Here is a 225,754-nt window from a genome sequence, read left to right as displayed (position 1 = left end):
GCGTTCCGGCGCGGTCAGGGCGAGCTTTTCCGCCAGCTGTTCGGCCTCCATCGGGCCATCGGCGGCGGACAGCAGCTGCAGGATCATTTCGCGGCTGGCGATCGGCTGCTCGTAGCGGGCGGCCTCGCGCTCGGCGTAGGGGTCCTGGAAACCGCCCTTGCCACGTACCGGCTCGCCGTGCAGCGGCGCCAGCGGCGGCTTGCGGGTGCCGCGCGGCGGCGGGGTCGGCAGCCAGCCGGGCTGCTTGCCGGACGGTTTGCCCTTGCCGGGTCCTTTGCCGGTCCCCTTGCCTGACCCACTGCCGCGCGCGGCGGCCGACTTGGCGCCGGCCTTGCCCGACTTGCTGGAGGAGCCGGCCTTGCCGGACGACTTGCGGGCGCTGCCGCGCTTGCTGGGGGGCTTGTTCATCGCGGCGATGGTACACCCGCGCCGTCAACGACCCGTGGCGGGAGAGCCGGTCCGGCCATGCGTCGCGGCCAACAAAAAACCCCGCCGAAGCGGGGTTTCCTGTGTGTCCGACCTGGTAGTTGTCGGACGATATTTGGTGCCCAGGAGAGGACTCGAACCTCCACGGAGTTGCCCCCGCTAGCACCTGAAGCTAGTGCGTCTACCAATTCCGCCACCTGGGCAAACCGCGCAGCGAGCTGTGCGGGCCGCGTATGTTGCGATGCGGCGTGGTGGTTGTCAACACGTCGATGCGGATTTTTCACCGCCTTGCCGCGGGACCGCTGCGACACTACCGTCTGGAGTAGACTTGCCGTATCCCGCGGGCGGCGCATCGATGCGTCGCCCGTCTCGCTTTGGAGCCAACCGCATGACCGCTTCGACCACGCCCACCCTGCTCCTGTCCCGCCTGGATTGCGACCGCATCGAGGCCTTGCTGGAGGACCCGCGCAACGCCGATATCGACACTTCCGCCCTGGAAGCGGAGCTGGCGCGGGCGCAGGTCGTCGAGCCGGGCAAGATGCCGGCCGACGTGATCACGATGAATTCGACCGCGCGTTTCCTTGACGAGGCCAGCGGCGGCGAGCGCGAGATGACCCTGGTCTACCCGTCCGGCGCCGACGGCAGCAACGACAAGGTCTCGATCCTCGCCCCGGTCGGCAGCGCCCTGCTCGGCCTGCGCGTCGGCGACACCATCGAATGGCCGGTGCCCAGCGGCCGTACGATCCGGCTGCGGGTGCTGTCGATCCGCTACCAGCCCGAGTCGGCCGGCGACCTGCATCGCTGAGCCGCGATGGCGGCACCGCCGCACCCTATCTGGTTACATCGCTCCCACTGGTGACCGCTGATCGATGACTGACAACGTACGTCCGGCCTTCCACGGCTTCGAACAGATCCCGCTGCGCGAATACGCCGAGCGCGCCTACCTCGACTACTCGATGTACGTGGTGCTCGACCGCGCCCTGCCGTTCCTCGGCGACGGCCTCAAGCCGGTGCAGCGCCGGATCATCTACGCGATGAGCGAGCTCGGCCTCAACGCCGCGTCGAAGCCGAAGAAGTCCGCGCGCACCATCGGCGACGTCATCGGCAAGTTCCACCCGCACGGCGACAGCGCCTGCTACGAGGCGATGGTGCTGATGGCGCAGCCGTTCTCGTACCGCTACCCGCTGGTCGAGGGCCAGGGCAACTTCGGCTCCAGCGACGACCCCAAGTCGTTCGCGGCGATGCGCTACACCGAGTCCAAGCTGACCCCGATCGCCGAGGTGCTGCTGGGCGAGCTCGCCCACGGCACGGTCGACTGGGACCCGAATTTCGACGGCACCCTCGAGGAGCCCTCGTGGATGCCGGCGCGGCTGCCGCACCTGCTGCTCAACGGCACCACCGGCATCGCGGTCGGCATGGCCACCGACGTGCCGCCGCACAACCTCAACGAGGTCGTCAGCGCCTGCCTGCGCCTGCTCGACGACCCCGACGCGACCACCCGCGACCTGTGCGAGCACGTGCTCGGCCCGGACTACCCGACCACCGCCGAGATCATCACCCCGCGCGCCGACCTGCTGGCGATGTACGAAACCGGCCACGGCAGCGTTCGTGCGCGCGCCACCTGGGAAAAGGACGGTGCCAACATCGTCGTCACCGCGCTGCCGCACCAGGCCTCGCCGGGCAAGGTCATCGAGCAGATCGCGACCCAGATGCGGGCCAAGAAGCTGCCGTGGCTGGAGGACATCCGCGACGAGTCCGACCACAGCAATCCCACCCGCATCGTGCTGATTCCGCGCAGCAACCGGGTCGACACCGAGCAGTTGATGGGCCACCTGTTCGCGACCACCGACCTTGAGAAGAGCTTCCGGGTCAACTTCAACGTGATCGGGCTGGACGGGCGCCCGCAGGTCAAGAACCTCAAGGCGTTCCTGACCGAGTGGCTGGCGTTCCGCACCACCACCGTGACCCGCCGCCTGACCCACCGGCTGGAGAAGGTCGAGCGCCGCCTGCACCTGTTGGAAGGCCTGCTGGTCGCCTTCCTCAACCTCGACGAGGTGATCCGCATCATCCGCAGCGAGGACGAGCCCAAGCCCGTCCTGATGAAGCGCTTCAAGCTCAGCGAGGAGCAGACCGACTACATCCTCGAGACCAAGCTGCGGCAACTCGCGCGGCTCGAGGAAATGAAGATCCGCGGCGAGCAGGCCGAACTGGCCGCCGAGCGCGACAAGCTGATCGCCACCCTCGGCAGCAAGGCCAAGCTCAAGAAGCTGATCAAGGACGAGTTGCAGGCCGACGCCAAGAAGTTCGGCGACGCCCGCCGCTCGCCGCTGGTCGCCCGTGGCGCCGCGCAGGCGCTGTCGGAAACCGACCTGGCCCCGAGCGAGCCGATGACCGTGGTGGTCAGCGCCAAGGGCTGGGTGCGCGCGGCCAAGGGCCATGACATCGACGCCGCCGCGCTGAACTATCGCGAGGGCGACGAGTTGCTGGCGTCGGCGAAGGCGCGCAGCAACCAGCAGGTCGCGTTCCTCGATTCGACCGGGCGCAGCTACTCGACGATCGTCCACAGCCTGCCGTCGGCGCGCGGCAACGGCGAGCCGCTGACCGGACGGTTCTCGCCGGCTCCGGGCGCGTCGTTCCAGGCGGTCGCCAGCGGCGATAACGACAGCCGCTTCGTGCTGGCGTCGAGCCACGGCTACGGCTACGTCACCCGCTTCGAGAACCTCACCAGCCGCAACAAGGCCGGCAAGGCGATGCTGTCGCTGACCCCGAACGCCACGGTGGTGCAACCGGCGCCGGTGGCCGACGTCGACACCGACCGCGTGGTGGTGGCCACCACCGCCGGCCACCTGCTGGCGTTCCCGGTTTCCGAATTGCCGGAGCTCGACAAGGGCAAGGGCAACAAGCTGATCGACATCCCCAAGGCCAAGCTCGGCACCGAGCGCGTGGTCGCGGTCGCCGTGGTGCCGCCGGGCGGCACGCTGTCGGTGAAGTCCGGCGCCCGCACGATGACGCTGTCGTGGAAGGACCTGGACGGTTACATCGGCGCGCGGGCGACGCGGGGTGGGTTGCTGCCGCGGGGCTGGCAGAAGGTCGAAGGGCTGTATGTCGAATAACAAGCACGTTGCGTCGCGCGCGGCGGCGCGTTGGACCCTTTCGCAAGCCGGTTGCGTCCCGGCGCGGCAGAAGGTCGAAGGACTTTCAGTCGAGCAATGACAGCGATGATCCGCTCCCTTCTCCCGCTGGCGGGAGAAGGTGCCCGAAGGGCGGATGAGGGCACGCCCTGATGGACCCCGACTACTGGCACGCACGCTGGCGTGACGGCCGCACCGGCTTCAACCAGCCCGACGGCAATCCGCTGCTGCAACGCCACTGGGCGACGCTCGACCTGCCCGCCGGCAGCCAGGTGTTCGTGCCACTGGCCGGCAAGTCACCCGACCTGCTCTGGCTGGCCGCGCGCGGCCACCGTGTGCTGGCGGTGGAACTGTCGCCGCTGGCGATCGAGCAGTTCTTCGCCGAGGCCGGCATCGAGCCGACCGTGACCCGCTCGCGCTACGGCACCCACCATCGCGCCGGCGCGATCGAACTGATCTGCGGCGACGTCTTCGATCTCGACCACGAAGCCCTGTCCGGTTGCACCGCGTTCTACGACCGCGCCGCGTTGATTGCACTGCCGGCCTCGCTGCGGCAGCGCTACGCCGACGAGGTCTACGCCGCCCTGCCCCCGCGCTGCCGCGGCCTGCTGGTGTCGCTGGAATACCCGCCGGCCGAACTCGACGGCCCACCGTTCGCGATCGATGAAGCGCAGGTGCGAGCGCTCTACCAGCGCGACTGGTCGATCGAGGTACTCGAGCGGCAGAACATCCTTGCAAACCAGCCTGCGTTCCAGGCGCAGGGCCTTACCTCGATGCACAACATCGCCTACGTCCTGCAGCGGCACGAGGCGAAATCACCCCAGTGACGCCTGGTGCACCCCCGCCACCGCCCTGCCCGACGGATCGGCGGCGTCGGCGAACGCGGCATCCCAGGCGATCGCCGCGGGCGACGAGCAGGCGATCGACTTGCCACCCGGCACGGTCTGCGCGCAGGCCTCGCCGGGAAACTGCCGTTCGAAGATGGTGCGGTAGAAATACGCTTCCCGGCTCTGCGGCGGGTTGACCGGGAAGCGGCTAGCCGCGGCGGCGAATTCGCGGTCGCTGACATGGGCTTCGGCGTGCGCCTTGAGTCCATCGATCCAGCCATAGCCGACGCCATCGCTGAACTGCTCCTTCTGCCGCCAGAGGATCCCTTCGGGCAAGTAGCCGTCGAATGCTTCGCGCAGCACCGCCTTCTCGATGCGCAGGCTGCCGTCGGCCCGTTGCCCGACCATCTTGGCGCTGGCATCCATGCGCATCGCCACGTCCAGGAACTCGACGTCGAGGAACGGCACCCGCGGCTCCACGCCCCAGGCCATCATCGACTTGTTGGCGCGCAGGCAGTCGTAGTTGTGCAGGGCGTCGAGCTTGCGCACCAGCTCGTCGTGGAACTCGCGAGCATTCGGCGCCTTGTGGAAGTACAGGTAGCCGCCGAAGATCTCGTCGCTGCCCTCGCCCGACAGCACCATCTTGACGCCCATCGCCTTGATCCGCCGCGCCAGCAGGTACATCGGGGTGGAGGCGCGGATGGTGGTGACGTCATAGGTCTCGATATGGCGGATGACCTCCGGAAGCGCGTCCAGTCCTTCCTCGATGGTGTAGGTGAAACCATGGTGGACGGTGCCGAGTGCCTCGGCGGCGATTTCGGCCGCGGCCAGGTCCGGCGAGCCTTCCAGCCCGATCGCAAACGAATGCAGGCGAGGCCACCACGCTTCGGCCTGGTCGTCCTCCTCGATGCGGCGCCGGGCGAACCGCGCCGCACATGCAGCCACCAGCGAGGAATCCAGTCCGCCCGACAGCAGCACGCCATAGGGGACGTCGCTCATCATCTGGCGGTGCACGGCACGCTCGAACGCCTCGCGCAGCTCGTTCGGCGCGACCCGCACGCCGACGGTGGCATCGTGATCGCGCCACGCACGCTCGTAATAGCGATGCAGCCGGCCGGTGGCGCTGTCATACCAGTAGCCGGGCGGGAACTGGGCGACATCGCTGCAGGTGCCGACCAGCGCCTTCATCTCCGATGCGACCCACAGCCGGCCGCTGCCGTCATGGCCCCAGTACAGCGGACAGACGCCGATCGGATCGCGGGCGATCAGGTACCGGCCGCGGGCGCGATCCCACAGGGCGAACGCGAAGATGCCGTTGAGCCGGTCGAGCCAGTCGCCGATGTCCTCGTCCTGCGCGTACAGGGCGTTGATCACCTCGCAGTCGGAACCGGTCTGGAAAGCGTACGGCTGCGCCAGCGCGTCCTGCAGTTCGCGATGGTTGTAGATCTCGCCGTTGACGGCGAGCACGAGCTGCCCGTCGGCCGAGCGGATCGGCTGTGCGCCGCCGGCCGGGTCGACGATTGCCAGCCGCTCGTGGACGAGGATCGCGCCATCGTCGGCATGCACGCCGCTCCAGTCCGGACCGCGATGACGCTGCCGTTGCGAGAGCTCCAGTGCCTGCCGCCGCAACTGGACAAGGTCATCGCCCGGGGCGAGGCCGAAGATTCCGAGGATCGAGCACATGGTCGGGTTTCCTGGTGGATGAAGGGAACGTCGGAAAACAAAAAGGCCCGCACTTCGCAGTGCAGGCCCTGGTGGACGATGAGCGTTGTCGCGCGCGCTAATCGCCGGCCTGCGGGAGGCTGGCGTTGTTATTGCTGCGGTTGTTGGCGACGAGACGCATGGCGATTCCGGTTCTGGGAGGTACCCGCCGTATGATCCCGGCTGGGCTGGAGGGACCCCCGATGTCGACACTTTCCACCGATGACCGCCGGGGCGCAAGCCTCCGGACAACAATGGCCGCGGTTTTGCTGTTGGCGACCTGCCTGGCGGCCTGGCTCGGGATCCACGGCAGTCGCGCGCCGCCCGCTGCTGGCCCCGACGCCCCGGCCGAGGCGTTCTCCGCCTCCCGGGCGATGGGCGTGCTGGAGCGGATCCTTGGCGACCAGCGCCCACACCCTACCGGCAGCGCCACCAACGCCGCGGTGCGCGACGCGATCGTCACCGAACTGCAGGCGCTCGATCTGGACCCGCAGGTGCAGCGGCGCTTCGCCTGCGGCGGCTTCACCTGCGCGACGGTCGACAACATCGTCGCCCGGGTGCCCGGTACCTCGCCCGACGACGCGGTACTGCTGTCGGCCCACTACGACTCGGTCACCGCCGGGCCGGGCGCATCGGACGACGGCGCCGGCGTGGCGGCAATCATCGAAGTGGCGCGGGCGCTACGGGCGGGTCCACCGCCCGCGCGCGACGTGTGGCTGTTGCTCAACGACGGCGAGGAACTGGGCCTCATCGGCGCGGAAGCATTCGCGCGCGAGCCGGAGTTCAAGCGCATCGCGCGGGTGGTCAACCTGGAGGCTCGCGGCACCACCGGCGCCAGCCTGCTGATCGAGACCCAGGCCGGCAACGCCGCGTTGTCCCGGTTGCTGCGCCGGTCGCTGGTAGCGCCGGCCGGCTCTTCACTGGAATACGAGATCTACCGCACGCTGCCCAACGACACCGACTTCACCGTTTACCGGCGCGAAGGCCTGGCCGGTGCCAACTTCGCCTGGGCGCGGGCGCCGGCGCGGTACCACACGCCGCTCGACGACATCGCCCACCTCGATCCCGGCTCGCTGCAGCACCACGGCGACCATGCACTCTCGCTGGCACGCGCGTTCGCCGCCGCCGAACCGCCGGTGGCGAGTGACGAGGACGCGGTGTTCTTCAGCCTGCCCGGCGGCGTGATGGCCGGCTGGCCGGTGGCGTGGAACCCGGCGCTGCTGTTGATCGCGCTGGCGGCTTGGCTGGCCCTGGGATGGCGGCTGGTGCGCAACCAGTCCACGCGGGCGATCGCGTTGCCCGCAGCGGGTGCGATGGTCGTCGCCGGCCTCGTCGTGCTGGTGGTCGCAGGCGTGCTGGGTCACCTTTTGCTGCGGGCACTCGGGGCGATGCCGGCCACCTGGACCGCGCAGGCTGGCGCGATGGTGGCGTTCTTCGCGCTGCTGGCGGGCGGGTTGCTCGTGCCCTGCGGCTGGGTGGTCCGCCGGTTCTCTGGCGAGGCGGCGCTGGCGTGGGCGACGCTGCTGCCGTTCGCGCTGGTCGCGGTCGCGACGGTCCTGTGGATGCCAGGTGGCGCCCACGTGGCGTTGCTGCCGCTGCTGGTCGGCGTGGTGGCCGGGCACGTCTCGCCGCGCCGACCGGTGTTGTGGGCTGGCCTGGCCGCGGTGCCGGCTGCACTGTTGTGGGCGCCTTATGCCGAAGGTGCCTACGACGCCATCGGGCACGAGGGACTGGTCGCGGTACCGGTGGTCACTGGTCTGATAATGCTGCCGCTGCTGCCCACGATGCTGTCGGTGCGCCCCGGCATGGTGTTCGCGACCGCGGGCAGCTGGGTGGTGGCTCTGGCCTGCGCGCTGCTGGCCCTGGTGCGGCCCGCGTTCGATGCCGACGTGCCGCGCCCGGTCAACCTGGTGCTGGTCGCGGGTCCGGAGAGGTCACGGGTATTCGCGCAGTCGCGCGCGATGTTGCCGGGCGGCTTCTTCCACGACACGGGATTCGCTCGAGAATCCAGCCCGATGCAACCCTGGGGCGGATGGGGTCTCGCCGGACCACCCGGTCCCGCGTTGCCGGCGCCGACAGTCACGATCGAAAGTCACACGGTGACTGGTGATCGCCAGCACCTGCAGGTGCGGCTGCGCTCGCCGCGCGGCGCCCTCGAAGGTGGGCTGATGCTGCCGGGCACGGTCGACCTCGCCTCGGTGCGCGTCAACGGTCAGCCGCTGGCGCCGTCACGCTGGCATGCCGGCAGTGAGCCGTGGCGGCGGGTCTCGGTGGTCGGGCTTGCCGCGGAGGGTGCGTTGATCGCGTTCGAACTTCCGGTCGGCGCGACGCAGTTCCATGCCTTCGACCGTTCGCATGGCCTGCCGGAACAGTTGACCGGCGTCACGGCCGCGCGCGACGGAATCGGTGTGCCGATCGGTTCCGGGGATGTGTCGATTGCATGGGCCACGGTGCCATTTCCGCAAACCACGGGCGCCGGCGCCACACGCGGCGACTAGCGCACCAGCAGTCTTTCGATCAGCGCAAGGTACAGGTCCGGCAACGCTTCCAGGTCGGCGACGCTGACGTGCTCGTCGACCTGGTGGATGCTGGCGTTGACCGGCCCGACCTCGATGCACTGCGCACCCAAGGGGGCGATGAAACGTGCATCGGACGTGCCGCCACCGGTGCTCTCTTCCGGCATCGCGCCGGCAAAGGACGCCAGCACCTCGCGCGCGGCAGAACGCAACGGTCCTTCCGGCGTGTGGAACGGTTCGCCGCTGCGGTGCCAGCGCAGGTCGAACTCCAGGCCATGCCGTTTCAGCAGCGCTTCGCACTCGACTTCGAGCCGGGCGGCGTCCCAATGCGGGTTGTAGCGCAGGTTGAACAGCACCTGCAGGTCGCCGGGGATGACATTGCTGGCGCCCGTGCCCGCGCCGATGTTGCTGATCTGCAGGCTGGTTGGCGGGAAGCTCTCGTAACCCTCGTCCCAGCGTCGCGCCGTGAGTTCGGCCAGTGCCGGCAGCGCCTGGTGGACCGGGTTGCGCGCCTTGTCCGGGTAGGCGACGTGGCCCTGCACGCCACGCACGGTGAGCGTGCCCGTCAGCGAACCGCGGCGGCCGACGCGCAGCAGGTCGCCGAGCATCCGGGTCGACGACGGCTCGCCGGTGATGCACCAGTCGATCCGCTGGCCACGTTCGCCGAACACCTTCGCCACGCGCCGCACGCCGTCGATCGCGTCGCCCTCCTCGTCCGAGGTCAGCAACAGCGCCACGGTGCCGGGATGGTCCGGGTGCGCGGCGACGAAGCGTTCCAGCGCGACCACGAACGCGGCGACGCTGCCCTTCATGTCCGCCGCGCCACGTCCGTACAACACGCCGTCGCGGACTTCCGGGGCGAACGGATCGCTGCTCCAGGTTTCCACCGGGCCGGTCGGCACCACGTCGGTGTGGCCGAGCAGCACCAGCACCGGGCCGCCATCGCCGTGCGTGGCCCAGAGGTTGTCGACCTCGCCGAAGCGCAGGTGTTCGCAGGTGAAACCGGCACGATGCAGACGCCCGGCGAGCAGGGCTTGGCAGCCGGCGTCATCGGGGGTGACCGAGGGGCGCGCGATCAGCTCGCGCGCGAGATCGAGGATTTCGCTCATGCGCCCATCGTAGCTGCAGGACGGCCCGGGGCCGCGTCGTTATGCCCGGGAGGACAACTCAGACGCCGAAGCGCTTCTTGAAGCCGTTGTCGCTGAACCCCTGCGTCATGACGCCGTCACCGGTAACCACCACCGGGCGCCGGACCAGTTGCGGGTACTCGCGCAGCAGCAGCTTCCACTCGGCGTCCGACGCCGAGGCCTTGCGGTTGTCGGGCAGTTGCCGCCACGTGGTGGACGACTTGTTGATCAGCGACTCGAAGCTGCCGGCCTGCCGCGCCCATTCGACCAGGGCCTCCGGCGACGGCTTGTTGTCGCGGTAGTCGACGAACTCGTGCGCCACCCCGAACCGGTCCAGCCACTTGATCGCCTTGCGGCAGGTGTCGCAGTTCTTCAGCCCGTACAGCGTGGTGGTCATGCCCGCTCCCATCGTTGGCGATGCGCGCATGATGCCGAAAACCCGCGCATGCGGCGACCGCGCGCCCGCCGCATGCGCGATGCGTCAGCGCCTGACGACCGGCAGCTCGATGTAGCTGGCCGCGTCCGCCGAATGGTGCACGGCGTTGTCGGCCACCACCATCTCGCTTTCGGTTTCGTTGGCGCCGCCGGTGTTGAGGTTGCGGGCAAACTTGGGGAAGTTCGAGCTGGTCACCTCGACCCGGATGCGATGGCCCTTGTCGAAGCGGATCGACGTCGTGATCGGCGTGGGCTCCAGCGTGTACACCTGCCCCGGCTGCATCGGTTCGGGGTGCGTGTAGCCGTCGCGGTAGCGCGCGCGCAGGATGGTGTCGCCGATGATCCAGGCGGTGCCGTCGGGCGCGACGTCGACCAGTTTGACCGCGAAATCCGTGTCGCGCGCGCTCGACGACACCTTGAGCACCGCGTCGACGAAACCGCTCACCTCCATCGCTTCCTCCAACGGTTCGCTGGTGTAGACCAGCACGTCGTGGCGGGCCTCGATCTGGCGCTGGTCGAACGCGCCGGCCGTCACCAGGCCGCCGTTGCAGCAGTCGCCGCCGCCGATGGTCTGGACCGGGTTGGCCGGGTCGTAGCGATAGCGGTCCTCGGGTTCGTCAGCGGTTGGTGCCTCGAACGACAGCACGCCGTCGCCGTACATCGAGTTGGCATTGCCGCCCGAGTGCAGGTACATCCGCACCGGCTCGGCGGCCTTCGGCGGCCACTGGCTGTCGGACTGCCAGCGGTTGGCGCCCATGGTGAAGTAGCGCACGTGCGGCGTGCTGGACGCGAACGCGGCCGGCTTGTCCTTGAGCCAGCGGTCGAAGAAGGCCCAGACCTGCTCGTCGACCGGGAAGCTCGCGTCGCCCATTTCGCGGTTGCCGACCTTGTAGTCCTCGCCGAGCTTGGAGAACTGGCAATGGGGGTTCGGGCCGACCACCACGTACTGGTTGGCGCTGGCCTCGCGGTCGGAGTTCACCGTGCGCGCGTGGTTGAACAGCGCCATGTTGGGACCGATCGACACGTCGTACCAGCTGTTGAACCACAGCGCGGGCACGCCCCAACCCATCGAGTCGTCATACAGGCCGCCGGTCTTCCATGCCGGGTCGCCGGGGCCGCGCGCGATCAGTTCCTCAAACGTGCCTGCCGGCTCGTCCAGCGACGACAGCAGTTCGGCGTACGGCAGGTGGCGGATGTGTTCCTGCCAGTCGACCTCCGGCTTCTCCGCCTGCAGGTCGTTGTACTGCGCGACGCGGGCGCGCATCTCGCCGGTGAGGCCCTGCGGCAGTTGCGCGCGCATCGGATTGTCGACGCCGTACATCCACACCGCGAACAGCGTGCGCGGCACGCCGCCGGTATAGAAGTTGCCCTGCTCCCAGAACGGCCCGACCTTGCCGATGCCCGCGCCGGACGCCATCGGCACCATCGCCGCATGCGCCGGGTGGTCCATGCCCGCCAGCGCCAGCTGCCATTCGGCCGACGACGAGCAGCCCAGCGTGCCGACCTTGCCGTTCGACCAGGGCTGGTCCGCGATCCAGCTGAGCGCGTCGTAGCCGTCGGTCTGCGGATAGCCGAGGATCTCGTAATCGCCCTGGCTGAAATAGCGGCCGCGCTCGTTCTGCACGATGAACGCGTAGCCGCGGCGCACCGCCTCGATCGCGTAGCGCGCCGTGCCACCGCGCACCTTGTGCTCGTTGTACGGCGTCTTCCACAGCACCGTCGGCAACTTGCCGGTCGCGCCCTTGGGCCGCCAGATGTTGGTCGACAGGCCGATGCCGTCGCGCATCGGCACCAGCACGGCGGTCTCGGAATCGGCGATGGCCGCCAGCTCCTTGCGCAACCCCTCGTCGCTGTAGCGCGTCAGGTCCTGCGCGGACGCCGTGGACGCGACCACCAGTGCGGCCATCAGCAGCACGGTGACAAATGGTTTCTTCATGGATCGACTCCTCCCCGGGCGATCCGTCCTGTGTCGCACGCGGGGGCGCCGCGCGACTCCTGCCGGAAGTCACGCCGCGCCGGACATCGTCCTCAGTCCGCCAGTCCGCGCAGCAGATCGTTGATCGACGTCTTGGCCCGCGTCTTCGCGTCGACCTGCTTGACGATCACCGCGCAGTACAGCGAATGCGTGCCGTCCTTCGAAGGCAACTGGCCCGACACCACCACGCTGTACGGCGGTACCGAGCCGTAGCTGACCTCGCCGGTCGCGCGGTTGTAGATGCGGGTGCTCTGGCCGAGGAACACGCCCATGCCGATCACGCTGTGGTGGCCGACCACGAAGCCCTCCACCACCTCCGAGCGCGCACCGATGAAACAGTGGTCCTCGATGATCGTCGGGGTCGCCTGCAGCGGCTCCAGCACGCCGCCGATGCCGGCGCCGCCGGACAGGTGGCAATGCTTGCCGATCTGCGCGCAGGAGCCGACCGTGGCCCAGGTATCGACCATGGTGCCGGCGCCGACATGCGCGCCGATGTTGACGAAGCTCGGCATCAGCACCACGTCCTTGCCGACGTGGGCGCCGCGGCGGACGATCGCGCCCGGCACCACACGGACGCCGAGCTTGCGGAACGCGGCCTCGTCGAACTCGCCGAAACGCGCCGGGATCTTGTCCCAGAACGGCGCCGGGTACGACTCGATCACTTCCATGTCCTGGGTGCGGAAGTACAGCAGCACCGCCTTCTTGAGCCACTCGTTGACCTGCCAGCCGCCCTTGCCGTCGGGCTCGGCGACGCGGAACTCGCCGTTCTCGATGCCTTCGATCACGCGCTCCACCACGGGCCGGGTCGAGCCTTCCATCTCCTCCGGCGTCAGCGTGGTACGGCGTTCGAACGCGCTTTCGATCATGAAGCGCAGTTCGTCGACACCTGGATCGGCGGGTTCGCGGCGGGTCGCCGGCTTCTTCCGGGCCGCCTTCTTCGCGGGCTTGCTGGGGGGACTCATCGGGCTTCTCCTTCAAGGCAGGCAAGCAGCGCGGCGGACAGCGCCTGCTGCCGTGTTTCGTCGAGTGGCTGGTCGTCGCCATCGGCATCGGCGGCGGTGATCTGGAAGACGTCCTCGGCGCGCTCGCCGAAGGTTGCGATACGCGCGTCGTGCACCCGCATCGACTGGGTGCGCAGCGCCTCGGCGACGTCGGCGAGCAGGCCGGGACGATCGGTGCAGACCAGGCTGAGCGTCGTGCGGGCGCCGTCGGTCGCGTCGAAACCGATCTTCGGCGGGATGCGGAAATGCCGCAGGTGCCGCGGCAGGGTGCGACGTGCGGGGCGGATCCGGTCGAGTGGCCCGGCCAGCGCCTGCGCCAGCTTGCGTTCGACATCTTCCGCGATCGATGCGGAGCGACCTTCGGCCGGGATCACCTCGAAGGTGTCGAAAATGCTGTCGTGCGGGCCGTCCAGCACCCGCGCGTGCTGGATCGCCAGGCCGCAGCGGTCGAGCGTGGCCACGATCGCGGCGAACAGGCCGTCGGCGTCCGGCGAATGCACGAACACTTCCAGCGCCCCGGCGTGCGCGGCGACCGGGCGCACCCGCACGCGGGTCTCGCCCACCGCCACGCCGCGCAGCGACGCGGCCTGCCAGGCAAGCTGGTCCGGGCGGCCACGCTGGAAGCCGGCGTCCGGCATGCGTGCGAACAATGCGGCGACCTCGGAATCGCCGATACCCAGCGCGGCCAGCATCGCCTGCACGGCCGCGCGGGTTTCGGCCGCACGTTCGACCGCGGCCAACGGGTTTTCCAGCCCGCGCCGCAGCGCCAGCCGCGTGGCGGTGTAGAGGTCGGCCATCAGCCGGTCCTTCCACGCGTTCCAGAGCTTGGGCGAGGTACCGGCGATGTCGGCGCAGGTCAGCAGGTACAGATGGTCGAGGCGCTCGCGGTCGCCAACCGCGGTGGCGAAACGGTGGATCACCCCCGGATCGGCAATGTCCTGCTTCTGCGCGGTCATCGACATCAGCAGGTGATGGCGCACCAGCCATTCGACCAGCGCGGTGTCGGTCTCGCCCAGGCCGAGCGTGCCGCAGAATTCGCGGGCATCGTCGGCACCGAGTTCGGAATGGTCACCGCCGCGGCCCTTGGCGATGTCGTGGAACAGGCCGGCCAGCAACAGCAACTCGGGCTTGCGCAGTCGCGGCCAGATTTCGTGGGTCAGCGCGAATCGCTCGTCGCGCTCGCTCGAGGCGAATGCGGAGAGATTCTTGAGCACCGCCAGCGTGTGCTGGTCGACCGTGTAGACATGGAACAGGTCGAACTGCATGCGTCCGGACACTTTCTGGAACGCCGGGATCCAGCGCCCCAGCACGCCCAGCCGCGCCATCCGGGTCAGGCTGCGCACCGGCTGCACGCCGCGCAGCAAGCCCAGGAACTGTTGCCGCAGCGCGTCGTCGGCGCTGGCGTAGTCGGGGAAGTCGGGCAGCGCCTCGGCCAGTGCGCGGGCGGTATGCGAATGCAGGCCGCGCAGTTCGCCGCGCAGCGCCCAGGTCCGGAACAGCGCCAGCACCTCGTCGGGCGTGTGCGGCCAGTCGGGGTCGCGTGCGGCGAGGTACCCGCGGCGCAGCTCGAACAGTTCGTCCAGCGGCTCGGGTTCGGCCTCGCCCTGCAGTTGCTCCTCGAAGCGCTGCAGCAGCCGTTCCCCGATCCGCAGCACCAGCGATGCGCTGCGGTAGAAGCCCTGCATCATCTGCTCGACCGCCAACGTGCCGCCGACGTCCTCGAAACCCAGTCGCGTGGCCAGCAGTTTCTGGTAGTCGAAGCGCAACCGTTCTTCACGTCGGCCCGCGACCAGGTGCAGGCCGTAACGCAGCCGTGCCAGCGCGCGGCGTTCGCGTTCGATGGTCGCGACCTCGTCGGCGCCGAGCTGGCCGAACGCGACCAGCGACTCCATGTCGGCGGTACCGATGATCCGCAGCGCCATCCAGTGCAGGGTCTGCACGTCGCGCAGGCCGCCGGGGCCTTCCTTGAGGTTGGGCTCGAGGTTGTCGGCGGTGTCGCCATAGCGCGCGTGGCGCTCCAGCAGTTCCTCGCGCTTGGCGTCGAAGAACTCCTGCGGCGCCCACGCCAGCCGCGGCGAGGCGGCGCCCTGCAACTCGCGGCGCTCGTGCTCGTTGGCGGCCAGCGGGCGCGCTTCGAGCAACGCGGTCAGCACGGTGATGTCCTCGATCGACGCCTCCGTGCACTGCTCCAGCGAGCGCACCGCATGCCCGACCGGGACGCCGGAATCCCAGAGCACCGCGAAGAAGCGGGCCAGCGCATCGGAGTTCGCTTCCGACGCAGCCGGCTCGGCCATCACCAGCAGGTCGACGTCCGATTGCGGGAACAGTTCACCGCGTCCATAGCCGCCGACCGCGAACAGCGCCAGCTCGGCCTCGGGAGGGATGCAGCGCTGCCACGCCGACTGCACCAGCACGTCGACGGCGGCGGCGCGCTCGGCCAGCAGGCGATCGATGTCGGCGTCGGCGTCGAAACGCGCGGCAAAGCCCGCGTCGGCGCGGGCCAGCTCGTCGCGTGCGCGTGCCGCCCAGGCGGCGTCTTCGTGGCCGGGATGCCGGCCGATGCCGTCCGGTCCCGCCGGCGCACTATCGGCAGGAACGGACGGACTCATAGATCGTTGTCGTCACCCGGCGTCCGGGTGAGGATCTCCACGCCGTCGTCCGTCACCAGCACCGTGTGTTCCCACTGGGCGGAAAGCTTGCGGTCCTTGGTGACCACGGTCCAGCCGTCCGGCAGGACCTTGGTGTGGCGCCCACCCTCGTTGATCATCGGCTCGATGGTGAAGGTCATGCCCGGCTTGAGCACCACGCCCTGCCCCGGCTTGCCGTAGTGCAGCACCTGCGGCTCGTCGTGGTAGACCTTGCCGATGCCGTGGCCGCAGTACTCGCGCACCACCGAGAAGCGCTCGGATTCGGCATAGGCCTGGATCGCCGCACCGACATCGCCCAGCGTGGCCCCCGGCTTGACCGCGCGGATGCCGCGGAACATGGCCTCGCGGGTCACGTCGACCAGCCGTTTGGCCATCACCGACGGGGTGCCGACGATATACATGCGGCTGGTATCGCCGTGCCAGCCGTCCTTGATCACGGTAACGTCGATATTGACGATGTCGCCGTCCTTCAGGACCTTGGCCTCGCTGGGGATGCCGTGGCAGATGACGTTGTTGACCGAGGTGCAGACGGTCTTGGGGAAGCCCTTGTAGCCGACGTTGGCCGGGACCGCGCCCTGCACGTTGACGATATGGTCGTGGCAGATGCGGTCCAGTTCCTCGGTGGTCACGCCCGGCTTCACGTGCGGGGCGACGACCTGCAGCACCTCGGCGGCCAAGCGGCCGGCGACGCGCATCTTCTCGATGTCTTCGGGTGTTTTCAGGGTAATTGCCATCCAGCCATTATCGCTTATCAGGGCGGATGGCGGGGACGGCGGCGAGGGCGCTGGCCGTCAGGGCAACCCCGGCCTTGCCTGGCATGTCCCGGGCCCGTACAATTGCCCGGCTGTGCTGGCCCTGTGTCCGCACTCCGCCCACGCCGGGCGTCACCGGCGAATACACACCTGCCGCCACAATCCGTGCCGGGGTGTCCCAGGCAGTCCGGAGCCAGTCTCCAGTACCGCCAGGGATTCGGTCACGGAAGCAGCAGGGAGGCCCAACCCCGGAATCCATCGCCATGGCCCGCGCCGTGGCAGCCGCCCCACCCTACCCGGCGGCCGGGTTCCACTATCGGAGTTACAGCAATGCCCCAGATCACCATGCGCCAGATGCTGGAAGCCGGCGTCCACTTCGGCCACCAGACCCGTTACTGGAACCCGAAGATGGGCCCGTACATCTTCGGCGCCCGCGGCAAGATCCACATCATCAACCTCGAGAAGACCGTTCCGCTGTTCAACGACGCGATGAACTTCATCTCGGGCATCGCCCAGAAGCGCGGCATGATCCTGTTCCTCGGCACCAAGCGCAACGCGCGCGAGTCGATCAGGGAAGAGGCCGAGCGTTGCGGCATGCCGTACATGACCCAGCGCTGGCTGGGCGGCACCCTGACCAACTTCGCCACGGTGAAGAAGTCGGTCGGCCGCCTGAAGGAGCTGGAAGCGGCCGAGACCGACGGCACCTTCGAGAAGCTGGTCAAGCACGAAGTGCTGGGCCTGCGCCGCGAGCGCGACAAGAAGATGGCCTCGCTCGGCGGCATCAAGGAAATGAACCGCCTGCCCGACGCGCTGTTCGTGATCGATATCGGCCACGAGGACATCGCGATCAAGGAAGCCAAGAAGCTCGGCATCCCGGTCGTGGCCGTGGTCGACACCAACTACGACCCGGCGCTGGTCGACTACCCGATCCCGGGCAACGACGACGCCATCCGCGCCGTGCAGCTGTACGCCCGTGCCGCCGCCGACGCCGTGCTGGAAGGCAAGGCCGCTGCGCCGTCCGCCGCCAGCGTCCGCGAGGAAGACTTCGCCGAGGGTGGCAACGACAAGGCCCCGCGCCGCGCGCCGGCCAAGAAGGCAGCCGCGAAGAAGGACGAGGCGAAGGCTGACGAAGCCAAGCCGGCCGACGCCGCCGCCGAAACCCCGGCTGCCGAGTAAGACCGCTGTCATGCGGCCGCGCCAAGCTGCGCGGCCGCATCCACTTTATTTGTAGGAGCGACGTAAGTCGCGACCCGCCCGCCCCGACCTCCGTGCGGCCTCCGGTCGCGACTTACGTCGCTCCTACAACATCACGAACATAGAGGTACCAACCCATGGCAGAGATCACCGCCTCCCAGGTCAAGGAACTGCGCGAGCGCACCGGCGCCGGCATGATGGAGTGCAAGAAGGCACTCGTCGAAAACAACGGCGACGTTGAAGCCGCCGCCGAATGGCTGCGCAAGCAGGGCCTGGCCAAGGCCGACAAGAAGGCCAGCCGCGTCGCCGCCGAAGGGCGCGTCGTCACCGCCCAGGCCGACGGCAAGGCCGCAATCGTCGAGATCAACTCCGAGACCGACTTCGTCGCCAAGGACGAGAACTTCATCGCCTTCACCGACACCGTTGGCCAAGCCGCGATCGAGGCTGCCGACGTCGAGGCATTGAAGGCCACCAAGCTGGCTTCGGGCGAAACCGTCGAAGAGGCCCGCGCGGTGCTGATCGCCAAGGTCGGCGAGAATGTGCAGGTCCGCCGCATGGCCCGCATCGACAGCGCCAACACCTTGGGCGCCTACGTCCACGGCGGCCGCATCGGCGTGCTGATCGAGATCAAGGGCGGCAATGCCGACCTCGCCCGTGGCCTGGCGATGCACGTCGCCGCAATGAACCCGCCGTACATCTCGCCGGCCCACGTCCCGGCCGACTTCGTCGCCAAGGAAAAGGAAATCGCCCTGGCCCAAGTCAAGGACACCGGCAAGCCGCCGGAAATCCTGGAGAAGATGATCTCCGGCAAGGTCGCCAAGACCGTCAACGAGCTGTGCCTGACCGGCCAGCCGTACGTGCTGGACACCAACCAGTCGGTCGAGCAGGCCCTGAAGGCCGGCGGCGCCGAGGTTGTCAGCTTCGTCCGCCTCGCCGTCGGCGAGGGCATTGAGAAGCAGGCTGATGATTTCCACGCCGAAGTGATGAAGCAGGCGGGTCTGGCGTAAGTCCAAACGCCCGCACGAAAAAAGCCGCGGAGCGATCCGCGGCTTTTTTTTGCCTGCCGACTGGAACGGTCCAGCACTGGCGTCCAAAAGAAAACGGCCGCCCCGAGGGGCGGCCGCAAGGTGTAGCAGAGAGAGATCTATGCGTCTTGTACTTACCAGTCGAAACCGACCGCCAGACGAATGGTGCGCTCGTTCTGGAAGGACGTGCCGATTCCATACATCGGGTCCGGCGTGTTCGAGAAGTCCAGCTCGCCGACTTCATACACCTCGGTCGCGGTCTGGTCACCAAGCACGTTGGTGGCGTCGACCTTGAACCACAACTTCTGTTCGGCCCACAGCGGACGGTACTCGACACCCAGGTCAAGCGACTTGACGGTCGGAGTCCGGCCAACCGAACCGCGCGGGACCATCTCGCCATTGCAGAAGAACGACTCGGTGCCGTACGCCTGTGCGAACTCGTCGGTCGGGTGGTTGCCGAAGCAGTTGATCGGGCGGCCCGACTGGACGAGCAGGTTGCCGCTCAGCAGGAACTCCGGATGGAACTGCCAGCCGCCCCACACCTTGAGGGTATGCGGACGATCGTTCGGCAGGCGACCGTAGCCACCGTCGAGCAGGCCCGGCTGGTCGAAGTTCGTGGTCAGGCCGGCATCATCCTGGCCGTTGTCCGAACGCACGAAGCCTTCGTTGTTGCCTTCGCTCTTGGAGTAGGTGTACGAACCCTGCAGGAACCACTTCTCGTCCCATGCGCGCTGGAAGAACACCTCCACGGCCCGGTACTCGCGTACGGAATCCGGATAGCCCAGTTGTTCGGGCGAGAGTTCGATCGGCTCGAGCACGCCATCGCCATCCAGGTCGACCTGGATGCTCATGGCGGCGCCGGGGTTGCCCAGCACGTAATAGTCGAAGCCGCAGGCGTACAGGTTGTCGGCGGTGTCACCCGTCGGGTTACCAGCGTCGTCGAAGTCGTCGCCGAAGCAATCCTGCGTGGTCGAGGTGGCCTGCAGGTTGTTGTCGATGATGTACTGGTTCAGTGCCGCATCGACCGCCATGTCCTCGATGGAGCTCCCGAGTTCACGGTAGATACCGCGGATACCGACCGACCACTTGGGCGCGAACTGCCACTCGTAACCGAGGATGAACTCGTCCTGGTACATCGCATCGATGTCCTGGTCGACCGACGAAACCGTCGGATGCACGGTACCGTCAGCCAGGGTACGCGGGCGAATCAGGTCGCCCAGGACCGGAGCGCCGTACTGGTCGACCGAGGTGCCATCCCACTCGTAAAGATCCTGCAGGTACAACTCGGCGCCGCCCAGGCGGACGTTCGTGTTGGCGGCCACCGGCAGGTGGTAACGACCGTAGTTGGCGAACACCTTGCTGGTGCCTGCGCCACCGACGTCCCACGCCAGGCCGATGCGCGGAGCCCACTGGTCCTTCACGGTGATGAAGCTGACCCCATCGGCGTTCTTGTTGTCGAACTGCTCGTTGCGGACGCCGAGTGTGATCAGCAGGTCTTCGGTCGGCTTCCACTGGTCTTCCAGGTAGAAGGCCTTGCCGCTGGTCTCGAACTCGCCGATGTTGCGGTAGGTGTCACGACGGACCTGCCACTCGGGAGCGCCGTCATCGCCGGTACCGACTTCACCGTCCGGACCCGGCGGAATGACTTCGTTCGCCAGGTAACGGTAGCCGGTCGGGCCCGGGATGGTCGCGGAGTTGACCGACTCGTTCTGCTCCTCGTCGTAGCCGAAGCGCAGGAAGTGGCTGCCGAGGAACACGTTACCCAGGTCCCACTCGGCATCGACACGGTAAGCCTGGCGCTGATCGGTACCGGTCACGTCGAGCGACTGCACCGCGCACCCCATCTGGCGGTTGACGCGTCCTTCCGCGAGCGGGTTGTAGGTGAACCAGATGCAATCGCCGCCGCTCGGCCCGGTGTTGTAGGGGCCGGACAAGGCGTACTCGCCCTTGCCGTACAGCGCCGAAAGGGTGAACGAGTCGGTCAGGTAACCGGTGTACTTGATGATGTGGTTCTCACCACCGGTTTCGGCGGCCGTAGCGGTCTCGCCGCTGTAGCCGATCAACTCGCCCGGCACCGGCTCCGGCTGCAGCAACTGACCCGGCGATACGGTTTCGCTGGTGTCCCGGAAGCCGGTGTACTCGAGACGGTGGTTGTCGGTGATGTAGGCATCGAGCTTCAGGCCGTAGAACGGGCTGTCGGTCGAGCTGTCACTCACCGCACCGGTGACGCTGGTGCTGCTGGTCTGGATGTCGCGGCCGCTGGCGATCGCGTAGAAGAACAGACGATCCTTGATGATCGGGCCGCTGGCGTAGATGTTGGACTCGAGGCGGTCCACGGTGTCGTACTGGTTGCTGTTGAACAGCGCGCCCTCGCCGTCGACGACATCCGGGTCGGCCTTGCGCCACTTGTCCGGGGTCCAGTACATGCTGCCGCCCCAGTGCCACTCGTTGCTGCCGCGCTTGGTGGTCGCGTTGACCACGCCGCCGGTGGAACGGCCGAACTCGGCGCCGTAGCCGCCGGTCTTGACCTGGTACTGGGCGTACATCTCGAACGGCACGTTGCTGAAGCCCAGGCCGTTGCGGAAGTTGGTGACGTTGAAGCCGTTGATGTAATAGGCGTTCTCACCGACGGTGGCGCCACCGAACGATGCGAGGTTGCCGAACGCGGAGTCACCCTGGGTGGTGCCCGGGGCGAGCAGCGCGACGGCGGTCACGTTGCGCGGTACCGGCAGGCGGTCGATGGTGTCCTCGGTGACGATGGTCGCCGACTCCACCGACGAGAAGTCGATCGGCGGGATGTAGCTGCCGGTGACCTGGACGCGGTCGAGCTCGACGGCATCGCCGCTCGGAGCGGCCGCGCCTGCGAAGTTGACCGAGGTACCGGTACCGACCGCGACGCCAACGTTGTTGCGTACGCTGGTGGTGCCGTCCGCGTTGCGCAGGGTAACGGTGTAGCGGCCTGACGGCAGGGAGCCAGCGCGGAAGCTGCCGTCGGAACCGACGGTGACCTCACGGCTGAAGCCGGTTGCCGGGTTGACCACCAGGACCGTGGCGCCAGGCTGTGCCTGACCGACGATGTTGCCGGTGGTATTCGATTGGGCGTGGACGCCCGATGCAAAGCAGAGACCGAGTGCAACGGTCAGTGCACTGCGGCGCAAGGCACGATTGATGGTCGGTGTGGACACGAGATGACTCCCCTAACGCGGTCGATGGAACCCAATTCGGGCTCGCCGACTATTACGTAGGTAACGCCTTTCTAACAAGCCGGTTAACAGGATATTTATGTTAATTTGTGACGTAAGTCACATTTTTTTCTGGACGTCGCGCGAAATACGTTGTTGTGCATTGCGTCAATTTGTGCCTGAAGCCTATTCAGCAAAGTCGACAACTTGCATTTCTTCGGCACCTGTGAGCAAAACCCAGGGGGGCGCGCCAACCATTGATTTCGCCGACAGCGCGCGGCGGAACGCCCGCATCCCGTACAATTCCGCCGTTTGCCCACAACCGAGGTCACCATGTCCCAACTCGCCCATCGCCGCGTCCTGTTGAAGTTGTCCGGCGAGGCGTTGATGGGTGCGGAGGACTACGGCATCGACCCGCTGGTGATCCACCGGCTGGCGCGCGAGGTGATCGAAGCCCAGAAGGCCGGCGCGGAGATCGCGCTGGTGATCGGCGGCGGCAACATCTTCCGCGGCGCGGGGCTGGCCGCCGGCGGAATGGACCGGGTGACCGGCGACCACATGGGCATGCTCGCCACGGTGATCAATGCGCTGGCGATGCAGGACGCGCTGGAGAAGCTCGGCGGCAAGGCCCGGGTCATGAGCGCGATCAAGATCAACGATGTCTGCGAGGACTACATCCGCCGTCGCGCCATCCGCCACCTGGAGAAGGGCCGGCTGGTGATCTTCGCGGCCGGCGTCGGCAGCCCGTTTTTCACCACCGATTCCGGTGCGGCGCTGCGCGCGGTCGAGATCGGCGCGGACCTGCTGCTGAAGGCGACCAAGGTCGACGGCGTATACGACAAGGACCCGAACAAGCATCCGGACGCGGTGCGCTACGACACGCTCAGCTATGACGAGGTCATCGCCCGCAACCTGCAGGTCATGGACACCGCGGCGTTCGCACTGGCGCGTGACAGCGACCTGCCGCTGCGGATCTTCGACATGAGCCAGCCGGGCGAGTTGCTGCGTATCTTGCGTGGCGAGAATATCGGTACGCTGGTGCAGGGCCGGAACTAGGAACGGCGAGCCAGATGGGACGCGACCGGCTGTTCTGCCGTTGCACGATTGGCTATCGCGACTTACGTCGCTCCTACAAGAACCCAACCCCGCGATCGTAATAGTGTCCTGCGCGACAGCGTGACACGATCGCGTCATGCACTCGCACAGCCACCCGCACGCCCATTCGCACGGCACCCGCGCATTCGCCACGGTGACCCTGGTCAACCTGGCCTACACCGCGCTCGAGGCCGGCTACGGCTTCGCCACCAATTCCCTCGTCCTGCTTTCGGACGCGCTGCACAACCTCGGCGACGTGCTGGGGTTGGCGCTGGCCTGGGGTGCGGCGGTGATGGCCCGTCGCGTGCCCACCGAGCGGCATACCTATGGATGGCGGCGTGCCACGCTGTTGTCGCCATTGGCCAACGCACTGCTGCTGGTCGCGTTCTCGGGTGCGCTGGGCTGGGAGGCGGTCCGTCGCTTCAACGCGCCGCCCGAGATCCCGGCCATGGCGGTGATGCTGGTCGCGGCGCTCGGCATCGTGGTCAACCTCGGCGCGGCGTGGCTGGTGCGCGACGGGCACGATCACGACCTCAACCGCCGCGGCGCGTTCCTGCACCTGGTTGCCGACGCCGCGGTCTCGCTGGCGGCGGTCATCGCCGGCGCCGGCATGTGGTGGCTGGGCTGGGCCTGGCTGGACCCAGTGACTTCCCTGCTGATTGGAGCGGTGGTGGCCGTTGGCGCGTTCGGGCTGCTGCGCGAGAGCTTCAATGCGGCGATGGATGCGGTGCCACGCACGATCGACCAGGCCGCGGTGCGCGCGTTCCTGCTGGCCCAGCCCGGCGTCCGCGCCGTGCACCACCTGCATATCTGGTCGCTCGGCGCCGGCGAGATCGCGATGACCGCGCACCTGGTGCGGCCGGACGATATGGACCACGACGGCTTCATCGACGCGTTGAACCACGCGCTCGACGACGAATTCGGCATCAACCACCCCACCCTGCAGATCGAGCATGGCGCGGCCTGCGAGCACGACCACCACGACCGCGCCCCGCACCACTGACCGGGGGCCGCGGCGGCTCGCTCCGCTATACTCCCGCGATTACCGCACGAGACCGGAGCCGGCGATGCTCAACGAGATCAAGAAAGACGCCCAGACGCGCATGGCCAAGAGCGTCGAGGCGCTTCGCCACGACCTGACCAAGGTCCGCACCGGTCGCGCCTCCACCGCGCTGGTCGACCACCTCAAGGTCAACTACTACGGTTCCGACATGCCGCTGACCCAGGTCGCCAGCGTCGCCGTCAACGATGCCCGCTCGCTGACCATCACCCCGTGGGAGAAGCAGATGGTCTCGGCGGTGGAGAAGGCGATCATCAATTCCGACCTCGGCCTGACCCCGAACACCGCCGGCACCGTGATCCGGATCAACCTGCCCGCGCTGACCGAGGAGCGCCGCAAGGAGCTGTCCAAGCACGTCCACGGCGAGGGCGAGAACGCCAAGATTGCGATCCGTAACATCCGCCGCGACGCCAACAGCCAGGTCAAGGAGCTCCTCAAGGAAAAGGAGATCACCGAGGACGACGCCAGCCGCAGCGAGGCCGACATCCAGAAGCTGACCGACGAGGGCATCAAGAACGTCGACGAGGTGGTCAAGGCCAAGGAACAGGAACTGATGGCGGTTTGACGAGTCTGAGGACGGTCCCGTCCGTGACCATCATGCCGCCAGAACCCACGCCCCTTCCCGAGCGCATTCCCCGCCACCTCGCCGTCATCATGGATGGCAACGGTCGCTGGGCCGAACGCCGCCGCCGCCCGCGCATGATCGGCCATCGCGCCGGTGCGCGCGCGGTCAACGTCTGCATCGACTTCTGTCTCGACAAGGGCATCGAAGCGCTGACCCTGTTCGCCTTCTCCAGCGAAAACTGGGGCCGACCGGAGGACGAGGTCGGCGCGCTGATGAAGCTGTTCATGAACGCACTGGAACGCGAGGTCGACGAACTCGACCGCCGCGGCGTCCGGGTGCGCTTCATCGGCGAGCGCGAGCGCTTCAGCGCCGACATCATCCGGCGCATGGACGCCGCCGAGGTGCAGACCGCGGGCAACACCCGGCTGCAACTGGCCGTCGCCGCCAGCTACGGCGGTCGCTGGGACATCGCCCGGGCCGCGCGATCGCTGGCAGCCGACGTGGCCGCCGGCCGCATCGCCCCCGAGGCGATCGACGAGGCGGCGATCGGCGCACGGATGGCACTGGCCGACCTGCCCGCCCCCGACCTGTTCATCCGCACCGGCGGCGACCTCAGGATCAGCAATTTCCTGCTCTGGCAGCTGGCCTACACCGAGTTGTGGTTCACCGATCTGTTGTGGCCCGAACTCGACGTGGCGACGCTGCAATGCGCGCTGGACGACTACGCCAACCGCGAACGCCGTTTCGGCCTGACCGGCGCACAGGGCCCCGCCCGCGTCCCGTCCGGACCGGCCGCCACTGACGAGACCCGAGAATGACCCGTACCCGCCTGCTCGCCGCGCTGGTGATGGCCCCGGTCGCGATCGCCGCGATCCTGCTGCTGCCCACCGACTGGATGATGGCGCTCGCCGCCGTGGTGTTCCTGCTCGGCCTGTGGGAGTGGTTCGACCTGGCCGAGATCGAAGATACGCTGGCGCGCACCGTGCTGCTGGTCGCGCACCTGGCGTTGATGGTCGCGCTGGTCTGGGCATCGCGCTCGACCAGCGGCTTCAGCTTCGTGCTGCTGGAACTGATGACCGTCATCGGCGTCGTCTGGTGGCTGCTGGCGCTGGCCTGGCTGGGCCGCTACCGCTTCGCCAGCGACCACGACACCCATGCGCGGGTGTTCAAGCTCGCCGCCGGAGCCCTGGCCACCATCCCGGCCTGGTGCGCGCTGGCGTGGATCCACGCCGGCCAGCCCAACGGCCACCGCTGGCTGTTGTGCGCGTTGATGGTGGTGTGGGCGGCCGACACCGGCGCCTACTTCAGCGGCCGCCATTTCGGCCGGCACAAGCTGGCGCCCAAGATCAGCCCGAACAAGACCGTCGAAGGCCTGGTCGGCGGCATGCTGCTGGCGGTGATCGTCGGCGTGGTGTTGTCGCTGTTCGCCGGCGCCACGACCGCGCAGTTGCCCGCGGTCGCGCTGGTGTCGCTGCTGGCGGCGCTGTTCTCGGTGGTCGGCGACCTGTTCGAGAGCCTGCTCAAGCGGCACGCCGGGGTCAAGGATTCCGGCGCCCTCATCCCCGGCCACGGCGGCGTCCTCGACCGGCTGGACGGCGTGCTGGCGGCACTTCCGGCGTTCGCGCTCGGCAAGGCCGTGCTGGGCTTCTGACGATGGGACGGATCGCGGTATTGGGCGCCACCGGCTCGATCGGTGCCTCGGCACTGGACGTGATCGCCCGCCACCCGGACCGCCTGCGCGCGACCGTGCTGGCGGCGGGGCGACAGGTCGATGCGCTGGTCGAGTTGTGCCGCCAACACCGTCCCGCACATGCGGTGATCGCCGATCCGGCCGGTTTCGCCGCGCTGCGCGAAGGCCTGCGCGACGCCGGGCTCGACACCCACGCCCACTGCGGCGACGAAGCGCTGGTGGCACTGGTCGAAGGCGACGCCTGCGACACCGTGGTCGCCGCGATCGTCGGCGCGGCCGGTCTGCCTTCCACCCTCGCCGCGGCGCGCGCCGGCAAGCGCCTGCTGCTGGCCAACAAGGAGTCGCTGGTGCTGGCCGGCGAGCTGCTGATGGCCGCGGCGCACGAGGGCGGCGCGACCATCGTGCCGATCGACAGCGAGCACAACGCGATCTTCCAGTGCCTGTGCAGCCTCGGCGAACAGCCCGGCGATCCGTCACGGCGCGCGCCCGCCGGCGTCGCGCGGATCGTCCTGACCGCGTCGGGCGGTCCATTCCGCGGCCGCAGCCGCGCATCGCTCGCCGACGTCACGGTCGAACAGGCCGTCGCCCACCCCAAGTGGTCGATGGGCCCGAAGATCTCGGTCGACTCCGCGACGCTGATGAACAAGGGCCTGGAGGTCATCGAGGCGCACCATCTGTTCGGCGTCGGCGGCCGCGGCGACGAGCACCGCATCGGCGTGCTGGTGCATCCGCAGAGCCTGGTCCACTCGCTGGTCCAGTTCGCGGATGGCTCCACCCTCGCCCAGCTTGGACTGCCCGACATGCGCACCGCGCTCGCGGTGGGCCTGGGCTGGCCCGAGCGGCTCGATTCCGGGGTCGGCATGCTTGACCTGCTGGCCGAGGGCGGCCGGCTCGATTTCGAGCCGCCGGACCTCGAGGCGTTCCCCTGCCTGCGCCTCGCCTTCGACGCGCTGGACGCGGGTGGCACCGCGCCGGCCACGCTCAACGCCGCCAACGAAGTCGCGGTTTCAGCGTTTCTTCAGCGCCGGATCGGTTTCCTGTCCATTCCGGCCGTGGTCGAGGACACCCTCGCCGCACTGCCGGCCGCCCCTGCCGCCTCGCTGGCGCAGCTGCACGAGGCCGACCGGCAGGCGCGGCGGCATGCGACACAGGCCCTTGCCGGATACGGCCAGCAATGACCTCCTCCGCTTCCAATCCGGGACCGCACCATGGCTGAGTTCGTCGGTTCGCTCTGGTGGCTGATCGTCAGCCTGGGGGTGCTGGTCACCTTCCACGAGTTCGGCCACTACTGGGTCGCGCGGCGCTGCGGGGTGCGGGTGTTGCGTTTCTCGGTCGGCTTCGGGCCGGCGCTGTGGTCGCGCCGCGCGAAGGACGGCACCGAGTACATGGTCGCCGTGATCCCGCTCGGTGGTTACGTCAAGATGCTCGACGAGCGCGGGGGCGACGTGGCACCGGCCGAGCTGGCGCAGGCGTTCAATCGCCAGTCGGTATGGAAGCGCATCGCGATCGTCATCGCCGGCCCGGTCGCCAACCTGCTGCTGTGCGTGATGCTTTTCTGGGGCATGTTCGTGATCGGACGCCCCGATTACGCGCCCGTGGTGGGGCACGTGGAGGGCATCGCCGCGGAAGCCGGCCTCCAACCCGGCGACCGGCTGCTGCAAGTCGGCGACCGCGCCACCCCGACCTGGAGCGAGGCCCAACTGGCGCTTATCCCGGCCGCGCTCGACCACGCCGACATCCCGCTGCAGGTCCGCACCGCCAGCGGCAGCACCGACACCCGCGAACTGGCGCTGTCGCGGTTGCCGGCGGAATTCGACGAGCGCCGCGCGGTCGAGGCCATCGGCCTGACGCCGCGCCACCTGCTGGTGCCGCCCCGGGTCGGCCGTGTCGCGCCCGACACCCCGGCGTGGGGCATCCTGGCCGAGGGCGACCGCATCAGTGCGATCGATGGCCGGCAGGTCGACGCCTGGGGCGACATCGGACCGCTGGTGCAGCGGCTCGGCGAACGTGGCGGCAAGGCCATGGTCGAGGTCGAACGCGACGGCGACCGGCTGGCGCTGGAACTGCAGCCGGTCCGGATGGAGTCGGAAGACGGCGAGCCGTACTGGGTCCTCGGGATCACCTCGGCGCGGCCGGAAATGCCGGCGATGGATGCGGAGCTGCACTACGGCCCGGTCGCCGCGGTGCCCGCCGCGCTGCGCGAAGCCGTCCACCAGACCCGCGAGCTGGTCGCGATGATCGGTCGTGCCTTCAGCGGCCGGGTCGCCGTCGAGAACACCGTCGCCGGCCCCATCACCATCGCCCGCGCCGCGAACGCCTACGCCGACCAGGGGCCGGCCTGGTACCTGTCGCTGCTCGCGCTGCTGTCGCTGAGCCTTGGCATCCTGAACCTGCTGCCGATCCCGATCTTGGACGGCGGTCACCTCCTGTATTACCTTATCGAGCTGGCCAAGGGCAGCCCGGTCAGCGAGCGCGCAATGGCCGCCGGGCAGTACATCGGCCTCGTCCTGATCATCGGGCTCATGGGCCTGGCGTTCTACAACGACATCGTCAACAACCTGGTGCACTGATGTCGGCCATGCCTGACGGTTCAATCCCGCCCTCCATCCGTACTGCCCCGACGCTCCGCCCCGACCCGACCCCGCGCCCGCGGGTGCCGCAAGACCCCCAACCGGACGTGATGATGACGCGACCCCTCCACCGCCGCCTGCTTGTCCTCGCCCTCGCCTCGGCGCTTTCCACGGTGCCGGCGCTGCCCGCGCTGGCGCAAACGGGCGCGGCCGCACCGGTCAGCCCGTTCACCGTGAGCGATATCCGCGTCGACGGCCTGCAGCGCATCTCCGCCGGCACCGTGTTCACCTACCTGCCGATCGAGCGTGGCGACACGGTCGACCAGTCCGCGGTCGGCGACGCGATCCGGGCGCTGTACCAGACCGGCTTCTTCGAGGACATCGACATCGGCCACCAGGGCAGCATCCTGGTCGTGACCGTGACCGAGCGTCCGGCGATCAACACCCTGTCCCTCAGCGGCAACAAGGACCTGGAGACCGAGGACCTGCTCAAGGGCCTCAGCGACATCGGCCTGGCCGAGGGCAACACCTTCAACCAGCTCAGCCTCGATCGCGTCACCCAGGAACTGACCCGGCAGTACAACAACCGCGGCAAGTACAACGTCACGATCACCCCGACGGTGACCGCACTGCCGCGCAACCGCGTCGACGTCGCCATCGCGATCGAGGAAGGCAAGGCCGCCAAGATCCGCCACATCAACCTGGTCGGCAACGAGATCTTCGAGGAGGAGGCCATCCTCGAGACCTGGGAGTCCGGCGAGCACAACTGGCTGAGCTGGTACCGCAAGGACGACCAGTACTCGCGCGAGAAACTGTCGGGCGACCTCGAGAAGCTCAACAACTACTACCTCGATCGCGGCTACGTCGACTTCAGCATCGACTCGACCCAGGTGTCGATGAGCCGCGACAAGCGGGACATGTTCATCACCGCCGGCCTCACCGAGGGCGAGCAGTACAAGATCTCCAGCGTCACGGTCACCGGCGACACCGTGCTGCCGAAGGACCAGGTCGAGGCGATGGTGCTGGTCAAGCCCGACCAGATCTTCTCGCGCCGCCTGCTGGAAATCAGCTCCGACGCGATCACCGCGACCCTCGGCAACGTCGGCTACGCATTCGCGCAGGTCAACCCGATCCCCGACGTGAACCGCGAGGACAAGACCGTCGGCATCAACATGCAGGTGCTGCCGGGTCCGCGCGTCAACGTCCGCCAGGTGCAGTTCAAGGGCAACTCGCGCACCGCCGACGAGGTGCTGCGCCGCGAGATGCGCCAGTTCGAGGGCACCTGGTACTCGCAGGCCGCCATCGACCGCTCCAAGATCCGACTGCAGGGCCTGGGCTACTTCGATACCGTCGACGTCGAGACCAAGCCGGTACCGGGCACCAACGACCAGGTCGACGTCATCTACACCGTCAACGAGGTCGCCGCCGGCAGCTTCGTGTTCGGCCTGGGCTATTCGCAGTTGCAGGGCCTGAGCACGCAGGTGCAGCTGTCGCAGAACAACTTCCTCGGCACCGGCAACCGGATCGCCGTGCAGGCGCAGCGCAATGCCTACCTGCAGCGCTACGACTTCTCGTTCCTCAACCCCTACTTCACCGACAACGGCGTGTCGCTGGGCTACAACCTGCGCTGGAGCGAGTTCGACAACTCCGACTTCAACACCGCGCAGTTCTCCAGCACCAGCGGCGTCGGCCAGATGGTGCTGGGCATCCCGATCACCGAGACCGACAGCGTCACCGCGCTGCTGGGCCTCGACAGCAACCAGATCTTCGCCTTCCACGGCCGCACCCCGGAGCCGCTGGTCGACTACATCGACGCGATCGGCCAGCGCACGTTCCACGCCTGGCGCGGCGAGATCGGCTGGGGCCGCAACACGCTCAACAGCGCGCTGACCCCGACCCGCGGCACCAACCAGCGCATCTGGCTGGAAGCGACCCTGCCGGGCTCGACGGTCGAGTACTTCAAGCTCAACTACAACTACTCCCGGTTCTGGCCGATGTCGCGCCACCTGGTGCTCAACACCCGCATCGAGCTGGGCTACGGCGACAACTACGACGACGCGGTCACCCGCAACCTGTGCTTCACCCCGGGTAGCATGGTCGACCACGACGGCGATCCGGACACCGCACCGGTGTTCCAGCCGGGTCCGGCACCGACCGACCCGTGCCTTACCGACTCGCCCGACTACATCAAGACGGTCACCGCCGACGGCCTGCCGTTCTTCGAGAACTTCTACGCCGGCGGCGTGCGTTCGGTGCGCGGGTTCGTCGACAACACCCTCGGCCCGCGCCTGGCCGCGCTCGGCAGCCCGTACCTGCAGCCGGTCGGCGGCGCGTTCAAGACCGTCGGCTCGCTGGAGATGTTCTTCCCGAGCCTGATCGACAGCACTGCCGCGCGCGTCTCGGCGTTCGTCGACTTCGGCAACGTCTACAAGGATTTCGACGCCTTCGATGCGGGCGAACTGCGCGCCTCCACCGGCCTGGCGCTGATGTGGCGCTCACCGATGGGCCCGATCTCGATCAGCTACGCCTACCCCTTCAAGAAGGAAGACAACGACCGCCTGGAGCGCTTGCAGTTCACCTTCGGCGGCACGTTCTGACGGCGTCGTCCGCCGTCATGCCGCGTCAACCGTCCAACATGCACACCGCCACCGCTCTGGCCGAACGCTTCGCGCTTGGCCTTCGCGGCGATGGCTCGGTCGAAATCCACGGCGTCGGCACCCTCGCCGGCGCCGGCCCCGGACAGCTCGCGTTCCTCGCCAACCCCCGTTACCGACCGCAACTGGCCGACACCCGCGCCAGCGTGGTCGTGATGGGCGAACAGGACGCCGACAAGTCATCCGAAACCGGATTCGCCGGCGTGGCATTGGTCGCGAAGGATCCGTATGCGGCATTCGCGCGCATGGCCGCGCTGTTCGAGCCGCAGCCGGTCCGGGCACCGGGCATCCACCCCTCCTGCGATATCGACCCCTCGGCCACGGTCGCCGATGACGCCCACGTCGGTGCATTCACCAGCATCGGCGCGCGCAGCCGGATCGAATCCGGCGCGGTACTGGGCCCGGGCTGCATCGTCGGCGACGCCTGCGTGGTCGGCGCCGGCAGCGAGTTGATCGCCCGGGTCACCCTGGTCACCCGGGTCCGACTTGGCCACCGCGTGCGCATCCACCCCGGTGCCGTGCTCGGCGCCGACGGCTTCGGCCTGGCGATGGATGCCGGGCGTTGGCTCAAGGTGCCGCAGCTCGGCGGCGTGGTCATCGGCGACGACTGCGAGATCGGCGCAAACACCACCATCGACCGCGGCGCGATCGAGGACACCGTGCTCGAGGAGGACGTGCGCCTCGACAACCAGATCCAGATCGGCCACAACGTCCGCATCGGCGCGCACACCGCGATGGCCGGCTGCGCGGCGGTGGCCGGCAGCGCGAAGATCGGCCGCTACTGCCTGGTCGGCGGCGCCGCCGGCATCCTCGGCCACCTTGAAATCTGCGACCGGGTGGTGATCACCGCGATGAGCCTGGTCAGCAGTTCGATCCGCGAACCCGGCGAATACTCGTCCGGCACCGGATTGATGGACAATCGCAGCTGGCGCAAGAATGCCGCTCGCTTCAAGCAGCTCGACGAGCTGGCCCGCAAGATCAAGGGAAAACCGAAACAGTGAAGCTTCCGATCGACGTTCCAACCATCCAGGCGCTGCTGCCGCACCGCTACCCGTTCCTGCTGGTCGACCGCGTGGTCGAGCTGGAGCCCAACAAGCGCGTGCTGGCGTACAAGAACGTCACCGCCAACGAGAATTTCTTCAACGGCCACTTTCCCGGCCAGCCGGTGATGCCCGGCGTGCTGGTGGTCGAGGCGCTGGCCCAGGCCGGCGGCCTGCTGACCCAGCTGTCGCGCGACGGCGACACCGGCCAGGCCAAGCTGTTCTACCTGGTCAAGATCGACAACGCGAAGTTCTCGCGGATGGTGGTGCCCGGCGACCGCCTCGACCTGGAAGTGACCCTCAAGCGCACCATCCGCAACATGGCGCTGTACGAAGGCATCGCCCGGGTCGACGGCGAGCAGGCCGCCTGCGCCGACATCCTCTGCGCCGAGGTCAAGCCGGAGGCATGAGCGATTCCCTCGTCCATCCCAGTGCCGTGATCGAGCCCGGCGCCCGGCTCGGCAACGACGTGCGGGTGGGGGCTTTCAGTTACATCGGCGCGGACGTCGAGATCGGTGACGGCACCTCCATCGGCCCGCATTGCAGCCTCCACGGCCCGACCCGGATCGGTCGCGACAACCGCATCCACGGCCACGTCGCGATCGGCGGCGAACCGCAGGACAAGAAGTACGGCGGCGAGCGCGTCGAACTGGTGATCGGCGACCGCAACACCATCCGCGAGTTCGTCACCATCAACCGCGGCACCGGCGCCGGCGGCGGCTGCACCCGCGTCGGCGACGACAACTGGCTGCTGGCCTACACCCACATCGCCCACGACTGCGTGGTCGGCAACCACTGCGTGTTCTCCAACAACGCGACGCTGGCCGGCCATGTCGGGATCGGCGACCACGTGATCCTCAGCGGTTTCGTCGGCATCCACCAGTTCTGCCGGATCGGCGCGCACGCGTTCATCGGCATGGGCGCATTCGTCAACGGCGACGTGCCGCCGTTCGTGATGGTGGCCCAGGACGGCTACGGCCGGCCACGCGGGATCAACAGCGAAGGGCTCAAGCGACGCGGCTTCGACCCCGAGCGGATCAGCGCCATCAAGCGCGCCTACCGCGCGTTGTACGTCGCCGGCAGCTCGCTCGACGAGGCCCGCGCCAAACTGGCCGAACTGGCCGGCGACAGCGACGACGTGCGCGCGCTGCTGGACTTCATCGAAGCCTCCGAGCGCCCATTGCTGCGCTAGGCGGCGGCCCGTCCCTGCGCCCGCCGAGTCGCTTTGATGTAGGAGCGACGTAAGTCGCGATGCCCTGAACCCCCGGAGCACAGGGAAATCGCGACTTACGTCGCTCCTACAGCCGGCGATTCCCGCAAGTGACGGGGAGCCCAGCGGGACGGCCGGCCGGCGCCCGCACCAATGTCCTAGAATCACTCCGCCCCCGTTCCCCCGCGTGCCCGCCCCTTGGACATTTTCGACGACCCCGTCCCGACCCGCGCCAAACGCATCGTGCTGGTCGCAGGCGAGGCCTCCGGCGACCTGCTCGGCGCGGGACTGATCGAACAGTTGCGCCGGCGCTGGCCCGCGGCCGAGATCGTCGGCATCGGCGGCGAGGCGATGCGCGAGGCGGGCATGGAAACCTGGCACGACGCCTCCGAGCTGGCGGTCATGGGCCTGGCCGAAGTGCTGCGCCACCTGCCGCGCCTGCTCAGGCTCCGCCGCGAGTTGCGCCAGCGCGTGCTCGACTGGCAGCCCGACGTGTTCATCGGCATCGACGCCCCCGACTTCAACCTCGGCGTCGAGAAGTGGCTGAAGCAGCGCGGCATACGCACCGTGCACTACGTCAGTCCCTCGGTCTGGGCGTGGCGCGAGAAGCGCGCGGAGAAGATCGGCCTCAGCGCCGACCGGGTGCTGTGCCTGTTCCCGATGGAGCCGGAAATCTACGCCCGGCACGGTGTCGATGCGCGCTTCGTCGGGCATCCGCTGGCCGACGAGATGCCGTTGCAGCCCGACCGCGGAAGCGCCCGCGCGGCCCTCGGTATCGACCCGCTGCCACCGCTGCTGGCCCTGCTCCCCGGCTCCCGGGTCGGCGAGATCGAGCGCCTCGGCAGCGACTTCCTCGCCGCCGCCGCACGCGTGCTGGCCGAACAGCCCGACCTCCGGATCGTCGTGCCGATGGCCAACCCGCAGGCACACGAAGCCTTCAAGCGCGTGCTCGCCGCGCACCCGGACCGCGGCGCATTGGCACCCTCACTGCGCGAGATCAACGGCCAGGCGCGCACCCTGATGATCGCCAGCGACGTGATCATGCTGGCATCGGGCACCGCGACCCTGGAGGCGATGCTGGCCAAGCGGCCGATGGTGGTCGGCTACAAGGTCGCACCGCTGACCTACCGCGTGGTCAAGAGCCTGGGCATGCTCAAGGTCGACCACTACGCCCTGCCCAACGTGCTGGCCGGCGAGTGCGTGGTGCCGGAATTGATGCAGCACGACTGCACCCCCGACAACCTCGCCCGCGAAACCCTGCGCTGGCTGCGCGACCCGGCCGCGGTCGCCGCCCTGCAACCCCGTTTCCTGGAACTGCACCGGCAACTGCGTTGCGACGCCTCGACGCAGGCGGCCGACGCGGTGGTCGACCTGGTCGTCGAGCCCGCAGTCGAACCCGAGCCCGAACCCGTGGCCTCGAACGATGCCGGGCGCTGACGGCCAGTTCAGCCTCGACCTCGCGGTTGCCCGCGGCGCACAACGCATCGCCGGGGTCGACGAAGCCGGCCGTGGCCCGCTGGCCGGGCCGGTGGTGGTCGCCGCGGTCGTGTTCGGTCCGGGCCGTACCCCGGTCAACGGGCTCAACGACTCCAAGCAACTCAACGCCCAACGCCGCGAAACCCTGTACGAACGCATCATCGAACGCGCTTTGGCCTGGCACGTGGTCGCGGTGGAGGTCGAGGAGATCGACCGCATCAACATCTTCCAGGCGACGATGCTCGGCATGCGCCGCGCCGTCGAGGGCGTGCTGCACGTTGCCGAACTGGCGCGCATCGACGGCAACGCCCTGCCGCGCGGCCTGCCCTGCCCGGCCGAGGCGTGGATCGGCGGCGATGCCCGCGACCGCGCGATCATGGCCGCCTCGATCCTCGCCAAGGTCAGCCGCGACCGCATGATGGTCGCGCTGCACGAGCAGTGGCCGCAGTACGGATTCGCCGACCACAAGGGCTACTCGACGCCCGCGCACCTGTCCGCGCTCACCGCCCACGGCCCGTGCCCGCACCACCGTCGCAGCTTCGCGCCGGTGCGCGCCGCATCAGCCGTCAGCGCGCCCGGATGATGATGGCCGGGTCGACGCCGCCGTTGGCGGTCAGGATTTCGTACTCGTAAGTGCCGCTGGTATTTCGGGCGGTCAGTACGACTTTCTGGCGACCACCCCTCGACGTCGAATTGATCGAACGCGGCGCGCCGCGCGCGGCCGGGCTGGCCGATGTGAAACGGATCTGGAATCCCTCGGCACCGGTTTCACCACGCCAGGTGATCACCGTGTCCGGGTCGACCTCGCAGACCGGGATCGGCGTACTCACCGACGCGCCGCTGTATTCCACGTCGATATAGACGGCAGGCGCTCCCGCGGAGTCGGCGCACGGCACGCCATCGGCATCAGGCGTGGGTGCGCCGTCGCGCGTGGGTCCGGACGTACTGCATCCAGCCAGCATGAAGACGCCGGCCAACGCTGCCAATTTCATGTGCATGGGGATGCTCCCTGTGACGCCTGCGGGATGCAGGCCTGGTTCCGATTCCTCTACGGTGCTTCGCCGAGCGCCTGCGTCCCGACGGGACTGTCGAGCAGCGACCTCAGCGCCGGCGCCGTCTGGATCCGCTCCGCCGCGACCTTCTCGTCGCGCGCCGTCGCCAGCCGCTGGCGCGCGCCGGCCTTGTCGCCAAGCAATGCCAGCGCCTGCGCCGCGAGGAACGCGACCTCGCCGCGCTCGGTCGCCAGCGCCTCGGCCCGGGCGATGCGCTCCCGCGCGCCCCCGGCATCACCCAGGTTGGCCAGGTAGAACCCGAGCAGTGCCTGCGCCTGCGCGTCCTCGGACTTGACCGCAAGGTAGTCCCTGACCATTTGCGCCGCGCGGGCGTACGGCTCGCGTGCCTGCACGGTGGTGGCCGGATCGGCCGCGAGCGCATCGCCGATGTTGCCCCAGATGCGGTAGTCGGTCGGGTCGAGCGCGGCGGCGCGGCGGTACAGTCCGGCGGCATCGGCGTACGCGCCCTGGGCGTATCGAAGCGTGCCCAGGTTGCTCAAGGCCTCATAGCTCGGCTTGATCGCCAGCGACCGCTGGAAGGCATCGGCGGCGCGCACGTTGTCGCCTTCCACCAGGTACAGGCCACCCAGGCTGCTCCACAGGGTCGGGTCGTCCGGCTGCAGGCTGGTTGCGGTGCGGAACGACTCGATCGCGTCGGCGGGGCTGCCGTTGAGGTACTGGTGGTAGCCCAGCTCGCGGTAGACCAGTGCGTCGCCGGGCCGCAACTGGCGGGCAAGGTCGAAGTATTCCAGCGCGAGCTCGTTGTTGCCCTGCTCGCTCTGCACCCGCGCCAGCCCGACATAGGCGGACGGGCGCAGGCCGAGGTCGTCGAGCGCGAGGGTGTACTGCTCGTTGGCCTGCGCGTACTCGCCGCGCGCGCGATGCATCTCGCCCAGCGCCAGGCTGACCTCGCGCAGGTGCGGATCCATGCCGGCGGCCTGCCTGCAGGCGTCCTGCGCCCGCTCGAACGCCGGGGCGTCGCGCGCGCCCTCGAAGCGGATGATCTCGGCGCGGCATATGCCGGCCTGCGCACGGGCGAACCCGGCATCGGCAGCGAGGGCCTGCCCGAAGAAACCGATGGCCTTGTCGAGGTAACCGTCCTCGCCCGGCGAGCGCAGCTGGCGCTGGCCCTTCAGGTACGCCTCGTAGGCGCCCAGGTCGCGGGTCGGGGCCAGCCGCGCCAGCACGCCCGGCGTCGGTGGCAGCACGCCCGGCAAGGCGTGGACCACTTCGCTGGCGATTTCGCGCTGGACGGCAAACACGTCGTTGGCCTCGCGGTCGTAGCTCTCACTCCACAACGTGAAACCGGTGGCGGTGTCGGACAGGCGCGCATTCACGCGCAGCCGGCTGCCCTCGCGGCGGACGCTGGCATCGAGCACCGTCGCCACCCCGAGCTTCCGGCCCAGCGCCTTCAGGTCGGGACTACCGGGCGGCCCATCCGTGGGCCGGCTGCCCGCGGATGCGACCTGCAGCCCCGGGATGCCGGCCAGCGCATCGTGCATCTCGACCGCCAGGCCTTCGGCGAAATGGCGGTCGTCGGTGTTGTCGCTGAGGCTGGTGAACGGCAACACCGCGATCGAGGCCTCGGCCGGACCGGCTGGCGCCGCGCGTCGGTCGACCCACGCCAGCGCCAGCAAGGCGACCGCCAGGGCCAGGGTGGCGATGAACCACGTACGGGGCGACCCCAGCCGCCATCGCGAGCGCACCCTTCCTGCGGGGCGGCGGTCATCGTTCTCCGCAGGCCGCGTCGCAATAGGCTGTGCGACCGGCGGCAGCGCCGCCGGCACGACCACGGGCGGTTCCGGCACCACCGGGGCCAATCCGTCCCCCGGCCCGGTTTCCGCAGCCGGGCCTTCCAGCTCCCCGATGAACCGGTACCCCAGCGCATGGCGGGTCTGGATGAACCGGGGTTCGTGCGGATGGTCGTCAAGCGCGGCGCGCAGCTGGGCGATCGCCCGGGTCAGCACACCGGGAGTGACATGGCGATGGCCCCAGACCGTGTCGAGCAACTGGTCGCGGCCGACCAGCTCATCGGCGTGCTGCAGCAGCACCAGCAGTACCGCGAACGCCTTCGGCTCGATCGCCTGCGGCTGGCCGTCGCGGAGCAGCGTATGCGCCGCCGTGTCGACCACGATCCCGCCAAACCGGTAGCACACGCCCGGCGACGGCGGTTCACCCGTGACTCCTTTCGGATCCATCGGAAAAACCTCATGAAGACCTCGCCAACCTGCGTCAAAGCTGGCGAAAGACTCCCCCGGACATCATGACTCATCCGCGGCCGCGGCGGAATCTGGCCCTGCGACGAATCCCCGCCGCCCTTCCCCGGAGAACCACCATGAACGCCATCCTCGCCACCGCCCGCCCGTTGCCGACCGCGCTGCAGCAGCGCCCCGCCCCGATCGCCCCGTCCGCGCAACGCCGGCGCCGCAGCCACGTCGGCGGGTTCCGCCTGGCCGCGCTGGAGGTCGACCGCTTCAACGCCTTCCTGATCTCGCTCGGCCGCAGCCAGGCCCCGTACGACCGCGACCAGCTGGCCACCGCCGCGCGTGAATTGTGCGACTGCAGCACCGGCCTCGCGCCGACGATCGGATTCCAGATGCGCCGCGCCGCCGCCGCGGCCCTGATGGTCGACGACCCCGCATGGGACGCCGACAACGAAACCCGTGCCATCGCATCGCGCGTGGTCTCGTACGTGCGCGGCCACAACGACTTGATCCCCGACCAGTTACCGCGCGTCGGCCGGCTGGACGATGCCATCGTCATCGAGACCGCATGGCCCCTGCTCGCGGCCGAAGTGGACGAGTACCTGGACTACCGCCGCCTGCGCCGGATCGAGGCACGGCTGCGCGGTTGCGCGCCCGGCGGGTTCGGCTTCACCCGCGCGCAGTGGCAACACGCCTTCCGCGCCGAAGCCGCGCTGACGATCCACCAGCGCAGCGTGCGCGAACACTCCTATCTGCCCGCCTCCGCATCACGGTTCCAAGTGCACTGACAGGTGCACCGTCGGGTGCATCGATCGATGAACAGGCATGCCCACGGCGGCGACGATTCAGCGGCGGTTTCGGAACCGGCGTCGTCGCCACGGGCAAACCCCGTCGCAGCGGCCCGAACGGTTGGATAGGCCCGTTGTCACCCCCACTTTGGAAACAGGGACAAGCCGGTTTCAACGGCGCAGCATGGAACCGTATCCAAAGAATCCTGCAGGGATGTTTTCCAACGGACTGGAGGGTCGCGCGCCCGCCGGCCGACGCGCACCCCGCCTCACGGCCGACACAGCGAGGTGTGCCATGCGCATGTCAATGCCCACCCCAACCGCCGATCCACTGCCGTATTTCTTTCACGACGGATTCAGGCGCGACGACCCGCCCGGCGCGACTACCGCACCGCCCGCCAGCGTGAAACTCAAAGGCGACGCCATCGCCCGTTTCGACGCGCTGCTGCACGAGATCCACCCCGACGCCGCGCGCGTCGACCCCGACCGCCTGCAGCACCTGATGGACTGGCTGATGTCACTGCCGGCCACGCGCGCCCACGACGTCCTCGACCGCCGCCTGCGCCGGGTCGAAAGCCTGCGCGCGATGCTCGAGGATTCCGACTGGGACACCAGCCGCGCCACCCGCGCGCGCGCGCTCAAGCTGCTGGACTACGTCGACCGCGACGACGACCTGATCGCCGACCACGAACCGATGCTCGGCCTGCTCGACGACGTGCTGCTGATCGAACTGGCCTGGCCGGCGTTCTCCGCCGAAGCCGAGGAGTACCGCGACTTCTGCACCTACCGCGACGACGAACACCCCGCCGGTGACGGCGAGACGCAGCGCCAGGCGTGGGTCCGCGACCGCCTGGCCGAGATCGCGCTGTGGCAGCACCACCTGCGCGTCAGCGGCAGCCAGTACGCGCATTCCGGCGACCCGCCGCTGCGGTTCCGGATCGGCTGATCCGCGCGGGTCCGGGGCCGGCCCGCGCCGACCGCGCCCCGGGCGGCTGTCAAGCCTTGTCCACCGGACCCGGGCTGATACTCTGGCTGTTGCCCTGTGAGGCCCGGCAACAGCACGAATGTCAGCGCGTTTCATCCACCTGCACCTGCACAGCGAATTCTCGCTCGTCGACTCCACCATCCGGATCGGCGAGTTGGTCAAGCGCTGCGTCGCCCTCGACCAGCCCGCGGTCGCGTTGACCGACGTCAACAACCTGTTCGCCGCGGTCAAGTTCTACCGCAAGGCCGAGGCCGCCGGCATCAAGCCGGTCATCGGCGCCGACATCGAGCTGGCCGACGGCAACGAGGCGCCCTCGCGGATGACCCTGCTGTGCCGCGACCGCGACGGCTACCTGACCCTGTCGCGTCTGCTCAGCCGGATGTGGATGGAAGGCCACCGCGCCGACGGCGTCGCCCTGCGCCCCGAGTGGCTGCGCGAGGACAACGCCGGCCTGTTCGCACTGGCCGGGCGGCAGAGCCTCGCCGGGCGACTGGCGACCGGCAGCCGTCCCGAGCTCGCCGAAGCCTGGCTGGCCGACTGGCAGGGCAGCTTCGGCGACCGCCTGCACCTGGAACTGACCCGCACCGGCCGCGACGGCGAAGACGCGTTCAACAGCTTCGCCCTGCACGCCTCCAGCAAGCGCGGCCTGCCGGTGATCGCCAGCAACGACGCGCGCTTCCTCGACTTCGACGGCTTCGAGGCGCACGAGGCGCGCGTCTGCATCTCCACCGGCCGCGTGCTCGACGACCCCAAGCGGCCGAAGGACTACAGCGCCGAGCAGTACCTCAAGTCGTCCGAGCAGATGGCCGAGCTGTTCGCCGACGTGCCCGACGCGATCGACAACACCCTCGCGCTGGCAATGCGCTGCAACGTCGAGATGAAGCTCGGCGAATACGCGCTGCCGGCGTTCCCGGTGCCCAGCGAACACACCATCGAAAGCTGGCTGCGCAACGCCTCGCGCGAAGGCCTGGCCAAGCGGCTGGAAACCGCGCCGCTGGCCGAGGGCAAGAGCCGCGAGGTCTACGACGCGCGGCTGGAAACCGAACTCGACGTCATCATCAAGATGGGCTTCCCCGGCTACTTCCTGATCGTTGCGGACTTTATCAACTGGGGCAAGGAACAGGGCATCCCGGTCGGCCCCGGCCGCGGTTCCGGTGCCGGCTCGCTGGTGGCATGGGCGCTGGGCATCACCGACCTGGACCCGCTGCCGTACGACCTGCTGTTCGAGCGCTTCCTCAACCCCGAACGCGTGTCGATGCCCGACTTCGACATCGACTTCTGCATGGACCGCCGCGACGAGGTGATCGACTACGTCGCCCGCAAGTACGGCCGCGACCGGGTCAGCCAGATCATCACCTACGGCACCATGGCCGCCAAGGCGGTGGTGCGCGACTGCGGCCGCGTGCTCGGCCACCCGTACGGGTTCGTCGACGGCATCGCCAAGCTGATCCCCAACACCCTGGGCATCAGCCTCGACGACGCCCTCGGGGAATCGGAGGCCTCGCACAAGAACCCGATGCTGGCCTCGACCGACCTCATCGAGCGCTACCAGCGCGAGGACGACGTCCGCGACCTGCTCGACCTCGCCCGCAGCCTCGAAGACCTGACCCGCAACGCCGGCAAGCACGCCGGCGGCGTCGTCATCGCCCCCAGCCCGCTGAGCGACTTCTGCCCGCTGTTCGCCGAACACGACGGCGAAGGCAAAGGCAAAAGTCCCGTCACCCAGTTCGACAAGGACGATGTCGAAGCGGTCGGCCTGGTCAAGTTCGACTTCCTCGGCCTGCGCACGCTGACGATCATCGACTGGGCCGTAAAAGCCATCAACAAACGCCGCGCGGCACAAACCACCCCGCCCGCAGACGCCTCCCTTCTCCCACCCGCGGCGGACGCCTCCCTTCTCCCGCCTGCGGGAGAAGGTGCCCGAAGGGCGGATGAGGGCGCTCTTCCCCCATTAGACATAACCACCCTCCCCCTCGACGACAAACCCACCTACGACCTCTTCGCCCGAGGCGAAGGCGTAGCCGTCTTCCAGTTCGAATCCCGCGGCATGCGCGAGCTCCTCAAGCGCGCCCAGCCCGACACCTTCGAAGACATCATCGCCCTCGCCGCCCTGTTCCGCCCCGGCCCGCTCGGCTCGGGAATGGACAAGGACTGGGTCGACCGCAAGCACGGCCGCGCCGAAGTCACCTACCCGCACCCGCTGCTGGAGCCGGTGCTGGCGCCCACCTACGGCGTCATCGTCTACCAGGAACAGGTGATGCAGATCGCCCAGGTCCTGGCCGGCTACTCGCTGGGCGGCGCCGACCTGCTGCGCCGCGCGATGGGCAAGAAGAAAGCCGAGGAGATGGCCAAGGAGCGCGCCAAGTTCGAGGCGGGTTGCCTGGCCAACGACATCCCGGCCAAGGTCGCCAGCCCGATCTTCGACCTGATGGAGAAGTTCGCCGAGTACGGCTTCAACAAGTCGCACTCGGCCGCCTACGCACTGGTCGCATACCAGACCGCCTGGCTCAAGGTGCACTACCCGGCCGAGTTCATGGCCGCCGTGCTGTCGTCGGACATGGACAACACCGACAAGGTCACCGGCTTCCTCGACGAATGCCGCGCGATGGGCCTGACCGTGCTGCCGCCGGACGTGGACGCCTCGGCGTACATGTTCGAAGCCACCGAACCGAACACCATCCGCTACGGCCTCGGCGCCGTGAAAGGCGTCGGCCGCGGCGCCTGCGAAGCGATCGTCGAAGCCCGCCGCGCCGGCCCGTTCAACGACCTGCTGGACTTCTGCAAGCGCGTCGACAGCGGCAAGCTCAATCGCCGCGCTCTGGAAGCGCTGACCCACGCCGGCGCCCTCGACAAACTCGGCCGCAACCGCGCCAGCCTGATGCTGCAACTGCCCGAAGTGCTGCGCGCCACCGAGCAGATCGCCCGCGAACGCGAAGCCGGACAGGTCAGCCTGTTCGGCGGCGGTGGCGGCGACAGCGCCCCCGCCCTGCGGCTGGAACTGAAGGAAACCGACGAGTTCCCCCTCGCCCAACTGCTCAACGGCGAGCGCGAAACCCTCGGCCACTACCTCAGCGGCCACCCCTTCGACCCCTACCGCGACGAACTGCACGGCTTGACCGGCCACGACCTAGGCGACCTCGAAAAGATCTGGGAAAACCGCCCCGAGTCCGCCCGCAGCGGCTGGCGCCCGGAACTGGAAACCGTCGTCGCCGGCCAGGTGGTCGCCATCCGCAAGAAGGGCGACGCCCAGATGTTCGTGCAGATCGAGGACGGCCGCGGCCGCCTGGAATGCGCCTTCTTCTCCGAGACCTACAGCGAGTTCGCCAGCCTGCTGACCCGCGACCGCCTGCTGGTGATCCAGGGCGGCCTGCGCGAGGACGCCTTTAGCGGTGGCTTCGCATTGAAGGCCGCGCGGTGCTGGGATTACGGGCAGATCTGCGCGCAGCACGCCAAGCGGTTGTCGCTGAGGCTGGATTTGCGCGTGCCGGGGATCTGGAGCAGGGTCGACGAATTGCTGGCGAAACACCGGCCCGGCTCGACGCCGATCCGGGTCGACCTGATCAAGGCCGGGGCCGCGGGGATGCTGGATTTGAATGGCAGCCACTCGGTGCGGGTGGATGCGGAGTTGGTGGGGATGTTGAAGGCGGTGCCTGGGGTCAAGGCGGTGAAGCTGGCGCTGGGGCGGCCTTGGGGGTGATAACGCGGCAGTTTTGTTGTGCTATCACTTATCGGTCGTTAATGGAGTCTTTTGATCCGATGAGCCGAATAACACCCCGCTTGTATGGTTTATTAGGAAGTCAGGTGCCGGCCATGGCGTTATCAGCATCTCTAAGAATTAACATCATTAAAGAGGTGGCGAACCGTCTTGAATCAGAGGATTGGCCCCTAATAGATCTGACTCTGGAGCAATTCGGACTTCCCACGTCGCCTACCTGGAGTGGAAGCATCCACGCGTACCTTATTGAGCACGTGAGCAAAGGGAATGACGCGCAGCTGACCGAGATTGCGGAGCATGTTGGCTACGTGGTGGAGCAACCTGGGGCGTCAGTTGTGACTGATCCAGAGTACTGGGAGCCAGAACATTTTCGAGTATTTCTCTCACACTTGTCCGTCCATAAAGCATTCACCGCAGAACTTCAATCTGAGCTTCTTCGCTATGGCATCACATCTTTCGTAGCGCACAACGACATTGAACCTACACTGGAGTGGCAGGTAGAGATTGAGCGCGCATTGCGAACATGCGATAGCTTAGTGGCGTTACTCCATGAAGGATTTCACGCCAGCTATTGGACAGACCAAGAGGTTGGTTACGTGATGGGGCGTGGGCAGCCCGTTTTCGCCGTGCGATTAGGACAAGACCCCTACGGGTTCATTGGGAAGTTTCAAGGCTTTAACGGACACGGGAAACAGGTGTCCGAGATTGCGCGAGAACTGTTCGACACCTATCGCTTAAACAAGCAGACTCAAACGCATATGGCGGGAGCAATCGTCAGGATGTTCGAGCGCAGCAACTCTTTCGCAAACGCAAAGTACTACGTTGGTCTGCTTGAAGATCTCGGTTACTGGGAGCCAAATTTTTCAATCCGCATCAAGAAGGCGGCAGAAGAAAATGGTCAAATCGAGTCATCGTGGGGCGTGCCAGAGCGAGTAAACGCGTTGGTAGATAAGTGGGGAGGCACCTAACAATGCGTTCAAGCCGAAATTGCATCGCTACGCCGTCAACATGGCAAGTACAGCTTGCCATGTTGCCAGCTACGCGCTCCAATTCGACTTAACTTGAGCGTTACACTCACAACAGGGGGACACGATGACCAAGCTAACCGAAACGAAGGAGTCATTGGAGCGGATGCAACGCTTCGATCCTGACTCTCTGGCGAGGGAATCTGATTTAGGCGCCAGATTTAGCCTTGCTGCGGCAGTCGAGCCTGCGAAGAAACTGATTCGGCTGTACAACCAACTCGGCACAAGTGCACTCGATGATTTCCCAGATGACATCCTGGACCAAATCAAGAAGCAAGCGGACGCGGACTATAACCGCTTCAAGTCATTGCTTGATTTCGCACCAGATGAGCAGCAGAGCCCGGCTCAAACGCGCGACCAACTGGTTTCTCAGATTGAGGGGGCATACCGCGCGGCCTTCCAGAGTCTCTACATGCCAATTGCGTACGGGGCCAGTAAGTCCATTGATTTTCAGAGAATGGAGAATGATGCAAGAGCCTCACTACAGGCCGTTACTGATCAAGCTAGCGAAATTACCGGTCAATTAAGTGAGCAGCAGGAGCAAGCTGAGCAAGTTCTGCGCGATGTGAGAAAAGTCGCAGCAGAACAAGGAGTGTCGCAGCAAGCAATTTACTTCAAAGACGAGGCTAAAGATCACAACGAATTGGCAGATACTTGGCGGAAATACACCGTCAGGTTAGCGATTGGCGTCGGGATTTATGCCGTAGCCACATTATTCATGCACAAGATGCCGTTCTTTTATCCGGATACTGCATACGACTCCCTGCAACTCGTTGCTAGCAAGATTCTAATATTCTTCGTTCTGACGTACATGCTCTTACTCGCCGCCAAGAACTTCTTGAACCACAAGCATAACGAGATTATCAACAAGCATCGTCAGAACGCCCTTATGACCTTTCAGGCCTTGGTCGATGCGGCCAAGGGTGAAGAAAGCAGAGACATTGTTCTTACGCATGCAGCTTCGTGCATCTTCACACCACAAGACACCGGATACACGAAGAATCAAAGCTCAAGTTCTTCCCCATCAGTTATGGAAATGCTTCCAAAGACTGTGCTCAGGGTCGATAAGTGAGTGCTAACAATTCGTTCAAGCCGAACTTGCTTCGCTAAACCGACAACGTGGCAGGTAAAGCTTGCCACGTTGTCGGCTACGCTACGCAAGTCGGCTTAACTCAGGCGTTAGACGTCGCATGACCCACAAAGCAAGAGTTACGGAACCTTCCAATGGCCCTCTCAGTGTCGAACTCAAGTGGGACCGCCCTCTTTTTTCTGACATAGACGGTATCGGCGACATGGGGGAGCTATCCATTATGGATGGGATGATATTGGCCTTGGGTTTCATTGACGAAACCGGAGCCAATGCTTGCGGCAGTGGAGTCATGGTCGCGCCGGGCCTGATGATCACCGCAAACCATGTTGTCGAGGAAATGGCCAATACCGCAGGCGCAGCATTTTCTTTTCTTTCGGGAGGCAGTATTCGAATCTGGGCTCCTAAAGACAGACACATACTGGCAACGGAACTCCTACACCCTGTCCTACTGGGATCTTCGTATCGCATTACTTCAGACGTAACCTTAGTCGCCTGTACTCTGATATCTGAGCCTGAGATAGAACATCCCCTTCGAATGGCACAAATCGAAATCGCGATTCCAGAAGTCGGCGAGCGACTTTGGGCTGTGGGCTACAGAGAGCTGTCGCGCACTGGAGTTCCAGGAATGGGGATGCTCTGTTCGTCTGGTCTTGTGACAGAGTGTCATCTAAAAGGCCGGGGAAAACATCTGGTGGGGCCTTGTGTTGAAGTGGCAATGAATACGCTAGGCGGCATGAGTGGTGGACCTGTGTTTAATTCTGAAGGCCATCTAGTGGGTATAGTTTCAACTTCCTACGAAGCAGATGATTTACTTGGACCCACATTTGTTTCTCTAGTCTGGCCGGCAGCGGTAGGTGAAGTTGCTGCACATTGGCCTACGGACTTTTGGCCCGGTGATCTAGCCAGCCTACAAACCGCGAAGGACCTTGGTTACGCACGGGTGCATGGGCAGGTTAAATTTTCAAATAATGTCTTTGACATTGATCTCCCCACGGCTGAAGAAAAGCGCTAAAAATTTTTGTTATAGTCATCTTTCGTAGCGATTGGGGCGACGTCTAACAATTCATTCAAGCCGAACGCGCGCCGTATTTTCGTTCTTTTCTTCACCGGCGCGGCGCGCGTCGGCTTAATTCAAGTGCTAGCCGTGTCGGAGGTCGCATGAAACTTTGGCTTACCTTGCTGATCAGCCTTTTTGCCGCTCCGATCGCCGCACAGGGAACAGCCACTCTTCCGACCACGCTCGATCCAAACGAAACACATCTCATCTATCTACACGGCCGGATCGTCGAGGACCTCGGACCTCGTCCCACAGATCCCCGTTTCGGGCTGTATGACTACGCTGCCATCTTGGAAGCACTTGCCAATAGGGGCGCTACTGTCATTTCCTCACAGCGCAAGCCAAACACCAACGTAAACGAGTATGCAGGCATCGTTGTCGCTCAAGTTGAAGAGCTGATCCGTCAGGGCGTTCCCCCGAAGAACATCGTTGTCGTCGGCTTCTCCAAGGGCGGAGATATCGCTATTCATGTCTCCAGTTTTCTACGTCGCCCCCATGTGCGTTTCGTACTGCTTGCGGCATGCTGGCCACGGCCGCGCGAACCTCAACTCCGTCTAACCGGACGAGTTCTGTCCATTTATGAGACAAGCGACACTCTCGCTGGCGACAGCTGTGAGCCCCTCACTCAACACTCTGAGAAACCTCAGTCATTTACAGAGATGTCCATTTCCACGGGGCTCTCACATGGGGCGTTCTACACGCCAGCAAAAGACTGGATGGGCCCGGTACTCGATTGGGTTCATGGGAGCGACTAACAATACGTTCGAAAGCCGAAATTGCATAGCTACGCCAACGACATGGCGGACAAGCTTGTCATGTTGTCAGCTACGCGCTGCAACCCGGGTTAATTTAGGCGTTGCAGGACAAAATAAAAATTGCGATGTATTGCGCCGTGATTATGTCCATGAGGCAGTTGATTTAATGAAGATATTTAAAGATAAAACAGTTCTCATCACCGGCGGAACCTCGGGAATCGGTCGCGCCACCGCTGTTGCCTTTGCTCAAGAAGGGGCCAACGTCGTCGTTGTCGGCCGCCGGGAGAGCGAAGGCGCCGAATCCGTCGCTCTGATCGAGCAGGCAGGCGGCAAGGGACTTTTTGTACGAGCCGACGTTTCAATCGAAGCTGACGTAGCCACGATGGTTGCGCAAACGGTTGACACGTTCGGCGGCCTGGATTTTGCTTTTAACAACGCAGGTGTCTTTCTCGAATCCGGCCCCATCACAGAAGTTACGGCAGAGACCATCGAGCGTATATTGGCCGTCAATGTGCGTGGCGTCGCGCTTTGCATGAAGCACCAGATTCCAGCCATTATGCGGAATGGCGGCGGCGGGATCGTCAATACTGCATCGTTCCTGGGTATTCGGCCTCATCCAAATACGGCGGTATACAACGCGAGCAAGTTTGCAGTGATCGGGCTGAGCAAGTCGGCGGCAGTGGAGTTTGCCTCTCAAGGGGTGCGGGTTAACGTGGTGTGCCCGGGCGTGATCGACACGCCAATGAACGAGGGGCTACGCGCGGAAGAAAGCGGCCGCGATTTTCTCAATGGACTACAACCAATGAAGCGCACCGGTCGACCAGAGGAGGTTGCTGGAGCGGTTCTTTACCTGTGTTCGCCGAGCGCTGGATTTACCACGGGCACGACGCTCAGCGTGGATGGAGGGATCGCGGTTTAATCTGGCATCCAGCGAGCGGGATAAATAACGGCTCATCCAGCATCTCAACCGGGGAAACCACCATGCTTCGTTCCTTTGCCCTCGCCGCCAGCATCCTGCTGCTGGCCGCCTGCTCCACCACCAGTACCGTGCACCAGGCCCACAGCGCGCCGGCCGGCCAGACCTACGCGTACTCGTTCTCCAACCAGGGCGGGGACGACGCCGAAGGGATTGCCCGCCTCGACGGCGTCATCCAGTCGCACCTGCGGCAGGCCGGGCTGATCAATGCCGGGAGCGCCAACCCGAAGATCGAGGTGGTGCTGAAGCACTACTACGTGCGATCCAACGGGGCGCGGTTCTGGGCCGGGATCATGGCGGGGCGCGACAAGATCGTCAGCGATGTCCGCGTCATCGATGCCAGCGGTTCGCAGGTCGGCAATTTCGAGGTCGAGACTTTCAACTCGACCGCCTGGGGCACGACCGACGGCCTCATGGAGAAACACGCCGAGGAACTGGTCGCCCAGCTCAAGGCGTCCTGACAGGCGGCTCGTCCGACCCCGCGGCCGCGGGGCCGCAGCCGGTGCCGCTGGCCGAGTCGGCGTAAGGTTGAGGGCAACAAGCAATAGGGCCGCTCGTCGGGCGGCCTCACAGTCAGCGACAGACAAGGAGGTCGAGATGTCGCAATTGATCGTTGTAGTAGGCGACGCCACGTCCGGTGGCGGGCAGGTCATCAGCGGTTCGCCGTTTACCGATATCGACGGGTATCCGGTGGCCCGCGTTGGCGACAAGGCCACTTGCGCCAGTTGCAATGGCGTATTTCCGATCGCTTCGGGCGATCCCACCTTCAGTGTGGACGGTCCGCCCGTGGCGCGGCACGGAGACAAGCTGGCGTGCGGCCACACGCTGATCGCGAGCCGGCAGTTCCGGGTGTTCCTCGACGGGCAGACGAGCGATGCGCCTGGCGTGGACGCGGCGGGTAGTCGGGTAGCCACGACCATGACGGCCGAGCCAGGCAACGGGGCGTTCGACGAGGCCTTCATCCTCATCTCCGAGCTGACCGGCAAGCCTTTGGGCAACCGACGCTATCGGCTCATCCGGGAGGACGGCGCTGTGGTGGAAGGCATCACCGACAGCGAAGGCACGACCGCGCTGGCGGCGACCCGCGCGCCTGAACTCGTCCATGTGGAACTGGAGGAGGAGCAAGTTCATGAGTAGGTTCCTGCGCGTTGGCCAGGCCATCACCTCGCCGGCCTCGAACACGACCCGCAAGGTTATTCCCGTTCCGATCTACGTGGATGAGCACGGGTATGTCCAGAACGCGGGTTTCGTCTTCCAGCCGATCCCGGCTCTGGAACATGGCCGTTTGCAGGGGCCGCACGCGATCGTCCTGCATCGCACGGTATCGAGTACCGCCCGCAATTCGCTCAACGCGTTCGCGCGCGGTATTGGCACGCACTTCCTGATCGACAAGGACGGCACGATCTACCAGACCGCCAGCCTGCTGCAGAAGACCTATCACGTCGGACCCATCCGCTCGCGATGTTTCGAGGAAGGAACCTGTGACGCCGCGGAGCAGGCGGCCGTCGAATCGCTGGAGCGTCGACAGGGGTACCGCGACGTGCACAACCGCGAGAAAGTGAAGCCCTACCCCGACCGCTTCCCGATGAACGAGGGCAGCGTCGGCATCGAAGTGGTCGCGATGTACACCGAGGCGACACGGCAATGGGATCCGCCCACCCCGGAGCAGAGCGAGTCGATCACGCTGCTGGCCCGGATACTCAAGACGCAATACTCGCTGACGGATGCAGACATCTATGAGCACGACAGGATTTCGCGCAAGACAGCTGGCGAAGGTGCTGGTCTTTATGACGGTTCTGACAGCGTGCCAGCCCGGTTCCCGCCTCCCTTCTTCTGAACTTTCCGGACTGCGGGTGACAGCTGTATCCGCCGCCATACACGACCCGAATTCTGCTGACGCAAGCCGGTTCCCGGACGCCTGCGACCATTGGACGCTCACCCCGGAGCAGGTGGAAACCTTCTTCACCCTCAGCACCGAACTGGACGCCCGCGCCTATCACCACGAGTACGAAGTTTCGCCTTGCATGATCGAGGGCGAACTGGTCGACAGCAGTCGGGCCTGGACGTTCCAGATCAACGGTGCGGCCAAGGGGTTCTGGAGCAATGGCAGCCAAACGCGCTATTTCGGCTGTCCGGATGCCGAGTGCGAGCCGCTTGTGCTGGTGCCGCACATCGGCATGAATCCTTGAGGCCGGGTTTGCACCCGTCCAAGTGCCACTTCAACATCATCCCCATGCGCACCGAACCCGCACGCTTCGCTCTCGGATGGACCTGCAAAGGCTGGTCGCCCGAGAGGCCATCGACGACGCCTCACGAATTCCTTTCCCTTTCCAAGTGCTGTCAACCACCATGACCCAACGTCGCCCTCCTTTCTGTCCTCGCGCGTCAAAGCCGCTCTTTCGCGCCGTCTTCGCCCTGGTGCTGGTTGGGAGCCTGAGCGCCTGCAACGTCGAACCACCCTCCGTCGAATCGACTTCGGTCGAATCGCCCTTCGTCGAAGCGCTGCGCAGCGGAATGCAGGACGATTTCAGTGACGGCTGCTATTCCAACCAGCAGTGCCTTGCGGACCTGGATGCATACGCGGAGGGATGTTTCGATCGCAAGCTGGCCGACGAGGCCATTACGCACGGCACGTCGCCACGGGCACGTGCACTGCACACGGAGCACATCAACAAATACCAGGCGTGCATCGCGGACGAGTCCGGCGTTGACCATTGGGCGGACTTGGACATGGTGGACTACATGCTCGGTGAGGATTGGGGCTGACCCCGATGCGACTCCTGGCCATAGCCGTCCTCTCCCTGCTCTCCATGGTCCCGGCACTCTCCGTCACGCATGGCCTGCTTGGCCTCGACGATGACGTGTCAGGCGTGATCGCACTCGTGGCCGCGTTCCTCGTAACGCCGTCGCTGCTGCTGTACCTCTGGCGGGCCAAACCCGGCTTCGACGCGCTCCCGGTCGACCCGTCGGATGTCGTCATGCGCGAGCAGGTCGAGCGCGCCCGGCGCGAGATCGGACGTCTGCTCGACGGGCTGGACAAGGGCGTGATGGAGGCTTTCGTGAAGTTTCCATTACCGGTCGAGGACACCATCGAGCACGTGTGGGGCATGGCCCATTCGCACGACAACGGAGCAGTAATCGTGTCGCTCGCGTCGACCCCGGTGGCCGGCCTGTCAGAGGACATGCTCGGTCGCCGGCCGGTCCCGGCGGCGGATATTGAGGACTGGATGCTGCGCGATGCCAGCGGCAAGACCTATGGCGGGTACACCAATCTGGCGCTGGCCCGCATCTATCGGCGCGAATACGGAAAACTTCCGCGCGGGATTCGCAAGGAGTTCGCGCTCTTCGTCGACTTCTCGGTTGATGCCTGACCAGTTACTTTCCCTACCGCGACCGGAGACATTCCGACTGACCGCCCCGCGCGAAGGTGCGCGTTGAGTAGGTAGTCACGGCGCCCCGCCGACGGATTGGGGAAGCAAGCATGAAAGCGTTCTTGTCCCGCCTCGGGTTGTCCAGCCGGCAAAAGCAGGCGGAGCAACTCATTGATGGCCAGGTCAAGGCGGGAAACGTGCTGGCTGGGCGCCTGGAGAACCTGCGCAACAAGGAGCAGCCCACGTTGCCAAGGGACCAGTGGGTACCCAACGAGGAGTTCACCGGTTGGAAGGAGAACGGGCAACGGCTTGTCGCCGAATTGTTTGGCGACCCTTCGGAGCCGTTGTCGCGCTGGCGCGCGATGTTGGCCGCGGATCCACCGTCCTCTCCGTATGACGACGATCCCGTGGATCCGTATTTGAACCGAGTGCACCAGTTGAACGCTTTTCTTTCCGCCCTGAAGTACGACCCTTCCCTGTCCCGCAATGCAGTGGAACGGATCAGGGACAAATGGGCGCGGCACCCCCGGGTGGGGCCGGCGCTGTTCATCGCCGGCCTTCTCGCCACCGGCTTTGCGCTGCTGCGGGGCGGGGCTTGGCTTTTTGAAACGCTTTTCCGCTAGCTGTCGCGCGGACGACGACAGGCGCCATGCACGCCATCGAAGACAACCTGCCGGAACTGGTGGCGCTCAGCGGACCGAGGCCGGGCGCCTCGATGGGCGATAAGTCCAGAATTGTCGATCTTCTGCCAGTCTATTCGTCGGATGGATGAGGGCCAGTCAGGCTAGCCATGTGGCTGTCGCGGGCCTCACTCCAACAGCGAGGTCATTCATGCCTACGGATACGAAAGTCAAAGGTCCCGCCTCTTACTTCCCATCCATTGAGAAGAACTACGGGAAGCCGGTGGCGCACTGGTTCGAGGTCCTTGAGTCCGTGCAGGACAAGAGGCACATGGAACAGGTGGCTTTCCTCAAGACCGAGCACAAGATTGGTCACGGCCACGCCAATGCACTTGTCGCGTATCACAAGGCCCGGCGCGAAGCCTAGCGACTCCTCCAATCCCGGGCCGCATCGCGGCGCGGCTTGGCTCAGCACTCAAGTCCGGGTGATAGACACCCCGCCATCGACCAGCAGCGCGACACCGGTGATGAAGCTCGATGCGTCGGAAGCGAGGTGGAGCACGGTTTGCGCGATCTCCTCCGGCCGGCCCAGGCGCTTGAGGGCGTGCAGGCTTTCGATGAAGTCGCGGGTGCCTTCCGGCGCATCGGGCGCGTTGGCGTGGTTCGACGGCGTATCCGTGGCGCCCGGCAGCACCGCGTTGACCCGGATGCCTTGCGCCCCGAACTCCGCGGCGAGGACCTGGGTCAGCCCGGTCAGCCCGGCCTTGCTGGCGGAATAGGCCGCCATCCCGGGGAATCCCACGGTGGAGCCGACGAACGACGAGGTGAAAACGATCGAGCCGCCACCGCGCGCCAGCATCGCCGGCACCTGGTACTTCGCGCCGAGGAAGGCGCTCGTCAGGTTGGTGTCGAGGGTGTCGCGCCATCCTTCAAGCGAGACATCGGCGACGGATCCCATCGCGCCTAGGCCGCCGGCATTGTTGAAGGCGATATCGAGGCCGCCGAAGCGTTCAACCGCGACTTCGACCAAGGCCTTCGCCAAGGCTTCGTCGCGGACGTCGCCGGCCACCGCGATGGCCTGGCCACCGTCGGCCTCGATCTCCGCGACCAGCGCGTCCAGCTCGGCCTGGCGTCGCCCGCTCACGACGACCTTCGCGCCTTCCCGGGCAAACAGCCGAGCCGTCGCGCGACCGATCCCCGAACTGGCCCCGGTGACGATGGCCACCTTGTCCACGAGTACATGCATTTCCAAACTCCCTGCGTTGTTGATGCGGGGAATCTAGGTGTGCGGGTCGCAGGCTCCTATCCGATTCTTGCGCCCGTATTCGTGGGGTGCCGGCAGTGCACTCTCGCAAGTGCCACTACACCTGCGGCTGGGCCTTCTGGCCCGGTAGCGGAGCGCTGCATGGCCGCCCCCCGGATGGCCCCTTCTGCATGCGTAGTTAACATCGCCGCGCGACCATGGCCGTGACTCGACGGAGGAGCGCCCAATGACGAAGAAATCCGACGACAAGCCCAAGCTGCTGTCCGGCGGCAACCCGCAGATCCCCAAGGGCGACGGCGACGAGCCGGTGCAGGCCTACATCGCGGCGATGCCGGGGTGGAAGCACGACGTGGGCCGCCAGCTCGACGCGCTGATCGAGCGCAGCGTGCCGAAGCTGCGCAAGCCGGTGCGCTGGAACTCGCCCTTCTACGGTGTCGAGGACAAGGGCTGGTTCCTCAGCTATCACTGCTTCACCAGGTACATCAAGGTGACCTTCCATCGCGGCAGCTCGCTCAAGCCGATGCCGCCCGAAGCCTCGAAACACGAGCACGTGCGCTACGTGCACATCAACGAGGACGAAGGCATGGACGAGACGCAGATGAAGGACTGGATCAAGCAGGCGGCCGGTATGCCGGGCGACGAGTTGTTCTGAGGTACGCGAAACTCCCGCGATCACAAGCGGGGATGCGGCGGTGGAGCTACAGTCGCGGCGCGCGGCTGGGCGGCGGCCATTGACCCGTCGTAGCAGATGGCCGCCGGCCGTTGTCGGTGAGGAAGACCCTGCCAGCTGCACGTGCCAGCCGGGTGCTCAGCCCGGCGGCATCTTTTCGAACTTCGGCAACGCCGGATCGAGCCGGTCCCAGGCGTGGCCGCTTGCGGTGTACGTCACCAGTTGTGGGCGATAGCGTCCGGGGTCGTCGAGGCTCGCGGCATGCACGATGAACTGGTCGGGCACGGCCGCGAAGGTCATGTAGACCGGCGATCCGCAGGTGGGACAGAAGGCGCGCGTCTTCACGTTGCCGCTGTCGCCGGTGCTGTCCCGGCATTGCGCCTCGCCGCTCAGTTTCACCTTGTCCCGACCTTCGAAGCTCAGGTACGAGCCGTGCCCGGTGCCGCTGATGCGCTGGCAGTCGCGGCATTGGCAGTCGCTCATCAACAGCGGTTCGGCGTCGATTTCGTAGCGGATCGCGCCGCAGGCGCAGCCGCCGGTATAGGCCTGGCTCATGTCGTCTCTCCGTTCCGGGTGGATCGCGGCAGCGTGCGTCGCGCCGGGTGATCGCGTGTTGGATCTCAGGCCGGGATGCGGCGGTCGTATTCGGCGCGCAGGCGTGTCCAGCCGTCCCAGAAGGTTTCCCGTGCGCCGGGGTTTTCGCCGTTGGCGCGGGCGAGCAGGATGTCGAGGTGGATGTGCCATCCGGCGCCGATCATCAGCAGGTTGGCGCGGTCGGAAATGCCGCGGTGGACGAGGGTCAGCAGCACCTGGTCACCCTTGGGCTCGAGGTCGAAGGTCACGTCGCCGCCGCCCTCGCCCCAGGTGAAGGCAAGCCGGCGCGGCGGGTCGAGTTCGGTGATGCGGCTGCGCATGCGGTTTTCTTCGGCGAAGCCTTCCGGGCGCTGGCCCGGCGGGTCGGTCAGCTCGTCGTTGCGCCAGACGAGCTCGAACGGGGCGCCCTCTTCCAGTTGCATGTCGCCGGCGGCCAGCCATTGGCGGCGCAGTTCGCCTTCGGTGAGGTAGGACCAGACGCGCTCGATCGGCCCCGGCAGCAGGCGCTGGATGCGTACGGTTTGGGGTGCGCTGACGACGCCGTAGTCGGCTTCGGGGGTGGCGATTGTGGTGGCGGTGTTCATGGCTTTCTCCGTGGGGGACGGGTTTTGCGGGCGGGCGCCCGTGGGGATGATTTGGTGGCGTCCTCGGCCTTGAGGAGGGCGTCGAGGGCATCGAGCTTGCCGGTCCAGAAGCGCTCGTAATGGCGCAGCCATTCCGCACCCGCATGCAGCGGACGCGCGTCGAGCCGGCAGGTGTGCACGCGGCCCTGCACTTCGCGCTGGATCAGGCCGGCGCGCTCCAGCGTCTGGATGTGCTTGGACGCGCCGGCTAGCGAGATGTCGAACGGCGCGGCCAGTTCGCCGACGGTGCGTTCGCCGCCGGCCAAGGCACGCAGCATCGCGCGCCGGGTCGGGTCGGACAGGGCCTGGAACACGGTGTCGAGACGGGGGGAGTATTTGTCAACCATGTGGTTGAACATACGCCGCTACCGGCAATTGTCAACCGTTTGGTGAAATGTCCCAGCCACCGAGCTGCCCTGCAATGGGGGGGGCCGGGCAGCCTGTTGTACATTCGGCGGTGACGCGGCTGCGTGCTGGTGGCCAGGTGATTGAAACGCTTATGGCTTCAAGACTGCGCTGGCAAAGGATCGTCGTTGCAGCCGCCTGCTTGGCGATTCTGCTGTTATTGATTGGCCTTGCACCGATCGGAGTTCGTGCCATCACCGCGACCTATCAACGATGGGCCACGATGCCGCGGCCCGATCCGGCCACCGATGCGGAGCAACGGGAAATCCTCCGAGCCCTCAGCAGGGGCGACACGTTCCTTCGAACGCGAGGTGCCAGCCCACCGACGCATGGTCCGGATCGGCCGAGAGTGACGTTGAGCGATGAATCGGTAGTCATCTGCGAAGGCAGCAAGCCGTTTGTGCCTGACATGCCGCACTGCCCCCACGTTTCGGGCATCGTGGCAGCCGATTGGGACAACCGGATTCCACGAAAACTGCGTCAGGAACTGGTCCTCGCCAACCAGACCAGCCGACCTATCCCCGATCCCGACGTTGCGGGTGTTGTGCTCCGCCCGGCCGCCCAAGTACACAAATCAATATCCGCCGCGCGATTCGGGGACTTGGGCGGAGGCAGCTATGTCCGCGTAAGTCGCGCGGTGCTATCGGACGATGGGCAACGCGCGCTGATCTATGTGGACTACCGATGCGGCAGTCTGTGTGGGGCGGGATTCATCCATGACCTTGTGCGCGACGGCGATAGATGGCGTTTGCAGCACTCGCTCGGACTATGGATCAGCTGATCTCGCACTGGGACGAACGGGGACAAGTGAAAACTTTCATCTATAAAAAGCCGGTCCGGCTCAGCCTTGCACGCATCGGCACTCTGTTGCTGGTTTTTGCTCTGTCGTGGTTTTTCATACCGGACACGAGCCCCCGTTTCGTCATCCTGTTCGTGGTCGGGTCTGCGTTGGTCTTCGCATTCGTGGGCAGTCTGGTCGCGCCGTACATGAGCGGGGTGCTTCTGGAAGGCGGGCGTATCGAGCAGATCACAGCATTCGGTGGCTTGATCGTGGTGGCAGTGGATGATCTCGACCGCGAACGGAGCATGTTGTCGCCTGCGGGATTGCACCTGGTCCCGAGCTCGGGCGAAGCGTTGATCGTTTCTCCCCTGGAGTACGGCCACGACGACATCCTGCGAATTGCTCACTACGCAGGCCTGTCGGATGCTGGCTGGGCGCAAGAGGTTTGACCCTCCCGCCAACACCCGCAGCACGAGCAAGCGAAGTCATTGATCACATGGCTGGTTAACTGCATCGGGCAGGAATTGGCATCATTGTCGACACGTCTGATCCATCACCCCGGGCTCGCATACAACCCAATAGACGACACGAAGCCATGCCGCTATCAATCCAGGAAGTTGCGCCAACACAGGCACCGATGGCGCTGTTGCTTCTCGCCGACCCTTCGGAGGAAAAGCTGCGCTCCTACCTCCCGGCATCGCGATGCTTCGTTGCGTCGTGCAACGGGGGCGTCGTGGGTGCATGCGTAATCCAGCCCCTCGGGTCGAGTGCACACGAACTGATGTGCGTCGCGGTGGATCCCGCTCATCAAAGATCCGGCTACGGCCATGCGCTCCTGAAGCACGTGGTCGACCTGTTCCGGGAATCCGGCGCCCGCACGCTGCAGGTGGGCACGGGGTCGTTTGGCTACCAGCTTGCCTTCTACCAGCGGCACGGCTTCAGGGTCACGGGCATCGACCGCGACTTCTTCATCGATAACTACCCGGAGCCGCTGTTCGAGGACGGGATTCAACTCTTCGACATGCTGCGTCTCACGTTGGCGATTCTGCCGAAATGACTCAGAGCCCCGAACTGCTGAGGCGCCTGCTGCGCGCGAAGGACCGCATGGACGGCGCGCCCCATGAAGCGTGGCCGGTGCCGCGGCTGGCGCAGGTGAGCGCGGTGTCGGAGGCGCACTTCGCGCGTGAGTTCAAGAAGGCCTTCGGCGTGCCGCCGCACCGCTATCTGCTTACGCGGCGGATCGAGCGGGCCATCGCGTTGTTGCGCGACACCGATCTGCCGGTGACCGAGATCGCCTACCGGACGGGCTGGAACAGCCTCGGCACGTTCGGCCGCGTGTTCCGCGACATCACCGGCGACAGCCCCGGCGCGCTGCGTGCCCGCGAACGGCCCGCCGCGCCGGATGCGGAGCGCGCACCCGAGTGCATCGTGCGCGCCGCGCACCGGCCCGACCTCAGGACCGCAGTTTCGGAGAAGCGCCGCCGCGAGGCGGATGGGATAAAGACGCTCCAGACAACGGAGGTTCCATGAGTCAGAACATTGGTGTTGGTGTGGTCGGCCTGTACGTGCGCGACCAGGATGAGGCGCTCGCGTTCTACGTCGACAAGCTCGGTTTCCGCGTCCACACGGACGCACGCAACGGCGATTACCGCTGGCTCACGGTCCAGCACCCGGAGCAGGCATCGTTCCAGCTCGGCCTGTTCAAGCCGGGGCCGCCGGTGCACGACCCGGCCACCGCGCAGGCGCTGCTCGAAGTGCTGGCGAAAGGCGCGATGCCGCCGCTGGTGCTCACGGTGGACGACTGCCGCGCGACCTACGAGCGGTTGAGCGCATGCGGTGTCGAGTTCACCCAGGAGCCGGTGGCCCGCTACGGAACGGTCGACGCGGGCTTCCGCGACCCGTCGGGCAACGGGTGGAAGATGATCGAGGCCAGTGGCGAGTCCTCTCCGAAGGACGCGCCATGAGCGGGAGTCGCTGGGTCCGGCAGAGCCACCGCTGGGTGTCGATCGTCTTCACGCTGACGGTCATCGCGAACTTCGTCGCAATGGGTGTCGGCCCGGGCCAACCGCCGCCGTGGATCACCTACGCACCGCTGCCGCCGTTGTTCGTGCAACTGCTGACGGGGCTGTACATGTTCGCGCTGCCGTACTTCGACAACTCGCCCGCGACGGCTCGTACGCGCTCCGAAACCTGACCAGGCCGCCGAACAATGAACCTGTTGTTCAAGCCGTGACTCAGCCGTTAGGCCTCACCAAGGGGGTTCACAAATGAAGTCAACAAAAACTATGCTCACCCTGGGTATCGTTTTCATGGCTTGCGGGCTTACATTTTTAGTTGTTGGCCTAACCACCCGGTTGGTCGCGCTCTGGGCGCCTGGGCCAGCATTCATCGGCTCGGGGATCGTGTTTCTGGCGACATCCACGGCCCGTTCGCGCTCCAACAAACAGAACGGTGGCGATCGGGCAACGACGGGCGATGAGGCCTGACAGGTCATTCAAGCCGAAGCCGCTTCGTGGCTCGGCTTGACTCAGGCGTCGGGCGCCAGAGGAGGTTTCATGCAACGTGTATTGGCAGTTCTGACCATCGCCGCGCTACCCACAATTGCGGGTGCTTCGGGCAGCCCTGGCGACCACTACCACGACTTGACCATTCACCAAGCCTCCGCACTCGTCCCCTGGTGTCGATCTGAGGCAGAAGCTCGCTATATCGCCAGGAACATCGTTCCGTATCAGTGGACGGCCCGCTACCATGACAAAGGCAACGTCCTGTACGTGGAAGGCAAGCTCCGGGTTCATGGCGATGACGTCGCTGTCCGTTGCAGGATTGCGCGTGGCGCACGTGAGAAGTACGCAGTCATCGAGATAGATGATCCAAGCTTGTGACCGGGTGCGTGGCTAGCCCTGACAATTCATTCAAGCCGAAGCCGCTTCGCGGCCCGTCTTAATTCCGGCGATACACGACATGCCAGCCAACACTCCACGACCGCCCTACTACGCCGTCATCTTTACCGCGCAGCGCACCGGGGGCGACAACGGCTACGACGCGATGGCCCAGCGCATGGACGAGCTGGCGGCGCAGCAGCCGGGCTATCTCGGCATCGAGAGCGCACGCGGGGCGGACGGGGCCGGGATCACCGTTTCCTACTGGGAGAGCCTGGAAGCCATCGCGGCGTGGAAGCGCAATGCGGAGCACCGGCTTGCACAGGCGCAGGGCCGCAGCGACTGGTACTCGCAATACTCGGTGCGGGTGGCGAAGGTCGAGCGGGCCTACGGGCGCGAAGGCCACGCCTCGTCGTAGCGCGCGGCCATCGGCAGGGCGGAACTCAGCCGCCCGCGGCTTCCGGGGCCAGCGTCTGCACCACCTTGCCCTCGGCATCAAGGAACTCGATCGCCCCGAAGCCCTCATCGGTCACGGTCAGACGCAGGCGCGGCCGGCCTTCGGTGTCGGTGAGGTCCAGTGACGGCGTGCCGTCGGCGGCGAGGTTCATCGCGATGCGGCGCACGGCGGGATGCGGTACCACGCGATTGTCGAGCGTGGGTTCGCGCGGCTGCGGCGGCTTGGCGTTGAGGCCGAACTCCACCGCGCCGTCGGGCATCACCCGCCAGCCGACGGCGTCGACGTTGGCGTGGTCCAGCGCGAGCACGGCCGCGGTGCCACCGTTGGCGAGGTCGGCCACGCCGAAGCCGCCGCGCTCGCTGCCCTCGCGGTCGTACACCACCATGCCGGCAACCGGGAAGGCGCGCTGGTAGGACAGCCCATCGATGATCGGCGAGGGCGTGGGCGCGGCCAAGGTCATGCGGATCACGCCAGCTTCGTCGACCAGGTCGATGCGGCGCGCGGTGATGCGCTCGTGGTCGACCGACTCGACCGTGGTCACCGGCGCTTCGTCGGCGACGATCTTCTGCAGTTGCTCGGCGGTGTATGGCTTGAGTTCGGCGGCGCCGGCCAGGTTGATCGCCGGGACAATGGCGAGGGTGGCGGCGAGTACGGCCAGTGCGGTGCGGTGGGGTGATGCAGTCATTGCTTGCTTCTCCTTCGGACAGTTGGCGCATCATCGCCGGGCCGAGCGGATCGCGACATATGCCGATCCGCACGGTGCCGGCGGGGACGCTCGATCCGGCCGTGCGCGTGGCATTGTCGCCACCACGGAAAACATGGAGAACAGCATGATCAGGATTGCGATGGCCGCCCTCGCCCTCGTGGCCGGCACGGCGGCGGGCGATGCGGCCGCGAATGACGCACAACCCGTCATCGAGACCGGCGACGTCGCGCGCTTCTACGAGATCTACGACGCGGCGGACGGCAGGCCGACCGCCGAGGTGCTGCAGAACGACTACCTGGACCCGGGTTCGGATGGCCTGCACACGCTCGCACGGCTGCGCCGGGTCGATGGCGAGTCGATCGCCGCGGCGATCGCCAGGCGGCCGGAGATCTACTCGGAGGCGCGCGAGTGCGTCGAGGTCCTGCCGCGGGTGCATGACAGGTTGGCGGCGGCGATGGGCAAGCTCGGCGAGCTCTATCCCGAGGCGCGCTTTCCGCCCATCACGGTCGCGATCGGCCGCGGCAAGCCGGTCGCCGTCGGCGGCTACGCGAGCGGCGTGCAGGTCGGCCTGGAGGCGCTGTGCGCGACCGACTTCATCAACCCCGACATCGAGGACCGCTTCGTGGGTGTCGCCGCACACGAGTTCGCGCATGTCCAGCGGACGGTCGATTTCTCCGACCAGGAAAACGTGACCGTGCTGGCGATCTCGCTGGAGGAAGGCCTGGCCGAGTTCGTCACCGAGCTGACCACGGGCGCCGTGGCCTACGCCTACATGGAAGACCTGGTCGCCGGGCGCGAAAAGGAGATCGAGACGGCGTTCCTCGCCGACGCGGACAGCACCGAGCTCTCGGACTGGGTCTACAACAGCACGCCGGACAAGCCGGGGGACCTCGGCTACTGGGTCGGCTACCGCATCACCAAGGCGTACTACCAGCAGGCTGAGGACAAGCACCAGGCGCTCCGCGACATTTTCGGGATGACCGACCCGGGGGCGTTCCTGCAACGCAGCGGTTGGCGGCCGGGGATCGCACTCGACTAGACCGGGCGCTGCGTGGCGCGATCGAGTCGTATCATGCAGGTCTCGCGCGGGGAGCGCGTTCATGCAGGCGATCGCCAATGTGATGGCGTCGGCCGCGTGCCCGGAAGTCCCGCGAAGAGCCAATTCTTTCGTGTTGCGTACAGAGGAGTGACCTTAGATGAAACCTGCTTTTCGTGTACTGATCTCGGCCAGTGTCATCGTGCTTCTGTCGGGCTGCTACGCGGTCCAGAAATCGGACAGCTACTACGGCGTCAAGACCGTCGACCAGAACGTGGTCTTCGTGCTCGACCGTTCCGGCAGCATGGAAGGCAAAGACGAAGGCATCGCCGGCGTGGCGGTGCAGAGCCAGGTGCTGAACAGGTCGGCGGACGTGGCCCAGGACAAGGTGGGCGGTTTCCTCGGCAACCTGATCGGCGGCCAGATCCGTAGCGAAGGCACCAAGATGGGCGCAGCCAAGCGCGCGCTCATTCCGGCTGTGCGGGGGCTGGAAACACCCAGCCGTTATGCGGTCGTGACTTTCGGTGGCCAGGTCGACACCTGGCACGGGCAGATGACGCCCGCAACGGCTTCGAGCAAGAACGTCGATATCGTCCGCATCAACCAGGTATCGGCCGAGGGTGGCACGCCCATGCTGACGGCGCTCCAGCGCGGGTTCCAGTACCCCGATGCCACCGTCATCTTCCTGTTGACCGATGGCCAGCCGACAGACTCGAACAACGCGGACATCCTTGCCAGGGTCGCTGCGCTCAACAGTACCCGGCGCGTGGTGATCCACACCATCGGTTTCGGCGATGACAAGGACACCGCGTTCCTGCGCCGGTTGGCGCAGGACAATGGCGGCCAATACATCGACCAGACCAACGCCGGCAACTGGCTGCCGTTCTGACGAAGGACGAGTCGACGCCGCCCGCCTGCGCGTGGGCGGCGTGACTCCCGCACGCACTGCGTGGCAGAGTTCCGAACGCGCCCGACCTACTGCACTGCGAGGATCAGACGATGGCCACCGCAAGCAAGTCCGCCAACATCCGTTTCAAGGCCCGGCTGTTGCGTCCGGCCAAGCCTGCCCAGGCCAGCTGGACGTTCCTCGTGTTGCCCAAGGACGCCAGCGCCAAGCTCCCCACGCGCAGCATGACCACCGTCGATGGCACGCTGGAGGGCGCGCCGTTCACGGCCACGCTCGAACCCGATGGCAAGGGCAGCCATTGGCTCAAGGTCGACAGGAAATTGCGCGAGGCCGCGGGCGCCGAGGCCGGCGACGAGGTCGCACTGGAGGTCGCTCCGGTGGAAGTGGAACCCGAACCGAAAGTCCCGGCCGACCTGCGCAAGGCATTGGCCGACGCTCCGCAGGCGCGTGCGGTGTGGAAGGACATCACCGCCGTCGCCCGCCGCGACTGGATCCACTGGATCACCTCACCCAAGAAGCCCGAAACCCGCGTCCGCCGCATCGACGTCGCCTGCGACAAGCTCGCCAGCGGCCAGCGCCGCGCCTGCTGCTTCGACCGCTCGGGGATGTACAGCAACAGCCTGGCCGCGCCGGAAGCGGCGGACTAGGCTGCGGACGGCACCCACGCCACCCGAAGCAATCCGCCCATGGCCACCACCCGCGACTTCATCGACTACATCGCCGAGCAGGCGGACCTCGGCGAGGCGCTCACGTACAAGCGCATGTTCGGCGAGTACGGGCTGTACCTGCACGGCAAGGTCATCGCCTTCGCCTGCGACAACAGCCTTTTCATCAAGGCCGCCCCGGCGACAGCCGCGCTGACCGACCCGCTACCGAAGCGTCCGCCCTACCCCGGCGCCAAGGACTACCCGGTCGCGGACGAGCTGCTCGACGACGGCGACGCGTTGCGCGCCCTGCTGGTAGCGACCGAGGCGGCATTGCCCGCGCCCAAGCCGAAGAAGCCAAAAGCCCGCAAGCGCAAGCCGGGCTGAGCGCGTCCCCGTTGCAAGCACGCGCCCCCGCGGTGAAAGCGGAATTTATGTACTTGCCAGTACACTGGCGCGTCCTTGCCGCCGGAAACCCCTATGCCCGCACTCCTCCGCACCTGGCTGCCGCTTGCCTGCCTCTGTCTCGCGCTGGGCGCGTGCGGGGGCGATGACGCCGATGGGGACGCCACGTCCGATGCCAAGGCCGGGATGGCGGTCACCACCGCGCCGGTGGTGCGGCGCGAGCTGGCCAGCGGCGTCACCGCGTCGGGGCCGATCACGCCGGTCGAGGAGATGCAGCTCGGGGTCGAACTGAGCGGGCAGCGGGTGACCGCGGTCAACGTCGACGAGGGCGAAGCGGTCGACAAGGGCGACGTGCTGCTGACGCTGGACGCGCGCACGCTCGACTCCGACCTCGCCCAGGCGCAGGCGGCGTTGCGCGAGGCCGAGGCCGGCGCGGCGCTGGCGCGATCGAACCTGGCGCGCGGCGAGCAGTTGGCCGGCGGCCAGTACATCAGCGCCGCATCGCTGGACGAACTGCGTGCAGCGCGCACGCAGGCCGAGGCCCGGGTCGGCACCGCGCGGGCGGCACGTGACGCCGCGCAGTTGCGGCGCGACTTCGCGACCCTGCGCGCACCGGCCGACGGAATCATCTCGGCGCGGCTGGTGCAGCCCGGACAGGTGGTCGCCGCCGGCAGCGAGCTGCTGCGCCTGATCAGGGACGGCAAGCTGGAATGGCGCGCCGAACTGCCGGCCGGCGACCTGGGCAAGGTGGATCCGGGCGACCGCGTCGAGCTGCGCGACCGCGACGGCACCGTGGTGGTCGGCACCGTCCGCGCGGTGTCGCCGGGCGTCGATGCGGCCAGCCGCACCGGCACGGTGTTCGCCGACCTGCCCGAGCCGGCCGACCTGCAGCCGGGCACCTACCTCGAAGGCCGGGTCAACACCGGCCTGGCGACGGTGCCGGTGGTGCCCGTAGCCGCGGTGGTGCTGCGCGATGGATTCCCGTCGGTGTTCGTGGTCGAGGATGGCGTCGCGCGGATGGCACGGATCGAGCGCGGCGCGACCGACCACGGCTATGTCGAGGTACGCAGCGGGCTGGATGAAGGCGCGCAGGTGGTGACGCGTGGCGCCGGATTCCTCGCCGATGGCGACGCGGTGCGGGTGGTCGACCCGGCGCCGGTGCCGGGCTCCGGCACGGCGCCCGGCGCGACGTCCGGATCCGACGCGGCCACCGCCCGATGAGCGGCGGCGGCACCCTCTCCGCCTGGGCGATCGGCCGGCCGCTGCCGGCGGTGATGGTGTTCTTCGTGCTGTGCGTGGCCGGCATCTGGGGCTTCATGCAGTTGCCGGTGGCGCGCTTCCCCGACATCGCCTTCCCGATGACCACGGTGACGGTGATGCAGCCCGGCGCGTCGCCGTCGCAGCTGGAGACCGAGGTCACGCGCCGGATCGAGGACTCGGTCGCGACCATCCCCGACATCAAGCGGGTGATGTCGACGGTCACCGAGGGCGTCAGCACCACGATGATCGAGTTCGAGCTCGAGGTCGACATCGCCGAAGCGCTCGACGAAACCAAGGATGCCGTCACCCGGGTGCGCACCGACCTGCCGCAGGACATCGAGGAGCCGCTGGTCAGCAAGGTCGAGATCGGCGGCGCGCTGCTGACCTATGCGGTGTCGGCGCCGGCGATGGCACCGGACCAGTTGTCGTGGTTCGTCGACCGCGAGGTCGCGCGGGCGCTGTATGGCGTGGACGGCGTCGCCCAGGTGTCGCGCATCGGCGGCATCGAGCGGCAGATCCGGATCGACCTGGACCCGCAGCAGTTGCTGGCGTTTGGAGTGACCGCGGCCGAGGTGTCGCAGCAGCTTGCACTGATCCAAGTGGAGCGCCCCGGCGGCCGCGCCGAGATCGGCGGCGAGCAGCAGACCATCCGCACCATCGGCACGGTCGAGGACGTGCGCGACCTGCGCAACTACACCATCAGCCTGGCCGACGGCCGCGCGGTGCGGCTGTCGTCGATCGCGACGGTCACCGATGCCGCCGCCGACCCGAGCCAGGCGGCGTTGCTGGACGGCGAGCCGGTGGTCGCGTTCTCGGTATCGCGCAGCCGCGGCGCCGACGAGCTGGACGTGGCGGCGGAGGTCAAGGCGACCCTGGCCGAACTGGTCGAGGCCAACCCCGGCGTGGAGTTCGAGCTGGTCAGCAACATGATCGACGAGACCGAACGCTCCTACGAGTCGTCGATGACGATGCTGTGGGAAGGCGCGCTGCTGGCGTTGCTGGTGGTGTGGCTGTTCCTGCGCGACTGGCGCGCGACCTGGGTCAGCGCGGTGGCGCTGCCGCTGTCGATCATCCCGACCTTCGCGGTGATCTACTTCCTCGGCTTCTCGCTCAACATGATCACGCTGCTGGCGCTGTCGGTGGTGGTCGGCATCCTGGTGGACGACGCGATCGTCGAGATCGAGAACATCGTGCGCCACCTCGGCATGGGCAAGAGTCCGCGCGAGGCAGCGCGCGAGGCCGCCGACGAGATCGGCACCGCGGTGATCGCGACCTCGATGACCTTGGCGGCGGTGTTCGTGCCGGTCGCGTTCATGCCCGGCATCGCCGGCAAGTTCTTCCGCGAGTTCGGCTGGACCGCGGCGACCGCGGTGCTGTTCTCGCTGCTGGTCGCGCGCCTGCTGACGCCGATGATGGCGGCCTACCTGCTCAAGCCGCACGAGGACCACGTCGCCGAGTCGCGGCTGATGAAGCGCTACCTCGGCTGGGTCGACGCGGCCCTGCGTCATCGTGGCCGCACGTTGTGGGTGGCGTTCGGGTTGTTCGTGCTGTCGCTGTGCCTGGTGCCGTTCATCCCGACCACGTTCATCCCGACCACCGACCAGGGCCGCAGCAACCTCAGCATCGAACTGCCGCCGGGCACGCCACTGGAAGAAACCACCGCCGTTGCCGAGCAGGCGCGCGCGGAGCTGGCGTCGATGCCGGAACTGCACAGCGTGTTCACCATGGTCGGCGCCGCGCTCGACCTCGGCGACCCGTCCAAGACCGGCAGCGGCAGCGCGCGCGCGGCGACGCTGGTGGTCGACTGGGGCCCGGCCGACGACCGCGACCGCAGCCAGCAGCAACTGGAACAGGAAGTGCGCGAGCGCCTCGCCGACCTGCCGGGCACGCGGGTGAGTTTCATCAGCGCCGAACCCGGCGGCCTGATGCAGCTGGTGCTGGCCGGCGACGACCCCGAAACGCTGCATGTCGCGGCGGCCGCGGTCGAGCGCGACCTGCGCGGGCTGGAAGGCCTCGGCAGCATCTCGTCGTCGGCGTCGCTGCTGCGCCCGGAGATCCGCATCGTGCCGCAACCGGCACGCGCGGCCGACCTCGGCGTGGCAACGGCATCGATCGCCGAAGCCGCACGCGTCGCCACCGCCGGCGACTACACCCAGCGCATGGCCAAGCTCAACCTGCCCGACCGGCAGATCCCGATCCGGGTCGGCTTCGCCCGCGAGGACCTGCGCGACCCGGCGCTGATCGGCCAGTTGCAGGTGCGCGGCAACCAGGGACCGGTGCCGTTGTCGGCGGTGGCCGAGATCGAATCGGGCAGCGGACCGTCGGTGATCTCGCGCTACAAGCGCCAGCGCAACGTCACCCTCACCGCCGAGCTCAATGGCCGTCCGCTCGGCGAGGTGATGCAGCAGGTGCAGCAACTGCCGAGCGTCAACAACCTGCCTGCCGGGGTCGACTTCCTCAACACCGGCGACGCCGAGGTGTTCGTCGAGCTGTTCACCGGCTTCGCGCTGGCGATGGTGGCCGGCATCGTCTGCATCTACATGGTGCTGCTGTTGCTGTTCAACCACCCGGTGCAGCCGCTGACCATCCTGACCGCGGTGCCGCTGTCGGCCGGCGGCGCATTCGGCGCGCTGCTGCTGACCCAGAACATGCTGTCGCTGCCGGCGCTGATCGGCCTGCTGATGCTGATCGGCGTGGCGACCAAGAACTCGATCCTGCTGGTCGACTACGCGGTGATGGCCGAGGACGAACACGGCCTGTCGCAGCACGACGCGCTGGTCGACGCCTGCCGCAAGCGCGCGCGGCCGGTGATCATGACCACGCTGGCGATGGGCGCCGGCATGATGCCGCTGGCGCTGGGCCTGTCGGGCGACTCCAGCTTCCGCGCGCCGATGGCGTGGGCGGTGATCGGCGGCCTGATCACCTCGACCCTGCTGAGCCTGATCGTGGTGCCGGCCGCGTACACCGTGCTGCACGACGTCGGCGACTGGTTCGCGCGGCGGGTGCGGCGCCAGGCGAGCGGCCAACCCCGGGCGGCCTGACCCGAACAAAAAACGGCCGCCCGGAGGCGGCCGTCAAAAACCACGCGAGGTGGCTTAGAAGCGGAACTCGCCGCCGACCGCGATGGTGTCGACATCGACGTCCACGCCTTCGAAGTCGGCCTGGCGACGGTCCAGGTTCAGCGACAGGCCGAATCGACGATTGAAGTCGTAGCCCACGCTGACGCCGAAGTACGGCTTGGTGGAGTGCTCGTCGTCGATCACGTCGAAGTCGTCTTCGCGCAGTTGGGCGGTGATGCGGGCGATACCCGCGCGGCCACCGACGAAGAAGCCGGTGTTGCCGGGGCCGAAGTTCTTCTTGGCGGCAACGCCGGCACCGAACGAGACCAGGTCGAGGTCCACGTCATCGCCGAGGTACTCGGTATACAGGGTGCCGATGTGCCCCTCCACCGCGAAGTTCTGGTTGAACCAGTAGCCGCCGCCGAACGTGGCGGAAGTGTCCTTCTCGCTGTCGGAGAAGCCGGCGAAACTCATCTCGACATCGCTCTGTCCGACTTCGGCACGGATGTAGCCGGTGCCATTGGCAGCCATCGCGGACGGCGCCAGAACAGCGAGCGCGAGCGCGGAGGACAGAATCAGGGTGTTCTTCATGGGGGTTTTCATCCTTTTCTTGTTCAACGCCCAGACTTGGGCGCGGCGCAGGATGCGCAGGGCGTCGCGATTTGTCAATTTTTTGTTAATGGGCAAACCCTCGACCCACAATGCCCGGTCGCGCGATGCTTGGCCTCGTTCGCGCTCCGACGTTCAATTTCCTATTCCATCCCTCCCGGATTCCGCCACATGCAAGCGACCTGGCTCACCATCGGCCTGCTCACCCTGAGCAACGTGTTCATGACCTTCGCCTGGTACGCGCACCTCAAGGAGCTGGGAAGCAAGCCGTGGATCGTGGCGGCGCTGGCCAGCTGGGGCATCGCTCTGTTCGAGTACCTGCTGCAGGTGCCGGCCAACCGGATCGGCTACGAAGTCATGTCGCTGGGCCAGCTGAAGATCCTGCAGGAGGTCATCACGTTGACCGTGTTCGTGCCGTTCGCGGTGCTCTACATGAAGGAGCCGCTCAAGCTCGACTACCTGTGGGCGGGCCTGTGCATGCTCGGCGCGGTGTACTTCATGTTCCGCGACAAGCTGGCGGGAGGTTGATCGCATGGAACGCACGCCCCGCTCATGGCTCGCCCATCTGTCCGCCGGTCTCGGCCTGCTCGCCGTGCTCGGCGTGCTGTGCTTCCACTTTCCCGAACAGCTGACCAGCCGCGATTTCCGCGCGGTCTACAGCGAACAGTTCGCGCGCCACCTGCTGCTGGTCGGACTGGTGGCGGCCTTCGTGCTGGGGACGCTGGCGATCCTGCGCAACCGAGACAAGCGGGTGGCGCTGGTGGGCGTCGTGTCAGCGGCGGTGGCCGTGGTGCTGGGCGGGGCGACGGTGCATTTCGAGGCGTTCGAGTCGACGCCGTTCTCGCTCGGGCTCGACTGGTTCGTGGTCTCGCTGTTCTTCTCGGCGCTGGTGTTCGTGCCGATCGAGAAGGCGCTCGCGGTGCGGGCGATGTCGCCGCTGCGACCGGAGTGGCGCACCGACCTGGCGTACTTCTTCATGAGCCACGTGCTGGTGCAGTTCATCCTGATCGCGGTGACCGCGTCGACCACGACCGTGTCCGCATTGGCGGCATTTCCTGCATTGAAGGCGGGCATCCAGTCCCTGCCGGTGTGGGTGCAGTTCCTGCTGGCGGTGTTCGTCGCCGACATGGCGCAGGCGCTGCTGCACCGGGCGTACCACAACGTGCCGTGGCTCTGGCGCTTCCATGCGGTTCACCACTCCAGCCGCCACATGGACTGGCTGGCCGGCTCGCGCATCCACCTGGCCGAGATCCTGCTGACCCGCAGCATGGTGCTGCTGCCGCTGGTGGTGCTGGGCTTCTCGGCGCAGGCGGTCAACGCCTACGTGATCCTGGTCGGGATCCAGGCGGTGCTGGCCCACGCCAACCTGCGGCTCGACTTCGGCTGGCTGGAGTACGTGCTGGTCACTCCGCGTTACCACCACTGGCACCACGCGCGTAAGCAGGAATACGTCGACGTGAACTACGCCATCCACCTGCCGCTGATGGACATGCTGATGGGGACGTTCAAGCGCCCGCCGCGCGGTGAATGGCCGGCGGAGTACGGCGTCATGAAGCTGGAGACGGTGCCGCGCGGGATCTGGGCGCAGGTGCTGATGCCGGTGCGGCGCACGCGGGTCTTCGAGGACCACGTCGGCCGCGATTGACGGGCCGCTCCGGGTGGCGGCGATACCATGGCCGCTTTCCGACCGGAGCAAAGCATGATCAAGCAAGTGGATGGCGTACCGGTCCAGCCCCGCCACCGCGCGAGCTGCCATTGCGGCGCGGTCGAACTGGAGCTGGAACTGCCCGACGGCATCGTCGACCCGCGGCGTTGCGACTGCTCGATATGCCGGCGCAAGGGCGCGGTCGTGGCGTCGGTGCCGCTGGCCGGGCTGCACGTGGTCAAGGGCGCCGACCAGCTGAAGCTCTACCAGTTCAACACCCGCGTCGCCCGGCACTACTTCTGCGGCAACTGCGGGATCTACACGCACCACCAGCGCCGTTCCAACCCGCAGCAGTACGGCTACAACGTCGGCTGCCTGCAAGGAATCAATCCGCTGAAGATCGATGGCGTGGTGACCGAGGACGGCGTGAACCATCCGTCCGATGCCGCGCGCTCCTGAGCGATGCGCGCGGACAACGAAAGGTTGCATGGTCTTTCGACACACGCTGGAGCGGTCGCGCGTCGATAAGGTGGTTCCCGACCGCGGCGCGATGTCCGCGGAATCGAACCGGCCACTGGAGGCGCCATGCGAACCATCGGACTGTTGACCCTGCTGACCGCGACACTGTGGCTGTCGGCCCCATCCCCGGCACAGGCGCAGGAACAGCCCTACGCACCCGACTGCGGCGAGCTGTGCGGCAAGATGCGCGAGGTGGTGCGGGACCTGACCCGCATCGATACGCCCGACGGCGTGCAGGAAACCTACAAGGCCCGTATCGGCGGCATCGACCAGTGGGTCAACATCCGCGGCCATGACCGCGACAACCCGGTGATCCTGTTCGTCCACGGCGGCCCGGCGTCGCCGGCGATGCCGACCACGTGGCAGTTCCAGCGGCCGGTCGAGGAGTACTTCACGGTCGTCCAGTACGACCAGCGCGGCGCGGGCAAGACGTTCCGGACGAATGATCCCGAAGCGGTCGGCGACACGCTGCAGATCCAGACCTATGTCGACGACGCGATAGAGATGGCCGAGCACGTCCGCGCGCGTCTCGGCAAGGACAAGCTGGTTCTCGCCGGCCACAGCTGGGGCACGATCGTGGCTACCCACGCCGCGCTGCAGCGTCCGGACCTGTTCCATGCCTACGTCGGCATCGGCCAGGTCATCAACACGCGCCTGAACGAGAAGCTGAGCTTCGAGTACGGGTTGCAGCGGGCACGCGAGGAAGGCAACGAGGCGGCGGTGCGCGAGATGGAGTCGATCGCGCCCTACCCCGGCGATGAACCGATCACCCGCGAGCGCATCATCATCGCCCGCAAGTGGCCGCAGCATTACGGCGGCATGACCGCCTACCGCGCCGAGTCGCCGTATTACCACCGCGGGCCGTGGCTGTCGCCGGAGTACAGCGCCGACGACGTGCGCGCGATCGGCGAAGGCAACGTGTTCACGCTGTGGCGGGTGTTGCCACAGTTCCTTGACGTGGATTTCAGCGGCGTCGAATCGTTCCCGATCCCGGTGGTGATGTTCATGGGCCGCCACGACTACACGACGCCGTCGGCGCCGACCGCGGAGTGGATCGCGAACGTGGATGCGCCGTGCAAGGCCGGCGTGTGGTTCGAGCACGCCTCGCACATGATTCCCTGGGAGGAGCCGGGCAAGACGCTGGTCAGCCTGCTCCGCTACGTCCGGCCGCTGGCGACCGACCCGGGCACCTGCCCGATGGATGCCGGGGCGGGTTGAACCGGCATCGCCGTTTTCCGTCGCGACCTTGCCGTTTTCCGTCGCGACCTTGCCTGGCTTTTTGTAGGAGCGACGAAGTCGCGACCGCACGGCGAATCCGGACATCGGTGAAATCGCGACTTACGTCGCTCCTACATCGGAGGCGCATATCCGGATGTCACCAGCATCTCCCGATACGGCGGATCTTCATCCCGGCCCCGGCAACCTCTCCTCGACGTTCCCATAGCCGCGATCGATGCGCTGGATGCACTCGATGCTCACCACGCCCGGCCGTACTGCGGCGGCGGGGTGATTTCGGCGCCCAAGGCATGCGCCGCGCGGCGCGGGAAATACGGGTCGCGCAGCAGTTCGCGGGCCAGCAGCACCATGTCGGCCTCGTCGTCGGCGACGATGCGCTCGACCTGCGCCGGGTCGGTCAGCAGGCCGACCGCGCCGGTGGCGATGCCGGCCTCGCGGCGGATGCGGCACGCGAACGGGACCTGGTAGCCGGGCTGCAGCGGGATCTTCGCGTTCGGCACGGTGCCGCCGCTGGAAACGTCGACCAGGTCGATGCCGCGATCCTTGACCCGCTCGGCCAGGGCGATGCTCTGCTCGATGTCCCAGCCCTCGCCCTCGACCCAGTCGGTCGCGGAGATCCGCAGCCACAGCGGCAGGCGCTCGGGCCAGTCGGCGCGGACGGCGTCGATGACTTCCAGCAACAGGCGGGTGCGGTTGTCGAAACCGCCGCCGTAGCGGTCCGTGCGGCGGTTCGAGATCGGCGACAGGAACTCGTGCAGCAGGTAGCCGTGGGCGGCGTGGATCTCGACCATCCCGAAGCCGGCGTCCAGCGCACGGCGGGTAGCGGCAGCGAAATCCTCGACCACCTGCGCGATGCCGGCTTCGTCGAGCGCCGCCGGTACCAGCGAGTCGCCATCGAACGCCACCGCCGACGGTGCCACCGGCGTCCAGCCGCCCTCTTCCGGACCGACCGGGCCGCCGCCACGCCACGGCGCATCGGTGCTGGCCTTGCGCCCGGCATGGGCCAGTTGCACCGCCGGTACCGCGCCCTGTCCGGCGATGAAACGGTTGATCCGCACCCAGGCCTGCGTCTGGGCCTCGTTCCACAGGCCGGTGTCGCCCGGCGAGATGCGGCCCTCCGGCGACACCGCGGTGGCCTCGGCGATCACCGCCGCTGCCCCACCGACCGCGCGGCTGCCCAGGTGCACCAGGTGCCAGTCGTCGGGCAGGCCATCTCGCGCGGAGTACTGGCACATCGGCGAGACCGCCAGGCGGTTGCGGAAGGTGATGCCGCGCTGGGTCAGGGGGTCGAACAATCGGGACACGAAGCGTTCCTCGGGTACGGGCGTTGCGGCCAGTAGACAGGAGTTGGCGTGAGCATGTCGCGCAGCCGGGATCGCCGGGAGCGGCCACACGCCTCGGTACGGCCGGGACCGGTCGGATAGACTGTGCCCCTGACCGGCAGCACGCTGCCCGAGAGCCGGACCCGCATGAACCCGAACTACCTCGATTTCGAACAACCCATCGCCGACCTGGAAGCCAAGATCCAGGAGCTGCGCCATGCCAGCCACGGCTCGGCGGTCGACGCCGACACCGAGGTCCACGCGCTGCAGGACAAGCTGCGCCGGCGCACCGCGCAGATCTTCCGCGACCTCAGCCCGTGGCAGGTCTCGCAGCTGGCCCGGCATCCGGCGCGGCCGCACACCAACGACTACATCCGGGTGATGTGCGACGAGTTCCAGGAGCTGGCCGGCGACCGCGCCTACAGCGACGACGCCGCGATCGTGGGCGGGCTGGGCCGGATCGACGGCCGCAGCGTGGTCATCATCGGCCACGAGAAGGGCCGCGACACCAAGAGCAAGATCCGCCGCAACTTCGGCATGCCGCGCCCCGAGGGCTACCGCAAGGCGCTGCGGCTGATGAAGCTGGCCGAGCGCTTCGAGCTGCCGATCCTGACCTTCATCGACACCCCCGGCGCCTATCCCGGCATCGGCGCCGAGGAGCGCGGCCAGTCCGAGGCGATCGCGCGCAACCTGCTGGAAATGGCCGAGCTGAAGGTGCCGATCATCTGCACCGTGATCGGCGAAGGCGGCTCCGGTGGCGCGCTGGCGATCGGCGTCGGCGACAGCACGGTGATGCTGCAATACAGCACCTACTCGGTGATCTCGCCGGAAGGCTGCGCCTCGATCCTGTGGAAGGACGCCGGCAAGGCCAAGGACGCGGCCGAGCAGCTCGGCCTGACCGCGACCCGGCTGCATGGCCTGGGCCTGGTCGACAAGGTCGTGCGCGAGCCCACCGGCGGCGCCCACCGCAACCCGAAGCAGATGGCGACCCGGCTCAAGACCGTGCTGATGAACGAGCTCGACGCGATCGAGGCACTGCCGCCGGAGCAGTTGCTGCAGCGCCGCTACGAGCGCCTGCGCGGTTACGGCGCGTACGAGGTGGCCTGAGATGGCCGGCAAGTTCATGGCGACGGTGTGGGCGCTGGCGTGCGGGGTGCTGCTGGTGGCGGCGTACCTGCTGCTGGACGCCAACATCATGTTCGCGATGATGGCCGCGGGACTCGCCGTGGCCTGCGGGCTGGTCGCCTGCGCGTGCCTGCTAAAGCCCTCCGCGCGAAGCCTTGAACGTGCCTCCCGCGGCAGCGACGCGGACGTCGCCGGTGGCGCGGAAGCCCGGCCAGACACGCGCCGCAGGTGGGGACCGCGCTGAGCCGCGCCTCCGCGCGCAGCCCGGCCGCCGCGCATGCACGCCCTGCCCGCACTGCTCGATAACGCGCTGCAACGCATTCCCGCGGGGCCGCTGTGCGTGGGCTTCAGTGGCGGGATGGATTCGACCGTATTGCTGCACGCGTTCGCCGCGTTACCGTCGGCGCGCGCACGGCGCCTGCGTGCCTGGCACGTGCACCACGGGTTGCATGCAGATGCCGACCAATGGGTGGCGGAATGCGAGGCGGAATGCGCGGCGCTTGCCGTTCCGCTGACGGTGACCCGCGTCGAGGTGGAGCGCGATGCCGGGCACGGCCCGGAAGCATCGGCCCGGCAGGCGCGCCATGCGTCGTTCCGCGACGGGCTGGCAGTCGGTGAAATCCTCGTGTTCGCGCATCACCGTGACGACCAGGCCGAAACCTTCCTGCTGCGCGCAATGCGAGCCTCCGGGCCGGACGGGCTCGCCGCGATGCGGGAATGGCGCGGCTTCGGCCCGGGCCATCTTTGGCGGCCGTTGCTCGGGGTTCCGCGCGCGGCGCTTGAGGGCTACGCGACCGGGCAGGGGCTGCGCTGGATCGAAGACCCGAGCAATGCCGACGCATCCTTCGATCGCAACTTCCTGCGCCGGCAGGTGCTGCCGCTGTTGGCGGGGCGCTGGCCGCACGCAACGGCGGCATTGGCGCGATCGGCATCGCTGTGCGGCGAGGCCGCGGAGTTGCTGGATACCGGCGATGGCGAGGCCTTGGCGGATGCGGTCACCGGAGATCCGTGGACGCTGTCGCGTTCGCGGTTGTCCCGCCTGGCGCCCGCAAGGCGCGCCCGCGTGCTGCGCCGCTGGATCGATTCGCTGGGCTTGCCGCCGCTGCCGGCGGAAGGCGTGGCGCAGGTCGAGTCGGCGTTGTTGCCGGTGCGTGCGGATGCGGTGGCGAAGTTTGAATGGCATGGCGCGGTGATCCATGCGTGGCGGGATCTGTTGCATGCGGGTCGGGTGCGGGAGCCGTTGCCGGGGGGTTGGCGTGTGGTGTGGGACGGGGTGGAGCCGTTGGGGTTGCCGGGGGGTGGCAGTTTGCGGTTCCTGGATGTCGCGACTTACGTCGCTCCTACAAGAAGCCCGGGCGGCAAGGCGGTTGCGACATTGGCGGGCCGGGAGCTTGATGGCGGACTGGTGGTGCATGCGCGGCAGGGTGGCGAGCGGATCACGTTGCCGGGGCGGTCGCATGGCCATGCGTTGAAGCAGGTCTTGCAGGATGCGGGCGTTGCGCCGTGGCAGCGGGTACGCCTGCCGCTGCTGTCGACCACCGATGGCGAGCTGCTGGCGGCGGGCGACGTCGTCTGTTCGGCGCGTTTCGCGCAGTGGCTGGACTCGCATGGACTCCGATTGCACTGGGCCGATGGCGACCCGGCCGGCGACAACGGGGTGGCCGTCGATTGACCGCGCCCGACCCCGGACGCACACTTGCCCGATGCCACGCAAAGCCACCCCCGAAGCCTCGCCGGTCGCCGATTTCGAAGCCTCGCTCGACTCGCTCGAGCAACTGGTCGAGAAGATGGAGCACGGCGAGTTGAGCCTGGAAGAATCGCTGGCCGCCTACGAGCGCGGCGTTGGCCTGTATCGGCGCTGCCAGACCGCGCTGGAGCAGGCCGAGTTGCGCGTGCGCCTGCTGAGCGACCCGCAGGACCCGGCCAGCGCCGAACCGTTCGCACAGCCCGCCTCGCCCGATGCTTGACCCGCAACTGGCGGCTTGGCGCGAGCGCAGCGACGCCGCGCTGGCGGCCGCCCTGCCCGCTATCGACGCGGAACCGCGAGCCCTGCACGCCGCCATGCGCCACGCGGCGCTGCTCGGCGGCAAGCGCATGCGTCCGCTGCTGGTGCATGCCAGCGGTGCGTTGTTCGACGCCGATCCGCTGGCGCTCGACGCCCCCGCGGTCGCGGTCGAACTGATCCACGCCTATTCGCTGGTCCATGACGACCTGCCGGCCATGGACGACGACGAACTGCGCCGAGGCCAGCCGACGGTGCACGTCGCGTTCGACGAGGCCACCGCGATCCTTGCCGGCGATGCGCTGCAGTCGCTGGCGTTCGCGGTACTGGCCGACGCGCCGGTGGACGCCGATACACGGGTGGAGTTGCTGCGCACGCTGGCCACCGCGGCCGGCAGTAACGGCATGTGCGGCGGCCAGGCGCTCGACCTGGGCGCCACCGGCGATGGCAGCACCCTCACCGTGGCCGAACTCGAGCACCTGCACCGCTGCAAGACCGGCGCACTGATCCGCGCCGCGGTGCGGATGGGCGCGTCATGCGGCCATGCCGGCACCGCCGACCTGGCCCGCCTCGACGATTACGCCGATGCGCTCGGGCTGGCATTCCAGGTGCGCGACGACATCCTCGATGTCGAAGGCGACAGCGCCACGCTCGGCAAGACCGCGGGCAAGGACGCCGCGCAGGACAAGGCGACGTTCCCGGCCTTGATCGGGATGCAGGCGTCGCGGGAGCGCCTCGCGCAGCTTGGCGCCGGCATGCTCGACGCACTCGAACCGTTTGGCAAACGCGCCGATGCGCTGCGGGAGTTGGGGCGACTCGCGGTTGATCGCGACCGCTGAGGCGGTTTCGCTTCCCCGACAACGAAACGCTCGCCCCATGTAGGAGCGTTGCGTACACAAAGCGGTGCGTACACGAAACGTCGCGTGGACAAAGCGTTTTCGCAGCGCAACGCATCCGCCGCAAGGGAGCCAGCCGGAACCCGGCCGGCTCCCCTCAAACGACCTACTTGATCAACCGCAGCGTCAGCGGATACCGATAGGCCACGCCTTCGTTGGCCTTGATCGCGGCGATGATGCTCAGCACCAGCCAGGCGATGCCGATGATCACCCAGGCCGGGATCGCGATGACCAGGCCGATGCCGAGGGTCACGATCGACAACACCGCCAAGGCGAGGAAGATGATGCCCACGGTGATGTTGAAGTTGAGCGCTTCCTTGCCCTGGTCATCGACGAACGGCATCGTGTCCTTCTTGGCCAGCCAGATGATCAGCGGGCCGACGAAGCAGCCCAGGCTGCCTGCCCAGCCAGCGGTGAGGATGCCGCCGATCAGCGCGGAAAGGTGCGCGAACATCGCCCACTGGCGCGCTTCGGCCGAATGCCCCTCCGGCGGCGCATCGGAGGCCGGCGGTGGCTGGTTGAAGGACTTGTTGAACGAGTCGTTGAACGAGGACTGCTGGCCGCCCGGGGCCGGTGGCGGCTCCGATGGCGTGCGCCCGGTCGCGTCGTTGAACGGCGGCGGGGTTCCGGGTGATTCGTTTTCGTCGGGGTTCATGGCGTGCTCCTGCTGCATGGGTCTGGCACGAATCTCCGCCGAAAGCCCTTGCGGGTCAACCGCCGAAGGTCAGGTGGCGCCGCTCATCCCTCGCCCGCAACCGTCATCCGGCCGACCAGGATCGAGCCGGTGCGCACGTGCGAGCGCGGGTCGACGTCGCTGCCGACCGCTTCGATCGCGGCGAACATCTGCTTGAGGTTGCCGGCGATGGTGATGCCGTCGACCGGGTACTGGACCGTGCCGTCCTCGACCCAGAACCCCGCCGCGCCGCGCGAATAGTCGCCGGTGATGGCGTTGACGCCCTGCCCCATCAGTTCGGTGACCAGCAGGCCGCGGCCCATGCCGGCCAGCATCGCCTCGAAATCGCCGCCGTTGCTCGCGACCTGCAGGTTGTGCACGCCGCCGGCATTGGCGGTGGTCTGCAGGCCGAGCCGGCGCGCCGAGTAGCTGCCGAGTACGTAGCGCTGCAGCACGCCGCCGGTGACCAGCGGCGACTCGCGGGTGGCCACGCCCTCGGCGTCGAACGAGGCCGAGCGGAAGCCGCGCGGCAGGAACGGCAGTTCGTCGATCGCGAACCAGTCCGGGAACACCCGGGTGCCGGCGCTGTCGAGCAGGAAGCTGGCGCGCCGGTACAACGCGCCACCGGAGACCGCGCCGAGCAGGTGGCCGATCAGCGAGCGGGCGATCTCGGCCGAGTACAGCACCGGGTACTGGCCGGTCGCGACCTGCCGCGGCGCCAGTCGCGACACCGCGCGCTCCGCCGCCTTGCGGCCGATCGTCGCCGCCGACTCAAGCTCGTCCGCGGCCAGCGCGATGCTGTACCAGCCGTCGCGCTGCATCGCGGCGCCGCGGCCGGCGATCAGCGCGCAGCCAAGACTGTGCTGCGTGCTGCGCTCGCGGCCGACGAAGCCATGCGAGTTGGCGTACACCGACAGGCTGCTGCCGCTGCCGACCGAGGCGCCGTCGGAATTCTCCAGCCGCGGATCGAAGTCGCGACCTGCCTGCTCGCAGGCCAGCGCCAGGTCGATCGCGCGATCGGCCTCGATCGCCCACGGGTGCCAGCTGTCGAACTCGCGCAGGTCGGTCGCCATCAGCTCCGCGTCGGCCAGGCCCGCGGCCGGGTCGTGCTCGGTGTGGCGGGCGATCGCGCAGGCCTGGTCGACGGTCGCAGCGAGGCTGGCGTCCTGCAGGTCGGCGGTCGAGGCGCTGCCCTTGCGGCCGTTGAAATAGACGGTGACCGAGATACCGCGGTCGCGGGTCGACTCGACCGTCTCGACCTCGCCCATCCGCACGTTGACGTTGAGCCCGGTGTCCTCCGAGCACGAGACCTCCGCCTGGTCGGCGCCGTTGGCGCGGGCGCGCTCGAGCAGGCGCTGCGACAGCCCGGCCAGCAGGTCGAGGTGGGCGTCGCTGTCGGCGTGGGCCGGCGCGGCCGAGCCAGTGGAACCGGGGGCGATGTCGCTCAATGACTTATCCTTGCAAGACGAAATGACGTGGATGTTGACGATGCGTGGCAGAGACGAGGAAACCGGCGAGTTCCATGACGACAGCCGCAGCCGGAAGCGCCGCGATGCGCTGGAAGTGCTGGAACTGGGGCAGAAACTGGTGGCCCTGACCGATGCCCAGCTGGCGAAGCTGCCGGTGCCCGAGGCGCTGCTGCCGCACATCCGCGAGAGCCGCCGGATCACCTCGCATATCGCCCACAAGCGGCAGCTGGCGTTCCTGGCCAAGCAGATGCGGCGCGAGGACGACGAGGTGCTGGAGGCGATCCGCGATGCGCTCGACGAGAAGGGCGAGGCCGCGCGACGCGAGGTCGCGGCGATGCACCGGGTCGAGGCCTGGCGCGACCGCCTGCTGGCCGAGGGCGACGTGGCGCTGGCGGAACTGATCGAGCAGTACCCGGACGCCGACCGCCAGGGCCTGCGCCAGCTGGTGCGCAACACGCTGGAGGAGCGCAAGCGCAACAAGCCGCCGCGGGCGTTCCGGGAGTTGTTCCGGCAGTTGCGGGAGTTGATGGTGGGTGGCGCGGAGCCGGCAGACGGCGCGGAATAGCTCCCTCTCCCGCTTGCGGGAGAGGGCTGGGGTGAGGGCACGCGGAGTAGCAGGTTGCGTCGCAAGCGTTGTGTCTCTTGCCCTCATCCGCCCTTCGGGCACCTTCTCCCGCAAGCGGGAGAAGGGAAAAGCAGGAGCCGCCAGCGACTCGGAAGGCGCGCCGACATTCACGCCTGGGTGCCGCCCACCGTGATGCCGTCGATCAGCAGCGACGGCTGGCCGACGCCGACCGGTACGCTCTGGCCGTCCTTGCCGCAGACGCCGACGCCTTCGTCGAGGGCGAGATCGTGGCCGATCATGCGGACCTTCTGCATGGTCTCCGGGCCGTTGCCGATCAAGGTCGCGCCCTTGACCGGCGCGGTGACCTTGCCGTCCTCGATCAGGTAGGCCTCGGTCGCCGAGAACACGTACTTGCCGCTGGTGATGTCGACCTGGCCGCCGCCGAAGTTGACCGCGTACAGGCCCTTCTTGACCGAGCGGATCATCTCTTCCGGGTCGTGCTTGCCGGCCAGCATGTAGGTGTTGGTCATGCGCGGCATCGGCAGGTGCGCGAACGACTCTCGACGGCCGTTGCCGGTCGGCTTCATGCCCATCAGCCGGGCGTTGAGCGAGTCCTGCATGTAGCCGACCAGCACGCCGTCCTCGATCAGGGTGGTGCATTCGGTCGGCTGGCCCTCGTCGTCGACGTTGAGCGAGCCGCGCCGTCCGGGAAGCGTGCCGTCGTCGACGATGGTGACGCCGGGCGAGGCGACCCGCTGGCCCATGCGGCCGGCGTAGGTGCTGGTGCCCTTGCGGTTGAAGTCGCCTTCGAGGCCGTGGCCGACCGCCTCGTGCAGCAACACGCCGGGCCAGCCGTTGCCGAGCACGACCGGCATCACCCCGGCCGGCGCGTCGACCGCGTCGAGGTTGACCAGCGCCTGCCGCAACGCCTCGCGGCCCCAGGCCTCGGGCTTGCCGTCGGCGAACAGCTCGGCGTAGCTGTAACGCCCGCCGCCGCCGGTATAGCCGGATTCGCGGCGGCCGTTCTGCTCGACGATGACCTGCACGTTGAAGCGCACCAGTGGCCGCACGTCGGCGGCGAGCACGCCGTCGCTGCGCGCGACCAGCACGGTGTCGACGCCGCCCGACAGGCTCACCATCACCTGCTTGACCCGCGGGTCGGCGGCGCGCAGCAGCTTGTCGATCCGTCGCAGCGACTCGACTTTTTCCTCGTTGCCCAGCGAGTCGATCGGGTCGTCGCTCGGGTACAGCGAACGGCCGTTGCCGCGCACCAGCGCCTGCGTGGCCAGGCTGTTGCCGTCGCGCGCGATCGCCCGCGCCGACTTCGAGGCGGCGATCAGCGCGTCACCGTTGATCTCGTCGGAATAGGCGAAGCCGGTCTTCTCGCCGCTGATCGCGCGCACGCCGACGCCCTGCTCGATCGAGTGCGCACCGTCGCGGACGATGCCGTCCTCGACCGTCCAGCTCTCGCGGCGGGCGTGCTGGAAATACAGGTCGCCGAAATCGACACCGGGCCCGAGCAGGGTGCCGAAGGTGCGTTCCAGGCCGTCGGTGTCGAGGCCGGCGGGAAGCAGCAGGCGGGATTCGGCGAGTTGCAGCGGTAGGGTCATGGGGCAGCCGTGTCGGACGAAAGGGTGGTGGCGCTATCCCGACGATATGCGGGCATTGGCGGGGGCTTCAACCGGCTGGTTTGGGGCTGGATCCGCCGCCGGTCGCCGCCCCTGTTCGCGGCTGATCACCTCGACCTTGGGCTCGGCCCACGGCCCGGTGACCTTGTAGGTCCGCGCGGTGATCAGGCCCAGCGGTTTCTGCAGCACCGCGTTGGCCGCGGCGCCGATCGCCGCGCCGACCGGTCCGGCGGCAATCGCACCGACCGCGGTCAGCAGGTTGCCGGCCTTCGGCACGACCTCGACGGTCTGGTTGAAGGTTTCGTCGCGCAGGTTGGCGGCACCGCGGATGCTGATCTCGGCGGCCGGCCCGTCGATGCGCAGATCGTCGCTGCGCGCACTGCCGTCGGCGAACCGGATCGCGCCGGTGACCGCGTTGAACGCGAAGCCCTTGGAGAAGAAGTCGCGGAAGTCCAGCGACAGCCTTCGCGGCAGCTCGGCGATGCTGAGCAGGCCGAGCACGCGGCCGGCACCGGGTTCGACTTCCAGCAAACGGCCGTCGCGCGCGTTCACCGTCAGGCTGCCATCGAGTCCGGCGACGTGGAAATCGGCCGGACTGCCCGTCCACCCCGCATCGAGCCGCGCCTCGCCCTCGCCACCGGCAAGCCGCCCGCCGTAACCGAATCCGTCGAGCAGGCTGCCGAAATCCCTGCTGGCGATGGTCGCCAGAAGCCGCGTGCGCGCCGCCGTGCCGCGACCGGTCCAGCTGCCGCTGACGTCGATCGACTGGTCCGGCGCGCGCGCGGTGAACTGTTCGACCTGCAGTCCGGCCGGCGTCGGCCGGGTGCGCAACTTGGCGCTGCCGAGGCGGGCGTCGATGATGCGCAGGTCGTCGATGTCGAACGCCAGCGGCGGGATCGCGGCGGGGTCGATGGCGTCGGCGTCCGCGACCTGCGGCGGCGCGCCGGCCGTCGGGGTCGAGCCGGTCCCGACCTGCGCCGTGGCAGCGGTCGACTCCGCTGCCGGACCGGCCGCCGACCTCCAGTGGACCCGCTCGAATTTCCCGGAGATCGCCGCGCTGCGGGCCGCAGGCACGCGCAACTGGCCCTGCAACGCATCGCCTTCCGCGCGCACCGCGGTCGCGCCGCCATCGGCGGGCACCACCAGCAGCCGGGTGTCGGGAAACACGCCGCCCAGCAGTTGCAGGCGCCGCGCGGTCACGTCGATCCGCTGCAACGGCAGCTTCGCCGTGCCGTCCCCGCCCCCCTGCACCAGGCTGATCCATTCCATCGCATCGAGTTTGTCGGCGTGGCCACTGGCGACCAGCCCGGAGGCCGGCGCCGGCTGGTCCACCCGGTCGCCGCCCAGGGCGATGCGGACACCGGTGCGCCCGCCGGCGGAACGCGCACGCAACGCGAGCAGGTTGCCCAATCCGACCTCGACATCGCCGCTGCCCATCGGCAACGGGGTATCGACGGTGGCCGCGAGTGCCGCAGGCGCCGGTTTGCTCAAAGGTTCCGGCAGGGTCAACGCGGTGCCGACCAGGTCGGAGCGCATTCGCAGACGCGCGACCTGTGCGCCCGCACTCCCCGACTTCGGCACCATCACCCCGACATCCCAGCGCGAGCGGCCGTCGAGGTGCGGCTTGAGCCATGCAAGGTCGGGCGCGCGGTCGATCAGCGCGTCGGCATCGAAATCCGCCTGCATGCCGGCCTCGAAAGCGTTGCCGCCCGCGCGCACGTGGCCCTGCCCCGCGCGCAGGCTCAACGTGCCGGGGCGGCCATCGTGGCGCACCTGCAACCGGTCGGCGTGGAAGCCGTGACGATCGTAGTCGATGCGACCGCCGACCTGGTCGAAGGCGAGGTCCCAGCGCGGATCGGCCAGGCTCGCGTTGTTGAGCCCGACATCGCCGTCGATCGCCATGGTCGCGCCCGCGTGCAACGGCAACCAGAGGTTGAAGTCGACATCCGCCAGGCCACTGGCGCGCAGGCTGTCGAAGGTCTCCGGTTGCATGTCGCGCAGCGGGCTTTCGCGCAACACCGCCAGCAGTCCGGTCAGGTCGCCGCTACCCTCGGCCTGCACGGTCAGCGCGCCGTCGCGGTAGTGGTCGATCGCACCGCGCATGCGTTGGATGTCGACGTCGCCGAGCGTGCCGGTGCCCTCGATGCTGAAACCGTTGCCGACGAAGCTGGCATCGACGTCGACGTTCTGCGCGGCCGGCCAGTCGGGCTGGAAACGCAGGGTCGCGTCGACGATGTGCCCGGCCGCCTCGAAGCGGCCGTCGTTGTCGTCGAACGGCCAGTCGTCGAGATCGCCGACCACCAGCGCGCGTCCATCCGTCAACGTGCCGGCGACCAGCGCGGTGTCCAGCCAGTCGATCAGCTTGTCCGACATCCGGTTGCGGACCCAGAACCCCTTCGCGACCGGCAGCGCGGTGTCGTCGAGGGTGGTGGCGATATCGATCCACGGGCGGCTGCCATCGCCCTGCCACCACAGCCCGCCCCGCGCGTTGGCGCCGAAGCCGTCGCCGTCGATCGCCAACGCCGCGGTGCCGATGCGCCAGCCTGCGCCGTCGCGCCAGCCATTGACGTCGCCATCGAGGGTGACGGCATGGACCACCCCGAAGCCGCTGGGCCAGTCGAACGCGACCGTGTGCCCCGGATCGAGCTGCAGGCGGAAGCCGTCGGCGTCGCCATCGAACTCACCGGCAAGCCCATGCAGCCCAGGCGAGTCGCCAACGGGGTCGAACCCCAGCGCCTCGATACGCGCGCTTGCGTGCATGGCACCGCCACGCGTGCCGCTGACCGCGATGTCCTGCAACGTGGCGCGCGGTTGCGCCTGGCGTATCCACCGGCGCAACCCGGGGGAGAGGCGATCGCTGAGCGCGGCGACGCCGAGCAATGGCGCGACGTCGACCCGCGGCGCGCTCACCGCGTAGTGGGTACCGCCGGCCAGCAGCAGGCCGTCCATGACGTGGCGGCTGCCGCCGCTGTCGATCCGCAGGACGGGCGCATCGACGCGCCAACCGCCATCGACCAGCGCCCAGCGCGCGCGCGATTCGACTTTTGCGAACTGCGTCCGCGGCGCCAATGCGGCCGGACTCTCCGGAGTTCCGCGCAATACCAGCTGGTCCAGTGCGGCATCGACGGTGACGGCGGATACGCGGTTGCCTTCAAGCGTCGCCCACGCCTCGGCGCGCCCCGTACCGGCATCGACCGACACCCCAGCGAGGTGCAGCAGTGTCGACCACTGACCCAGGTCGACCTTGCGCGCGCCGGCATAGACCTCGCCGTCGCCGCTGTCGCGATCGAGGTCGAGCATCGCGTCGACCGGCTGCGCGACCACGCCGTGCGCGACTTCCGGCCACGCCCGCACGCCCGCACGGACACGGCTGCCGCTGACCTGCAGGCGCAGGTCGATCCGCGGGATCTGTGCGTCGATGCCGAGCCGGGGCGCGATGACCGCCAGCTTGCCGTCGATCACCTGCAACTCACCCAGTCCTTCCAGCGATTCGAACGGGTCGACGCCGGTCTTCTGCTGCCCGGGCAGGCCGCGCACCTGCCAACGGCCGTCGGCGATGCGTTCGAGGGTCAGGTCGAGTCCGCGCAGGCGCAGTTCCGAGAACGGCGTGCCCGGCAGCAGGCCGGCGTAGATCGACACCAGCATCTCGGTGTCGCCGACGGTGAACGCCTTGTCGCCCTCGCCGATGCGCAGGTTGTCGAGTTGCAGCAGCGGGCCGCGACGGGTCCATTCGGTCTCGACCCGGTCGAACGCGATGGTGCGGCCGGCACGCTGGCTCAGCCAGACGGCGACCGCATCCGGGTTGCGCTCGGCCAGCGGCAGCACCTGGCTGGCCACGCCGAGCACGAGCGCCACCAGCACCAGCGCGATCGCGATGGTGTAAGCCAGGCCGCGGCGGGCCTGGCGCAGGCGGCGGCGCGTCGGGGTCGGCACGTCAGCCCGCCCTCGCGCGTCCTTCAGAGCAGCACGACATCGAACTGCTCCTGCGCGTACTGGTCGTCGGGCTGGAACTGGATCGACTTGCCGAGGAACTCTTCCAGCTCCGCCACCGCCGCCGACTCCTCGTCGGTGATGCGCGCGACCACCTTCGGCGACGCCATCACCAGCAAACGCTCGGCATCGAACTGCCGGACCTGGCGCACGATCTCGCGGAAAATCTCGTAGGTCACCGTCTCCGGCGTCTTGAGCATGCCGCGACCGCTGCACTGCTGGCAGGGCTCGCTGAGCTGGTGTTCGAGGCTCTCCGTGGTGCGCTTGCGGGTCATCTCGACCAGCCCGAGCGGCGAGAAGTCGTAGACCGTGGTCTTGGCGTGGTCTCGCGCCAGCGATTTCTCCAGCTGGCGCAGCACCTGGCGCCGGTGCTCGACATCCACCATGTCGATGAAGTCGATGATGATGATGCCGCCCAGGTTGCGCAGCCGCAGTTGCCGCGCGACCGACTGCGCCGCCTCCAGGTTGGTGCGGTAGACGGTTTCCTCCTGGTTGCGCTGGCCGAGGAACGAGCCGGTGTTGACGTCGACCGTGGTCATCGCCTCGGTCTGGTCGATCACCAGGTAGCCGCCGGATTTCAGCGGGACCTGCCGGGCCAGTGCGCGCTGGATCTCGTCCTCGACCCCGTACATGTCGAAGATCGGACGCGCGCCGGCGTAGTGCTCGATCTTCTCGTCGAGACCGGGCATGTACTGGGCGGCGAACACGCGCAGGCGCTCGCAGGTCTCGCGCGAGTCGATCCGGACTTTTTCGACATCGCGCCGCATCAGGTCGCGCACCGCGCGCAACGGCAGGCTGAGGTCTTCGTACACGCGCTCGCCCACCCGGGCATCGCGCGAGCCGTTGGCGATCAGCGCCCAGGCCCGCCCGAGGTAACCGATGTCCTCGGCCAGCGCCTCGGCCGGCTGCGACTCGGCATTGGTGCGGACGATGTAGCCGTGCTGGTCGCCGTCCGGGGCCAATGCGGCGACGTGCCCTTTCAGGCGCGCGCGCTCGGCCTCGTCCTCGATCCGCGCCGACACGCCGATCACCCGCGTGCGCGGCAGCAGCACCAGGTAGCGCGACGGGATGCTGAGCTGGGTGGTGAGCCGCGCACCCTTGCTGCCGATCGGATCCTTCACCACCTGCACGATGATTTCCTCGCCATCGCGCAGCAGCTCGGCGATCGGCCGGGTCGGCGTCGGCGGCAGCGGCGCTTCGTCACCGTCGCCATTGCCCACCGACGGCGGCTTGAAGATGTCGGCCGCATGCAGGAAGGCCGCGCGCTCCAGCCCGATGTCGACGAACGCCGCCTGCATCCCCGGCATTACGCGCTGCACGCGGCCCTTGTAGATGTTGCCGACCACGCCGCGGCGCCAGCCACGCTCGATGTGCAGCTCCTGCAACATGCCGTTCTCGACCACCGCGACGCGGGTCTCGCGCGGGGTGACGTTGATCAGGATCTCCTCGCTCACGCGGCCCCCTTGGCCAGCGAACCCAGGCCAAACCCCGCCAGCAACCGCGCGGTCTCGTGCAGCGGGAGCCCCATCACGCCCGAATAACTGCCGTCGAGCCGGGTGACGAACACTTCCGCGCCACCCTGGATCGCATAGCCGCCGGCCTTGCCGAACGGCTCGCCACTGGCGACGTAGGCGTCGATCGTGGCGTCGTCGAGCTCGGCGAAGGTGACTTTCGATACCGACACCGCCTGCAGCTCGCGCCCCGGGGATACCAGCGAGACCGCCGATATCACTTCGTGGGTGCGTCCCGACAATCGCCGCAGCATCGATGCCGCATCGGCGGCATCGGCCGGCTTGCCGAACACCTCGTCGTCGAGCACCACCTCGGTGTCCGAGCCCAGCACCAGCGCCGACGGATTGGCCACGACCGACAGCAGCCCCGCGCCGGCCTTCTCGCGCGCCACCCGGCAGACATAGTCACGTGGCGGTTCGCCGGGCTGGCGGTGCTCGGGGATATCGATCTCGAGAACGCCGAAGTCGAGGCCGAGCCGGCCCAGCAGTTCGCGGCGTCGAGGTGATTTCGAGGCGAGATAGAGCATCACGATCCAATGGCGGGAGGGCGGCCGCCGCGCAAGCCCCAGCCAGCGCGCCCCAGCGATCGCCCAGACGCCGGAAAGCATACCCTGCGGTGACTGAGCGCCAGCCGACGACGATCGCGTAACCCCGACCGGGCTCACGGTTCGTTCACCCCTTTGCAACAGACTCTTCCCCATCGATACCAAGGAGTTATCCATGCTTCGGACGCTGTCCCGTTCCGCCCTGCCCCGCACCGTGCTGCGCCCGCTCGCACTGGCCACCGCCCTCGCCTTCGGAGCCGCCGCCATGACCGCCAACGCCCAGACCGTCCCCGCTCCCATTTCCAGCAACGGCACGCTGCTGTCGGTATCGGCCCATGCCGAAGTGCAGCGGGTCCCCGATATCGCCCATCTCTCGACCGGCGTGGTCACCCGCGCGGCGGATGCGAAGGCCGCGATGCAGGCCAACGCCGAGCAGATGAACAAGGTGGTCGCGGCGATCCATGGCGCCGGCATCGCCGAGCGCGACGTGCAGACCAGCGGCGTCAACCTCAACCCGCAGTACAACTACGCCGACAACCAACCGCCGACCATCACCGGCTACGAGGCCCGCAACACGGTCGACGTCACCGTGCGCGACATCGGCAAGCTCGGCGGGATCATGGACGTGCTGGTCGGGGTCGGCGCCAACCAGATCCACGGCCCCAGCTTCGAGGTCGACGACAAGGAGTCGGCCTACGACGAAGCCCGCCGCGGAGCAATCGAGAAGGCCCAGGCCCGTGCGGCGATGTACGCCAAGACCCTGGGCATGAAGGTGCGCCGCATCGTCAGCATCAGCGAGGGCAATGGCGGCTTCAGCCCACCGGTGCCGATGATGGCGATGGCGCGGATGGAAAAGGCCGGCGCCGACACCTCGATTTCGCCGGGCGAGAACACCTTGTCGGTTGACCTCGATGTCGTGTTCGAACTTGGGAGGTAACCCCATGGCAACGCACAAGTCAGCCCCACCCGCGCCTGACCCCAAGGCCGGCGAGAACCCCGGCTACGCCGAACCCAGACCACGTGACAAGGATGACGCCCGGCAGCCGGACCCGCGGAAGAAGCCCAACCCCGACGAGGGCGGCATGGAGCGCGAGCCGGAACGCGACCCCGGCGCGGCGGACGACTGAAACCCGGAGCATTCCGGCCTCGGCGATTCCACCGAGCCACATCGAGCAGATCCAGGGCCCGCGAAATGCGGGCCCTGTTTTTGGGCGTGACTTTCCGGGAGCGACCGCCCGTCCGTCCGGAGGCGCCGTTCTTCGGCCAGGGATTGCCGTACCAGTGCGTATGGGAGCAGCTTGGATTCGTGGGCGCAAACCACAGGCGTGGGGCCATGCCCTCACCGGCAACCCCACTCCCGGCGTCCGCGCGTTGGTCACTACAACGGCAGACAACAGGAGGTGGACCATGCAACACGCACTGTCTTCCCGCTTCGGCGGCGTTGTTGGCGAGCAGGGCCTGGACCCGGGACGGATCATCGCCAGCGCCGGCGCGCTCGCGATCCACGTGGTGGTACTGCTGTTGCTGCTGGTCCCTGCGAAGCTGCCGCCGCTGGCACCGGAGGCCGTGCGCCTGCCGGACATACGCATCATTCCACGCAGGCAGCCGGTGCCTGTGGTTCCGGTGCCGGTGGAAGTCGCGCCACCCACGGCGATTCCTGATCCGAAGCCGGTTGCGGCGACGCCGGCACCGCCCGTCGAGGCGCCGCAGCCGACGGTGGCGCCGCAGCCAATGGACATCCCGGTTGCACCTGCGTTGCCGGTCGCGACCACTCCTGCGGTCGAACCGGCCAGCCAGCCCACCACCATGACCGGCGCCACCCTGCGCTATGCCGCGGCGTCGCCGCCGCCTTACCCGGTCCGTGCGCTGCGCGCGGGCGCCGAAGGCACGGTGCTGCTGGAGGTGCTGGTGGATACCGATGGCCAGCCGCTGGAGGTGACCATCGCCCGCAGCAGCGGCCATCGCGAACTCGACCGCGCGGCCCTGCGCCATGTGCTCGAGCACTGGAGGTTCCAGCCTGCGATGCGGGATGGCCATGCGGTGCGGGCGATCGGCCTGGTGCCGATCAGCTTCGCGCTGCGGCGTTGACCGGACGCTTCGCCGCGGCAGTCGCCGCGGCGAAGCATCGGCCTGCATGTCAGGCCCGGTGGTACGGGTGGTTCGCCAGCAGTGCGGCGGCGCGATACAGCTGCTCCGCGGCCACCAGCCGGACCAGCATGTGCGGCAGCGTCAGCGGCCCCAGCGACCAGGACTCGTCGGCGCGTGCCAGCACGTCGTCGGCGTGGCCTTCCGGCCCACCGATCAGCAACGCCAGGTCGCGGCCCTGGCCGCGCCAATGTTCAAGCCGCTGCGCCAGTTGCTCCGAACTCCACGGCTTGCCGCGCCCGTCGAGGGTCACCACCAGCGGCGACTTCGGCAGCGCCGCCAGCACCCGTGCGCCTTCATCCGCGGTCGCGCGGGCAATGTCACGGTTCTTGCCGCGCAGGCCGGGCTCGACTTCGACCAGTTCAAGCGGCAGCCAGTGCGACAGGCGCTTGCGATAGTCCTCGAAGCCCTCGGCCACCCAGCGCGGCGCGCGTTCGCCGACCGCAATCAGTTTCGCCTTCATCCGGGCATGGTATCGGGTTGCGCAGCGCGGCCGTGGCAGCCAGACGAAAACGGCGCCCTGGGGCGCCGTGATCGGACATGCGCGAAGCGCCGGTAAAGGCTAGAGCCCGTCCTCGGCGTCGGTCTCGCCGCGGTGGTCGTCGCCGTACTCGTCGATCCCCTCCGGCGGCTCGTCGCCAACAGTCCACAGCCGCTCCAGCGCATAGAACTCGCGCACCCGCGGCAGCATGACGTGGACCACGACATCGCCAAGGTCGACCAGCACCCACTCGGCCTCGCGCTCACCCTCGACACCCAGCGGCATCACGTCGAGCTTCTTGGCGAACCGGACCACCTCGTCGGCAATCGACTTGACGTGGCGCGACGACGTGCCGGAGGCGATCACCATGTAATCGGTGACGCTGCTCTTGCCGCGCACGTCGATTTCGACGGTGTCCTTTGCCTTGAGTTCGGCAACCGCATCGCGCACTGCCTTGAGCAGTTCATCGACGGAAGGCGGCGGGCTCGGCAGGCGGGTCTTGATGACTTGGGCTTGACTGGTCAAAGGCTGGCTCGGTGTGGGGTGGGACATGCATGGGGGCACGCCGGGGAGAATTATAGCGAAGCCGGCGGCGGCGCCCCGGCCCCGTACAGGTTGTGGCGCTCGATATAGGCGGCGACGGCCGGCGGGACAAGTTCGCCCCAGGGCCGCCCATCGGCGATCCGGCGGCGCACGTCGGTCGCCGACTCGGGCTGCAGGGGCTGCCGCAGGCGCAGCACCCGGCCGGCCGGGAGCGCATGCAGCGAGGCGGCCGAGTCGGCCCAACGCCCCGCGAGGAAGCCCTGCAGCGGTTCCGGCAACGGGTCGTCGATGGTCGAACCGGGGCGCTCGGCGACGATGAAATGGGTGACGTCGAACAAAGCCTGCCAGTCCTTCCAGTTGGGCAGGTCGAGCAGGCTGTCGGCGCCGATCAGCAGTGCCACCAGCGCATCGGGGCCGGATTCGTCGCGGATCCCGCGCACGGTATCGATGCTGTACGAGCGGCCATCGCGCTGCAGTTCGCGTCGATCGACCGCCAACCCGCGCTCGCCGGCCACGGCCAGGTCGAGCATCCGCGCCCGGTGCACCGCGCTCGCCCCGGGAGTGTCGCGATGCGGCGGATCGGCCGCCGGCATCAGCCGGACGGTTGCATCCAGCGCATCGCGGGCGTGGCGGGCGACCGCCAGGTGACCGTCGTGGACGGGATCGAAGGTGCCGCCGTAGAACACCCGCAACTGCATCTCACGCGACCCGGGCACGGGCCAGCAACCTCAATGCGCGTGGCTCGGCGACGGCCAGCAACAGGCGCTCCAGCGCCAGCCACGGATCCATCGGCTCCTCGCCGGGGCGTCCGCGGCCCTTGGACAAGCGATCGACCCGCCCGGCCTGCGACACGAACGCGTCCCAGCGCGGCGCCGGGTGCCGCTTCAGCGCGCGCTGGTACATCGGCTGCTTGGAGTCCCAGATCCGCCGGGCCTTGAACTCGGCGCCAAGATTGCCGCCGCGCGCGGTCACCCGCGCCAGTGCGGCCAGGACCTGCAGCTCCTTGACCACCATCCCGAGCAAGGCCGGCACCACTTCGCCCTCGGCACGCAGGCCGGCGAGCATGCGCGAGACCTGGTCGGCGTGGCCGTTCATCGCCGCGTCCATCACCCGGAACACGTCGAAGCGGGCGGCGTCGGCGACCAGCGATTCCATCGTCGCCGCGTCGATGCTGGCGCCGTCGGACAGCAGTACGAGCTTGTCGATCTCCTGCGCGGCGGCGAGCAGGTTGCCGTCGACCCGTTCCGCCAGTTGCTGCACCGCATCGTGATCGGCGCGCAGGCCGCGGGTGCGCAGGCGCTGTTCGATCCAGCCGGGCAGTTCGTGCGGCTTGACCGTCCACGCCACGCTGACCCGGCCGACGCGGCCGATCGCCTCGCTCCACTTGCCGCCGTGCTTCCTGCTCCACTCGCCGGCCGTGACCAGCAGGACCACGTCCGCCGGAGGATCGGCGCAGAAATCCAGGATCACCGCGCTGCCGTCCTTGCCGGGCTTGCCGGTCGGCAGGCGCAGCTCGACCAGGCGCCGGCTGGCGAACAGGCTGGGCGCGCGGAAGCTGGCCTGCATCGCGTCCCAGTCGGGCTCGCGGCTGCCCTCGGCGTCGAACACTTCGCGTTCGGCAATGCCCTGCGCGCGGGCCGCGGCACGTACTGCGTCGGCGGCTTCGAGCACGCGCAGCGGTTCGGGCCCGGCGATCAGGTAGGCCGGTTGCAGCCCGGAGTCGAGCTGGGCGACCAGCTGTTCCGGCTTCAGTTCCATCTCAGCGGGGCTGGCCGGGCGTGGGCTCGACGGGGTGTTCGGCGGGATCGGTCGTGGAGGCCGGCTCTTCGTCGTTCGTGGGCGCGTCGTTTGCCGGCACGTCAGTGGCAGGCGCCTCGACCCCGGCCGGTTCCGCCGGCAGCGGAGCCATCGACTCGGCCGCTTCCATCGCGGCCTGCGCGGCATCGGTCAACTCGATGAACACCTCGTCCGAACCGCCGACCAAGGTGCCGCCACTGGCCGCCGCATCGATCCGGCGCAGCACCGAAGCGGTCATCTCCCGGCGCATCTCGCGGACCAGGGTGTCGCGCTCGCCCTCGGTACCGATCGAGTTGGTCGGGATCGAGATGTAGGCGCGCGCGAGCTCGATGCTCTGCCGCGGCACCAGCACCGTGCCGTCGCCGTTGCGCAGCTCGAACAGCACCGCGTAACGCAGGTTGAACTCCTGCGCGCGACCGCGCTCGTCGACGCTGATCGGGGTGTCGCCCCACTTCTCGACGATGACGTCCAGCACCGCCGGGCTCTCCGTGTCGGGCGTGGCGGGCTCGGCGCCGGCGCGGGTCAGCGCCATCGCCAGCGATTCCGCCAGCGGGCTGTAGCGGTCGCTCGAAACCACCTTCACCGGGTCCAGGTCCGCCGGCAACGTCAGCGCGTCGCGCAACTGGAAGCCGCATGCGGACAATCCCAGCAGCAATGCCAGGGCGAGGACGAGGGACAGCGGATGTCGGATCATCGGGGGAGTCTGTACGAGGCGGGAGACCGCATCAAGCGCGAAAGCGACGGCAGGCTGAACCGGCACGGCCGCGGCAGCCCGCCCGGCGTGGCGATCAGCCCGCCACGATATTGACGATCTTGCCCGGCACCACGATGACCTTGCGCACGCTCATGCCGTCGAGGAACTTCGCCACATGCGGTTCGGCCAGCGCCAGTCGCTCGGCCTCCGCTTTGTCGATGTTCACCGGCACCTCGATCGTACCGCGCAGCTTGCCGTTGACCTGCACCGCCAGGGTCACCGCGTCGCGCGCCAGCGCGGCCGGGTCGGCGACCGGGAACGGCACGTCCTCCAGCAGCGTCTCCGGGTGGCCCAGCGCCTGCCACAACGCGTGGCTGACGTGCGGGGTCACCGGGTTCAGCAGCAGCACCATGGTCTGCAGCACCTCGTGGCGTACCGCGCGGCCCGGATCGCTCATGTCGGTGAACTTCGACACGTGGTTGAGCAGCTCCATCAGGGATGCGATCGCGGTGTTGAACGCGTGGCGGCGACCGTAGTCGTCGCCGACCTTCTGGATGGTCTCGTGCAGCTGCCGGCGCAGTGTCTTCTGTGCGGCATCGAGCGTCGTACCGCCCTTCAGCAGCTCGCCGACCTCGGGATGGTCCGGCTGCGACACATGGGTCGTGACCTCGCGCCAGAACCGGCGCAGGAACCGGGCCATGCCGTCGACGCCGGACTCGTTCCACTCCAGCGACAGCTCCGGCGGCGCGGCGAACATCGAGAACAGCCGCACGGTGTCCGCGCCGTAGCGCTCGACCATCGTCCGCGGATCGACGCCATTGTTCTTCGACTTCGACATCTTTTCGGTGCCGCCGATCACCACCGGCTTGCCGTCGGCCTTGAGCGTGGCGCCGGTGATGCGGCCCTTCTCGTCGCGGACGATCTCGACATCGGCCGGGTTGATCCAGTCCTTGGCGCCGTTGTCGCCGTCGCGGTAGAACGTCTCGGCGATCACCATGCCCTGGGTCAGCAGGTTGCGCGCCGGCTCGTCGCTGTCGACCAGGCCCTGGTCGCGCAGCAGCTTGTGGTAGAAGCGGAAATACAGCAGGTGCAGGATCGCGTGCTCGATGCCGCCGATGTACTGGTCGACCGGCAGCCAGTGGTTGGCGCGCGCGTCGACCTGGGTGTCGGCACCGGGCGAGGTGTAGCGCGCGTAGTACCAGCTCGACTCCATGAAGGTGTCGAAGGTGTCGGTCTCGCGCTCGGCCGGACCGGAACAGGTCGGGCAGATGGTCTTGCGCCATTCCGGATCGGCCTTGATCGGCGAGCCGGTGCCCATGAACTCGACGTCCTCGGGCAGCACCACCGGCAGCTGGTCCTCGGGCACCGGCACCGCGCCGCACTTGTCGCAGTAGATCACCGGGATCGGGCAACCCCAGTAGCGCTGGCGGCTGACGCCCCAGTCGCGCAGGCGGTAGTTGACCTTGCGCGCGCCGCGGCCTTCGGCTTCGAACCGTTGCGCCAGCGCGTCGAACGCCTGCTGGAAATCCATGCCGTCCAACTCGCCGGAATTGACCAGCCAGCCGCGCTCGGTGAACGCACCCTCCTCGGCCAGCCGCTGCTGGAACTCCTGGACCACCTGCACCGCGGCGCCGGTGTCGTAGGCGTCGGTCGCGCGCGACTCGCCCAGGGCGGCGCCCATCGGGTCGGCATGCGCGCCGAGGTCGCGCCGGATCTCCTCCAGCGCATCGCGCACCGCGTTGGGCACGACCACGGTGGCGATCGGCAACCGGTAGTGGCTGGCGAACTCCCAGTCGCGCTGGTCGTGGCCGGGCACCGCCATCACCGCACCGGTGCCGTAGCTCATCAGCACGAAGTTGGCGACGTACACCGGCACTTCTTCGCCGCTGACCGGATGCAGCGCGCGCAGGCCGGTGTCCATGCCGCGCTTTTCCTGGGTCTCCAGTTCGGCCTCGGTGACGCCGCCCTTCTTCAGGTCGGCGATGAATGCGGCCAGATCCTGGTTGTCGCGCGCGGCATGTGTCGCCAGCGGATGTTCGGCGGCGATCGACACGAAGGTCACGCCCATCAGCGTGTCCGGACGGGTGGTGTAGACCGTCACCGGCTCCAGCGCGGCGCCGTCGACATCACGCACGTCGAAGCGGATCTCCAACCCTTCCGAACGGCCGATCCAGTTGCGCTGCATCGTCTTGACCGCGTCGGGCCAGCCATCGAGCGTGTCGAGGCCGTCGAGCAGCTCCTGCGCGTAGTCGGTGATCTTGAGGAACCACTGCGGGATCTCGCGCTTCTCGACCAGCGCACCGGTGCGCCAGCCGCGGCCGTCGATCACCTGCTCGTTGGCCAGCACGGTCTGGTCGACCGGGTCCCAGTTGACCACCGAGTTCCTGCGATAGGCCAGGCCCTGCTTCATCAGGCGTACGAACATGCGCTGCTCGTGCACGTAGTACGACGGCTGGCAGGTGGCGAACTCGCGCGACCAGTCGATCGCGTAGCCCATCGCCTGCAGCTGCTGCTTCATGTGGGCGATGTTGGCGTAGGTCCACTGCGCCGGCGCGGTCCTGTGCTTGATCGCGGCGTTCTCGGCCGGCAGGCCGAACGCGTCCCAGCCCATCGGCTGCAGCACGTTGTGGCCGGTCATTCTTTTATGGCGGCTGATGACGTCGCTGATCGTGTAGTTGCGCACATGGCCCATGTGCAGCGCACCGGACGGGTACGGCAGCATCGACAGGCAGAAGTACTTGGGCTTGGCGGAGGCCTCGTCGACCTCGAACGCCCGGGTGCCATTCCAGAACTGCTGCGCGGCCGCCTCCACGGCTTGCGGGTCGAACGCCCGCGGGTCGGTGGAGGTCGGATCGGTGGCGGCTTCAGTGGACACGGCGGCAGCGCTGCAGGGAGGGACCGGCAAGCCTACCGCAGCGCACAAAAGCCCGCCATGCGGGGCGAGCACCCGGCACCTGCCCCCCGCCATGGTGCACAACGGCACATGTCCGCCCGCGCCTCCAGTCGCAGCCTGTACCGAATCCGACAAGGAGCAATCCGGCATGACGCTATCCATATACACCCGCGACCTGACCCGCCTGTTTCCCGGCGGTTTCGGCGTCTCCACGTTGGACCTGGCGGTACCGGGCGGTGCGGTCTACGGTTTCCTCGGCCCCAACGGCGCCGGCAAGTCCACCACCATCCGCCTGCTGCTGGGGCTGTTGCGACCCGACCGGGGCCAGATCGAATTGCATGGTCAACCGTTGACCGCGGACCGCCGCGGCGCGCTCGCCCAGGTCGGTGCGCTGGTCGAATCGCCCTCGCTGTACCCGCACCTGACCGGCCGCCAGAACCTTGAAGTCACCCGCCGCCTGCTTGGCACGGCGCGCGCGCAGGTCGACGAGGCGCTCGACATCACCGGCATGCGCGATGCCGCCGGCCGTCCGGTCCGGGAGTACTCGCTCGGCATGCGCCAGCGACTGGCGATCTCGCTGGCCCTGCTCAGCCGGCCGCGACTGCTGATCCTGGACGAACCGGCCAACGGGCTCGACCCCGCCGGCATCCACGACATGCGACGCCTGCTGCGCTCGCTCGCCAGCGACCATGGGATCACCGTGTTCGTCTCCAGCCACCAGCTCGGCGAGGTCGAACAGGTGGCCAACCAGGTGGGCGTGCTGCATCGCGGCCGGCTTCGGTTCCAAGGCAGCCTCGACGACCTGCGCGCCCGCTACCCGGCCACCGTGCAGTTGTGCTGCGACGACATCGCGCGTGCCGCCACGCTGCTGTCGCAGGCCGGCGAACGCGTCGACCTGCACGGCCCCACCGGCCTGAGCGTGCGCCTGGGACATCGTGCGGAAGCCGAACTCAACCGCCTGCTGGTCGAAGCCGGGCTGGCGGTTTCACACCTGGTCCGCGAGCAGCCTGCGCTGGAGCAGTTGTTCTTCGACATGACCACTGAAGCGGAGGTGGCGGCATGAGCGCACTGATGCGGACATTGTCGGCCGAGTCGCTGAAGCTCCGCGGCACCTTGGCGCTGTGGATGTGCCTGATTGCACCTGCGACGGTCGTGGGACTGACGGTGTTGCAGGTGGCTTTCGCCGACCTGGGCGACAAGATCCCACCGCCACCTGCCGAAGCTTGGCATCGCCTCGCGCTGGGGATGATGACGCTGTGGGCATTCCTGATGCTGCCGCTGTTCGTGACCCTGGAAGCGGCGCTGCTGGCCGGACTGGAACATGCCAACCACCGCTGGCGGCACCTGCTGGCGCTGCCGCTGCCACGCAGCAACCATTACCTGGGCAAGGTGATTGCCCTGCTCGTGCTGGTGGCCCTGGCGCTGGTGGCATTGCTGCTGCTGATCCCGCTCGGCGGTTGGGTGCTGGCCTGGCTGCAACCGAAGCTAGGCATCGCCGGGCCGCCGCCGTGGGCATTCATCGCCGGCCGGCTGGGCGCCTGCCTGGTCGCCAGCATGCTGGTCGTCGCGCTGCAGACGTGGATCGCGCTGCGCTGGCGCAGCTTCACGGTGGCGGTCGCCAGCGGCATGGTCGCCACCGTCGGCGGCTTCCTGATCGGCCAGTCGGCACGTTTCGGGCACTGGTACCCCTGGTCGGCGCCATCGCAGGTGCTGGCGGGCGGCGGCGTGCATACCGACCACGTCATGCTGCTGGGGCTGCTCGGCGGCTTCGTCGTCACCCTGCTGATGTTGTGGGACCTGCTGCGCCGGGACATCGATTGACGGGGCTGCCACGCGCTCGCCCTCCCGTCCTCAACGGCGCATTTGCGCGAATGCCCACTACGAGCGGGGCGCGTCATCCACCGCGGCCTTCCAGTGGAATACCTGTTCGACGCCGACGCCGAACGTCCGCGCTATCCGGAACGCGAGTTCCAGCGACGGCGCGTACCTGCCCGCCTCCAGCGCGAGGATCGTCTGCCGGGTCACCCCGCAGGCCGCCGCGAGCGCCTGCTGGGTCATCTCGCCATGCTCGAAGCGCAGGCGCCGGATCTCGTTGCCGATCGGCGTGGCGGAACCGGGCTTCACATCAGGACCTGTCGCGCAGGTACAGCACGGCCTTGGCCGCGTGTTCGAACAGGCACGCCACCATCAGGCTCAGCACCAGCAGGTTGCCGATCATGAAGTGGGTCGCCCACTCCAGCCGGTCCGCCGGCGAGAAGCCCAGCACCAGCGCCAACGCGACCACGTAGCTGGTCATCGCCCCGTAGCCCCAGCCCGAAGCCTGCCGGGTGATCTGGCGATCGCGCTCGTCCTCCTCGACCTCGCCCTGCCAGCGCGACCGCAACACGCTCGACAGAATGGTCCACGCGATCAGCAGCATCACCAGGTTGCGGCCAATGCGATTGGCATCCGGATTATCGAACGGCCCCGCGGCAGCGAACACCTGCACATGCGCGAGGAAGTAGGTGATCGCCACCACCATGAAGCCCAGGCCGATCCACGCCTTCCATTCGCCGGGCGATACCACCGCCTGCTCGCCACCCTCCCGCGGCATCCGTGAAATCGCGTACAGCGCCGCCCAGGTGGTCGTGATCAGCAACACCATGCCGGCATTGCCGGTATCGATTCCCAGCAACCGGTCCGGCCCGGCCACCAGCAGCCACGTCGCCAGCCCCGCCACGGCCAGCAGGCCGACCCATGTTGCGCGTCCAATTGCCATGATGTATCCCCTGCCAGACAAAATGTAAAAAATAATTTACCTTCCGGCCTTCCATGACGTCAAGTATTTTTTACATACACCCGGCGATTTTCTTGGATTCGCCCGCCTGCGGCACCATGTCCGGCGAATCGCCACACGGAAGCCACCATGACTGCTGACGCCGCCAAGCCCCACGTACTCGACGCCACCGCCGACAACTTCGAGGCCGAGGTCCTGCAGAAGTCACTGCAGACGCCAGTGCTGGTCGACTTCTGGGCCGAGTGGTGCGGGCCGTGCAAGCAACTCGGGCCGGTGCTGGAGAAGCTGGCGGGCGACTACAACGGCGCGTTCGTGCTGGCCAAGGTCGATGCCGACAAGGAACAGCAGCTGGCCGGCGCGTTCCAGGTGCGCTCGATCCCGACCGTGTTCCTGGTCAAGGACGGCCAGATCGCCGACGGCTTCCCTGGCGTGCTGCCGGAAGGCCAGATCCGCGAGTTCCTCAAGCACCACGGCATCGAGCCGGGCGAACCGGCGCCGGCCACCGAAGCCGTCGAGGCCGACACCATTCCGACCGATCCGCATGCCGAAGTCGTGCGCCTGCGCCAGGCGGTGGCCGAAACCCCCGACCAGGACGAGCTCAAGCTCGACCTCGCCCTCGCGCTGCTGCAGACCGGCGCGGCGGCCGAGGCCGAGACCCTGCTCGACGCCCTGCCCGCCAACCTCGCCACCGACGACCGCAGCGTCCAGGCGCGCGCGCGGTTGGGCTTCATCGCCCAGGCCGCGACCGCACCGTCGGTGGAGGCCCTGCAGCAGGCGATCGCGGCCGACCCGGGCGACCTGCGGGCACGGCACCAGCTCGGGGTCCGGCAGATCGCCGAAGGCCAACCCGAGGCCGGACTGGAGCAGTTCATCGAAATGCTGAGTCGCGACCGCGACTTCGATGACGGCCTGCCGCGCAAGGCGCTGATCGACGCGTTCCGCATCATCGACGACGCCGCGCTGGTCAGCCGCTACCGCCGCAAAATGTCGTCACTGTTGTTCTAGGCGCGCCGCGGCTTTCTGTAGGAGCGACGTGAGTCGCGATTTCCTCGCTCCGCCGAGGTCGCCGTGAAATCGCGACTCACGTCGCTCCTACATGGATACGCATGCGTATGGCAAACTCGGGGACATGAACCCGACCCTGCTCCGCCACGGCCTGAACCTGTGGCCGCCCTTCCTCTTCAGCGGCATCCACGTCTCCGCCATCAGCGACGACTATCGCCACGCCCGCGTCGAGTTGCGCATGCGCCCGTGGAACCGCAACTACGTCGGCACCCACTTCGGCGGCAGCCTGTTCGCGATGACCGACCCGTTCTGGATGCTGCTGGCAATGCAGGCGATCGGTCCCGACTACGTGGTGTGGGACAAGGCCGGCACGATCGAGTTCGTCAAGCCCGGCCGCGGCACCGTGCACGCACGCTTCGACCTCGACGACGCGGTGCTCGACGACCTGCGCGCGGCCACCGCCGGCGGCGACAAGGCACTGCGCTGGTTCGACACCGAAATTCTGGATGAACAGGGCGAAGTGGTCGCACGCGTGCGCAAACAGCTCTACGTGAGGCTGAAACCGCGGGTCCGCAACGCGGGCGAGGCATCCGTCCGCGGCTCCGACTGACCCCCAGCGTCACTTCTACCGACGACTTCCCGACCGGCTTCACGATTCCCCTCGCAATAGCGCCTGCGGCGTCGCCCATCCGATTCACCCTGCAGCCCGGCGGGGGTATGCTCGTCGTCCGCGACAGGGGGGCCGCGATGTCTTTCCCGCTGAACAACGACACGACCACCACGCCCTTGCCCGAGATCAAGGGCTACCGGCTGCTGCGCGTGATCAACCACGGCGGGATGTCGACGGTGTACCTGGCCGAGCAGCTCGACCTCGGGCGCGAAGTCGCGATCAAGGTCATGGCGAGCCAGGCGCTGTCGGACGAAGTGAGCCGGCGCCGGTTCGAGAACGAGGTGCGCACCATCGCGCGCCTCGAACACGCCCACGTCGTGCGCATCCACGAACTCGGCCGCACCCGCGACGGCCTGCCCTACTACGCGATGCCCTACCTCGCGCGCGGCCACCTCGGCCAGCGCAGCTTCCAGCTGGAGGATGGCGGAGGAACCGACGAGCCGCGCGTCGTCGAGACCCTGCGCGCATTGCTGTCGGCGCTGCAGTACGCGCATGGCCACGGCGTCGTCCACCGCGACGTCAAGGCCGAGAACGTGCTGTTCGACGACACCGAGCGTCCGTTGCTGGCCGACTTCGGCATCGCCCTGCGGCGCGGCTTTGGACCGCGCGTGACAGCGGCCGGGCTGGCGGTCGGCAGCACCGCCTACATGGCGCCGGAGCAGGCACGCGGCGAGGACGTCGACGGACGCGCCGACCTCTACAGCCTCGGCGTGCTGGCCTGGGAAATGCTGGCCGGCCATCTGCCCTACCAGGCCGCCGACGCGCTTTCGATGGCGGTCATGCACGCACAGGACCCGATCCCGAAACTGCCGGCGCGGCTGCGCCACTGGCAGCGCTTCATGAACCGCGCGCTGGCCAAGCACCCCGGCGAGCGCTTCCACGACGTCGCGCAGATGTCGGCCATGCTGGACCTGGTCGAGCGGCGCCGCAGCTGGCCGCGCCTGGTCCAGTGGCGCGACCGCATCCTCGCCCCGCTGCAACGCGTCCCGCGGGCGGCCTGGGCGGGCACGATCGTGCTGGCTGCGCTCGCTGGCGGCGGCATGCTGCTGGCCGGTGGCGACCGCGAAGGCAACGGCTTCTTCCGTGCCGGCACGCCCGCGATCGCCGAAGCCCCGCCCCCCGATCCGATCGCCTCGATGATGCAGCCGCTGCCGGAGGCACCGCTGCAGATCGCATTGGCCGATGCGCGCCGGCAGATCACCCAGCGCAACCTCACCGCCCCGGCCGACGACAACGCGATGGAAAGCGTGTTGCGCGCCTACGAAGCCGACCCCGGAAACACCGAGGTCGGCCACGTGGTCGACGAGCTGACCGGCGCACTCGGCGCCGAGATGATCGCCAGCCTCGGCAAGCGCCGCGACACCCAGGCGCGGGAATACTTCGACCACATCGGCCGGCTCGGCGACCAGACCGCCAGCACCGACAGCCCGGTGCGGCTCCAGCTTGCGAAGGACACCACCAGGGCGTTGCAGGAACGCATGGAGCAAGCCGCCCGCGACTTCGACCAGAAGCAGGCCGCCGCGGTGATCGCGCTGGCTGGCGCGCTCGGTGTTCCAGACGATGCCACGCGCCAGTTGCAGGCACGCGCCGACGCCATTCCCGAGCGCGGCGAGGCATTGCCCGGCGATCCGGCCGGCAGCGTGCTCGGCAAGGACGGCACCGCGATGAGCCGCAAGCCGGTGAGCCGCGACGAGTACGCACGTTTCGCTACCCTTACCAGCCGTGAACCCACGCGTTGCCGCGAGCGCGCCTCGCTGCTGCGCGTGCTGTCGCCCCGCAACTGGCGCGACCCCGGCTTCGGCCAGGGCGAGAACGAACCGGTGGTCTGCGTATCGCTGCGCGACGCCGAGGCCTACGCGCAGTGGTACAGCCGCCAGACCGGCCACGAATACCGGTTGCCCAGCACCGCCGAATCACGCCAGCTCGCACCGGAAATCAGCGGCCGCGACCTGTCGCTGTGGCTGCGCGACTGCGGCGCCGACTGCAACCAGCGCAAGGTCATCGGTACCTCCTGGCGCTCCCGCGAAACCACCCAGCGCCTGCTGGATGCCGAGCGCGGCTACGACGACGTCGGCTTCCGCCTGGTCCGCGAGTTGTAGCGCCCCCCGCCCCGTACAATCCGCGGCATGCGCAATCCCCCCACGCTCAAGCGCCTGTTCCTGACCGGCTTGCTCACCCTGCTGCCCCTGTGGTTGACCTGGGTGGTCGGCAAGTTCGTGTTCGTGCTGCTGTCGGATACCAGCCGCCCGCTCACCGGGCCGATGCTGGCCCGGCTCGCCACCGATTACCCGCAGATCGCCGGCTGGCTGGCGCAACCGTGGGTGCAGACGGTGATCGCGCTCGTCGCCACCTTGCTGGTGATCCTGCTGTCGGGCGTGATGGCCCATCGCGTGCTCGGCCAGCGCCTGCTGCGCTGGTTCGAGTCGCTGATAGGCCGGGTGCCGTTCGCCAACATCATCTACGGCAGCGCCCGGCAGCTGCTCGACATCCTGCAGACCAAGCCGGACGGCACCCAGCGCGTGGTGCTGATCGACTTCCCGCACACCGAGATGAAGTCGATTGGCTTTGTCACCCGGGTGTTGAAGGAACAGGGCACCGGTCGCGAACTGGCCGCGGTGTACGTGCCGACCACGCCGAACCCGACATCGGGCTACCTGGAAATCGTGCCGGTCGAGAAGATCACCCCGACCGACTGGACGGTCGACCAGGCGATGAGCTTCATCATCTCCGGCGGCGCGGTCTCGCCCGACTCCATTCCGTTCTCGCCGCCCGCCGCCTCGGCGCAAAGCTGACCCCGGCCGCAGTTCCCGCACCCGGGTGACCTATGGCCCATGCCCGCGCCGGTGCCAACGCCGACGCTCGGGGGTCAACCTGCCCCATCGAACACACCGTCACCTGGAGACCGCGATGAAGCCACGCGTCACACGTTCCCTGCTCGCCCTTGCCCTCGTAGCGGCGATGGCCGGCTGCAGCCCGACCGCCGCCAACGATGCCGCGCAGGCCGCCGGCACCAGCCAGGCTGCCGAAGACAAGGCCGCGCAGCTCGACCAGCTGTACGCGCAGTACTGGGAGGAGATGCTCGAACTCAACCCGCTGGCCGCGACCTTCCAGGGCGACCCCCGCTACAACGACCGGCTGCCGAACTTCCTGTCCGCGGAATACCGCCAGGAGTCGCACGACTTCACCACGCGCTGGCTCGAAAAAATCGAGGGCGTCGGCTCGGAAGGACTGGAAGGCCAGGCGTTGCTGAGCTACGAGATCTTCGTGCGCGACGCGAAGGACGAACTCGCCAGCGAGAAGTTCCCGAGCTGGAAGCAGCCGATCAACCAGTTCTACAACCTCGCCAACATGGCGGTGCAGCTCGGCTCCGGCACCAGCGCGCAACCGTTCAAGACCGTCGAGGACTACGCCAACTGGCGCAAGCGCGCGTCGCAGGTACCGGTGCTGTTCGACCAGGCTATCGCCAACATGAAGCTCGGCGTCGAGGCCGGCGTGGTGCAGCCCAAGGTGTTGATGGACAACGTCGTCGACCAGCTCGACGCGCTGATCAAGGACAAGCCGGAAGACACGCTGTTCTGGAAGCCGGTCGCGGACATGCCCGAATCGTTCTCCGATGCCGACAAGGAGCGCATCACCGCCGAGTACCGGGCGATGATCCAGGACGAGCTGATGCCGGCCTACCGCGAACTGCGCGAGTACGTCGCCAACGACTACATGGCGCACGCACGCGACACCGTCGGCATGGCCGCGCTGCCCGACGGCGAAGCCTGGTACGCGTTCAACGCGCACAACTCGACCACCACCGACCTGAGTCCGGCGGAGATCCACCAGATCGGACTGGACGAGGTCGAGCGTATCCATGGCGAGATCCGCAAGGTCATGGCCGAGGTCGGCTTCGAGGGTTCGCTGCAGGACTTCTTCGAGTTCATGAAGACCGATCCGCAGTTCAGCTTCGAGAGCGAAGAGGCGCTGCTGGCGCACTACCGCGCGCTCGAGGACAAGATCAACGCGAAAATCCCCGAGCAGTTCTCGCTGACCCCGAAGGCGCCGTTCGAGATCCGTCCGGTCGAACCGTTCCGCGCCAAGTCGGCGGCCGGCGGCTCCTACATGACCCCGAGCGAGGACGGCAGCCGCCCCGGCATCTTCTACGTCAACACCTACGACCTGCCGACCCGCAAGACCTGGGACGCCGAGGACCTGTTCCTGCACGAGGCGATCCCCGGCCACCACTTCCAGCTCGCGCTGCAGCAGGAGCTGACCGGCCTGCCCGACTTCCGCCGCTTCGGCGGCGAGACCGCGTTCACCGAGGGCTGGGGCCTGTATGCCGAGTCGCTCGGCAAGGACCTGGGCGTCTACACCGATCCGTACAGCTACTTCGGCTACCTGCAGAACGAACTGTGGCGCGCGATCCGGCTGGTCGTCGACACCGGCCTGCACAGCAAGGGCTGGACCCGCCAGCAGGTAATCGACTACATGCTGGAGAACTCGGCCGAGAGCGAGACCCAGGCCACCGCCGAGGCCGAGCGCTACATGGCGATCCCGGGCCAGGCATTGGCCTACAAGATGGGCGAGCTGAAGATCCAGGAGATGCGCGACAAGGCCGAGGCGGCGCTGGGCGACGGGTTCGACGTGCGCGAATTCCACGCCGAAGTGCTGAAGGACGGCTCGGTGCCGCTGGATGTGCTGGAAGGCAAGATCAACCGGTGGATCGAGTCGGAAAAAGGTTGAGTTGAAGCGTTGTGTTGTGAAGAAGGGCCGGTTTTTACCGGCTCTTCTTCATGCAAGTAGAGAGTCCGTCTTCACAAATCATCCACGTACTCCAACGTCCGCTAAAGGCGTCACGTGACTGCGGCAAAAAGGCCGCTATATTCCGAGATCCCAGACGAAGGAGAGTTGGCATGTTCCCAACCAAGCAACACCTGACAACGGCGCGTACGCTCACCCTGGCAATCGTCGTCGCCGCGGGCCTTGCCAGCTGCGCCACCTACGATGACGAGTTTGCAGGAATCAACTCGCGCCTCGATCAGCTCGACACCCGGGTGCAGGACGCCGCCCAGAGCGCCGAGTCCGCCAACCAGTCCGCGCAGCGGGCCAACCAGCGGCTCGACCAGATGGAAAGCCGCGTCCAGCAGCTCGAAACCTCGCCGGGTCGCGCGCCGCGCGGCTAATCGTTCCCGCACTTCGCGACGAACGGCATGAACGGGACCGGTGGCCTTTGCTGGCACCGGTCTTTTTTTCTTTACCCAGTTCGAAGGTACCGCCCTATCAATACATGCACATACCCTGCGATCCGGACCGCTCTTGCCGCGCTGGTGCTGGCGCTGGCATCCGCGAACCCCTCCGTGGCAAGCGCCCGGGAAGCCACCGCGCAACCGGTTGCCGCCGTCGACGAGCTTCCACGAGGCCAGGACGTGTCCGGCACGGTGATCGAGCTCGCGGGCTGGGTTGTGGCAACCCGGGACAACCAGGGCTATCCGTTCGCAGTCATCGACAAGGCCGCCGCACAGGTCCTCGTATTCGACGGCGACGGCCGGCTTCGCGGCGCGGCGCCCGGGCTCTTCGGCTCGGCGATCGGCGACCATACCGCCCCCGGCGTCGCCGGCCTCGCGCTTCGCGAGATCCCGGGCCGGGACCGCACCACCCCTGCGGGTCGCTTTGTGGGCGGTTTCGGCCCGTCGATCGACGCGGGCCGCGTGTTGTGGGTGGACTACGATTCCGCCGTCTCCATCCACCCCACCGCTACCGGCGTCCCGGCCGAGAAACGCGTCGAGCGCCTTGCATCGCCCACTCCCGACGACAACCGTATCAGCCATGGCTGCATCAACGTCTCGCCCGGGTTCTACGAGCGGATCGTCAGTCCGACGTTCGAGCGCGGCGGGGTGTTCTACATCCTGCCGGATGAAGCGCCGATAGCGGAGACCTTCCCGGAGTTCGCACAACGCAACGATGGTTGACGCGCGCGGCCCGTCCGGCTCGACGTGCTGACCCCGGGCATCCGTTCTCTTGGCATTGCTCCATCCGGTTTGCCCAGTGAGCAGGGCTAACAATTTGTCAAAGTCGAAGCGGCTTCGGACTCCACTCAGAGCCGGGTTGGCCTATGTCCGCTCCTCGCCGGGCGCAGTTAATCCACCGGCAAGTCCATAACCCCCCGCTCTCCCAACGAAGCCGACGCAACTCACACGCGGGTGACGGGCGGTGGGGGTATTGCGGAAAGTCGGCCATGGATGGCCGACGGCCCCGAGTCAGGGCAGGGTGAGTGCAGGCTGCTTTCGCGGCATGCCGCGCGCCTGCGCGAACGCCCGGCGCGCTGCGCCGGGCCGGACCGCGGAGCGGCCCTGACCGAGGGGTGTAGCAATACCCCCACCGGCCGGCGCCCGCCGCCTCCGACCCGGGACGCCCCCGGAACCACACATGCAAACAAAAGGCCGGCATTCCTGCCGGCCTCCCGTCAATCAAATTGGCGATGCCTACCTGTCAGGCAGCACCACCGCCATGACGCGAACCACGACCACCCTGCCCGCCACGATGCTGCTTCGGCCCGGCATGGGCATGCCCCTGGCGCGCACCACCCGGCTTGCCATGGCCACGGTTGCCCGGGTTGCGACCGGCCGGACGCGGACCGCGGTTGCCGGCGTTCTGGCGCGGGTTCGGGATCGCCACGTCGAGGCGGATCGGACGGCTCGGCTCGTAGCCGGCGACCGTGATCAGCTCGACGTCCTTCTTCAGGATGCGCTGGATCTGCCGCAGCAAACCGCCTTCGTCGTGCGAGACCAGCGACAGCGCCTCACCCTTGGCGCCGTTGCGACCGGTACGGCCGATCCGGTGCACGTAGTCCTCGGCCACCATCGGCAGGTCGAAGTTGATCACCAGCGGCAGGTCCGGGATGTCGAGGCCACGGGCGGCGACGTCGGTCGCCACCAGCACCCGCGCGCGGTTGGTCTTGAAGTCGCGCAGGGCCTTCTGGCGCTGCGCCTGGCTCTTGTTGCCGTGGATCGCGACCGAACGCAGCCCGGCGCCTTCGAGCTGCTCCGCCAGGCGGTTGCAGCCGTGCTTGGTGCGGCCGAACACCAGCACCTGGTCATGCGGGCGCCGGGCGATGATGTCGATCAGCAGGTCGCGCTTGCGGCCGCTGTCGACCGGGTGCGCGATGTGGGCGATGGTGTCGGCGATGGTGTTGTTGGCCGCGACCTGCACCTGCTTCGGGTTGCGCATGAACTGCAGCGCGAGCTGCTTCAGCTGCGCCTCGAACGTGGCCGAGAACAGCAGGGTCTGGCGCTCGTGCGGCAGCTTGCCGAGGATGCGCTTGATCGCCGGCAGGAAGCCCATGTCGAGCATGCGGTCTGCCTCGTCGAGCACCAGCACCTCGATGCCGTCCAGGCGCGCGGTGCCGCGCTCCATGTGGTCGATTAGCCGACCGGGGGTGGCCACCAGCACGTCGACGCCGCGACGCAGGTTGTCGACCTGCGGGCCCATGCCGGCGCCGCCGAAGATCGTGCAGAAATTCAGCCGCAGGTGCTTGGCATAGCTGCGGAGGTTGTCGTTGACCTGCACCGCGAGCTCGCGGGTCGGCACCAGGATGAGCGCGCGCGGCTTGCGCGGGCCGTTGGCGGCGGTCTGCTTGGACAGGCGGTTGAGCAGCGGCAGGCCGAACGCGGCGGTCTTGCCGGTGCCGGTCTGGGCGCCGCCCAGCAGGTCGTGGCCGGCCAGCACCAGCGGAATCGCTTCGGCCTGGATCGGGGTCGGGGTGGTGTAGTTCTGCTCGGCGAGCGCACGCAGCAACGCGGGCGCAAGCCCGAGGGATTCAAAGGACATGTTGGAACTCCGGATACAAGGAAACCGCAAACGAATGCGGTGTAACCCGGAGCGTTCCCAAACCGCGCTGCGAGTTTTCTGATTTGACGGTGCCGGATGCTCCGGAACCGTGTCGGCGCGACGAAAGACGTGCGGGATAAAACCGTGGTCGCGATGCCGGCCGCAGTGCGATCCGGGATGCGACGGTGGCAACCTGGGAAAGGCAGCCGTGCGCTGAACAGGCGAATCCTACGGGAAAGGCCTGTCCAGCGCCAGCACCGCGCAACTCCCGTTCAGGATGCCGCGGCGCACGGCACCCGGCTACATCGAGATGCGCTTGCGGTTGTCCGACGACACCCGGTCGATCAGCTTGTTGTACGGGTCGAAGCCGGCCTCGTACGGCAACCGGTCGACCACGACGGTCACCGTGGGCGAATCGCCAGTGATGTGGTGCCGCTCGAGGTACAGCACCTCCTCGTCGGCCTCCTCGCCAGACGGCCCGCGCGCGAACACCCCGACCTCGATCCAGTCGTCGAGCGTCGCGGTGGTCTCCTTGCCCTCGCCGTCGGCGTGCAGCTTGGCGGCGTGCAGGTCGAGGGTGACCTCGTACTTGCCGTCGTCGCGCTTGACCGCGGTGACCGCCTCGACGCGGTTGTCATAGAAGCTGATCTTCTCGAACAGGTCGGTGATCAACTGCTCGTGCCGGGGCCCGGCCTCGGCGCGGATGTACTCCAGCAGCTCGGCCGAGGTGGTGAACGGCGCGTGCTGGTAGGCCTTGTCGGCGAGGAAGCGCGACAGCGCGCGGTTCAACGCGTCCTCGCCGATCTCCTCTCGCAACCGGTAGAACACCAGCGAACCCTTGCGGTAATGGATGTACTGCTGGTTCTCGACGCGGTACAGCGGCAGCTCCTCGATGTTCTCGCCCGCGCGGCCGGACAGGTATCGGTCCAGCTCGTACTTGAGGAAGCGCCGCATCTTTTCGCGGCCGTACTCCTTCTCCATCACCATCAGCGCCGAGTACTGCGCCAGCGACTCGCTGAGCATGGTCGAGCCCTGCACGTCGGCACCGATCACCTGGTGCGCCCACCACTGGTGCGCGATCTCGTGTGCGGTGACGTAGAACACGTAGTCGATCGCGTCCTCGTCGCGCAGGTCGGCGATGAAGCCGATCGACTCCGAATACGGGATCGTCCCGGCGAATGCCTGGGCGAAGCTGCTGTAGCCCGGGAACTCCAGGATGCGTACCTGCTCGTGCTGGTACGGGCTGAAGTTGGCCTCGTAGTAAGCCAATGACTTCTGCACCGACTCGATCATGCGGTCGACGTTGTACGGGTGCTTCGGGTCGTAATAGACCTCGATCGGTATCTCGTCGGCGGTACCGGCCTGGTACGCGCCCTTGCGCACCGCCCACTCGGCCGACAGGGTCGCGTGGAAGTTCAGCATCGGCCGCTGCATCGCATAGTCGAAGCAACGGCGGCCGTCGCGCTCATACTCCTTCTGCAATAGCCCCGGCGCGAGCGCGATCTGCTCCGGCGTGGTGCAGACGGTGGTCCTGAACGCGATCCAGTCGGCGTCGTCGCTGATGTAGGTGTTGGCGCGCGCGGCCTGGTCCTCCAGCCTGGCCATGCGCGGCAACTCCTCCATGCCGCGCTTGCGACGCTCGTTGCGGTCGCTGATCTGGCCGCGGTCGGAATAGCCGAAGCGCGGCAGCAGTTCCTCGGAATTGAAGAACGTGCCGTTGTCGACCACGCTGGTCCAGCCGACGTCGTTGCCGAAGCCTTCGCGCGCGTAGCTCACGGTGAAGTCCATCCGCCGCGTGTCGCCGGGTTGCATCGGCGTGCCAAGGCGGTAGATGCGGTAACCAAGCCGCTCGTCGTTGCTGGCCACCGAGGCTTCGCCGAACCCGAGCCGGTCGAGCCCGGCGTCCGGGTACCACTGGACGTGCAACTCGGTGATCGGTACGTCGTGCGGGTTCACCACCGTGTAGTGCCCGCGGACCTGCACGCGCTGCTCGTGCGGGTACAGGTCGATTTCGGTCTGCACCGCCGTGATCCGCGGCTGCGGCAGGTCGCGGTACTTGCGGTATTGCTCTTCGTAGCGCTGCTGGCGATCGAGCGCATCGTCACCGGCCAGGTACTCGTTGCGGACGTTGGTGTTCCAGAAGATGAAACCACCCAGCGCCACGAACAGCGCCACGCTCGCCGCCAGCGCCCAGCCACGGCCGCCACCGAGCCGCTGCCGCGCGAGGCGGAAACGCTCGCGCCGGCTCGGTGCGACGCCGCGCACCCAGAACGCCGCCGACAGCAGCAGCAATGCCAGCAGGCAGGCGCCCCAGTACGACTGGAACCACAGCCGCCCGGCGAGGAAGTGGCCGTAACCGTTCATGTCGGAATACGGCGCCGCCGGCGCCGAACCGTAGCTGTAGAGGTTGTGGTCGAAGTCGAGGAAGCCGAGCGTGCCCTGCAGCACCAGCCACGCGATCAGCAGGCCGTAGCCGATGAACTTGTTATTGCTCAGCACCTGCAGCACCAGCGCCAGCCCGCCCATCAGCACGAATGGCACCGAGCCCAACAGCAACTCCCGCGCATACAGGCCCGGCTCGATCGCGGTGAAGCCCTTGACCAGCTGGAACCCCATCGCCGCAACCGCGCCGACCGCCTGGAACGCCAGTACCACCGCCGCCAGGCTCGCCATCTTCGCCACCAGTGGCACCCAGTCCGGCATCGGCATCGCATCGGTGACTTCACCCAGCCGCGCACCGCGCTCCTTCCACACCAGCTCGCCGGCGTAGAACATCACGATGAAGACCAGCATGAAGCTGAAGCCGCCCTGCAGCGTCGTCACCATCAACGACGTGACCGGATAGACCCGGGTGCCGTACATGCTTTCGGCCATGCCGGCGATGGCGAGGAAGTTGGCGACCGCGAACAGAAGCATCACCAGGAACGGCACGCCGCGGAACACGCCGACCGTGTCGAAGCGCCACAGACGCAGGAACTGCGACCACGAGACCGCCGCGCCCGTCGCGGGCACCACCCGTGGCGGTACCGCCGCGACCGGCCGCACGGATGCCGCGGCCACCCTCGCCTTGCGCCGCCTGAACCAGCCGCGGCCGGTACCGGTGCGCTGCGGCTTGAACAAAGCGAACGCCGCGACCACCAGCCCGACCGACACCGACAGCCACAGCGCCCGGTTGGCCAGCAGGTAACCGGCCAGCTCCGGCAACTCGCGGTTGTGCTGGTCGGCCGACCAGTAGCGGGTGGTCCGGTCCAGCGCGGTCATGCCCAGCGGGTCGATCAGGGTCGCCAGCCAGACGTTGTCGAGGTCGGCCGTGAGCACGCCGGCCACCGAGTTGAGGATGAAGAACCCGATCACCCCGAGATACACCACCAGCACGCTGCGGGTGGTCACCGCGAGCAGTGCCAGCAGCGCACCGCTGAACAGCAGGTTCGGGATCACCAGCACGGCGAAGCCCCAGCCGTACGGCGCCAGCGAGAACGCGCCCAGCCGTTCCGGGTCCACCCACGGCATCAGCGGCCCGACCATCAGGCCCAGCGCCACCGCGAGATAGATCACCAGGCACGCGGCCACCGCGGCCAGGAAGCGCCCCAGCAGGAAGTCGCGCTTGCGCATCGGGCTGGAGAAGAACAGGTCGGCGGTGCCGAGCTCGAAGTCGCGCAGCAGGGCGCCACTGATGAAGCTGACGATCGCCAGCAACCCGAGCACCGTGAACACGCCCAGGAACTGGACGATCACCGTCGGCGCGTTGCGGTCGACGTTGCCGACGGCATTGCCGACGACGATCGCGTCGGAACTGGCGGCACCGAACGCGAACAGCCCGAACATCAGCGCCAGCAGCCACAACAGCGGCGCACGCAACTGCTGCCGCAGTTCGAAGCGGAAGAATTCGAAGGTCATGTCGAGTCCCCGCTCAGGCCGCGTCGGCTTGGGCGACATGGCGGGCCTGCTGGCGCAGGCGCTGGAAATAGACGTCCTCCAGGTCCGGGGCGACCTGCTCGAAGCCCTCCTCCGGCCGCTCCGGCGCGAACACGTGGATCACCGGGTTGCCCGCGACCAGCCGGGTCGACAGCACGGTGTGCCGGCTCTCGTAATCGCCCAGCGCGGCCTTGGCCACCTGCTTGCGCCAGACCTGGTTGGCCAGCGCCGCGATCGCGTCGTTCGGCCGACCGGTCAGCAGCACCTGGCCCTTGTTCATGATCGCCATCGTCGGGCACAGGTCGGTCACGTCCTCGACGATGTGGGTCGACAGGATCACCGCGACGTTCTCGCCGATCTCCGCCAGCAGGTTGAGGAAGCGGTTGCGCTCCTCCGGATCCAGGCCGGCGGTGGGCTCGTCGACGATCACCAGCCGCGGATTGCCCAGCAACGCCTGGGCGATGCCGAAACGCTGGCGCATGCCACCCGAGAACGTGCCGAGCTTGCGCTTGCGGGCATCCCACAGATTGACCTGCTGCAGCAGCCCGTCGACCACCTCGCGGCGCTGCCTGCGTACGGTCAGGCCCTTCAGCACGGCGAAGTGCTCCAGCAGGTCCTCGGCGCTGACCTTGGGATAGACGCCGAAGTCCTGCGGCAGGTAGCCGAGCTGGCGGCGCACCGCGTCCTTGTCGCGCAGCACGTCGATCGGGCTTCCATCCGCGCCTTCGAGGGTCACGCTGCCGTGGTCGGCTTCCTGCAGCGTCGCCAGGGTCCGCATCAGCGATGACTTGCCGGCGCCATTGGGACCGAGCAGGCCGAACATCCCGCGCGGGATGTCGAGGCTGACGTCGTTGAGCGCATGGACGCCGTTGGCGTAGGTCTTGCCGAGTTCGCGGATTCGGAGCATGTACGTCCCTGCCTGTGGTCCGCGGATGCGGGTCCGGGCCATCGTAGGCAGCGCGAATACCGCCAACATGGGCAAAACGTCACCCGTGACGGATGGCACGGCACCACCTCCGCCGGCTTGCCTTCCCCTCGTGGCGGACCCGTCCGCATGACCTTCGACACCCGCCGCTGGGACGATTGGGGTCCAGAATCGGGCGACCCCGGGTCACGATTCCGGGCCAAAAATCTTTCCCATTGCACGTCCGGAGTCCCCCGTGACCTTGAATAGACCGCAAGTCCTGCTGCTGTCCCTCGCCATCGCCACCGCGGTGGCCGCCTGCTCGAAGCAGGATGCCGCCCCGGCCGACGGCGCCGATGCCAAACCCGCCGCCGACACCAGCGCGTTGACCCTCGACGAGAGCACCCTGCCGCCGGTCAACCGCTTCAGCGTCGACCAGCTCGACAAGAGCAAGAACGCCTGCGTCGACTTCGGCGGCTACGTCAACGGCACCTGGCTCGCCGCCAACGACATCCCGGGCGACCGCACCAGCTGGGGCGCGTTCGAGATGCTCGACGAGCGCTCCACCGCCGTCCAGCGCCAGCTCGCCGAACAGGCCGCCGCCAATGACGGCGCGACCGGCGTACAGGACATCGTCGGCGACTTCTGGGCCACCGGCATGGACGCGGAGACCATCAACGCCCAAGGCATCAAGCCGATCCAGGGCCGGCTCGACGCGATCGCCGCGCTCGACAGCCAGGAGGCCGTCACCGAGTACCTGCGCAGCAGCGCGGCCAGGGGCGAGAACTTCCTGTTCTCGTTCGGCGCCGAAGCCGACTTCAAGAACTCGGACATGAACATCGCCTACGCCGGCCAGGGCGGCCTGGGCCTGCCGGACAAGTCCTACTACTTCGAGGCCAACAAGAAGGACAAGCTCGACGCCTACCAGGCACACATCGCCAAGGTGCTCGAGCTGTCTGGCGTGGGAGCCGCCGCCGCGGCCGCGCAGGCCGAGGCCGTGGTCGCGTTCGAGACCCGCCTGGCCGAGGCCTCCAAGTCGAGCGAGGAACTGTCGCGCGACGTCTCGCTGTACTACAACCCGGTGTCGCTGGCCGAGGCCGACAAGCTGACCCCGAACTTCTCGTGGACGACGTTCTTCGAGTCGCAGGGCGTGGCCGCGCCGGAGATGTTCTCGCTGGCGATCCCGGCGTTCCACGAGGAAGTCAGCCAGATGCTGGCCGACGTGCCGGTCGAGGACTGGCAGGCCTACCTGCGCTTCCACACCGTCGACGGCGCCTCGCCGTACCTGTCGGACGCGCTGGTGCAGGAGAACTTCAACTTCTACAACCAGGCCATGCGCGGCCAGAAGGAAATCAAGGAACGCGCCAAGCGCGTGCTTGACACCATCGAGGGCGAAGTCGGCGAGGCGCTCGGCCAGATGTACGTCGAGGTCGCGTTCTCGCCCGAAGCCAAGGCGCGCATGCAGGAGCTGGTCAAGAACCTCAGCGCAGCACTCAAGGTCCACCTGGAAGAACTGGAGTGGATGAGCGACGAGACCAAGAAGCAGGCCATGGAAAAGTGGGCCGCGTTCACCCCGAAGGTCGGCTACCCCGACAAGTGGCGTGACTGGAGCGGTCTGGAGACCAGCCGCGACAGCTTCTTCGGCAACGTCATGGCCGCCAACGAGTTCAACTACAAGTGGAACCTCGGCAAGATCGGCCAGCCGGTCGACAAGACCGAATGGGGCATGAGCCCGCAGACCGTCAACGCCTACTACAACCCGCTGGCCAACGAGATCGTGTTCCCGGCCGCGATCCTGCAGCCGCCGTTCTTCGATCCCGAAGCCGGCGACGCGGTGAACTACGGCGGCATCGGCGCGGTGATCGGCCACGAGATGATCCACGGCTACGACGACCAGGGCAGCCGCTTCAACGCCAAGGGCAACTTCGAGAACTGGTGGACCGAAGCGGATTCCAAGGGCTTCTCGGGCCTGACCGACAAGCTGGTCGCGCAGTTCGACGCCTACGAGGCAATGCCCGGCAAGAACGTCAACGGCAAGCTGACCCTGGGCGAGAACATCGCCGACCTGGGCGGCCTGGCGATCGCCTACGACGCGATGAAGAAGGCGACCGACGGCGTCGAGGACCCGATGACCGAGGGCTTGACCCGCGACCAGCGCTTCTTCGCCAACTGGGCGACCGTGTGGCGCCGCAACTTCACCGATGACGAACTGAAGGTGCGCCTGACCACCGACCCGCACGCGCCGGCCAACTTCCGCGCGATCGGTGCGCCGTCGAACATGCCGGAGTTCGCGGCGGCGTTCGAATGCGAAGCCGGCCAGCCGATGGTCCGCGGCGAAGACCAGCAAGTGGTGATCTGGTAACCCGATCCGGTAACTCGATCTGGTAACCCCAGATCACCGCAACGGATTGGCCATCCTCGTCGGCCAAAAGACGGAGGCCCGGGTTGAACCCGGGCCTCTTTCTTTGTGCGGGACCGCCTCGCGACCGCCAGCGCCGCTCAGCGCACGATCCGTGGCCGTGGCGGGCGACGCCTGCCGAACGGCGGCTGCCCGCGCCAGTAGCGGATCAGCAGCCAGCCGAACAGCATCCCGCCCAGGTGCGCGAAGTGCGCCACCCCGGGCTGCCAGCCGGTGAACCCCAGCATGAGTTCCGCCAGGCCATAGACGATCACCAGTGTGCGCGCCTTCATCGGGATCGGCGGGATCAGCAGCATCACCCGCTGGTGCGGGAACAGCATGCCGTAGGCCAGCAGCAGGCCGAACACGCCGCCGGAGGCGCCCACGGTGGGATACGCGGCCCCGCCTTCCGACATCGTCCATGCGCCTACCGCGAGCTGGCACACCGCTGCGCCGAGCACGCAGACCAGGAAGAACGTCAGGAACCTTCGCTCACCCCAGGTATGCGCCAATGGTGCGCCGAACATCAGCAACGCCAGCATGTTGAACAGCAGGTGGGCGAAGCTGCCGTGCATGAAGCCGTAGGTCAGCAATTGCCACGGCAGGAACTGGCTGACCGCCGAGGCATCGCTACCGCTGCCGAGCGGCCACAGCATGAGTGGCGCCATCGCGAAGTCACCCAGCACCTGCTGCAGCAGGAACACCAGTCCGTTGGCGATCAGCAGCGCCTTGATAACGCGGGGCAGGTTGGAAAACATCACACCTCCATGAAGTCGGCACATGGTACCGGGCCGGAGGTGAAACCCTGTTCAGTCGGGCAGTCCCCAGACCTGTTCGTCCAGGGTCGGCGCGGCGCGCACCCCGCGGACCCGGCCGGCTTCGACCCGCACGCCCTCGGCCCGCAGCCGCTGGCTCTGCTCGGCAAACTGCGGCGAGTCGGGTGGAAAGGCGATGCGCCCGTCGGAACGAAGCACCCGGTGCCATGGCAGCCGCGGGTCGTCGTTGTGGCTCAGCAGGCGCGCCACCATGCGCGCCCGGCCCGGGAGCCCGGCCCGTCGCGCGACCTCGCCATAGCCGGCCACCTGCCCGCGCGGGATCGCGCGGATCGCGGCCAGGATGCGGTCGCTGGGGTCGGTCTTCATCGCGGTAGCATAGGGCCACCGCACCGGAGGCGCCCATGCACGACTTCGAACAGATCCGCCAGCAGCTGGTCAGCGCCGGCTTCCGTCTCACCGCGCAGGTCGAGGGCGTGGTCTGCGTCGAGCTTTCGCTCGAGCGCGGCACCCGCCACCAGTCGATCTTCCTGTCCGAGCTGGAGGACGATGACGGCCGCCCCTACCTGCGCGCCAGCACCGCAGTGGCACCGATCACCGGGCTGGATGCGCGGCGCGCGCTGGTGTTCAACTGGCAGAGCCGGGTCGGCTACCTCGCGATCGGCGATCTCGATGGCGTGCCCTATCTGCAGTTGTGCGAGAACCGCCCGTTCGAGGGACTCGACGCCGCCGAGGTGCAGCGACTGGTGCTGGAGATCGGCGGACTCGGCGATCGCATGGAGCGGGCGATGTCGGCCGATGGCGACCTGCTGTAGCGACACTCCGCCGTAGCGACTGCGGACTGCGGCTACGGCCCGGTCAGGCCCAGCCCAGCTTCGCGAACAGCAGGAACAGGCCGTAGGCCATGCCGCCGGCCATCGGGATCGTCAGGATCCAGGCCCAGATCATCTTCTCGACCACGGTCCACTTGATCGCGTTGAAGCGCTTGGCCGTGCCGACGCCCATGATCGCCGACGAGATGTTGTGGGTGGTCGACACCGGGATGCCCAGCGAACTGGCCAGGGTGATCACCGACGCCGCACTGGCCTCGGCCGCGAAGCCGTGGATCGGGTGCAGCTTGACCAGCTTGTGACCCAGCGTCTTGATGATCCGCCAGCCGCCCGCGGCGGTGCCGGCGGCCATCACCAGCGCGCAGGTGATCTTGATCCACATGTCGATGTCGCCATCGGCCAGCGCACCCGGCGACGGGTGCAGGAACGCCAGCCAGCCCGGCAGGTCGTCCAGCACGCCGTTGGCCTGGGCGCTGACCAGCAGCAGGGCGATGATGCCCATGGTCTTCTGCGCATCGTTCATGCCGTGGGCGAAGCCCATGTAGCCGGCGCTGGCGAGCTGCGCCTTGCCGAAGAAGGCATTGACCCAGCGCGGCCGTGCGAGGCGGCCCAGCCAGCCGCCGCTACGGGCCATCGCCGAGATGATCGCGAACAGCACGCCCATCAGCAGGAAGCCGGCGGTGAAGCCCATGATCGGCGAGCTGACCATCGGCACGATCACTTTCCACAGCACCCCGGCGCTCTTGTACCAGGGGTCCATCGGCTGGTTGAAGATGATCGCGTCGAAGTTGTTCGCCGCCGCGGCGAGTGCCGCGCCGACCAGTCCGCCGATCAGCGCATGCGAGGACGACGACGGCAGGCCGAGCCACCAGGTGATCAGGTTCCAGATGATGGCGCCGAGCAGCGCGCACAGGATCAGCTGGGCGCCGACGTCGACCACACCGGCGTTGATCAGCCCGGAGGCGATCGTCTTGGCCACCGCGGTACCCCAGAGCGCTCCGATCAGGTTGGTGCTGGCGGCCATCATCACCGCCTGGCCGGGTGACAGCACCTTGGTGGCGACCACGGTGGCGATCGAGTTGGCGGTGTCGTGGAAGCCGTTGACGTACTCGAAGATCAGCGCCACCAGCACCACGGTCATGACCAGGGTCAGCATCCCGTGGGCCTCAGGAATTCTTCAGGACGATTTCATAGGCCACCACGCCGGCCTCGCGGCAGCGGTCGATGGCCTTTTCGAGGATCTCGAAGAACTCCTTCAGCAGGAACATCTGCAGCGGGTCGAGCTTGCCGGAATAGATGTCGCGGTACAGCTCCAGCATCAGCCGGTCGGCCTCGTTCTCCAGCGCGCGCAGCTTGTCGCTGAGGGCCTTCATCTGCTCCAGGTTCATCTTCGGCAGCAGCCGGACCATGTCGACCACGACCGCCGCCGCCTCCTCCAGCATCGACGCGCGCGGGGCGAAGTCGATGTGCTCCAGGTGCTGCAGCGCCAGCGAGTAGCGGTCGGCGAACTTCTCGACCTGCTTGGGGATCTTGTACAGCGCCGAACCCAGCGCCTCGATGTCCTCGCGCTCAATCGGGGTGATGAAACTGTCGACCAGCGCCTGGCTGATCTGGTCGGAGGCATCGCGCTCGCGCTGGCGGGCGAGCTTGAAGGCATCCAGCGCCGGCTGCCGCTCCGAGCCCTTGAGCATCACGTGCAGCGCCTTGGTGCTGTCGTACGCGGCGTCCGCGGCATCCTCGAGCAAAGTGTAGAACTGGTTGCCTTGGCCGAAGATGGTTTGCAGGGAAAACATGGGCGGTGACCTCGTCGTGCGGCGGCGGAGCGCGGGCAGAAGGATTGGCGATGAACGCGAAACGGACGGAATTATGACGGTTTCGGGACAGTTGCGCTTCGTCCCGCCCCTCTCCGGGCCCATGCGGGCGACCTGATACCATCCGTCGGCGCCTTTCCGCCAACCAACCCCGAATGGACGACGACTCTAGACCACCGCCTGCCGGCTCCCCGCCGGAACAGCGCCCACATGGACTCCAGCCACCGGAACCGGGCAGATGCTGGAAATCCTGATCGTCCTGGCCCTGATCGTCCTCAACGCCTTCTTCGCGATGTCGGAGATGGCCTTGATGACCTCGCGCAAGCTGCGCCTCAAGCAACTGGCGGAAGACCCCGCCCACCCCAGCCGCGCCGCGCGCAAGGCGCTGGCGCTGGCCGAGCATCCCGACAACCTGCTGTCGACGGTGCAGGTCGGCATCACCCTGATCGGCGTGCTGACCGGCCTGTTCGGCGGCGAGGCCATCGGCCTGGTCATCGCCGGCTGGATCGACGGGCTCTGGGCGGGCGCGCGGGAGTACGCCGAAGGCATCGGCATCGGCACCGCGGTCGGGCTGATCACCGCCGCGCAGGTCATCTTCGGCGAGCTGATCCCGAAGCGGCTGGCGCTGACCAACCCCGAGCGCATCGCCTGCGCGGTGGCGATACCGCTGTCTGCGCTCTCCACCGCGGCAACGCCGGTGGTGGCCGCGCTGGGCGCGATCAACCGCGCCGTGTTGCGGATGCTCGGCATCCGGGACGACGCCCGCAGTGCCATCAGCGAAGAGGAGATCCGCCTGCTGGTCAGCGAGAGCCACGAGCAGGGCGTGATCGATGCCGACGAGCGCAAGATGATGAACCGCGTGCTCGGCCTCGGCGACCGCCTGACCGACAGCCTGATGACGCCGCGCACGCGGATCAGCTGGCTCGACGCCGACGCCCCGCTGGACGAGAACCTGGCGGCCATGCGGCAGTCGCCGTTCTCGCGCTTCCCGGTGCTGCGCGGCAGCGACCAGGACGTGGTCGGCGTGGTCGAGGCCAAGTCGCTGCTGCGGGCGCTGGCGCCGGGCGTGCCGATCGACCTGTTCGGCGACATGCGCGAGGCGCTGTTCGTTTCCGAATCGACCCACGCGCTGAAGCTGCTGGAAATCTTCCGGGAAGAGCAGCAGTCGCTGGCGCTGGTGGTGGACGAATACGGCGACGTCACCGGCCTGGTCACGGTCAACGACGTGATGGGCGCGGTGATCGGGCGGATCCAGGCCGGCATGAACCCCGCGTCGGAAAGCTTCGACGAGCACTCCTCGCCGGTGGTCGAGCGCGGCGACGGTTCGTGGCTGGTCGACGGCTCGCTGCATGTCGAGGACCTGCGCGAACTGGTCGGCAGCACGGTGCCGGGCGAGGACGAACACGATTTCCACACCGCCGCTGGCATGGTGATCGCCCATTACGGCCGCATCCCCAACGTGGGAGAGCACTTCTCGTGGCCGGGCTGGCGGGTCGAGGTCGTCGACCTGGACGGCCCGCGGATCGACAAGCTGCTGCTGTATCGCGAATCGGCGCAGGACCTGGACAACGATGACACCAGCGGGTAGGCACGAAGGCATCCACGAGGCGGGCACCCGTGCCCTGCTCGATGCCTTCACGCTGGGCGATCCCGACGAAGCGCTCCGGCTTGGCGAGATGTTCGCCGGGCTCGGCAAGCGCTCGTTCGGCATGCTGCTGTTCGTCTCCACCCTGCCCGCCTTCATCCCGATCCCGGGGGTCGGCGGCGCGGTCAGCGGGCCGCTGGTGATCCTGATCGGCGCGCAGTTGCTGGTCGGCCGGCGCACGCCGTGGCTGCCGGCATTCGTCGCCCGGCGCGGCCCGCACCGGCATTCGGTGAGCCGCTTCCGCGACCGGCTGTCGCCGTGGCTCGCGCGGCTGGAGCGGGTGGTGAAGCCCCGCGCCAGCGGCATGCTCGACCATCGCCTGGCCAGCGCGGTGACCGGCCTGCTGCTGATCCTGCTCGGGCTGCTGCTGTCGCTGCCGATCCCCTTCACCAACTTCCTGTTCGGTGTGTTGCTGCTGCTGTTCTCGCTGGCGCTGCTGGAACGCGACGGCGTGCTGATGGGCGCGGCGTGGATCGCCGGTGCGGCCGCGGTCGGGGTGTTCGGGGTCCTGTCCGGCCAGCTTGCGGCGATGGGTGCGCGCTGGGTCGACCTGCTGATCTAGCCGCGGCGCCCTACACCGGCATCGATTCGGGCCGCAGCAGGTCGAGGAACTCCTCGACCGGCAGCGGGTGGCCGAGCCAGTAGCCCTGCGCCAGGTCGCAATTGCGTTCACGCAGGATGTCGTACTGGCCCTCGTTCTCGACCCCCTCGGCCACCACCGTGATCCCCAGCGAATGCGCCATCGCGATGATCGCGGTGGTCAGCGCCAGGTCGTCCGGGTCGCGCAGGATGTCGGCGACGAAGCTGCGATCGATCTTGACCCCGTCGACAGGCACCCGGCGCAGGTGGCTCAAGCCGGAGAAACCGGTACCGAAGTCGTCCAGCCAGACCTTCACTCCGCTCGCCCGCAGGCGGTTGAGCAACCGGCTGGCGTGGGCCTCGTCGCCGATCACCGCGGTTTCCGTCAACTCGATGTGCAGGTGCTTCGGCGCCAGCCCGCTGTCGTGCAGGCAGTCGGCCACGACCTGCGGCAGGTCGCCGTTGCGCAGTTGCCGCGGCGAGACGTTGACCGACACGAACAGCGGCTCGGCGTCGCCGCGCAATTGTTGCCAGCGCATTGCATCGACACAGGCTGCGCGCAGCACCTGCGGGCCGATCGTCTCGATCAGGCCGCTCTGCTCGGCCACGTCGATGAACACCGACGGCGCGATCACGCCCTGCTCCGGATGCTTCCAGCGCAACAGCGCCTCGGCGCCGACCAGCAGGCCGTCGGAGAGGCGGTAGAACGGCTGGTAGGCGAGGCTGAGCTCGCCACGGTCCCAGGCGCCACGCAATTCCTGCTCCAGGTGCACGCGGCGCTCGACCGCCTGGTCCATCGCGCGGCTGTAGAAGCGGAAGCAGTTCTTGTCGGCGACCTTGGCCTGGTACATCGCGATGTCGCCGTTCTTCATCAGCGACGTGGCGCTGGCGGCGTCCTCGGGGAACAGGGTGATGCCGATCGATGTCCCCAGGAACACCTGGCGGTCGTGCACCATCAACGGCGCGCCGAGCTCCTCCACCAGCGCCTCGGCCAGCCGCGTCGCGATGCCGCGGACATCGCCGGCACTGGCATCGGCCTCGACCAGGATCACGAACTCGTCGCCACCGAAGCGCGCCAGCATCGCGTCCTCGCCGCCCAGCCGCTCGACCGCGGCGCGGATGCGGTGGGCGAACTGCAGCAGCACCTCGTCGCCGGCGTCGTGGCCGAGGGTGTCGTTGATCCGCTTGAAGTCGTCGACGTCGGCAAACAGCAGCGCGAGCTGGCGGCCGGCGCCACGCAACCGCAGCAGGCGCTGGTCCAGCGCATCGCGGAACGCCAGCCGGTTGGCCAGGCCGGTGAGCGCGTCGGTATAGGCCATGCGCCGGATGTCGCGGTCGTGGCGGGCGACGCTGTCGCGCATTCGCGTGAACGCGCGCATCAGGTCGCCCAGTTCATCGCGACGGTCGCTGGCCGGCAACGGCGTATCGAACCGGCCCGCTTCGATCGCGCGGGCCGAGTCGGCCAGTTGCCGGATCGGCTGCACCAGCAAGCGTTGCACCAGCCACAACCCGGCCGCCCCCAGCACCAGCAGGCCGCCGCCAAGCAGCCCGATCCAGAACAGGTTGCGCTGCCCCAGTTCGGACAGGCGCGTCCGCAGGTCGGCCAATGCGCGCTCGCGATACCCCTGCATCGCCGCCAGGTCATAACCAACCCGGACCCCGCCGATACGCTGCTGGCCGATCCTGATCGGTGCCGACACGTCCATCGTCGCGTCGTCGCGCTGGGTATGCAGGCTCTGGGCGTTGATCGCCTCGTAGGCCAGTGCGTCATCCATCCGCTGGCCGTAGCTCGGGATCTCCTCGTTGCCGTCGTGCAGGATGCCGCCCTTGGGATCGAAGACGATCACATAGCGGGTCCCGGGCTGGCGCAGGGTCGAGCGGGCCAGTTCGCCGATCTCGTCGAGATCGAAGTAGTACAGCGGATTGGCCAGTGAATCGGCCAGCTGCACGACCATGCCTTCGCCGCGTCGCTGCAGGGTGTCGCTGGCCATCGCCTGCATCGCCTCGCGGCTGATGTCCTCGACTTCCACCTGCATCCGGTGCTGGCGATGCAATTGCAGGCCGATCAGCGCCACCACCACCAGCAGGCCGGCGGCCACCACCAGCAGGAACTGCGTCTGCAAGCCCGGGCGCAGTTTCATTCGACCTCCATGCGGACCCGGGCGACACCGCTTTCGATGCGGTCAAGCGCGTGCTCCGATGCGGAATCGAGCGGCAGGAACCGGGTCGTCCCGAAGAACTGCAGCATGGCTTCGCGGGCGACCGGGTCCGAGGCGGCTTCGATCAGCACCTCGTGCAGGCGGGCGCGGATCCGGGGATCGAGCCCGCGGCGGACCATCTCGACCGCGCGCGGGTAGTCCTGGGTGCGGCCGATCACCACGAAATCGTCGCGGAACGCCGCGGGCATGCGCCGCGGGTTGTCCCAGTCCAGGTTGCTCATCACCCCGGCATCGACCAGGCCCTTGTGCACCCAGGTGGAGATGTTCAGCTCCGAGCGGGCGAACAGGTAGCCCAGCGCGTCCGAGTCGATCACGTCGGTCGGCGACAGCAGGATTTCCAGCTCGATGTCGCGCTCCAGCAGTTCACCGGCGGGCACGAAATAGGCGCTGGTGGAAGACGGACGCTGGAACGCGATGCAGCGCCCCCGCAGGTCGTCGAGATTGCGGATGCCGCTGTCGCGACGGGCGAAGAACACGCTGTGGTAATGGCTGGTACCGTTGCGCTCGGTCAGCAGCAGGGGTTCGGCGCCCGCCCGCTGGCGCAGCAGCGTGCCGGTCCCGGCGGTCTCGGTGACCCAGTCGACCCGGCCACGACGCAGGTAGCTGGCCATCTGCTGGGAGTCGCGCGCCATCAGGATCCGGCCTTCGTGGATGCCCACGTCGGCCATCCTCGGCACCACGTAGTCGAGCAGCGGCTTGAGTTGTTCGTAATGGGCCTTGGGGTCGTCGCTGATGCGTCCGAGCACCAGCACGCCGTCATCGGCCGCCAGCGCGGGCTGGATGCCGCAGGACACGACCAGCAACAGCAGGCCGGCGACGCGGCGCAGACTGTCGATCAACACGGAAACTCCTGCATGGCCCGCCCCCGCTCCGATCAGGAAGCCTAATCCAAAACCCGGGCTGGCCGATAGACGCGCGTCGGTACGCCTGCGTACGTCAGCGCCGACCCGCCAGCATCGCCATGCGCTGGGCGTCCGAAAGGATTCCCCGCAGCAGCCGGACCTCGCGTTCGTCGAGGTCGGCGCGCAGGAACAGGCGCCGCAGCTTGCGCATGGCCGATTCCGGCGCGCGGCCCTTGTGGAAGTCGATCGCGTCGAGGGTCTCGCCAAGCTGCGCGAACATGCCCTCCAACTGCGCATGCGAGGCCTGGGAGGCGGGCTGTTCGGGCACCGGCACCGGACCGTCGACGGCCAGCAGGGCGAGGCGGAGTTCGTAGGCCAGCACCTGCACCGCCGCGGCCAGGTTCAACGAGCTGTAGTCCGGATTGGCCGGGATATGCACGGCGGCGTGGCAGAGCTGCAGTTCCTCGTTGTCCAGCCCGGTGCGCTCGCGGCCGAACACCAGCGCCACCTCGGCGCCCGCGGCCGCCTCGTCGACCGCGCGGATGGCGGCGTCGTGCGGCAGCAGCTCGTCCAGCGCGATCCGCCGGCTGCGTGCGGTGCAGCCCAGTACCAGCCGGCAATCGGCGACCGCCTCGGCCAGGGTCGGGAAGCACGCCGCGCCGTCCAGCAGGTCGTGGGCGCCGGCCGCGAGCGCGAACGACTCGGCGTTCGGCACCTTCTCCGGCGCCACCAGCACCAGCCGCGCCAGCCCCATGGTCTTGAGCGCGCGCGCCGCGGAACCGATGTTGCCGGGGTGCTGGGTGCCGACGAGGACGACGCGGAGACGATCGGCGGCTTGCAGGGGGGCGGATGGTGTCGACTCGGTACTCATGGGGCGCAATGGTAAACTCCGCGACCGGCCGTGAGCCCCATTTCGGGCCTCGCGGGCACTCGATGCCATCGCCGGACGCTCTTTTCCGCCGCCAGTCCATCCCCACCGCTCCCATCAGCGCAGTCAGCCGAGGCCGTTCGCCATGCAGAAACCCGCCGTCACCCTCATGGTCAAGGCCGCCCGCGCCGCCGGCAACGTGCTGTTGCGCCACATGTACAAGCTGGACGCGCTGAACGTGGTCGAGAAGGACCGGATGGACTTCGCCAGCGAAGTCGACGAGCTGGCCGAGAAGGAAATCATCAAGGAGTTCCGCCGCTCCACCCCGGACTACGCGATCCTCGGCGAGGAAGGCGGCGAGAAGCCGGGCAAGGGCGGCAGCCGCTTCACCTGGGTGATCGACCCGCTCGATGGCACCAGCAACTACCTGCGCGGGATCCCGCATTTCTGCGTGTCGATCGCCCTGGTCGAGGCCGGCGAGCCGGTCCACGGGGTGATCTTCGACCCGTTGCGCAACGAGCTGTTCACCGCCAGCCGCGGCAGCGGCGCGACCCTCAACGACAAGCGCATCCGCGTCGCCGACCGCAAGGACCTGGCCGGCGCGATGGTGCTGACCGGCTTCCCGCCGCGCGAGCGTTCGCGCGCGAGCGCGCAACTGAAGTGCGTCGACACCCTGCTGACCGAGATCGAGGACATCCGCCGCACCGGCTCGGCCGCGCTCGACCTGGCGTATGTCGCCGCGGGTCGCGCCGATGCCTATTTCGAGGCCGGGGTGAAGCCGTGGGATATCGCCGCCGGCGCATTGATGGTGCGCGAGGCCGGCGGCAAGGTCGCCGACTTCAAGGGCCGCGGCACCGGTCCGATGGACGCGCGCGGAGTGGCCGGCCGGCCGCTGCTCGCCGGCAACATCAAGGTCGCCGAGTTGCTGCAGCAGCGCATCGTCAACACCGGCTACGCCGCCGCGTTCGACTGAAGTCGTTCCCCGGTGCGGGAGCGACGCAAGTCGCGACCCGCCGGACGCTGGAAGTGATGCGTAGGTCGCGGCTTACGTCGCTCCTACCCGGAGTCCCGGAATGAAAAAGGCCGCGCGGATGCGCGGCCTTTTTCGTGGTGCGTGCCCTGCCCTTACGGCCGGCGGGCCAGCGCCGCCTCGTCCTTCGCCTTCGGCAACAGGTCCTGCTTGGTGACCTTAAGGAAGCCCAGGGTCAGCAGCGGGGCCGCGACGAAGATCGACGACAGGGTACCGATCACCACGCCGATCATCTGCGACTCGGCCATGCCGCGCAGCGAACCGCCGCCGTAGAGGTACAGCGCCAGCACGGTCAGGAACGCCACGAACGAGGTGATCACCGTGCGCGACAGCGTCTGGTTGATCGATGCGTTGATGATCGTGTCCGGATCGGCGCGCATCGAGCGGAAGTTGTCGCGGATGCGGTCGAACACCACGATGGTGTCGTTGATCGAGAAACCCAGCACCGACAGCACGCCGGCCAGCACGGTCAGGTCGAACTCGTGCCCGGTCAGCGCGAACCAGCCCAGCACGATGAGCACGTCCTGCAGCGACGCGACCACCGCGGCAATCGCGAACTTCTTCTCGAACCGGAACGAGATGTAGATCAGGAAGCCGACGACGACGAAGATCACCGCCCAGATGCCGTTGAGCGCGAGTTCCTTGCCGACCTGCGGGCCGACGAAGTCACTGCGCACCACGGTACCGGGATTGTCCTCGGTCGATACCGCCCGGGTGATCTGCCTGGCGGCCTGGGCATTGGCGGCGACGTTGTTTTCCGCGTCCTCCACGCCGTCCAGTTGCATGCGCACCAGGAGGTCGTTGCCCGATCCGAACGAAATCACCTGGGCATCGCCAAACCCGGCATCCGCCAGGCGCGCGCGGGCGTCGTTGATGTCGACCGGCTTATCGAAGCGCAGCTCGGTCACCGTGCCGCCGGTGAAGTCCAGCGCGAAGTTGAAGCCCTTGGTGGCGATGGCGCCGATCGAGACCGCGACCAGCAGTGCGCTGATCACGAACGCGGCCCACTTCATCCGCAGGAAGTTGATCCGCGGTTCGGCCGGGAAGATGGTCAGAGGTTTCATGGTCGTTTTCCCGTCAGATCGCGATGGACTTGAGCTTCTTGCGCCCGCCGTAGATCAGCGTGGCCATGGCTCGTGAAGCGGACACCGCGGTATACATCGAGGTGACGATGCCGACGATCAGCGCGACCGCGAAGCCCTTGACCGGCCCGGTGCCGAACGCGAACAGCGCGACGCCGGCGAGGATCGCGGTCAGGTTGGCGTCCATGATCGTACCGGTGGCCTTCTCGTAGCCGACGGCGATCGCGGTCTTGGGTGGCAGGCCAAGCCGCAGTTCCTCGCGTATGCGTTCGTTGATCAGCACGTTGGCGTCGACCGACAGGCCCACCGTCAGCGCGATACCCGCCAGGCCCGGCAGGGTCAGGGTGGCGCCGAACAGCGACATCACCGCGACCAGCATCAGGATGTTGAGCAGCAGCGCGGCGCAGGTGATCAGGCCGAACATGCGGTAGTAGACGAGGAAGAACAGCAGCGCGAAGCAGAACGAGTAAGCGACCGCGGTCAGGCCGCGCTCGATGTTCTCCTTGCCCAGGCTGGGGCCGACCACGCGTTCCTCGACGAAATCCATCGGCGCGGCCAGCGAACCCGAACGCAGCAGCAGCGCCAGCTCGGCCGCCTCCTTGCCGCTGTCCAGGCCGGTGGTCTGGAACTCCTTGCTGAAGACGCCGTTGATGTTGGCCACCGAGATCACCTCCTCGCTGACGCGGGTGGTGCGGACCTCCTCGCCATTGACCATCCGGACTTCCGGGATGCGATCGATATAGACGACCGCCATCGGCTTGCCGACGTTCTGGCTGGTGAAGTCGAACATGCGCTGGCCACCGGAAGCGTCCAGCGTGACCGACACCGACGGCGTGCCGCTCTGCGGATCGATACCCGAGGTGGCGCCGATCAGCTGGTCGCCCGAGGCGATCACGCGCTTGTTGAGCAGGATCGGGATCGGCTTGCCGTCCGGACCGAGGTCCTTGCGGTAATAGACCTTGGCCTGCGGCGGCACGTTGCCGCTGGCAACCGCGTCGTAGGCATTGCCTTCGACCACCGCGCGATACTCCAGCGTGGCGGTCGCACCTATAAGACGCTTGGCCTCGGCGGTGTCCTGCACGCCGGCCAGCTCGACCACGATGCGGTCGCTGCCCTGGCGCTGGATCAGCGGCTCGGCCACGCCCAGCGCGTTGATGCGGTTGCGCAGGGTGCCGAGGTTCTGCTCCAGCGCGCTGGTGGCCATGCGTTGCAGTTCCGCGTCGGGGATCTGCAGCGTGATGACGCGGCCTTCGACATCCATCACCAACGCCGGCTGGCTGGTGGCGATCTGCTGGCGCGCCTTTTCGACGTCCGCGGCATCGGCCAGGGTGACCACGATGCTGTTGTCGGGACGGCGCGTGACCGACTCGTAGCGCACGCGGGCGTCACGCAACACGACGCGCGCGTCCTCGACGATCGCCGTCAGGTGTTTGTCGAGCGCGGCCTTCTGGTCCACCTGCATCAGGAAGTGCACGCCGCCCTGCAGGTCGAGGCCGAGCGACATGCCCTTGGCACCGAACGCGGACAGCCAGTCCGGCACGGTCGAGGCGAGGTTGAGCGCGGACACGTAATCGCTGCCGAGGACCTCGTCGAGCGAGTCCGACGCGCGGGTCTGCTGCTCGGCGCTGGTCAGGCGCACCAGCACGCTGTCGTCGCCGAGCTCGATCCCCTTGACCGGCACGTCGGCCTGCTCGAGCGCACCGGCGACGCGGTCGACCAGGGCCTGGTCGATCGGCGCGCCGCGGTTGGCACTGATCTGGACCGATGGATCCTTCTGGAACAGGTTGGGCGCCGCGTACAGCGCGCTCAACAGGATGGCCAGCACCAGGACGATGTATTTCCAGCGCGCGTAAGTCAGCATCGATTGCCCCTGCGGCGACCACCCCGGCCGCCGTGCATCAAAGTGGGTTGGTGACGGCTCAGGCCGACTTCAAGGTGCCCTTGGGCAGGACATTGGCGATGGCGCCCTTCTGCACGCGGATGCGCACGTTGTCGGCGATCTCGACGGTGATGAAGTTGTCGCCCAGGTCGGTGACCACGCCGGCGACGCCGCCGTTGGTCAGGACCTCGTCGCCCTTGGACAGCTTCTCCAGCATTGCCCGGTGCTCCTTCTGGCGCTTCATCTGCGGCCGGATCATCAGGAAGTACATCACACCGATCAGCAGGATCGGGAACAGCAGGCCCGTCAGGCCACCGCCGAACAGGCCACCCGGAGCGGCCTGGCCGGCAGCCTGGGCGTGGGCGGGGGCGATCACGAAATCGAGCAGGTTCATGTTGGATATCCGGATAGACGGAAAATAAGCCCGGGATTATGGCATGGCTTGGACCCGGGCCGGGCGGCGGGCCCTACCGGCGCGCCGCGTGGAAAGACTCGCGGAAGGCGGCAAAGGTTCCCTGCCCGATCGCCTCGCGCATCCCCGCCATCAGCCGCTGGTAGTGCCGCAGGTTGTGCAGGGTGCCCAGCATCGGCCCGAGCATCTCGTTGCAGCGGTCCAGGTGGCGCAGGTAGCTGCGACTGAAGCCGTTGGCGCAGGCGTGGCAGTCGCAGCCTTCCTCGATCGGCCGCAGGTCGTGCTCGTACTTCGAGTTGCGGATGCGGACCACCCCCTCGCGGGTGAAGAAGTGGCCGTTGCGGGCATTGCGGGTCGGCATCACGCAATCGAACATGTCGACCCCGCGCGCGACCGCTTCGACCAGGTCCTCCGGTCGGCCGACGCCCATCAGGTAACGCGGGCGATCCTCCGGCAGTTGCGGCGTGGTGTGCTCGAGCATCGCGTTGCGCTCGGCCTCGGTTTCGCCCACCGCGAGGCCGCCGATCGCATAGCCGTCGAAGCCGATCCGCTTGAGTCCTTCCGCCGATTGCGTGCGCAGGTCGCGAAACACGCCGCCCTGGACGATGCCGAACAGCGCCGCGTCGTTGCCCTCATGTGCGCGCTTGGAGCGCTCCGCCCAGCGCAGCGAGAGCTGCATCGAGCGGTCCACCACGTCCATGCTGACCGGCTTGCCGTCGAGGTGTATCGGCGGGCATTCGTCGAAGATCATCACGATGTCCGAGCCGAGCACCTTCTGGATATGCATGCTCTCCTCGGGGCCGAGGAACACCTTGCTGCCGTCGGTCGGCGCGGCGAAGGTCACGCCGGCCTCGGTGATCTTTCGCTTGTGCGCCAGCGAGAACACCTGGAAACCGCCCGAGTCGGTGAGTATTGGCTTCTCCCAACCCATGAAGCCGTGCAGGCCGCCGTGTGCCTCGATCACCTCCAACCCGGGCCGCAAGTACAGGTGGAAGGTATTGCCGAGGATGATCTGCGCGCCGAGCGCTTCTATGTCACCCGGGAACGCACCCTTGACCGAGCCGTAGGTGCCCACCGGCATGAACGCCGGCGTCTCGATGGTCCCGCGCGGGAAGCCGATGCGGCCGCGGCGGGCGGCGCCGTCGGTGCCGAGCAGCTCGAACGACATGCGGCTCATGGGCGCGGCTCCGGGAACAGCAGCATCGCGTCGCCATAGGAGAAGAACCGGTATTTTTCGCGGATCGCGTGCGCGTAGGCGGCGAAGATCCGGTCTTTGCCGGCGAACGCGGACACCATCATCAGCAGGGTGCTCTCGGGCAGGTGGAAATTGGTGACCATCGCGTCGACCGAGCGGATCGTGTAGCCGGGCAGGATGAACAGGCGGCTCTCGCCGGCGAACGGCTGCAACCGGCCCTCCCCGTCCCCACCCTGGCGCAGCGCCGTCTCCAGCGCGCGCACCACGGTGGTGCCGACGGCGATCACCCGACCGCCGGCGGCGCGGGTGCGGCGGATCTTCTCGACCAGTTCGGCGCCGACGTTGAGCCACTCGCTGTGCATGACGTGCTCGGACAGGTCGTCGACCCGCACGGGCTGGAACGTGCCGGCGCCGACATGCAGGGTGACGTGGCCGAACTGGACGCCGCGCGCCTGCAGCGCGTCGAGCAGCGGCTGGTCGAAATGCAGGCCGGCGGTCGGCGCCGCGACCGCGCCGGTCTCGCGGGCGAACACGGTCTGGTAGCGCTCGGCGTCGTCGCGGCCCGGCTCGCGCTGGATGTACGGCGGCAACGGCAAGCGCCCGGCGTGCAGCAGCCACTGCTCCAGGCCCTCGGGCACGTGGAAACGCAGGTGGTAGAACTCGCCGTCGCGACCGAGCACTTCGGCTTCGCCGCCGGCATCCAGGGCGATCCGCGCGCCGGCCTTGGGCGACTTGCTGACGCCCAGTTGCGCGCGCGCATCCATCCCGCCGAGCAGTCGCTCGATCAGGATCTCGACCCGGCCGCCGGTGGCTTTCTGACCGAACAGGCGCGCCGGGATCACCCGGGTGTCGTTGAATACCAGCAGGTCGCCGGGCTGGAGCAGCCCGGGCAGATCGCGGAACACCCGGTCCTCGAAGCCGCGGGCGAAGGCCCCGTCCTGCGCCGGCGGCACCAGCAGCAGGCGGCTCGACGAACGCTCGGCCAGCGGAGCCTGTGCTATCAGGCCGGACGGCAGCTCATAGTGGAAATCGGATTTCTTCAAGCGGATTCTTCAGGATCAATGACTTGCAAAAAATGAACAGGCAGAGCCGCCCCAACCGCGGACTGCGCCGGCCCGCGGCTACCGCGCGGCGACCGCACAGTGTAGCCGTGGCGGGGGTTATCGCCGCCGGAGCGGCGTGATAGAATCACGCAACTCATTGAATAGAAAAGAAAAACGGGTTTCGTCCGATGCGTCGACGAAACATTTTCCCGACCCATCTGGAGGACCCACATCCATGACCAGCACCAACGACAACGCCATCGTCGCCAAGCTCGCGCCGCTGCGCGCCCACGCCGGCGCGCGCCGCACCGTCGGCCTCGATGACGCCACCCTGGCCGGGTTCGCCGGCGATGCGGAACTGGTCGAGGCGGTCGAGGCCGCGGTCGCCGAGCATGGCCGGATCAAGCAGCAGTTCGCCGACCTGCTCGATCTCGACGAAGCCGCCCAGATCGAGGCACTGCAGTCGGGCTTCATCAACTTCTACCAGGACGACGCGGTCAACCCGTACGTCGCCCTGACCGCGCGCGGGCCGTGGATCGTGACCCTCAAGGGCGCGGTGCTGCACGACTCCGGCGGCTACGGCATGCTCGGATTCGGCCACGCGCCGGCCAAGGTGATCGAGGCGATGGCCAAGCCGCAGGCGATGGCCAACATCATGACCCCGAGCCTGTCGCAGTTGCGCTTCAACACCGCGCTGCGCGAGGCGATCGGCATCGGCCGCGAATGCCCGTACAGCGATTTCATGTGCCTCAACTCGGGCTCCGAGTCGGTCACCCTCGCCGCCCGCATCGCCGATACCAACGCCAAGGTGATGACCGATGAAGGCGGCAGGCACGCCGGCCGCGCGATCAAGCGGGTGGTGGTCAAGGGTGGCTTCCACGGCCGCACCGACCGCCCGGCGCTGTACTCGGACTCGACCCGTTCGACCTACCTCAAGTTCCTCGCCAGCTACCGCGGCGAGGACAGCGTGATCGCGATCGAGCCCTACGACATCGACGCGCTCAAGCAGGTGTTCGCCGATGCCGACGCCAAGGGCTGGTTCATCGAGGCGATGTTCCTGGAGCCGGTGATGGGCGAAGGCGATCCGGGCCGCAGCGTGCCGGTCGACTTCTACAACGCCGCCCGCAAGCTGACCAAGGATCACGGCTCGCTGCTGCTGGTCGACTCGATCCAGGCCGGCCTGCGCGCCAATGGCGTGCTGTCGATCATCGACTACCCCGGCTTCGAGGACGTCGAGGCGCCGGACATGGAGACCTACTCCAAGGCGCTCAACGCCGGCCAGTACCCGCTGTCGGTGCTCGCGGTCGGCGAGCGCGCCGGCGCGATCTACAAGAAGGGCCTGTACGGCAACACCATGACCACCAACCCGCGTGCGCTTGACACCGCCTGCGCGGTGCTGGAGCAGGTCACCCCGGCGCTGCGCGAGAACATCCGCGCCCGCGGCGCCGAGGCGGTCGAGAAGCTGGAAAAGCTCAAGGCCGAGCTCGGCGGCATGATCACCAAGGTCCAGGGCACCGGCCTGCTGTTTTCCTGCGAGCTGTCGGGCGACTTCAAGTGCTACGGCGCCAATTCGACCGAGGAGTGGTTGCGCGAACACGGCATCGGCGTGATCCACGGCGGCGCCAACTCGCTGCGCTTCACCCCGACCTTCACCATGACCAGCGCCGAGGTCGACCTGCTGGTCGGCATGGTCGCCCGGGCGCTGAAGGAAGGCCCGCGCGCCAGCCAGGCCGCCGCGGCCTGACCGCCACGCCGGAACAAACGCTGCAACGAAAGGCCGGGCATGTCCCGGCCTTTTTTGTGCGCTGCACTCCCTGCGTACGATGGTGGCGTGCAAGACGCCGCCTATCGATCCAATAAAATCAATCGAATGGAGTAAATCGATAGACACAGGCAATTTGTTTGCACCCGACAGCACGCCGCCAAAAAGGAGTTCCCCATGAGCACGAATGATCCGAAGCATCCGACCGGTTCGACCACCGGCACCGGCGCCCCCGCGGCCAGTGACCGCAACTCGCTGACCATCGGGCCCAACGGACCGATCCTGCTGCACGACGTGCATTTCCTGGAGCAGATGGCGCACTTCAACCGCGAGAAGGTGCCCGAGCGCCAGCCACACGCCAAGGGCGCCGGCGCGTTCGGCGTGTTCGAGACCACCGAGGACGTGTCGAAGTACACCAAGGCCGCGCTGTTCCAGCCCGGCGCGAAGACCGACATGCTGGCGCGCTTCTCCACCGTCGCCGGCGAGATGGGCAGCCCCGACACCTGGCGCGACGTGCGCGGCTTCTCGCTGAAGTTCTACACCGACGAGGGCAACTACGACCTGGTCGGAAACAACACCCCGGTGTTCTTCGTGCGCGACCCGATGAAATTCCCCCACTTCATCCGCAGCCAGAAGCGCCTGCCCGACTCCGGCCTGCGCGACAACCACATGCAGTGGGACTTCTGGACCAACAACCCGGAGACCGCGCACCAGGTCACCTACGTCATGGGCATCCGCGGGCTGCCGCGCACCTGGCGCCACATGAACGGCTACGGCTCGCACACCTACATGTGGGTGAATGCCGCCGGCGAGAAGTTCTGGGTCAAGTACCACTTCCACACCGAACAGGGCATGCAGTACTTCAGCAACGCCGAGGCCGCCGAGATGGCCGGCCACGACGCCGACTTCCACCGCGGCGACCTGTTCAACGCGATCGCCCGCGGCGAGCATCCGAAGTGGAAGCTCTCGGTGCAGGTGATGCCCTACGCCGATGCCGCCAACTACCGCTTCAACCCGTTCGACCTGACCAAGGTCTGGCCGCACAAGGACTACCCGCTGATCCCGGTCGGCACCATGACACTCAACCGCAACCCGGAGAACTTCTTCGCCCAGATCGAGCAGGCGGCGTTCTCGCCGGGCAACACGGTGCCGGGTATTGGTCTTTCGCCAGACAAGATGCTGCTGGGTCGCGCGTTCGCCTACGCCGACGCGCAGCGCAACCGGATCGGCACCAACTTCCACCAGTTGCCGGTCAACCAGCCCAAGTGCCCGGTCAACACCTACATGTTCGACGGCCAGATGGCCTACCACCACAGCGGCAACGCGCCGGTGCACGCAACCAACAGCGGCGGGCGGCCGTGGGCGGACCAGACCGGTGCGGTCGATGACGGCTGGGAGGCGGATGGCGAGATGGTCCGCAGCGCCTACACCCTGCATGCCGAGGACGACGACTTCGGCCAGCCGGGCACGCTGGTGCGCGAGGTACTGGGCGACGCCGAGCGCGACGCGCTGGTCGACCAGGTCGCCGGCAGCCTGCTCGGCGGGGTACGCAGCCCGGTGCTGGAGCGTGCGTTCGAGTACTGGAAGAACATCGACCCCGATGTCGGCCAGCGGATCGAACGCAAGGTTCGCGAAGGCAGCGCGCCGGAGCCGGCCGAGGGCATGGGCGAAGGCTGAGGAAGCCGGTCGGGGCCGCCGGGGCGGTTGGACGCCTCAGCGGCTCCGGCGTGGTTGCCGACGCGACAGCGCGGCCCGCCCCACGAACACCAGCAGGCCAAGGCCAAGCAGGCCACCTGCGATCCACGGCCAATACCGGCCGTCCCTTTCCACCGCACCATCCAGGGCCGATGCCTGGACCGGTGGCCGTGCCTCGGATGGGCGCGGCGCGGCCGGTTGCGCGAGTTCCCACGCGCCATCGACCAGCACCACCCTGCCCTCCAGCGGCGGCAGGACCAGTTCACGCCAACTCACCCGCAGGTCGCCGACCTGCGGATCCAGCGGATTCTCCGAACTGGTCAGGCCATCGCCTTCGGGTTGGAACGTCGCGGCAAGGTTGGCCGGCAGCCGCGAGAAACCCGGCCTGAATTCCTGCCATTGCCCCAGCGCCTTGAGCACCGCCAGGTCCAGCGGCTTGCCGTCGAGGGTCGGCTGCGGCGCCCACCAGTGGCGGCCGGCCAGCGGCAGTTCCGGCGGGTTTTCGTGGCCTGCGGAGAACTGCGACGAATCGATCCACGCGGCCTTCCAAACCCGGTCGTAGCGGTCCTCGCCGACCCGGCGCCACTGGTACATCTCGACCTGGCGATCGAGCCCGAACTGGTCGGTACCGACGCCGAAGTCCGCGTCGCGCAACTCGCCTCCGGCCTGCGGCGTGCCCTCGGGTACAACCGTTGGAGACTGGGCGCGCGATGGCACGACGAGGCCGATCAGCAGCAGCGCCGCGAGACCGGTCCGCCAGGTCATGCCGCCAGCGTCCTCGCCTGCAGTTCGGCGACCTCGTGCTCGGTGCCGTAGCGACCGCGTTCGTCCTGCTTCACGCCGGCCAGCGCGCATCCGGGATCGTGGGTGAAAAACAGATGGACGTTGCGCGCCAGCTTGTCGGCCAGGAACGCCTTCTTCTCGTCGATCAGCAACTCGGCATTGCGGTCGTAACCCATCGTGATCGGCACGTGCACCCAGGGGCGGCCTGGGATCAGGTCGGCGCAGAACACCACGCCGCCATGCGGTTGGCCATCGATCCGTTCCGGCCCGACGATTTCCGACAGCATCAGGCCCGGCGTGTGGCCGTCGCTGTAATGGAACCGCACCGCATCGCCGAGTGTCTGCGAGTACTCGCCATCAACCAGTTCCAGCCGGCCGGTCGCCTCGATCAGCCCCGGCAGTTCGGGAATGAAACTGGCGCGATCGCGCGGGTGCGGCGCGGCGGCGCGCTGCCAGTGTTCGCGGCCGATGACATAACTCGCATTGGGGAATACCAGCCGCGGCGCTTCGCCCTCGACATACGGCGTGAGCAACCCGCCCGCATGGTCGAAGTGCAGGTGCGACAACACCACCACGTCGATGTCCTCCGGCTTGAAGCCGGCGGCGGCCAGCGACTCCAGCAGCACGTGGCGGTCCTCGACCACACCGTAGCGCTCGCGCAGTTTCGGCTCGAAGAACGCACCGATGCCGGCCTCGAACAGCACCGTCCTGCCGGCCAGCGGGCTGGCCAGCAGCGCGCGGCAAGCCAGCTCGATGCGGTTGTGCTCGTCCGGCGGCGACCACCTGGCCCACATCGCCCGTGGCGCGTTGCCGTACATAGCGCCGCCGTCGAGCTTCTGGCTGTTTCCGATCAGCGACCAGAGTTTCATGTCAGTCCTCCAGCAACACGTCCGTCGTCCCCACCGGGTTGCGCGGGTCGGTACCGCCGGACAGTTTGTCGCTGCGCTTGTCCCACTCCACCGTCTGCAGGTTGCCCCAGGTGCCTTCACCGGCGTTGACGGTGTGGCCCATGGCTTCAAGCGACTTGATGGTGTCGGCGTCGAGCGCGTCCGGTTCGGCCGCGATGGCGTCGGGCATCCACTGGTGGTGGATGCGCGGCAACGCGGCGACCTGCTGTGCATCGAGGCCGGCGTCGTAACCGAGGATGCCGAGCAGCACTTCGGTGATGATCCGGCTGCCACCCGGGGCGCCGAGGATCGCGACGGCATCGTCGGACTCGATGATCGTCGGCGTCATCGAGCTCAGCATGCGCTTGCCCGCCTCGACCGCGTTGGCATCGAAGCCCATCACGCCGAACGCGTTCGGCGTACCCGGCTTGAGCGCGAAGTCGTCCATCTCGTTGTTGAGGATCACCCCGGTGCCGGGCGCGACCAGGCCCGAGCCGTAGGTCAGGTTGACGGTCTGGGTCGCGGAGACACGGTTGCCGTCGCCGTCGATGATCGAGAAGTGGGTGGTCTCGTCATCCTCCAGCGGTACCGGCTGGCCGGACAGCAGGTCGCTCGGGGTCGCCTTGTCCGGGTGGATGGTCGCGCGCAGGCCGGCGGCATACGCCGGAGCGGTCAGCATCTGCAGCGGCATCTCGACGAAGTCCGGATCGCCGAGGTAGATCGTGCGGTCGCGGTAGGCGCGGCGCATGGCCTCGACGATCAGGTGGGTGCGCTTGGCGTCGTCCAGCGCGGCCAGGTCCCAGGGTTCCAGGATCTGCAGCATTTCCGCCAGCGCAACGCCGCCCGATGACGGCGGCGGCGCGGTGACGATGTGCCAGTCGCCGTAGTCGAACTCGATCGGCTCGCGCTTGCGGACTTCGTAACCGGCCAGCTCGGCGGCGGTCCAGTGGCCGCCCTCCTCTTCGACCGACGCCAGCAGCTTGTCGGCGACGTCGCCCTTGTAGAAACCGTCGAAGCCCTTCTCGGCCAGCAACCCGAGGGTGCGGGCGAGGTCGGGCTGCTTCAGCACTTCACCGACCTGCGGCGGGTCGCCGTCGGCCAGGAACACCTCGCGGGTGCCGCGGTAACGCTCCATCACCTCGGCGCGGCGGGCGTAACCCCGCTCCAGCCGCCCGTAGACCGGGAACCCGTCACGGGCGATCCGGATCGCCGGCGCCAGCGAGGTCGACAGCGGCAGCTTGCCGTAGTCGCGTGCCAGCATGACCAGCGCCGCGGGCAACCCGGGGATGCCAGCCGACCACGGGCCGTTGGTCGCGCGGTCGCGATCCAGGTCACCGTTTTCGTCGAGATAGGCCTCCGGCGTCGCCGCAGCCGGGGCGATTTCGCGCGCGTCGAGGAACACCTCTTCGCCGCTGCCGGCCTCGTGCAGCAGGAAGAACCCGCCGCCGCCCAGTCCGGAGCCGATCGGCTCGACCACCGACAACGTCGACGACACCGCGATCGCCGCGTCGAACGCATTGCCGCCGGCACGGATCGTCTCCAGCCCGGCTTCCGTTGCAAGCCCGTGCGCGCTGGCGATCGCGGTGCCCGGCGGGGTCGCGTTGTCCGACGGACTCGCAGCGGCCGGTGCGGCATCGGGCGCGGGCGACGATGTCGCGCAGCCCGGAAGCACGGTGGAAGCCAGCAGGCCGCCCAGCAGGATCGTTCGCAGCTCAATGCGCATCGGATGCTCCTATGGTTGCAGTCAACCTTGTTGCAGCCGCATCAACTTCGCCAGCAACTGGTCGTGGGATTCGGGGAGGTCGGGATCCGGGTCGATGCATTCGACCGGACAGACCACCACACATTGCGGTTCATCGAAATGGCCGACGCATTCGGTGCAGCGCGCCGGGTCGATCACGTAGATGGTTTCGCCCTGCGTAATCGCCTGGTTCGGACAAGCCGGCTCGCAGACATCGCAGTTGACGCAAAGCTCGTTGATCTTGAGGGACATGGATTTACACAGTCCCCGCCCGTGGGGCGGGGATGAGCCGGCAAGGCCGCGCCCGCGGAAGGGACGCGGCCCGGTTCGTCACTTGGCCTCGATGAACTGGTACACGACGCCGGCCGGTGCGACCGCCGCCTCGACCCGCTCGTTGTCGGCCGCATCACCGATGAACAGCAGGCGCACGCCGTCCATCGAACCCGGATCGACCTTGGCGAAGGCGCCCACGATGATGTCGGCCATCATCGCCGACTCGGGCGAGCCGAATGCGATCAGGTTGCCCTCGACGATGCCGCGCTGCATGGCGATCTCGACCTCTTCCTGCAGGCGCGCGCGGGCGCCTTCGAAGCCGGCGCTGTCGGAACCGGGCAGGTAGTACAGGTACGGGCTGCGGGTGATGTCGCCCATGTTGCGGGTGACCACGTCGGACAGGTACGCGCCCCACTCGCCATCGTCGTTGGTGGCCGGACGGGTCAGCGGCGCGGCCACTGCGGTGGCGTCTTCGGCGGGCGCCTCTTCCTTCTGGCAGGCCGCGAGCAGTGGCATCGAAAGCAGGGCGATCATCAGCAGGCGCGTGGTGGTGTTCATAAGTTTCCCCGTGTTGTCTGGAAGGTCATGCAAGGGTGCGCTGCCATTGTGCCTGCAGCGCGTCGGCCACCGCCGGAGGCACGAAGCCCGAGACGTCGCCGCCAAGGCGGGATATCTCGCGTACCAGCGATGAGGAAATGAAGCCGTATTGCTCGGCCGGGGTCAGGAACAGCGTCTCGACCTCGGGGATGAGGTGGCGATTCATGCTCGCCAGCTGGAACTCGTATTCGAAGTCCGACACCGCGCGCAGGCCGCGCAGCAGCACCCCGGCGCCGACTTCGGCGACGAAATGGGCAAGCAGCGAATCGAAGCCGATCACCTCGACATGCGGGTGGTGGGCGACCGCATCGCGCGCGAGCCTCACCCGCAGGTCCAGCGGCAGCGCCGGGCGCTTGGCGGGGCTTTCGGCGACACCCAGGATGAGTCGGTCGAACAGCCGGGCCGCACGATCCACCAGGTCGACATGACCGTTGGTGATCGGGTCGAACGTGCCGGGATAGACAGCAATGCGGGTGCGGGCCGGGGTCATTCGGTCAAGGGCTCGTTGGGGCGGGCATCCAGGCCTGCCGGGTCGCCGCCGAGTGTATCAGCGGCGGGTTCCGGCGGCTGCCGTACACGCCGATGCAGGGCGTAGCGGACTTCGCGGGTACGGCCTTCGCGATGCACGGTCCAGCCCGCCGGGACGGCAACAGGTTCGGTCAGGGGCGCCTCGATGTAGAGCCAGGCGTCGTCGGCGAGCAGCGGCTCCAGCGCCGGCAGCACCTTGTCCCACAGGCCGGCCGCGAATGGCGGGTCGACGAAGGCGATGTCGAAGGTCGACCGCGGCTGCGCCGGAAGCCACGCGAGCGCGTCGGCCTGGACCACGCTGGCGGCCTCGCCGCCGGGCAGGCGACGGGTGGTTTCCTGCAATCGTGCCGCCAGTACGGATTCGCGCTCGACCAGCACCGCCGCTGCCGCGCCGCGGGACAGCGCCTCAAGCCCCAGCGCCCCGCTGCCCGCGAACAGGTCGAGTACGCGCGCGCCCGGCAACGCCGGCGAGAGCCAGTTGAACAGGGTTTCGCGGACGCGGTCGGAGGTCGGCCGCAGGCCGGGCAAGTCGGCCACCGGCAGCTTGCTGCCGCGCCAGCGTCCGCCGATCAGGCGTACCTGGCCGGACGCTCCGGCGCTGCCGCCACGGCCTTTCAGCGACGCGCCTGGCGCGGGTTTGCTCATCGGGTCGGCTCCGGGGCCAGTGCTAGCATGCGCGCATTGTCCAACATGTTTCCGAGCGCCTCACTCGATGGTCAGTTTTTTCCGCCGCAAGAAGCCTGAAAAGCCCGACTCGAGCCCTTCCGAGCGGCGCTACAGCACCGAGGAACTGGCGGCCGCGTTTCCGCAGGCCGACGAATCCGATGCGCCGGACCGGGCGGCGGACGGCAAGACGGCCGCGGCCATCGAGACCGAAGGCAATCCGCCGGCCATCGTCGAAGAGCCGATCCCGGTCGAAATCGTGGCTGCGGCGCTTGAAGCCGAGGCCGACACGGCCGACATCGTCGCGCCGTCTCCGTCGGCGTCAGCGCCAGCGGCGGTAGAGCCGGTTCAAAGCAAAATGCCGGTTCCGGAACCGATCGAGTTCGACCCGATCCCGGTCGAGCCCCTGGCCTCCCCTGCCCCGGCCTCACCCGCCTCCGTCGACAAGCCGTCGCCACCAGCGTCCGCACCCACCAACAAGACCGGTTGGCGCGAGCGCCTTGCTGGCAGCCTGTTCGCACGCAGCTTCGGCGGCGTGTTCTCGCGCAACCCGAAACTCGACGACGACCTGCTGGACGAGATCGAGACCGCCCTGATCACCGCCGATGTCGGCGTCGCCGCGACCACCGACCTGGTCGAAGTGCTGCGCAGGCGCATGAAGGCGCGCGAGTTCGCCGATGCCCGCGCGCTGCTCGACGCACTGCGCCACGACCTGCTGGCATTGCTCGAACCGGTCGCGGTGCCGCTGGTGATCGACCCCGCCGCCAAACCATTCGTGCTGCTGACCGTCGGCGTCAACGGCGTCGGCAAGACCACCACCATCGGCAAGCTGGCCAAGCGCTTCAAGGACGAGAACCGGTCGTTGATGCTGGCCGCCGGCGACACCTTCCGCGCCGCCGCGGTCGCGCAGCTGCAGGCCTGGGGCGAGCGCAACGGTGTGCCCGTGGTGGCGCAGGGACAGAACGCGGACGCGGCCTCGGTCGCGTTCGACGCGCTGCAGGCCGCCAAGGCGCGCGGTATCGAGGTGCTGATCGCCGACACCGCCGGCCGCCTGCACACCCAGCAGGGCCTGATGGCGGAGCTGGGCAAGATCAAGCGGGTCATCCAGAAACTCGACCCGGCGGCACCGCACGAAGTGTTGATGGTGATCGATGGCACCACCGGCCAGAACGCGCTGTCGCAGCTGCGCCAGTTCCATGCCGCGGTCGGCGTGACCGGCCTGGTGGTGACCAAGCTCGACGGTACCGCCAAGGGCGGCGTGGTGTTCGCGCTGGCCCGCGAGTTCGGCATCCCGATCCGCTTCGCCGGCATCGGCGAGCGGCCCGAGGACCTGCGCGTGTTCGATGCCGGGGCGTTCGTCGACGCGCTGCTGCCGCCGTCGCTCGGCGCGTAGCGCCCGGAGCCGGCACGCGTGGCCGCCACGCCCGAACCGACCGAATCACCGCGGCAGGAGCGTCGCCGCTGGCGCCGGACCATCGCCAAGGGCGCCGGCGCAGCCCTGCTGTTGATGTTCGCGCTGAGCCTGCACTGGATGACCCGGCCAAGCCAGGTCGCGGGACTGATCCTCGATCGCGTCGGCGCCGCGCTGGGCCTGGAAATAACCAGCAGCGGCGCCAGCGAGTACAACCTGCGCGGCACGCCGGGGCTGGTGGTGCGTGGGCTGGTGGTGCGCCAACCCGGCGCTGGAACTCCACTGCTCACCGCCGGCCGTGTCTACCTGTCGGTGCCGTGGGCGACGCTGCGCGCGGTGGGTTCCGGCGGCGGTGCTGCCGACCTGACCGTGCGCCGGGTGGAGCTCGACGCGCCTCGACTGGACCTCGCCGCGCTGCAGCGCTGGCAGGACACCCGACCGCCGGGCGGCGAGATCCGTATCCCGACGCTGACCGATGGCCTGCGGATCGCGCGCGGCGAGGTGGTCGGCGAAGGCTGGTCGATCGACCGGCTCGGCGTCGAACTGCCCTCGCTGGCTCCCGACGCAAAGCTGGCCGCGCGCGTCGGCGGACGTTTCGTCAATGGCGATACGACGGTGCCGCTCGATCTGCAGGTCGCCCTGACCCGTCCATCGCTGGATGCGGGATTGGGCGCGGCGGGCATTGCCACGGTGGTCACGCCGGAGTGGCGCATGCCGATGCGGCTGCGGCTGTCCGGGCGGCTGCACGATGGCGACGACGGGTTCGGCCTCGACGATTTCAGGCTCGGTGCCAACTCGCGCTACCTCGGCGGAGGTCAGGAACTGCCATTCGTGTACGGGCTTGCCGGCCCGTTGCGATACCACGACGGCCGGTTCGCGATCGCGCCATTGGGCGCGGTACTGCGCGGCGATGGCCTGATCCCGGATTTCAATGCGCACGGCCGGCTGTCCTGGCAGCACCTGCTCGCCCTGCGACTCGACGGCGTCATCCAGCAGTGGCCATCGGCGTGGCCGACGCTGCCGCCACCGCTCGGGCAATCGGATTCACCGCTGCCGTTCGTCCTCGACTACCGCGGCGCGGCGAACCTTTCCGGCGCCACCGCGCTGCGGCTCCGGCGCGACGCGACCCGGTTCGACGCACGGTTCCACCTGCCACGGATCCTGGACTGGCTCGACCAGCTCGCCACGGGCACGCCGCTGCCACCGCTGGACGGCACCCTCGTGGCGCCCCGACTGGAGATTTCCGGCGCGACCCTGGAAGGCGTCGAGATCGAGTTCGACGATGGCGTGGATGCGCCATGAACGCACGCCCCGCTCCGCACCCGGAACCGACCGGCGGCGACACTTTCGCCGCCCGCCTGCTCGCCTGGTTCGACCACCACGGCCGCCACGACCTGCCTTGGCAGCATCCGCGCACGCCATACCGCGTCTGGCTGTCGGAAATCATGCTGCAGCAGACCCAGGTCAGGACCGCGGCGCCGTATTTCGAACGCTTCGTCCGCGCGCTTCCCGACCTGCCCGCGCTCGCCGCCGCGCCACTCGACGACGTGCTGGCGCTGTGGTCGGGGCTCGGCTACTACGCCCGCGCGCGCAACCTGCACGCCGCCGCCCGGACCTGCGTGGAGCTGCACGGCGGCGAACTGCCGCGCGACATCGATGCGCTGGTCGCCCTGCCCGGCATCGGCCGCAGCACCGCCGCGGCGATCGCCTCGCAATCGTGGGGCGACCGCCACGCGATCCTCGACGGCAACGTCAAGCGCGTGCTCGCGCGTTACCACGGCGTCGATGGCTGGCCCGGCACGGCGCCAGTCGAGAAGCAACTCTGGGCACTAGCCAAAAGCCACCTGCCCGACGCCCGCATGGCCGACTACACCCAGGCCCAGATGGACCTCGGCGCCACCCTTTGCACCCGCTCCGACCCCGCCTGCACGTCGTGCCCGCTGCAGGCCGATTGCGTCGCCTATCACCAGGGTCGCTGCGCCGAACTGCCGACGCCCCGCCCCGGCAAGGCCATCCCGCAGCGCCACGCACAGGTGCTCTGGCTGGAGGACGACAATGGCCGCGTGCTGCTCCAACGGCGTCCGCCGGTCGGCATCTGGGCCTCGCTGTGGACGCTGCCGCAGGCCGATGACGAGGCCGCCGCCAATGACTGGCTCGAACGCCACCTGCGCGGCGACCGCGCGGACGGCGAGGGCCTGCCGCCGATCGCCCACGCGTTCAGTCACTACAAGCTGCAGTTGTCGCCGCGGCGCTGGCGCGGCGTCGCCCCGAGCGATGCAGTGGGCGACAATGACGACCTCCGATGGGTCGAGTTCGCCGATCTGGCGACACTGGGCATTCCCGCCCCGATCCGTCGCCTGCTCGAAACCCGCAGCTGATTTCCCAGAGACCCGCCGATGCCCCGTTCCGTCCATTGCGAATACGAGAAGCGCGAAGCCGAAGGACTCGATTTCGTGCCCTGGCCCGGCGACGCCGGCAAGCGCGTGTACGCGCACATCGGCAAGCCCGCCTGGGCCGCGTGGCTGGCACACCAGACCATGCTGATCAACGAGAACCGGCTGTCACCGATGAACCCGCAGCACCGCGCCTTCCTCGAAGCCGAGATGCTGAAGTTCCTGTTCGGCGGCGATGCCGAAAAGCCGGCCGGTTACGTCCCGCCAGAAGACGCCTGAAGCGCGTCGCGTGCCTCGCGCTCGGCGCCCTTGAGCGCCTTTGCATCGAGTGGCTGGATCTTCTCGATCCGGCACGGGATCGGCGTGCTCTGGCCGCTCACGATCACGTTGTCCAGGCCCGCGAACACGGTGCCCGTCTGGTCGCCAAGAGTGATCGCATGCCCGTACTCCAGGTTCGGGCAATCGCTGGTCAGCGTGAGCAGGTAGGCGGTCTGGGGGCGCACCCACACCGTGAGCGCCGAATCGCCGAGCGGTTCCCAGCTGTGCAGGCTGCCGAAATGGCTGAAGCTGTTGACCGGTGCACCGGCATGGGCCTGGTGGATCGCCAGGCGCTGCTGGTCCGACAGCGTCGGACCGGTCGCGCATGCGGACAGTGCGACCACGGCGGCGACTGCGAAGAGGATGTTTTTCATGATTCAACTCCGTTGAGTCAGGCGGCTTCCCCATCATGCACCCCTGCGCTGCGGCGAGGGCCGGCATGCGGAACGTCATTCAGCGTCGGCTTCGCTTGCCAGCCCCGTTCCGCCCCCGTATCATCCCGCTGCTCACACGGCCTGCCGTGATCGTGGCCGGGTAGCTCAGTTGGTAGAGCAGGGGATTGAAAATCCCCGTGTCGGGGGTTCGATTCCCTCCCCGGCCACCATTTGGTGGCAGTCGTCGTGATCGCGGTAAACGCAAGCCCTGCAACGGCTCCAGCCGATGCGGGGTTTTTCGTTTGTGGCGCCGCGCTATTCCGGCAGCGCATAGGCGATCACGTAATCGCCGATCGGGGTCTCCATGAAGTGGTGCCCGCCGGCCATGATCACCAGGTACTGGCGACCGCCGGCCTCGTAGACCATCGGGCTGGCCTGCCCGCCAGCGGGCAACACGTCCTGCCAGACGGTTTCGCCGGTCTCGATGTCGATCGCGCGGATCAGGTTGTCGGTCGCCGCGGCGATGAACACCAGGCCGCCGGCGGTGATTACCGAGCCGCCATTGTTCGGAGTACCGATCAGGATCGGCAGGTGCGACGGGATCCCCATCGGGCCGTTGGCGCGGGCGGTACCGAACGGGCGGTCCCACAGGGTGTTGCCGGTCGCGAGGTCGATCGCACGGATGCCGCCGTAGGGTGGCTCCTTGCACAGCAGCCCGGTGAAGGGCTGGCGCCAGCCGGCGTTGACGTCGACCGCGTACGGCGCGCCGGCCTGCGGGTCGCCGGCACCTTCGGCGCCACCCATGTCGCCGCGGACTTCGCTGCGTGGCGCCCAGCCCATTTCGTCGGCCCGCGCACGCGAGACCAGTTCGACGTGGTTGGGCATGTCGTTGTAGTTGGCGATGATCACGCCGCGACGCGGATCGATCGCGATGCCGCCCCAGTCCGAGCCGCCGTTGTAGCCGGAATATTCGATCGAATGGCTGTCGCCGACCGGTGGCGTGTACATGCCCTCGTAACTGGCGAGGTGGAACTGGATGCGGCATGACAGCTGGTCGATCGGCGAGATCCCCCACATGTCGCGCTCGGTGAGTTCCGGCTTCTGCAGCGTGTGGTAGAGCGAGAACGGCTGGGTCGGCGAACGCTCCGCCGGCTCGACCCCGCCCTGCGGCACCGGCCGCTCCTCGACGCCGACCAGTGGCTGTCCGGTGCGGCGATCGAGTACGTACATGTCGCCCTGCTTGCTCGGCAGCACCAGCGCCGGGACCACGCCGTTGGGCGTTGGGAAATCCACCAGCGTCGCCTGCGAGCCGAGGTCGTAATCCCATACGTCCTTGTGCACGGTCTGGAAGTGCCACGCCGGCTTGCCGGTGGCCACGTCCAGCGCAACCAGCGAGGTCGAATAGGTGTTCTCGCGCTCGGTGCGCGTGGCGCTGAGGTAGTCCACGGCCGAGTTGCCCATCGGCAGGTAGACCAGGCCGAGCTGCTCGTCGCCCGAGGCGGTCGTCCACATGTTGGGCGTGCCGCGGGTGTAGCTCTCGCCTTCCGGCGGCAGCGCGCTGATATCGGGGCGCGCCATGTCCCAGGCCCAGCGCAGCTCGCCGGTCATCGCGTCGAAACCCTGGATCACGCCGGATGGCGCATCGAGGTGCTGGCCGTCCAGCACCTGGTGGCCGGTGACGATGACGCCGCGCACGATGGTCGGCGCCGAGGTCATCGAGACCATCCCGGGATACGTGCGCCCCATGCCCACGGTGATGTCGACCTGGCCGTTGTCGCCGAAACCGGTGCACGGCCGGCCGGTGCGCGCATCGACCGCGATCAGGCGCGCGTCGAGCGTGCCTTCGATGATCCGGGTGGCGCAGCTTTGCGGTGCGGCAGTGGTGGAAGGAACTTCGTAGTACGCGACGCCACGGCAGGCGGCGGTGTACGGGATCGCCTCGTCGGCGACGCGCGGGTCGTAGCGCCAGCGTTCCTCGCCGGTGCCCGGGTCGAGCGCGATCAGGATGTTGCGCGCCGAGCACAGGTACAAGGTGTCGCCGACTTTCAGCGGCGTGGTCTCGGCGCCCCAGTTGTGGTCCGGCAGGTCGCCGGTGCGATAGGTCCAGGCGCGTTCGAGCTGCGTGACGTTGTCCGGGGTGACCTGGGCGAGTGGCGAATAACGCCCCGCGGCATTGCTGCGGCCGTAGGCGGCCCAGTCGCCATCGGCCGGCGCGTCCTTGGGCTGGCCCGCGCCACCGGCTGCAGGCGGCGGCGAGGTGGCCGCTTCGGCCTGGGGAACGGGCTGATCCGCACGGAACCAGCCATGCGGTACGAACGCCAGTGCGAACGCGCCGACGAAAACCAGCGCCAGCACCACTGCCAGCGAACGGGCGACCTTCTTCGAAGCACCCGGCTGCAGTCGCGGCAGCAGCAGCGCCAGCACGAAGGCGAGCACGACCATCAGCCCGAGCCGCGGAATCCAGCGCCAGTAGTCCAGCCCCGACTCCCACGCCGACCACAGCACGGTGCCGACGAACACGGCCGCGAACCACCACGCCCCGCTCCGCCGCCCGCGCATCAGCTGGACTCCGGACACCAGCAACCCGAGCCCGGCCGGCAGGTAGTACCACGAACCCCCGAGTGCGATGAGCCAGCCACCGCCTCCCGCCAGCACCAGTCCAAGCACGGCGACAACCGCACCGAGTACACGCAACGACCAGTGGCGGGACCAGCCCGCGAGATGCTCCGTCGTCATGACCGTTCGCTCCGTTCGGGGACCCATCGGGTTCTAGCACACGGCCCGTGGCCGCACGGCGAACAATGGACGCCAGCCCGACAGGCCACTCCATGCGCCGTAGTATCCTCGCTGACGCAGCCACGAACCGGGGAGCAACCGAAATGAAACGCAGGCGCTGGGCTAACTGGAAGATCTGGATGGGACTGGCGTCGTGCGCCGTGTTGCTGGCGGCATGTGCCAGCGGCCCGGTGCGTCGCGTGTCGGAACCTTCCGCGCGCCTGCAGCAGTTGACCGTCCGCGCCGATGGCAGCTGGTCGGCCGACCTGCGGATCGAGAACTTCAGCAGCATCCCGATGCGCTTCGATTCATTGCGGCTCGACCTCGAAGTCGAGGACCACGCTGCGGGCGCGTTGCTGGCCTCGCCGGCGTTGACGATCGGGCCGGAATCGGCCGACGTGGTGACGGTGACCCTGGCGCCAGCGGCCGCGGCGAAGTTCGCCGTCGCCCAGGCCCTTGCCGGTGGAAAGAGCATCGAATACTCATTGCAGGGCACGCTCACCGCGACCCCCGACGAGGAACGCCAGCGCCAGTTCGAGATGGAGCGCGACAGCGTGCTCAGCCCTGCCCCCGGCCTGCCTGGAGTGATGCGATGAGCAGTTACAAGGCGCCGTTGCGCGACATGCGGTTCGTGCTGTTCGACGTGCTCGGGGCCGAGGCTCGGTTCCAGCGCATGGGCTTCACCGATGCCACACGCGACGTACTCGACGCGGTGCTGGAGGAAGGCGCGCGCTTCACCGAAACCGTGCTGGCGCCGCTCAACGAAACCGGCGACCGCATCGGCTGCAGCTTTGACGCCGCCACCGGTGCGGTCACCACCCCGCCCGGCTTCAAGCAGGCGTACGAGCAGTACGTCGACGGTGGCTGGGCCGGCCTGACCTCGGCGCCCGAGTTCGGCGGCCAGGGTTTGCCGCACGCGGCCGGGGTGCCGCTGAAGGAAATGATCGACGCCGCCAACCTGGCCTGGGGCAACTTTCCGCTACTGTCGCACGGCGCCACCGAGGCGCTGATCCACCACGGCGAGGACTGGCAGCGCGAGGTGTTCCTCAAGCCGCTGGTCGAAGGCCGCTGGACCGGCACCATGTGCCTGACCGAACCGCATTGCGGCACCGACCTCGGATTGCTGAAGACCCGCGCCGTCCCCAACGACGACGGCAGCTATGACATCACCGGCACCAAGATCTTCATCACCGCCGGCGACCACGACTTCACCGACAACATCGTCCACCTGGTGCTGGCGCGGTTGCCGGATGCGCCGGCCGGCAGCAAGGGCATCTCGCTGTTCGTGGTGCCCAAGATGCGGGTCGCCCGCGACGGAACGGTCGGCGACGCCAATGCGGTGCGCGTCGGCAGCATCGAGCACAAGATGGGCATCCACGGCTCGGCCACCTGCGTGCTGAACTTCGATGGCGCCCAAGGCTATCTCGTCGGACAGCCCAACAAGGGCCTGATGGCGATGTTCACCATGATGAATACCGCCCGCCTCGCGGTCGGCCTGCAGGGTCTCGGGCTCTCGGATCGCGCCCTGCAGAACGCGCTGGCGTACTCGCGCGAGCGCCTGCAGATGCGCTCGCTGTCGGGCGCGAAGTTCCCCGACAAACCGGCCGACCCGATCATCGTCCACCCCGACGTGCGCCGCATGCTGCTGACCTGCAAGGCGCTGGTCGAAGGCGGCCGGCTGATGGGCTACCACGCCGCACTGCTGGTCGACATCGCCCACAACGCGCCCGATGCCGACGAGCGCAAGCAGGCCGACGCGCTGCTCGGCTTCATGACCCCGATCGTCAAGGCCTGCCTGACCGAATGGGGCGTGGAGTGCACCTACCACGCGCTGCAGTGCTACGGCGGCCACGGCTACATCGCCGAGCACGGCATCGAGCAACTCGCCCGCGACGCGCGCATCACCACGCTTTACGAAGGCACCACCGGCATCCAGGCGCTCGACCTGCTCGGACGCAAAGTGATGCAGTTGCAGGGCGCCGGCATGCAGGTGTTCCTCGGCATGGTCGAGGCGTTCTGCAAGGAGCACGACGGCAACGCCGCGGTCGCCGAATTCATCGCACCGTTGCGCGACAAGGCCGGCGAGTGGCAGCGCCTGACCATGCAGGTCGGCCAGCGCGCCGTGGCCGATGCCGACGAGGTCGGCGCCGCCGCCTACGACTACCTGATGTACTCGGGCTACGTCGCCCTCGCCTACTGGTGGGCGCGCAGCGTGGCCGCCAGCGAGGCCTCGAGCCAGCCGGAGGGTTTCAAGGCCGGCAAGCGCGAGACCGCGCGGTTCTATTTCGCCCGGATCCTGCCCCGTACGCTGGGTCACGCGGCCGCGATGGAAAGCGGGACCGCGCCGCTGATGACGCTGGATGCCGGACAGTTCGGCGAATAGACGGTCCAAATCGCAACAATTGAGGTATATGCTCGGTTTCCAATGGAGACCGCCAGAGCGAAATTGCGCTTGGTCCACTCCGGGAGCCCGGTCGGTTCGATCCGACCCGGTCCGGAGAGCCTCCCCTTCACTCCGCGCCACGGACTCGAGCGACTCAACGCCGTCCGCCTGCTGTCGCTGGACGCGCACGGCCGCGTGCTGGACTGGATGAACTGGCAACAGGCCGCCTGCCTGTACGCCCGCGACGCGGTGGCCTGGACGCTCGGCGATCCCTGCCTGACCGTGCACGGCGGCATCAACCGGATCAGTGGCGAGCACAGCCTGCTGCAGCTGCACCCCATCGTCGCCGCCCGCGGGCACGCCCGCGGCCATGCGCTGGACCCGACCCCGGCCCTGACCAACACCGCGCTGTTCGCCCGCGACGCCCACCTGTGCCTTTACTGCGGCCGCGAATGCCATCGCCCGCAACTGACCCGCGACCACGTGCTGCCGGTATCCAGGGGCGGCCGCGATGTGTGGGAGAACGTCGTTGCCGCCTGCTTCCAATGCAACTCGCGCAAGGGCAACCGCACCCCCCAGCAGGCCGGCATGCCGCTGCTGGCGGTGCCCTACCGGCCGAGCTGGGTCGAACACCTGATCCTGTCCAACCGCAACATCCTGGCCGACCAGATGGCGTTCCTGAAGAACCAGTTGCCGAAGAAGCACGCGCGCTCGCCGAACTGACCGCGACCGTCATATTCCGGATCAATGAATGCCGTGTCGCGCCGGGTCTGGACGCTGTGCGCGCGTTGACGCCCGTGGTCGGCTCCCCGAAACTGGCAGGAATCTGCAGCAGGGGAATCGACGATGTCACTGACTTTTGGCCTGACAGGCATGGATCCGGCCACGGAGACCTCGCTGAAGACGGCGTTCGACGAGGCCAACCGGCGGCTCGGTGGCACCTGGCAACTGCTTCCGGAAACCCAGGGCGAGTACATCGCGGTCGACATGGACAGCATGTACGGGCCGATGAGTTGGCTGCGCCTGCATGCCGCCGGCAAGACCGTGATCGGCCTGACGTCGGCGCCACGCACCCAGGCCGATTTCCGCCTGGCCCAGCCGTTCGACGCCAATTCGCTGCTGCAGGTACTCAACGAAATCGCCCCGCAGTCCGCTCCCGCCGGCCTCACCCCGGCGCCGGAACCGCAGGACCAGTTGCCGGAGGAACAACCGCAGCCGCTCGACGGCGAGGCCGGCGCAACCGCCGACGCCGCACCCGCCTCGACCGAGGAAACCACCCGCCCACGCGAGCCCGCGAGCGCCGCCGTCGCCCAGGTGGTGCCGGCCGCACCGAGCATGCAGCCTCATACGCCGCCGCAGGCCGCCGCGCCGGCCAGCATCCCCGACCCGGAACCGCGCACGCTGGCCGAATGGCTGGCATCCGGCCGGGTTCAGGGCCAGCTGAAGCTCGAGCGCGACGGCGTTGCACTGCTGCTCGATACCGCGCAGCGCCAGTACCACGGTCCGGCCGCGCTCAAGCCGCTGGCAGGCCATGTCGGCAGCCCGCTGGAAGCCGGCGACTTCGTTCCGGTCAAGGACTGGAGCGCCGAGGTCGCGGCGCTCGGTGCGCCACAACCGCTTTCGCGGCTGGTCTGGTTCGGAGGACTGCTCGCGGGCCAGGGCAAGCTGATGCCCGGCTTCGATCCGCAGGCGCGCTACCAGATGCTGAAGTGGCCGCAGACCGAGCGCGAGTACCCGAAGCACTTCCGCATCGCCACCGCGATGATGAAGGGCCCGGCCACGCTCGGCGAAATCGCGGAGGCCAGCGGCGTGCCCGAGGCCGACGTCACCGACTTCGTCAATGCCAGCCTGGCAACCGGATTCGCCGATATCGAGCACCTGCCGGAACCCGAAGCCGAGACGCCGAAATCCGGCGGGCTGTTCGGGCGCCTGCGCGGACGCTGAAGCCCCGCGTACCGCATGCCTTGCCCCGCCCCGACACCGGCGGGACAATGGGCGACTGCCGTCCGACGCCGTATTGATGATCGACCTGCAACGCTATCCGCGCCTCTCCCGCATTGCCGTCCCCGCCGACCTGCGCGCGTTCCCGGAAGAGGAACTGCCCGCGATCGCCGCCGAACTGCGCGGATACCTGATCGAGCAGGTCGCGCAGTCGGGTGGCCATTTCGCTGCCGGGCTCGGCGTGATCGAGCTGACCGTCGCACTGCACTGGCTGTATGAAACCCCGGTCGACCGCCTGGTCTGGGATGTCGGCCACCAGACCTACCCGCACAAGATCCTGACCGGTCGCCGCGACGCGATCCACACGGTCAAGCAGAAGGACGGCGTCGCGCCGTTCCCCAAGCGCGAGGAATCCGAGTACGACACCTTCGGCGTCGGCCACAGCTCGACCAGCATCTCGGCCGCGCTGGGCATGGCGATCGCGCTGCAGCGCGCGGGCGACGAGCGCAAGGTGGTGGCGGTGATCGGCGATGGCGCGATCACCGGCGGCATGGCGTTCGAGGCGCTGGCCCACGGCGGCGGCATGGGCGACGACCCCGACGGCGTCGAGCCGAACCTGCTGGTGATCCTCAACGACAACCAGATGTCGATCTCCGAGAACGTCGGCGGCGTGACCCGGATGCTCGGCCGGCTGTCGGGCAGCCGCACGCTCAACGCCATCCGCGAAGGCGGCAAGAAGCTGCTCGGCGACAAGCACGGTGCTCCCGCGCGCTTCGTCAAACGCTGGGAAGAACAGTGGAAAGGCATGTTCGTGCCGTCCACCTTCTTCGAGGAACTCGGCTTCCATTACACCGGCCCGATCGACGGGCACGACCTGCCCGCCCTGCTCGGTGCGCTGAAGACGCTCAAGGGCCTCAAGGGGCCGCAACTCCTGCACATCGTCACCACCAAGGGCAAGGGCTACGAGCTCGCCGAGGGCGACCAGATCGGCTACCACGCGGTCAGTCCGTTCGACCCGTCGCAGGGCATGGTCAGCAAGCCGGGCGCGAAGAAGCCGACCTATACCGACGTGTTCGGCGACTGGCTGTGCGACATGGCCGCGGCCGACCCGAAGCTGCTGGGCATCACCCCGGCGATGCGCGAGGGTTCCGGGCTGGTGCGCTTCAGCAAGGAGTACCCGGACCGCTACTTCGACGTCGCCATCGCCGAGCAGCACGCGGTGACGCTCGCCGCCGGCATGGCCTGCGAGGGCGCCAAGCCGGTGGTCGCGATCTACTCGACGTTCCTGCAGCGCGGCTACGACCAGCTGGTCCACGACGTCGCCGTGCAGGACCTGGACGTGCTGTTCGCGATCGACCGCGGCGGCGTGGTCGGCCCCGACGGCGCGACCCATGCCGGCAACCTCGACCTCAGCTACCTGCGCTGCGTGCCGAACATGGTGGTGATGGCGCCGGCCGACGAGGAGGAGTGCCGGAAGATGCTGTCGACCGGCTTCCACCACGAAGGCCCCGCAGCGGTGCGCTACCCGCGCGGCACCGGCCCCGGGGTGGCGGTGCAGTCGACACTTGAAACGCTGCCGATCGGCAAGGCCGAGGTGCGCCAGCGCGGCACGCGCGTGGCGTTACTCGCGTTCGGCGCACTGGTGCCGATGGCCGCGGAAGTCGGCGCGGCGCTCGGCCTGACCGTGGTCAACATGCGCTTTGTCAAGCCGCTCGACCGGGCGCTGGTGCTCGAACTGGCGAACACCCACGAAGGCCTGGTCACCCTCGAGGACAACGTGGTCGCCGGCGGCGCCGGATCCGGTGTCGCCGAACTGCTGGCCGCCGAGGGCATCGCCGTCCCGATGCTGCACCTCGGCCTGCCCGATGCGTTCCAGCACCACGCCAGCCGCGAGCAGTTGCTGTCCGAGGCCGGACTCGACGCCGGGGGCATCCGCCGGTCCGTGCTCGCACGCTGGCCGAAACTGGCCATCAAGCCGGCGGCCGGCACCGCCTGAACTCCGCCTCGCGTCGTCGTTCCGGCGGAAGCGCCGGCCCGGACCGCCGGGGCACCTCCCCCCGTTTCTGGCCGGCACGCCGGCCTCGTCGCGTTCCTTTCCGATAGCCCCGCGTCTGCACTGTGGCCGGCGCGGCTATCCCGGAAAGGGGAACATTTCTTGATCATCAATTATGGAGACGGTGCGTGCCCGGCGGATATTGACGCGGACATCTGCATCATCGGCGCCGGGGTCGCGGGCCTGTCCGTCGCGCGCCCCTTCATCGGCACGGCGGTCACCGTCTGCATCGTCGCGGGCGGCGGCATGGAAGCCGAAGAGAGGTACCAGGCGCTTTACGAAGGCTCCTCGATCGGTAACCCGCCATTCGACCCGGCCGCCTCGCGGATGCGCGCGTTCGGTGGCACCTGCAATCTCTGGGGTCGCGGCTGCATCCCGCTGGGAACCGCGCTGGACCGGCGCAACTGGGTCCCCCACAGCGGCTGGCCGGTAACCTATCCCGAGCTGGAGGCCGACTACCGGCAGGCGCGGGCGTTTTGCGGGATCGAGTCCCACGAGTTCGCCAAGGGCTCGTTCCTGACCCCGCCCGAGCTGGCCCCGCTCGACTTCGACGAGCGCAAGCTGGTGACCCGGATATTCGCGGCAAGCCCGGTCCACTTCGGCAGCGCGTACCAATCGGAATTCGAACAGGCGCCGAACGTGCGGATCCTGCTGCATGCCAACCTGACCGGACTGCAGGCCGCCCCCGGCGGCACCGCCGTCGAGGAGGCGCGGATCGCGACACTGGATGGAAAACGCGGCCGCGCCCGGGCGCGGCACTACGTGCTGGCGGCGGGCGGCATCGAGAACGCGCGGCTGCTGCTGCTGTCCGACTCGGTGGTACCGCACGGCCTCGGCAATGACCGCGACCTGGTGGGGCGCTACTTCATGGACCACCCCAGCGGGAAGCTGGGCACCATCGTCACCGGCAGTCCCGAGACGCTTACACGCCCCTACGACCGCAACCTCGCGAAGCGTCCGCTGCCTTCGCACCCGGAGATCTGCCTGTCGGAGAAGGCGCAGGAGGACCACCGGATCCTCAACGGACGCCTTCGTCCCTTCGCGGTGGAGGGGGCGGTGCCGAAAGGCATCCAGGCCCTGCGCGGACTCAAGGCGGCCCACCGCGCCCGGTCGCGGGACTGGGAACTGTCATTGAAGGAACGGCTGTGCATCCGCCACAACGGCGAGCCCCAGTACGTCCGCGAGGTCGTACCGCCCACCGAGAGCACCGCCAGGCTCGCGCTGGACCTGGGCCTGGGTGTCGGCGACCTGGCCTGGGCCGTCGGACGCAAGCTGGCCGGCAAGCCCACGGTGAAGACCGAACGCGTCGACGTGGTCGGCTACTTCGAGCAGGCCCCCAACCCCGCGAGTCGCATCACCCTGGGCCGCGAGACGGATGCGCTCGGCCTGCGCAGGGTCTGCGTGGACTGGCGCCTGAATGCGCTGGACATGCATACCTACCGGGTCGCCGCCCGCCTGTTCGGGGACGAACTGGCGCGCGTATGCAACGGCCGGTTCGAACTGGAGCCTTGGTTGCGTGCGGATGACAACCCGGTTCCGGAGGTCTTCGGCACCTCGCACCACATGGGCACCACGCGCATGTCCGACGACCCCGCCAGTGGCGTCGTCGACCGCGACTGCAAGGTGCACGGTGTCGACAACCTGCACGTGGCCGGCAGCTCGGTGTTCCCCGCTGGCGGCTGGGCGTTCCCGACATTCACGATCGTGGCGCTTGGGCTTCGCCTGGCCGGGCGCCTGCGCACGCGGCTGGAGCAGTCGCCGGTCGAGCTCGCAGAAATGCCGGCGAGGCAGGCGGTCGCATGAGGCGACCGCTGGACCCGTGACGTTCGAAAATCCGGGCAGGACGATCGCCAGTCACTCCGTTCCCGTTACCGGAGCCGCGTCCGAAGCCTGCGGCGCCTCCGGTCCGTGCACCACATACCCCTGGCCCTGCAGCTTGGCCAGGTAGCCGTCCGCCGCGAGTACCTGCTCCATCGGCAGCAGCGCGAGCGTGACCGCGTGTTCCGCCAGCGCCTTCTCGGCGGCCTCCAGCCACGCACGCTCGATCTGCATCGGCAGGTCATCGTAACCGAGCCGGCGCCCGATATCGCTCTGCAGCACCGACTCCAGGCAGCTCCATTCCAGGCTGTCGTAAGGCAGCCGCCTCAAGGTTTCCAGGTCACCGATCGCCCAGGCATTGGCGCGTGCGGCCAGCTTCGGCAGTTCGTGTTCGAGCACCGCCACGGTGCGCTCCAGGCATGCGGTGTCGTCGAGCGATGCGCGGTTGAACTCCTTCAGCAATTCACGCGGGGCATCGATGGATGTCCTGACCTGGATCGGCGTCGGCTTCAGCCCCGCCCGCGCGGCCGCGGCGTTGATCACCGGAGCCACCACGTTGCTGTCCAGGCCCAGCCGCTCCATGGCCTTGCGCTCCAGCTTTTCCGCGGCAAACATCGGCCGCCAGCGCTCGATTCCAAACTCCCAGCCCAGGTACTTGTCTTTCTGCACCTGCCAGCGTGCGTGCAACGCCGGTGGCAGCACGTCCTCAAGCTCGGCACCGTCGGGGTTTCGACGCGCACGCAGCGCCGCCGGCAGCAGGCTCAGGCCCTTGAAGATGCCGACGTCGGAATCGACCACCCACATCGGCGACTGCAGTATCTGCCCGGCCCGGGCCACCACCGCCTCCACCTCGGCCGATTGCCAGGTCATCGCATCGGGCAACGGCGACACCACCCCGAGTACCCACATTTCGTGGTCGCCGCGCGACACCTTCCACATCCCCGGTCCCGGCTGCACGCCGGTGACCATGACGGTGTCGAGATCGCGGATGGCGCCGCGACCGGATTCGTCGACGTCGCCCGATGGCAGGGCTGGTGGCGTGGCGAGGGCCGCCACGGCGGTGGCGGCCGGCGACGGGGCGCCCGCCAGCGCAACAAGGCCCATCAACAAGGCTGCGTGCATCGCATGAACTCCATTTCGGATCGGGGAAGAAGCGCCTGGCCCGCGACTGGTGATGCCGCCGCGTCCATGCGCGAGGTCCGACCGCGCTGCCCGGATACAAGTTCCCCGAACGGCAAACGCCCGGCAGGGCCGGGCGTCGGACGATTTCGAATTGGTCGGGACGGCCGGATTTGAACCGACGACCACCTGTCCCCCAGACAGGTGCGCTACCAGGCTGCGCTACGCCCCGATTTGATGCGATTTCCGCCTGCTTGGAAGCGGGCGGCAAGTATAGCGGTTTTGCCCGCTTGGAAGAATCAGCGGCGCAGCAGTTGCAGGACTTCTTCCAACTCCATCCGCACCTGCTTGATGATCTGCGAGCTCAGCGCGGACTCGTCCTTGCCGGCCTCGCCTTCCAGCCGCAGGCGGGCGCCACCGATGGTGTAGCCCTGCTCGTACAGCAGGCCTCGGATCTGCCGCACCATCAGCACCTCGTGGCGCTGGTAGTAGCGGCGGTTGCCACGGCGCTTGACCGGGTTGAGCGTGGGAAACTCGGTTTCCCAGTAGCGCAGCACGTGCGGCTTGACGTCGCACAGCTCGCTGACCTCGCCGATGGTGAAGTAGCGCTTGGCCGGGATCGGCGGAAGTTCGCGGTTGCTGCCGGGATCAAGCATGCGACGCTCCTGCCGGTGCGCCGGAATAGGCTTCCACCCGCTCCTTCAGCTTCTGGCCGGGGCGGAAGGTCACCACGGTGCGTGCCGAGATCGGAATTTCCTCGCCGGTCTTGGGGTTGCGGCCGGGACGCTGGTTCTTGCGGCGCAGGTCGAAATTGCCGAAGCCCGACAGCTTGACCTGGCGTCCGCCTTCCAGCGCCTGGCGCAGGGAGTCGAAGAATGCGTCGACGAATTCCTTCGCCTCGCGCTTGTTGAGGCCGACCTCGTCAAAGAGTCGCTCGGCCATCTCCGCCTTGGTCAGTGCCATCGCCTGCTTCCTTCAGCCGCGGATCGCGGCATCGTGCTCGTGTTGCAGCGTCGTGGTCACGGCGGCAATCGCCGCGTCCACTTCACCGTCAGTCAGCGTGCGTGATTGTTCCTGCAAAATCAAGCCCATAGCGAGACTCTTGCATCCTGATTCAACGCCCTTGCCCTGGTACACGTCGAACAGCACGAGGTCGCGCAGCACCGGGCCGGCCGCCTTGCGGACGCTGGCGGACAGCGCGGCCCAGCTGACCGATTCGGCGACCACGAACGCCAGGTCGCGACGGACCGACGGGTATTTCGACTGACCGCCGGCCTTTGGCAGCGGACGCGCCAGCAGCGGCGCGAGGTCGAGTTCGAACGCGACCACGTCGACGTCGATCTCCAGCGCATGCTGCAGGCGCGGATGCAGTTGGCCGATCCAGCCGAGGCGGGTGTCCTTGCCGCCATCGTCGAGCCGCCAGACATCGGCCGAGCGCCCCGGGTGCGCCCACGCCGGCTGCGAGGGCCGGTAGTCGAGGCGCGCGCCGGACAGCGCGGCGAGGCTGTCGAGGTCGCCCTTGAGGTCGTGGAAGCCGACCTTGCGTTCGGCGATGCCCCACTGCTCGGCCACGGCATCGCCGCAGGCGACCGCGGCGATGCGACGGGTGTGCAGCGGCGCGGCGTTGGCGACCGCGGTGAACACGTTGCCCAGCTCGAACAACCGCACCCGCGACTGCTGGCGCGCGGCGTTGCGGCCGAGCGCGGCGACCAGGCCCGGCAGCAGCGACGTGCGCATCACGCCCAGTTCGGCGCTGAGCGGATTGGCCAGCGGCACCGCGCCGTCGGTCAGGCTCCACGTGGCGAGCAGGTCGGCATCGACGAAGGCGTAGTTGATCGCTTCCAGGTAGTCGCGGGCGGCGAGCTGGCGGCGTACGCCGGCGTCCTCGACGGTCTCCTCGCTGGGCGCCACCAGCCGCGAGGCGCCGGCCGGCAGCGTGGTCGGGATCGCGTCGTAGCCGTGGATGCGGGCGATCTCCTCGATCAGATCCTCTTCGATCGCGATGTCGAAGCGGCGGCTCGGGGCGGTGACCTGCCAGCCGTCGGCATCGGCTTCCACCGTCAGGCCGAGCGCGGTGAGGATGCGCTCGATCTCGGCATCGGCGATTTCCAGGCCGAGCACTCGCGCGACGCGGGCGCGGCGCAGGGCGATCGGCTGCGGCTGCGGCATGTGTTCGGGCAACGCCGCTTCGACCACCGGGCCGGGCGTGCCGCCGGCGATGTCGAGGACCAGCCGGGTCGCGTACTCGATCGCGGTGCGTGGCAGCGCGGGGTCGACGCCGCGCTCGAAGCGGTGCGCGGCGTCGGTGTGCAGGCCGAGCTTGCGGCTGCGGCCGATGATCGCGTTGGGCGCGAAGTGGGCCGACTCCAGGAACACGTTGCGGCTGGCGTCGGTGACGCGGCTGTCGAAGCCGCCCATGACACCGGCCAGCGCGACCGGACGGTCGGCGTCGGTGACCAGCAGGAACTGCTCGTCGACCTTGGCGTCGCGGCCATCGAGCAGCTTCAGCGATTCACCGGCGCGGGCGCGGCGCACGCCGACCGGACCGGTCAGCAGGTCGCGGTCGAAGGCATGCATCGGCTGGCCCAGCTCCAGCATCACGTACTGGGTCACGTCGACCAGCAGCGACACCGGGCGCACGCCGCTGCGGCGCAGGCGTTCGGCCATCCACAGCGGAGTCTGCGCAGCGGCATCCACGCCCTCGATCACGCGGCCGCAGTAGCGTGGCGCGTCGGCACCGGCGTGCAGCTCGATTTCGAGCCGGGCGTCGCTGGCGGCGGCAACCGGATCGATCGCCAGCGGCGCAACCGCACCACCGGAAGCGGCGGCGACGTCGAAGGCGATGCCACGCACCCCGAAGCAGTCGGCGCGGTTGGGGGTCAGCTTGATCTCGATGCTGGCGTCGGGCAGGTCGAGCAGTTCGCCGACTGGCTGGCCGGCGACGGCGGACTCGGGCAGTTCCAGCAGGCCGGAGGCATCGTTGTCGGTCTCCAACTCCTTCGCCGAGCACAGCATGCCGAACGACTCCACGCCGCGCAGCTTCGCCGGCTTGATCTGCATCCCGCCCGGCAACACCGCGCCGACCTTGGCCAGCGGCGCCTTCAGGCCAGCGCGCGCGTTGGGGGCGCCGCAGACGATCTGCACGGTCTCGCCATTGCCGGCGTCGACCTGGCAGACCTGCAGGCGGTCGGCCTCGGGGTGCTTTTCGGCGCTGAGGATCTGCGCGACCACCACGCCGTCGAGCGACTCGCCCAGCGCGGTGACCTCCTCGACCTCGAGGCCGATCGCGGTCAGCGTCGCCACCAGTTCGTCGCGGGTCGCCTGGGTCGGTACGTGCTGGCGCAGCCAGCTTTCGGAGAATTTCATGGTCGCCCCCGGTTACGCGAACTGGCGCAGGAAGCGCACGTCGTTGTCGAAGAAGCTGCGCAGGTCGTCGACCCCGTAGCGGAGCATCGCGAAGCGCTCGACGCCGAGGCCGAACGCGTAGCCGGTGTACTTCTCCGGATCGATGCCGACGTTGCGCAGCACGTTCGGATGGACCATGCCGCAGCCGAGCACTTCCAGCCAGCGGGTGCTGCCGTCGGGCTGCTGCCAGGCGATGTCGACCTCTGCCGAGGGTTCGGTGAAGGGGAAGTAGCTCGGGCGGAAACGCATCTCGAAGTCGCGCTCGAAGAACGCGCGCACGAACTCGGCCAGGGTGCCCTTGAGGTCGGCGAAGCTGGCGTGCTCGTCGACCAGCAGGCCTTCGACCTGGTGGAACATCGGGGTGTGGGTCTGGTCGCTGTCGCTGCGGTAGACCTTGCCCGCGGCGATCATGCGCAGCGGCGGCTGGCCGCCGGCGGCGAGCAGGTCCTTCATGTAGCGCACCTGCACGCCCGAGGTGTGGGTGCGCAGCAGGCGGCCGTCGTCGAAGTAGAAGGTGTCGTGCATCGCCCGCGCGGGATGGTGCGGCGGGAAGTTCAGCGCCTCGAAGTTGTGCCAGTCGTCCTCGATCTCGGGGCCGTCGGCGAGCTCGAAACCGAGCCGGCCGAAGATGTCGGCGATGCGTTCGAGGGTGCGGCTGACCGGGTGCAGGCCGCCACGGGCGCCGTCGATGCCCGGCAGGGTGACGTCGATGGTTTCCGAGGCCAGGCGGGCATCCAGCGCGGCGGCATCCAGCGCGGCCTTGCGCTCGGCCAGCGCGGTCGACAGGGCGTCGCGCGCCTTGTTGATCGCCTCGCCGGCGGCCTTGCGCTGGTCGCCCGGCAAGGTACCGAGCTGCTTGAGCTGGGCGGTCACGCTGCCGGACTTGCCGAGCAGGGCCACCCGCAATGCCTCGATCGCCTCGGGCGACCCGGCGGCGGCGATGTCGGCCAGTGCCCGGCCGGTCAGTGCTTCGATGTCACTCATGCGCAATCCTGAAAATCACCAGCGGCCCCAATGTAGGAGCGACGTGAGTCGCGACCTGTACATCGTCCCACGGGTTCGGCGGGTCGCGACTTACGTCGCTCCTACAAGCCAGAGGAAGTCCCGGGACAAACTCACTCCCCAAAACGAAACATGGGGAAGGACTTGCGCCCTTCCCCATGCGTGTACTTCGTTGCCTGACCGTCGCGCGGCGAACCGCGCGGACGATGCGACACCTTACGCTGCGAGCGCGCCCTTGGCCTTCTCGGTCAGCGCGGCAAAACCCGCCGCGTCGTGCACGGCGATGTCCGCCAGCACCTTGCGGTCGAGGGTGATGCCGGCCTTCATCAGGCCGTTCATGAAGCGGCTGTAGCTCATGCCGTTGGCGCGGGCGGCCGCGTTGATGCGGGTGATCCACAGCGAACGGAAATTGCGCTTCTTCTGCTTGCGGCCGATGTAGGCGTACTGCAGGGCCTTCGTCACCGCCTGCTTGGCGACGCGGAAGACCTTGCGGCGGGCGTGGTAGTAGCCCTTGGCCTGCTTCAGGATTTTCTTGTGGCGCCGACGCGCCTGTACACCACGTTTGACTCGTGCCATTTCTCAGTCCTCCTCAGGCGTACGGCAGCATGCGGGCGATACGGCCGGCATCTTCGGCGCGGACGTGGTTCGTCTGCCTCAGGTTGCGCTTCCGCTTGGTCGACTTCTTGGTGAGGATGTGGCTACGGTTGGCGTGGCCGCACTTGAACTTGCCGGAAGCGGTCTTGCGAAAACGCTTCGCCGCTCCACGGTGGGTCTTGATCTTGGGCATTGCGGATGTCCTTTCGGGTTCTTGTAACTGGCCTGGGCGGTGGCATGGCCACTCTTTCCGTCCTGCCCGGTCCGGTTGTAAGTCGTTGATCGCGAAGGAAACCTTCGAAATGCAGCGACGTGTCCTGGGTGGTGCGTGCAACATCCCGGCGAACCGGGCCGGCCATTATGGGGGTTGAGGTGATGGCTTGCAAATCAGCCGTGCGACAGAGCTCGCCAGGGTGTAGGAGCGACGTAAGTCGCGATTTCACTGATATCCGGATTCGCCGTGAGATCGCGACTTACGTCGCTCCTACAAAAGGCGGGCTCCCGGTTGGCGGGCCATCCAACACGGCAACAAGAAAGGCGCCGTTCGGCGCCTTTTTGCGGGTCGGATCGAAGCCGGCCGGATCAGGTCTTCTTCTTCGGCGCGATCATCATCACCATCTGCCGGCCTTCAAGGCGCGGGCGCGACTCGATCACGATGTCCTCGCCCAGATCGGCCTCGATCCGCGCAGCCATTTGCCGGCCGAGCTCCTGGTGGCTCATCTCGCGGCCACGGAAGCGGATGTTGACCTTGAGCTTGTCGCCCTCTTCCAGGAACTCGCGCATCTTGCGCAGCTTGATCTGGTAGTCGCCTTCATCGGTGACGGGGCGGAACTTGATCTCCTTGATCTCGATCTTGTTCTGCTTCTTCTTGGCTGCGTTGGCCTTCTTCTGCAGGTCGAACTTGTACTTGCCGAAATCCATGATGCGGCAAACCGGCGGATCGCCGTGCGGCTGGATCTCGACCAGGTCCAAGCCACTGTCCATTGCCAGTTCGAGCGCCTCGTCGCGCGAGAGTACGCCGACCATCTCGCCGTCGGCGCCAATGACGCGGACGCGGGGGACTCGGATTTCCTGGTTCTTGCGATTCGGCTTGTCGGGGGTGCTGATGTTGCGATCTCCGGTATGGGCGTACCCATGGGGTTGTACCGGCCGCCTCGCGGCCGGGTCGGTCAGGCCAGGTTGCCCTGGTTTGCGTCTGCTTCACGTAAACGCGCGGCGAATTCGGCGACGGTCATCGACCCCAAATCCTCCCCTCCGCGGGTACGCACCGCAATGGTGCCGGTTTCCTTCTCGCGGTCTCCGACCACCAGCAGGTACGGCACGCGCTGCAGCGTGTGCTCGCGGATCTTACGGCCGATTTTCTCGTTGCGCAAATCGCTTTCGACCCGGAAGCCTTGATCCGCAAGGGATCTGCGCACCTCGTCGGCAAAATCGCCCTGGGCGTCGGTGATGTTCATCACCACCGCCTGCACCGGTGCCAGCCAGGCCGGGAACCGGCCCTCGTGGTGCTCGATCAGGATGCCGATGAAGCGCTCCATCGAGCCGACGATGGCGCGATGCAGCATGACCGGGTGACGGCGCTGGCTGGCCTCGTCGATGTATTCGGCGCCGAGGCGGGCCGGCATCATGAAATCGACCTGCATGGTGCCCAGCTGCCAGGTGCGGCCGATCGCGTCGCGCAGGTGGTATTCGATCTTGGGGCCGTAGAAGGCGCCCTCGCCGGGCAGCTCTTCCCACTCCACTCCCGCCGCTCGCAGGGCCGAACGCAGGGCGTCCTCGGCCTTGTCCCAGGTGGCGTCGTCGCCGAGACGCGGCTCCGGGCGCAGGGCCAGCTTGACCTGCACGTCGCTGAAGCCGAACGCGGCGTAGACCGCCATCGCCTGGGCGTGGAACGCGGTGACCTCGGACTCGACCTGCTCCTCGGTGCAGAACACGTGGCCGTCGTCCTGGGTGAAGCCGCGCACGCGCAGGATGCCGTGCAGCGCGCCGGAGGGCTCGTTGCGGTGGCAGGCGCCGAACTCGCCGTAGCGGATGGGCAGGTCGCGGTAGCTGTGCAGGCCGTGGTTGAACACCTGCACGTGGCCCGGGCAGTTCATCGGCTTGAGCGCGTAGGTGCGCTTCTCCGACTCGGTGAAGAACATGTTTTCCTGGTAGTTGTCCCAGTGGCCGGACTTCTGCCACAGCGACACGTCGAGGATCTGCGGGCAGCGGACCTCGGCGTAGCCGGAGTCACGGTAGACCTTGCGCATGTACTGCTCGACAACCTGCCAGATCGACCAGCCCTTCGGGTGCCAGAAGATCAGACCCGGGGCCTCTTCCTGCAGGTGGAACAGGTCCTGCTGTTTTGCGATCTTGCGGTGGTCGCGCTTCTCGGCCTCCTCCAGTTGGTGCAGGTAGGCCTTGAGCTCCTTGTCGTTGAGCCAGGCGGTGCCGTAGATGCGGCTGAGCATCTGGTTGTTGTGGTCGCCACGCCAGTACGCGCCGGCGACCTTCATCAGCTTGAAGCTGCGCAGCTTGTCGGTACCGGGGACGTGCGGGCCACGGCACAGGTCGGTGAACTCGCCCTGGCTGTAGAGCGAGAGGTCCTCGCTGGCCGGGATCGATTCGATGATCTCGGCCTTGTAGTGCTCGCCGATTCCCTTGAAGAAGGAAACCGCCTCGTCGCGCGACTTGACGCTGCGGCTGACCGGCTGGGCTTCCTTGACGATCTTGAGCATCTCCGCCTCGATCGCCGGCAGGTCCTCGGGCGTGAACGGACGCTCGTAGGCGAAGTCGTAATAGAAGCCGTTGTCGATCACCGGGCCGATGGTGACCTGCGCGCCCGGGAACAGGCGCTGCACGGCCTGGGCCAGCAGGTGGGCGGTCGAGTGGCGCAGGATTTCCAGCGCGTCGGGGTGCTTGTCGGTGACGATCTCGAGCGCGGCGTCGTGGTCGATCCGGAAGCCGGTGTCGACCAGCTTGCCGTCGACCTTGCCGGCCAGCGCGGCCTTGGCCAGGCCGGGGCCGATCGAGGTGGCGACGTCGGCGACGGAGACCGGGTTGTCGAATTCGCGGCGGGAGCCGTCGGGAAGGGTAATCGCGATCATGAAGGGGTCTGGAAGGCTCTTGTAGGAGCGACGTAAGTCGCGAACGCGCCGGCAGTCGTCAGGTAGTGGATATCGCGACTTGCGTCGCTCCTACAACGGAACCGGTTTTTCGAGAGGCGGCAGAAGATCTGTCGCAAACAAAAAGCGCCACGAGGGCGCCTGCGCAATGCGGAAGCCCCGGGCTCAACGATGGGCGGTGGTAGTGTCCATGTCGCACGCTCGGCCGGCGCGTTGGCGCGGGCCACCCTCGAAAACGGGCCGGCTGGATGCCGACCGACCCTGCAATAGTTGGGGACAACCCGGCGCAAGTCAACGGCGGCGCGGGCGTGGCGGCAATCCGGTGGCCGTGCGGGATCACCACGCCGGGTCCACAAAGCAAAAACGGCCGGGGGATACCCGGCCGTTTTCGCAACATTTGGTGGGCGGTACAGGGTTCGAACCTGTGACCCCTACCATGTCAAGGTAGTGCTCTACCGCTGAGCTAACCGCCCTTCGCCTGCAACAACCCGGCGAGAGGGCGCGCAGTTTATCCCGGGCCGCGGCGCCGGGCAATAGGTCAGGCGCCGAATCCGAGTTCTTTCAGCTTGTGCAGCTCGTCGCGGGCGGCGGCGGCCTGCTCGAACTCCAGGTCGCGGGCGTGCTGGTACATCTTCTGCTCCAGCTTCCTGATCCGGGCCGCCAGCTGGCCGGGGCTGAGCGCGGCGTACTCCGCGGCCTCCTCGGCGACCTGGCGGGCGCGGTTGCGGCCCTTGAGCGCGTCCGGGTCGACCCGCGCGCCTTCCATGATGTCGACCACCTCGCGCACCACCGACTGCGGGGTGATGCCGTGCTCGGCGTTGTATTCGAGCTGCTTCTCGCGGCGACGATCGGTCTCCTCGATCGCCGCCTGCATCGACCTGGTGACCTTGTCGGCGTACAGGATCGCCTTGCCGCGGACGTTGCGAGCGGCGCGGCCGATGGTCTGGATCAGCGAGCCGGTCGAGCGCAGGAAGCCCTCCTTGTCGGCGTCGAGGATCGCCACCAGCGACACCTCCGGCATGTCCAGCCCCTCGCGCAGCAGGTTGATGCCGACCAGCACGTCGAACTTGCCCAGCCGCAGGTCGCGGATGATCTCGACACGCTCCACGGTGTCGATATCCGAGTGCAGGTAACGCACGCGGACGTTGTGCTCGCCGAGGTACTCGGTCAGGTTCTCGGCCATGCGCTTGGTCAGGGTGGTGATCAGCACGCGGTCGCCGAGCGCGACCCGCGCGTTGATCTCGCCGAGCACATCGTCGACCTGGGTACCGACCGGGCGGATCTCGACCTCCGGGTCGATCAAGCCGGTCGGGCGCACCACCAGCTCGGTGACCTGCCCTTCGGACTTCTGCATCTCGTAGTCGCGCGGGGTGGCGGAGACGAAGATCGAGCGCGGCGAGCGCAGCTCCCATTCCTCGAACTTCAGCGGGCGGTTGTCCAGCGCCGACGGCAGCCGGAAACCGAACTCGACCAGGGTCTCCTTGCGCGAGCGGTCGCCCTTGTACATCGCGCCGATCTGCGGGACGGTCACGTGCGACTCGTCGAGCACCAGCAGCGCGTCCGGCGGCAGGTAGTCGAACAGGCACGGCGGCGGCTCGCCGGGCATGTGGCCGGTCAGGTGGCGGCTGTAGTTCTCGACCCCGTTGCAGTAGCCGACCTCGGCCAGCATCTCCAGGTCGAACTGGGTGCGCTGGGCCAGCCGCTGCGCCTCGACCAGCTTGTTCTGCGCGTACAGCTGCTCCAGCCGGACCCGCAGCTCCTCCTTGATCTCCTTGACCGCGTCGAGCACGGTGCGACGCGTGGTGACGTAGTGCGACTTCGGGTAGATGGTGTAGCGCGGCAGCTTGCGCAGGGTCTCGCCGGTCAGCGGGTCGAACGCGGTGACGTTCTCGATCTCGCCGTCGAACAGCTCGATCCGCACCGCCTCCATCTCCGACTCGGCCGGGTGCACGTCGATCACCTCGCCACGCACGCGGTAGGTGCCGCGGCGCAGCTCGGTGTCGTTGCGGGTGTACTGCATCTCGGTCAGCCGGCGGATCAGCTCGCGCTGGTCGATCCGCTCGCCGCGGACCATGTGCAGGACCATCCGGAAGTATTCGTTGGGGTCGCCCAAGCCATAAATCGCCGACACCGTGCAGACAATGATCGCGTCGCGCCGCTCCAGCAGCGCCTTGGTCGCCGACAGCCGCATCTGCTCGATGTGCTCGTTGACCGAGCTGTCCTTCTCGATGAACGTGTCCGACGCCGCCACGTAGGCCTCGGGCTGGTAGTAGTCGTAGTAGCTGACGAAGTACTCGACCGCGTTGTGCGGGAAGAACGACTTGAACTCGCCGTACAGCTGCGCCGCCAGGGTCTTGTTGGGCGCCATCACCAGGGTCGGCTTCTGCACCGCCTGGATCACGTTGGCGATGGTGTAGGTCTTGCCGGAGCCGGTGACGCCGAGCAAGGTCTGGTGCGCGAGGCCGCTCTCGAAGCCTTCGACCAGTTGGGCGATCGCCTGCGGCTGGTCGCCCGCCGGGGAGTACGGCGAGACCAGTTGGAACCTGCCTTCGGTTGGCGGTGCTGGGATGTGGCTGTCGTCGTTCATCGTGTCGGAGCGTCGGGCCGCGAAACCCCCAGTGTAGGACGACACGGGATGGGGGCGGGCGCGGGGTTTCCCTACCCTGCGGGTGGTCGTGCGCCGATGGCCGTTCATGCGTCCGTGGGTGACGCTGGCGGCTTCCCGAATGGAGTCGGTGCAATGAGGCAGGAAGCCCGTGGGTTCACCTTGATCGAGTTGATGGTGACGCTGGTGGTTCTGGGGACAACGCTCGTGCTGGCGGCCCCGTCGCTTTCCAGCCTGTACCGGGAGCTCAATGCTACGGCCGTCTATCACCAGTTGACCGTCTCGCTGGCAGTCGCCCGGATGGGCGCGGTCCGGCGCGGCCAGCCGGTCAGTGTATGTCCAAGCCGTGACGGCCAGCGCTGTAGCGACGATGTCGTGTGGGATGACGGCTGGATCGTGTTCAGCGATCCTCAGCGCAATGGCCAACCGGTATCGGTCGCGGCGGTACTCCATCATGTGGAGCGGGTTGGTCCCGGATTGGCCCTGCGCAGTACGGGAGGCCGTACCCTGTTGCGGTTCGCACCCGACGGCTGGTCACACGGCAGCAATGTGAGCATTCGCCTGTGCCGGGAGGACAAGGCCCTGCTGCTGGGCAAGGTGGTGGTGAACGTCGCCGGACGGTCACGGACAGAGCGGACCGACGGCCCCCTGGAATGTCCTTTCATGCCTTGAGCGCGCCAAGGCTTGACCCCTGCCCTGCAACGCTTACAATGCGCATCCCCGCCCGAATAGCTCAGCTGGTTAGAGCACTTGACTGTTAATCAGGGGGTCGTTGGTTCGAGTCCAACTTCGGGCGCCAGATTCCAAGGAAAAAGGCCTGCATCGCTGCAGGCCTTTTTTTGTTGTGTCGACGAGGGAAGCTACCAGCACTCCCCGACCGATGTCCCGCTGGTGCTCACCGACTTGGTGCCGGCCTGGTTGATCGACAGCGTCCCGCAATGGGTGTCCTTGCTGGCTTGCTGCCCCTCTGGCACCCCCTCGATGGCGTACGAGGTGGCGGTGGTGCCTGCGGCCAGTTGGATTGTGTAGTGGATCGCAATGTCGGAAGCACATTGCATTGCCGGCAGCGCTACCGCAGTGCCGCCCGCGTCCGTGTCGTACCTCAGGTTGGTGGTATAGAACCGCTCCATGAACTGCGCCGCTTCAAGCATGCAGGCAGTGGCCGCCGCACGTCGCGTCTTGATGACGTGGTTCTGATAGCTCGGATAGGCGATCCCCATCAGGACCGCAATCACGAGGACGGCAATCATCAGTTCGATCAGGGTGAAACCCGCGGCCCCCAACCTTTTGCGCCCTCGGACGTAGCCGGCACGCCAGACGGGACTGCTTTTACCTACATTATTCATGGATCAATCCCCCAGAATTTCGCGCCAGGACACCCGGCCGAAACCCGGGCCCCATTGGAACTCGATACAGCCTGGCTTGCCAGCTGAGCCCATTCCGCAGAACTGGCCACCCCCACCGTTAAGCAACGTTGCAAGATCGGTGGGCATGCCAATCCCCGTATCGATGGATCCGATTGGCGTATTGGTATCGTTCTCGCCGTTACCATCGGAGTCGGATGGCAACGAGTCGCTGTCATCGAAATTGCCGTCGCCATTCGCGTCAACGAACGGAGAACCCACAGCGCCACCGGTAAAAGCGTCGATAAAGTTGAAGAAACCGGAGCCGTCGGTTGCACAACCGGTGCTCCCGGGAATGATGCTTGACGCGACCAGCACATTGCCCGCGACCACGAACTGGTCCCCGATCATGCGCTCGCCCGCTGCCGTACCAGGTGGTGGCGGCGTCTCGAGATCCACTACCCACCCGCGGAAGTTCGCCATATCGCCGACAGCCGCCTGCTCGAACGCCCTCACCGGCTTGCCATCGATGGTTCCCGCCAACACCAGTTCGCGTTCCCGAAGCGCCGCCCGCCCTGCAATGGCCGTCCCGTTATCCTCGATGCCATACCAGCTCTGGACCGACATGTCGGTGGGGTCGGTCTCTTCGATATAACGCCCGGTACCAAAGAACACCCACGGGGTGAACGTGGCGGGGTTGTACGCGAGCGTTATTCCACCGGTGATCGGCTGGCGCAATGTCGCATCGCCGCTTGCGGTCGCGGTGAACAGCCGGCTGACGCTCCAGGCATTTTCATCGGTACTGGTGAGGTCGAACTTCCAGACGTTGCCGTTCAGGTCTCCGGCGTAGACGAAGTCAACGGTTCCGTTGCCATCGTTGTCGACGCCAGTGGGGACTGACAGGCCGTTTTCCGTATCGGCACCTGTATCGATCTTGGCAATCAGCGCGCCGGTCTCCAGGTTGATCACGAACAGCGCGGCGGTCTCGCTGACGCTGTTGATCCCGTTGGAGACGATCGCCGCCATGGTTCCGTTGGCGCCTACGTTGACACGCGCGATCTGCGGCTTGCCCAGCACCATGCCCATGTCGTCGTCGCCGGCAAACTCCCAGCTCCGGCCGGAACCGGGGAATGTCGTCGGGTCGGTTACATCCAGGCCATAAACGCCTCGTCCACCACGGCCCAGGGTGCCGACCAGGAAATTCTCGCCGGGAGTCTGTGCCCTGGTCGAGACGACGATTGGTCCATCGACAAAATACTCGTGGACGAAATCATTCCGCCTCGCCAGCGCCGCGAGCTTTTCCGTTTCCAGTATTCCCGGCACATAGGTGAACCGCTCTTCTCCGTTCGCCGCGTTGATGGCGTGCAACATGCCATCGTTCGCGCCGACATAGATCGTTTCGGTGGTGCCTTCCGCCACGTACACCGGTGAGGAATTGACGATATCGCCGAACAAGTGGGTCCGCGTGCGATAGGTGGTGCCCTCACCGCTGCGGTCGCCCACGATGTAGTCGGCGATTTCCTGGCCCAGGACCGCCAGCTGGTCGTCCGTCGGGAACGTATCCGCCGCCGCGGCGGCTCCATTGATCCCTCCATAGGTGAGCACGTTGCGGCCCGTGGCGGGTATACCCTCCGAGGCCACCCAGACGGGGGGATCCACGACCCCATTGCCTTCGAGCGAATACGCCGACACCTCGCCGGTCCAGCGCCCCGCCACAAAGCTTGCGGCATAGGTGCGGGTATTGGCATTGATGGTGAAACTGTTGAAGGCGATATTGGAACCCGAGCTGGTGCGCTCGTCGATCGAGGCCAGCGCCGACCTCAGTGCAGCGGTGAACTCCTCGGGGTTGCTCGCCGCTGCAAAGGCCCCATGGCCATTTACAGCGGCGTGCAGCAGGTCATCGATACGCTCGTTGTCCTCGTCGTCGGTCGGATCGGGCCAGTCAAAGCCGTTCGCACCGTCGCGCATGACATCCGCAACCGTCCTTTGCGGCAATGTCCCCTGCAGTCCAAGTGAAATCCCGAAAGTAACCATGTGCTGCCAGAACGCGGGGTTCGGCGTACTCGAAGGAACGATATTGGCCATGTCCGGCATGAGATCGGTCTTCCAGTACATCATGGCCACGTCAGCCAGGGTATTGGAAGCACTCGCCTGGAAAGGCGCCGAAGGCGTGTAGGTCGGCGTCCCAGAACCGGTTTCACCCGGCTTGGTGACGTTCTCGCCCGCCGTGCTGTCCTGGTCACCCACATTGACGGTATTGCTGTTCCAATAGCCGTCTGTAGTGAGGATCGAGAAGTTCTGCCTGCACTCGAGCGGCGAGGCTTCCGGCCCGTAGGGCCCCCTGGTTCCCGTAGTCCCGGTCAGTTCATCGCTGTAGTACCGGCCCATCCGGTCAAGGGCGTCCTTCAACGGGGTGCCGTTGTTGGCCCGCGCAGCGTGCAGCCGGGTAAACCAGGTGGTTCGATTCGTCGAGTTTCCCTCATCCTCGAACAAACCATTGTTCGAGCCTACGTTGATCAGGAACTCGGCGTTCTGCGACGACTGGTCGGGGCCCCAGATGGTGGTAAATCCAACCCGGTAATTTGCACCGGCCAAGTCAGAGAAGGCCGCACTGGCGCCCCCCTTCGCCGCTTTCAGGCGGGTCCGGTAGTAGGAATACCAAGTAGCAAAATTTTCCGCTTCGGCCTGCGGCGTGCGGCCAGTGGGGGTTTTGGCAATGCAATTCCGCCAACCAGTATCGTCGTCGGTTTCGCAGCCGTTTCCATCCTGACCGTAATCGACCAGTAGGTTCACATTATCGAACCAGTTGTCCGCACGGATGTCTACATAGTAGACACCCTGCCGCGAACTATTGAAGGTACAAGAGTGGCTGTTGCCGTTTCGCGTCTCATGGCAATCATCCCCGTTATCCCTATCCGGCCAATCGCCGAAGTTGACGTAGAGATCAGCGTCACCATCACCGCCCCAGATTGAAAACCTAAGACTCGAGGAATCCGCCGGCACGGTGACTTGATACTTTTTCGACGCCCTATTGCTGGCACTTATCGATGTTTCGGACAGCAGAACAGTTCGCTCAGGCGAGGGATAATCATCGGACGTTCCGTATTCGCTTTGGTAAACCGAGCCGTCGGTCCGTATCTGGTATCGATAATAGCTTGACGTCTGACCCAAATCTACGCCATCGGACTTCGGGACATAATAAGTGTGCACCTCATCCGATATATCTTCCTCATCGGTGGCCCTTTCGTCGTCATCCCATACCGAATCCAGCGAGGTACCTCCTGCCACGAAGCCGCCGTCGGCAGTCCTCCACGGGTCGTACTCGACATGCGGGTTGTAGTACATCGTGTTGCGGGGGTAGGCCTTAAGCTTGATGTTTTCCGGAGAAACACTCGGCACGGAGGATGAATTGAAGGCGCCCGGCATGAAGTCCCATTCCATGGATCCGGAGTCGTCCAGGATCAACATGATGTTGGGGGCCAACGGAGTGCCCACCTGCAGCGGCACCGGCGGAATGGTCAATGCCGCGTGGCTCGGCAACCCCAACAATGTCGCGAGAAAAGTCGCGGTGAGTGCGACCATCGAATGCCGGGCAGCATGCCGCTTGTACTTTCGGTTGGACGTTTTCATGGATTCTGGTTCCCGGCTCAGGGCGACGGAATGCGAAGCACGGATTGCAGCGTCACGCTGGCGCGCCCTTCGGCGCTGTAGCGCGAGCTGATGCGATAGACATTGGCCTTGCAGAGAGGATCCTTCGGCCTGCCGTTGGGCCCGAGAATGGCGTCGCACTTGGGCGTGGTATTGAACTCGCCCAGATACTCGACCAGATATTGCAGGTCGTCGGCTTCCGGAACCGCCAGGGTATTCCCGGCCAGCGCGGTTGCGGGCTGCCAATCGGTGGTGCCTAGTGACCGGTCCAGTCCATTGGTGGGCGGAGGGCAAACGCCATTGCTGCAGGTGTTCCCGGTTGGCAACACGGTCAGTGCTGCCGCCACCGCCTCACCTTGGCGCAATGCGGCCTCGGCCGCCTGGAATCCCAGGCTGCGATCGAACATGTTGGCCGTCATACGCTCTTCCAGCAGCGTTCCACGCAGGCTCGCGAGCCCGAGCAGGGTCATGATGAGCAGCAGGATGAGGACGACGATCAGAGCCACGCCGCGCTGTTGTCGCGGTGCACGGGACAGCGTCGGGAGATGCCTTGGGTAAGTCATATGTTGCGATTCCGCAGTGTTACGACATGGGTGATCTGGCGCCGCAGGCCCCGACCGTCGGTACCCACCTTGATCCGGTCTTCCTCGGTGCCCTGCTGTCCTTCAAGCCCCAGCGCGATACGGACGGCGGTCACGTCCTTCCAGCGTGTCCCCACCGTGGTGGCGTTGACGTAGCTGGTGGCCCCCGGCAGGAGGTAGGTCAGCTCCAGATCGAGCACCCCGTCGATGATCTCGGCGGGTGCCGACCCCATCGCCCGCTGCCACAGCGAATTGCCGCCACGATTGTTTGGCGCCACGTACCACTGCACCGCGTCGACCTGGGCCATCATGGCCTGACCGTTGGCGGCGGTTGAGTAGGTGTAGCTGGTGCTTCCGCAGGCGCCGCCAAGACCCAGGTTGGTGCCGCAGTTGCCCGTGGTTCCCACTGGCACGGTGCTGCCCGACGGGGTGCCTGCGTGGAAAATCGTGCCCTGGTTGCCATCGCAGACCATGACGACATCGCCAGCCGCAAACCCGTCTGCGGCAGCGCTCAAGGTGAACTCCGATGAGGCGAAACTGGCGACGGTGGTGGCGCCGCGTGTGGCGGAATGCACCTGGATGGCATCCGTGCCCGCAAGACTGCCCGCAAGCGCTCCGCTCTCGAAGCCACGCAGCCCGGTGCCCCAACTGGCCCACCAGTCCGTCTCGTTCAGCAGATTGGCTACCGGCAACATCATCGCGTCGGCACCGGTGGCCGGAACCGGTTGCGGTTGCCGGCACGGGGTCCCATCGGCCTCGCGTATGTCGCGGGCGAGCAGCTCGAAGCCCATCCGCGCGCTTTCCTGGATGCGCCCGAGGCTTTCCGTCGCCTTGTAGGTCCGGCTGTTGGACATGAATATGCCAATGGCTCCTCCGACCACAAGCAATCCGAGCAGCAGTGCAATCATCAACTCGATGAGGGTGAACCCGGCCGCAGCCGCCCCTTGCCGGTAACGTGGCGCATGCAGGCTCATAGCTGGCTCACCGTGTTGATCGAGTAATTGGCGGCGCCACCGGTCGCGCGGGTCTCATCCCATTCCACGGTCACGGTGCAGACGTTGGCAACGCAGTTGATCGTGCCGCAGGCGGTGGCGCCCAGCGCAGCATGGAGATTGGTCATCCACAGCCTTCTGTCGTTGTCGGCCAACGTCGCGGTCGCAGTCGGGACGTCGCATGTACGCGCGAGGTCGTATGCGTCGATCGCTGCGGTCTTTGCGGCTGCATCGTTGACCGCGTTGGCCGGTATCGCCGCGCGGATCGAATCCAGGATCGCGTAGCTCTCCATCACGGCCTGGCTCCGCGCCAGCGATCCCTGGGCATTGCGAAGCGCGGTGGCCTGCAATGCGGCCACGCCGAGAAGCCCGATCGCGAGGATCAACACGGCGATCAGGACCTCGATCAGGCTCATGCCGCGATTGGACCGATGACCATGGAGCATGGGGTGTCGTTTCATGATGTTCCCGGAATCAACTGTTGCCCGGAGCGCCACAGGCGCCATTCCCGGTATCGCGCTCTATGAATACGCGGGTACCGGTACCAATCGTGACGTCCCGGACGTTGTCGCTCGGGATCGTCGTCGGTACGCATGCCCTGACCTTCGCCTGCAGCAGCGCCCCGGCCGTGTCCCGGGCAAAGCCATCAGACCGGAACACCAGCGTGCCGGCCGTCATGGCCGCACTGCTTTGAAGCGTGGCGGGTGCCTGGACGGTGTAACTCAACAGGACCGCCTCGCCCGCGTCCGCGGTGTTGTCGCTATCGGTGTCCGCGAATACGATCCAGCCCGCCCAGTTACTGCCACCGGCACAGCTGGCTCCATCGGAAGACCCGCACAACACGACACGGGCATTCCGGCGAACCGCTTCGGCACGGGCAAGCTGCAGCCCGGCAACGAGCTCGTTCGCTGGCGCGGTGATGCGGCTGGAATTGTTGAGGTAGCGAAATCCAGGCACCGCCATTGCCATGGCAACGCTCATGACAACAAGGGTGATCATCAGCTCGACAAGGCTGAACCCTGCGGGTGAACTGCTTGAGCCATGGACGCGTCTTGCCTGGCCGACTGTCAACTGCATCGTCCCCTCCCCGGGATGATCCGATTGCACACGGTAGACGCGTCCGGCGGCGATCGCCAGAAGAGACCGATGGGCGGCCGCGGAGGCAGCGTGAGCGGCGCAAGAAGCCCAAACGTCGCATTGCAGGCATGATGCAGGCTTCCTCCGCCTACACCTTCCCGATGCCGCAGATCACCACGACTCCCGGACCGCTGGATGCGTTATGGCAGGCACCCGCAATCATCTGGGTATTGCTGGCGGGCGAGTGCCTGGCGGTCGCGCTGGCGCTGGCACCGGGCGTCCTGGTCGATCGATGGGTCTATTTCGGCCTGGCGTCACTGGCGATCCAGTGGGTGGCGCTGCTTACCCTGGGGTCGCTGTATCTGTTCCGCCGGGCATTGGCCACGATACGGCCGCAGCGACTTGCCTACATCGCCCTGGGCCTGCTGCTGGTCAATACATGGTTCGTCGTCGGACTGGCCTGGGTAACGCTGCGCGGGATCTGGCTGATGGACGAAGACCAGTGGTCGACACTGGTACTGCAATCGACCGGGTTGGTCCTATCAGTCGGCCTGCTCGGCCTGGCCGCCTTCCACAACCACTGGCGTGGCCGCCTGCACGCGGTGCGCGCCAAGCAGTCGGAGCTGCAGGCGCTGCAGGCACGCATCCGGCCGCACTTCCTGTTCAACACCCTCAACACCGGGGCGGCGCTGGTGCACCAGCAGCCGGAAGCGGCCGAGCGTTTGCTGCTGGACCTGGCCGACCTGTTCCGGGCGGCGCTGGCGGGGCCACGGCAGATCTCGCTGGAGGACGAGCTGTCGCTGGCGCGGCGCTATCTGGAGATCGAGGCGCTGCGTTTCGGCGACCGGCTGAGGGTGCGCTGGGAGCTGCCGCGTGAGCTGCCGGCGGTGACGGTGCCGGCACTGTCGATCCAGCCGCTGGTCGAGAACGCGATCCGGCACGGGGTCGAGCGGTTGCCCAGCGGTGAGATCGAGGTCGCGGTCAGCACCACGCCGGACACGGTGATCGTGCGGATCAGCAATCCGGTCCCGCGGCCGGGTGGCCTGGCGGTGCCGGGGCACCAGGTCGGGCTGAATGCCTCGCAGGTGCGGATCGAGGCGCTGACCGGGGGGCGCGGCAACGTGCAGACGCAACTGCTGGAGGGGCGGTTCGTGGCGACGGTGCGGTTGCCGGTCGGGGGCTAGGAAGCAAGAGCGCCCTCACCCCGGCCCCGCTTCGTGCCCCGGCCTGCGCCAGCGGCGCAGGCGCTAGACGACATGCGCGCCAATGGCACGCAGCCGCCTCGTCCCTCAAGCGGGAGAGGGAGCAAAGCGGCTACGAGACGACGCGATAGCAGGGTTTGTAATCCCCGGCGATCTTCATCCGGCGCTGTTCGACGAAGGCACGCAGCAGCGCATCGAGCGAGGCCATCATTTCCGGATCGCCATGGATCTCGAACGGTCCGAACTGCTCGATCCGGCGCATGCCGTCCTCCTTGACGTTGCCGGCGACGATGCCCGAGAACGCGCGGCGCAGGTCGGCCGCCAGCTCGTGCGGCTTGCGGCCCTGGTGAAGGTCGAGCCCGGCCATCGCCTCGTGGCTCGGCACGAACGGCCGCTGGTACTCCAGCGGGATGTTGATCGACCAGTTGAAGAAGAACGAGTCGCGCTGGGCGATGCGGTGTTCGCGCACCTTGCGCACGCCGGCGGCCATCTGCTTGGCCACCGCCGCGGGATCGCCGGTGATGATGGTGTACCGCTCGGTCGCCTTGTCGCCCAAGGTCAGCCGGATGAATTTGTCGATCTGCTCGAAGTACGGCGCCGATGCCGTCGGGCCGGTCAGCACCAGCGGGAACGGCACGTCGGCGTTCTCCTCGCGCAGCAGGATGCCGAGCAGGTACAGGATTTCCTCGGCGGTACCGACGCCACCCGGGAACACCACGATGCCGTGGCCCAACCGGATGAAGGCCTCCAGCCGCTTCTCGATATCCGGCATGATCACCAGGTGGTTGACGATCGGGTTGGGCGACTCGGCGGCGATGATGCCCGGCTCGGTCACGCCGATGTAACGCATCTGGCGCTTGCGTTGCTTGGCATGGGCGATCGTGGCGCCCTTCATCGGCCCCTTCATCGCACCGGGCCCGCAACCGGTGCAGATGTCCAGCCCGCGCAGGCCGAGGTGGTAGCCGACGTCCTTGGTGTACAGGTACTCCTCGCGATTGATCGAGTGGCCGCCCCAGCACACCACCAGGTTGGGCTCGGCCGGCTGCAGCACGCGCGCATTGCGCAACAGGCCGAACACCGCGTCGGTGATGCCTTCGCTGGTCGACAGGTCGCGCCCCCCCTCGACCCCGAGGTCGATCGCGGTATAGGCCAGGTCGCGCACCACCGCGGCCAGCAACTCGGCGACACCGCGGATGATCTGGCCGTCGACGAACGCCAGGGCCGGTGCGTGGTGCAGGTCGATCCGCACGCCGCGATCCTGCTGGTGCACCTGGATGTCGAAGTCGGGGTAGAGCTCCTGCGCGGCGCGCGGGTCGTCGCTGGCGCTGCCGCTGGTCAGCACCGCAAGCGCACAGCGGCGCAGGAGTTCGTGCAGGCCGCCGGCGGATGCATCGGCCAGTTGCGCGACTTCGGCGCGGGACAGGACATCGAGGCCACCGCGCGGGTGGATGCGGGCGTCGACGGTTGGCAGGGTGGCGTTGGCTGGGGCGGTCATCCGGTTCTCTTGTTCGTTTTTTTTCTTCAGTTGGCGACTCTAGCGCACCGGGCAAAAAAACGGCCGGGTTGCCCCGGCCGTTTTCAGTAGCGCTGTGATCCGGAGGATCAGAACTCGTAACGCAGGGTCAGCGTCGCCGCCCAGCGCGACACCGGACGCGAGGGGTTCCGCGAGTCGGCGTCGTAGATGTTCAGCTCGTCCCAGGACGGGTTGTCGATGCTGCCCAGGTCATAGACGTAGGTACCGTCGGGGTTGATCCCCTCCAGCGCCGCCAGATAGCGGGTGTCGAACCCGTCGATCTGCATCGTATGGCCCCAGTCATCGTTGAGCAGGTTGAGGAAGTTGTAGATGTCCAGGCGGACGATCGACTTGTGCCCATCGAAGAAGCCCGGCAGTTCCTGCTGGAAGCCCAGGTCGAGCTGGTTGATCCACGGCATGTTGTCGGCGTTGCGGCCGGCGATCTGGCCACGCTGCGACTGCAGGTACGAATTGCTCGAGATGAACTCGTGGAACGCCGCGATCTGCTCCGGGGTGGCCGAGCCGTAGCTCACGTTCGGATCGTTGACCAGCGGAATGTAGGCCGGGTCCTGCCAGATGCCATCGCCGTTCATGTCGCCGTCGACCAGCCAGGTGTACGGCAGGCCGTCACGACCGTTGTAGTACGCGGTGATGCTGGTCTTGTAGTCGCCGAAGAACGCGTGCTCCCAGCCCAGCGAGGCCTTGATCGAGTTCTCGATCGCGCGGCTGGCGGGCGTGGCGATTTCCTGGTTCGGGTTGACCCGCGACACGTACTGGTAGCTCGACCAGGCCTGCGAGCTGGCATCCGAACCGACTTCCTCGGCATCGGTGTAGGTGTAGCTGAGGTTGCCGTACCAGCCGTTGGACAGCGGCTTGTTCAAAGAGAACGTCACCGAGTTGGAGTAGCCCTCGTCGGTATTGCCCAGGACGGTCGACTGCTCGCTGAAGTCCTCGTGGTTGCCGCAGTTCTTGTTCGAGCTCGACATCGAACCGAACGAGCACCAGTAGCTGCCGCGGCCGTCGGCCATCATGCCGGTGGGCGCATCGTACAGGCCGGTCTCCGGGTTGTAGGCACCGATGTTGATCGCCTGGTAGAAGGCGGCGTCACGGGCGCGGATCGACTGCATCTCGACCGAACCCACCAGGCCGTACCACGGCAGCTCGTGGTCGTAACCGAGGCTGAGCTTCCACACGGTCGGCAGCTTGAATTCCGGATCGATGGTGTCGATCGCGAACCCACGGCCGCCAGCGGGGACGTTCTGGTTGTACGGGTCGGGACTGAACGGTGCGGCGGTCGGGTCGTCCTCGCGGTACGACAGCAACGTGACGCCGTTGTTCTGGTACGGATTGGCCAGCCACACGAACGGCGGCACGCTCTGGAACGCGCCGATGCCGCCGCGCAACTGCGAGTAACGCTCGGTGTCGAAGCTGTAGTTGAACGACACGCGCGGCAGGATCACCTTGTTGTCGGAACCCAGCTGGTAGGCGTTGGAGTAGCCGAACGCCTCCTCGAAACCCGGCGCTTCTTCCGGTGCCTTGTCGGCCTTCGGGATGTTGACGCGCACGCCGTAGGTCAGCGACAGCTGGTCGTTGACCTGCCAGGTGTCCTGCAGGAACGGGCTGATCTGGGTGTACACCAGCGCGGCGGCGATGTCGTCCACCTCGTAGCCCGGCGCCGGGGTGCGCAGGTCGTACTGGTAGTAGTTGCCGGCGGCGAAATCCTCGAGGCTGGCGAACCGGTACGAGCCGTGCAGGTCGCGGCCGTAGAGGTTGAACACGTCGTGACGCAGGTAGTCGACGCCACCCTTGATCACGTGGTCGCCGGCGTAATAGGTGCCGGAGATCGTCGCGGCCAGGCGCTCGGTGTTGATCTGGTTCTCGTGGCGGTTGTTGTCCTCGCCCATGAAGATCGAACCGCCGTTGACCGTCTCGACCTCGATCTCGGGCTGGTTGATCGCGTTGCCGTTGATCTGGTCGAAGGTCTGGTGGCTGAGCTTGACCTCGGTGGAGAAGTCCATCGTCCAGTCACTGAACAGCTGCAGCGAGGTGTTCTTGGTGACGTTGTCGATGTCGTACCAGTGGCTGGTCAGGACCACCGAGTCGGCGCGGTCGTCATACGGCGACGGGCGGAACTCCTCGGTCTGCTGGTAGGTCAGGCTGGCGCGATGGTTGTCGTTGATGTTCCAGTCGATCTTGCCGAGGTAGCGCTTGTTGTCCAGGTTCACGCCGGTCGAACCGTAGGTGCCCGGCTGCAGGCCCAGGTCGTTGGCGATGGCGATCGCCTGCTCCACGTCGGAGGTGGTGACGTCGCCGTTGGCCACGCCATCGGAGGTCGCCGAACCACCGAAGTTCTTGATGGTCTGCTCTTCGTACGAGCCGAAGAAGAACAGCTTGTCCTTGAGGATCGGGCCGCCTAGGGTCACGCCGGTGGTGATGTCGGTATCGAACAGCGCGTACTCCTCGCCGTCGCGCTCGCCGACCATGCTGCCCGCGTCCTTGTACACGTAGTACGCCGAGCCATGGAACTCGTTGGTGCCGGACTTGGTGACGGCATTGACGGTGGCGCCCACGGTGTCGGAAGCGACGTCGTAGTCGGACACATTGATGTCATACGCGGCGATGGTGTCGACCGAAATCGGCGAGCCGGTATACGGCATGCCGTTGGCGTTGAGGCCGAACGGGTCGCCCTGCGACAGGCCATCGACGGAAATGGTGTTGAACCGGTTGTTCACGCCGGCGACGGAGATCGAGCCCGACGCCTGGTCGGTCACCTGGATGCGCGGATCGAGGCGGGCGATGTCGTCGACCGAACGGCTGCTCTGCGGGGTGAGCTCCAGCTGACGGCCGCTGACCGAGGTACCGGTTCCCTTGTTGTCGGGATTGAAGGTGGCGAGCAGGCGCGTGCCGGTGACCGCCACCGTGCCAAGCGTCGTGGCATCGCCCGAGTAGAGCTGGGCGTCGACGGTGCTGATCTGGTTGAGCGACAGGTAGACGTTGTCCTCGGTGTCCGTGCCGGCACCCGCCTTCGTCGCCGTGATGGAATACGGACCACCCACGCGCAGGCCGCGGGCGTTGTAACGACCTTCGGCATCCGTGATCGCACGACTGACCGTGCCCGACTCGGTGTGCACGATGGTCACTTCCGCGCCCGCAACGGGCTGGCCGTCGGCACCGAGGACCTGGCCGCCAACTCCGGCGGAGGTGCTTTGCGCGAAGACGGGGGCGGTGGCGAGGGCGGCGAGCAGCCCCAGGGTGAGTTTGGACAACCGGATGCGATTCGGCTGGGTCATTGGGAGTGGCCTCGGCGTGTGGATGCGATATGGAAAACAGCCCCGGACCCCGGTGCGATGATGCCGTCCAGGGTTAACGGTAGATTAACATACTAGGGCGAACTGATGACAATTCCATGACAGCGGTCATGCCCCGGACGCCCGCCTGGCGCGCTCAACGCGGCGCGATCTGCAGGTAGGCGCCAAGGCCATCCAGGAACATCTGCACGGATATCGCCACCAGCAGCATTCCCATCAGGCGCTCGACCGCGGTCAGCGCGCGGCTGCCCATGAGTTTGTAGAGCAGGGGCGCCGAGAACAGGATCGCGGCGGTCGCGCCCCAGGCGATCAGCAGGGCGACGCTCCAGTCCAGCAACCGGGTGGGATCGTCGCTGCCCATCAGCATCACCGCGGCCATGCCCGACGGTCCCGCCACCAGCGGGATGGCCATCGGCACGATGAACGGCTCGCCGTCGGGCAGCTCGCCCATCAACCCCTCCGGTCGCGGGAAGATCATCCGGATGCCGATCAGGAACAGCACGATGCCGCCGGCGATCGATACCGACTCCTGCCGCAGGTGCATCACCTCCAGCGCGTACTTGCCACCCCACAGGAACATCATCAGCACCGCCAGCGCGATCAGCAGTTCGCGCGCGAGCACCACCCGCTGCCGGCGCGGCGGCAACTTGCGCAGCAGGCTGAGGAATACCGGGATGTTGCCGAGCGGATCGAGGATCAGGAACAGCAGCAGCGCGGCCGAGGTGATGGTCATGCGGGGTTTCCGTCAGGAGTCATGGAGCCGGCGCCCACACTTGGCCGCGATGGGCGGCGCCCGCCGGCGACAGCAGGGTGACGCAGGCCGGTGCGTAGACTTCGGGCGGGCGGGCGAGGCGATCGTCCTGTTCGACATAGGCCATTGCCCTGAGAGGCGTGCGCATCGGTCCGGGCTGCAGGCCCGAGACCCGCACCGGGGTGTTGGCCAGCTCCGAATGCAGCATCCCGACCAGCGAGGCCAGTCCCTGCTGGGCGATGCCGTAGCCGCCCCAGTTGGCCTTGCCGACGCGCGCGAGGTCGTTGATCGCGAACACGAGCGCCGCATCGTCCGCCTTCGCCAGCAGGGGCAGGCAGGCCTGGCTGAGCCACCAGGGTGCGGTCAGGTTGACGTGGATCGCACGCGCGAACGCGGCGGGGTCGGTGTGCAGCAACGGGGTCAGGCCACGGAAATCGGCGGCGCAATGCAGCACGCCGTCGAGCCGACCCAGTTCGGACCCGACCCGTCCCGCGAGCTCGGCGTAGTCGTCGGGCGAGGCACCTTCGAGGTCGAGCGGATACAACAGCGGTTCGGGACCTTCGGCGCGGATCGCGTCGTAGACCCGGTTCAATTTCGGCAGCCTGCGGCCCAACAGCACGACGGTTGCACCGGCGCGCGCGCACGCGATCGCGGCGGCGCTGCCAAGCCCCCCATGCGCGCCAGTGACCAGCACCACGCGCCGGTCGAGCGCGGCCACGGCGTTGTCGTCCATGGCTCCGCTCACTGGCTCTGGGTTTCGCTGATCATCCGGGCCAGTTCGCCCGACTCGAACAACTCCATGGTGATGTCGCAGCCGCCGATCAGTTCGCCATGGATGAACAATTGCGGGAAGGTCGGCCAGTTGGAATAGCGCGGCAGGTTGGCACGTACCTCCGGATCCTCCAGCACGTTGACCGTGTGCAGGTCGGTGGCGCCGGCCGCCTGCAACGCCTGCACCGCGCGACTGGAAAAGCCGCACATCGGGAACTGCGCGGTGCCCTTCATGAACAACACGACCGGATGACTTTCGACTTCGGCCTGGATCCGCTCGAGCACGGGCATCGATCAACTCCTGCAATGGTGCGTTGCCCGGCTTGACGGCCGCGCAACATGACTGGGGGATAGAATGGGAATTGTAAGCCTTCCACCAGCCAGCCTCATCAAGGAGCCCGCCAATGGCCATCGAACTGCCTCCCCTGCCCTACGACAAGACCGCGCTCGAACCGCACATCTCGGCCGAGACGCTCGACTACCACTACGGCAAGCACCACAAGGCCTACGTCGACAACCTCAACAAGATGATCGAGGGCACCGAGTTCGCCGACATGCCGCTGGAGGAGATCATCCGCAAGTCGCAGGGCGGGATGTTCAACAACGCCGCGCAGGTCTGGAACCACACGTTCTACTGGAACTGCCTGTCGCCAGCATCTGGCTCAAGTCCGGGCGGCGGCGAGCCGACCGGCAAGCTGCTGGAGGCGATCAACAAGGCGTTCGGCGACTTCGCTAAGTTCAAGGAGCAGTTCAGCGAGACCGCGATCAAGACCTTCGGTTCCGGCTGGGGCTGGCTGGTCCAGCGCCCCGACGGTTCGCTGGCGCTGGTGAGCACCGCCAACGCCAACACCCCGCTGACCAGCGACGACACCGCGCTGCTGACCTGCGACGTCTGGGAACACGCGTACTACATCGACTATCGCAACGCGCGGCCGAAGTACGTCGAGTCGTTCTGGAACCTGGTCAACTGGGAGTTCGTCGCTTCGAACATGAAGTGATCGGGCATCCGGTGATGTGACGCGAACGGCCGGGGCGACCCGGCCGTTTGTGTTTGGGAATGCGGCCCGCGGAGGCCGGTATTCACGCGGTCCTTCCATTGTAGGAGCGACGTAAGTCGCGACGCTCTGAATGTTTGAAGTACCGGGGAAATCGCGACTTACGTCGCTCCCATCCGCGGATACGCGTTTGCGTGGATGTGACGTGCCCTTTAAAAAGCCAGGTCGCGTGATCTCAAGCGCCCAACCGCGCGATGACCGGCGCGACCTGCGCCTCGCGGCCGAGCGCGCTACCGACCCGCCGCAGCGTCGCCGCCAACTCATCCACCGACTCCGCCCGCAACGTCGCATGCCCGACCTTGCGGCCCTCGCGCGGCGCCTTGCCGTAGTCGTGCCAGTGCCCGCCCGGCTCGGCCAGCACCGCGTTCGCATCCGGCATCGCGCCGATCCAGTTGAGCATGCAGGCGTGGCCGACCATCCGGGTCGAGCCCAGCGGCAGGCCGAGCACGGCGCGCAGGTGGTTCTGGAACTGGCTGGTCTCGGCGCCCTCGATGGTCCAGTGGCCGGAGTTGTGCACCCGTGGCGCCAGCTCGTTGGCCAGCAGTTCGCCATCGCGGCAGAACAGCTCCAGCGCGAACACGCCGACGTAGTCCAGCGCCTCGCCGAGTTGGCGGGCGTAGGCGAAGGCGGTCTCCGCCAGCGCCGGATCGGCGATGGCCGGGGCCAGGCTGGCCGACAGCACGCCGTCGACATGCCAGTTCTCGGTCAGCGGCCAGGTGCGGAACTCGCCGTCGCGGCCACGCACGGCGACCACCGACAACTCGCGTTCGAACGCGACGAAGCCTTCCAGGATCAACCCGACCCGCGACGCCTGCGCACCCAGCGCGTTCCACGCGGCATCGGCGTCGGCCGGGGTCTTGATCCGGAACTGGCCCTTGCCGTCGTAACCGAGCCGGCGGGTCTTGAGGATGCAGGGCGTACCGACTTCGGCAATCGCCGCGTCGAGCTGCCCGCGGGTGTCGACGGTGGCGAACGGCGGCACCGGGATGCCGAGGTCGCGGAACAGGGTCTTCTCCGCCAGCCGGTCCTGGGCGGTGCCGAGGGCGCGGGGATTGGGATACACCTTGACCCGCTCGACCAGCCACTGGGCCGATTCCGACGGCACGTTCTCGAAATCGAAGGTGGCGACATCGACGCGCGAGGCGAACTCGGCCAGCGCGTCGGCATCGGTGTAGTCGCCCACCACCATCGGCGCAAACTGGCCGGCACAGGCGTCGGCGGTCGCGTCCATCACCAGGAACCGCACGCCCAGCGGCGCGCCGTCGAGGGCCAGCATGCGAGCGAGCTGGCCGCCGCCGAGGATGCCTACGGTCGTCATCGTGCGTCGCTCACTTGCGCGGGTCGTCGTTGCCGGCGACGTCCTCGGTCTGGCGGGTGCGGAAACGGTCGAGTGCCTCGCCGATCGCCGCGTGCTCCGGCGCCAGCATCGCCGCCGCGAACAGCGCCGCATTGGCCGCGCCGGCGTTGCCGATCGCGAACGTCGCCACCGGGATGCCGGCCGGCATCTGCACGATCGACAGCAGCGAGTCCATGCCGTTGAGCGCCTTCGACTGCACCGGCACGCCGAGCACCGGCACCGCGGTCTTGGCCGCGAGCATGCCCGGCAGGTGGGCGGCGCCGCCGGCGCCGGCGATGATCGCGCGCAGGCCGCGACCGGCCGCGCTGGCGGCGTAGTCGAACAGCACGTCGGGAGTGCGATGCGCCGAGACCACCCGCACCTCGTGCGGCACGCCGAGCACTTCGAGCTTGGCCGCCGCGTGCTGCATCGTTTCCCAGTCGGAGCGGGAGCCCATCACGATGCCGACGAGCGGCGCCTGCGCGGTGTCTGTCATGGTTCGAGCCTGCGGCAAAACGGTATTCTACCGACCTTACGCCGTCGCTTCACCGGCCAGCACAGGAGCCTCCCGCCCCATGGACCGCAAACTGCTCGACCTGCTCGTCTGCCCCACCAGCCGCCAGTCGCTGGCCCTGCTCGACAGCCGCGGCCTGCAGGCCCTGAACCAGGCGATCGCGGCCGGCGGCGTGGTCCGCGATGACGGCAGCGCCCAGGCCGAGCCGCTGCGCGAGGCGCTGCTCACCCGCGACCGCAAGCGGATCTATCGCATCGACGACGGCATCCCGGTGCTGCTCGCCGAAGAGGCGATCGCGACCGCACAGGTCGACGGGTTCCCGGCATCGTGAGCGTCGATTTCAACCCGCCGCTGGAAAGCGTGGCCGCCGACGTCGCCCGGGCCCTGGCCGAGGACATCGGCGGCGGCGACGTCACCGCCGCGCTGCTGCCGGACGTTGCCGACAGCGCCTACCTGCTGTGCAAGGAAGACGCGGTCGTCTGCGGCCGGCCCTGGTTCGACGCCTGCCACCGGGCGCTCGACCCCGACGTGCGGGTCGACTGGCGGGTCGAGGAAGGCGAGCGGGTCGTCGCCGGCACCGTGCTGGCAACACTGCAGGGCCGCGCCCGCGCCCTGGTCAGCGCCGAGCGCACCTCGTTGAACTTCATGCAGACCCTGTCGGCCACCGCGACCAGCACCGCCGCCCACGTCGACGCGGTGCGCGGCAGCAAGGCGAAGATCCTCGATACCCGCAAGACCATCCCCGGCCTGCGCCAGGCACAGAAGTACGCGGTGCGCGTCGGCGGCGGGGTCAACCACCGCATGGGCCTGTTCGACGCGGTGATGCTGAAGGAGAACCACGTCCGCGCCGCCGGTTCGCTGACGGCCGCGATCGACGCCGCACGCGCGGCCCAGCCGGCGTTGCCACTGATCGTCGAGGTGGAAACCCTCGATCAGTTGCGCGAAGCGCTCGATGCCGGCTGCGACCGCATCCTCGTCGACGACTTCGATGTCGCGACCCGGCGCGAAGCGGTGGCGATCACCGCCGCCCATGCCCGTCCGGTGCCGCTGGAGGTTTCCGGTGGCGTCGACCTGGCCGGCCTGCATGCGATCGCCGCCGACGGCGTGGACTGCATCTCGATCGGCGGGTTGACCAAGCACGTCCAGGCGATCGACCTGTCGCTCAAACTCGGCCCACCTCCCGCCAAAGACTGAACCCGCAGCGCGCGCTCAGCTCAGGAACGCCTGCGCCACCAGTGTCACCAGCCCGACGGCGGCCAGGCCGGTCCATGCCCACGGCGACACCGCACGCACCACGCCGACCGGTGCCGCCCAGTTCCGCGGCGACACCCCGTTCCACGACGGCCGGCGGGCCGGGCGATTACCCGGCACCGCGTGGACCTGTATCGGCTCGACTGCGGCGGGCGTGGCCAGCCGGAAGCGCACATCGTCGAACGCGATTTCGTCGCCCGCCCGCGCGACACCGCGCAGGACACGCTCGCCATTGATGTAGCACCCGTTCGACGAACCCAGGTCCTCGACCTGGATGCCCGTATCGACCGGAACCAGGCGGGCATGGCGGCGTGACAGCCCTTCGTCGTGCAGGTGCAACTCGCATTCGGCAACCCGGCCGATCGAGACCGGCCCGAGCAGCGGGAACGAACGGCCGGCCACGCTGCCGGACATTCCCCGCAGCACGAATTTGGGCAGTACCGCGCGGACCGCGGTGACGCCCGGATCGTCATTGGCGGCCGCATTGGCCATGCCCGCCGCCGTCCACCGGCTGGACATCGAACGCTGCCGCAGCGCCACCGAGGGGTCGAGCGCAGCCAGGTGCGCCTGCACCTTGCCGAACGCGACGCTGTCGCCCGCACGCAGCGCCATGACGCCGTCGACCTTGCGCCCGTTGACGCTTACTTCGACACCCGCCGCGGCCGACAGCATCACCATCTGCCCGGTCACGTGCAGCTGGCAGTGCTGCAGCTGCACACCGGGACGGTCGATGACGATGTTGGCGTGCGGATCGGTCCCGACTCGGTTGATGCCCTGCCCAAGCAGGACCTGCGGGTGCTCGCCACCCGGAAAGACCAGTTTCATCGTTGCCCTCCCCCCTGAGAAGCAAGTCCGGCCCTTGCGCGACGCGCCGGGCGTCGCCACATTGGACCGATGCCGACTCTACTGATCGTGATGATTCTCGCTGCGACCGCGTTCGCATTCTGGAGCGCGGGACGGGCGGCGGCCGAACGCGCCGAAGTGGTCGGCCGCGACGCCTGCCGCGCGGCGGGCGTGCAGTTGCTCGACGAAAGCGTGCACGCGCTCGGCCTGCGGATATGCCGCCACGACAACGGCTGGCTCGGCTGGGAGCGGACGTTCCGCTTCGACTATTCCAGCGACGGCCAGGACCGCCGGACCGGCCGGCTGGTGTTGCGCGGCGACCGCCTGGTGGCGTTCAGCGGTCCGCTGGCCGCGACCACAACGGCTATTTGACGACCCGCAGATGCGGCCCGCGACGCGGGTCGGGACGGTCGGGACCATCGCCCGGATCATCATCGCCATCGTCGTCGGCGGGCCGCGCCTCGACCGGCGTTGCTTCAGGTGATGGACGGTCCTCGTCGGACGACTCGCTCGGCACGGCACTCAGGGTCGGGCGCGCGCTTGCAGGTGCCTCGTCCTGGGCCGCCGGCTCGTTGTCTCCGGGTACTTCGTCCGGCAAGGCCATGCCCTGCCCGGTTTCGCGCGCATAGATCGCCAGCACCGCGCCCACCGGCACCGACACCGCCTGGCTGACACCGCCAAAGCGAGCGCTGAAACGGATCAGTTCGTTGTCCATCGACAGCCCCGATACCGCACGTTCGGCGACATTGAGCACGATCCGGCCATCCTTCACCGCACTCATCGGCACCCGCACGTCGGCGCGGGTGGCGTCCACCAGCAGGTGCGGGGTCATGCCGTTGTCGGCGATCCACTCGTACAGCGCCCGCAAGAGGTAGGGCCGGTGGCTGGTCATCGGGGTCGGGGCGTCGGTCATGCGGGCAGTCTAGACAAATGAAAGCGCCGCACGCGCAAAGGCCCGTCCAGGACAGGCGGCACGGGCGGCGCAGTGTGCGGCGGGCTCAGCCCGGAAGATCGCGCAGGCGGCGTTCCTGCTCGGTCAGGCTGCGGGTGAAACCGGGGTTGCGGAATATCCGGTTGCCGTAATCCTCGATCGCCTTGCCGTCCTTCGGCAGCGGCACCCCCAGCGACTCCAGCCGCCAGATGATCGGGGCCATGGCGCAATCGGCCAGGCTCATCTCGGGGTTGAGGAAGAACTTGAACGCCTTGAACAGCGGCACCGAAGCCGTCAGCAGCTCCTTGAGCCGCTTGCGGCCGGCATCGGCCTGGGCCTTGTTGCCAAGCTGGATCGCCTGGACCTGCGGCACCCAGTCGTGCTCCAGCCGCAGCATCGCCAGTCGCAGGCGTGCGCGCGACAGCGGGTCGACCGGCATCAGCGGCGGGTGCGGGTAGCGCTCGTCGAGGTACTCGCTGACCACGCTGGCGGCGTACAGCACCAGGTCGCGCTCGACCAGGGTCGGCACCGAGTGGTACGGATTGAGGTCGACCAGGTCCTCGGGCGGGTTCTGCGGATCGACCGGGATCAGGTCGTAGGTAACGCCCTTGGCCGCCAGCACCAGCCGTACCCGGTGGCACAGCACGCAATCGGTGGACGAGAACAGGGTAAGGGCATTACGCATACGTGGGCTCGCTGCCATCATCGACCTCTCCAGCGACCGGATTCCGCCGGTCGCACGACACCGCCCACCCAGTGCGGGCGGTCGTCACGGCCTCGAGTTGGCTCGCCCGCGGGCGGCTACTTCACGTCGCGCCAGTACTCGGTCTTCACCAGGTAGAGCAGGAACGTGAGCAGGGCGAGGAACAGGACCACCCACACGCCCATGCTCTGGCGCTTGAGGGCGGCCGGCTCACCGGCGTACTCGAGGAATGTGGTGATGTCGCGGACGGACTGGTCGAACGCCTGCGGATCCAGCGAACCGGGCTGCGTCACTTCCAGGCCGACCACCACGGGGTCGCCGGTGGCCGCGTCGGGCTCGCCGTAGACGGCATGCTGCATGCCCTGCAGCTGCCACAAGGGGTTGGGCATCGAGGCGTTGGGGAACAATTTGTTGTTCCAGCCCAGTGGCCGCGACTCGTCGAGGTAGAACGACTTCAGGTAGGTGTAGACCCAGTCGCTGCCGCGCGAACGCGCGATCAGGCTGAGGTCGGGCGGCATCTTGCCGAACCACTCGGTGGCGTGCGCTTCCGGCATCGCGACCTGGACCTGCTCGCCGAACTTGGCGCCGGTGAAGTTGAGGTTCTCCATCACCTCGTCCTCGGTCAGGCCCAGGTCCTCGGCGATGCGCGAGTAACGCAGGTACTTGAGCGAGTGGCAGCCGGAGCAGTAGTTCATGTACAGCTTGGCGCCGCGCTGCAGCGAGCCCTGGTCGCCCAGGTCGACGCCCGCGTGCTGCAGGTTGCCTTCGGTCGCCGCCAGTGAGCTGGCCGAGACCAGCAGGGCGGCGGCGAAGGTCGCGAACCGGACGAACATCCGCGAACGCGTGGCGGGCTTGGATCCGGAGAGGTTCAACTTAGTCATGCGTCGTCACCCGTTCCGGCACCGGCTTGGTCTTGTCGATCTTGGTCCACAGCGGCATCGTGATGAAGAAGGCGAAGTAAAGGAAGGTCAGGACACGCCCGATGATGGTCTCGACCGGGTCGGTACCCGGGCCGGCGCCGATCTTGCCGAGCCAGACGAAGGAGATCGCCAGGACCAGCAGCATCACCTTGGAGATCCAGCCGCGGTAGCGCACCGACTTGGCCTCGCTGCGATCCAGCCACGGCACCGCGAACAGGATCGCGATCGCGCCGAACATCACCATTACGCCGCCGAGCTTGTCCGGGATCACCCGCAACATCGCGTAGAACGGGGTGTAGTACCAGACCGGCTTGATGTGCTCCGGGGTGACCAGGCGGTTGGCCTCGACGAAGTTGTCGTGCTCGAGGAACCAGCCGCCGAACGCCGGGGCGAAGAAGATGATGAACGCGGCGAACATCAGGAAGAAACCGACGAACACCAGGTCCTTGACCGTGTAGTACGGGTGGAACGGGATGCCATCGGCCGGCGCCAGCGGCGACCAGCGGTTGCCCTTCGGCCCCTTCTTGATCTCGACGCCATCGGGGTTGTTCGACCCGACCTCGTGCAGCGCGCCCAGATGCAGCACCACCATCAGCAGCAGCACCAGAGGCAGCGCGATCACGTGCAGCGCGAAGAAGCGATTGAGGGTGGCGTCGCCGGGCAGGTAGTCGCCCATGATCCACTCGGTCAGGCCGTTGCCGATCACCGGGATCGCGCCGAACAGCGAGATGATCACCTTGGCGCCCCAGAACGACATCTGGCCCCACGGCAGCACGTAGCCCATGAAGGCCTCGGCCATCAGCACCAGGTAGATCACCATGCCGAGGATCCAGACCAGCTCGCGCGGCTTCTTGTACGAGCCGTACAGCAGGCCGCGGAACATGTGCAGGTAGATCACGATGAAGAACAGCGATGCGCCGGTGGAGTGCATGTAGCGGATCAGCCAGCCCCACTCCACGTCGCGCATGATGTACTCGACCGACGCGAAGGCTTCCGCCGCGCTCGGCTTGAAGTGCATCGTCAGGAAGATGCCGGTGAAGATCTGGTTGACCAGCGCCACCAGCGACAGCACGCCGAACACGTACCAGATGTTGAAGTTCTTCGGCGCGTAATACTCGGTCATGTGCTTGCGGTACATCGGCATCAATGCCGGCGCGCGCTCGTTGACCCAGTCCATCGCACCGTTGGCGGTGCGGGTGAAGATGTTCGCCATGACTTACGCGGCTCCCTGGCTGTTCGACTGCGAGGGATCGACACCGACGATGATGGTGGTGTCGTTCTCATAGTGGTGCGGCGGCACCAGCAGGTTGATCGGTGCGGGCACGCCCTGGAACACGCGGCCGGACATGTCGAACTTGGACTTGTGGCACGGGCAGAAGTAACCGCCCTTCCAGTCCGGGTCGAACGGCTCGGGGCGGATCTCCGCCTTCATTTCCGGCGAGCAGCCCAGATGGGTGCACAACCCGACCAGCACCGAGATCTCCGGCTTGATCGAGCGGTACTCCGGGTTGCCCTCGAGCACGTACTCGGGCTGCTGTTCCTTGTTGGTCGACTGCGGATCGCGCAAGCGGTCATCCAGGGTCGGCAGCGCCTGCAGCACTTCCTCGGTGCGGCGCACGATCCAGATCGGCTGGCCGCGCCACTCCAGCACCAGGCGCTGGCCGGCCTCGAGGGTGGTGATGTCGGCGCTGACCGGCGCGCCGGCCAGCTTGGCCCGCTCGCTCGGGTTCCACGACTTGATGAAGGGCACCGCGACGAAGCCGGCACCGATGGCGCCGACCACGGCGGTGGTCGCGGTCAGGAAGCGGCGGCGACCGTGGTTGACGGGCTCGCCACCAGACTCGCTGGCAGCCGCGTGATGAGGATCGTTGACCCCTTGGTTTGCCATCCGGCGCTCCGCTAAAGCTTGAATATCAAAGTTTCACCGCACCGATCCGGCGCCACTGGCGTCGGCTGGCGGCTCAAAGACGGGGAAGTGTAACGGAACGGTTAACGACCCGACAATCCGGACGCATCGCCCCATGCCGCCGCAACGGCATCCCGCGGCCCACCGGAACACCTATCGGGCCGCGCGGTACCGCTCCGCGAGCACGCCCACGCGCTGCACGTAACGCTGGGTCTCGCTGAAGGGCGGCACGCCGTTGTACTTGTCCACGTTGCCCTCGCCTGCGTTGTAGCCGGCCGCGGCGTAGGTCAGGTTGCCGTCGAACCGCTTCAGCAGCCAGGCCAGGTACTCGACCCCGCCCTGGATGTTCTGGCCCGCGTCGAACGCATTGCTGACGCCGAACCGGCGGGCGGTCGCCGGCATCAGCTGCATCAGGCCCTGGGCGCCGACCCGGGACAGGGCATTGGGGTTGAAGGCGGACTCGGCATGGATGATCGCCCGCACGATGGCCTCCTCGACGCCGTATTTCGCGGCGGCGGCGGCGATCTCGTCGCGGTAGGCCTCGGTGTTGAGGCGGACGTTGCCGAAGTTCACCCCCGGCTTGGCCGCGCAGGCGTAGCAGGTCTCCAGGAAGCTGTACTTGATCGTCCGCACCGCGCTGGCGCGGGCAACGCCCTTCGGCCGCTCGCTGGTGTAATGGCGGACGCCGTCCTTGATGTAGGAATAGACCTGGCCCTGGACCCGCCGCGAGCCCGAGGTGCCGGGCTTGACCGCGTTGACCGGGGCGGCATTGGTCAGGGTGATGGACGAGCCGCTGCCAACGGCCGCCGGCGAACCTTCGGTGGCATGGGCCGGGGTGGCGCTGCCGACCGATGCGTCGGGCACGCTCGGCGTGCTGGGCGCGCTGATTTTCGCGACGCCGGACGACCGGCTGGCGGTGTAGCTGCTGATCGGGCTGCACCTGGCGCCCGGAACGCGCTTGCTGACGTAGCTGCGGACGCCGTCGGGGCTGTCGCAGCGGTACACGGTGCCGGCCACCACGGGCGTGGCGACCAGCAGGCATGCAAGTGCGAATAGAGCGATGCCCCCCCTCATGTGCGCGAGTCTCCCCTTTCGTGCCGGCAATGCCAAGTCATTGATTCCGGAAACGCGACCCAGTCCCCGTCACGGCCGCGGCAGCCGCTAGACTATCCCGTTCCTGCCCTCCCCGGGCGCGCCTGCCCACTCCGGCGCGGATTAACCGCCGCTCCTCCCGGAACCGACATGACCGACACCCTCGCCCCCGCCCGGGGAAAGCTGTTCATCCAGACCCACGGCTGCCAGATGAACGAGTACGACTCGGCCAAGATGGCCGATGTCCTGGCCGCCAGCGACGGCCTTGAATTGACCACGAACGCCGAAGAAGCCGACGTTATCCTGGTCAATACCTGCTCGATCCGCGAAAAAGCCCAGGAAAAGGTGTTCAGCCAGCTCGGTCGCTGGAAGTCGCTCAAGAACGGCGACAAACCGGTCCTGATCGGCGTCGGCGGCTGCGTGGCGAGCCAGGAGGGGAGCGCGATCGTCAAGCGCGCGCCCTATGTCGACCTGGTGTTCGGACCGCAGACCCTGCACCGGCTGCCGGAGCTGATCCGCGAGCGCCGCGAGAGTGGGCGGCCGCAGGTCGACATCAGCTTTCCCGAGATCGAGAAGTTCGACCGCCTCCCCGAGCCGCGCGCGGAGGGGCCCAGCGCGTTCGTCTCGATCATGGAGGGCTGCTCCAAGTACTGCAGCTTCTGCGTGGTTCCCTATACCCGCGGCGAGGAAGTCAGCCGGCCGTTCGAGGACGTGCTGGTCGAGGTCGCGCAACTTGCGGCGCAGGGCGTGCGCGAGGTCAACCTGCTGGGCCAGAACGTCAACGCCTACCGCGGACCGATGGCCGGCGAGGATGGCAGCGACGTGGCCGACCTCGGGCTGCTGATCCGCACCATCGCCCAGATCGACGGCATCGACCGGATCCGTTTCACCACCTCGCATCCGCTGGAGTTCTCCGACTCGCTGGTGGAGGCCTACCGCGACGTGCCGGAACTGGCCAACTACCTGCACCTGCCGGTGCAGTCGGGTTCCGACCGCGTGCTCAGCGCGATGAAACGCGGCTACACCGCGCTGGAATTCAAGCAGAAGATCCGCAAGCTGCGCGCGGTGCGGCCGGACATCTCGATCTCGTCGGATTTCATCGTCGGCTTCCCCGGCGAGAGCGACGCGGATTTCGAGAAGACCATGAAGCTGATCGGGGACGTGGGGTTCGACCAGTCGTTCTCGTTCATCTACTCGCGTCGCCCCGGCACCCCGGCCGCGGACCTGGAGGACGCCACCAGCGACGCCGACAAGCACGCGCGGCTGTCGCGGCTGCAGGCGGCGATCAACGACAACGCCGCCCGCATCAGTGCGGCGATGGTCGGCAGCGTGCAGCGGGTGCTGGTCGAGCGGCCGTCCAGGCGCGACGCCAATGAACTGACCGGCAAGACCGAGAACATGCGCTCGGTGAACTTCGCCGGGCATCCGCGGCTGATCGGGCAGTTCGTCGACGTGGTGATCACCGAGGCGATGAGCAACTCGCTGCGTGGGCGGGTGGTGGAAGTCGGCGGCTGAGGGGCCGAATCGAAAAGCAACAAAGGCCGGGCCTGTGTAGGAGCGACGTAAATCGCGATTTCGATGCGAATCGTAGTCGCCGTGCGTTCGCGACTTACGTCGCTCCTACAGGAGGCGGGGTTCTGGCGACCGCCCGAGCCAGCCGTCCAGATAGTTGATTTACGCTTGTCTCCATCCTGATTGGAGCCCGCAATGCCCCCACCGCCCGACACCCTGCTCCGCCGCTGCGCGCTGGGCCTGTGGTTCTGCGCGATCGCGGCGCTAGGACTGCTGCAGTTCCACGCGCGCGCTTTCGACGACGGGCGGTTCGAACCCAACGTGATCGCCTGGGCCTGGCTGGGCGGCAGCGTCGTGCTGGCAATCCTGGGGTTGGTGCTGATTGCCCGCCAACTGGCCCACACGCGACATCGCTGACGGCGAAACGACTACGCCGTCGCAAGGCCGGCGTGGTCGGTTGCCACGCGATCCGGCACTTGGTGCGCGCTAGGGACGGCGGTACACCGCCTCGCCGTCGACATAGGTGGCCAGCACGTCGAGGTCGTCCAGTTGCGACGGGGTGATCGCCAGCGGGTCCTGCGCCAGCAGCACGAAGTCGGCGCGCTTGCCGACGGCCAGGCTGCCGACGCGGTCCTCGGCGAAACCGGCATAAGCGGCGTCCGTGGTGAATCCGCGCAAGGCCTCCCACGCGGTGAGTTTTTCCTGCGGCAGCCAGCCGCCCGCAGGAGCGCCCTTGGCGTCGGTGCGGGTGGCTGCGGCGTACAGGCCCAATCGCGGATCGACCGACTCGACCGGGAAGTCCGAACCCAGCGCCAGCCGCGCGCCGGCATCACGCAACTTGCGCCAGGCGTAGGCCCACTGGATGCGTTGCGGGCCGAGGCGGTCAACGGCCCACGGCATGTCGGAGGTCGCGTGGGTCGGCTGCATCGAGGCGATCACGCCGAGCGCGGCGAACCGCGGTATGTCGGCCTCGGTCAGGATCTGCGCATGCTCGATGCGCCAGCGATGATCGGTGCCGGCATCGTCGCCGAGCACCTGCCCGTAGGCGTCGAGCACGACGCGATTGCCGCGGTCGCCGATGGCGTGGGTCGCGACCTGCACGCCGCACCCCTTCGCGCGCGTGGCGACATCGACCATCTGCTCCGGCGACATCATCAGCAGGCCGTGGTTGCCGGCGTCGTCGCTGTAGTCCTCGATCAGGGCTGCGCCACGGCTGCCGAGCGCGCCGTCGATGTACAGCTTGACCGCGCGCATCTGCAGGCGGCCGCCCGGGTGTTCGTAGAGGCCGTTCTCGCACAGCCAGGCCAGTGCCTCGCCGTCGCCATCCGCCATCGCGTGGATGCGCAGCGGCATCTCGCCGCGGTCGGCCAAGGCCTGGTAGGCGCGCAACTGCTGCAGGGAAACGCCGGCATCGTGCACTCCGGTCAGGCCGTGCTCGACCGCCATCCGCATGCCCAGCGCGAGCACGTGCTCGTGGGCTGCCGCATCCATCGGCGGGACCGCCGAATCCAGCAGCGACATCGCGCCGTCGACGAAGATGCCGGTCGCCTCGCCCTGCGCATCGCGCACGATGCGGCCGCCATCGGGCTGCCAGTCACCCTGCCCGCCATTGGCACTCAGGTCGCGCTCGATGGCCGCCATCGCGGCGCTGTTGGCCCAGCCCGCGTGGCCGTCGATGCGCGACAGCCAGACCGGGCGGTCGGGAAACGCGGCGTCGAGGTCGGCGGCGGTCGGGAACGCGCGCTCCGGCCAGTCGTTCTGGTCCCAGCCACCGCCCAGCAGCCAGGCTCCGTCCGACAGGCCGGCGGCGAACGCGCGCAATCGCTGCAGCACTTCCTCCTTGCTGGTGGCGCCGACCAGGTCCGCCTGCATCTGCGTGGTGCCGAGGCCGGCGACATGGCCGTGGGCGTCGATCAATCCCGGGATGACGGTGGCCTCGCCGGCGTCGATGCGCCCGGCGTCGGGATAGCGGCCCAGCAACTCGCCGGTATCACCCAGCGCGAGGATCTCACCGGCGTCATCGAACGCCATCGCCTGCACGCGCGGCTGCCGCGCGTCCATCGTGCGGATGTCCTTCGCACTCAGCACGGTGACTTCGGCTGCCATCGCCGGCAATGCCGCCAGCAACGCCGCTGCCAACAGCAGGCCGCGACCGCGCCCGACTTTCATTGAGACCGCCGCATTCCGGATGATCTGCATCGCCTGCCCCGTTCGATGGATTCCACCGCACTTTGCGAAAAACACCGGGCAGGCGCAAGCTGGCGTGCCCCCCGAAGCCCCATCGCCCGATGCCTTCACGCACCACGTCCGAGTTCACCCTCGACCCGCCCGACGCCGAGCGCCTGGCCAACCTCAACGGACCGTTCGATGGGCACCTGCGCATGATCGAACTGCGTACCGGAGTCGAGGTCGCCAACCGCGGCAACGTCTACCGCCTGACCGGTTCAAAGCCGATGGTGGAAAAGACCGGGAAGCTGATCCGCGCCCTGTGGGATGACGCCGAGGGCGAGGTGCTGGACGAGCCCGCCATCCACCTGGCCCTGACCGGGATCGATGCCGAGCAGATGGTCAACGAGGACATCGAGCCGCAGGAAGTCACCATCCGGGTCAAGCGCGGCACCATCCGCGGCCGCGGCGCCAACCAGGCCAAGTACCTGCACGCGATCGCCACCCACGACATCAATTTCGGCATCGGCCCGGCCGGCACCGGCAAGACCTTCCTCGCGGTCGCCAGTGCGGTCGAGGCGCTCAACGAGTCGCGGGTGCAGCGGCTGGTGCTGGTGCGCCCGGCAGTCGAGGCCGGCGAAAAACTCGGCTTCCTGCCCGGCGACCTGACCCAGAAGGTCGACCCCTACCTGCGCCCGCTGTACGACGCCCTGTACGAGATGCTCGGGGTGGAGAAGGTGGTCAAGCTGCTGGAGAAGAACGTCATCGAGATCGCCCCGCTGGCCTACATGCGCGGACGGACGCTTAACGATGCCTATGTGATCCTCGACGAAGCGCAGAACACCTCGATCGAGCAGATGAAGATGTTCCTGACCCGCATCGGTTACGGCAGCACCGCGGTGGTGACCGGCGACATGACCCAGATCGACCTGCCCAAGCATCAGAAGTCGGGCCTGCGCGACGCACTGGATGTGCTGCGCGACGTCAACGGCATCTCGTTCACCTTCTTCGAATCGCGCGACGTGGTGCGCCATCCGCTGGTGGCCCGCATCGTCAATGCGTACGACGCGCGCGACGCCCAGGATGCGCAGACCGGTCCCGCCGGCTGAGCCGGACCCGCCCAGGAAAACCACCATGACCCACGGCCCGACCGTCCTTGATGTCTCCGTCAGCTATGGCCTGCCGCGCACGGGCGTCCCGGCCGCCACGAGTTTCCGCCGCTGGGTCGCCGCCGCGCTGGACGGCCGGATCCGCCAGGCCGACCTCGCCGTCCGCCTGGTCGACGACAGGGAGGGCCGCGCGCTCAACCGCCATTACCGCGGCAAGGACTACGCCACCAACGTGCTCAGCTTCCCCGCCGACCTGCCCGAGGGGGTCAAGCTGCCGCTGCTCGGCGATCTCGTGATCTGCGCCCCGGTAGTCGCCCGCGAAGCCCGTGAACAGGGCAAGCGGCTCAACGACCATTACGCCCACCTGACCGTCCACGGCGCCCTGCACCTGCTTGGCTGGGACCACGAGGACGAGCGCGAGGCCGAGTGCATGGAGCAGTTGGAGCGCGAGATACTGGCCACACTGGGCATCGCCGACCCGTACCTCGCGGTGGACTGAGCGGCAACCGCGCCACGCCGATGCGCTAGACTCGCCCCGACGCTCATCCCCCGGGCGTATCCATGAATGATTCAATGTCCGAGGACGACAGTAGTACCCATCCGAATCCCGCGTCGATCGACGCGCCCGAACGGCACGACAAGCGCCGTTCCTGGCTCGACCGGATCAGCTCGGCGCTGTCCGGCGAACCGACCACCCGCGAGGACCTGGTCGAGTTGCTGCGTGATGCGCAGGCCGACGGACTGATCGCCGCCGACACCCTGACCATGATGGAAGGCGCGATCGCGGTTTCCGACCTGGTGGTCGGCGACGTCATGATCCCGCGCTCGCAGATGGTCGTGCTGCCGGCCGACGCGCCGTTCCTGGAGCTGATGAAGCTGGTGGTCGAGTCCGGCCACTCGCGCTTCCCCGTGCACGGCGAGGACAAGGACGACATCCTCGGCATCCTGCTGGCCAAGGACCTGCTGCGCGGCGTCGTGGCCGACAACGGCCCCGCCAGCGTGCATGCGCTGCTGCGGCCGGCGGTGCTGATCCCGGAATCCAAGCGGCTGGACATCCTGCTGCGCGAGTTCCGCCAGTCGCGCAACCACATGGCGATCGTCATCGACGAGCACGGCGGCGTCGCCGGCCTGCTCACCATCGAGGACGTGCTGGAGCAGATCGTGGGCGAGATCGACGACGAGCACGACGATGCGCAGGATCCCAACGCATTGATCGCCGCGCAGGCCGACGGCCAGTTCGTGGTCGATGCGCTGACCCCGATCGAGGACTTCAACGAACGCTTCGGTGCCGATTTCGACGACGACGAGTACGACACCATCGGTGGACTGGTCATCGCCGCGATCGGCCACCTGCCCGAAGCCGGCGAGGAACTGACCCTGGACCACTTCGTGTTCCGGGTGTCGGGCGCCGACGCGCGGCGGGTGCATGCCTTCCACGTGAGCGTGCTGGGTGACGGCTGACACCGCGCGCCGGCGCGCGCGCGTGATGCGATGGTTGCTGCTGGCGCTGTTGTCGCTGGGCGCGGGCGTCGCCTTCGCCGCGCCGCGGGTCGGCGTGGTCACGATGCAGCCAGGCGAGATCTTCTGGGAGCGCTTCGGCCACAACGCACTGGTCGTGCTCGACCCCGGCACCGGCAATGCGACGTCCTACAACTTCGGCTTCTTCGACCCCGCCGAGCCCGACTTCATCGCCCGCTTCGTCCGCGGCGACATGCGCTACCGGCTCGTCGCGCTGCCGTTCCAGCAGGACATGGCGATCTACCGTGACGAAGGCCGCGGCGTCAGCCTGCAATGGCTCGACCTCGAGCCCGACGCCGCACGGGCGCTGGCCGACGCGCTGGCCGAGAATGCGCGCCCGGAAAACGCGCATTACCGCTACGACTACTTCCTCGACAACTGCTCGACCCGGGTGCGTGATGCGATCGACCGGGCCGTGGGCGGCGCACTGCGCCGGCAGATTTCCGGCCGCTCGCGGGGCTCGACCTACCGCAGCGAAGCCATGCGCCTGGCCTCACCTGCGCCGTTGATGTGGCTCGGTTTCGACCTCGGCCTCGGCCCGAGCGCCGACCGACCGCTGTCGCGCTGGGACGAGGCCTTCGTGCCGATGCGGCTGGCCGACTCGATGCGTGAGATCAAGCTCGCCGACGGCCGGCCGCTGGTCCGCGAGGAGTACGAAATCCTGCCGCACCGGCTGGCGCCGGAACCCGTCGGATCCGCCATGCACTGGGGGTGGTGGGCGCTGGCCGGCGTCGTGATCGGCGCGGGCCTGCTGTGGCTGCACGGCCGCAAGCCGCGCGTGCTGGCGGCGCTTGCCATGACGGGCTGGTCGCTGGCCGGTGTCCTCGCCGCGCTGATGCTGTTCATCTGGCTCGGCACCGCGCATCGCTTCGGCTGGGCCAACCACAACCTGCTGCTGTTCAACCCGCTGTGCTGGTTGCTGTTGCCGGGCGGCTGGCAATTGCTGCGCGGCCGGACTCCGTGGGCATGGTTCCGCTGGCTGCTGCTGGTGGTGGCCGCGTGCCCGGTGGTGGCGCTGTTCGCCTACTGGCTGAGCGTGCTGCCGCAACGGCACCTGCACTGGATCGTATTGCTGCTTCCGCTGCATGCGGCGCTGGCGTGGGTATGGGGGCGCAAGCCGGCGCGGGACCTGTAGGAGCGGCTTCAGCCGCGATCTGGAATCGTTGCCTGCGCCACCTTTCGATCGCGGCTGAAGCCGCTCCTACAAGTGCCCGCCCTGGTGCTTGCCGGGAGCAGGCATGGTCGGCACGATGCGGGGCATGGACGAACCCGACCTGCCCCGCTGCGTAGTCAACTGCGCGGCCTACGACCGCAACGGCGTCCGCCGTGACATCGAACTCGATGCGATCAGCGACGTGCTTGCGATCGACGACGGCAGCTTCGTCTGGGTCGGGCTGTACGAGCCGGACGAGCACATCCTCGACAAGATGCAGGAGGAGTTCGGCCTACATGACCTCGCCGTCGAGGACGCGCGCAACGCCCACCAGCGCCCGAAGATCGAGACCTACGGCCAATCGCTGTTCATCGCGATCCATACCGCGCAGGCGGTCGACAGCCACATCCGTTTCGGCGAGACGCATCTGTTCATCGGCCCGCGCTACCTGGTTACCGTGCGCCATGGCGCCTCCACCAGCTACGCACCCGCGCGGGCCCGGATGGAACGCGAGCCCGAGTTGTTGCAACACGGCCCGGGCGCCGCGCTGTACGCGGTGTTCGACCTGGTGGTCGACAACTTCCTGCCGATCGTCGACGAATTCACCACCGCGCTGAACGCGTTGGAGCAGGACATCTTCGCCGAGGACTTCCGCAAGCACACGGTGAAGAAGCTCTACGACCTCAAGCGCGAGCTGACCCGGTTGCGGATGGCGGTGGCTCCGATGCAGGACATCCTCGGGCACCTCGCGCGTACCCGTGGCGGCCTGATCGACGAGGAGATCCAGCTGTACTTCCGCGACGTCCACGACCACGCCGTGCGGATCAGCGACAGCACCGACACCCTGCGCGAAATGCTGACCGCCGCGGTGAGCGTCAACCTGGCGCTGGTGACGGTGCGACAGGGCGAGATCGTCAAGCGGCTCGGCGCATGGGCAGCCCTGCTGGCCGCGCCGACGCTGGTCGCCAGCTGGTACGGGATGAATTTCGTGCATATGCCCGAACTCTCCGGGCGCTGGAGTTACGCGGTGCTGATCGGCGTGGTCGCGGTGACGTGCGCGGTGCTCTACCGCATGTTCAAGCGCGCGCGCTGGCTCTGATCATGCAGGAGCGACGCAGGTCGCGAATGCACGGCGAATCCGGGCATCAGTGAAATCGCGACTTACGTCGCTCCTACAGAAGCATCACGTTGCGATCGCCTGCAGCATCAATCCGGTGATGTACGCGCAGTAGGTGCCCAGCGCATAGCCAAGCACGGCCAGCAATACGCCAACCGGTGCCAGCGCGGGATGGAAGGCACTTGCGACCACCGGCGCCGAGGCGGCACCACCGATGTTGGCTTGTGAGCCGACCGCCAGGAAGAACAGCGGCGCCCGGATCAGCTTGGCCACGCCGAGCATCAGCGCGGCATGCACGCTGATCCAGATCACGCCGAGCAGCAGTAGCATCGGCCGGTCCACCACCGACTTGAGGTCCATCTGCATGCCGATGGTCGCGATCAGCACGTACAGCATGACCGAACCGATGTTGGACGCGCCTGCGCCCTCGAGCCGGCGCGCGCGTGTAAGGCTGAGCAGGACGCCGAAGGTGGTGGCGAACACCACGATCCAGAAGAACCGCGAATCCAGGCTGTAGTCCTGCAGGTTCCACGCGGCCGGCAATGATTGCACCCAGGCCACCAGCGGATCGGCCAGCAGGTGCGACAGGCCGGTCAGGCCGATACCGGCGGCGAAGATCAACATCAGGTCGCTCATCGAAGGCACGCGCTCATGCTCGGCCTGGTAGCTGGCCATGCGCTGCTGCAGGTTCTCGATCGCGGACGCGTCGGCGCCGGTCCAGCGGTCGAACGCCTTGGCCCGCGGCGCCAGGAACAGCAGGATCGCCATCCAGAAGTACGCGACGATCACGTCGACCGCGATGAACTGGCCGAACAGGTTGGCGTCGACCTGGAACACTTCCTTCATCGCCGCCTGGTTGGCACCGCCGCCGATCCAGCTGCCGGCGATCGTGGTCATGCCGCGCCAGGTCTCCCCTCCCACCGTCGGCGGGTGGATGATGCCGATCGCCACGAGGGAAATCACCGCCCCGAGCATGACGCCGACGGTGCCGGTGAGGAACATGATCAGCGCCTTCGGGCCCAGCCTCACGATCGCGCCGAAATCCATCGCAACGCAGAACAGCACCAGCGCGCTGGGCAACAGGTAATCGCGCGCCATCGGGTACAGGCCCGACCCGCTGCTGTCGATCAGGCCAACGGTGTTGAAGATCGCAGGCACCAGGTAGCACATCAGCAACGCCGGCACGTAACTGTAGAACTTGTGCCAGAAGCCGGACGGACGCGATGCGGTCCAGAACACCGCGCCGAGAGTGACGGCGAGCAGCCCGAGGATGACGGCGTCGTTGGTGATCAGTGCGGTGGATGCGGCTGGGGTCATGCGTTGCTCCGAGGGTGGAGGTCGCGGCTGGAGCCGCGCCTGCAAGCGCCGGTCCCGCCCGTGGGCGGGACGCAAACGGTCAAGCTACTGGCCCAGGTGCTGCTCGAGCCAGCCGTTGACGGTGTCGTGCCACTGCACCGAGTTGTGCGGCTTCAGCACCCAGTGGTTCTCGTCGGGGAAGTACAGGAACTTCGACTCGATGCCCTGCCGCTGCAGCGCGGTGAACGCGCCGAGGCCTTGGCTGACCGGGATGCGGAAATCCTGCTGGCCGTGCACCACCAGCATCGGCACGCGCCAGTCGGCGACATGCCGGCTCGGGTTGAACGCCTCGAAGTTCTCCGGCACCTCCCACGGGGTGCCGCCGTTCTCCCACTCGGTGAACCACAGCTCCTCGGTGACGAAACCCATCATCCGGGTGTCGAACACGCCGTCGTGGTTGACCAGGCACTTCCACGCGCCCGACGACGGCGTGTGCCAGTTGCCGGCGATCCAGTTGACCATGTAGCCGCCGTAGCTGGCGCCGAGCGCGCAGGCGTTGTCGCCATCGAGGAACGCGTACTTGTCCTGCGCCGCCTTCCAGCCCTTCTGCAGGTCTTCCAGCGGACGGTCGCCCCAGTGCTGGCTGATCGCGTCGGTGAACGCCTGGCCGTAGCCGACCGAGCCGTGGAAATCGATCATCACCACCGCGTAGCCCTGCCCCGCATAGGTCTGCGGGTTCCAGCGGTAGCTCCAGCCGTTGCCGAAGCTGCCCTGCGGGCCGCCGTGGATCAGGAACGCGACCGGGTACTGCTTGCCTTCCTCGTAGTTCCACGGTTTGACCACATAACCGTGGACGGTGTCGTTGTTCCAGCCCGTGAAGGTGAACTGTTCGAACTCGCCGAAGCCGACTTCCGGCAGCATTTCCGCGGCGCTCGGGGTGATCGCGCGCTCCGGCGCACCGTTGATGCCGCCGACGAATACCTGGGCGCCACTGACCATGCTGTTGCGGGTGAACGCGAGCGTGCCGTTCTCGAGCTGGACGGAACCGATGCTGCCGTCGCCGATGATCTCGGTAACGCCGCCGCTATCGACGTGGACCGCGAACAGCGGGTGCTCGCCGGTGTCCTGCGCGGTCACGTACAGGGTTTCGCCATCCTCGGAGACCACGATGCTGTCGGCGGAACGGTCCCATGCCGGGGCAATCGCACGATGCTTGCCGGTGGCCAGGTCGAGCTCCATCAGCTGCAGGCGGTCGGCCTCGAATCCGGGGCGCTTCATCGCGCGGTAGTAAAGCGTGTTGCCATCGGCGCCGAACACCGCGCCGGTATCCCAGGCCGGGTTGCCGGCGGTGAGATTCTTCGCTGCGCCGGTGCCGTCGGCGCTGACCTGGTAGAGGTCGAAATTGGTCGACCACGGCTCGCCGCGATCGGATTTGCGCGCGCTCAGCACCAGCGACTTGCCGTCCGGCGCCCAGGTGTACTCGCTGCTGTCGCCAAACGGCCTGGAGGGCACGTCGCCGACCACGTCGGTTGCGATGGCGACCGCAGTGGTCACCGGAGTGTCGCCGTCCGGCAACCCGGCGACGAACACGCGGTTGAGCCGGCCATCGCTCCATGCATCCCAGTGGCGCACGAACATGCGGTCGTACACGACGCCGGTCGCGGGGTCCTTCTCGACCGCGTCGAGCTTGTCCTTGCTGCAGGCCAGGTCGCTGCCGCAATCGAGGAACGCCTCGACGTTGAAGGCGATGCGCTGGCCATCCGGCGACAACTGGTAGCCGCCGACGTCCAGTGCGAAATCGGTCAGCTGGCGCGGCGTGCCACCCTCGGCCGGAATCGCGTAGAGCTGCGAGCTGCCGGACTTGCCGCTGAGGAAATAGACCGTGCTGCCATCGGGCGAGAACGCGGGCGAATTGACGTTCCAACCTTCCGGGGTCAGGCGCACCGGTGGCGCGGCATCGCGCGCGAGCAGGTTCTCGATCCACAGCGAACTCGACGCCTTGTTGGCGTCGTAGTCGACCACGCGCTTCGCCAGCACCAGCAATCGGCCATCCGGCGACAGGGTCGGCGAGGAGTAGCGGTCCAGCGTCGCCAGGTCCATCGGCTGCAGGCCGCGTGTGGCCGCAACGGCCGGTGCACCCACGGCAGGCAGGGCGAGCGCGACCAGCATCGGCAGGACGGCGTGGCGCAGATTCATGACGGTTCCCCAGGGACGGACGAAAGCCCGATGGTATGCGGGCCGGCCGGCCGGGGCAAAGTCGGGATCGGTCCATTCCGCCATCGGGTCGCCGGGCCGCCCGCCGCTATACTCGCCCGGCCGCGGTTGCTGCCCCACCAGTGCTCCGGTTACCTGTCCAGCCCAGTCCGGGAGTCCGATGTGAGCACAACCGCACCCGCCGTTCTTAATACCGACGAGTTCCTCGGCCACCCCAAGGGCCTGTTCGTCTGCTTCTTCACCGAGATGTGGGAGCGCTTCTCGTTCTACGGAATGAAGGCGCTGCTGCTGCTGTACATCCTCAAGTACCACCTGTTCGGCGACGACGCCGGCTACGACCTGCTGGGCGCCTACGGCGGTCTGGTCTACGCGGTGCCGGTGATCGGCGGCCTGCTCGCCGACCGCTACCTGGGCATGCGCAAGGCGGTGGTGCTGGGCGGCGTGCTGCTGGTGCTGGGCCACCTCGGCATGGCCTACGAGGGCGAAGCGGCGCGCGTAGTCGGCGACACCATCGTCCGCGACGACGGCGCGCTGCAGGTGTTCTACCTGTCGCTGGCGCTGATCATCATGGGCGTGGGCTTCCTCAAGCCGAACATCTCGACGATTGTTGGTCGGCTCTACCCGGAGAACGATCCGCGTCGCGATTCCGGCTTCACCCTGTTCTACGCGGGCATCAACGTCGGCGCGCTGTTCGCCTCGCTGATCTGCGCGTTCCTCGGCGAGACCTATGGCTGGAAATACGGTTTCGGCGCGGCGGGCATCGGCATGGTCGCCGGCCTGGTGATGTTCCTGTGGGGCCAGAAGTACCTGCACGGCCATGCCGAACCGAACGACCCGGGCAAGCTGGTCGAGCGCGTTGCCGGGCTGTCGCGCGAGTGGTGGATCTACCTGGGCAGCTTCGCCGGCGTGGTGGTGGTGTGGCAGTTGATCCAGCGCACCTGGACGGTGCATGGTGCGATGCACGTGATCGCCGTCGCGCTGGCGGCATGGTTCGCCTGGTTCCTGTGGAAGCACTGCGACAAGGTCCAGCGCCAGCAGATGGTCACGCTGGTGTTCCTGATCTTCGGCGTGCTGATCTTCTTCGCGATGTACGAGCAGACCTATGGCTCGTGGGTCACCTTCACCGACCGGCTGCTGACCAAGGACCTGTTCCCGATGTCGCCCGCCGGCTACGTGGCGGCGCTGCCGTGGGCGACCTACTCGCTGGCCGCGAGCCCGCCGCTGATGATCGCCGCGCTGATGGCCAGCGACCGTGGACGGGTCGGCCTGGCCAAGGGCCTGGTGCTGCTGATGGTCGCCGGGCTGGCGGTCGCGTTCGCCCACGACGTGGTGCTGGTGCCGCAGACCGCCGGCTCGCTGACCTTCATCGGCGCCTTCTTCATCGTGGTGCTGGCGCCGGTGTTCTCGTGGCTGTGGCCGTGGCTGGAGAAGCGCGGCCTCAACCCCAGCAAGCCGGCCAAGATGGGCATCGGCCTGGTGTTCGCCGGGCTGTCGTTCATCCCGTTGATGGTGGCCGCGGGCGAGGCCGGTGCGAGCGGGGTGATGGCCAGCGTCTGGTGGCTGGTACTGGCCTACTTCGTGCTGGAGATCGGCGAGATGTGCCTGTCGCCGATCGGCCTGTCGGCGGTGACCCAGCTGTCGGTGCCGCGCGTGGTCGGCTTGATGATGGGCGCGTTCTGGCTGGGCACCGCGTACTCGGAAGTACTGGCGGCGCAATTCGGCAAACTCGCGTCGCTGGACATCGTCGAGGGCGAGGCGATCGACATGGCGGTCGCGGCCGGCAAGTACGCGCACCTGTTCGAGATGATGCTGTGGCTGGGCGTCGGCTCGGGCGTGGTGTTCTTCCTGGTGACCCCGATCGCACGGCGGTGGATGCACGGGGTGAAGTGAGCCGTGGAGCGGCTGGCACGAAAACGGCGCCCTGTGGCGCCGTTGTTTTGCATGGCCGCGGCGGGTGGTCACCGATCGAACGTGGTAGCCAGTGCTTCCCGCCAGTCCGGCAGTTGCAGGCGATACTCATCCGCCAGCCGGCCTGCGTCGAGCACCGACCAGGCCGGGCGCTCCGCACGGGTCGGAAATTCCACGGCGCGGATCGGCTCGACCAAAGGCCGCCGTTCGATCAGACCGCGCGCATGTGCTTCCTCGAAAATCGCTTCGGCGAATCCGTGCCAACTGGTCTGGCCTGTGCTGACGAGGTGACGCACCCCGGATTGCGCAATCCCCTGCTCCAGGATCGTGGCGGTGACGTCGGCGATCAACCAGGCCGGCGTCGGGCAACCGATCTGATCGGCCACGACCCGCAGTTGTTCGCGCTCGCCGCCGAGTCGCAACATCGCGCGCAGGAAGTTGTTGCCACGCAGCCCGTAGATCCAGGCCGTACGAAGGATCAGGTGGCGCGCGCCGCTATCCGCCACGGCGTGCTCCCCGGCCAGCTTGCTGCGACCGTAAACACCCAGGGGCGCGGTGGAATCGGACTCGCGATAGGGACGGCGGCTGCTGCCGTCGAACACGTAGTCGGTGGAGTAATGGACGAGGCTGGCGCCCAGCGCCACGCAGGCGCGGGCGATCCGGCCGGGCGCCTCGGCGTTGATCGCGAATGCGAGGTCGGGCTCGTCCTCGGCGCGATCGACCGCCGTGTACGCGGTGGCGTTGACGACGACATCGGGGATGAAGCGCTCGATCACCGCATCGACGGCCTCCGGCCGGGCCAGGTCGAGAGCCTCGCAACGGCCGCCGTCCGGCAGTACGCCGGTGCGGGTAGTGACGGTGAGCTCGCCCAGTGGCGCCAGGCTGCGACGCAACTCGTGGCCGACTTGGCCGTTGCCACCGAGCAGCAGGATCTTCATCGCTTCACCCTAGGGCATGAAAACAGGCAACCGGTCCCCTGGAATGTCTGCCAGCAGCGGGGCCTTGGCATCCTTGCCCGAAAGCACCGGATCGCTGACCGGCCAGTCGATGGCCAGCGACGGGTCGTCCCAGCGGATGCCGGTTTCGGCTTCCGGCGCGTACGTCGCCGTGCACAGGTACGACACCACCGCGAGTTCGCTCAGCACCACGTAGCCATGGGCGAACCCCTCCGGAATCCAGAGCTGCCGCCGGTTGGCCGCGCTGAGCGCCACTGCGGTCCAGCGAGAAAACGTGGGCGAACCCCTGCGGATGTCGACGGCGACATCCCAGATTTCGCCCTCCAGTACGGAAAGGTACTTCCCCTGCGGATGCGGCCACTGGAAATGCAGGCCGCGCAACACACCCCGACGGGACGACGAAACATTGCCTTGCACGAAATCCGGGCGCAGCCCCACGGCCTCCTCGAGCTTGTCGTGGTTGAAGAACTCGTGGAAGGAGCCGCGGGCGTCTTCGAACACGCGCGGCTCGATTACAAGGCAACCCGGCAGGTCGGTTTCGATCACCTTCAAAGTGGCGACCCCCGCTCCGCCAGTTGCCGCAGGTATTCGCCATAGCCGTTCTTGCGCAGTGGCTCGGCCAATTCCAGCAGTTGCGCGGGACTGATCCAGCGATTGCCCAGCGCAATCTCCTCGGGGCAGCAGACCCGCAGGCCCTGGCGCGCCTCGATGGTCTGGATATAGGTGGATGCTTCGATCAACGACTGGTGGGTGCCGGTATCGAGCCATGCGTAACCCCGCCCGAGTTGCTCGAGATGCAGCGAGCCCTCCTCGAGGTAACGACGGTTCAGATCGGTGATCTCGAGCTCGCCGCGCGGTGACGGGGTCAACTCGCTGGCAAACTGGCTGGCACGCCCGTCGTAGAAATACAGGCCGGTCACCGCATAGCTGGATCTGGGCTTTTCAGGCTTCTCTTCGATGCCCACGACCTTGCCGTCACCATCGAACTCGGCGACGCCATAGCGCTCGGGGTCCTTCACCCAGTAGCCGAACACCGTGGCCCCACGCTCGCGTTCGCCTGCGCGCTTGAGCATGCCGGTCAGGCCCGGGCCGTGGAAGATGTTGTCGCCCAGCACCAGGCAGCTGGGCCGCCCATCGAGGTATTCGCGCCCGATCAGCAACGCCTGGGCCAGCCCGTCGGGACTGGGCTGGATGGCGTATTCGATCTCCATGCCCCACTGCGAGCCGTCCCCGAGCAACTGCTTGAACAGGGCCTGCTCATGCGGCGTGTTGATGATCAGCACTTCGCGGATGCCCGCCAGCATCAACACGCTGAGCGGGTAGTAGATCATCGGCTTGTCATAGACCGGCAACAGCTGTTTGCTGATGGCCTGGGTGATCGGATACAACCGCGTGCCGGAGCCGCCGGCGAGGATGATGCCCTTGCGGCCGGCGGCGGCCGTCATGCCACGCCACCGATGCGCTCGAGGCGGTAGCTGCCATCGAGCACGCGCTGCACCCATGGCGCATTGTCGAGATACCAGTCGACGGTCCTGGCCATGCCTTCATCGAAGGTCACCATCGGCGACCAGCCGAGTTCATCGTGCAGTTTTGATGCATCGATCGCATAGCGGCGGTCGTGGCCTGGCCGATCCCTGACGTAGGTGACCAGCGATTCACGCGCGCTACCGTCAGGCAGTGGGCTGCGGTCGTCAAGCAGCCTGCAGATGGTTTCCACGACGGTGATGTTGGCGCGTTCGGCGTCGCCACCGACGTTGTAGGTCTCGCCGATACGCCCGCCCTCGAGGACACGGCGGATCGCAGCGCAATGATCGCCAACGTACAGCCAGTCGCGCACATTGAGGCCGTCTCCGTAGACAGGTAGCGGCTCGCCGGCCAACGCCTTGGCGATGACCAGCGGGATGAGCTTCTCGGGAAACTGGTAGGGCCCGTAGTTGTTCGAACAGTTGGTGGTCAGGACCGGCAGGCCGTAGGTGTGGTGGAAGGCACGTACCAGGTGGTCCGACGCAGCCTTCGATGCCGAATAGGGCGAGTTGGGCGCATAGGGCGTGTCTTCGGTGAATCTGCCCGTGTCGCCCAGGCTGCCGTAGACCTCGTCGGTCGAGACATGCAGGAAGCGGAAGGCGTCACGCTCGGAGGTATCCAGCGATTTCCAGTAATCACGGACCTGTTCCAGCAGCGCCAGCGTACCGACCACGTTTGTCTGCATAAACGCGGCGGGACCGTCGATCGAACGATCGACGTGGCTTTCGGCGGCGAAGTTGATCACCGCATCGGGGCGATGCTCGCGCAGCAGTCGCGCGACCAGATCCGCATCGCCGATGTCCCCTTGCACGAAGACATGCGCGGGGTCGCCGTCCAATGCTGCCAGAGTGTCGAGGTTGCCTGCGTAGGTTAGCGCGTCGAGGTTGACCACCTTGACCCCAAGCCCCACGGCATCGAGCACGAAATTGCCGCCAATGAAGCCGGCACCGCCAGTCACAAGCCAAGTGGACACGCACTATCTCCAACGATGATTCGCACAAGCCGGCGCCGTGCGGAGATCGGACGACCCAATCGGTCAGAACGGGATGTCATCGTCCGCGAAATCGTCGCCAAAGTCGTTGGACTTCGCCGGCGGGGCCTCATCACGGCGCGGGGCTTCCTGTCGCGGTGCCGGACGCGAGGGGCGATCGCCACCGCGGCTCATCCCACCACCGCTACCCCCACGCTCACCGTCACCACCACCCAGCATCTGCATCTCGTCGGCGATGATGTCGGTGGTGTAGTGCTTGATGCCGTCCTTTTCGTAGGACCCGTATTCGATACGGCCTTCGATATAGACCTGACGGCCCTTGCGCAGGTACTCGCCGGCGATTTCGCCGAGCTTCCCGAACAGCTTGACCCGGTGCCACTCGGTCTTTTCGATCTGGTTGCCGTCGCGGTCCTTGCGGACGCTGGTGGTGGCCACGCTGAGGGTGGTGATGGCCATGCCGGCCTGGGTGTACTTGACGTCGGGATCGTTGCCGAGGTTGCCGACGAGGATGACTTTGTTGACGCCACGTGCCATGGAGATCGGTCCTGTATGGGTCGACGGGATCGCCGGAAGCGGCGAAAGGCAGGCCAGTATAACTGTGTCCCACCTCCCCTTCCGTGCGGACAACGCCGCATTGCCGGGTCGGATTTTCGACCGTCCGGCGCAAGAGCCCGTGGCGCGCACGGCCTATAATCGAGGCCCCTCTCCACCCAGCAGCCCATGCACGCAAGCGCCAAGTCCCCCGGCCTCCCCGACCTGCCGGCTATCCAGTCCCTCGCCCGCCCCGACATGGCGGCCGTCGACACGCTGATCCGGCAGCGACTGGCTTCGGACGTGGTGCTGATCAACCAGGTCGCGGAGTACATCATCGGCGCCGGCGGCAAGCGGCTGCGGCCGATGCTGCTGTTGCTGGCCACCGGGGCGGTCGGTCGAAGCGTCGGCGAAGCCATCGGGAAGGAGGCCCACCAGCTGGCGGCGGTGGTCGAGTTCATCCACACCTCCACCCTGCTGCACGACGACGTGGTCGACGAGTCCGACCTGCGCCGCGGCCGCAGGACCGCCAACGCGGTCTGGGGCAACGCCGCCAGCGTGCTGGTCGGCGACTTCCTGTATTCGCGCAGCTTCCAGCTGATGGTCGAGCTGGAGAGCATGCCGGTGCAGAAGATCCTCGCCGACACCACCAACCGGATCGCCGAGGGCGAAGTGCTGCAACTGCTGCACGTGCGCAACCCCGACGTCGACGAGGCCGCCTACCTGCGCGTGATCGAGCGCAAGACCGCGGTGCTGTTCGCCGCCGCGACCCGGCTGGGCGCCCTGCTCGCCGGCGCCAGCGAGGCGGTCCAGCAGCAACTGCATGATTACGGTCTCAACCTGGGCTACGCGTTCCAGATCGCCGACGACGTGCTCGACTACGCCTCGGACGCAGAGACCCTGGGCAAGAACCTCGGCGACGACCTCGCCGAAGGCAAGGCGACGCTGCCGTTGATCCACGCGATCCGGCATGCCGATGCGGACACCGCGACCCGGCTACGCGCGGCGATCGAGCACGGCGACACCGATGCGCTGCCCGACGTGCTCGCCGCGATCCAGGCCACTGGAGGGCTGGAATACAGCCGCCAGCGTGCCCGCGACTATGCCGACCTGGCCGGGCAGGCGCTCAAAGGGCTGGGCGACAACGAATATGTCGGCGCACTGCGCGGACTGGCCGGATACGCGGTCAACCGCGACCACTGAGCAGCCCGCTTCCGATTCCGTCGTTGTAGGAGCGACGTAAGTCGCGACCTGTACATCATCCGCAGGAGCATCGGGATTGGCGGGGCCGGCAGCGATCGGGGCCATGTACAGGTCGCGACTTACGTCGCTCCTACAGGGGCATTCGCGGCTGGGGCGTCGCCTGCGGGATCGCGGGGTCGAATAATCAGGCGATGCCGAGGCCGGGGATGCTGCTGATCGCGTCGGGGTCGAAGCCGGCCAGCGCGGCGAAGTGGCGGCCGCGCTCGACGTAGTCGCGATACGGCCCGAAGCTCGGCGCCCCCGGGGAAAGCAGGACCACGCCCTCGCCGTCCAGCGCGCTCTCAGCCTGCCGCACCGCCTCGGCGAGATCGCCCGCGGCGGCGAGGCGGAGCCGCCCCTGCGCCGCCAGCGGCGCCAGCAACTCGTGGATGCGCGGGCCGTTGGCGCCCATCGTGACGATCGCGGCCGGGGCCCGGCGCGCCATCGCGGCGGCGAACTCCGACCAGTCGACGCCACGGTCATGGCCACCGACCAGCAGCGCGATATCGCGCGCGCCGAAGCATTCCAGCGCCGCCAGGCTCGCGTGCGGGGTGGTGCTGATCGAGTCGTTGACGTAACTGACCCCGCCGCGCGTGCCCAGCATCTGCAGCCGGTGCGGCAGTGGCCGGAACGATGCCGCCTGCGACGCCAGCCCGGCCGCGTCCAGCCCGAGCGCTTCCACCACGGTCAGCACCGCGCACAGGTTGCCGCGGTTGTGGCGGCCCGGCAGCGGCAGGCCGATGGTGTCCATGACCAGGGCGTCGCCGCGATGCAGGGCGTCGCCGCGCAGGTGCCAGCCATCCTCGCGGCCGAACCAGCGCACGTCGCTGTCGGGCAGGTCGAGTGCGGCCAGTTGCGGGTCGCTGCCGTTGAGCACCGCGATCCACGGCCGTGCGCCGGTCAGCAGACGCAACTTGTCCTCGACGTAGCGCGCCTGCGAGCCATGCCAGTCGAGGTGCTCCGGAAACAGGTTGAGCGCGACCGCGACACCGGGCCGCGCGCCGCTGTCGGCAACGTCGCCGGTCTGGTAGCTCGACAGCTCGATCGCCCAGTAGTCCGGCGGCTGCGGCGGGTCAAGCAACTCCAGCAACGGCAGGCCGATATTGCCGGCCAACGCGGTGCGGTGGCCGGCGGCGCGCAACAGGTGGGCCAGCAACGCGGTGGTGGTGCTCTTGCCCTTGGTGCCGGTGACGCAGACGGTGTCCGCCGCGATGTCGTCGGCGCCGGCCCGCTCGCCGAACCACAACGCGGTGCCGCCGATGAATCGCGTGCCCTGCCGGGCCGCGGCTACCACCTCGTCGCGATACGGACTGATCCCCGGCGACTTGACCACGATGTCGAACGCGGACAGGCGCGCCGCGCTGGCATCGGTTTCGACCTGCAGGTTCGCATCGCCAAGCCCGCGTGCATCGGCGGCTTCCTCGCCGCTGCAGAATAGCGTCAGCGGCAGCTCCGGCAGGCGCGAACGGATCGCGCGGTGGGCGGCGCGACCCTCGCGACCCCAGCCCCACAACGCGACCTTGCGGCAGTCGAGCTGCGCGATCCTAAGTGGTGAAATGCGCACGCAGGCGCTCCCACAACCGCGGGGGGATCCGCTGCTCGTCGTCCAGCACCAGCAGCGGTTCGATCCGCAGCTCGTCGGCATCCAGCTGCGGCAGGATCTCGCGGGCGAAGCGCTTGACCAGCGCGTCCTCGCGCCACTCCGGACGCGCGGCCAGCGCCGCCATCGCCGCGCGCGACTCGCGGCCTTCGCCGACGCACTCGAACGGCTTGTGGTCCTGGTACTCCAGCAACGCGTCGTAACCGGCGGTCTGCGCCGGGTCGTCGAGCAGGTTGCGGCCGAGGATGCCGACCAGCCGCGGCTTGCTCATGAACGGCGCCAGCGCCAGGAACACGAAATGGCACTTGGGGCAGACCCCGCACCAACGGTTGGTCGGGCGCTCGCCGAGGATGTGGAAGTTGCGGTTGCAGCTGGAGAAATGCGCGTCGTAGCGGTCTGTGCGGGTGAACTGCCGGGCCACCGCCAGCTCGCTCAGCGGCCGCAGCAGCGAGTAGTAATGCAGGTCAGCGGCGATGTGCTTCTCGACATACTCGCCGAACGCCGACTCGCAGGCCCAGCCCTTCGACCACTGGTGGTTGACCTCGCCGGTGCCTTCGATCATCGAGCCGTAACTGGCCGAGCGCTCGTTGGAAAACACCACCTGGTCGACGCCGTGCAGCAATGCCGCCAGCACCAGGATCGCCGAGTTCACCACGGTGACCGGGATGTGGCCGTTCCATGCGCCCTCGCGGTTGTAATCGAACAGCTGCGGGGCCAGCGCGCGGCCGACGTTGAGTGTCGGCAGGCCGGTACGCGCGGCGCAGGCCTGGATCAGCTGCGAGCCGCCGATCCAGCTGACGGTCTGGTCGACGCCGAGCGTGCGCAGCGCCTCGATGCTGACCAGCGAGTCCTTGCCGCCGCCGATCGCGACCAGTGCGTGCTCGCGCAGGCCGAGTGCGGGAGCAAGAGCGCCCTCACCCCAACCCTCTCCCGCAAGCGGGAGAGGGAGCCCATCATCGGTCGCCCCGGCAGCTGTCCCTTCTCCCGCCTGCGGGAGAAGGTGGCCCGAAGGGCCGGATGAGGGCCGCTTTTCGCTCGGAAACCGGATCCGCCCGTGCAGGTCCAACCCATTGCGATACGCAAACTCGCCCAACCCGTTGAGATAGATCAACTCCAGCAGCGCCGCGGTATCAGCGTCGATCCCATACGACTCGATGCGTATCTCACCGGGCACCGCCGCCTTGTAATAGCTGACGCCGGCGATCAGGTGCAGCAGCCGCAGCGCGCGTTCGACCGCCGCCGCCCGCTCGCCCTCCAGCACGAAGGGCGCGCCAGGCACGGTGATCGTCTCGATCATCTCCGGGCCGTCGTCGAACGCGTAGACCAGTTGCGCCACGCCGGTCGCCGGGTCGAGCCCGCAACGCACGAAGCGGAACGCCTGGATCGCGTCGCGCCGGAATTTCCACTCACTCATTCGATGATGTCCTCTGCCGGCAACGCCCGCAGGTTGTAGGTATTGGCCATTACCATGCCGTAGGCGCCGGCGTCGGCGACCAGCAGCACATCGCCTTCGGCAGTCGCGACCGGCAGCGCGCGGTCGCGACCGAGCACGTCGCCGCTCTCGCAGATCGGCCCGACCACGTCGAAACCGCGGGTGTCGGCATCGTCCAGCCGGCCCAGGTTGTGGATGCCGTGGTAGGCCTCGTAGATCGACGGCCGCATCAGCGCGTTCATGCCGGCGTCGGCGCCAATGCGGTGCACGCCGTCCTTCTCGACCACCTGGGTCACCGACAGCAGCAGCACGCCGCACTCGGCGACCAGGTAACGCCCGGGCTCCACCACCAGACCGTAGCGCGGGTAGGTGGCCTTGAGTTCATCGAGCCCGCTGCGCCACGTCGCCACGTCGAAATGGGTCGACTCGGGCGTGTACGGCACCGACAGGCCGCCACCGATGTCGATCGTCTCGATGGTGCCGATGTTGTCGGCCATCGCGGCGAGGTGGGCGTAGACGCCGTGCCAGTGCTGCGGGTCGTCGATGCCGCTGCCGAGGTGCGCGTGCAGGCCACTGATGCGGATGTCCAGCTTGCGCGCCTGCGCCAGGAAGTCCTCTACCTTCGCCAGCGGCAAACCGAACTTGGCCGCGACACCGCCGGTCTTGACCTTCTCGTGGTGGCCCTCGCCATGCCCGAGGTCGAGCCGCAGCCACAGCGTGCGGCCGCGAAACACTTCCGGCCAGCGCTGCAGCGCCTCGACGTTGTCGAGCGTGACGGTGATGCCGCGCGCGAACGCGGCCTCGTACTCGCGGCGCGGGGCGAAGCTCGGGGTGAACAGCACGCGCTGCGGCGACAGCTCCGGAAGCGTCGCGAACACGCGCTCGATCTCGCCCAGCGACACACACTCCAGGCCGAGCCCCTCGCCGGCGATCGTGCGCAGGATCGCCGGGTGCGGGTTGGCCTTGATCGCAAAGAACGCGCGGTCGATCGCGGCGGTGCCGGTCAGCATCCGCGCGCGTTCGCGCACGGTGGCGAGGTCGTAGACGTAGCGCGGGGTGCCCGCGGCGGCGCGTTCGAGCAATAGATCGCGCTTGCCGACCCACCACGGCTGCGCACGCTCCGGCTTGCCGTGGGTGATCTCGCGCCAGCTCGGCCCGAACACGCCGGCGTCGCGCACCGGCATCGCGCCGCTGCGGATCAGCTCGGCATGCAGCACCGGCAGCAGGTCCTCGGCGTCTGCCTCGTCGACCACGAAGGTCAGGTTGAGGTCGTTCGACGACTGCGAGACCAGGTGCACCCGCTCGCGTCCGAACGTCGCCCAGATGTCGGACAGCTTGTGCAGCAGCGAGCGCATGCCGCGGCCGACCAGGGTGAACGCGCTGCACGGCACGATGACCTTGACCCGGCAGACCTCGGCAAGGTCGGCGGCGAGCGCTTCGAGCACGTTGCTGGTGACGAGGTTCTCGCTGGGGTCGAGCGAGATGGTGACGTTGGTTTCCGACGAGCCGATCAGGTCGACCGACAGGCCGTGGCGGCGGAAGCGCTCGAAGATGTCGGCGAGAAAGCCGACCTGCTGCCACATGCCGATGCTTTCCATCGACACCAGCACCACCCCGTCGCGGCGGCTGATCGCCTTGACCCCGGGCACGGTCGCGGCGCTGGAGTCGATCCGGGTGCCCGGCAAGTCCGGGCGCCCGGTGTCGAGGATCGCCATCGGCACGCCGGCGTCGCGGCACGGGCCGATCGAGCGCGGATGCAGGACCTTGGCGCCGGTGGTGGCGATTTCCTGGGCCTCGGCGTAGTCGAGCCGGGCCAGCAGGCGGGCGTCGGGCACCTCGCGCGGGTTGGCGCTGAACATGCCGGGCACGTCGGTCCAGATCTCCACCCGCTCGGCCTTGAGCAACGCGCCGAAACAGGCCGCGGAGGTATCCGAGCCGCCACGGCCGAGCACCGCGGTGCCGCCGTCGCCATGGCGGGCGATGAAGCCCTGGGTCAGCAGCATCCGCGTCGGCTGGGCGTGGAAGCGCGGGCCGAAATCCGGGTCGGCCTGGCGCCGGCAGTTGACCGCAAGCCGGCCGGCCCACGGGCTCTGGTTCGGCAAGGCCACCGCGTCGAGCCAGTCACGCGCGTCGCACCAGCCGAAATCCAGCCCGCAGCCGCGCAGGTAGGCGGCGCCGAGCGTGGATGACAGCAGCTCGCCCTGGGCCAGCACTTCGGCCTGCCAGTCGAGTTCGCGCGTCGCGCCACGCGGGTCGACGGCGAGCGCCTGCAATGCATCCAGACGCACGTCGAGGACCGTCGCGGGGTCGAGCCCGAGTTCAACGCAGAAGCCGCGGTGGCGTTCGACCAGCGCCGCGATCCGCCTGCGGATGTCGTCGCCATTGCCTATCGCCATCAGCTCGTTGGTCACGCCCGACAACGCGGACACCACCACCAGCACGCGCGCGTCCCCGTCGGCCGTCCGTTTGGCGGCGATGCGGCCGATGCTGTCCCAACGGGCCCGGCTGGACACCGAAGTGCCGCCGAACTTGAGTACCACCCAACGTTGCGCTTGCGCCACCACGTGTCCCCGTTTAACTCGCGTCGAATCGGTATGCCTGCAACCGGTCTAGAATCGCGCGGTCCGTCGACCGGCACGAAACTTCGATTCTAGTTGAACACGTCCAGTCGAACACGGCGCCGCGACCATGCGCCACCCACCCATTGACCACTCCGGTCGCCCCCAATGGATTGCCTTCCCCGATGACGCTGCGCCGCTACATGCAACTGGATGTCTTTGCCGACCGCCCCGGGGCCGGCAACCCGCTGGCCGTGGTGCTCGACACCGACGGTCTGGACGACGCCACGATGCAGGCCATCGCCCGCTGGACCCGGCGGCCGGAGACCACCTTCGTGTTCGCGCCCACCGTCCCCGGCGCGGATTACCGGGTCCGCATGTTCAGCCCGCAGCGCGAGGTCCCGTTTGCGGGGCATCCGAGCATCGGCACCGCGTTCGCCCTGATCGAGGCCGGCATGCTGCAGCCGCGCGACGGCGAGGTGCGGCAGGAATGCGCCATTGGGGTGCTGCCGCTGTCGGTCGAGGCCGACGGCATCGGCCACACGATCGCGATCCGCACGCCGAAGGCGCGGGTGCTCGAAGTTGCCGACCGTGCGGATCCGCGTCTGGCTGGCGCACTCGCCACGTTGCCGGAAGGCGCCCTGCCGCCGGCCCTGGTCGACGGCGGCCGGCGCTGGTGGATGGCCGAGGTCCGCGACGAGGCCGCCTTGCGCGGCGCGGCGCCCGACTGGGCCGCGATCGAGGCCTTGGCGGCAGCGACCGAAAGCATGGGCCTGTGCGCCTTCGCCCGTGCGGACGCCGGGCAGGACTACGACTTGGTAGTGCGCGCCTTCGTCGGGGCCAACGGCACATTCGAGGACGCTGCCTCGGGCGCCGCCAACGCGGCGCTCGCGGCGTGGCTGGCGAGCAACGACGCACTGCCGGGCCAGGACGGGAGCTACATCGCCAGCCAGGGCCGCGAGGTCGGTTTCGACGCGCGACTGCGACTGCGCGTCGACCACGACGGCGAGGTCTGGTCGGGTGGCCACTGCCGCGTGGTCACGCGCGGCCGGATCGACTGGTAGATACCTGCCCCGCCCGGAACTGCCGTGGCGCTTCTACCAGGCCTGCATCCTCAGCCCGCCTTCAAGGTCGCCTGCATCGAGATCGGCACCGCGCTCAACGCCTTGGAGACCGGGCAGTTGGCCTTGGCGTCCTCGGCAATCGACTGGAACTTCGCATCGTCGATCCCGGGCACCTCGGCGTCGACCTTCAAGGTGATCTGCGACAGCGCCGGCCCGCCTTCCATCGACAGGTCGACCGCAGCCTGGGTGTCGAGCCTGGTCGGCGGGTGGCCGGCCTCGGTCAGCTTGGCCGACAGCGCCATGGTGAAGCAGCCGGCATGTGCGGCGGCGATCAGTTCTTCCGGGTTGGTGCCCTTCTCGTCGCCGAAGCGGCTGCTGAAGGCGTAGCGGGTCTTGTCCATCAACCCGCTGTCGGGCGTGCTGAGCTGGCCGCGGCCGGTCTTGAGGTCGCCTTCCCAGTGTGCGGTGGCGTGGCGGGAAATACCCATGGGGTGACTCCTGGTCTGGTAGGGGAACCCGCAGGCTACGCGCCCGGGTGTTAGCCCGGCATGTGGCCCGGCCCGCGGCCGCTTGACTCACCCAACCCCCGGCGCGACGCTTGCGGTCCGGCCCCGTGCCGGCCTCCCGCCATGACCGCCCGCCGAGCGCGCCCCGCTCGGTCGCGCAGCGCGGACAGCCATGACGGCCTTCCACCCTCAGCGCAGGGAGAAGTCCGCTCATGTCCCACACCACGCAAGACATTCGCAACGTGGCCCTCGCAGGCCACCCCGCCGCCGGCAAGACCACCCTGTTCGAAGCCCTGCTGCTCGCCGGCGGCACCATCCAGACGGCAGGCAGCATCGAGCGCGGCACCACCGTGTCCGATTTCGACCCGGTCGAAAAACAGCGCGGCCATTCGGTAGACATCGCGATCGCCGGCATCGACCACGCCGGCGCCCACGTAAACCTGATCGACACCCCCGGCTACCCCGACTTCCGCGGCCCGGCGCTGTCGGCACTGGCCGCGGTGGAGACCGTCGCGATCGTGCTCGACGCCGCCAGCGGGGTCGATTACGGCGCCCGGCGGATGATGGCGCGGGCCAGGGCGCGTGGACTGTGCCGGGTCATCGTGGTCAACAGGATCGACCAGGACGGCGCCGACGCGGCCGCAGTGCTGGATGGCATACGCGACGAGTTCGGGCCGGAATGCCTGCCGCTCAACCTGCCTGCGGACGGCGCCAGCCGGGTGGTCGACTGCCTCGGCAACAACGGCGGCGACAGCGACGTTGGCCCGGTCGCCGACTGGCACCGCAAGATCATCGACCAGGTGGTCGAGGTCAACGAGACGGTGATGGAGCGCTACCTCGACATCGGCGAGGACGGGCTGTCGGGCGACGAGTTGCACGAAGCGTTCGAGCAGTGCCTGCGCGAGGGCCACCTGGTGCCGGTGCTGTTCTGCTCGGCGCGCACCGGCGTCGGCGTGAAGGAACTGCTCGACGTGATCGAAAAATGGCTGCCGAACCCGGCCGAAGCCAACCCGCCGCCGTTCGAGAAAGGCGCCGACCATCGGCGCATCGAGGCCGTGCCGGACCCGAAGGCGCACGTCATCGCCGACGTGTTCAAGATCACCAACGATCCGTTCGTAGGCAAGCTGGGAGTCTTCCGTGTCTACCAGGGCACCGTGCGCAAGGACAGCCAGCTGTTCGTCGACGACGGCAAGAAGCCGTTCAGGGTCGGCCACCTGTTCAAGCTGCAGGGCAAGGATCACGTCGAGGTCGATCGCGCGGTGCCGGGCGACATCGCCGCGGTGGCCAAGATCGACGACCTGCATTTCGACGCGGTGCTGCACGACAGCCATGACGAGGACAGCATCCGGCTGTCGCCGCTGGACTTCCCCCGGCCGATGTTCGGGCTGGCGATCGACGCGGCCAGCAAGGGCCAGGAACAGAAGCTCGCCGGCGCGCTGCACAAGCTGGCCGAGGAAGACCCCTGCTTCCATGTCGAACACGAGGCCGAAACCAACGAGACCGTCGTGCGCGGGCTGTCGGACCTGCACCTGCGGGTCAACCTGGACCGGTTGAAGGATCGTCACGGCATCGACGTCACCTCGCACCCGCCGCGCATCGCCTATCGCGAGACCATCAGCAGCAAGGCCGAGGGCCACCACCGCCACAAGAAACAGACCGGCGGCGCCGGCCAGTTCGGCGAAGTGCAGTTGCGGGTCGAGCCGCTGCCGCGCGGCGCCGGTTTCGAGTTCGTCGACCAGGTCAAGGGCGGCACGATCCCGGGCCAGTTCATGCCGGCGATCGAGAAAGGCGTGCAACAGGTGCTGCACAGCGGTGCGATCGCCGGCTACCCGATCCAGGACGTGCGCGTGGTGGTGCTCGACGGCAAGCACCACAGCGTCGACAGCAAGGAGGTGGCGTTCGTCGCGGCTGGAAAGAAGGCGTTCCTCGACGCGATCGGCAAGGCCCGGCCACAGGTGCTGGAACCGATCGTCGACCTGGAGGTCAACGCGCCCGAGCAGAACATGGGCGACATCAGCGGCGGGCTCGCCGGCAAGCGCGCCCGGATCAACGGAACCGACGTGCTGCGTGGCGGCGAGATCGCGGTGAAGGCGCAGGTGCCATTGTCGGAACTGGAGGGCTACGCCGCCGAGCTTAAGTCGGTGACCGCCGGGCGCGGCCGCTACTCGCTCGACTTCAGCCATTACGAGCCGGTACCCGAGCAGGTGCAACGCAAGCTGGTGGATGCGTACAAGCCGAGGCACGAGGAGGATTGACCGGCCTTGACGCGCCGCAACGCGGGCGCGCGGTAGCGTCGGGGCCATGGCCGAGTCCGTTCGCCGCGATTACGCGCCCCTCGCCCGCCGCCTGCTGACCACCGCGCTGGTGCTCGCCGGCCTGGCCGCCGCAGGCTGGTGGGCCTGGCAACAACCGTTCATGGCACCGACCCGGATGATGTGGGAGATTTCGCGGATGCCGGCCCCGGCCTCCCTGCCAATGCCGGTCGATGGTGTCGCGGCGGACGCTGTCGCCGACACCTGGGGCGCGGCGCGCGGTACCGACCGCCGCCACGAGGGCGTCGACATTTTCGCCGGGCGCGGCACCGCCGTTACCAGCACCACCCGCGGCGTCGTCAGCGCAGTGCGCGAGGGCGGGCTGGGTGGGCGCCAAGTCTGGGTGCTCGGACCGGGCATGGAGCGCCACTACTACGCCCACCTCGATGGATGGGCGGCGGGCCTTTCAAAGGGCGACGTGGTGCTGCCGGGCGACCTGCTGGGTTCTGTCGGCGACAGCGGCAACGCACGGGGAACGCCGCCCCACCTGCATTACGGCATCTACGGCAACGGCGGCGCGCTGGACCCGCTGCCGCGGTTGCGTGCCGGGGCGGACGCCGACCCCACGGAAGACGCCCCGGCCGAAACCGCTTCGCGCTAGCATCGGAGCGCACGCCGACGACCGGCGTGCGCTAACCCGTCGTTCACCGCGGCTGCGTAACGTGGCCGTCGCTCCACCACTGCAAGGGATCGATCATGCGCAAACCGGCTGTCAGCGGCACCGTTGTACGCACGTCCAACATGCTGGGGTTGTTGTTCCTGGTCGCGGTGGTGGCCGCCGGCTGCTCCACCCTCAACACACTGGGGGCGATGCTGGGCAGCCAGGTGACGTTCACCCAGCCGCAGTTGCAGCACTCGCTGGACCGCAATTTCCCCAAGCAATACGACAAGCTCGGCGGACTGGTGTCGCTGCGCCTGACCAATCCGACGCTGTCGATCCCCTATGACAGCACCCGCCTGCGGCTCGACTTCGACGTCGGCCTGTCGGCGATGGGAAGCAGCAGCCTCGCGACCACCGGGCACTTCGCGCTCAGCAGCGGGCTGCGTTTCGACATGGGCACGCGTGGCCTGCACCTGCAGGACCCGGTGATCGAAGCGGTCGACGTGCCGGCACTCGGCGGCGTGATGAACGGCACCTCGCGCGAACTGCTCAACGCCTGGCTGTCCGACTACGCGCGCGAGGAACCGGTCTACCGGCTCGACAGCAGCCTGCTCGACCGCATCAGCGCGCGCCGGATCGAGTCGACGCGGATCGAACGCGGCGTGATCGTGGTCAACCTGGACGAATGAATCGGGACACTGCAATGGCCGGAGGAACGGGACGCTTCGAGGCGCGCGCAGGGATTTACCGGGGGCTGCTGTTCGCGGCGGTACTGGTCCTCGGCGGCTGCGGCGATCGCCCCGCCGACACCGCGCAGGAGGACGTGGCCGGCGCCGAAACCCTGCCCGCGCCGGACCAGGCCAGCGGCAGCGTGACCGGCATGCCGGGCGAGCCGGGACCGGGACAGGTCGGTCCGCCGCAACTGCCCGCGATCGAACTGCCGGCAGGCACCGCGATCGATGGCGAAGGCAATATCGTCGACCTCGATGGCGACGGCCTGCCGGATGCCGTCGATGGCCCATCGATACCGCCAGCGCCCGGCGAATTGCCCTCCCCGCCTGCCGCCAGCGACGGTCCCGGCGCCGACGAGGCGGTTGCGGTGGTCCGCGCGTATTACGACGCGATCAACGGCGGCAGCTACGGCCGCGCGTACGCGCTGTGGTCGGATGGCGGCAAGGCCAGCGGACAGTCGCCGCAGCAGTTCGCCGACGGCTTCGACGACACCGCCGAAGTCTCGGTCGAGGTCATGCCGCCCGGCCGGATCGAACCGGCGGCCGGCTCGCGCTACATCGAGGTTCCGGTCGCGCTTGCCGCGACCCGTGACGATGGCAGCATCCATCGCTACGTCGGCGCCTATGTCCTGCGCCGAGCGGTGGTCGACGGCGCCAGCGCGGAGCAGCGCGCGTGGCGGATCGCCTCGGCGGATATTCGTGAAGTGCGGCCGTAAGGCGACGGCCGCGCCACCCGCCCCATGCCGCGGCACTGCGATGACCCGGCGGCTTGAAACCGAACGCCATGACCCAATCGACATGACGGCGCCGACACCCGCACCGCGCATCGTGCTGGACACCAACGTGTGCCTGGACCTGTTGCTGTTCGACGACCCGCGGGCAGCGCCCCTGCGCCAGGCCCTGGCGAGTGGCGAAGTCGTCGCGGTCGGCAACCGCGAGTGCCGCGACGAGTGGCTGCGCGTGTTGCGCTACCCGGCGCTGGGGCTGGACGATGCGCGGCGCGGCGCGCTGACGGACGCCCATGACGCACTGCTGCAACCGTTCGATGGGTCCGCCTTCGCAGCCGAAACCCCGGCTGACAGCCCCCTGCCCCGCTGCAGCGACCCCGACGACCAGAAGTTCCTGCAACTGGCGCATGACGCCGGCGC

General features: G+C 67.7%; 209 protein-coding genes and 5 tRNA genes (2 of these 214 cut by a window edge). 113 read left to right on the top strand and 101 right to left on the bottom strand.

The annotated features are described in order from the left end of the window. Nucleotides 1–408, bottom strand: partial view of a ribonuclease R gene (rnr, locus tag ACT9AS_RS10315; RefSeq protein WP_445100050.1) — the start only. 2,094 nt of this gene lie to the left of the window's left edge; the window shows 408 of its 2,502 coding nt (coding positions 1–408); the start codon lies at nt 406–408; its stop codon lies beyond the left edge, outside the window. A gap of 134 nt (nt 409–542) precedes the next feature. Beyond that, nucleotides 543–629 (bottom strand) — tRNA-Leu (locus ACT9AS_RS10310). Between the two features lie 185 nt (nt 630–814). Here ACT9AS_RS10310 and rnk point away from each other — a divergent pair. From rnk to ACT9AS_RS10295, 3 genes are all read left to right on the top strand, one after another. Next, a complete protein-coding gene (rnk, locus tag ACT9AS_RS10305) occupies nt 815–1,231 on the top strand; it encodes a nucleoside diphosphate kinase regulator (protein ID WP_445100049.1) in 417 nt (138 codons plus the stop codon). Nucleotides 1,232–1,295: 64 nt separating this feature from the next. Continuing rightward, a complete protein-coding gene (gene parC / locus ACT9AS_RS10300; protein WP_445100048.1) occupies nt 1,296–3,539 on the top strand; it encodes a DNA topoisomerase IV subunit A in 2,244 nt (747 codons plus the stop codon). Between the two features lie 170 nt (nt 3,540–3,709). Further along, a complete protein-coding gene (locus ACT9AS_RS10295) occupies nt 3,710–4,384 on the top strand; it encodes a thiopurine S-methyltransferase (protein ID WP_445100047.1) in 675 nt (224 codons plus the stop codon). Here the strand turns inward: ACT9AS_RS10295 and asnB are convergent. Then, nucleotides 4,373–6,067, bottom strand: coding sequence for an asparagine synthase B (gene asnB / locus ACT9AS_RS10290; RefSeq protein ID WP_445100046.1), 1,695 nt, complete (start codon nt 6,065–6,067; stop codon nt 4,373–4,375). The genes ACT9AS_RS10295 and asnB overlap by 12 nt on opposite strands. A 272-nt stretch (nt 6,068–6,339) precedes the next feature. Here asnB and ACT9AS_RS10285 point away from each other — a divergent pair, with 272 nt between their 5' ends. After that, nucleotides 6,340–8,583, top strand: coding sequence for a M20/M25/M40 family metallo-hydrolase (locus ACT9AS_RS10285; RefSeq protein ID WP_445100045.1), 2,244 nt, complete (start codon nt 6,340–6,342; stop codon nt 8,581–8,583). On the opposite strand, the gene dapE is transcribed toward ACT9AS_RS10285, so the two are convergent. The 6 genes from dapE to map form a co-directional block, all read right to left on the bottom strand. Continuing rightward, nucleotides 8,580–9,710, bottom strand: coding sequence for a succinyl-diaminopimelate desuccinylase (gene dapE, locus ACT9AS_RS10280; protein ID WP_445100044.1), 1,131 nt, complete (start codon nt 9,708–9,710; stop codon nt 8,580–8,582). The genes ACT9AS_RS10285 and dapE overlap by 4 nt on opposite strands. A 58-nt stretch (nt 9,711–9,768) precedes the next feature. Beyond that, entirely contained in the window at nt 9,769–10,125 is a 357-nt protein-coding gene (locus tag ACT9AS_RS10275; RefSeq protein ID WP_445100043.1) for a Spx/MgsR family RNA polymerase-binding regulatory protein, read from the bottom strand. An 84-nt stretch (nt 10,126–10,209) separates the two neighbouring features. Then, the gene (locus ACT9AS_RS10270) at nt 10,210–12,099 is read right to left on the bottom strand and encodes a CocE/NonD family hydrolase (protein ID WP_445100042.1); all 1,890 of its coding nucleotides are present in this window, start codon (nt 12,097–12,099) and stop codon (nt 10,210–10,212) included. Nucleotides 12,100–12,191: 92 nt separating this feature from the next. Then, nucleotides 12,192–13,100, bottom strand: a complete 909-nt coding sequence (gene dapD, locus ACT9AS_RS10265; protein ID WP_445100041.1) for a 2,3,4,5-tetrahydropyridine-2,6-dicarboxylate N-succinyltransferase — start codon at nt 13,098–13,100, stop codon at nt 12,192–12,194. Continuing rightward, a complete protein-coding gene (glnD, locus tag ACT9AS_RS10260) occupies nt 13,097–15,748 on the bottom strand; it encodes a [protein-PII] uridylyltransferase (RefSeq protein ID WP_445100040.1) in 2,652 nt (883 codons plus the stop codon). The genes dapD and glnD overlap by 4 nt, the downstream gene beginning before the upstream one ends. Continuing rightward, nucleotides 15,745–16,521, bottom strand: a complete 777-nt coding sequence (gene map / locus ACT9AS_RS10255; RefSeq protein WP_445100039.1) for a type I methionyl aminopeptidase — start codon at nt 16,519–16,521, stop codon at nt 15,745–15,747. The genes glnD and map overlap by 4 nt, the downstream gene beginning before the upstream one ends. 348 nt (nt 16,522–16,869) lie before the next feature. Between map and rpsB the strand changes: the two genes are divergently transcribed. Together rpsB and tsf are read left to right on the top strand one after the other, a co-directional pair. Continuing rightward, nucleotides 16,870–17,715 carry a 30S ribosomal protein S2 gene (gene rpsB / locus ACT9AS_RS10250; RefSeq protein WP_445100038.1) on the top strand — a complete coding sequence of 282 codons (846 nt, stop codon included), beginning with the start codon at nt 16,870–16,872 and terminating at the stop codon, nt 17,713–17,715. Nucleotides 17,716–17,870: 155 nt separating this feature from the next. Further along, complete coding sequence (gene tsf, locus ACT9AS_RS10245; protein ID WP_445100037.1) at nt 17,871–18,740, top strand: translation elongation factor Ts; 870 nt, start codon at nt 17,871–17,873, stop codon at nt 18,738–18,740. 152 nt (nt 18,741–18,892) lie between these two features. Here the strand turns inward: tsf and ACT9AS_RS10240 are convergent, their stop codons facing one another. Next, a complete protein-coding gene (locus ACT9AS_RS10240; RefSeq protein WP_445100036.1) occupies nt 18,893–21,943 on the bottom strand; it encodes a TonB-dependent receptor domain-containing protein in 3,051 nt (1,016 codons plus the stop codon). Nucleotides 21,944–22,273: 330 nt separating this feature from the next. Here ACT9AS_RS10240 and pyrH point away from each other — a divergent pair, with 330 nt between their 5' ends. From pyrH to ACT9AS_RS10175, 13 genes are all read left to right on the top strand, one after another. Further along, nucleotides 22,274–22,996: a UMP kinase gene (gene pyrH, locus ACT9AS_RS10235; RefSeq protein ID WP_445100035.1), complete on the top strand. Its 723-nt coding sequence runs from the start codon at nt 22,274–22,276 to the stop codon at nt 22,994–22,996. Nucleotides 22,997–23,132: 136 nt separating this feature from the next. After that, nucleotides 23,133–24,038, top strand: coding sequence for a cation diffusion facilitator family transporter (locus tag ACT9AS_RS10230; RefSeq protein WP_445100034.1), 906 nt, complete (start codon nt 23,133–23,135; stop codon nt 24,036–24,038). A 64-nt stretch (nt 24,039–24,102) separates the two neighbouring features. After that, complete coding sequence (gene frr, locus ACT9AS_RS10225) at nt 24,103–24,660, top strand: ribosome recycling factor (protein ID WP_445100033.1); 558 nt, start codon at nt 24,103–24,105, stop codon at nt 24,658–24,660. 32 nt (nt 24,661–24,692) lie between these two features. Beyond that, nucleotides 24,693–25,478, top strand: coding sequence for a polyprenyl diphosphate synthase (gene uppS / locus ACT9AS_RS10220; protein WP_445100032.1), 786 nt, complete (start codon nt 24,693–24,695; stop codon nt 25,476–25,478). Beyond that, nucleotides 25,475–26,311: a phosphatidate cytidylyltransferase gene (locus tag ACT9AS_RS10215; protein ID WP_445100031.1), complete on the top strand. Its 837-nt coding sequence runs from the start codon at nt 25,475–25,477 to the stop codon at nt 26,309–26,311. Before uppS ends, ACT9AS_RS10215 begins: the two co-directional genes overlap by 4 nt. Before the next feature lie 2 nt (nt 26,312–26,313). Beyond that, nucleotides 26,314–27,528: a 1-deoxy-D-xylulose-5-phosphate reductoisomerase gene (gene dxr / locus ACT9AS_RS10210; RefSeq protein WP_445100030.1), complete on the top strand. Its 1,215-nt coding sequence runs from the start codon at nt 26,314–26,316 to the stop codon at nt 27,526–27,528. Between the two features lie 30 nt (nt 27,529–27,558). Beyond that, the gene (rseP, locus tag ACT9AS_RS10205) at nt 27,559–28,920 is read left to right on the top strand and encodes an RIP metalloprotease RseP (RefSeq protein ID WP_445100029.1); all 1,362 of its coding nucleotides are present in this window, start codon (nt 27,559–27,561) and stop codon (nt 28,918–28,920) included. Between the two features lie 113 nt (nt 28,921–29,033). Then, a complete protein-coding gene (gene bamA, locus ACT9AS_RS10200; protein ID WP_445100028.1) occupies nt 29,034–31,517 on the top strand; it encodes an outer membrane protein assembly factor BamA in 2,484 nt (827 codons plus the stop codon). Between the two features lie 38 nt (nt 31,518–31,555). Further along, nucleotides 31,556–32,575, top strand: a complete 1,020-nt coding sequence (gene lpxD, locus ACT9AS_RS10195; RefSeq protein ID WP_445100027.1) for a UDP-3-O-(3-hydroxymyristoyl)glucosamine N-acyltransferase — start codon at nt 31,556–31,558, stop codon at nt 32,573–32,575. Beyond that, complete coding sequence (fabZ, locus tag ACT9AS_RS10190; RefSeq protein WP_445100026.1) at nt 32,572–33,024, top strand: 3-hydroxyacyl-ACP dehydratase FabZ; 453 nt, start codon at nt 32,572–32,574, stop codon at nt 33,022–33,024. The genes lpxD and fabZ overlap by 4 nt, the downstream gene beginning before the upstream one ends. Then, the gene (gene lpxA, locus ACT9AS_RS10185) at nt 33,021–33,806 is read left to right on the top strand and encodes an acyl-ACP--UDP-N-acetylglucosamine O-acyltransferase (protein WP_445100025.1); all 786 of its coding nucleotides are present in this window, start codon (nt 33,021–33,023) and stop codon (nt 33,804–33,806) included. The genes fabZ and lpxA overlap by 4 nt, the downstream gene beginning before the upstream one ends. 216 nt (nt 33,807–34,022) lie before the next feature. Next, nucleotides 34,023–35,261 (top strand): lipid-A-disaccharide synthase, encoded by a 1,239-nt coding sequence (lpxB, locus tag ACT9AS_RS10180; protein WP_445100024.1) that lies wholly within the window; start codon nt 34,023–34,025, stop codon nt 35,259–35,261. Further along, nucleotides 35,248–35,883 carry a ribonuclease HII gene (locus ACT9AS_RS10175; RefSeq protein ID WP_445100023.1) on the top strand — a complete coding sequence of 212 codons (636 nt, stop codon included), beginning with the start codon at nt 35,248–35,250 and terminating at the stop codon, nt 35,881–35,883. The genes lpxB and ACT9AS_RS10175 overlap by 14 nt, the downstream gene beginning before the upstream one ends. Here the strand turns inward: ACT9AS_RS10175 and ACT9AS_RS10170 are convergent. Together ACT9AS_RS10170 and ACT9AS_RS10165 are read right to left on the bottom strand one after the other, a co-directional pair. Continuing rightward, nucleotides 35,867–36,286 carry a hypothetical protein gene (locus ACT9AS_RS10170; protein ID WP_445100022.1) on the bottom strand — a complete coding sequence of 140 codons (420 nt, stop codon included), beginning with the start codon at nt 36,284–36,286 and terminating at the stop codon, nt 35,867–35,869. The genes ACT9AS_RS10175 and ACT9AS_RS10170 overlap by 17 nt on opposite strands. Before the next feature lie 62 nt (nt 36,287–36,348). Continuing rightward, complete coding sequence (locus tag ACT9AS_RS10165) at nt 36,349–38,550, bottom strand: winged helix-turn-helix domain-containing protein (protein ID WP_445100021.1); 2,202 nt, start codon at nt 38,548–38,550, stop codon at nt 36,349–36,351. A gap of 137 nt (nt 38,551–38,687) precedes the next feature. Here ACT9AS_RS10165 and ACT9AS_RS10160 point away from each other — a divergent pair, with 137 nt between their 5' ends. The 17 genes from ACT9AS_RS10160 (at nt 38,688) to ACT9AS_RS10080 (ending at nt 53,365) form a co-directional block, all read left to right on the top strand. After that, the gene (locus tag ACT9AS_RS10160) at nt 38,688–39,344 is read left to right on the top strand and encodes a hypothetical protein (RefSeq protein WP_445100020.1); all 657 of its coding nucleotides are present in this window, start codon (nt 38,688–38,690) and stop codon (nt 39,342–39,344) included. Nucleotides 39,345–39,651: 307 nt separating this feature from the next. Next, nucleotides 39,652–40,290: a hypothetical protein gene (locus tag ACT9AS_RS10155; RefSeq protein ID WP_445100019.1), complete on the top strand. Its 639-nt coding sequence runs from the start codon at nt 39,652–39,654 to the stop codon at nt 40,288–40,290. A gap of 118 nt (nt 40,291–40,408) precedes the next feature. Continuing rightward, nucleotides 40,409–44,026 carry a DNA polymerase III subunit alpha gene (gene dnaE / locus ACT9AS_RS10150; RefSeq protein WP_445100018.1) on the top strand — a complete coding sequence of 1,206 codons (3,618 nt, stop codon included), beginning with the start codon at nt 40,409–40,411 and terminating at the stop codon, nt 44,024–44,026. A gap of 59 nt (nt 44,027–44,085) precedes the next feature. Further along, a complete protein-coding gene (locus ACT9AS_RS10145) occupies nt 44,086–45,012 on the top strand; it encodes a TIR domain-containing protein (RefSeq protein ID WP_445100017.1) in 927 nt (308 codons plus the stop codon). 124 nt (nt 45,013–45,136) lie between these two features. Continuing rightward, a complete protein-coding gene (locus ACT9AS_RS10140; protein ID WP_445100016.1) occupies nt 45,137–46,141 on the top strand; it encodes a hypothetical protein in 1,005 nt (334 codons plus the stop codon). Nucleotides 46,142–46,259: 118 nt separating this feature from the next. Beyond that, a complete protein-coding gene (locus ACT9AS_RS10135; protein WP_445100015.1) occupies nt 46,260–47,171 on the top strand; it encodes a trypsin-like peptidase domain-containing protein in 912 nt (303 codons plus the stop codon). 146 nt (nt 47,172–47,317) lie between these two features. Beyond that, nucleotides 47,318–47,971: a hypothetical protein gene (locus ACT9AS_RS10130; RefSeq protein ID WP_445100014.1), complete on the top strand. Its 654-nt coding sequence runs from the start codon at nt 47,318–47,320 to the stop codon at nt 47,969–47,971. A 166-nt stretch (nt 47,972–48,137) separates the two neighbouring features. Next, complete coding sequence (locus tag ACT9AS_RS10125; protein WP_445100013.1) at nt 48,138–48,890, top strand: glucose 1-dehydrogenase; 753 nt, start codon at nt 48,138–48,140, stop codon at nt 48,888–48,890. Nucleotides 48,891–48,952: 62 nt separating this feature from the next. Continuing rightward, entirely contained in the window at nt 48,953–49,408 is a 456-nt protein-coding gene (locus tag ACT9AS_RS10120; RefSeq protein WP_445100012.1) for a DUF4410 domain-containing protein, read from the top strand. A gap of 136 nt (nt 49,409–49,544) precedes the next feature. Further along, nucleotides 49,545–50,084, top strand: coding sequence for a PAAR domain-containing protein (locus tag ACT9AS_RS10115; RefSeq protein WP_445100011.1), 540 nt, complete (start codon nt 49,545–49,547; stop codon nt 50,082–50,084). Next, nucleotides 50,077–50,784, top strand: a complete 708-nt coding sequence (locus ACT9AS_RS10110; protein ID WP_445100010.1) for an N-acetylmuramoyl-L-alanine amidase — start codon at nt 50,077–50,079, stop codon at nt 50,782–50,784. The genes ACT9AS_RS10115 and ACT9AS_RS10110 overlap by 8 nt, the downstream gene beginning before the upstream one ends. Nucleotides 50,785–50,896: 112 nt before the next feature. Next, nucleotides 50,897–51,136 (top strand): hypothetical protein, encoded by a 240-nt coding sequence (locus ACT9AS_RS10105; protein WP_445100009.1) that lies wholly within the window; start codon nt 50,897–50,899, stop codon nt 51,134–51,136. Nucleotides 51,137–51,212: 76 nt separating this feature from the next. Beyond that, nucleotides 51,213–51,713, top strand: a complete 501-nt coding sequence (locus ACT9AS_RS10100; RefSeq protein ID WP_445100008.1) for a hypothetical protein — start codon at nt 51,213–51,215, stop codon at nt 51,711–51,713. Between the two features lie 5 nt (nt 51,714–51,718). Beyond that, complete coding sequence (locus ACT9AS_RS10095; RefSeq protein WP_445100007.1) at nt 51,719–52,318, top strand: DUF2314 domain-containing protein; 600 nt, start codon at nt 51,719–51,721, stop codon at nt 52,316–52,318. A gap of 110 nt (nt 52,319–52,428) precedes the next feature. After that, entirely contained in the window at nt 52,429–52,941 is a 513-nt protein-coding gene (locus tag ACT9AS_RS10090; protein ID WP_445100006.1) for a hypothetical protein, read from the top strand. A 26-nt stretch (nt 52,942–52,967) separates the two neighbouring features. After that, entirely contained in the window at nt 52,968–53,090 is a 123-nt protein-coding gene (locus ACT9AS_RS10085; RefSeq protein ID WP_445100005.1) for a hypothetical protein, read from the top strand. A gap of 59 nt (nt 53,091–53,149) precedes the next feature. After that, the gene (locus ACT9AS_RS10080; RefSeq protein WP_445100004.1) at nt 53,150–53,365 is read left to right on the top strand and encodes a DUF4287 domain-containing protein; all 216 of its coding nucleotides are present in this window, start codon (nt 53,150–53,152) and stop codon (nt 53,363–53,365) included. A 48-nt stretch (nt 53,366–53,413) separates the two neighbouring features. Here ACT9AS_RS10080 and ACT9AS_RS10075 read toward each other — a convergent pair whose 3' ends face one another. Then, nucleotides 53,414–54,184: an SDR family oxidoreductase gene (locus tag ACT9AS_RS10075; RefSeq protein WP_445100003.1), complete on the bottom strand. Its 771-nt coding sequence runs from the start codon at nt 54,182–54,184 to the stop codon at nt 53,414–53,416. Nucleotides 54,185–54,428: 244 nt separating this feature from the next. Here ACT9AS_RS10075 and ACT9AS_RS10070 point away from each other — a divergent pair, with 244 nt between their 5' ends. Then, nucleotides 54,429–54,854: a DUF1801 domain-containing protein gene (locus ACT9AS_RS10070; protein ID WP_445100002.1), complete on the top strand. Its 426-nt coding sequence runs from the start codon at nt 54,429–54,431 to the stop codon at nt 54,852–54,854. 156 nt (nt 54,855–55,010) lie between these two features. Here ACT9AS_RS10070 and ACT9AS_RS10065 read toward each other — a convergent pair whose 3' ends face one another. From ACT9AS_RS10065 to ACT9AS_RS10055, 3 genes are all read right to left on the bottom strand, one after another. Further along, on the bottom strand, nt 55,011–55,427 hold the full coding sequence (locus ACT9AS_RS10065) for a GFA family protein (protein WP_445100001.1): 417 nt from the start codon (nt 55,425–55,427) through the stop codon (nt 55,011–55,013). Nucleotides 55,428–55,492: 65 nt separating this feature from the next. Continuing rightward, nucleotides 55,493–56,050 carry an SRPBCC domain-containing protein gene (locus tag ACT9AS_RS10060; RefSeq protein WP_445100000.1) on the bottom strand — a complete coding sequence of 186 codons (558 nt, stop codon included), beginning with the start codon at nt 56,048–56,050 and terminating at the stop codon, nt 55,493–55,495. Further along, nucleotides 56,047–56,436, bottom strand: a complete 390-nt coding sequence (locus ACT9AS_RS10055; RefSeq protein ID WP_445099999.1) for a metalloregulator ArsR/SmtB family transcription factor — start codon at nt 56,434–56,436, stop codon at nt 56,047–56,049. Before ACT9AS_RS10055 ends, ACT9AS_RS10060 begins: the two co-directional genes overlap by 4 nt. A 110-nt stretch (nt 56,437–56,546) precedes the next feature. On the opposite strand from ACT9AS_RS10055, the gene ACT9AS_RS10050 reads away from it, so the two are divergent. From ACT9AS_RS10050 to ACT9AS_RS10015, 8 genes are all read left to right on the top strand, one after another. Next, the gene (locus ACT9AS_RS10050; protein ID WP_445099998.1) at nt 56,547–57,275 is read left to right on the top strand and encodes a hypothetical protein; all 729 of its coding nucleotides are present in this window, start codon (nt 56,547–56,549) and stop codon (nt 57,273–57,275) included. Beyond that, nucleotides 57,263–57,724: a hypothetical protein gene (locus ACT9AS_RS10045; protein WP_445099997.1), complete on the top strand. Its 462-nt coding sequence runs from the start codon at nt 57,263–57,265 to the stop codon at nt 57,722–57,724. Before ACT9AS_RS10050 ends, ACT9AS_RS10045 begins: the two co-directional genes overlap by 13 nt. 188 nt (nt 57,725–57,912) lie before the next feature. Then, the gene (locus ACT9AS_RS10040) at nt 57,913–58,332 is read left to right on the top strand and encodes a GNAT family N-acetyltransferase (RefSeq protein ID WP_445099996.1); all 420 of its coding nucleotides are present in this window, start codon (nt 57,913–57,915) and stop codon (nt 58,330–58,332) included. Then, the gene (locus ACT9AS_RS10035; protein WP_445099995.1) at nt 58,329–58,805 is read left to right on the top strand and encodes a helix-turn-helix domain-containing protein; all 477 of its coding nucleotides are present in this window, start codon (nt 58,329–58,331) and stop codon (nt 58,803–58,805) included. Before ACT9AS_RS10040 ends, ACT9AS_RS10035 begins: the two co-directional genes overlap by 4 nt. Further along, nucleotides 58,802–59,239: a VOC family protein gene (locus ACT9AS_RS10030; RefSeq protein WP_445099994.1), complete on the top strand. Its 438-nt coding sequence runs from the start codon at nt 58,802–58,804 to the stop codon at nt 59,237–59,239. The genes ACT9AS_RS10035 and ACT9AS_RS10030 overlap by 4 nt, the downstream gene beginning before the upstream one ends. Next, complete coding sequence (locus ACT9AS_RS10025; protein ID WP_445099993.1) at nt 59,236–59,469, top strand: hypothetical protein; 234 nt, start codon at nt 59,236–59,238, stop codon at nt 59,467–59,469. Before ACT9AS_RS10030 ends, ACT9AS_RS10025 begins: the two co-directional genes overlap by 4 nt. A gap of 361 nt (nt 59,470–59,830) precedes the next feature. Then, nucleotides 59,831–60,157 carry a hypothetical protein gene (locus ACT9AS_RS10020; RefSeq protein WP_445099992.1) on the top strand — a complete coding sequence of 109 codons (327 nt, stop codon included), beginning with the start codon at nt 59,831–59,833 and terminating at the stop codon, nt 60,155–60,157. Nucleotides 60,158–60,236: 79 nt separating this feature from the next. Beyond that, nucleotides 60,237–60,572, top strand: a complete 336-nt coding sequence (locus ACT9AS_RS10015) for a monooxygenase family protein (RefSeq protein ID WP_445099991.1) — start codon at nt 60,237–60,239, stop codon at nt 60,570–60,572. 25 nt (nt 60,573–60,597) lie between these two features. Here ACT9AS_RS10015 and ACT9AS_RS10010 read toward each other — a convergent pair whose 3' ends face one another. Next, entirely contained in the window at nt 60,598–61,296 is a 699-nt protein-coding gene (locus ACT9AS_RS10010; protein ID WP_445099990.1) for a hypothetical protein, read from the bottom strand. Between the two features lie 145 nt (nt 61,297–61,441). On the opposite strand from ACT9AS_RS10010, the gene ACT9AS_RS10005 reads away from it, so the two are divergent. The 6 genes from ACT9AS_RS10005 to ACT9AS_RS09980 all read left to right on the top strand — a co-directional run bounded on the left by ACT9AS_RS10005 (nt 61,442) and on the right by ACT9AS_RS09980 (nt 68,610). Then, entirely contained in the window at nt 61,442–62,356 is a 915-nt protein-coding gene (locus ACT9AS_RS10005) for a DUF2268 domain-containing putative Zn-dependent protease (protein ID WP_445099989.1), read from the top strand. A gap of 157 nt (nt 62,357–62,513) precedes the next feature. Next, a complete protein-coding gene (locus ACT9AS_RS10000; protein ID WP_445099988.1) occupies nt 62,514–63,242 on the top strand; it encodes a VWA domain-containing protein in 729 nt (242 codons plus the stop codon). Nucleotides 63,243–63,352: 110 nt separating this feature from the next. Next, nucleotides 63,353–63,907: a YdeI/OmpD-associated family protein gene (locus ACT9AS_RS09995; protein WP_445099987.1), complete on the top strand. Its 555-nt coding sequence runs from the start codon at nt 63,353–63,355 to the stop codon at nt 63,905–63,907. 39 nt (nt 63,908–63,946) lie between these two features. Next, complete coding sequence (locus ACT9AS_RS09990; protein WP_445099986.1) at nt 63,947–64,291, top strand: TfoX/Sxy family protein; 345 nt, start codon at nt 63,947–63,949, stop codon at nt 64,289–64,291. Nucleotides 64,292–64,384: 93 nt separating this feature from the next. Then, nucleotides 64,385–65,530, top strand: a complete 1,146-nt coding sequence (locus tag ACT9AS_RS09985; protein ID WP_445099985.1) for an efflux RND transporter periplasmic adaptor subunit — start codon at nt 64,385–64,387, stop codon at nt 65,528–65,530. Next, entirely contained in the window at nt 65,527–68,610 is a 3,084-nt protein-coding gene (locus ACT9AS_RS09980) for an efflux RND transporter permease subunit (protein WP_445099984.1), read from the top strand. The genes ACT9AS_RS09985 and ACT9AS_RS09980 overlap by 4 nt, the downstream gene beginning before the upstream one ends. 54 nt (nt 68,611–68,664) lie before the next feature. On the opposite strand, the gene ACT9AS_RS09975 is transcribed toward ACT9AS_RS09980, so the two are convergent. Then, on the bottom strand, nt 68,665–69,219 hold the full coding sequence (locus tag ACT9AS_RS09975) for an outer membrane beta-barrel protein (RefSeq protein ID WP_445099983.1): 555 nt from the start codon (nt 69,217–69,219) through the stop codon (nt 68,665–68,667). A 189-nt stretch (nt 69,220–69,408) separates the two neighbouring features. On the opposite strand from ACT9AS_RS09975, the gene ACT9AS_RS09970 reads away from it, so the two are divergent. From ACT9AS_RS09970 to ACT9AS_RS09955, 4 genes are all read left to right on the top strand, one after another. After that, nucleotides 69,409–69,765, top strand: a complete 357-nt coding sequence (locus ACT9AS_RS09970) for a DMT family protein (RefSeq protein WP_445099982.1) — start codon at nt 69,409–69,411, stop codon at nt 69,763–69,765. 4 nt (nt 69,766–69,769) lie between these two features. Further along, nucleotides 69,770–70,882 carry a sterol desaturase family protein gene (locus ACT9AS_RS09965; protein ID WP_445099981.1) on the top strand — a complete coding sequence of 371 codons (1,113 nt, stop codon included), beginning with the start codon at nt 69,770–69,772 and terminating at the stop codon, nt 70,880–70,882. Nucleotides 70,883–70,936: 54 nt separating this feature from the next. Further along, nucleotides 70,937–71,341, top strand: a complete 405-nt coding sequence (locus ACT9AS_RS09960; RefSeq protein ID WP_445099980.1) for a GFA family protein — start codon at nt 70,937–70,939, stop codon at nt 71,339–71,341. Nucleotides 71,342–71,467: 126 nt separating this feature from the next. Further along, nucleotides 71,468–72,619, top strand: coding sequence for an alpha/beta fold hydrolase (locus ACT9AS_RS09955; protein WP_445099979.1), 1,152 nt, complete (start codon nt 71,468–71,470; stop codon nt 72,617–72,619). Nucleotides 72,620–72,876: 257 nt separating this feature from the next. Here ACT9AS_RS09955 and ACT9AS_RS09950 read toward each other — a convergent pair whose 3' ends face one another. After that, complete coding sequence (locus tag ACT9AS_RS09950; protein ID WP_445099978.1) at nt 72,877–73,941, bottom strand: oxidoreductase; 1,065 nt, start codon at nt 73,939–73,941, stop codon at nt 72,877–72,879. A gap of 165 nt (nt 73,942–74,106) precedes the next feature. On the opposite strand from ACT9AS_RS09950, the gene ACT9AS_RS09945 reads away from it, so the two are divergent. Genes ACT9AS_RS09945 through ACT9AS_RS09925 form a run of 5 tightly spaced genes read left to right on the top strand, consistent with a single transcriptional unit; the run spans nt 74,107 to nt 77,925 of the window. Next, nucleotides 74,107–75,066 (top strand): acetyl-CoA carboxylase carboxyltransferase subunit alpha, encoded by a 960-nt coding sequence (locus ACT9AS_RS09945; protein WP_445100354.1) that lies wholly within the window; start codon nt 74,107–74,109, stop codon nt 75,064–75,066. Nucleotide 75,067: 1 nt separating this feature from the next. Continuing rightward, nucleotides 75,068–75,328: a hypothetical protein gene (locus ACT9AS_RS09940; protein WP_445099977.1), complete on the top strand. Its 261-nt coding sequence runs from the start codon at nt 75,068–75,070 to the stop codon at nt 75,326–75,328. Nucleotides 75,329–75,361: 33 nt separating this feature from the next. Further along, the gene (gene tilS, locus ACT9AS_RS09935; RefSeq protein ID WP_445099976.1) at nt 75,362–76,756 is read left to right on the top strand and encodes a tRNA lysidine(34) synthetase TilS; all 1,395 of its coding nucleotides are present in this window, start codon (nt 75,362–75,364) and stop codon (nt 76,754–76,756) included. Nucleotides 76,757–76,787: 31 nt separating this feature from the next. After that, nucleotides 76,788–77,051 carry an exodeoxyribonuclease VII small subunit gene (locus ACT9AS_RS09930; protein WP_445099975.1) on the top strand — a complete coding sequence of 88 codons (264 nt, stop codon included), beginning with the start codon at nt 76,788–76,790 and terminating at the stop codon, nt 77,049–77,051. Continuing rightward, nucleotides 77,044–77,925 carry a farnesyl diphosphate synthase gene (locus tag ACT9AS_RS09925; RefSeq protein ID WP_445099974.1) on the top strand — a complete coding sequence of 294 codons (882 nt, stop codon included), beginning with the start codon at nt 77,044–77,046 and terminating at the stop codon, nt 77,923–77,925. The genes ACT9AS_RS09930 and ACT9AS_RS09925 overlap by 8 nt, the downstream gene beginning before the upstream one ends. Nucleotides 77,926–78,088: 163 nt before the next feature. Here the strand turns inward: ACT9AS_RS09925 and ACT9AS_RS09920 are convergent, their stop codons facing one another. Both ACT9AS_RS09920 and pmbA read right to left on the bottom strand, forming a co-directional pair. Then, nucleotides 78,089–78,436: a DUF4870 domain-containing protein gene (locus tag ACT9AS_RS09920; protein WP_445100353.1), complete on the bottom strand. Its 348-nt coding sequence runs from the start codon at nt 78,434–78,436 to the stop codon at nt 78,089–78,091. Between the two features lie 284 nt (nt 78,437–78,720). Then, entirely contained in the window at nt 78,721–80,094 is a 1,374-nt protein-coding gene (gene pmbA, locus ACT9AS_RS09915; protein WP_445100352.1) for a metalloprotease PmbA, read from the bottom strand. 49 nt (nt 80,095–80,143) lie between these two features. Here pmbA and yjgA point away from each other — a divergent pair, with 49 nt between their 5' ends. After that, entirely contained in the window at nt 80,144–80,689 is a 546-nt protein-coding gene (gene yjgA, locus ACT9AS_RS09910; RefSeq protein ID WP_445099973.1) for a ribosome biogenesis factor YjgA, read from the top strand. A 167-nt stretch (nt 80,690–80,856) separates the two neighbouring features. On the opposite strand, the gene tldD is transcribed toward yjgA, so the two are convergent. The 4 genes from tldD to ACT9AS_RS09890 are packed head-to-tail and all read right to left on the bottom strand — an operon-like array spanning nt 80,857 to nt 88,345. Then, nucleotides 80,857–82,299: a metalloprotease TldD gene (gene tldD, locus ACT9AS_RS09905; RefSeq protein ID WP_445099972.1), complete on the bottom strand. Its 1,443-nt coding sequence runs from the start codon at nt 82,297–82,299 to the stop codon at nt 80,857–80,859. Between the two features lie 33 nt (nt 82,300–82,332). Then, nucleotides 82,333–86,250, bottom strand: coding sequence for a YhdP family protein (locus ACT9AS_RS09900; protein WP_445099971.1), 3,918 nt, complete (start codon nt 86,248–86,250; stop codon nt 82,333–82,335). A 23-nt stretch (nt 86,251–86,273) separates the two neighbouring features. Continuing rightward, the gene (gene rng, locus ACT9AS_RS09895; RefSeq protein WP_445099970.1) at nt 86,274–87,761 is read right to left on the bottom strand and encodes a ribonuclease G; all 1,488 of its coding nucleotides are present in this window, start codon (nt 87,759–87,761) and stop codon (nt 86,274–86,276) included. Next, nucleotides 87,758–88,345, bottom strand: coding sequence for a Maf family nucleotide pyrophosphatase (locus ACT9AS_RS09890; RefSeq protein ID WP_445099969.1), 588 nt, complete (start codon nt 88,343–88,345; stop codon nt 87,758–87,760). The genes rng and ACT9AS_RS09890 overlap by 4 nt, the downstream gene beginning before the upstream one ends. Nucleotides 88,346–88,538: 193 nt before the next feature. On the opposite strand from ACT9AS_RS09890, the gene ACT9AS_RS09885 reads away from it, so the two are divergent. The 3 genes from ACT9AS_RS09885 (at nt 88,539) to ACT9AS_RS09875 (ending at nt 90,451) form a co-directional block, all read left to right on the top strand. Further along, entirely contained in the window at nt 88,539–89,300 is a 762-nt protein-coding gene (locus ACT9AS_RS09885; protein WP_445099968.1) for an SIMPL domain-containing protein, read from the top strand. A gap of 4 nt (nt 89,301–89,304) precedes the next feature. Next, nucleotides 89,305–89,490 (top strand): hypothetical protein, encoded by a 186-nt coding sequence (locus ACT9AS_RS09880; protein ID WP_445099967.1) that lies wholly within the window; start codon nt 89,305–89,307, stop codon nt 89,488–89,490. Nucleotides 89,491–89,770: 280 nt separating this feature from the next. After that, on the top strand, nt 89,771–90,451 hold the full coding sequence (locus ACT9AS_RS09875; protein ID WP_445099966.1) for a TonB family protein: 681 nt from the start codon (nt 89,771–89,773) through the stop codon (nt 90,449–90,451). Between the two features lie 49 nt (nt 90,452–90,500). Here the strand turns inward: ACT9AS_RS09875 and rlmH are convergent, their stop codons facing one another. From rlmH to leuS, 6 genes are all read right to left on the bottom strand, one after another. Continuing rightward, nucleotides 90,501–90,971 (bottom strand): 23S rRNA (pseudouridine(1915)-N(3))-methyltransferase RlmH, encoded by a 471-nt coding sequence (rlmH, locus tag ACT9AS_RS09870; protein ID WP_445099965.1) that lies wholly within the window; start codon nt 90,969–90,971, stop codon nt 90,501–90,503. A 99-nt stretch (nt 90,972–91,070) separates the two neighbouring features. Next, nucleotides 91,071–91,514 (bottom strand): ribosome silencing factor, encoded by a 444-nt coding sequence (gene rsfS, locus ACT9AS_RS09865; protein WP_445099964.1) that lies wholly within the window; start codon nt 91,512–91,514, stop codon nt 91,071–91,073. 50 nt (nt 91,515–91,564) lie between these two features. After that, nucleotides 91,565–92,230 (bottom strand): nicotinate-nucleotide adenylyltransferase, encoded by a 666-nt coding sequence (gene nadD, locus ACT9AS_RS09860; protein ID WP_445100351.1) that lies wholly within the window; start codon nt 92,228–92,230, stop codon nt 91,565–91,567. Nucleotide 92,231: 1 nt separating this feature from the next. Then, entirely contained in the window at nt 92,232–93,290 is a 1,059-nt protein-coding gene (gene holA / locus ACT9AS_RS09855) for a DNA polymerase III subunit delta (RefSeq protein ID WP_445099963.1), read from the bottom strand. Between the two features lies 1 nt (nt 93,291). Continuing rightward, nucleotides 93,292–94,023: an LPS assembly lipoprotein LptE gene (locus ACT9AS_RS09850; RefSeq protein WP_445099962.1), complete on the bottom strand. Its 732-nt coding sequence runs from the start codon at nt 94,021–94,023 to the stop codon at nt 93,292–93,294. A 94-nt stretch (nt 94,024–94,117) separates the two neighbouring features. Further along, nucleotides 94,118–96,898, bottom strand: a complete 2,781-nt coding sequence (gene leuS, locus ACT9AS_RS09845; protein ID WP_445099961.1) for a leucine--tRNA ligase — start codon at nt 96,896–96,898, stop codon at nt 94,118–94,120. A 166-nt stretch (nt 96,899–97,064) separates the two neighbouring features. On the opposite strand from leuS, the gene ACT9AS_RS09840 reads away from it, so the two are divergent. Together ACT9AS_RS09840 and ACT9AS_RS09835 are read left to right on the top strand one after the other, a co-directional pair. Further along, complete coding sequence (locus ACT9AS_RS09840) at nt 97,065–97,979, top strand: ATP-binding cassette domain-containing protein (protein WP_445099960.1); 915 nt, start codon at nt 97,065–97,067, stop codon at nt 97,977–97,979. After that, entirely contained in the window at nt 97,976–98,737 is a 762-nt protein-coding gene (locus ACT9AS_RS09835) for an ABC transporter permease (protein WP_445099959.1), read from the top strand. Before ACT9AS_RS09840 ends, ACT9AS_RS09835 begins: the two co-directional genes overlap by 4 nt. A gap of 57 nt (nt 98,738–98,794) precedes the next feature. Here ACT9AS_RS09835 and ACT9AS_RS09830 read toward each other — a convergent pair whose 3' ends face one another. Further along, nucleotides 98,795–99,040, bottom strand: a complete 246-nt coding sequence (locus tag ACT9AS_RS09830) for a helix-turn-helix domain-containing protein (RefSeq protein ID WP_445099958.1) — start codon at nt 99,038–99,040, stop codon at nt 98,795–98,797. Between the two features lies 1 nt (nt 99,041). Further along, on the bottom strand, nt 99,042–99,674 hold the full coding sequence (locus ACT9AS_RS09825) for a hypothetical protein (RefSeq protein WP_445099957.1): 633 nt from the start codon (nt 99,672–99,674) through the stop codon (nt 99,042–99,044). A 147-nt stretch (nt 99,675–99,821) separates the two neighbouring features. Between ACT9AS_RS09825 and trxA the strand changes: the two genes are divergently transcribed. The 7 genes from trxA (at nt 99,822) to ACT9AS_RS09790 (ending at nt 107,321) form a co-directional block, all read left to right on the top strand. After that, nucleotides 99,822–100,697 carry a thioredoxin gene (gene trxA, locus ACT9AS_RS09820; protein WP_445099956.1) on the top strand — a complete coding sequence of 292 codons (876 nt, stop codon included), beginning with the start codon at nt 99,822–99,824 and terminating at the stop codon, nt 100,695–100,697. A 124-nt stretch (nt 100,698–100,821) separates the two neighbouring features. Further along, nucleotides 100,822–101,307 carry a DUF4442 domain-containing protein gene (locus ACT9AS_RS09815; RefSeq protein ID WP_445099955.1) on the top strand — a complete coding sequence of 162 codons (486 nt, stop codon included), beginning with the start codon at nt 100,822–100,824 and terminating at the stop codon, nt 101,305–101,307. 137 nt (nt 101,308–101,444) lie between these two features. Beyond that, nucleotides 101,445–103,466, top strand: a complete 2,022-nt coding sequence (locus tag ACT9AS_RS09810; RefSeq protein WP_445099954.1) for a protein kinase domain-containing protein — start codon at nt 101,445–101,447, stop codon at nt 103,464–103,466. A gap of 27 nt (nt 103,467–103,493) precedes the next feature. Beyond that, nucleotides 103,494–104,159: a DUF502 domain-containing protein gene (locus ACT9AS_RS09805; RefSeq protein ID WP_445099953.1), complete on the top strand. Its 666-nt coding sequence runs from the start codon at nt 103,494–103,496 to the stop codon at nt 104,157–104,159. A 115-nt stretch (nt 104,160–104,274) separates the two neighbouring features. After that, nucleotides 104,275–106,095: a DUF885 family protein gene (locus tag ACT9AS_RS09800; RefSeq protein ID WP_445099952.1), complete on the top strand. Its 1,821-nt coding sequence runs from the start codon at nt 104,275–104,277 to the stop codon at nt 106,093–106,095. 170 nt (nt 106,096–106,265) lie between these two features. Then, nucleotides 106,266–106,535, top strand: coding sequence for a hypothetical protein (locus ACT9AS_RS09795; protein WP_445099951.1), 270 nt, complete (start codon nt 106,266–106,268; stop codon nt 106,533–106,535). A 147-nt stretch (nt 106,536–106,682) separates the two neighbouring features. Then, nucleotides 106,683–107,321: a hypothetical protein gene (locus ACT9AS_RS09790; protein WP_445100350.1), complete on the top strand. Its 639-nt coding sequence runs from the start codon at nt 106,683–106,685 to the stop codon at nt 107,319–107,321. A 520-nt stretch (nt 107,322–107,841) separates the two neighbouring features. Here ACT9AS_RS09790 and ACT9AS_RS09785 read toward each other — a convergent pair. The 3 genes from ACT9AS_RS09785 to ACT9AS_RS09775 form a co-directional block, all read right to left on the bottom strand. Next, on the bottom strand, nt 107,842–109,179 hold the full coding sequence (locus ACT9AS_RS09785; RefSeq protein ID WP_445099950.1) for a DEAD/DEAH box helicase: 1,338 nt from the start codon (nt 109,177–109,179) through the stop codon (nt 107,842–107,844). Between the two features lie 300 nt (nt 109,180–109,479). Next, complete coding sequence (locus tag ACT9AS_RS09780) at nt 109,480–113,076, bottom strand: M1 family aminopeptidase (protein WP_445099949.1); 3,597 nt, start codon at nt 113,074–113,076, stop codon at nt 109,480–109,482. Nucleotides 113,077–113,089: 13 nt separating this feature from the next. Next, nucleotides 113,090–114,001 (bottom strand): ATP-binding cassette domain-containing protein, encoded by a 912-nt coding sequence (locus ACT9AS_RS09775; protein ID WP_445099948.1) that lies wholly within the window; start codon nt 113,999–114,001, stop codon nt 113,090–113,092. A 253-nt stretch (nt 114,002–114,254) separates the two neighbouring features. Between ACT9AS_RS09775 and ACT9AS_RS09770 the strand changes: the two genes are divergently transcribed. Next, on the top strand, nt 114,255–116,360 hold the full coding sequence (locus ACT9AS_RS09770; RefSeq protein WP_445099947.1) for a M13-type metalloendopeptidase: 2,106 nt from the start codon (nt 114,255–114,257) through the stop codon (nt 116,358–116,360). A gap of 137 nt (nt 116,361–116,497) precedes the next feature. Here ACT9AS_RS09770 and ACT9AS_RS09765 read toward each other — a convergent pair whose 3' ends face one another. After that, nucleotides 116,498–117,154 (bottom strand): rhomboid family intramembrane serine protease, encoded by a 657-nt coding sequence (locus ACT9AS_RS09765; RefSeq protein WP_445099946.1) that lies wholly within the window; start codon nt 117,152–117,154, stop codon nt 116,498–116,500. Between the two features lie 51 nt (nt 117,155–117,205). Then, nucleotides 117,206–117,538 carry an MGMT family protein gene (locus ACT9AS_RS09760; protein ID WP_445099945.1) on the bottom strand — a complete coding sequence of 111 codons (333 nt, stop codon included), beginning with the start codon at nt 117,536–117,538 and terminating at the stop codon, nt 117,206–117,208. Nucleotides 117,539–117,573: 35 nt separating this feature from the next. Between ACT9AS_RS09760 and ACT9AS_RS09755 the strand changes: the two genes are divergently transcribed. Further along, complete coding sequence (locus tag ACT9AS_RS09755) at nt 117,574–117,984, top strand: hypothetical protein (protein WP_445099944.1); 411 nt, start codon at nt 117,574–117,576, stop codon at nt 117,982–117,984. A 43-nt stretch (nt 117,985–118,027) separates the two neighbouring features. Here ACT9AS_RS09755 and ACT9AS_RS09750 read toward each other — a convergent pair whose 3' ends face one another. Both ACT9AS_RS09750 and ACT9AS_RS09745 read right to left on the bottom strand, forming a co-directional pair. Continuing rightward, nucleotides 118,028–119,155, bottom strand: a complete 1,128-nt coding sequence (locus ACT9AS_RS09750; protein ID WP_445099943.1) for an inorganic phosphate transporter — start codon at nt 119,153–119,155, stop codon at nt 118,028–118,030. A 10-nt stretch (nt 119,156–119,165) separates the two neighbouring features. After that, nucleotides 119,166–119,792, bottom strand: coding sequence for a DUF47 family protein (locus ACT9AS_RS09745; protein WP_445099942.1), 627 nt, complete (start codon nt 119,790–119,792; stop codon nt 119,166–119,168). 256 nt (nt 119,793–120,048) lie between these two features. Here ACT9AS_RS09745 and ACT9AS_RS09740 point away from each other — a divergent pair, with 256 nt between their 5' ends. Both ACT9AS_RS09740 and ACT9AS_RS09735 read left to right on the top strand, forming a co-directional pair. Further along, nucleotides 120,049–121,398, top strand: coding sequence for a CNNM domain-containing protein (locus tag ACT9AS_RS09740; protein WP_445099941.1), 1,350 nt, complete (start codon nt 120,049–120,051; stop codon nt 121,396–121,398). Beyond that, nucleotides 121,382–122,017: an exopolysaccharide biosynthesis protein gene (locus tag ACT9AS_RS09735; protein ID WP_445099940.1), complete on the top strand. Its 636-nt coding sequence runs from the start codon at nt 121,382–121,384 to the stop codon at nt 122,015–122,017. Before ACT9AS_RS09740 ends, ACT9AS_RS09735 begins: the two co-directional genes overlap by 17 nt. A gap of 10 nt (nt 122,018–122,027) precedes the next feature. Here the strand turns inward: ACT9AS_RS09735 and ACT9AS_RS09730 are convergent, their stop codons facing one another. From ACT9AS_RS09730 to ACT9AS_RS09720, 3 genes are all read right to left on the bottom strand, one after another. Continuing rightward, on the bottom strand, nt 122,028–124,175 hold the full coding sequence (locus ACT9AS_RS09730; protein WP_445099939.1) for an EAL domain-containing protein: 2,148 nt from the start codon (nt 124,173–124,175) through the stop codon (nt 122,028–122,030). Next, complete coding sequence (locus ACT9AS_RS09725) at nt 124,172–125,092, bottom strand: PhnD/SsuA/transferrin family substrate-binding protein (RefSeq protein ID WP_445100349.1); 921 nt, start codon at nt 125,090–125,092, stop codon at nt 124,172–124,174. Before ACT9AS_RS09725 ends, ACT9AS_RS09730 begins: the two co-directional genes overlap by 4 nt. A 97-nt stretch (nt 125,093–125,189) precedes the next feature. Then, a complete protein-coding gene (locus ACT9AS_RS09720; RefSeq protein WP_445100348.1) occupies nt 125,190–125,936 on the bottom strand; it encodes a TrmJ/YjtD family RNA methyltransferase in 747 nt (248 codons plus the stop codon). A 172-nt stretch (nt 125,937–126,108) separates the two neighbouring features. On the opposite strand from ACT9AS_RS09720, the gene ACT9AS_RS09715 reads away from it, so the two are divergent. Beyond that, nucleotides 126,109–126,936 carry an inositol monophosphatase family protein gene (locus ACT9AS_RS09715; RefSeq protein WP_445099938.1) on the top strand — a complete coding sequence of 276 codons (828 nt, stop codon included), beginning with the start codon at nt 126,109–126,111 and terminating at the stop codon, nt 126,934–126,936. 152 nt (nt 126,937–127,088) lie between these two features. On the opposite strand, the gene secF is transcribed toward ACT9AS_RS09715, so the two are convergent. From secF to queA, 5 genes are all read right to left on the bottom strand, one after another. Continuing rightward, nucleotides 127,089–128,057, bottom strand: a complete 969-nt coding sequence (gene secF, locus ACT9AS_RS09710) for a protein translocase subunit SecF (protein WP_445099937.1) — start codon at nt 128,055–128,057, stop codon at nt 127,089–127,091. Nucleotides 128,058–128,070: 13 nt separating this feature from the next. Further along, complete coding sequence (gene secD, locus ACT9AS_RS09705; RefSeq protein WP_445099936.1) at nt 128,071–129,936, bottom strand: protein translocase subunit SecD; 1,866 nt, start codon at nt 129,934–129,936, stop codon at nt 128,071–128,073. A gap of 58 nt (nt 129,937–129,994) precedes the next feature. Then, nucleotides 129,995–130,348, bottom strand: a complete 354-nt coding sequence (gene yajC / locus ACT9AS_RS09700; protein WP_445099935.1) for a preprotein translocase subunit YajC — start codon at nt 130,346–130,348, stop codon at nt 129,995–129,997. 73 nt (nt 130,349–130,421) lie between these two features. Beyond that, a complete protein-coding gene (gene tgt / locus ACT9AS_RS09695) occupies nt 130,422–131,543 on the bottom strand; it encodes a tRNA guanosine(34) transglycosylase Tgt (protein ID WP_445099934.1) in 1,122 nt (373 codons plus the stop codon). Then, nucleotides 131,540–132,604 (bottom strand): tRNA preQ1(34) S-adenosylmethionine ribosyltransferase-isomerase QueA, encoded by a 1,065-nt coding sequence (gene queA, locus ACT9AS_RS09690; RefSeq protein ID WP_445099933.1) that lies wholly within the window; start codon nt 132,602–132,604, stop codon nt 131,540–131,542. The genes tgt and queA overlap by 4 nt, the downstream gene beginning before the upstream one ends. A gap of 235 nt (nt 132,605–132,839) precedes the next feature. Here queA and ACT9AS_RS09685 point away from each other — a divergent pair, with 235 nt between their 5' ends. Next, entirely contained in the window at nt 132,840–134,348 is a 1,509-nt protein-coding gene (locus ACT9AS_RS09685; protein ID WP_445099932.1) for an aminotransferase class III-fold pyridoxal phosphate-dependent enzyme, read from the top strand. Between the two features lie 195 nt (nt 134,349–134,543). Further along, nucleotides 134,544–136,043 carry a catalase gene (locus ACT9AS_RS09680; protein WP_445099931.1) on the top strand — a complete coding sequence of 500 codons (1,500 nt, stop codon included), beginning with the start codon at nt 134,544–134,546 and terminating at the stop codon, nt 136,041–136,043. Between the two features lie 36 nt (nt 136,044–136,079). Here the strand turns inward: ACT9AS_RS09680 and ACT9AS_RS09675 are convergent, their stop codons facing one another. From ACT9AS_RS09675 to rsmD, 7 genes are all read right to left on the bottom strand, one after another. Beyond that, nucleotides 136,080–136,826 carry a TMEM43 family protein gene (locus tag ACT9AS_RS09675; RefSeq protein ID WP_445099930.1) on the bottom strand — a complete coding sequence of 249 codons (747 nt, stop codon included), beginning with the start codon at nt 136,824–136,826 and terminating at the stop codon, nt 136,080–136,082. Next, a complete protein-coding gene (locus tag ACT9AS_RS09670; protein ID WP_445099929.1) occupies nt 136,823–137,713 on the bottom strand; it encodes an MBL fold metallo-hydrolase in 891 nt (296 codons plus the stop codon). The genes ACT9AS_RS09675 and ACT9AS_RS09670 overlap by 4 nt, the downstream gene beginning before the upstream one ends. A 1-nt stretch (nt 137,714) precedes the next feature. Further along, nucleotides 137,715–139,454, bottom strand: coding sequence for a gamma-glutamyltransferase (gene ggt, locus ACT9AS_RS09665; RefSeq protein WP_445099928.1), 1,740 nt, complete (start codon nt 139,452–139,454; stop codon nt 137,715–137,717). Nucleotides 139,455–139,475: 21 nt separating this feature from the next. Further along, nucleotides 139,476–139,724, bottom strand: a complete 249-nt coding sequence (locus ACT9AS_RS09660) for a YfhL family 4Fe-4S dicluster ferredoxin (protein WP_445099927.1) — start codon at nt 139,722–139,724, stop codon at nt 139,476–139,478. A gap of 78 nt (nt 139,725–139,802) precedes the next feature. Continuing rightward, entirely contained in the window at nt 139,803–140,303 is a 501-nt protein-coding gene (locus ACT9AS_RS09655; protein ID WP_445099926.1) for a hypothetical protein, read from the bottom strand. A 25-nt stretch (nt 140,304–140,328) separates the two neighbouring features. After that, the gene (gene coaD, locus ACT9AS_RS09650; RefSeq protein ID WP_445099925.1) at nt 140,329–140,832 is read right to left on the bottom strand and encodes a pantetheine-phosphate adenylyltransferase; all 504 of its coding nucleotides are present in this window, start codon (nt 140,830–140,832) and stop codon (nt 140,329–140,331) included. Then, nucleotides 140,829–141,515 carry a 16S rRNA (guanine(966)-N(2))-methyltransferase RsmD gene (gene rsmD, locus ACT9AS_RS09645; protein WP_445099924.1) on the bottom strand — a complete coding sequence of 229 codons (687 nt, stop codon included), beginning with the start codon at nt 141,513–141,515 and terminating at the stop codon, nt 140,829–140,831. The genes coaD and rsmD overlap by 4 nt, the downstream gene beginning before the upstream one ends. 67 nt (nt 141,516–141,582) lie before the next feature. Between rsmD and ftsY the strand changes: the two genes are divergently transcribed. Genes ftsY through ACT9AS_RS09625 form a run of 4 tightly spaced genes read left to right on the top strand, consistent with a single transcriptional unit; the run spans nt 141,583 to nt 145,616 of the window. After that, nucleotides 141,583–142,926 carry a signal recognition particle-docking protein FtsY gene (gene ftsY, locus ACT9AS_RS09640; RefSeq protein ID WP_445099923.1) on the top strand — a complete coding sequence of 448 codons (1,344 nt, stop codon included), beginning with the start codon at nt 141,583–141,585 and terminating at the stop codon, nt 142,924–142,926. Nucleotides 142,927–142,944: 18 nt separating this feature from the next. After that, nucleotides 142,945–144,246 carry a hypothetical protein gene (locus ACT9AS_RS09635; protein WP_445099922.1) on the top strand — a complete coding sequence of 434 codons (1,302 nt, stop codon included), beginning with the start codon at nt 142,945–142,947 and terminating at the stop codon, nt 144,244–144,246. Further along, on the top strand, nt 144,243–145,322 hold the full coding sequence (gene mutY, locus ACT9AS_RS09630) for an A/G-specific adenine glycosylase (RefSeq protein WP_445099921.1): 1,080 nt from the start codon (nt 144,243–144,245) through the stop codon (nt 145,320–145,322). The genes ACT9AS_RS09635 and mutY overlap by 4 nt, the downstream gene beginning before the upstream one ends. An 18-nt stretch (nt 145,323–145,340) precedes the next feature. Next, nucleotides 145,341–145,616, top strand: coding sequence for an oxidative damage protection protein (locus ACT9AS_RS09625; RefSeq protein ID WP_445099920.1), 276 nt, complete (start codon nt 145,341–145,343; stop codon nt 145,614–145,616). On the opposite strand, the gene ACT9AS_RS09620 is transcribed toward ACT9AS_RS09625, so the two are convergent. Next, nucleotides 145,592–146,029 (bottom strand): DUF6491 family protein, encoded by a 438-nt coding sequence (locus tag ACT9AS_RS09620; RefSeq protein ID WP_445099919.1) that lies wholly within the window; start codon nt 146,027–146,029, stop codon nt 145,592–145,594. The two genes, ACT9AS_RS09625 and ACT9AS_RS09620, sit on opposite strands and share 25 nt — an antisense overlap. A 154-nt stretch (nt 146,030–146,183) precedes the next feature. Between ACT9AS_RS09620 and ACT9AS_RS09615 the strand changes: the two genes are divergently transcribed. Further along, nucleotides 146,184–146,259: transfer RNA gene (locus ACT9AS_RS09615), tRNA-Phe, on the top strand. Nucleotides 146,260–146,344: 85 nt separating this feature from the next. Here ACT9AS_RS09615 and ACT9AS_RS09610 read toward each other — a convergent pair. After that, nucleotides 146,345–148,765 carry a membrane-bound PQQ-dependent dehydrogenase, glucose/quinate/shikimate family gene (locus tag ACT9AS_RS09610; protein WP_445099918.1) on the bottom strand — a complete coding sequence of 807 codons (2,421 nt, stop codon included), beginning with the start codon at nt 148,763–148,765 and terminating at the stop codon, nt 146,345–146,347. 143 nt (nt 148,766–148,908) lie between these two features. Here ACT9AS_RS09610 and ACT9AS_RS09605 point away from each other — a divergent pair, with 143 nt between their 5' ends. The 6 genes from ACT9AS_RS09605 (at nt 148,909) to ACT9AS_RS09580 (ending at nt 156,984) form a co-directional block, all read left to right on the top strand. Then, entirely contained in the window at nt 148,909–149,400 is a 492-nt protein-coding gene (locus ACT9AS_RS09605) for an LEA type 2 family protein (protein ID WP_445099917.1), read from the top strand. Beyond that, nucleotides 149,397–151,187, top strand: a complete 1,791-nt coding sequence (locus ACT9AS_RS09600) for an acyl-CoA dehydrogenase C-terminal domain-containing protein (RefSeq protein ID WP_445099916.1) — start codon at nt 149,397–149,399, stop codon at nt 151,185–151,187. Before ACT9AS_RS09605 ends, ACT9AS_RS09600 begins: the two co-directional genes overlap by 4 nt. A gap of 42 nt (nt 151,188–151,229) precedes the next feature. Continuing rightward, entirely contained in the window at nt 151,230–151,910 is a 681-nt protein-coding gene (locus ACT9AS_RS09595) for an HNH endonuclease (RefSeq protein WP_445099915.1), read from the top strand. 123 nt (nt 151,911–152,033) lie between these two features. Beyond that, on the top strand, nt 152,034–153,131 hold the full coding sequence (locus ACT9AS_RS09590) for a hypothetical protein (RefSeq protein ID WP_445099914.1): 1,098 nt from the start codon (nt 152,034–152,036) through the stop codon (nt 153,129–153,131). 76 nt (nt 153,132–153,207) lie between these two features. After that, nucleotides 153,208–155,124 carry a 1-deoxy-D-xylulose-5-phosphate synthase gene (gene dxs / locus ACT9AS_RS09585; RefSeq protein ID WP_445099913.1) on the top strand — a complete coding sequence of 639 codons (1,917 nt, stop codon included), beginning with the start codon at nt 153,208–153,210 and terminating at the stop codon, nt 155,122–155,124. Nucleotides 155,125–155,283: 159 nt separating this feature from the next. Next, nucleotides 155,284–156,984 (top strand): GMC oxidoreductase, encoded by a 1,701-nt coding sequence (locus ACT9AS_RS09580; protein WP_445099912.1) that lies wholly within the window; start codon nt 155,284–155,286, stop codon nt 156,982–156,984. Nucleotides 156,985–157,035: 51 nt separating this feature from the next. Here the strand turns inward: ACT9AS_RS09580 and ACT9AS_RS09575 are convergent, their stop codons facing one another. The 12 genes from ACT9AS_RS09575 to uvrB all read right to left on the bottom strand — a co-directional run bounded on the left by ACT9AS_RS09575 (nt 157,036) and on the right by uvrB (nt 168,810). Further along, nucleotides 157,036–158,121 carry a TraB/GumN family protein gene (locus ACT9AS_RS09575; RefSeq protein ID WP_445099911.1) on the bottom strand — a complete coding sequence of 362 codons (1,086 nt, stop codon included), beginning with the start codon at nt 158,119–158,121 and terminating at the stop codon, nt 157,036–157,038. Nucleotides 158,122–158,273: 152 nt separating this feature from the next. Next, nucleotides 158,274–158,350, bottom strand: a tRNA-Pro gene (locus ACT9AS_RS09570). Nucleotides 158,351–158,417: 67 nt separating this feature from the next. After that, nucleotides 158,418–158,774 carry a MerR family transcriptional regulator gene (locus tag ACT9AS_RS09565; RefSeq protein ID WP_332613675.1) on the bottom strand — a complete coding sequence of 119 codons (357 nt, stop codon included), beginning with the start codon at nt 158,772–158,774 and terminating at the stop codon, nt 158,418–158,420. Continuing rightward, entirely contained in the window at nt 158,767–159,081 is a 315-nt protein-coding gene (gene ihfA / locus ACT9AS_RS09560; protein ID WP_445099910.1) for an integration host factor subunit alpha, read from the bottom strand. Before ihfA ends, ACT9AS_RS09565 begins: the two co-directional genes overlap by 8 nt. Nucleotides 159,082–159,093: 12 nt before the next feature. Continuing rightward, nucleotides 159,094–161,484, bottom strand: coding sequence for a phenylalanine--tRNA ligase subunit beta (gene pheT / locus ACT9AS_RS09555; protein WP_445099909.1), 2,391 nt, complete (start codon nt 161,482–161,484; stop codon nt 159,094–159,096). Between the two features lie 12 nt (nt 161,485–161,496). Beyond that, nucleotides 161,497–162,507 carry a phenylalanine--tRNA ligase subunit alpha gene (gene pheS / locus ACT9AS_RS09550; protein ID WP_445099908.1) on the bottom strand — a complete coding sequence of 337 codons (1,011 nt, stop codon included), beginning with the start codon at nt 162,505–162,507 and terminating at the stop codon, nt 161,497–161,499. Nucleotides 162,508–162,741: 234 nt separating this feature from the next. Continuing rightward, nucleotides 162,742–163,101, bottom strand: a complete 360-nt coding sequence (gene rplT, locus ACT9AS_RS09545) for a 50S ribosomal protein L20 (protein ID WP_445099907.1) — start codon at nt 163,099–163,101, stop codon at nt 162,742–162,744. Between the two features lie 13 nt (nt 163,102–163,114). Continuing rightward, nucleotides 163,115–163,312, bottom strand: a complete 198-nt coding sequence (rpmI, locus tag ACT9AS_RS09540; RefSeq protein ID WP_332613670.1) for a 50S ribosomal protein L35 — start codon at nt 163,310–163,312, stop codon at nt 163,115–163,117. A 389-nt stretch (nt 163,313–163,701) separates the two neighbouring features. Beyond that, on the bottom strand, nt 163,702–164,226 hold the full coding sequence (infC, locus tag ACT9AS_RS09535; RefSeq protein ID WP_445100347.1) for a translation initiation factor IF-3: 525 nt from the start codon (nt 164,224–164,226) through the stop codon (nt 163,702–163,704). Nucleotides 164,227–164,288: 62 nt separating this feature from the next. Further along, entirely contained in the window at nt 164,289–166,205 is a 1,917-nt protein-coding gene (gene thrS / locus ACT9AS_RS09530; RefSeq protein WP_445099906.1) for a threonine--tRNA ligase, read from the bottom strand. Between the two features lie 416 nt (nt 166,206–166,621). Next, nucleotides 166,622–166,696, bottom strand: a tRNA-Val gene (locus ACT9AS_RS09525). A gap of 65 nt (nt 166,697–166,761) precedes the next feature. After that, nucleotides 166,762–168,810 carry an excinuclease ABC subunit UvrB gene (gene uvrB, locus ACT9AS_RS09520; protein ID WP_445099905.1) on the bottom strand — a complete coding sequence of 683 codons (2,049 nt, stop codon included), beginning with the start codon at nt 168,808–168,810 and terminating at the stop codon, nt 166,762–166,764. A gap of 153 nt (nt 168,811–168,963) precedes the next feature. On the opposite strand from uvrB, the gene ACT9AS_RS09515 reads away from it, so the two are divergent. Together ACT9AS_RS09515 and ACT9AS_RS09510 are read left to right on the top strand one after the other, a co-directional pair. Next, a complete protein-coding gene (locus ACT9AS_RS09515; RefSeq protein WP_445099904.1) occupies nt 168,964–169,500 on the top strand; it encodes a GspH/FimT family pseudopilin in 537 nt (178 codons plus the stop codon). A 50-nt stretch (nt 169,501–169,550) separates the two neighbouring features. After that, a tRNA-Asn gene (locus ACT9AS_RS09510) sits at nt 169,551–169,627 on the top strand. Between the two features lie 61 nt (nt 169,628–169,688). Here ACT9AS_RS09510 and ACT9AS_RS09505 read toward each other — a convergent pair. Genes ACT9AS_RS09505 through ACT9AS_RS09480 form a run of 6 tightly spaced genes read right to left on the bottom strand, consistent with a single transcriptional unit; the run spans nt 169,689 to nt 176,469 of the window. Further along, complete coding sequence (locus tag ACT9AS_RS09505) at nt 169,689–170,174, bottom strand: type IV pilin protein (protein ID WP_445099903.1); 486 nt, start codon at nt 170,172–170,174, stop codon at nt 169,689–169,691. A gap of 3 nt (nt 170,175–170,177) precedes the next feature. After that, nucleotides 170,178–173,801, bottom strand: coding sequence for a PilC/PilY family type IV pilus protein (locus ACT9AS_RS09500; RefSeq protein ID WP_445099902.1), 3,624 nt, complete (start codon nt 173,799–173,801; stop codon nt 170,178–170,180). A gap of 17 nt (nt 173,802–173,818) precedes the next feature. After that, nucleotides 173,819–174,325: a PilX N-terminal domain-containing pilus assembly protein gene (locus ACT9AS_RS09495; RefSeq protein ID WP_445099901.1), complete on the bottom strand. Its 507-nt coding sequence runs from the start codon at nt 174,323–174,325 to the stop codon at nt 173,819–173,821. 53 nt (nt 174,326–174,378) lie between these two features. Further along, nucleotides 174,379–175,374 (bottom strand): PilW family protein, encoded by a 996-nt coding sequence (locus ACT9AS_RS09490; RefSeq protein WP_445099900.1) that lies wholly within the window; start codon nt 175,372–175,374, stop codon nt 174,379–174,381. Beyond that, nucleotides 175,371–175,838, bottom strand: coding sequence for a type IV pilus modification protein PilV (pilV, locus tag ACT9AS_RS09485; RefSeq protein WP_445100346.1), 468 nt, complete (start codon nt 175,836–175,838; stop codon nt 175,371–175,373). The genes ACT9AS_RS09490 and pilV overlap by 4 nt, the downstream gene beginning before the upstream one ends. A gap of 28 nt (nt 175,839–175,866) precedes the next feature. Continuing rightward, on the bottom strand, nt 175,867–176,469 hold the full coding sequence (locus tag ACT9AS_RS09480) for a GspH/FimT family pseudopilin (RefSeq protein WP_445099899.1): 603 nt from the start codon (nt 176,467–176,469) through the stop codon (nt 175,867–175,869). Nucleotides 176,470–176,600: 131 nt separating this feature from the next. Between ACT9AS_RS09480 and ACT9AS_RS09475 the strand changes: the two genes are divergently transcribed. Then, nucleotides 176,601–177,653 (top strand): histidine kinase, encoded by a 1,053-nt coding sequence (locus tag ACT9AS_RS09475; RefSeq protein WP_445100345.1) that lies wholly within the window; start codon nt 176,601–176,603, stop codon nt 177,651–177,653. 130 nt (nt 177,654–177,783) lie between these two features. Here the strand turns inward: ACT9AS_RS09475 and ppnN are convergent, their stop codons facing one another. The 5 genes from ppnN to grxD form a co-directional block, all read right to left on the bottom strand. After that, nucleotides 177,784–179,166, bottom strand: coding sequence for a nucleotide 5'-monophosphate nucleosidase PpnN (gene ppnN, locus ACT9AS_RS09470; RefSeq protein WP_445099898.1), 1,383 nt, complete (start codon nt 179,164–179,166; stop codon nt 177,784–177,786). A 107-nt stretch (nt 179,167–179,273) separates the two neighbouring features. Continuing rightward, entirely contained in the window at nt 179,274–182,474 is a 3,201-nt protein-coding gene (locus ACT9AS_RS09465) for a carboxypeptidase regulatory-like domain-containing protein (RefSeq protein WP_445099897.1), read from the bottom strand. Between the two features lie 154 nt (nt 182,475–182,628). Next, a complete protein-coding gene (locus tag ACT9AS_RS09460; RefSeq protein WP_445099896.1) occupies nt 182,629–183,225 on the bottom strand; it encodes a YhgN family NAAT transporter in 597 nt (198 codons plus the stop codon). Nucleotides 183,226–183,244: 19 nt separating this feature from the next. Next, entirely contained in the window at nt 183,245–183,976 is a 732-nt protein-coding gene (locus ACT9AS_RS09455) for an SDR family NAD(P)-dependent oxidoreductase (protein WP_445099895.1), read from the bottom strand. Nucleotides 183,977–183,984: 8 nt separating this feature from the next. After that, nucleotides 183,985–184,305 carry a Grx4 family monothiol glutaredoxin gene (gene grxD, locus ACT9AS_RS09450; protein ID WP_445099894.1) on the bottom strand — a complete coding sequence of 107 codons (321 nt, stop codon included), beginning with the start codon at nt 184,303–184,305 and terminating at the stop codon, nt 183,985–183,987. Between the two features lie 113 nt (nt 184,306–184,418). Between grxD and ACT9AS_RS09445 the strand changes: the two genes are divergently transcribed. Continuing rightward, nucleotides 184,419–185,012 (top strand): Fe-Mn family superoxide dismutase, encoded by a 594-nt coding sequence (locus ACT9AS_RS09445; RefSeq protein WP_445099893.1) that lies wholly within the window; start codon nt 184,419–184,421, stop codon nt 185,010–185,012. A gap of 232 nt (nt 185,013–185,244) precedes the next feature. Here the strand turns inward: ACT9AS_RS09445 and ACT9AS_RS09440 are convergent, their stop codons facing one another. Next, complete coding sequence (locus ACT9AS_RS09440) at nt 185,245–186,387, bottom strand: 5-(carboxyamino)imidazole ribonucleotide synthase (protein WP_445099892.1); 1,143 nt, start codon at nt 186,385–186,387, stop codon at nt 185,245–185,247. Nucleotides 186,388–186,397: 10 nt separating this feature from the next. After that, a complete protein-coding gene (gene purE / locus ACT9AS_RS09435) occupies nt 186,398–186,901 on the bottom strand; it encodes a 5-(carboxyamino)imidazole ribonucleotide mutase (RefSeq protein ID WP_445099891.1) in 504 nt (167 codons plus the stop codon). Nucleotides 186,902–186,980: 79 nt separating this feature from the next. Here purE and ACT9AS_RS09430 point away from each other — a divergent pair, with 79 nt between their 5' ends. Beyond that, nucleotides 186,981–187,250 carry a Trm112 family protein gene (locus tag ACT9AS_RS09430; RefSeq protein WP_445099890.1) on the top strand — a complete coding sequence of 90 codons (270 nt, stop codon included), beginning with the start codon at nt 186,981–186,983 and terminating at the stop codon, nt 187,248–187,250. Next, on the top strand, nt 187,247–188,113 hold the full coding sequence (gene nadC / locus ACT9AS_RS09425; protein WP_445099889.1) for a carboxylating nicotinate-nucleotide diphosphorylase: 867 nt from the start codon (nt 187,247–187,249) through the stop codon (nt 188,111–188,113). The genes ACT9AS_RS09430 and nadC overlap by 4 nt, the downstream gene beginning before the upstream one ends. A gap of 15 nt (nt 188,114–188,128) precedes the next feature. Here the strand turns inward: nadC and ACT9AS_RS09420 are convergent, their stop codons facing one another. Beyond that, nucleotides 188,129–188,995, bottom strand: coding sequence for an FHA domain-containing protein (locus ACT9AS_RS09420; RefSeq protein WP_445099888.1), 867 nt, complete (start codon nt 188,993–188,995; stop codon nt 188,129–188,131). Between the two features lie 69 nt (nt 188,996–189,064). Here ACT9AS_RS09420 and ACT9AS_RS09415 point away from each other — a divergent pair, with 69 nt between their 5' ends. Beyond that, on the top strand, nt 189,065–189,385 hold the full coding sequence (locus tag ACT9AS_RS09415; RefSeq protein ID WP_445099887.1) for a DUF3301 domain-containing protein: 321 nt from the start codon (nt 189,065–189,067) through the stop codon (nt 189,383–189,385). On the opposite strand, the gene ACT9AS_RS09410 is transcribed toward ACT9AS_RS09415, so the two are convergent. The 6 genes from ACT9AS_RS09410 to ACT9AS_RS09385 all read right to left on the bottom strand — a co-directional run bounded on the left by ACT9AS_RS09410 (nt 189,378) and on the right by ACT9AS_RS09385 (nt 194,547). Further along, nucleotides 189,378–189,926 carry a ClpXP protease specificity-enhancing factor gene (locus ACT9AS_RS09410; protein ID WP_445099886.1) on the bottom strand — a complete coding sequence of 183 codons (549 nt, stop codon included), beginning with the start codon at nt 189,924–189,926 and terminating at the stop codon, nt 189,378–189,380. The two genes, ACT9AS_RS09415 and ACT9AS_RS09410, sit on opposite strands and share 8 nt — an antisense overlap. A gap of 85 nt (nt 189,927–190,011) precedes the next feature. Next, the gene (locus ACT9AS_RS09405; protein WP_445100344.1) at nt 190,012–190,647 is read right to left on the bottom strand and encodes a glutathione S-transferase N-terminal domain-containing protein; all 636 of its coding nucleotides are present in this window, start codon (nt 190,645–190,647) and stop codon (nt 190,012–190,014) included. A 98-nt stretch (nt 190,648–190,745) separates the two neighbouring features. Next, complete coding sequence (locus tag ACT9AS_RS09400; protein ID WP_445100343.1) at nt 190,746–191,480, bottom strand: cytochrome c1; 735 nt, start codon at nt 191,478–191,480, stop codon at nt 190,746–190,748. A 40-nt stretch (nt 191,481–191,520) separates the two neighbouring features. Continuing rightward, entirely contained in the window at nt 191,521–192,780 is a 1,260-nt protein-coding gene (locus ACT9AS_RS09395) for a cytochrome b N-terminal domain-containing protein (RefSeq protein ID WP_445099885.1), read from the bottom strand. Nucleotides 192,781–192,783: 3 nt separating this feature from the next. Then, on the bottom strand, nt 192,784–193,455 hold the full coding sequence (gene petA, locus ACT9AS_RS09390) for a ubiquinol-cytochrome c reductase iron-sulfur subunit (RefSeq protein ID WP_445099884.1): 672 nt from the start codon (nt 193,453–193,455) through the stop codon (nt 192,784–192,786). Between the two features lie 171 nt (nt 193,456–193,626). Next, a complete protein-coding gene (locus tag ACT9AS_RS09385) occupies nt 193,627–194,547 on the bottom strand; it encodes a transglycosylase SLT domain-containing protein (protein ID WP_445099883.1) in 921 nt (306 codons plus the stop codon). A gap of 168 nt (nt 194,548–194,715) precedes the next feature. Between ACT9AS_RS09385 and miaB the strand changes: the two genes are divergently transcribed. Together miaB and ACT9AS_RS09375 are read left to right on the top strand one after the other, a co-directional pair. Beyond that, a complete protein-coding gene (gene miaB, locus ACT9AS_RS09380) occupies nt 194,716–196,080 on the top strand; it encodes a tRNA (N6-isopentenyl adenosine(37)-C2)-methylthiotransferase MiaB (protein ID WP_445099882.1) in 1,365 nt (454 codons plus the stop codon). Nucleotides 196,081–196,272: 192 nt separating this feature from the next. Further along, nucleotides 196,273–196,494, top strand: coding sequence for a hypothetical protein (locus ACT9AS_RS09375; protein ID WP_445099881.1), 222 nt, complete (start codon nt 196,273–196,275; stop codon nt 196,492–196,494). A gap of 69 nt (nt 196,495–196,563) precedes the next feature. On the opposite strand, the gene ACT9AS_RS09370 is transcribed toward ACT9AS_RS09375, so the two are convergent. Next, complete coding sequence (locus tag ACT9AS_RS09370; RefSeq protein ID WP_445099880.1) at nt 196,564–198,246, bottom strand: amidohydrolase family protein; 1,683 nt, start codon at nt 198,244–198,246, stop codon at nt 196,564–196,566. Between the two features lie 119 nt (nt 198,247–198,365). Here ACT9AS_RS09370 and ACT9AS_RS09365 point away from each other — a divergent pair, with 119 nt between their 5' ends. The 5 genes from ACT9AS_RS09365 (at nt 198,366) to corA (ending at nt 203,122) form a co-directional block, all read left to right on the top strand. Continuing rightward, complete coding sequence (locus tag ACT9AS_RS09365) at nt 198,366–199,352, top strand: PhoH family protein (RefSeq protein WP_445099879.1); 987 nt, start codon at nt 198,366–198,368, stop codon at nt 199,350–199,352. A 25-nt stretch (nt 199,353–199,377) separates the two neighbouring features. Next, complete coding sequence (ybeY, locus tag ACT9AS_RS09360) at nt 199,378–199,851, top strand: rRNA maturation RNase YbeY (RefSeq protein ID WP_445099878.1); 474 nt, start codon at nt 199,378–199,380, stop codon at nt 199,849–199,851. A 74-nt stretch (nt 199,852–199,925) separates the two neighbouring features. Next, the gene (locus ACT9AS_RS09355; protein ID WP_445099877.1) at nt 199,926–200,813 is read left to right on the top strand and encodes a transporter associated domain-containing protein; all 888 of its coding nucleotides are present in this window, start codon (nt 199,926–199,928) and stop codon (nt 200,811–200,813) included. 25 nt (nt 200,814–200,838) lie between these two features. Beyond that, nucleotides 200,839–202,005 (top strand): lipoprotein N-acyltransferase Lnb domain-containing protein, encoded by a 1,167-nt coding sequence (locus ACT9AS_RS09350; RefSeq protein ID WP_445100342.1) that lies wholly within the window; start codon nt 200,839–200,841, stop codon nt 202,003–202,005. Between the two features lie 115 nt (nt 202,006–202,120). Next, on the top strand, nt 202,121–203,122 hold the full coding sequence (gene corA / locus ACT9AS_RS09345) for a magnesium/cobalt transporter CorA (protein WP_445100341.1): 1,002 nt from the start codon (nt 202,121–202,123) through the stop codon (nt 203,120–203,122). Nucleotides 203,123–203,206: 84 nt separating this feature from the next. On the opposite strand, the gene ACT9AS_RS09340 is transcribed toward corA, so the two are convergent. Next, on the bottom strand, nt 203,207–204,457 hold the full coding sequence (locus ACT9AS_RS09340) for a DUF819 family protein (RefSeq protein WP_445099876.1): 1,251 nt from the start codon (nt 204,455–204,457) through the stop codon (nt 203,207–203,209). Nucleotides 204,458–204,541: 84 nt separating this feature from the next. Continuing rightward, complete coding sequence (locus ACT9AS_RS09335) at nt 204,542–206,632, bottom strand: prolyl oligopeptidase family serine peptidase (protein WP_445099875.1); 2,091 nt, start codon at nt 206,630–206,632, stop codon at nt 204,542–204,544. Between the two features lie 180 nt (nt 206,633–206,812). Here ACT9AS_RS09335 and ACT9AS_RS09330 point away from each other — a divergent pair, with 180 nt between their 5' ends. Then, nucleotides 206,813–208,540 carry an oligopeptide:H+ symporter gene (locus tag ACT9AS_RS09330; protein WP_445099874.1) on the top strand — a complete coding sequence of 576 codons (1,728 nt, stop codon included), beginning with the start codon at nt 206,813–206,815 and terminating at the stop codon, nt 208,538–208,540. Between the two features lie 68 nt (nt 208,541–208,608). On the opposite strand, the gene rfbD is transcribed toward ACT9AS_RS09330, so the two are convergent. The 5 genes from rfbD to ssb all read right to left on the bottom strand — a co-directional run bounded on the left by rfbD (nt 208,609) and on the right by ssb (nt 212,563). Continuing rightward, the gene (rfbD, locus tag ACT9AS_RS09325) at nt 208,609–209,496 is read right to left on the bottom strand and encodes a dTDP-4-dehydrorhamnose reductase (RefSeq protein ID WP_445099873.1); all 888 of its coding nucleotides are present in this window, start codon (nt 209,494–209,496) and stop codon (nt 208,609–208,611) included. A gap of 9 nt (nt 209,497–209,505) precedes the next feature. Next, entirely contained in the window at nt 209,506–210,066 is a 561-nt protein-coding gene (gene rfbC, locus ACT9AS_RS09320; RefSeq protein WP_445099872.1) for a dTDP-4-dehydrorhamnose 3,5-epimerase, read from the bottom strand. Next, nucleotides 210,063–210,959 carry a glucose-1-phosphate thymidylyltransferase RfbA gene (rfbA, locus tag ACT9AS_RS09315; protein WP_445099871.1) on the bottom strand — a complete coding sequence of 299 codons (897 nt, stop codon included), beginning with the start codon at nt 210,957–210,959 and terminating at the stop codon, nt 210,063–210,065. Before rfbA ends, rfbC begins: the two co-directional genes overlap by 4 nt. After that, nucleotides 210,956–212,011 carry a dTDP-glucose 4,6-dehydratase gene (gene rfbB / locus ACT9AS_RS09310; RefSeq protein WP_445099870.1) on the bottom strand — a complete coding sequence of 352 codons (1,056 nt, stop codon included), beginning with the start codon at nt 212,009–212,011 and terminating at the stop codon, nt 210,956–210,958. Before rfbB ends, rfbA begins: the two co-directional genes overlap by 4 nt. A gap of 63 nt (nt 212,012–212,074) precedes the next feature. Then, nucleotides 212,075–212,563: a single-stranded DNA-binding protein gene (gene ssb / locus ACT9AS_RS09305; RefSeq protein WP_445099869.1), complete on the bottom strand. Its 489-nt coding sequence runs from the start codon at nt 212,561–212,563 to the stop codon at nt 212,075–212,077. A gap of 186 nt (nt 212,564–212,749) precedes the next feature. Here ssb and ACT9AS_RS09300 point away from each other — a divergent pair, with 186 nt between their 5' ends. Beyond that, the gene (locus tag ACT9AS_RS09300) at nt 212,750–213,763 is read left to right on the top strand and encodes a polyprenyl synthetase family protein (protein ID WP_445099868.1); all 1,014 of its coding nucleotides are present in this window, start codon (nt 212,750–212,752) and stop codon (nt 213,761–213,763) included. Nucleotides 213,764–213,947: 184 nt separating this feature from the next. Here ACT9AS_RS09300 and murD read toward each other — a convergent pair whose 3' ends face one another. The 3 genes from murD to ACT9AS_RS09285 are packed head-to-tail and all read right to left on the bottom strand — an operon-like array spanning nt 213,948 to nt 219,395. Then, nucleotides 213,948–215,366: a UDP-N-acetylmuramoyl-L-alanine--D-glutamate ligase gene (gene murD / locus ACT9AS_RS09295; RefSeq protein WP_445099867.1), complete on the bottom strand. Its 1,419-nt coding sequence runs from the start codon at nt 215,364–215,366 to the stop codon at nt 213,948–213,950. Then, the gene (gene murL, locus ACT9AS_RS09290; protein WP_445099866.1) at nt 215,347–216,816 is read right to left on the bottom strand and encodes a UDP-N-acetyl-alpha-D-muramoyl-L-alanyl-L-glutamate epimerase; all 1,470 of its coding nucleotides are present in this window, start codon (nt 216,814–216,816) and stop codon (nt 215,347–215,349) included. The genes murD and murL overlap by 20 nt, the downstream gene beginning before the upstream one ends. Next, complete coding sequence (locus ACT9AS_RS09285) at nt 216,813–219,395, bottom strand: bifunctional aspartate kinase/diaminopimelate decarboxylase (RefSeq protein WP_445099865.1); 2,583 nt, start codon at nt 219,393–219,395, stop codon at nt 216,813–216,815. Before ACT9AS_RS09285 ends, murL begins: the two co-directional genes overlap by 4 nt. Nucleotides 219,396–219,577: 182 nt before the next feature. Here ACT9AS_RS09285 and ACT9AS_RS09280 point away from each other — a divergent pair, with 182 nt between their 5' ends. Then, a complete protein-coding gene (locus ACT9AS_RS09280; RefSeq protein ID WP_445099864.1) occupies nt 219,578–220,456 on the top strand; it encodes a PhzF family phenazine biosynthesis isomerase in 879 nt (292 codons plus the stop codon). Nucleotides 220,457–220,506: 50 nt separating this feature from the next. On the opposite strand, the gene ACT9AS_RS09275 is transcribed toward ACT9AS_RS09280, so the two are convergent. Further along, a complete protein-coding gene (locus ACT9AS_RS09275; RefSeq protein ID WP_445099863.1) occupies nt 220,507–220,944 on the bottom strand; it encodes an OsmC family peroxiredoxin in 438 nt (145 codons plus the stop codon). A gap of 230 nt (nt 220,945–221,174) precedes the next feature. Between ACT9AS_RS09275 and fusA the strand changes: the two genes are divergently transcribed. The 5 genes from fusA to ACT9AS_RS09250 form a co-directional block, all read left to right on the top strand. Continuing rightward, entirely contained in the window at nt 221,175–223,217 is a 2,043-nt protein-coding gene (fusA, locus tag ACT9AS_RS09270; protein ID WP_445099862.1) for an elongation factor G, read from the top strand. A 46-nt stretch (nt 223,218–223,263) separates the two neighbouring features. Beyond that, entirely contained in the window at nt 223,264–223,875 is a 612-nt protein-coding gene (locus ACT9AS_RS09265) for a peptidoglycan DD-metalloendopeptidase family protein (RefSeq protein ID WP_445099861.1), read from the top strand. A 95-nt stretch (nt 223,876–223,970) separates the two neighbouring features. Next, on the top strand, nt 223,971–224,564 hold the full coding sequence (locus ACT9AS_RS09260) for a hypothetical protein (protein WP_445099860.1): 594 nt from the start codon (nt 223,971–223,973) through the stop codon (nt 224,562–224,564). 14 nt (nt 224,565–224,578) lie between these two features. Continuing rightward, nucleotides 224,579–225,322 carry a hypothetical protein gene (locus ACT9AS_RS09255; RefSeq protein ID WP_445099859.1) on the top strand — a complete coding sequence of 248 codons (744 nt, stop codon included), beginning with the start codon at nt 224,579–224,581 and terminating at the stop codon, nt 225,320–225,322. An 82-nt stretch (nt 225,323–225,404) separates the two neighbouring features. Beyond that, nucleotides 225,405–225,754 carry the 5' portion of a putative toxin-antitoxin system toxin component, PIN family gene (locus tag ACT9AS_RS09250; protein ID WP_445099858.1) on the top strand. It continues 139 nt past the right edge of the window, so only the first 350 of its 489 coding nucleotides appear in the window; it begins with the start codon at nt 225,405–225,407; the stop codon falls past the right edge of the window.

Source organism: Lysobacter sp. F60174L2, assembly GCF_052547135.1.
This window is presented reverse-complemented; position numbering and strand designations above follow the sequence as displayed.

Bases quoted from the DNA above. Each gene is read 5' to 3' on its own strand.
- ACT9AS_RS10085 (WP_445100005.1), top strand. From the start codon at position 52,968: ATGCACGCCATCGAAGACAACCTGCCGGAACTGGTGGCGCTCAGCGGA.
- ACT9AS_RS09375 (WP_445099881.1), top strand. From the start codon at position 196,273: ATGCCCCCACCGCCCGACACCCTGCTCCGCCGCTGCGCGCTGGGCCTG.
- ACT9AS_RS09600 (WP_445099916.1), top strand. From the start codon at position 149,397: ATGAGCAGTTACAAGGCGCCGTTGCGCGACATGCGGTTCGTGCTGTTC.
- ACT9AS_RS09670 (WP_445099929.1), bottom strand. From the start codon at position 137,713: ATGAAACTCTGGTCGCTGATCGGAAACAGCCAGAAGCTCGACGGCGGC.
- petA (WP_445099884.1), bottom strand. From the start codon at position 193,455: ATGGCAAACCAAGGGGTCAACGATCCTCATCACGCGGCTGCCAGCGAG.
- ACT9AS_RS10115 (WP_445100011.1), top strand. From the start codon at position 49,545: ATGTCGCAATTGATCGTTGTAGTAGGCGACGCCACGTCCGGTGGCGGG.
- ACT9AS_RS10100 (WP_445100008.1), top strand. From the start codon at position 51,213: ATGGACCTGCAAAGGCTGGTCGCCCGAGAGGCCATCGACGACGCCTCA.
- ACT9AS_RS09880 (WP_445099967.1), top strand. From the start codon at position 89,305: ATGGCAACGCACAAGTCAGCCCCACCCGCGCCTGACCCCAAGGCCGGC.
- tldD (WP_445099972.1), bottom strand. From the start codon at position 82,299: ATGACCCTACCGCTGCAACTCGCCGAATCCCGCCTGCTGCTTCCCGCC.
- rsmD (WP_445099924.1), bottom strand. From the start codon at position 141,515: ATGAGCAAACCCGCGCCAGGCGCGTCGCTGAAAGGCCGTGGCGGCAGC.
- ACT9AS_RS10110 (WP_445100010.1), top strand. From the start codon at position 50,077: ATGAGTAGGTTCCTGCGCGTTGGCCAGGCCATCACCTCGCCGGCCTCG.
- ACT9AS_RS10120 (WP_445100012.1), top strand. From the start codon at position 48,953: ATGCTTCGTTCCTTTGCCCTCGCCGCCAGCATCCTGCTGCTGGCCGCC.
- ACT9AS_RS09940 (WP_445099977.1), top strand. From the start codon at position 75,068: ATGGCCGGCAAGTTCATGGCGACGGTGTGGGCGCTGGCGTGCGGGGTG.
- ACT9AS_RS09480 (WP_445099899.1), bottom strand. From the start codon at position 176,469: ATGCAGTTGACAGTCGGCCAGGCAAGACGCGTCCATGGCTCAAGCAGT.
- ACT9AS_RS09420 (WP_445099888.1), bottom strand. From the start codon at position 188,995: ATGAAACTGGTCTTTCCGGGTGGCGAGCACCCGCAGGTCCTGCTTGGG.
- ggt (WP_445099928.1), bottom strand. From the start codon at position 139,454: ATGCGCATTGAGCTGCGAACGATCCTGCTGGGCGGCCTGCTGGCTTCC.
- ACT9AS_RS09735 (WP_445099940.1), top strand. From the start codon at position 121,382: ATGACACCAGCGGGTAGGCACGAAGGCATCCACGAGGCGGGCACCCGT.
- ACT9AS_RS09515 (WP_445099904.1), top strand. From the start codon at position 168,964: ATGAGGCAGGAAGCCCGTGGGTTCACCTTGATCGAGTTGATGGTGACG.
- ssb (WP_445099869.1), bottom strand. From the start codon at position 212,563: ATGGCACGTGGCGTCAACAAAGTCATCCTCGTCGGCAACCTCGGCAAC.
- ACT9AS_RS10075 (WP_445100003.1), bottom strand. From the start codon at position 54,184: ATGCATGTACTCGTGGACAAGGTGGCCATCGTCACCGGGGCCAGTTCG.
- tgt (WP_445099934.1), bottom strand. From the start codon at position 131,543: ATGAGCCGCATGTCGTTCGAGCTGCTCGGCACCGACGGCGCCGCCCGC.
- ACT9AS_RS09385 (WP_445099883.1), bottom strand. From the start codon at position 194,547: ATGAGGGGGGGCATCGCTCTATTCGCACTTGCATGCCTGCTGGTCGCC.
- tsf (WP_445100037.1), top strand. From the start codon at position 17,871: ATGGCAGAGATCACCGCCTCCCAGGTCAAGGAACTGCGCGAGCGCACC.
- ACT9AS_RS09475 (WP_445100345.1), top strand. From the start codon at position 176,601: ATGCAGGCTTCCTCCGCCTACACCTTCCCGATGCCGCAGATCACCACG.
- ACT9AS_RS09505 (WP_445099903.1), bottom strand. From the start codon at position 170,174: ATGAATAATGTAGGTAAAAGCAGTCCCGTCTGGCGTGCCGGCTACGTC.
- ACT9AS_RS09800 (WP_445099952.1), top strand. From the start codon at position 104,275: ATGAAGCCACGCGTCACACGTTCCCTGCTCGCCCTTGCCCTCGTAGCG.
- ACT9AS_RS09810 (WP_445099954.1), top strand. From the start codon at position 101,445: ATGTCTTTCCCGCTGAACAACGACACGACCACCACGCCCTTGCCCGAG.
- ACT9AS_RS09625 (WP_445099920.1), top strand. From the start codon at position 145,341: ATGCCCCGTTCCGTCCATTGCGAATACGAGAAGCGCGAAGCCGAAGGA.
- ACT9AS_RS09455 (WP_445099895.1), bottom strand. From the start codon at position 183,976: ATGGACGACAACGCCGTGGCCGCGCTCGACCGGCGCGTGGTGCTGGTC.
- ACT9AS_RS09815 (WP_445099955.1), top strand. From the start codon at position 100,822: ATGAACCCGACCCTGCTCCGCCACGGCCTGAACCTGTGGCCGCCCTTC.
- coaD (WP_445099925.1), bottom strand. From the start codon at position 140,832: ATGACCCCGGCCCGCACCCGCATTGCTGTCTATCCCGGCACGTTCGAC.
- lpxA (WP_445100025.1), top strand. From the start codon at position 33,021: ATGAGCGATTCCCTCGTCCATCCCAGTGCCGTGATCGAGCCCGGCGCC.
- ACT9AS_RS10160 (WP_445100020.1), top strand. From the start codon at position 38,688: ATGAACGCCATCCTCGCCACCGCCCGCCCGTTGCCGACCGCGCTGCAG.
- ACT9AS_RS09890 (WP_445099969.1), bottom strand. From the start codon at position 88,345: ATGCTCTATCTCGCCTCGAAATCACCTCGACGCCGCGAACTGCTGGGC.
- dnaE (WP_445100018.1), top strand. From the start codon at position 40,409: ATGTCAGCGCGTTTCATCCACCTGCACCTGCACAGCGAATTCTCGCTC.
- ACT9AS_RS09370 (WP_445099880.1), bottom strand. From the start codon at position 198,246: ATGAAAGTCGGGCGCGGTCGCGGCCTGCTGTTGGCAGCGGCGTTGCTG.
- ACT9AS_RS09590 (WP_445099914.1), top strand. From the start codon at position 152,034: ATGTCACTGACTTTTGGCCTGACAGGCATGGATCCGGCCACGGAGACC.
- ACT9AS_RS09655 (WP_445099926.1), bottom strand. From the start codon at position 140,303: ATGAACACCACCACGCGCCTGCTGATGATCGCCCTGCTTTCGATGCCA.
- pheT (WP_445099909.1), bottom strand. From the start codon at position 161,484: ATGAAATTCTCCGAAAGCTGGCTGCGCCAGCACGTACCGACCCAGGCG.
- ACT9AS_RS09335 (WP_445099875.1), bottom strand. From the start codon at position 206,632: ATGAATCTGCGCCACGCCGTCCTGCCGATGCTGGTCGCGCTCGCCCTG.
- ACT9AS_RS09415 (WP_445099887.1), top strand. From the start codon at position 189,065: ATGCCGACTCTACTGATCGTGATGATTCTCGCTGCGACCGCGTTCGCA.
- ACT9AS_RS10005 (WP_445099989.1), top strand. From the start codon at position 61,442: ATGATCAGGATTGCGATGGCCGCCCTCGCCCTCGTGGCCGGCACGGCG.
- ACT9AS_RS09490 (WP_445099900.1), bottom strand. From the start codon at position 175,374: ATGAGCCTGCATGCGCCACGTTACCGGCAAGGGGCGGCTGCGGCCGGG.
- ACT9AS_RS10140 (WP_445100016.1), top strand. From the start codon at position 45,137: ATGACCAAGCTAACCGAAACGAAGGAGTCATTGGAGCGGATGCAACGC.
- ACT9AS_RS09715 (WP_445099938.1), top strand. From the start codon at position 126,109: ATGCAGAAACCCGCCGTCACCCTCATGGTCAAGGCCGCCCGCGCCGCC.
- ACT9AS_RS09500 (WP_445099902.1), bottom strand. From the start codon at position 173,801: ATGAAAACGTCCAACCGAAAGTACAAGCGGCATGCTGCCCGGCATTCG.
- uppS (WP_445100032.1), top strand. From the start codon at position 24,693: ATGCCGCCAGAACCCACGCCCCTTCCCGAGCGCATTCCCCGCCACCTC.
- ACT9AS_RS09405 (WP_445100344.1), bottom strand. From the start codon at position 190,647: ATGGCAGCGAGCCCACGTATGCGTAATGCCCTTACCCTGTTCTCGTCC.
- asnB (WP_445100046.1), bottom strand. From the start codon at position 6,067: ATGTGCTCGATCCTCGGAATCTTCGGCCTCGCCCCGGGCGATGACCTT.
- ACT9AS_RS09985 (WP_445099985.1), top strand. From the start codon at position 64,385: ATGCCCGCACTCCTCCGCACCTGGCTGCCGCTTGCCTGCCTCTGTCTC.
- ACT9AS_RS09440 (WP_445099892.1), bottom strand. From the start codon at position 186,387: ATGACGACCGTAGGCATCCTCGGCGGCGGCCAGCTCGCTCGCATGCTG.
- ACT9AS_RS10130 (WP_445100014.1), top strand. From the start codon at position 47,318: ATGAAACTTTGGCTTACCTTGCTGATCAGCCTTTTTGCCGCTCCGATC.
- ACT9AS_RS09945 (WP_445100354.1), top strand. From the start codon at position 74,107: ATGAACCCGAACTACCTCGATTTCGAACAACCCATCGCCGACCTGGAA.
- tilS (WP_445099976.1), top strand. From the start codon at position 75,362: ATGCACGCCCTGCCCGCACTGCTCGATAACGCGCTGCAACGCATTCCC.
- ACT9AS_RS10285 (WP_445100045.1), top strand. From the start codon at position 6,340: ATGGCCGCGGTTTTGCTGTTGGCGACCTGCCTGGCGGCCTGGCTCGGG.
- rfbA (WP_445099871.1), bottom strand. From the start codon at position 210,959: ATGACGGCCGCCGCCGGCCGCAAGGGCATCATCCTCGCCGGCGGCTCC.
- ACT9AS_RS09955 (WP_445099979.1), top strand. From the start codon at position 71,468: ATGCGAACCATCGGACTGTTGACCCTGCTGACCGCGACACTGTGGCTG.
- ACT9AS_RS09260 (WP_445099860.1), top strand. From the start codon at position 223,971: ATGCGCAAACCGGCTGTCAGCGGCACCGTTGTACGCACGTCCAACATG.
- ACT9AS_RS09825 (WP_445099957.1), bottom strand. From the start codon at position 99,674: ATGGCAATTGGACGCGCAACATGGGTCGGCCTGCTGGCCGTGGCGGGG.
- ACT9AS_RS09300 (WP_445099868.1), top strand. From the start codon at position 212,750: ATGCACGCAAGCGCCAAGTCCCCCGGCCTCCCCGACCTGCCGGCTATC.
- ACT9AS_RS09740 (WP_445099941.1), top strand. From the start codon at position 120,049: ATGCTGGAAATCCTGATCGTCCTGGCCCTGATCGTCCTCAACGCCTTC.
- corA (WP_445100341.1), top strand. From the start codon at position 202,121: ATGCGGGGCATGGACGAACCCGACCTGCCCCGCTGCGTAGTCAACTGC.
- pyrH (WP_445100035.1), top strand. From the start codon at position 22,274: ATGTCCCAACTCGCCCATCGCCGCGTCCTGTTGAAGTTGTCCGGCGAG.
- ACT9AS_RS10020 (WP_445099992.1), top strand. From the start codon at position 59,831: ATGCAACGTGTATTGGCAGTTCTGACCATCGCCGCGCTACCCACAATT.
- ACT9AS_RS09265 (WP_445099861.1), top strand. From the start codon at position 223,264: ATGGCCGAGTCCGTTCGCCGCGATTACGCGCCCCTCGCCCGCCGCCTG.
- trxA (WP_445099956.1), top strand. From the start codon at position 99,822: ATGACTGCTGACGCCGCCAAGCCCCACGTACTCGACGCCACCGCCGAC.
- ACT9AS_RS10135 (WP_445100015.1), top strand. From the start codon at position 46,260: ATGACCCACAAAGCAAGAGTTACGGAACCTTCCAATGGCCCTCTCAGT.
- ACT9AS_RS10070 (WP_445100002.1), top strand. From the start codon at position 54,429: ATGACGAAGAAATCCGACGACAAGCCCAAGCTGCTGTCCGGCGGCAAC.
- ACT9AS_RS10230 (WP_445100034.1), top strand. From the start codon at position 23,133: ATGCACTCGCACAGCCACCCGCACGCCCATTCGCACGGCACCCGCGCA.
- ACT9AS_RS10275 (WP_445100043.1), bottom strand. From the start codon at position 10,125: ATGACCACCACGCTGTACGGGCTGAAGAACTGCGACACCTGCCGCAAG.
- ACT9AS_RS09745 (WP_445099942.1), bottom strand. From the start codon at position 119,792: ATGTTTTCCCTGCAAACCATCTTCGGCCAAGGCAACCAGTTCTACACT.
- ACT9AS_RS09755 (WP_445099944.1), top strand. From the start codon at position 117,574: ATGCACGACTTCGAACAGATCCGCCAGCAGCTGGTCAGCGCCGGCTTC.
- ACT9AS_RS09595 (WP_445099915.1), top strand. From the start codon at position 151,230: ATGGAGACCGCCAGAGCGAAATTGCGCTTGGTCCACTCCGGGAGCCCG.
- ACT9AS_RS10155 (WP_445100019.1), top strand. From the start codon at position 39,652: ATGCCCACCCCAACCGCCGATCCACTGCCGTATTTCTTTCACGACGGA.
- ACT9AS_RS09785 (WP_445099950.1), bottom strand. From the start codon at position 109,179: ATGTCCTTTGAATCCCTCGGGCTTGCGCCCGCGTTGCTGCGTGCGCTC.
- ACT9AS_RS10060 (WP_445100000.1), bottom strand. From the start codon at position 56,050: ATGAACACCGCCACCACAATCGCCACCCCCGAAGCCGACTACGGCGTC.
- ACT9AS_RS09920 (WP_445100353.1), bottom strand. From the start codon at position 78,436: ATGTTCGCGCACCTTTCCGCGCTGATCGGCGGCATCCTCACCGCTGGC.
- fusA (WP_445099862.1), top strand. From the start codon at position 221,175: ATGTCCCACACCACGCAAGACATTCGCAACGTGGCCCTCGCAGGCCAC.
- rlmH (WP_445099965.1), bottom strand. From the start codon at position 90,971: ATGAAGGCGAAACTGATTGCGGTCGGCGAACGCGCGCCGCGCTGGGTG.
- ACT9AS_RS09340 (WP_445099876.1), bottom strand. From the start codon at position 204,457: ATGACCCCAGCCGCATCCACCGCACTGATCACCAACGACGCCGTCATC.
- ACT9AS_RS10295 (WP_445100047.1), top strand. From the start codon at position 3,710: ATGGACCCCGACTACTGGCACGCACGCTGGCGTGACGGCCGCACCGGC.
- ACT9AS_RS10055 (WP_445099999.1), bottom strand. From the start codon at position 56,436: ATGGTTGACAAATACTCCCCCCGTCTCGACACCGTGTTCCAGGCCCTG.
- ACT9AS_RS09925 (WP_445099974.1), top strand. From the start codon at position 77,044: ATGCTTGACCCGCAACTGGCGGCTTGGCGCGAGCGCAGCGACGCCGCG.
- ACT9AS_RS10000 (WP_445099988.1), top strand. From the start codon at position 62,514: ATGAAACCTGCTTTTCGTGTACTGATCTCGGCCAGTGTCATCGTGCTT.
- ACT9AS_RS09930 (WP_445099975.1), top strand. From the start codon at position 76,788: ATGCCACGCAAAGCCACCCCCGAAGCCTCGCCGGTCGCCGATTTCGAA.
- ACT9AS_RS09995 (WP_445099987.1), top strand. From the start codon at position 63,353: ATGGCCACCGCAAGCAAGTCCGCCAACATCCGTTTCAAGGCCCGGCTG.
- bamA (WP_445100028.1), top strand. From the start codon at position 29,034: ATGACGCGACCCCTCCACCGCCGCCTGCTTGTCCTCGCCCTCGCCTCG.
- ACT9AS_RS09780 (WP_445099949.1), bottom strand. From the start codon at position 113,076: ATGACCTTCGAATTCTTCCGCTTCGAACTGCGGCAGCAGTTGCGTGCG.
- ACT9AS_RS09965 (WP_445099981.1), top strand. From the start codon at position 69,770: ATGGAACGCACGCCCCGCTCATGGCTCGCCCATCTGTCCGCCGGTCTC.
- ppnN (WP_445099898.1), bottom strand. From the start codon at position 179,166: ATGACCGCCCCAGCCAACGCCACCCTGCCAACCGTCGACGCCCGCATC.
- ACT9AS_RS09430 (WP_445099890.1), top strand. From the start codon at position 186,981: ATGGACCGCAAACTGCTCGACCTGCTCGTCTGCCCCACCAGCCGCCAG.
- ihfA (WP_445099910.1), bottom strand. From the start codon at position 159,081: ATGGCACTGACCAAGGCGGAGATGGCCGAGCGACTCTTTGACGAGGTC.
- ACT9AS_RS10095 (WP_445100007.1), top strand. From the start codon at position 51,719: ATGCGACTCCTGGCCATAGCCGTCCTCTCCCTGCTCTCCATGGTCCCG.
- ACT9AS_RS10030 (WP_445099994.1), top strand. From the start codon at position 58,802: ATGAGTCAGAACATTGGTGTTGGTGTGGTCGGCCTGTACGTGCGCGAC.
- lpxD (WP_445100027.1), top strand. From the start codon at position 31,556: ATGCACACCGCCACCGCTCTGGCCGAACGCTTCGCGCTTGGCCTTCGC.
- ACT9AS_RS10040 (WP_445099996.1), top strand. From the start codon at position 57,913: ATGGCGCTGTTGCTTCTCGCCGACCCTTCGGAGGAAAAGCTGCGCTCC.
- mutY (WP_445099921.1), top strand. From the start codon at position 144,243: ATGAACGCACGCCCCGCTCCGCACCCGGAACCGACCGGCGGCGACACT.
- nadD (WP_445100351.1), bottom strand. From the start codon at position 92,230: ATGCAGTTGCGGGTGTTCTACGGCGGCACCTTCGATCCCGTCCACGAC.
- rnk (WP_445100049.1), top strand. From the start codon at position 815: ATGACCGCTTCGACCACGCCCACCCTGCTCCTGTCCCGCCTGGATTGC.
- ACT9AS_RS10010 (WP_445099990.1), bottom strand. From the start codon at position 61,296: ATGACTGCATCACCCCACCGCACCGCACTGGCCGTACTCGCCGCCACC.
- ACT9AS_RS09675 (WP_445099930.1), bottom strand. From the start codon at position 136,826: ATGACCTGGCGGACCGGTCTCGCGGCGCTGCTGCTGATCGGCCTCGTC.
- rpsB (WP_445100038.1), top strand. From the start codon at position 16,870: ATGCCCCAGATCACCATGCGCCAGATGCTGGAAGCCGGCGTCCACTTC.
- ACT9AS_RS10215 (WP_445100031.1), top strand. From the start codon at position 25,475: ATGACCCGTACCCGCCTGCTCGCCGCGCTGGTGATGGCCCCGGTCGCG.
- rpmI (WP_332613670.1), bottom strand. From the start codon at position 163,312: ATGCCCAAGATCAAGACCCACCGTGGAGCGGCGAAGCGTTTTCGCAAG.
- ACT9AS_RS09805 (WP_445099953.1), top strand. From the start codon at position 103,494: ATGCGCAATCCCCCCACGCTCAAGCGCCTGTTCCTGACCGGCTTGCTC.
- ACT9AS_RS10125 (WP_445100013.1), top strand. From the start codon at position 48,138: ATGAAGATATTTAAAGATAAAACAGTTCTCATCACCGGCGGAACCTCG.
- uvrB (WP_445099905.1), bottom strand. From the start codon at position 168,810: ATGAACGACGACAGCCACATCCCAGCACCGCCAACCGAAGGCAGGTTC.
- rfbD (WP_445099873.1), bottom strand. From the start codon at position 209,496: ATGAAGATCCTGCTGCTCGGTGGCAACGGCCAAGTCGGCCACGAGTTG.
- dapE (WP_445100044.1), bottom strand. From the start codon at position 9,710: ATGAGCGAAATCCTCGATCTCGCGCGCGAGCTGATCGCGCGCCCCTCG.
- ACT9AS_RS09885 (WP_445099968.1), top strand. From the start codon at position 88,539: ATGCTTCGGACGCTGTCCCGTTCCGCCCTGCCCCGCACCGTGCTGCGC.
- ftsY (WP_445099923.1), top strand. From the start codon at position 141,583: ATGGTCAGTTTTTTCCGCCGCAAGAAGCCTGAAAAGCCCGACTCGAGC.
- ACT9AS_RS09795 (WP_445099951.1), top strand. From the start codon at position 106,266: ATGTTCCCAACCAAGCAACACCTGACAACGGCGCGTACGCTCACCCTG.
- map (WP_445100039.1), bottom strand. From the start codon at position 16,521: ATGGCAATTACCCTGAAAACACCCGAAGACATCGAGAAGATGCGCGTC.
- ACT9AS_RS09750 (WP_445099943.1), bottom strand. From the start codon at position 119,155: ATGCTGACCCTGGTCATGACCGTGGTGCTGGTGGCGCTGATCTTCGAG.
- ACT9AS_RS09875 (WP_445099966.1), top strand. From the start codon at position 89,771: ATGCAACACGCACTGTCTTCCCGCTTCGGCGGCGTTGTTGGCGAGCAG.
- ACT9AS_RS09355 (WP_445099877.1), top strand. From the start codon at position 199,926: ATGTCCGAGGACGACAGTAGTACCCATCCGAATCCCGCGTCGATCGAC.
- rplT (WP_445099907.1), bottom strand. From the start codon at position 163,101: ATGGCACGAGTCAAACGTGGTGTACAGGCGCGTCGGCGCCACAAGAAA.
- ACT9AS_RS09365 (WP_445099879.1), top strand. From the start codon at position 198,366: ATGCCTTCACGCACCACGTCCGAGTTCACCCTCGACCCGCCCGACGCC.
- ybeY (WP_445099878.1), top strand. From the start codon at position 199,378: ATGACCCACGGCCCGACCGTCCTTGATGTCTCCGTCAGCTATGGCCTG.
- ACT9AS_RS09255 (WP_445099859.1), top strand. From the start codon at position 224,579: ATGGCCGGAGGAACGGGACGCTTCGAGGCGCGCGCAGGGATTTACCGG.
- purE (WP_445099891.1), bottom strand. From the start codon at position 186,901: ATGACAGACACCGCGCAGGCGCCGCTCGTCGGCATCGTGATGGGCTCC.
- ACT9AS_RS10025 (WP_445099993.1), top strand. From the start codon at position 59,236: ATGAGCGGGAGTCGCTGGGTCCGGCAGAGCCACCGCTGGGTGTCGATC.
- rseP (WP_445100029.1), top strand. From the start codon at position 27,559: ATGGCTGAGTTCGTCGGTTCGCTCTGGTGGCTGATCGTCAGCCTGGGG.
- ACT9AS_RS09400 (WP_445100343.1), bottom strand. From the start codon at position 191,480: ATGTTCGTCCGGTTCGCGACCTTCGCCGCCGCCCTGCTGGTCTCGGCC.
- ACT9AS_RS10015 (WP_445099991.1), top strand. From the start codon at position 60,237: ATGCCAGCCAACACTCCACGACCGCCCTACTACGCCGTCATCTTTACC.
- ACT9AS_RS09610 (WP_445099918.1), bottom strand. From the start codon at position 148,765: ATGACGACGGAGCATCTCGCGGGCTGGTCCCGCCACTGGTCGTTGCGT.
- ACT9AS_RS09395 (WP_445099885.1), bottom strand. From the start codon at position 192,780: ATGGCGAACATCTTCACCCGCACCGCCAACGGTGCGATGGACTGGGTC.
- ACT9AS_RS10145 (WP_445100017.1), top strand. From the start codon at position 44,086: ATGAGCCGAATAACACCCCGCTTGTATGGTTTATTAGGAAGTCAGGTG.
- ACT9AS_RS09760 (WP_445099945.1), bottom strand. From the start codon at position 117,538: ATGAAGACCGACCCCAGCGACCGCATCCTGGCCGCGATCCGCGCGATC.
- dxs (WP_445099913.1), top strand. From the start codon at position 153,208: ATGATCGACCTGCAACGCTATCCGCGCCTCTCCCGCATTGCCGTCCCC.
- ACT9AS_RS09575 (WP_445099911.1), bottom strand. From the start codon at position 158,121: ATGCACGCAGCCTTGTTGATGGGCCTTGTTGCGCTGGCGGGCGCCCCG.
- ACT9AS_RS09980 (WP_445099984.1), top strand. From the start codon at position 65,527: ATGAGCGGCGGCGGCACCCTCTCCGCCTGGGCGATCGGCCGGCCGCTG.
- yjgA (WP_445099973.1), top strand. From the start codon at position 80,144: ATGCGTGGCAGAGACGAGGAAACCGGCGAGTTCCATGACGACAGCCGC.
- parC (WP_445100048.1), top strand. From the start codon at position 1,296: ATGACTGACAACGTACGTCCGGCCTTCCACGGCTTCGAACAGATCCCG.
- ACT9AS_RS09765 (WP_445099946.1), bottom strand. From the start codon at position 117,154: ATGTTTTCCAACCTGCCCCGCGTTATCAAGGCGCTGCTGATCGCCAAC.
- ACT9AS_RS09620 (WP_445099919.1), bottom strand. From the start codon at position 146,029: ATGAAAAACATCCTCTTCGCAGTCGCCGCCGTGGTCGCACTGTCCGCA.
- ACT9AS_RS09970 (WP_445099982.1), top strand. From the start codon at position 69,409: ATGCAAGCGACCTGGCTCACCATCGGCCTGCTCACCCTGAGCAACGTG.
- ACT9AS_RS09605 (WP_445099917.1), top strand. From the start codon at position 148,909: ATGAAACGCAGGCGCTGGGCTAACTGGAAGATCTGGATGGGACTGGCG.
- glnD (WP_445100040.1), bottom strand. From the start codon at position 15,748: ATGAGTCCGTCCGTTCCTGCCGATAGTGCGCCGGCGGGACCGGACGGC.
- ACT9AS_RS09840 (WP_445099960.1), top strand. From the start codon at position 97,065: ATGACGCTATCCATATACACCCGCGACCTGACCCGCCTGTTTCCCGGC.
- frr (WP_445100033.1), top strand. From the start codon at position 24,103: ATGCTCAACGAGATCAAGAAAGACGCCCAGACGCGCATGGCCAAGAGC.
- ACT9AS_RS09685 (WP_445099932.1), top strand. From the start codon at position 132,840: ATGACCAGCACCAACGACAACGCCATCGTCGCCAAGCTCGCGCCGCTG.
- ACT9AS_RS10035 (WP_445099995.1), top strand. From the start codon at position 58,329: ATGACTCAGAGCCCCGAACTGCTGAGGCGCCTGCTGCGCGCGAAGGAC.
- ACT9AS_RS09730 (WP_445099939.1), bottom strand. From the start codon at position 124,175: ATGAAACTGCGCCCGGGCTTGCAGACGCAGTTCCTGCTGGTGGTGGCC.
- ACT9AS_RS09975 (WP_445099983.1), bottom strand. From the start codon at position 69,219: ATGAAGAACACCCTGATTCTGTCCTCCGCGCTCGCGCTCGCTGTTCTG.
- yajC (WP_445099935.1), bottom strand. From the start codon at position 130,348: ATGAACCTGCTCGATTTCGTGATCGCCCCCGCCCACGCCCAGGCTGCC.
- ACT9AS_RS09990 (WP_445099986.1), top strand. From the start codon at position 63,947: ATGGCCACCACCCGCGACTTCATCGACTACATCGCCGAGCAGGCGGAC.
- ACT9AS_RS09565 (WP_332613675.1), bottom strand. From the start codon at position 158,774: ATGCTTGATCCCGGCAGCAACCGCGAACTTCCGCCGATCCCGGCCAAG.
- ACT9AS_RS10080 (WP_445100004.1), top strand. From the start codon at position 53,150: ATGCCTACGGATACGAAAGTCAAAGGTCCCGCCTCTTACTTCCCATCC.
- ACT9AS_RS09280 (WP_445099864.1), top strand. From the start codon at position 219,578: ATGACGCTGCGCCGCTACATGCAACTGGATGTCTTTGCCGACCGCCCC.
- ACT9AS_RS10175 (WP_445100023.1), top strand. From the start codon at position 35,248: ATGCCGGGCGCTGACGGCCAGTTCAGCCTCGACCTCGCGGTTGCCCGC.
- ACT9AS_RS09465 (WP_445099897.1), bottom strand. From the start codon at position 182,474: ATGACCCAGCCGAATCGCATCCGGTTGTCCAAACTCACCCTGGGGCTG.
- murL (WP_445099866.1), bottom strand. From the start codon at position 216,816: ATGAGTGAGTGGAAATTCCGGCGCGACGCGATCCAGGCGTTCCGCTTC.
- ACT9AS_RS09835 (WP_445099959.1), top strand. From the start codon at position 97,976: ATGAGCGCACTGATGCGGACATTGTCGGCCGAGTCGCTGAAGCTCCGC.
- ACT9AS_RS09410 (WP_445099886.1), bottom strand. From the start codon at position 189,926: ATGACCGACGCCCCGACCCCGATGACCAGCCACCGGCCCTACCTCTTG.
- ACT9AS_RS09960 (WP_445099980.1), top strand. From the start codon at position 70,937: ATGATCAAGCAAGTGGATGGCGTACCGGTCCAGCCCCGCCACCGCGCG.
- ACT9AS_RS09460 (WP_445099896.1), bottom strand. From the start codon at position 183,225: ATGACCATCACCTCGGCCGCGCTGCTGCTGTTCCTGATCCTCGATCCG.
- ACT9AS_RS09660 (WP_445099927.1), bottom strand. From the start codon at position 139,724: ATGTCCCTCAAGATCAACGAGCTTTGCGTCAACTGCGATGTCTGCGAG.
- holA (WP_445099963.1), bottom strand. From the start codon at position 93,290: ATGGAACTGAAGCCGGAACAGCTGGTCGCCCAGCTCGACTCCGGGCTG.
- grxD (WP_445099894.1), bottom strand. From the start codon at position 184,305: ATGCCCGTGCTCGAGCGGATCCAGGCCGAAGTCGAAAGTCATCCGGTC.
- ACT9AS_RS09275 (WP_445099863.1), bottom strand. From the start codon at position 220,944: ATGGGTATTTCCCGCCACGCCACCGCACACTGGGAAGGCGACCTCAAG.
- pheS (WP_445099908.1), bottom strand. From the start codon at position 162,507: ATGAGTGACATCGAAGCACTGACCGGCCGGGCACTGGCCGACATCGCC.
- secD (WP_445099936.1), bottom strand. From the start codon at position 129,936: ATGCTGACTTACGCGCGCTGGAAATACATCGTCCTGGTGCTGGCCATC.
- dapD (WP_445100041.1), bottom strand. From the start codon at position 13,100: ATGAGTCCCCCCAGCAAGCCCGCGAAGAAGGCGGCCCGGAAGAAGCCG.
- ACT9AS_RS09850 (WP_445099962.1), bottom strand. From the start codon at position 94,023: ATGATCCGACATCCGCTGTCCCTCGTCCTCGCCCTGGCATTGCTGCTG.
- ACT9AS_RS10045 (WP_445099997.1), top strand. From the start codon at position 57,263: ATGGATCAGCTGATCTCGCACTGGGACGAACGGGGACAAGTGAAAACT.
- ACT9AS_RS09775 (WP_445099948.1), bottom strand. From the start codon at position 114,001: ATGCTCCGAATCCGCGAACTCGGCAAGACCTACGCCAACGGCGTCCAT.
- ACT9AS_RS09445 (WP_445099893.1), top strand. From the start codon at position 184,419: ATGGCCATCGAACTGCCTCCCCTGCCCTACGACAAGACCGCGCTCGAA.
- secF (WP_445099937.1), bottom strand. From the start codon at position 128,057: ATGAAACCTCTGACCATCTTCCCGGCCGAACCGCGGATCAACTTCCTG.
- pilV (WP_445100346.1), bottom strand. From the start codon at position 175,838: ATGCTCCATGGTCATCGGTCCAATCGCGGCATGAGCCTGATCGAGGTC.
- ACT9AS_RS10165 (WP_445100021.1), bottom strand. From the start codon at position 38,550: ATGGATCCGAAAGGAGTCACGGGTGAACCGCCGTCGCCGGGCGTGTGC.
- dxr (WP_445100030.1), top strand. From the start codon at position 26,314: ATGGGACGGATCGCGGTATTGGGCGCCACCGGCTCGATCGGTGCCTCG.
- ACT9AS_RS10065 (WP_445100001.1), bottom strand. From the start codon at position 55,427: ATGAGCCAGGCCTATACCGGCGGCTGCGCCTGCGGCGCGATCCGCTAC.
- miaB (WP_445099882.1), top strand. From the start codon at position 194,716: ATGACCGACACCCTCGCCCCCGCCCGGGGAAAGCTGTTCATCCAGACC.
- thrS (WP_445099906.1), bottom strand. From the start codon at position 166,205: ATGATCGCGATTACCCTTCCCGACGGCTCCCGCCGCGAATTCGACAAC.
- ACT9AS_RS10090 (WP_445100006.1), top strand. From the start codon at position 52,429: ATGAAAGCGTTCTTGTCCCGCCTCGGGTTGTCCAGCCGGCAAAAGCAG.
- ACT9AS_RS10270 (WP_445100042.1), bottom strand. From the start codon at position 12,099: ATGAAGAAACCATTTGTCACCGTGCTGCTGATGGCCGCACTGGTGGTC.
- ACT9AS_RS09680 (WP_445099931.1), top strand. From the start codon at position 134,544: ATGAGCACGAATGATCCGAAGCATCCGACCGGTTCGACCACCGGCACC.
- ACT9AS_RS09350 (WP_445100342.1), top strand. From the start codon at position 200,839: ATGCGATGGTTGCTGCTGGCGCTGTTGTCGCTGGGCGCGGGCGTCGCC.